The organism is Rhodococcus sp. 15-2388-1-1a (assembly GCF_002259145.1).
In the GTDB taxonomy this organism is placed as follows: Bacteria; Actinomycetota; Actinomycetes; order Mycobacteriales; family Mycobacteriaceae; genus Rhodococcoides.
On sequence record NZ_NPFP01000003.1, the window covers coordinates 1 to 230,686 of the forward strand.

The 230,686-nt window shown below is 64.6% G+C and carries 214 protein-coding genes and 1 tRNA gene (1 of these 215 cut by a window edge); 105 read left to right on the forward strand and 110 right to left on the reverse strand.

The genetic code is table 11. From position 1 onward, the window contains the following. Window positions 1-765: 765 nt before the first annotated feature. The 4 genes from CH302_RS01865 (at window position 766) to CH302_RS01880 (ending at window position 4,604) form a co-directional block, all read left to right on the forward strand. Window positions 766-2,004, forward strand: a complete 1,239-nt coding sequence (locus CH302_RS01865; protein ID WP_141216577.1) for an AlbA family DNA-binding domain-containing protein — start codon at window positions 766-768, stop codon at window positions 2,002-2,004. Between the two features lie 400 nt (window positions 2,005-2,404). Further along, the gene (locus CH302_RS01870; RefSeq protein ID WP_141216578.1) at window positions 2,405-3,013 is read left to right on the forward strand and encodes a hypothetical protein; all 609 of its coding nucleotides are present in this window, start codon (window positions 2,405-2,407) and stop codon (window positions 3,011-3,013) included. 55 nt (window positions 3,014-3,068) lie between these two features. Continuing rightward, window positions 3,069-3,341 (forward strand): zinc-ribbon domain-containing protein, encoded by a 273-nt coding sequence (locus CH302_RS30830; protein ID WP_369679435.1) that lies wholly within the window; start codon window positions 3,069-3,071, stop codon window positions 3,339-3,341. A gap of 282 nt (window positions 3,342-3,623) precedes the next feature. Then, entirely contained in the window at window positions 3,624-4,604 is a 981-nt protein-coding gene (locus CH302_RS01880) for a hypothetical protein (protein WP_037194123.1), read from the forward strand. 68 nt (window positions 4,605-4,672) lie between these two features. Here the strand turns inward: CH302_RS01880 and CH302_RS01885 are convergent, their stop codons facing one another. Beyond that, window positions 4,673-8,185: a hypothetical protein gene (locus CH302_RS01885; protein ID WP_141216579.1), complete on the reverse strand. Its 3,513-nt coding sequence runs from the start codon at window positions 8,183-8,185 to the stop codon at window positions 4,673-4,675. A 74-nt stretch (window positions 8,186-8,259) separates the two neighbouring features. Further along, the gene (locus tag CH302_RS01890; protein ID WP_141216580.1) at window positions 8,260-9,258 is read right to left on the reverse strand and encodes a hypothetical protein; all 999 of its coding nucleotides are present in this window, start codon (window positions 9,256-9,258) and stop codon (window positions 8,260-8,262) included. Window positions 9,259-9,844: 586 nt separating this feature from the next. Here CH302_RS01890 and CH302_RS01895 point away from each other — a divergent pair. From CH302_RS01895 to CH302_RS01900, 3 genes are all read left to right on the forward strand, one after another. Continuing rightward, window positions 9,845-10,945 (forward strand): CHAT domain-containing protein, encoded by a 1,101-nt coding sequence (locus tag CH302_RS01895; protein WP_141216581.1) that lies wholly within the window; start codon window positions 9,845-9,847, stop codon window positions 10,943-10,945. A 151-nt stretch (window positions 10,946-11,096) separates the two neighbouring features. Continuing rightward, window positions 11,097-11,441: a hypothetical protein gene (locus CH302_RS29530; RefSeq protein ID WP_141216582.1), complete on the forward strand. Its 345-nt coding sequence runs from the start codon at window positions 11,097-11,099 to the stop codon at window positions 11,439-11,441. Continuing rightward, a complete protein-coding gene (locus CH302_RS01900; RefSeq protein WP_141216583.1) occupies window positions 11,438-12,034 on the forward strand; it encodes a hypothetical protein in 597 nt (198 codons plus the stop codon). Before CH302_RS29530 ends, CH302_RS01900 begins: the two co-directional genes overlap by 4 nt. Window positions 12,035-12,242: 208 nt before the next feature. Here the strand turns inward: CH302_RS01900 and CH302_RS01905 are convergent, their stop codons facing one another. The 3 genes from CH302_RS01905 to CH302_RS01915 form a co-directional block, all read right to left on the reverse strand. Next, a complete protein-coding gene (locus tag CH302_RS01905; protein ID WP_037194112.1) occupies window positions 12,243-14,615 on the reverse strand; it encodes a tetratricopeptide repeat protein in 2,373 nt (790 codons plus the stop codon). A gap of 668 nt (window positions 14,616-15,283) precedes the next feature. After that, entirely contained in the window at window positions 15,284-16,402 is a 1,119-nt protein-coding gene (locus tag CH302_RS01910; protein ID WP_082323789.1) for a Gfo/Idh/MocA family protein, read from the reverse strand. Between the two features lie 75 nt (window positions 16,403-16,477). Further along, window positions 16,478-17,944, reverse strand: a complete 1,467-nt coding sequence (locus CH302_RS01915; RefSeq protein ID WP_037194109.1) for a hypothetical protein — start codon at window positions 17,942-17,944, stop codon at window positions 16,478-16,480. Between the two features lie 242 nt (window positions 17,945-18,186). Here CH302_RS01915 and CH302_RS01920 point away from each other — a divergent pair, with 242 nt between their 5' ends. From CH302_RS01920 to CH302_RS01935, 4 genes are all read left to right on the forward strand, one after another. Further along, window positions 18,187-18,978: a phytanoyl-CoA dioxygenase family protein gene (locus CH302_RS01920; protein WP_037194108.1), complete on the forward strand. Its 792-nt coding sequence runs from the start codon at window positions 18,187-18,189 to the stop codon at window positions 18,976-18,978. A gap of 96 nt (window positions 18,979-19,074) precedes the next feature. Further along, window positions 19,075-19,764, forward strand: coding sequence for a histidine phosphatase family protein (locus tag CH302_RS01925; RefSeq protein ID WP_080737434.1), 690 nt, complete (start codon window positions 19,075-19,077; stop codon window positions 19,762-19,764). Next, a complete protein-coding gene (locus tag CH302_RS01930; RefSeq protein ID WP_037194106.1) occupies window positions 19,761-20,504 on the forward strand; it encodes a hypothetical protein in 744 nt (247 codons plus the stop codon). The genes CH302_RS01925 and CH302_RS01930 overlap by 4 nt, the downstream gene beginning before the upstream one ends. After that, window positions 20,501-21,877 carry a nucleotidyltransferase domain-containing protein gene (locus CH302_RS01935; RefSeq protein WP_037194104.1) on the forward strand — a complete coding sequence of 459 codons (1,377 nt, stop codon included), beginning with the start codon at window positions 20,501-20,503 and terminating at the stop codon, window positions 21,875-21,877. Before CH302_RS01930 ends, CH302_RS01935 begins: the two co-directional genes overlap by 4 nt. Here CH302_RS01935 and CH302_RS01940 read toward each other — a convergent pair. After that, complete coding sequence (locus CH302_RS01940; RefSeq protein WP_052047968.1) at window positions 21,841-22,731, reverse strand: 2OG-Fe(II) oxygenase family protein; 891 nt, start codon at window positions 22,729-22,731, stop codon at window positions 21,841-21,843. The genes CH302_RS01935 and CH302_RS01940 overlap by 37 nt on opposite strands. Window positions 22,732-22,805: 74 nt before the next feature. On the opposite strand from CH302_RS01940, the gene CH302_RS01945 reads away from it, so the two are divergent. Beyond that, window positions 22,806-24,014 (forward strand): DegT/DnrJ/EryC1/StrS family aminotransferase, encoded by a 1,209-nt coding sequence (locus tag CH302_RS01945; RefSeq protein WP_037194101.1) that lies wholly within the window; start codon window positions 22,806-22,808, stop codon window positions 24,012-24,014. A 379-nt stretch (window positions 24,015-24,393) separates the two neighbouring features. Here the strand turns inward: CH302_RS01945 and CH302_RS30495 are convergent, their stop codons facing one another. The 3 genes from CH302_RS30495 to CH302_RS01960 all read right to left on the reverse strand — a co-directional run bounded on the left by CH302_RS30495 (window position 24,394) and on the right by CH302_RS01960 (window position 25,448). Beyond that, window positions 24,394-24,771 (reverse strand): type IV toxin-antitoxin system AbiEi family antitoxin, encoded by a 378-nt coding sequence (locus CH302_RS30495; protein ID WP_230596403.1) that lies wholly within the window; start codon window positions 24,769-24,771, stop codon window positions 24,394-24,396. Beyond that, a complete protein-coding gene (locus tag CH302_RS30500) occupies window positions 24,771-25,049 on the reverse strand; it encodes a hypothetical protein (RefSeq protein ID WP_230596400.1) in 279 nt (92 codons plus the stop codon). The genes CH302_RS30495 and CH302_RS30500 overlap by 1 nt, the downstream gene beginning before the upstream one ends. A 327-nt stretch (window positions 25,050-25,376) precedes the next feature. Further along, window positions 25,377-25,448 (reverse strand) — tRNA-Thr (locus tag CH302_RS01960). Window positions 25,449-25,540: 92 nt separating this feature from the next. Between CH302_RS01960 and CH302_RS01965 the strand changes: the two genes are divergently transcribed. Further along, entirely contained in the window at window positions 25,541-27,004 is a 1,464-nt protein-coding gene (locus tag CH302_RS01965) for a threonine/serine ThrE exporter family protein (protein WP_037194100.1), read from the forward strand. A 10-nt stretch (window positions 27,005-27,014) separates the two neighbouring features. On the opposite strand, the gene CH302_RS01970 is transcribed toward CH302_RS01965, so the two are convergent. Both CH302_RS01970 and CH302_RS01975 read right to left on the reverse strand, forming a co-directional pair. Further along, window positions 27,015-27,275 (reverse strand): MbtH family protein, encoded by a 261-nt coding sequence (locus CH302_RS01970; protein ID WP_008710007.1) that lies wholly within the window; start codon window positions 27,273-27,275, stop codon window positions 27,015-27,017. Between the two features lie 90 nt (window positions 27,276-27,365). Next, window positions 27,366-28,175 (reverse strand): alpha/beta fold hydrolase, encoded by an 810-nt coding sequence (locus CH302_RS01975; protein WP_037194098.1) that lies wholly within the window; start codon window positions 28,173-28,175, stop codon window positions 27,366-27,368. 92 nt (window positions 28,176-28,267) lie between these two features. Here CH302_RS01975 and CH302_RS01980 point away from each other — a divergent pair, with 92 nt between their 5' ends. From CH302_RS01980 to CH302_RS02015, 8 genes are all read left to right on the forward strand, one after another. Continuing rightward, window positions 28,268-28,795, forward strand: coding sequence for a hypothetical protein (locus CH302_RS01980; RefSeq protein WP_037194096.1), 528 nt, complete (start codon window positions 28,268-28,270; stop codon window positions 28,793-28,795). A gap of 30 nt (window positions 28,796-28,825) precedes the next feature. Further along, on the forward strand, window positions 28,826-29,479 hold the full coding sequence (locus CH302_RS01985) for a hypothetical protein (protein ID WP_037194095.1): 654 nt from the start codon (window positions 28,826-28,828) through the stop codon (window positions 29,477-29,479). A 190-nt stretch (window positions 29,480-29,669) separates the two neighbouring features. Then, window positions 29,670-30,326, forward strand: coding sequence for an RNA polymerase sigma factor (locus tag CH302_RS01990; protein ID WP_141216584.1), 657 nt, complete (start codon window positions 29,670-29,672; stop codon window positions 30,324-30,326). Then, complete coding sequence (locus tag CH302_RS01995) at window positions 30,319-30,804, forward strand: hypothetical protein (protein ID WP_052047966.1); 486 nt, start codon at window positions 30,319-30,321, stop codon at window positions 30,802-30,804. Before CH302_RS01990 ends, CH302_RS01995 begins: the two co-directional genes overlap by 8 nt. Window positions 30,805-30,818: 14 nt before the next feature. Further along, on the forward strand, window positions 30,819-32,384 hold the full coding sequence (locus CH302_RS02000) for a S8 family peptidase (protein WP_052047965.1): 1,566 nt from the start codon (window positions 30,819-30,821) through the stop codon (window positions 32,382-32,384). After that, window positions 32,381-34,852, forward strand: coding sequence for a CHAT domain-containing protein (locus CH302_RS02005; RefSeq protein WP_037194093.1), 2,472 nt, complete (start codon window positions 32,381-32,383; stop codon window positions 34,850-34,852). Before CH302_RS02000 ends, CH302_RS02005 begins: the two co-directional genes overlap by 4 nt. 87 nt (window positions 34,853-34,939) lie before the next feature. Continuing rightward, on the forward strand, window positions 34,940-36,148 hold the full coding sequence (locus tag CH302_RS02010) for a S8 family peptidase (protein WP_037194092.1): 1,209 nt from the start codon (window positions 34,940-34,942) through the stop codon (window positions 36,146-36,148). Window positions 36,149-36,217: 69 nt separating this feature from the next. Beyond that, on the forward strand, window positions 36,218-37,108 hold the full coding sequence (locus CH302_RS02015) for a trypsin-like serine peptidase (RefSeq protein ID WP_052047964.1): 891 nt from the start codon (window positions 36,218-36,220) through the stop codon (window positions 37,106-37,108). A 152-nt stretch (window positions 37,109-37,260) separates the two neighbouring features. Here CH302_RS02015 and CH302_RS02020 read toward each other — a convergent pair whose 3' ends face one another. Then, entirely contained in the window at window positions 37,261-38,655 is a 1,395-nt protein-coding gene (locus tag CH302_RS02020; protein WP_094649878.1) for an HNH endonuclease signature motif containing protein, read from the reverse strand. 70 nt (window positions 38,656-38,725) lie between these two features. After that, complete coding sequence (locus tag CH302_RS02025; protein WP_052047963.1) at window positions 38,726-39,715, reverse strand: GlxA family transcriptional regulator; 990 nt, start codon at window positions 39,713-39,715, stop codon at window positions 38,726-38,728. A 71-nt stretch (window positions 39,716-39,786) separates the two neighbouring features. On the opposite strand from CH302_RS02025, the gene CH302_RS02030 reads away from it, so the two are divergent. Further along, a complete protein-coding gene (locus tag CH302_RS02030; protein WP_037194089.1) occupies window positions 39,787-40,554 on the forward strand; it encodes an NAD(P)H-dependent oxidoreductase in 768 nt (255 codons plus the stop codon). Here the strand turns inward: CH302_RS02030 and CH302_RS02035 are convergent, their stop codons facing one another. From CH302_RS02035 to CH302_RS02050, 4 genes are all read right to left on the reverse strand, one after another. Further along, window positions 40,555-41,043, reverse strand: coding sequence for an FBP domain-containing protein (locus tag CH302_RS02035; RefSeq protein ID WP_037194087.1), 489 nt, complete (start codon window positions 41,041-41,043; stop codon window positions 40,555-40,557). It abuts the gene before it with no gap. Window position 41,044: 1 nt separating this feature from the next. Beyond that, window positions 41,045-41,611, reverse strand: coding sequence for a TetR/AcrR family transcriptional regulator (locus CH302_RS02040; RefSeq protein ID WP_037194085.1), 567 nt, complete (start codon window positions 41,609-41,611; stop codon window positions 41,045-41,047). Between the two features lie 69 nt (window positions 41,612-41,680). Beyond that, window positions 41,681-43,429, reverse strand: a complete 1,749-nt coding sequence (locus CH302_RS02045; protein WP_037194083.1) for an ABC transporter ATP-binding protein — start codon at window positions 43,427-43,429, stop codon at window positions 41,681-41,683. After that, window positions 43,426-45,174: an ABC transporter ATP-binding protein gene (locus CH302_RS02050; RefSeq protein WP_176460624.1), complete on the reverse strand. Its 1,749-nt coding sequence runs from the start codon at window positions 45,172-45,174 to the stop codon at window positions 43,426-43,428. Before CH302_RS02050 ends, CH302_RS02045 begins: the two co-directional genes overlap by 4 nt. 105 nt (window positions 45,175-45,279) lie before the next feature. Between CH302_RS02050 and CH302_RS29890 the strand changes: the two genes are divergently transcribed. The 3 genes from CH302_RS29890 to rsgA all read left to right on the forward strand — a co-directional run bounded on the left by CH302_RS29890 (window position 45,280) and on the right by rsgA (window position 48,120). Continuing rightward, window positions 45,280-45,453 (forward strand): hypothetical protein, encoded by a 174-nt coding sequence (locus tag CH302_RS29890; RefSeq protein WP_008710019.1) that lies wholly within the window; start codon window positions 45,280-45,282, stop codon window positions 45,451-45,453. A 52-nt stretch (window positions 45,454-45,505) separates the two neighbouring features. Beyond that, window positions 45,506-46,954 carry an alpha,alpha-trehalose-phosphate synthase (UDP-forming) gene (locus CH302_RS02055; protein WP_037194081.1) on the forward strand — a complete coding sequence of 483 codons (1,449 nt, stop codon included), beginning with the start codon at window positions 45,506-45,508 and terminating at the stop codon, window positions 46,952-46,954. Window positions 46,955-47,109: 155 nt separating this feature from the next. Next, window positions 47,110-48,120 carry a ribosome small subunit-dependent GTPase A gene (rsgA, locus tag CH302_RS02060; protein ID WP_037194078.1) on the forward strand — a complete coding sequence of 337 codons (1,011 nt, stop codon included), beginning with the start codon at window positions 47,110-47,112 and terminating at the stop codon, window positions 48,118-48,120. Between the two features lies 1 nt (window position 48,121). On the opposite strand, the gene CH302_RS02065 is transcribed toward rsgA, so the two are convergent. Beyond that, a complete protein-coding gene (locus tag CH302_RS02065) occupies window positions 48,122-48,352 on the reverse strand; it encodes a hypothetical protein (RefSeq protein WP_032376217.1) in 231 nt (76 codons plus the stop codon). Between the two features lie 159 nt (window positions 48,353-48,511). Between CH302_RS02065 and CH302_RS02070 the strand changes: the two genes are divergently transcribed. Then, window positions 48,512-49,927, forward strand: a complete 1,416-nt coding sequence (locus CH302_RS02070; RefSeq protein ID WP_037194257.1) for an MFS transporter — start codon at window positions 48,512-48,514, stop codon at window positions 49,925-49,927. Continuing rightward, a complete protein-coding gene (locus CH302_RS02075; RefSeq protein ID WP_037194076.1) occupies window positions 49,924-50,328 on the forward strand; it encodes a MarR family winged helix-turn-helix transcriptional regulator in 405 nt (134 codons plus the stop codon). The genes CH302_RS02070 and CH302_RS02075 overlap by 4 nt, the downstream gene beginning before the upstream one ends. 9 nt (window positions 50,329-50,337) lie before the next feature. Here CH302_RS02075 and CH302_RS02080 read toward each other — a convergent pair whose 3' ends face one another. The 6 genes from CH302_RS02080 to CH302_RS02105 all read right to left on the reverse strand — a co-directional run bounded on the left by CH302_RS02080 (window position 50,338) and on the right by CH302_RS02105 (window position 56,395). After that, a complete protein-coding gene (locus CH302_RS02080) occupies window positions 50,338-51,084 on the reverse strand; it encodes an FAD-binding oxidoreductase (RefSeq protein ID WP_037194073.1) in 747 nt (248 codons plus the stop codon). A gap of 473 nt (window positions 51,085-51,557) precedes the next feature. After that, window positions 51,558-51,974 carry a heat shock protein transcriptional repressor HspR gene (locus CH302_RS02085; RefSeq protein WP_052047962.1) on the reverse strand — a complete coding sequence of 139 codons (417 nt, stop codon included), beginning with the start codon at window positions 51,972-51,974 and terminating at the stop codon, window positions 51,558-51,560. After that, window positions 51,974-53,149: a molecular chaperone DnaJ gene (gene dnaJ, locus CH302_RS02090; RefSeq protein WP_037194072.1), complete on the reverse strand. Its 1,176-nt coding sequence runs from the start codon at window positions 53,147-53,149 to the stop codon at window positions 51,974-51,976. Before dnaJ ends, CH302_RS02085 begins: the two co-directional genes overlap by 1 nt. Before the next feature lie 31 nt (window positions 53,150-53,180). Continuing rightward, on the reverse strand, window positions 53,181-53,813 hold the full coding sequence (gene grpE / locus CH302_RS02095) for a nucleotide exchange factor GrpE (RefSeq protein ID WP_037194070.1): 633 nt from the start codon (window positions 53,811-53,813) through the stop codon (window positions 53,181-53,183). Then, the gene (gene dnaK / locus CH302_RS02100; protein WP_032376212.1) at window positions 53,810-55,654 is read right to left on the reverse strand and encodes a molecular chaperone DnaK; all 1,845 of its coding nucleotides are present in this window, start codon (window positions 55,652-55,654) and stop codon (window positions 53,810-53,812) included. Before dnaK ends, grpE begins: the two co-directional genes overlap by 4 nt. Before the next feature lie 240 nt (window positions 55,655-55,894). Then, on the reverse strand, window positions 55,895-56,395 hold the full coding sequence (locus CH302_RS02105; protein WP_037194068.1) for a hypothetical protein: 501 nt from the start codon (window positions 56,393-56,395) through the stop codon (window positions 55,895-55,897). A gap of 297 nt (window positions 56,396-56,692) precedes the next feature. On the opposite strand from CH302_RS02105, the gene treS reads away from it, so the two are divergent. Beyond that, window positions 56,693-58,873 carry a maltose alpha-D-glucosyltransferase gene (gene treS, locus CH302_RS02110; RefSeq protein ID WP_037194066.1) on the forward strand — a complete coding sequence of 727 codons (2,181 nt, stop codon included), beginning with the start codon at window positions 56,693-56,695 and terminating at the stop codon, window positions 58,871-58,873. Between the two features lie 39 nt (window positions 58,874-58,912). Continuing rightward, window positions 58,913-59,473 carry a hypothetical protein gene (locus CH302_RS02115; RefSeq protein ID WP_141216585.1) on the forward strand — a complete coding sequence of 187 codons (561 nt, stop codon included), beginning with the start codon at window positions 58,913-58,915 and terminating at the stop codon, window positions 59,471-59,473. Here CH302_RS02115 and CH302_RS02120 read toward each other — a convergent pair. The 3 genes from CH302_RS02120 to CH302_RS02130 all read right to left on the reverse strand — a co-directional run bounded on the left by CH302_RS02120 (window position 59,462) and on the right by CH302_RS02130 (window position 65,431). Next, complete coding sequence (locus CH302_RS02120) at window positions 59,462-60,922, reverse strand: dynamin family protein (RefSeq protein WP_037194062.1); 1,461 nt, start codon at window positions 60,920-60,922, stop codon at window positions 59,462-59,464. The two genes, CH302_RS02115 and CH302_RS02120, sit on opposite strands and share 12 nt — an antisense overlap. Next, on the reverse strand, window positions 60,919-62,727 hold the full coding sequence (locus CH302_RS02125) for a dynamin family protein (RefSeq protein ID WP_037194060.1): 1,809 nt from the start codon (window positions 62,725-62,727) through the stop codon (window positions 60,919-60,921). Before CH302_RS02125 ends, CH302_RS02120 begins: the two co-directional genes overlap by 4 nt. A 148-nt stretch (window positions 62,728-62,875) precedes the next feature. Beyond that, entirely contained in the window at window positions 62,876-65,431 is a 2,556-nt protein-coding gene (locus tag CH302_RS02130) for an IniB N-terminal domain-containing protein (RefSeq protein ID WP_037194058.1), read from the reverse strand. Between the two features lie 261 nt (window positions 65,432-65,692). Between CH302_RS02130 and CH302_RS02135 the strand changes: the two genes are divergently transcribed. The 6 genes from CH302_RS02135 (at window position 65,693) to CH302_RS02160 (ending at window position 75,367) form a co-directional block, all read left to right on the forward strand. Beyond that, window positions 65,693-67,456: an Hsp70 family protein gene (locus CH302_RS02135; RefSeq protein ID WP_037194055.1), complete on the forward strand. Its 1,764-nt coding sequence runs from the start codon at window positions 65,693-65,695 to the stop codon at window positions 67,454-67,456. 7 nt (window positions 67,457-67,463) lie between these two features. Beyond that, a complete protein-coding gene (locus CH302_RS02140; protein WP_052047961.1) occupies window positions 67,464-69,974 on the forward strand; it encodes a LuxR C-terminal-related transcriptional regulator in 2,511 nt (836 codons plus the stop codon). A gap of 42 nt (window positions 69,975-70,016) precedes the next feature. Next, window positions 70,017-71,141 carry a hypothetical protein gene (locus CH302_RS02145; protein WP_052047960.1) on the forward strand — a complete coding sequence of 375 codons (1,125 nt, stop codon included), beginning with the start codon at window positions 70,017-70,019 and terminating at the stop codon, window positions 71,139-71,141. After that, entirely contained in the window at window positions 71,138-72,778 is a 1,641-nt protein-coding gene (locus CH302_RS02150; RefSeq protein WP_037194053.1) for an Hsp70 family protein, read from the forward strand. Before CH302_RS02145 ends, CH302_RS02150 begins: the two co-directional genes overlap by 4 nt. An 81-nt stretch (window positions 72,779-72,859) precedes the next feature. Then, complete coding sequence (locus CH302_RS02155) at window positions 72,860-74,158, forward strand: S1 family peptidase (protein WP_037194051.1); 1,299 nt, start codon at window positions 72,860-72,862, stop codon at window positions 74,156-74,158. Between the two features lie 87 nt (window positions 74,159-74,245). Beyond that, entirely contained in the window at window positions 74,246-75,367 is a 1,122-nt protein-coding gene (locus CH302_RS02160; protein ID WP_037194048.1) for a S1 family peptidase, read from the forward strand. A 277-nt stretch (window positions 75,368-75,644) separates the two neighbouring features. Here the strand turns inward: CH302_RS02160 and CH302_RS02165 are convergent, their stop codons facing one another. Next, window positions 75,645-76,301 (reverse strand): hypothetical protein, encoded by a 657-nt coding sequence (locus tag CH302_RS02165; protein WP_037194046.1) that lies wholly within the window; start codon window positions 76,299-76,301, stop codon window positions 75,645-75,647. Window positions 76,302-76,887: 586 nt separating this feature from the next. On the opposite strand from CH302_RS02165, the gene CH302_RS02170 reads away from it, so the two are divergent. From CH302_RS02170 to CH302_RS02180, 3 genes are all read left to right on the forward strand, one after another. Beyond that, complete coding sequence (locus tag CH302_RS02170) at window positions 76,888-80,208, forward strand: (Fe-S)-binding protein (protein ID WP_037194044.1); 3,321 nt, start codon at window positions 76,888-76,890, stop codon at window positions 80,206-80,208. A 128-nt stretch (window positions 80,209-80,336) separates the two neighbouring features. Further along, window positions 80,337-81,371: a hypothetical protein gene (locus tag CH302_RS02175; RefSeq protein WP_230596398.1), complete on the forward strand. Its 1,035-nt coding sequence runs from the start codon at window positions 80,337-80,339 to the stop codon at window positions 81,369-81,371. Window positions 81,372-81,462: 91 nt separating this feature from the next. Then, the gene (locus CH302_RS02180; protein WP_037194043.1) at window positions 81,463-81,732 is read left to right on the forward strand and encodes a hypothetical protein; all 270 of its coding nucleotides are present in this window, start codon (window positions 81,463-81,465) and stop codon (window positions 81,730-81,732) included. Here CH302_RS02180 and CH302_RS02185 read toward each other — a convergent pair. Continuing rightward, window positions 81,725-83,638 carry a dipeptidyl-peptidase 5 gene (locus CH302_RS02185; RefSeq protein WP_037194249.1) on the reverse strand — a complete coding sequence of 638 codons (1,914 nt, stop codon included), beginning with the start codon at window positions 83,636-83,638 and terminating at the stop codon, window positions 81,725-81,727. The genes CH302_RS02180 and CH302_RS02185 overlap by 8 nt on opposite strands. Before the next feature lie 100 nt (window positions 83,639-83,738). Between CH302_RS02185 and CH302_RS02190 the strand changes: the two genes are divergently transcribed. Beyond that, window positions 83,739-83,966: a DUF3263 domain-containing protein gene (locus CH302_RS02190; RefSeq protein ID WP_037194041.1), complete on the forward strand. Its 228-nt coding sequence runs from the start codon at window positions 83,739-83,741 to the stop codon at window positions 83,964-83,966. A 7-nt stretch (window positions 83,967-83,973) separates the two neighbouring features. On the opposite strand, the gene CH302_RS02195 is transcribed toward CH302_RS02190, so the two are convergent. Next, window positions 83,974-84,711, reverse strand: a complete 738-nt coding sequence (locus CH302_RS02195) for an SOS response-associated peptidase (protein WP_037194247.1) — start codon at window positions 84,709-84,711, stop codon at window positions 83,974-83,976. Between the two features lie 115 nt (window positions 84,712-84,826). Between CH302_RS02195 and CH302_RS02200 the strand changes: the two genes are divergently transcribed. Together CH302_RS02200 and CH302_RS02205 are read left to right on the forward strand one after the other, a co-directional pair. After that, the gene (locus CH302_RS02200) at window positions 84,827-86,077 is read left to right on the forward strand and encodes a pyridoxal phosphate-dependent aminotransferase (protein WP_037194038.1); all 1,251 of its coding nucleotides are present in this window, start codon (window positions 84,827-84,829) and stop codon (window positions 86,075-86,077) included. Between the two features lie 231 nt (window positions 86,078-86,308). Continuing rightward, a complete protein-coding gene (locus CH302_RS02205) occupies window positions 86,309-87,667 on the forward strand; it encodes a YibE/F family protein (protein WP_052047959.1) in 1,359 nt (452 codons plus the stop codon). Window positions 87,668-87,682: 15 nt separating this feature from the next. Here the strand turns inward: CH302_RS02205 and ald are convergent, their stop codons facing one another. Continuing rightward, window positions 87,683-88,765 (reverse strand): alanine dehydrogenase, encoded by a 1,083-nt coding sequence (gene ald, locus CH302_RS02210; RefSeq protein WP_037194034.1) that lies wholly within the window; start codon window positions 88,763-88,765, stop codon window positions 87,683-87,685. Window positions 88,766-88,881: 116 nt separating this feature from the next. On the opposite strand from ald, the gene CH302_RS02215 reads away from it, so the two are divergent. Then, on the forward strand, window positions 88,882-89,406 hold the full coding sequence (locus CH302_RS02215) for an Lrp/AsnC family transcriptional regulator (RefSeq protein WP_170945762.1): 525 nt from the start codon (window positions 88,882-88,884) through the stop codon (window positions 89,404-89,406). A gap of 6 nt (window positions 89,407-89,412) precedes the next feature. On the opposite strand, the gene CH302_RS02220 is transcribed toward CH302_RS02215, so the two are convergent. Together CH302_RS02220 and CH302_RS02225 are read right to left on the reverse strand one after the other, a co-directional pair. Beyond that, a complete protein-coding gene (locus CH302_RS02220; protein WP_082323797.1) occupies window positions 89,413-91,293 on the reverse strand; it encodes an Hsp70 family protein in 1,881 nt (626 codons plus the stop codon). 175 nt (window positions 91,294-91,468) lie between these two features. Beyond that, a complete protein-coding gene (locus tag CH302_RS02225; protein WP_141216586.1) occupies window positions 91,469-92,905 on the reverse strand; it encodes a hypothetical protein in 1,437 nt (478 codons plus the stop codon). Between the two features lie 268 nt (window positions 92,906-93,173). On the opposite strand from CH302_RS02225, the gene CH302_RS02230 reads away from it, so the two are divergent. From CH302_RS02230 to CH302_RS02285, 12 genes are all read left to right on the forward strand, one after another. Continuing rightward, window positions 93,174-93,431 carry an acyl carrier protein gene (locus CH302_RS02230; protein ID WP_037194242.1) on the forward strand — a complete coding sequence of 86 codons (258 nt, stop codon included), beginning with the start codon at window positions 93,174-93,176 and terminating at the stop codon, window positions 93,429-93,431. 4 nt (window positions 93,432-93,435) lie between these two features. Then, window positions 93,436-94,590: an acyl-CoA dehydrogenase family protein gene (locus CH302_RS02235; protein WP_037194029.1), complete on the forward strand. Its 1,155-nt coding sequence runs from the start codon at window positions 93,436-93,438 to the stop codon at window positions 94,588-94,590. Next, entirely contained in the window at window positions 94,590-95,537 is a 948-nt protein-coding gene (locus CH302_RS02240; RefSeq protein WP_037194027.1) for an amino acid--[acyl-carrier-protein] ligase, read from the forward strand. The genes CH302_RS02235 and CH302_RS02240 overlap by 1 nt, the downstream gene beginning before the upstream one ends. A 44-nt stretch (window positions 95,538-95,581) precedes the next feature. Next, window positions 95,582-97,354 carry an alpha/beta fold hydrolase gene (locus CH302_RS02245; RefSeq protein WP_230596396.1) on the forward strand — a complete coding sequence of 591 codons (1,773 nt, stop codon included), beginning with the start codon at window positions 95,582-95,584 and terminating at the stop codon, window positions 97,352-97,354. Further along, the gene (locus CH302_RS02250; protein WP_176460625.1) at window positions 97,351-99,051 is read left to right on the forward strand and encodes a lipopolysaccharide biosynthesis protein; all 1,701 of its coding nucleotides are present in this window, start codon (window positions 97,351-97,353) and stop codon (window positions 99,049-99,051) included. The genes CH302_RS02245 and CH302_RS02250 overlap by 4 nt, the downstream gene beginning before the upstream one ends. Then, window positions 99,048-100,328, forward strand: a complete 1,281-nt coding sequence (locus tag CH302_RS02255; protein ID WP_141216587.1) for a hypothetical protein — start codon at window positions 99,048-99,050, stop codon at window positions 100,326-100,328. Before CH302_RS02250 ends, CH302_RS02255 begins: the two co-directional genes overlap by 4 nt. Then, window positions 100,325-101,029 (forward strand): DUF998 domain-containing protein, encoded by a 705-nt coding sequence (locus tag CH302_RS02260; RefSeq protein WP_052047957.1) that lies wholly within the window; start codon window positions 100,325-100,327, stop codon window positions 101,027-101,029. Before CH302_RS02255 ends, CH302_RS02260 begins: the two co-directional genes overlap by 4 nt. Next, window positions 101,026-101,997: a glycoside hydrolase family 16 protein gene (locus CH302_RS02265; protein ID WP_230596395.1), complete on the forward strand. Its 972-nt coding sequence runs from the start codon at window positions 101,026-101,028 to the stop codon at window positions 101,995-101,997. The genes CH302_RS02260 and CH302_RS02265 overlap by 4 nt, the downstream gene beginning before the upstream one ends. A 48-nt stretch (window positions 101,998-102,045) precedes the next feature. After that, the gene (locus tag CH302_RS02270) at window positions 102,046-103,332 is read left to right on the forward strand and encodes a glycosyltransferase family 2 protein (RefSeq protein ID WP_037194023.1); all 1,287 of its coding nucleotides are present in this window, start codon (window positions 102,046-102,048) and stop codon (window positions 103,330-103,332) included. Next, on the forward strand, window positions 103,313-105,565 hold the full coding sequence (locus CH302_RS02275; RefSeq protein WP_082323786.1) for a hypothetical protein: 2,253 nt from the start codon (window positions 103,313-103,315) through the stop codon (window positions 105,563-105,565). Before CH302_RS02270 ends, CH302_RS02275 begins: the two co-directional genes overlap by 20 nt. Window positions 105,566-105,778: 213 nt before the next feature. Further along, a complete protein-coding gene (locus CH302_RS02280) occupies window positions 105,779-106,636 on the forward strand; it encodes a glycosyltransferase family 2 protein (protein ID WP_082323785.1) in 858 nt (285 codons plus the stop codon). Then, a complete protein-coding gene (locus CH302_RS02285) occupies window positions 106,633-107,595 on the forward strand; it encodes a glycosyltransferase family 2 protein (protein WP_037194019.1) in 963 nt (320 codons plus the stop codon). Before CH302_RS02280 ends, CH302_RS02285 begins: the two co-directional genes overlap by 4 nt. Window positions 107,596-107,638: 43 nt before the next feature. On the opposite strand, the gene CH302_RS02290 is transcribed toward CH302_RS02285, so the two are convergent. After that, window positions 107,639-110,059 (reverse strand): glycoside hydrolase family 2 protein, encoded by a 2,421-nt coding sequence (locus tag CH302_RS02290; RefSeq protein ID WP_052047956.1) that lies wholly within the window; start codon window positions 110,057-110,059, stop codon window positions 107,639-107,641. Further along, window positions 110,056-111,060: a DUF1839 family protein gene (locus CH302_RS02295; RefSeq protein WP_052047955.1), complete on the reverse strand. Its 1,005-nt coding sequence runs from the start codon at window positions 111,058-111,060 to the stop codon at window positions 110,056-110,058. The genes CH302_RS02290 and CH302_RS02295 overlap by 4 nt, the downstream gene beginning before the upstream one ends. A gap of 358 nt (window positions 111,061-111,418) precedes the next feature. Between CH302_RS02295 and CH302_RS02300 the strand changes: the two genes are divergently transcribed. Beyond that, complete coding sequence (locus CH302_RS02300; RefSeq protein WP_037194017.1) at window positions 111,419-112,357, forward strand: endonuclease/exonuclease/phosphatase family protein; 939 nt, start codon at window positions 111,419-111,421, stop codon at window positions 112,355-112,357. Window positions 112,358-112,379: 22 nt separating this feature from the next. Here the strand turns inward: CH302_RS02300 and CH302_RS02305 are convergent, their stop codons facing one another. Further along, a complete protein-coding gene (locus CH302_RS02305; RefSeq protein ID WP_052047954.1) occupies window positions 112,380-113,738 on the reverse strand; it encodes an Hsp70 family protein in 1,359 nt (452 codons plus the stop codon). A 143-nt stretch (window positions 113,739-113,881) separates the two neighbouring features. Here CH302_RS02305 and CH302_RS02310 point away from each other — a divergent pair, with 143 nt between their 5' ends. Both CH302_RS02310 and CH302_RS02315 read left to right on the forward strand, forming a co-directional pair. Then, on the forward strand, window positions 113,882-114,391 hold the full coding sequence (locus tag CH302_RS02310) for an arsenate reductase/protein-tyrosine-phosphatase family protein (protein ID WP_082323784.1): 510 nt from the start codon (window positions 113,882-113,884) through the stop codon (window positions 114,389-114,391). A 90-nt stretch (window positions 114,392-114,481) separates the two neighbouring features. Beyond that, complete coding sequence (locus CH302_RS02315; protein ID WP_037194016.1) at window positions 114,482-114,862, forward strand: hypothetical protein; 381 nt, start codon at window positions 114,482-114,484, stop codon at window positions 114,860-114,862. A gap of 17 nt (window positions 114,863-114,879) precedes the next feature. Here the strand turns inward: CH302_RS02315 and CH302_RS02320 are convergent, their stop codons facing one another. From CH302_RS02320 to CH302_RS02330, 3 genes are read right to left on the reverse strand one after another with little or no spacing between them, the layout of a single operon-like run. Then, the gene (locus CH302_RS02320) at window positions 114,880-116,667 is read right to left on the reverse strand and encodes an ABC transporter ATP-binding protein (protein WP_052047953.1); all 1,788 of its coding nucleotides are present in this window, start codon (window positions 116,665-116,667) and stop codon (window positions 114,880-114,882) included. 39 nt (window positions 116,668-116,706) lie between these two features. After that, window positions 116,707-117,162, reverse strand: coding sequence for an ATP-binding protein (locus tag CH302_RS02325; protein ID WP_052047952.1), 456 nt, complete (start codon window positions 117,160-117,162; stop codon window positions 116,707-116,709). A 21-nt stretch (window positions 117,163-117,183) separates the two neighbouring features. Beyond that, window positions 117,184-117,519 (reverse strand): STAS domain-containing protein, encoded by a 336-nt coding sequence (locus tag CH302_RS02330; RefSeq protein WP_371828454.1) that lies wholly within the window; start codon window positions 117,517-117,519, stop codon window positions 117,184-117,186. Between the two features lie 125 nt (window positions 117,520-117,644). On the opposite strand from CH302_RS02330, the gene CH302_RS02335 reads away from it, so the two are divergent. Further along, the gene (locus tag CH302_RS02335) at window positions 117,645-118,049 is read left to right on the forward strand and encodes a fluoride efflux transporter FluC (RefSeq protein ID WP_037194014.1); all 405 of its coding nucleotides are present in this window, start codon (window positions 117,645-117,647) and stop codon (window positions 118,047-118,049) included. After that, window positions 118,046-118,411: a CrcB family protein gene (locus CH302_RS02340; protein WP_037194013.1), complete on the forward strand. Its 366-nt coding sequence runs from the start codon at window positions 118,046-118,048 to the stop codon at window positions 118,409-118,411. The genes CH302_RS02335 and CH302_RS02340 overlap by 4 nt, the downstream gene beginning before the upstream one ends. Before the next feature lie 10 nt (window positions 118,412-118,421). Here the strand turns inward: CH302_RS02340 and CH302_RS02345 are convergent, their stop codons facing one another. From CH302_RS02345 to CH302_RS02380, 8 genes are all read right to left on the reverse strand, one after another. Further along, on the reverse strand, window positions 118,422-118,997 hold the full coding sequence (locus tag CH302_RS02345; RefSeq protein ID WP_037194011.1) for a YdcF family protein: 576 nt from the start codon (window positions 118,995-118,997) through the stop codon (window positions 118,422-118,424). Window positions 118,998-119,047: 50 nt separating this feature from the next. Beyond that, entirely contained in the window at window positions 119,048-119,254 is a 207-nt protein-coding gene (locus CH302_RS02350; protein WP_037194008.1) for a hypothetical protein, read from the reverse strand. Between the two features lie 75 nt (window positions 119,255-119,329). Then, the gene (locus CH302_RS02355; RefSeq protein WP_037194220.1) at window positions 119,330-120,067 is read right to left on the reverse strand and encodes a MerR family transcriptional regulator; all 738 of its coding nucleotides are present in this window, start codon (window positions 120,065-120,067) and stop codon (window positions 119,330-119,332) included. 80 nt (window positions 120,068-120,147) lie between these two features. Next, complete coding sequence (locus CH302_RS02360; protein WP_037194006.1) at window positions 120,148-120,384, reverse strand: hypothetical protein; 237 nt, start codon at window positions 120,382-120,384, stop codon at window positions 120,148-120,150. A 20-nt stretch (window positions 120,385-120,404) separates the two neighbouring features. After that, entirely contained in the window at window positions 120,405-121,928 is a 1,524-nt protein-coding gene (locus CH302_RS02365) for a flavin-containing monooxygenase (protein ID WP_037194004.1), read from the reverse strand. Beyond that, window positions 121,925-122,845, reverse strand: coding sequence for a hypothetical protein (locus tag CH302_RS02370; protein ID WP_037194003.1), 921 nt, complete (start codon window positions 122,843-122,845; stop codon window positions 121,925-121,927). Before CH302_RS02370 ends, CH302_RS02365 begins: the two co-directional genes overlap by 4 nt. A gap of 1 nt (window position 122,846) precedes the next feature. Then, on the reverse strand, window positions 122,847-123,725 hold the full coding sequence (locus CH302_RS02375; protein ID WP_037194001.1) for an SDR family NAD(P)-dependent oxidoreductase: 879 nt from the start codon (window positions 123,723-123,725) through the stop codon (window positions 122,847-122,849). After that, complete coding sequence (locus CH302_RS02380) at window positions 123,722-124,729, reverse strand: alpha/beta hydrolase (protein WP_329955319.1); 1,008 nt, start codon at window positions 124,727-124,729, stop codon at window positions 123,722-123,724. Before CH302_RS02380 ends, CH302_RS02375 begins: the two co-directional genes overlap by 4 nt. A 115-nt stretch (window positions 124,730-124,844) precedes the next feature. Between CH302_RS02380 and CH302_RS02385 the strand changes: the two genes are divergently transcribed. From CH302_RS02385 to CH302_RS02435, 11 genes are all read left to right on the forward strand, one after another. Continuing rightward, window positions 124,845-125,933, forward strand: a complete 1,089-nt coding sequence (locus CH302_RS02385; RefSeq protein WP_052047973.1) for a ferredoxin--NADP reductase — start codon at window positions 124,845-124,847, stop codon at window positions 125,931-125,933. Beyond that, the gene (locus CH302_RS02390) at window positions 125,933-126,754 is read left to right on the forward strand and encodes an MlaE family ABC transporter permease (RefSeq protein ID WP_094632810.1); all 822 of its coding nucleotides are present in this window, start codon (window positions 125,933-125,935) and stop codon (window positions 126,752-126,754) included. The genes CH302_RS02385 and CH302_RS02390 overlap by 1 nt, the downstream gene beginning before the upstream one ends. Before the next feature lies 1 nt (window position 126,755). Continuing rightward, entirely contained in the window at window positions 126,756-127,622 is an 867-nt protein-coding gene (locus CH302_RS02395; protein WP_037193998.1) for an MlaE family ABC transporter permease, read from the forward strand. Between the two features lie 8 nt (window positions 127,623-127,630). Then, window positions 127,631-128,908 (forward strand): MCE family protein, encoded by a 1,278-nt coding sequence (locus CH302_RS02400; protein WP_052047951.1) that lies wholly within the window; start codon window positions 127,631-127,633, stop codon window positions 128,906-128,908. Continuing rightward, a complete protein-coding gene (locus tag CH302_RS02405; RefSeq protein ID WP_037193996.1) occupies window positions 128,905-129,930 on the forward strand; it encodes an MCE family protein in 1,026 nt (341 codons plus the stop codon). Before CH302_RS02400 ends, CH302_RS02405 begins: the two co-directional genes overlap by 4 nt. Then, a complete protein-coding gene (locus CH302_RS02410) occupies window positions 129,927-130,937 on the forward strand; it encodes an MCE family protein (protein WP_082323783.1) in 1,011 nt (336 codons plus the stop codon). The genes CH302_RS02405 and CH302_RS02410 overlap by 4 nt, the downstream gene beginning before the upstream one ends. Further along, window positions 130,934-132,034, forward strand: coding sequence for an MCE family protein (locus CH302_RS02415; protein WP_037193992.1), 1,101 nt, complete (start codon window positions 130,934-130,936; stop codon window positions 132,032-132,034). Before CH302_RS02410 ends, CH302_RS02415 begins: the two co-directional genes overlap by 4 nt. A gap of 11 nt (window positions 132,035-132,045) precedes the next feature. After that, window positions 132,046-133,179 (forward strand): MCE family protein, encoded by a 1,134-nt coding sequence (locus CH302_RS02420; protein ID WP_141216588.1) that lies wholly within the window; start codon window positions 132,046-132,048, stop codon window positions 133,177-133,179. After that, entirely contained in the window at window positions 133,176-134,330 is a 1,155-nt protein-coding gene (locus CH302_RS02425) for an MlaD family protein (RefSeq protein ID WP_037193990.1), read from the forward strand. The genes CH302_RS02420 and CH302_RS02425 overlap by 4 nt, the downstream gene beginning before the upstream one ends. A gap of 37 nt (window positions 134,331-134,367) precedes the next feature. After that, entirely contained in the window at window positions 134,368-134,946 is a 579-nt protein-coding gene (locus CH302_RS02430) for a hypothetical protein (RefSeq protein ID WP_037193988.1), read from the forward strand. Between the two features lie 61 nt (window positions 134,947-135,007). After that, window positions 135,008-136,357, forward strand: a complete 1,350-nt coding sequence (locus CH302_RS02435) for an ABC1 kinase family protein (protein WP_037194210.1) — start codon at window positions 135,008-135,010, stop codon at window positions 136,355-136,357. 6 nt (window positions 136,358-136,363) lie between these two features. On the opposite strand, the gene CH302_RS02440 is transcribed toward CH302_RS02435, so the two are convergent. Then, the gene (locus CH302_RS02440; protein WP_094649879.1) at window positions 136,364-137,131 is read right to left on the reverse strand and encodes an SDR family NAD(P)-dependent oxidoreductase; all 768 of its coding nucleotides are present in this window, start codon (window positions 137,129-137,131) and stop codon (window positions 136,364-136,366) included. Between the two features lie 151 nt (window positions 137,132-137,282). Then, complete coding sequence (locus CH302_RS02445) at window positions 137,283-138,434, reverse strand: PucR family transcriptional regulator (protein ID WP_037193984.1); 1,152 nt, start codon at window positions 138,432-138,434, stop codon at window positions 137,283-137,285. Window positions 138,435-138,594: 160 nt separating this feature from the next. Here CH302_RS02445 and CH302_RS02450 point away from each other — a divergent pair, with 160 nt between their 5' ends. Beyond that, window positions 138,595-140,202, forward strand: a complete 1,608-nt coding sequence (locus CH302_RS02450; RefSeq protein ID WP_037193982.1) for an AMP-binding protein — start codon at window positions 138,595-138,597, stop codon at window positions 140,200-140,202. 67 nt (window positions 140,203-140,269) lie between these two features. On the opposite strand, the gene CH302_RS02455 is transcribed toward CH302_RS02450, so the two are convergent. From CH302_RS02455 to CH302_RS02465, 3 genes are read right to left on the reverse strand one after another with little or no spacing between them, the layout of a single operon-like run. Further along, window positions 140,270-140,947 (reverse strand): TetR/AcrR family transcriptional regulator, encoded by a 678-nt coding sequence (locus tag CH302_RS02455; protein WP_082323782.1) that lies wholly within the window; start codon window positions 140,945-140,947, stop codon window positions 140,270-140,272. Further along, window positions 140,944-141,765: an alpha/beta fold hydrolase gene (locus CH302_RS02460; RefSeq protein ID WP_230596391.1), complete on the reverse strand. Its 822-nt coding sequence runs from the start codon at window positions 141,763-141,765 to the stop codon at window positions 140,944-140,946. Before CH302_RS02460 ends, CH302_RS02455 begins: the two co-directional genes overlap by 4 nt. Continuing rightward, window positions 141,762-143,360: a flavin-containing monooxygenase gene (locus CH302_RS02465; RefSeq protein ID WP_052047949.1), complete on the reverse strand. Its 1,599-nt coding sequence runs from the start codon at window positions 143,358-143,360 to the stop codon at window positions 141,762-141,764. Before CH302_RS02465 ends, CH302_RS02460 begins: the two co-directional genes overlap by 4 nt. 362 nt (window positions 143,361-143,722) lie before the next feature. Here CH302_RS02465 and CH302_RS02470 point away from each other — a divergent pair, with 362 nt between their 5' ends. Beyond that, the gene (locus CH302_RS02470; protein ID WP_052047948.1) at window positions 143,723-144,409 is read left to right on the forward strand and encodes a TetR/AcrR family transcriptional regulator; all 687 of its coding nucleotides are present in this window, start codon (window positions 143,723-143,725) and stop codon (window positions 144,407-144,409) included. On the opposite strand, the gene CH302_RS02475 is transcribed toward CH302_RS02470, so the two are convergent. Beyond that, entirely contained in the window at window positions 144,369-144,578 is a 210-nt protein-coding gene (locus CH302_RS02475) for a hypothetical protein (RefSeq protein ID WP_037193981.1), read from the reverse strand. The genes CH302_RS02470 and CH302_RS02475 overlap by 41 nt on opposite strands. A 614-nt stretch (window positions 144,579-145,192) precedes the next feature. On the opposite strand from CH302_RS02475, the gene CH302_RS02480 reads away from it, so the two are divergent. Beyond that, window positions 145,193-146,542: a lipase family protein gene (locus CH302_RS02480; protein ID WP_037194204.1), complete on the forward strand. Its 1,350-nt coding sequence runs from the start codon at window positions 145,193-145,195 to the stop codon at window positions 146,540-146,542. 42 nt (window positions 146,543-146,584) lie between these two features. Here the strand turns inward: CH302_RS02480 and CH302_RS02485 are convergent, their stop codons facing one another. The 6 genes from CH302_RS02485 to CH302_RS02510 all read right to left on the reverse strand — a co-directional run bounded on the left by CH302_RS02485 (window position 146,585) and on the right by CH302_RS02510 (window position 154,862). Continuing rightward, the gene (locus CH302_RS02485; RefSeq protein ID WP_037193979.1) at window positions 146,585-147,928 is read right to left on the reverse strand and encodes a lipase family protein; all 1,344 of its coding nucleotides are present in this window, start codon (window positions 147,926-147,928) and stop codon (window positions 146,585-146,587) included. Window positions 147,929-148,148: 220 nt separating this feature from the next. Then, complete coding sequence (locus tag CH302_RS02490; protein WP_037193977.1) at window positions 148,149-150,137, reverse strand: SDR family oxidoreductase; 1,989 nt, start codon at window positions 150,135-150,137, stop codon at window positions 148,149-148,151. Continuing rightward, entirely contained in the window at window positions 150,134-151,915 is a 1,782-nt protein-coding gene (locus CH302_RS02495; RefSeq protein ID WP_037193975.1) for an N-acyl-D-amino-acid deacylase family protein, read from the reverse strand. The genes CH302_RS02490 and CH302_RS02495 overlap by 4 nt, the downstream gene beginning before the upstream one ends. Window positions 151,916-151,957: 42 nt before the next feature. Next, window positions 151,958-153,064, reverse strand: coding sequence for a PDR/VanB family oxidoreductase (locus CH302_RS02500; protein ID WP_037193974.1), 1,107 nt, complete (start codon window positions 153,062-153,064; stop codon window positions 151,958-151,960). After that, on the reverse strand, window positions 153,061-153,939 hold the full coding sequence (locus CH302_RS02505) for a metal-dependent hydrolase (RefSeq protein ID WP_037193972.1): 879 nt from the start codon (window positions 153,937-153,939) through the stop codon (window positions 153,061-153,063). Before CH302_RS02505 ends, CH302_RS02500 begins: the two co-directional genes overlap by 4 nt. A 2-nt stretch (window positions 153,940-153,941) precedes the next feature. Further along, on the reverse strand, window positions 153,942-154,862 hold the full coding sequence (locus tag CH302_RS02510) for an alpha/beta fold hydrolase (protein WP_052047947.1): 921 nt from the start codon (window positions 154,860-154,862) through the stop codon (window positions 153,942-153,944). A gap of 144 nt (window positions 154,863-155,006) precedes the next feature. Here CH302_RS02510 and CH302_RS02515 point away from each other — a divergent pair, with 144 nt between their 5' ends. Continuing rightward, window positions 155,007-155,681 (forward strand): TetR/AcrR family transcriptional regulator, encoded by a 675-nt coding sequence (locus CH302_RS02515; protein WP_037193967.1) that lies wholly within the window; start codon window positions 155,007-155,009, stop codon window positions 155,679-155,681. Between the two features lie 498 nt (window positions 155,682-156,179). On the opposite strand, the gene CH302_RS02525 is transcribed toward CH302_RS02515, so the two are convergent. Beyond that, window positions 156,180-157,379: a lipid-transfer protein gene (locus CH302_RS02525; protein ID WP_255137228.1), complete on the reverse strand. Its 1,200-nt coding sequence runs from the start codon at window positions 157,377-157,379 to the stop codon at window positions 156,180-156,182. Window positions 157,380-157,680: 301 nt separating this feature from the next. Between CH302_RS02525 and CH302_RS30960 the strand changes: the two genes are divergently transcribed. Further along, window positions 157,681-158,271, forward strand: a complete 591-nt coding sequence (locus CH302_RS30960; RefSeq protein ID WP_371828452.1) for a CsbD family protein — start codon at window positions 157,681-157,683, stop codon at window positions 158,269-158,271. A gap of 53 nt (window positions 158,272-158,324) precedes the next feature. On the opposite strand, the gene CH302_RS02535 is transcribed toward CH302_RS30960, so the two are convergent. Both CH302_RS02535 and CH302_RS02540 read right to left on the reverse strand, forming a co-directional pair. Next, window positions 158,325-158,621 carry a hypothetical protein gene (locus CH302_RS02535; protein WP_032376174.1) on the reverse strand — a complete coding sequence of 99 codons (297 nt, stop codon included), beginning with the start codon at window positions 158,619-158,621 and terminating at the stop codon, window positions 158,325-158,327. Between the two features lie 105 nt (window positions 158,622-158,726). Continuing rightward, entirely contained in the window at window positions 158,727-159,692 is a 966-nt protein-coding gene (locus CH302_RS02540) for an alpha/beta hydrolase (protein ID WP_371828453.1), read from the reverse strand. Between the two features lie 297 nt (window positions 159,693-159,989). On the opposite strand from CH302_RS02540, the gene CH302_RS02545 reads away from it, so the two are divergent. Beyond that, a complete protein-coding gene (locus CH302_RS02545; RefSeq protein ID WP_037194198.1) occupies window positions 159,990-160,388 on the forward strand; it encodes a hypothetical protein in 399 nt (132 codons plus the stop codon). A 43-nt stretch (window positions 160,389-160,431) separates the two neighbouring features. Here CH302_RS02545 and CH302_RS02550 read toward each other — a convergent pair whose 3' ends face one another. The 3 genes from CH302_RS02550 to CH302_RS02560 form a co-directional block, all read right to left on the reverse strand. Further along, window positions 160,432-161,754, reverse strand: coding sequence for an NAD(P)/FAD-dependent oxidoreductase (locus tag CH302_RS02550; RefSeq protein ID WP_037193961.1), 1,323 nt, complete (start codon window positions 161,752-161,754; stop codon window positions 160,432-160,434). A gap of 109 nt (window positions 161,755-161,863) precedes the next feature. Further along, window positions 161,864-162,481: a DUF305 domain-containing protein gene (locus CH302_RS02555; protein ID WP_037194196.1), complete on the reverse strand. Its 618-nt coding sequence runs from the start codon at window positions 162,479-162,481 to the stop codon at window positions 161,864-161,866. Between the two features lie 82 nt (window positions 162,482-162,563). Continuing rightward, window positions 162,564-162,959, reverse strand: coding sequence for a DUF6153 family protein (locus CH302_RS02560; RefSeq protein ID WP_037193959.1), 396 nt, complete (start codon window positions 162,957-162,959; stop codon window positions 162,564-162,566). Between the two features lie 151 nt (window positions 162,960-163,110). On the opposite strand from CH302_RS02560, the gene CH302_RS02565 reads away from it, so the two are divergent. Beyond that, window positions 163,111-163,989, forward strand: a complete 879-nt coding sequence (locus CH302_RS02565) for a universal stress protein (protein WP_037194193.1) — start codon at window positions 163,111-163,113, stop codon at window positions 163,987-163,989. Further along, window positions 163,986-166,376 (forward strand): phosphoketolase family protein, encoded by a 2,391-nt coding sequence (locus tag CH302_RS02570; protein ID WP_037193957.1) that lies wholly within the window; start codon window positions 163,986-163,988, stop codon window positions 166,374-166,376. The genes CH302_RS02565 and CH302_RS02570 overlap by 4 nt, the downstream gene beginning before the upstream one ends. An 11-nt stretch (window positions 166,377-166,387) precedes the next feature. Here CH302_RS02570 and CH302_RS02575 read toward each other — a convergent pair whose 3' ends face one another. The 4 genes from CH302_RS02575 to CH302_RS02590 all read right to left on the reverse strand — a co-directional run bounded on the left by CH302_RS02575 (window position 166,388) and on the right by CH302_RS02590 (window position 170,580). Continuing rightward, window positions 166,388-167,272 (reverse strand): universal stress protein, encoded by an 885-nt coding sequence (locus CH302_RS02575; protein WP_037193955.1) that lies wholly within the window; start codon window positions 167,270-167,272, stop codon window positions 166,388-166,390. Beyond that, complete coding sequence (locus tag CH302_RS02580) at window positions 167,269-168,111, reverse strand: universal stress protein (protein ID WP_037193954.1); 843 nt, start codon at window positions 168,109-168,111, stop codon at window positions 167,269-167,271. The genes CH302_RS02575 and CH302_RS02580 overlap by 4 nt, the downstream gene beginning before the upstream one ends. Window positions 168,112-168,218: 107 nt before the next feature. Then, window positions 168,219-169,922, reverse strand: a complete 1,704-nt coding sequence (locus CH302_RS02585) for a sensor histidine kinase (RefSeq protein WP_037193952.1) — start codon at window positions 169,920-169,922, stop codon at window positions 168,219-168,221. After that, on the reverse strand, window positions 169,915-170,580 hold the full coding sequence (locus tag CH302_RS02590; RefSeq protein ID WP_037193950.1) for a response regulator: 666 nt from the start codon (window positions 170,578-170,580) through the stop codon (window positions 169,915-169,917). The genes CH302_RS02585 and CH302_RS02590 overlap by 8 nt, the downstream gene beginning before the upstream one ends. A 193-nt stretch (window positions 170,581-170,773) precedes the next feature. Here CH302_RS02590 and CH302_RS02595 point away from each other — a divergent pair, with 193 nt between their 5' ends. Next, entirely contained in the window at window positions 170,774-171,685 is a 912-nt protein-coding gene (locus CH302_RS02595) for a universal stress protein (protein WP_176460626.1), read from the forward strand. Window positions 171,686-171,809: 124 nt separating this feature from the next. Then, window positions 171,810-172,340, forward strand: coding sequence for a flavodoxin domain-containing protein (locus CH302_RS02600; RefSeq protein WP_037193948.1), 531 nt, complete (start codon window positions 171,810-171,812; stop codon window positions 172,338-172,340). 58 nt (window positions 172,341-172,398) lie between these two features. Here the strand turns inward: CH302_RS02600 and CH302_RS02605 are convergent, their stop codons facing one another. From CH302_RS02605 to adhP, 3 genes are all read right to left on the reverse strand, one after another. After that, window positions 172,399-172,818: a hypothetical protein gene (locus tag CH302_RS02605; protein ID WP_141216589.1), complete on the reverse strand. Its 420-nt coding sequence runs from the start codon at window positions 172,816-172,818 to the stop codon at window positions 172,399-172,401. Window positions 172,819-172,955: 137 nt separating this feature from the next. Beyond that, complete coding sequence (locus CH302_RS02610) at window positions 172,956-173,687, reverse strand: GAF and ANTAR domain-containing protein (protein WP_052047945.1); 732 nt, start codon at window positions 173,685-173,687, stop codon at window positions 172,956-172,958. Between the two features lie 137 nt (window positions 173,688-173,824). Beyond that, a complete protein-coding gene (gene adhP, locus CH302_RS02615) occupies window positions 173,825-174,835 on the reverse strand; it encodes an alcohol dehydrogenase AdhP (protein WP_037193942.1) in 1,011 nt (336 codons plus the stop codon). Window positions 174,836-175,091: 256 nt separating this feature from the next. Here adhP and CH302_RS02620 point away from each other — a divergent pair, with 256 nt between their 5' ends. Next, window positions 175,092-175,550: a DUF1003 domain-containing protein gene (locus tag CH302_RS02620; protein WP_037193941.1), complete on the forward strand. Its 459-nt coding sequence runs from the start codon at window positions 175,092-175,094 to the stop codon at window positions 175,548-175,550. Here CH302_RS02620 and CH302_RS02625 read toward each other — a convergent pair. The 3 genes from CH302_RS02625 to CH302_RS02635 all read right to left on the reverse strand — a co-directional run bounded on the left by CH302_RS02625 (window position 175,525) and on the right by CH302_RS02635 (window position 178,114). Next, window positions 175,525-176,025: a flavodoxin domain-containing protein gene (locus tag CH302_RS02625; RefSeq protein ID WP_037193939.1), complete on the reverse strand. Its 501-nt coding sequence runs from the start codon at window positions 176,023-176,025 to the stop codon at window positions 175,525-175,527. The genes CH302_RS02620 and CH302_RS02625 overlap by 26 nt on opposite strands. Then, window positions 176,022-176,453: a hypothetical protein gene (locus CH302_RS02630; RefSeq protein WP_141216590.1), complete on the reverse strand. Its 432-nt coding sequence runs from the start codon at window positions 176,451-176,453 to the stop codon at window positions 176,022-176,024. The genes CH302_RS02625 and CH302_RS02630 overlap by 4 nt, the downstream gene beginning before the upstream one ends. Window positions 176,454-176,734: 281 nt before the next feature. Then, on the reverse strand, window positions 176,735-178,114 hold the full coding sequence (locus CH302_RS02635; RefSeq protein WP_037193934.1) for a rhodanese-like domain-containing protein: 1,380 nt from the start codon (window positions 178,112-178,114) through the stop codon (window positions 176,735-176,737). A 128-nt stretch (window positions 178,115-178,242) separates the two neighbouring features. On the opposite strand from CH302_RS02635, the gene CH302_RS02640 reads away from it, so the two are divergent. The 8 genes from CH302_RS02640 to CH302_RS02670 all read left to right on the forward strand — a co-directional run bounded on the left by CH302_RS02640 (window position 178,243) and on the right by CH302_RS02670 (window position 183,160). Continuing rightward, window positions 178,243-179,016, forward strand: a complete 774-nt coding sequence (locus tag CH302_RS02640; protein WP_037193931.1) for a sulfite exporter TauE/SafE family protein — start codon at window positions 178,243-178,245, stop codon at window positions 179,014-179,016. A gap of 128 nt (window positions 179,017-179,144) precedes the next feature. After that, on the forward strand, window positions 179,145-179,303 hold the full coding sequence (locus tag CH302_RS29895; RefSeq protein WP_155292948.1) for a hypothetical protein: 159 nt from the start codon (window positions 179,145-179,147) through the stop codon (window positions 179,301-179,303). Continuing rightward, complete coding sequence (locus CH302_RS02645) at window positions 179,297-180,181, forward strand: universal stress protein (RefSeq protein WP_037193929.1); 885 nt, start codon at window positions 179,297-179,299, stop codon at window positions 180,179-180,181. Before CH302_RS29895 ends, CH302_RS02645 begins: the two co-directional genes overlap by 7 nt. A gap of 118 nt (window positions 180,182-180,299) precedes the next feature. Continuing rightward, window positions 180,300-180,896, forward strand: coding sequence for an Rv1733c family protein (locus CH302_RS02650; RefSeq protein ID WP_094649880.1), 597 nt, complete (start codon window positions 180,300-180,302; stop codon window positions 180,894-180,896). 164 nt (window positions 180,897-181,060) lie between these two features. Continuing rightward, the gene (locus CH302_RS02655) at window positions 181,061-181,261 is read left to right on the forward strand and encodes a hypothetical protein (RefSeq protein ID WP_037193927.1); all 201 of its coding nucleotides are present in this window, start codon (window positions 181,061-181,063) and stop codon (window positions 181,259-181,261) included. A 15-nt stretch (window positions 181,262-181,276) separates the two neighbouring features. After that, entirely contained in the window at window positions 181,277-182,404 is a 1,128-nt protein-coding gene (locus CH302_RS02660) for a cation:proton antiporter (RefSeq protein WP_037193925.1), read from the forward strand. Window positions 182,405-182,510: 106 nt separating this feature from the next. Next, entirely contained in the window at window positions 182,511-182,819 is a 309-nt protein-coding gene (locus tag CH302_RS02665) for a WhiB family transcriptional regulator (RefSeq protein WP_037193923.1), read from the forward strand. A 119-nt stretch (window positions 182,820-182,938) separates the two neighbouring features. After that, on the forward strand, window positions 182,939-183,160 hold the full coding sequence (locus CH302_RS02670) for an ANTAR domain-containing protein (protein WP_082323795.1): 222 nt from the start codon (window positions 182,939-182,941) through the stop codon (window positions 183,158-183,160). A 144-nt stretch (window positions 183,161-183,304) separates the two neighbouring features. On the opposite strand, the gene CH302_RS02675 is transcribed toward CH302_RS02670, so the two are convergent. Continuing rightward, window positions 183,305-184,519: an EAL domain-containing protein gene (locus CH302_RS02675; RefSeq protein ID WP_037194187.1), complete on the reverse strand. Its 1,215-nt coding sequence runs from the start codon at window positions 184,517-184,519 to the stop codon at window positions 183,305-183,307. Between the two features lie 445 nt (window positions 184,520-184,964). Here CH302_RS02675 and praA point away from each other — a divergent pair, with 445 nt between their 5' ends. Continuing rightward, a complete protein-coding gene (gene praA, locus CH302_RS02680; protein WP_037193918.1) occupies window positions 184,965-185,474 on the forward strand; it encodes an alkane oxidation protein activator PraA in 510 nt (169 codons plus the stop codon). Between the two features lie 52 nt (window positions 185,475-185,526). Next, window positions 185,527-186,243, forward strand: a complete 717-nt coding sequence (locus tag CH302_RS02685; protein ID WP_037193916.1) for a hypothetical protein — start codon at window positions 185,527-185,529, stop codon at window positions 186,241-186,243. A gap of 63 nt (window positions 186,244-186,306) precedes the next feature. Here the strand turns inward: CH302_RS02685 and CH302_RS02690 are convergent, their stop codons facing one another. The 5 genes from CH302_RS02690 to CH302_RS02710 form a co-directional block, all read right to left on the reverse strand. After that, entirely contained in the window at window positions 186,307-187,416 is a 1,110-nt protein-coding gene (locus CH302_RS02690; protein WP_052047942.1) for a GGDEF domain-containing protein, read from the reverse strand. Between the two features lie 91 nt (window positions 187,417-187,507). Further along, window positions 187,508-187,726, reverse strand: coding sequence for a hypothetical protein (locus tag CH302_RS02695; RefSeq protein WP_037194183.1), 219 nt, complete (start codon window positions 187,724-187,726; stop codon window positions 187,508-187,510). A gap of 389 nt (window positions 187,727-188,115) precedes the next feature. Next, window positions 188,116-188,979 (reverse strand): type IV toxin-antitoxin system AbiEi family antitoxin domain-containing protein, encoded by an 864-nt coding sequence (locus CH302_RS02700; protein WP_037193912.1) that lies wholly within the window; start codon window positions 188,977-188,979, stop codon window positions 188,116-188,118. Between the two features lie 179 nt (window positions 188,980-189,158). Next, entirely contained in the window at window positions 189,159-189,827 is a 669-nt protein-coding gene (locus tag CH302_RS02705) for an SGNH/GDSL hydrolase family protein (protein WP_176460627.1), read from the reverse strand. Window positions 189,828-189,859: 32 nt separating this feature from the next. Further along, window positions 189,860-191,689 (reverse strand): DUF4012 domain-containing protein, encoded by a 1,830-nt coding sequence (locus tag CH302_RS02710; protein ID WP_052047940.1) that lies wholly within the window; start codon window positions 191,687-191,689, stop codon window positions 189,860-189,862. A 458-nt stretch (window positions 191,690-192,147) separates the two neighbouring features. Between CH302_RS02710 and CH302_RS02715 the strand changes: the two genes are divergently transcribed. The 5 genes from CH302_RS02715 to CH302_RS02735 are packed head-to-tail and all read left to right on the forward strand — an operon-like array spanning window position 192,148 to window position 195,550. Continuing rightward, window positions 192,148-193,371: an alkane 1-monooxygenase gene (locus CH302_RS02715; RefSeq protein WP_037193907.1), complete on the forward strand. Its 1,224-nt coding sequence runs from the start codon at window positions 192,148-192,150 to the stop codon at window positions 193,369-193,371. Beyond that, window positions 193,371-193,535 (forward strand): rubredoxin, encoded by a 165-nt coding sequence (locus CH302_RS02720; protein WP_037193905.1) that lies wholly within the window; start codon window positions 193,371-193,373, stop codon window positions 193,533-193,535. Before CH302_RS02715 ends, CH302_RS02720 begins: the two co-directional genes overlap by 1 nt. Continuing rightward, window positions 193,532-193,705: a rubredoxin gene (locus CH302_RS02725; protein WP_027495558.1), complete on the forward strand. Its 174-nt coding sequence runs from the start codon at window positions 193,532-193,534 to the stop codon at window positions 193,703-193,705. The genes CH302_RS02720 and CH302_RS02725 overlap by 4 nt, the downstream gene beginning before the upstream one ends. Next, window positions 193,702-194,916: an NAD(P)/FAD-dependent oxidoreductase gene (locus CH302_RS02730; protein WP_037193902.1), complete on the forward strand. Its 1,215-nt coding sequence runs from the start codon at window positions 193,702-193,704 to the stop codon at window positions 194,914-194,916. The genes CH302_RS02725 and CH302_RS02730 overlap by 4 nt, the downstream gene beginning before the upstream one ends. Window positions 194,917-194,926: 10 nt before the next feature. Beyond that, complete coding sequence (locus CH302_RS02735) at window positions 194,927-195,550, forward strand: TetR/AcrR family transcriptional regulator (protein WP_037193901.1); 624 nt, start codon at window positions 194,927-194,929, stop codon at window positions 195,548-195,550. 14 nt (window positions 195,551-195,564) lie between these two features. Here the strand turns inward: CH302_RS02735 and CH302_RS02740 are convergent, their stop codons facing one another. The 21 genes from CH302_RS02740 to CH302_RS02840 form a co-directional block, all read right to left on the reverse strand. Further along, window positions 195,565-196,461, reverse strand: a complete 897-nt coding sequence (locus CH302_RS02740) for a dioxygenase family protein (RefSeq protein ID WP_037193899.1) — start codon at window positions 196,459-196,461, stop codon at window positions 195,565-195,567. A gap of 8 nt (window positions 196,462-196,469) precedes the next feature. Continuing rightward, window positions 196,470-197,546 carry a maleylacetate reductase gene (locus CH302_RS02745; protein ID WP_037193897.1) on the reverse strand — a complete coding sequence of 359 codons (1,077 nt, stop codon included), beginning with the start codon at window positions 197,544-197,546 and terminating at the stop codon, window positions 196,470-196,472. Beyond that, entirely contained in the window at window positions 197,543-199,330 is a 1,788-nt protein-coding gene (locus CH302_RS02750) for an FAD-dependent oxidoreductase (protein WP_037193895.1), read from the reverse strand. Before CH302_RS02750 ends, CH302_RS02745 begins: the two co-directional genes overlap by 4 nt. 129 nt (window positions 199,331-199,459) lie before the next feature. After that, complete coding sequence (locus CH302_RS02755; protein ID WP_037193894.1) at window positions 199,460-200,416, reverse strand: helix-turn-helix domain-containing protein; 957 nt, start codon at window positions 200,414-200,416, stop codon at window positions 199,460-199,462. 26 nt (window positions 200,417-200,442) lie between these two features. Continuing rightward, window positions 200,443-201,237, reverse strand: coding sequence for a hypothetical protein (locus CH302_RS02760; RefSeq protein WP_037193891.1), 795 nt, complete (start codon window positions 201,235-201,237; stop codon window positions 200,443-200,445). A 7-nt stretch (window positions 201,238-201,244) separates the two neighbouring features. Then, on the reverse strand, window positions 201,245-202,183 hold the full coding sequence (locus CH302_RS02765) for a fumarylacetoacetate hydrolase family protein (RefSeq protein ID WP_037193889.1): 939 nt from the start codon (window positions 202,181-202,183) through the stop codon (window positions 201,245-201,247). Continuing rightward, on the reverse strand, window positions 202,180-202,716 hold the full coding sequence (locus tag CH302_RS02770; protein WP_052047938.1) for a flavin reductase family protein: 537 nt from the start codon (window positions 202,714-202,716) through the stop codon (window positions 202,180-202,182). Before CH302_RS02770 ends, CH302_RS02765 begins: the two co-directional genes overlap by 4 nt. A gap of 139 nt (window positions 202,717-202,855) precedes the next feature. Then, a complete protein-coding gene (locus CH302_RS02775; RefSeq protein ID WP_037193887.1) occupies window positions 202,856-203,683 on the reverse strand; it encodes an IclR family transcriptional regulator in 828 nt (275 codons plus the stop codon). Between the two features lie 74 nt (window positions 203,684-203,757). Further along, on the reverse strand, window positions 203,758-204,396 hold the full coding sequence (locus CH302_RS02780; protein WP_037193885.1) for a 3-oxoacid CoA-transferase subunit B: 639 nt from the start codon (window positions 204,394-204,396) through the stop codon (window positions 203,758-203,760). Further along, a complete protein-coding gene (locus tag CH302_RS02785; protein WP_037193883.1) occupies window positions 204,393-205,112 on the reverse strand; it encodes a CoA transferase subunit A in 720 nt (239 codons plus the stop codon). Before CH302_RS02785 ends, CH302_RS02780 begins: the two co-directional genes overlap by 4 nt. A 32-nt stretch (window positions 205,113-205,144) precedes the next feature. Further along, window positions 205,145-205,837: an SDR family NAD(P)-dependent oxidoreductase gene (locus tag CH302_RS02790; RefSeq protein ID WP_037193880.1), complete on the reverse strand. Its 693-nt coding sequence runs from the start codon at window positions 205,835-205,837 to the stop codon at window positions 205,145-205,147. Beyond that, complete coding sequence (locus CH302_RS02795) at window positions 205,830-206,246, reverse strand: SRPBCC family protein (protein ID WP_037193878.1); 417 nt, start codon at window positions 206,244-206,246, stop codon at window positions 205,830-205,832. The genes CH302_RS02790 and CH302_RS02795 overlap by 8 nt, the downstream gene beginning before the upstream one ends. Window positions 206,247-206,275: 29 nt before the next feature. Next, complete coding sequence (locus CH302_RS02800; RefSeq protein ID WP_037193876.1) at window positions 206,276-206,917, reverse strand: NADPH-dependent F420 reductase; 642 nt, start codon at window positions 206,915-206,917, stop codon at window positions 206,276-206,278. Further along, window positions 206,914-207,675 (reverse strand): ABC transporter ATP-binding protein, encoded by a 762-nt coding sequence (locus tag CH302_RS02805; RefSeq protein ID WP_052047936.1) that lies wholly within the window; start codon window positions 207,673-207,675, stop codon window positions 206,914-206,916. Before CH302_RS02805 ends, CH302_RS02800 begins: the two co-directional genes overlap by 4 nt. Beyond that, window positions 207,672-208,442, reverse strand: a complete 771-nt coding sequence (locus CH302_RS02810; protein ID WP_037193874.1) for an ABC transporter ATP-binding protein — start codon at window positions 208,440-208,442, stop codon at window positions 207,672-207,674. The genes CH302_RS02805 and CH302_RS02810 overlap by 4 nt, the downstream gene beginning before the upstream one ends. Continuing rightward, on the reverse strand, window positions 208,439-210,421 hold the full coding sequence (locus tag CH302_RS02815) for a branched-chain amino acid ABC transporter permease (protein WP_052047935.1): 1,983 nt from the start codon (window positions 210,419-210,421) through the stop codon (window positions 208,439-208,441). Before CH302_RS02815 ends, CH302_RS02810 begins: the two co-directional genes overlap by 4 nt. A 38-nt stretch (window positions 210,422-210,459) precedes the next feature. Further along, on the reverse strand, window positions 210,460-211,704 hold the full coding sequence (locus CH302_RS02820; RefSeq protein WP_052047934.1) for an acyl-CoA dehydrogenase family protein: 1,245 nt from the start codon (window positions 211,702-211,704) through the stop codon (window positions 210,460-210,462). A gap of 47 nt (window positions 211,705-211,751) precedes the next feature. Further along, window positions 211,752-213,083 (reverse strand): ABC transporter substrate-binding protein, encoded by a 1,332-nt coding sequence (locus tag CH302_RS02825; RefSeq protein WP_052047933.1) that lies wholly within the window; start codon window positions 213,081-213,083, stop codon window positions 211,752-211,754. A 178-nt stretch (window positions 213,084-213,261) separates the two neighbouring features. Beyond that, complete coding sequence (locus CH302_RS02830) at window positions 213,262-214,029, reverse strand: dienelactone hydrolase family protein (protein WP_037193871.1); 768 nt, start codon at window positions 214,027-214,029, stop codon at window positions 213,262-213,264. Window positions 214,030-214,062: 33 nt separating this feature from the next. Then, a complete protein-coding gene (locus CH302_RS02835) occupies window positions 214,063-214,518 on the reverse strand; it encodes a VOC family protein (protein WP_037193869.1) in 456 nt (151 codons plus the stop codon). A 52-nt stretch (window positions 214,519-214,570) separates the two neighbouring features. Continuing rightward, complete coding sequence (locus CH302_RS02840; protein WP_082323776.1) at window positions 214,571-216,208, reverse strand: FAD-dependent monooxygenase; 1,638 nt, start codon at window positions 216,206-216,208, stop codon at window positions 214,571-214,573. A gap of 373 nt (window positions 216,209-216,581) precedes the next feature. On the opposite strand from CH302_RS02840, the gene CH302_RS02845 reads away from it, so the two are divergent. Continuing rightward, window positions 216,582-217,538: a formylglycine-generating enzyme family protein gene (locus CH302_RS02845; protein ID WP_037194168.1), complete on the forward strand. Its 957-nt coding sequence runs from the start codon at window positions 216,582-216,584 to the stop codon at window positions 217,536-217,538. A gap of 201 nt (window positions 217,539-217,739) precedes the next feature. Next, entirely contained in the window at window positions 217,740-219,203 is a 1,464-nt protein-coding gene (yczR, locus tag CH302_RS02850) for a MocR-like transcription factor YczR (protein WP_037193867.1), read from the forward strand. Window positions 219,204-219,331: 128 nt separating this feature from the next. Here the strand turns inward: yczR and CH302_RS02855 are convergent, their stop codons facing one another. Together CH302_RS02855 and CH302_RS02860 are read right to left on the reverse strand one after the other, a co-directional pair. After that, window positions 219,332-219,781 carry a YdeI/OmpD-associated family protein gene (locus tag CH302_RS02855; RefSeq protein WP_037193864.1) on the reverse strand — a complete coding sequence of 150 codons (450 nt, stop codon included), beginning with the start codon at window positions 219,779-219,781 and terminating at the stop codon, window positions 219,332-219,334. Window positions 219,782-219,893: 112 nt separating this feature from the next. Next, window positions 219,894-220,361 carry an SRPBCC family protein gene (locus CH302_RS02860; protein ID WP_037193862.1) on the reverse strand — a complete coding sequence of 156 codons (468 nt, stop codon included), beginning with the start codon at window positions 220,359-220,361 and terminating at the stop codon, window positions 219,894-219,896. A gap of 99 nt (window positions 220,362-220,460) precedes the next feature. Here CH302_RS02860 and CH302_RS02865 point away from each other — a divergent pair, with 99 nt between their 5' ends. Both CH302_RS02865 and CH302_RS02870 read left to right on the forward strand, forming a co-directional pair. Then, a complete protein-coding gene (locus CH302_RS02865) occupies window positions 220,461-221,069 on the forward strand; it encodes a ClpP family protease (RefSeq protein WP_037193860.1) in 609 nt (202 codons plus the stop codon). Next, window positions 221,066-221,692, forward strand: coding sequence for a ClpP family protease (locus tag CH302_RS02870; protein WP_037193858.1), 627 nt, complete (start codon window positions 221,066-221,068; stop codon window positions 221,690-221,692). The genes CH302_RS02865 and CH302_RS02870 overlap by 4 nt, the downstream gene beginning before the upstream one ends. Here CH302_RS02870 and CH302_RS02875 read toward each other — a convergent pair. Further along, window positions 221,650-221,952 (reverse strand): helix-turn-helix domain-containing protein, encoded by a 303-nt coding sequence (locus CH302_RS02875; RefSeq protein WP_052047931.1) that lies wholly within the window; start codon window positions 221,950-221,952, stop codon window positions 221,650-221,652. The two genes, CH302_RS02870 and CH302_RS02875, sit on opposite strands and share 43 nt — an antisense overlap. A gap of 214 nt (window positions 221,953-222,166) precedes the next feature. Between CH302_RS02875 and CH302_RS02880 the strand changes: the two genes are divergently transcribed. Both CH302_RS02880 and CH302_RS02885 read left to right on the forward strand, forming a co-directional pair. Beyond that, complete coding sequence (locus tag CH302_RS02880) at window positions 222,167-222,643, forward strand: hypothetical protein (protein WP_037193856.1); 477 nt, start codon at window positions 222,167-222,169, stop codon at window positions 222,641-222,643. A gap of 122 nt (window positions 222,644-222,765) precedes the next feature. Continuing rightward, complete coding sequence (locus CH302_RS02885) at window positions 222,766-223,071, forward strand: hypothetical protein (RefSeq protein ID WP_037193853.1); 306 nt, start codon at window positions 222,766-222,768, stop codon at window positions 223,069-223,071. Window positions 223,072-223,570: 499 nt separating this feature from the next. Here the strand turns inward: CH302_RS02885 and CH302_RS02890 are convergent, their stop codons facing one another. Further along, window positions 223,571-224,242 carry a class I SAM-dependent methyltransferase gene (locus tag CH302_RS02890; RefSeq protein ID WP_230596389.1) on the reverse strand — a complete coding sequence of 224 codons (672 nt, stop codon included), beginning with the start codon at window positions 224,240-224,242 and terminating at the stop codon, window positions 223,571-223,573. A gap of 103 nt (window positions 224,243-224,345) precedes the next feature. Further along, window positions 224,346-224,762 (reverse strand): polyketide cyclase, encoded by a 417-nt coding sequence (locus CH302_RS02895; protein ID WP_037193850.1) that lies wholly within the window; start codon window positions 224,760-224,762, stop codon window positions 224,346-224,348. A 191-nt stretch (window positions 224,763-224,953) separates the two neighbouring features. Between CH302_RS02895 and CH302_RS02900 the strand changes: the two genes are divergently transcribed. Both CH302_RS02900 and CH302_RS02905 read left to right on the forward strand, forming a co-directional pair. Then, window positions 224,954-225,625 (forward strand): TetR/AcrR family transcriptional regulator, encoded by a 672-nt coding sequence (locus CH302_RS02900; RefSeq protein ID WP_037193848.1) that lies wholly within the window; start codon window positions 224,954-224,956, stop codon window positions 225,623-225,625. Beyond that, window positions 225,622-226,554, forward strand: a complete 933-nt coding sequence (locus tag CH302_RS02905) for a TIGR01777 family oxidoreductase (protein WP_037193846.1) — start codon at window positions 225,622-225,624, stop codon at window positions 226,552-226,554. Before CH302_RS02900 ends, CH302_RS02905 begins: the two co-directional genes overlap by 4 nt. Before the next feature lie 16 nt (window positions 226,555-226,570). Here the strand turns inward: CH302_RS02905 and CH302_RS02910 are convergent, their stop codons facing one another. The 3 genes from CH302_RS02910 to CH302_RS02920 are packed head-to-tail and all read right to left on the reverse strand — an operon-like array spanning window position 226,571 to window position 230,015. Continuing rightward, on the reverse strand, window positions 226,571-227,326 hold the full coding sequence (locus CH302_RS02910) for an SDR family NAD(P)-dependent oxidoreductase (protein ID WP_037193844.1): 756 nt from the start codon (window positions 227,324-227,326) through the stop codon (window positions 226,571-226,573). After that, window positions 227,323-228,879 (reverse strand): acyl-CoA synthetase, encoded by a 1,557-nt coding sequence (locus CH302_RS02915; protein WP_037193842.1) that lies wholly within the window; start codon window positions 228,877-228,879, stop codon window positions 227,323-227,325. Before CH302_RS02915 ends, CH302_RS02910 begins: the two co-directional genes overlap by 4 nt. A gap of 11 nt (window positions 228,880-228,890) precedes the next feature. Beyond that, a complete protein-coding gene (locus tag CH302_RS02920; RefSeq protein WP_037193840.1) occupies window positions 228,891-230,015 on the reverse strand; it encodes a DUF5938 domain-containing protein in 1,125 nt (374 codons plus the stop codon). Between the two features lie 246 nt (window positions 230,016-230,261). On the opposite strand from CH302_RS02920, the gene CH302_RS02925 reads away from it, so the two are divergent. Beyond that, window positions 230,262-230,686 carry the 5' portion of a TetR/AcrR family transcriptional regulator gene (locus CH302_RS02925; RefSeq protein WP_037193838.1) on the forward strand. 214 nt of this gene lie beyond the right edge of the window, so 425 of the gene's 639 nt are visible here — the first part of the coding sequence; it begins with the start codon at window positions 230,262-230,264; the stop codon falls past the right edge of the window.

A 230,686-nucleotide genomic window follows, 5' to 3' on the forward strand; every position in this document is an offset into this window, starting at 1 on the left:
GGCTGGAACCCACGCGCTCAGCCGTTCGTCTGGACCAAAACTGCGGAGCAGATCCTCAAGAAGGCCAACCGCCCAACAACTTCAAACGCGGACCACTAGGGGCGTATGTGCGCGCGAACCCTCCACACCGGCCCCCACAGACACAAAAACCCCGACCCCAGCAGCGGGATCGGAGCAGTGGAGCCTCCTAACGGGATTGAACCGTTGACCGCTCGCTTACAAGTATGTTGCGAGACAACCAGATACGTCCGCATGGAACCACCACAGAGGCCCTGACCTGTGTCAATCGTCCAGGCAGCACCACCGGAATCCACGTCCGTTCGGACCGACATGTGACACGCTCGTGACACCGAGACCCGCTCCGAAAGTCCCTCGGGACCGTGGTGAATCCACCTGAACGCAGGACGATTCGGAGCGGCTTGAATGCTCTGAAATGAGGCTCGCGTTCGATGAGATGCTCACGGTTCCAGTGTACGAGAAGTCCCATTCAAGAAGCTCAAGAGTGACTCATCTACAGAGGCCAGGGCCTGGGGCAGCCTTCGAATGACAGTGGCTCGACCGCGAACGAGGGGCGGCCACCACCGTCCGCAGCCATTCACCGGCCAGACAAGGAAATGTGTACACCGATGTCTTCAACGTCGGATCCAACCCGGAGAGCCCCCGCCGTCAGCAACGAACCCGCACGGATTTCAAAACACCAAGATGGCCCCAGCCGCTGGGCCGAGTCTCATCGGGCGGTCAAGGGTCGTCCTGCATGATGTCCGAATGACGAACTCGTTCTATCTAGGACCGCTCAAACCCAGGTTTTCTCCGTCTGATTGGAGAGACATCGTTTCGGCAGCTGCTGACGGCATCTTGGACGAAAGTCACTGGGTTGAACTCAAGAAGGCCCTTCCGCCTAAAAGTGCCGGCGCAAATACCGAGGTAGCACGAGATCTAGCATCTCTCAGTGTCGATGGTGGCGTGCTCGTTGTCGGGATCGAAGACGACAGGGGAAAGACCGGTGCGGTCACCGGCACCGACATAGCAGGTCTTGTGTCACGGCTTGACGCCGTTGCTCGAGCTACCGTCGCGCCACCGCTGACCATCACAAGTCAGGTTTTCCAGCACCCGGCCGAGCCTGATCTCGCCGTCCTGGTCGTAACAGTCCCTGCCTCCGCCGCTGCGCCGCACATGGTCGACGGCAAATACTGGGGTCGCGGCGACGAGGGCAAAAGAGCTCTCTCGGACATAGAGGTTCGGCGACTCCTGGCTTTCCGACAAGAACGGTCTGACGGGTTCGAAACTCGACTGCAGTCGATTGAGGATGCAATCGGCGCAGAACCACACCGCACCGACGCATCGTACTTTCGAATCCTCGCCGAGCCGTCTATCTTGCCGTCCGGGACTGACGTGAGTACGGCCCTGAACGGCACTCATCCACTGTCGTTCTTCACTGAGGCGGTCAGCGAGCACCTGCATTTCACACCGAGCCTCCACAGTCTGAATTACGTAGTCCCCCACCCTGACGGTGTCGCGGCAAAGTCGTTCGGCAAAGAGGACGTCGAGGACGGCGGTCGGCTATCCGTTCTGATCGGCGATGATGGAGCTTGGCGCGCACTCAGCGGATCGCCGGTCCAGCCATTGGGTGCATCAGGCGATCCCACTAGCGGAAACCCGGTGTTCAGAGCAGTTGCGTTCCTGGAGCTCACACACGCACTGCTGGCGTCCATAGCTCATCTGTCTACGAAGTACGTGCCCCTCAATGTCGAGTGGCACATCGGGATTCACCTCACCGGACTTCGCGGCGTGTATCCAGTCGAGCAGCATGTTCCAAGGTACTTTGCCGACTTCTCCCCTTATCCGCGGGACGCCTATCTGAGGACCACAACGACAACCACCGAGGAAATCTCCAACACCGCATCCGCTGTAGTGGACAGATTGACACGACCTCTTCTCAGAAGCATGAGCATCGATTCGTTCTATCTCCCGTACAAAAATTTGGCAGATATCGGCCGGCGCTGATGGTTCCTCGGAGCACGACTGGATCAGTCGGAAGTCATGCGGACGGATCACGGCCAGGTCCTCGCCGAGGGGTCAAGTCGGGCCAACAGCTATGACGGTCACCGAAGTATCTGAAGAAGACGTCCCAACAGCAGCTCTGGGCGTTGTGCTCCACAATGGACAGATGCTACGGGATGCGTGCCGTCACTGCCGAACTTACGATGAGATGACGAAAGAGCATGTCCCACCGCGTCATACAGGGAACAGTAGTTCGACGTCGATGTACAACGACCAGGGCGGCATCGCTACGCTACTTGCGAGCTTCGAGAGGGGCCACACCGTCGAGTCTCTATGCCGCGCCTGCAACAACGGTGCGAGCGTACGACAGTTGCCCCAAGCATATGCGCAGTGGAGAACGGACGTGATCGGCCATCTCAAAACTGCTGGCGTTGCACTGAATGACGCAACAGGAGCATCGGCCGAGGACCTATGGGGCCTGTCCAATGAAGACGGAGCCCTGTTCTTGCCGCTCGAGCACGGCAGCGGGCAACCCGGCAAGTTCGCCAATCTTCACCCCGGACGAATCGCCCGTCAACTGTTGGGCATGGTGCTAGCCGTCCAAGAGAACCTCACGTTGCTCGACGGGAGTCCAGAGCTAGCTGCAGCCTATTTCAGCGAGGAACCGACATCGATCGAGCCTTACACTCTGCACGTCGCTCTCGCGAACGCCGGTCTGGCTTACTTCACAGGAGCCCTCGCTGCACTATCGATCGATCCAACATCGACAAATCCTACGGATGTCGCGGATTGCGTTGGGATACTCAGCCTGCCGCCGTTTCTCATCATGTTGGTGAACGGAAACACAGCCCCCACTGCATCGACTCGTATTGATCACTGGTTCAACTTCTCGACGGCCCAGACCTTCTCGAAGAGCGAGCGCAACGTGTCTTTCCCGATCGCAGATCAGCGAGATTTGCTGGTGGACCTGCTGTATACGAGCGTCGACGGCCTACCCGTCGATAAGGCCTAAAGTCCACTCTGCGCACCTGGGTACACAAAATTAGCGGCACACCTGCATTCGTCCGCTGGCGGACAGACTTTGGCACCCGGACAGGAACACCGACGTGCACCCGTCCGACATGAAGCCCAAAAGTCACACCCGTGTGTGGTGGCAATGTCCCGACTGCCGGTTAAATGGCAAGCCGCGCCTAGCGGCAACCCAGGGTGTGATCCCTCGGCGTGAAACGCGTCGGCGCCCAACTACGCACCGAGAAGCCTGGCAGCTTGCTCGCAGAAGAATCTCTAAAACTGCCGCGCAGTGGCATTCGGCCCGAAACGGAGGTGTCAAATCCGACTGAATCGATGCGGGCACATCCGACGACTATTGGTGGCGGTGCAAGTTCTGCCAGCACGAGTGAAAAGCCAAACCTGCGAACAGAACGCAACAAGCGTACCTGTGCCCACGATGCAAAATTCGGATGTAGTGGATACCCGTAGTGGGGCAGAAGGCGATCTGTCAGTGCGTCACATCAACGGCCGTCCCAATGGTCGGCAGTCTCGCATGACCACGACCTTGCGAACGACACGATACGTCGAATATTCGGTGGGCACGCACGGCACCGACCCGTCACACTTGAACCATGTTGCGCGTCTACCTGGATCAGAACAAGTGGATCGACCTGGCGCGAGCCGCGTCGGGACACCGAGAAGGCGACCGATTCCGCAGTGCACTCGACGTGTGTCGAGCTGCCGCAGAGGCCGGGGCAGCATCTTTCCCCTTGGACATGTACCGCTACTGGGAGACATCACAGCGCGGAGAGAATGAATCCCGCAACAAGCTCGCAGATCTGATGATCGAGTTGTCCCGCCTCGACTCCGTGTCGCTTCCATTTCCCTTGCTCAACAACGAAATTGACACCGCGCTTCGGGATCGATTCGGAAAGCCGGTCGACTCCAGACCTGCGCATGTTTTTGGCCGCGGTATGCGTCATATCAGTGCGGGCAGGGTGCAGTGGACCGAGTTCGACGTACCCGAAGGCACTCCTGTGAGCGTAGCGGCGGAGCTCCGCGCAGCCCTGGACGAGCAAGTCGAAAGGGCACTGCTTCGTGCGGGCCCGGATACGCACGCGAACGTTGGCGGTGACCCGCAATCATCAAATCATGCTGAGAAATTCGTGGAGTACGAGGTGGGCCTGGCGCAACGCATCGCAGAACTCGGACTGAGAGGCACTGCGTTGAACGACGCGATCCGCGAGTCGGATATCCACGACATCAAGGTTCCCTTGGTGCAAGCCTTGCGGCGTGCTGAGATTGATTCGAGCGAGTTTGCGGGGCTGGGCAAAGACGCCCTCCTGGATTTTATGGATGCGCTTCCGACTCGGCGGGTGACAAATGTGTTGAGAAGGTCCAAGCACGCACAGTTGCAGCAGCCTTGGGAGCCGCACGATTTCGTCGACGTGGTGGCATTACCGGTTCCCGCTGTGTACTGCGATGTGGTTGTGACTGAGAAGCAATGGGTGCACCAGCTCCGAACGGCGAAAATAGGAGAACTTTACACAACAACGCTGCTGTCCGACGTGGCAAAGCTCGGTGACATGTTGGCGTCAGTAACACGTATCTGAAACCACGTGGCATTGGCGAGCATGGCTGGCTCGGTTCTGAAGCCCCGGAAGCGGTCGAATCGCCTTGGTCACCTTCGACCTCTAATCATGTTGCGTCTGTTCTCCTCTCGCGCCTCGCGCAAACGAGGCTCGTAAATCTCCACCCCTGCCCGTCCTACCAAGGCTACGGCTGGTTCCGGCGACTGCGCGTTCTCGGCCATCCGGTCGAGGTGGCCGGCGAGGCGCTCATGGCGCTCGCCGAAGTATGTGCCATGTTCGATGAGTGTTGCTATGTGCCTCGGTTCGACCCCTCTGGGTATGAGGATGCGGGCGAGCTCGTGGATCGGTATGGCTGGTCCGATAGCGTTGGCCGAATAGAGGATGAAGTCGTCGTCCACAGTGTCGGTCTCCAGCAGATGAACAACCCACTCGACGTCACCACCGTTGAGCGCCCAGAAGACCCTCCGCCTCATGCTGTCGGATTCGCACGCAGAAAGTACTCGCGTTTTTGCGTCGATACCGAGTTTGTATCCTGAGTGTCCGAACACGTCGAGAGCCGCGAAGTCATCGTGCGACTCAGTCGCCCGAACGACTTCGACGAACAACCCCTCGTACACCTGGGGTGCCCTGCGCAGCAGCTTCTCGAAGAAGTCGTGCTCTCCGTGCAGATCGAATCCCATGGGGACCTCGAGTTGTACGACCGCGTCCAACCACAGGTGGTGAAGATCAGGGCTCAGAAATTCGCCGTCATCGTCGCTGGCTGCGAGCAGTGCGGCCGCGGTTGCTGCCGGCACACCTGTGCAGTCGGACGTCAACAACAACTTGATTGCTCTCGCCGCGTGCTCGTTCCGTCGGACCACAAGTTCGAGCTGACCGATGTCCTGCGGTGTGATCCTGTTCTCGACGAGGCCGAAATATCGGTGGGCGAGATTCTCGGTGAGCGCGGCATTGACGAGGGTGCTGCGTACCACCGGTTCGTTCAGGAGGTCGAGGAACGATGCGTCGTCGAGCGCCGAGCTACCTAGCAGCCCGGTGAGAACGTTGTGGGCTTCACCGAGAAGGTTGTGCTCTTTCGCGGCGTTGAGCCAGCGAAGCTGGTCGACGCTCGATTGCGCGATTATGTGGAAGACCATGTAGAGCCGATTCGCCAAACCTGGACGGGTGCCCTCGAACTCAGGCTTGAGCTCAGAAAGCTTTTGACACAATACTTCTGGGTCTAGGCCGAGGTACGGGGTGATCTGTTCGCGAACTTGCTCGGCGGTGTGCTCGTGCCACTGCGTCCAGTTAGTACCCGGGGTGCGTGGTTCGAACAACGCTGCGATCAGCGGGTCACGCTCCTGGTAGTCCTTGCCCAGTGGCTGGGTTAGTGCACGCAGTTGCGCACGAATTCCGGGATAGTCCCCACTGAGGTCGATCAGAAAGTCAGCGATCTGAACAGCCATCAGAGAGGCGGCAGCAGCCTGGTCGCGGGAAATTGCGGTATCAGAGTGCGGTCCGAATCCGCGAGCAACGCGGGACCATTCGTCAGCTACATCAACGAGAAGTTGTACATCGCCGCGCGACAAGTTTCGTGACTCCGCTACGAATAGTGCCCACACGTCGTGCGCGAGTGAGGTCATTGCATCTGCGGGCATGACGACGCTGGCCAGGTGGGCAACATTAGAGTCTTCCGCGCTCATCCAGCTCGCATCGAACATCGGGTGCAGAATCTGACGTAAGGCGGACACCGCGACCGTTGTGCGTTCCCGATCCCACCCCTCGTGTTCCGCCCAGCGCTGGATTTGAGCCCACAGCTTCGCAAGTAGCCCGATCCGAATAGTCCCTGCTGGTCCGAAGCCTCGGACCCTGTTCACAACGTTGGTCCAGAATGCCGACACACCTTCGTCCGACCGGTGCAGTTGCACAGCAACATCGGCGGCCGTGTCCACAGCGGTGAATAGGTGCGTCTCCGTGATTGCGTCACCGATAAACATAATGACGGAATTGAGTGCCATTCCCTTCACATAGGCCGGTCCGGGGCCCAGCGCGCTCCACTCCGAGACCGACCGATCGACGACATACGACGATTCAGTAGGCCCCAGATGAAGATAATGGCGTAGCAGGGATTCTCGAGAGCCATCAACGCCTACCTCGTCAACTACTTCGTGGAACAATCGATGCGCAGTGGCGGATGCGCTGTCGTTCCCAGCGAGGGTGCACTTGAGCACAGCGAGGGCGACGTCGAGCCGCTTCGAGGGCCACGAACGGAACACCTCGCGGGCTGTAAGAACGGGGGTCGTCCTTGAGAAGAAGTATTCGGTCACGATCGGCGTCACAAGCACCTCGGGCGCGACGCTGTAGACGTTTTCGTGGTCGCCACTAGACCCGACCCGTCTGGCAACGTCCAGCAGGCCGCCGACTGCGACGTCGTTGATCGAATGCGTTAAGTCCGCTCGGGCAACCCCGAGCTCACCGGCGAGTTGCGGTATATCCGAATCGTTCAGCGAACCCAGCAGCGCGATCAATGCAAGGCTATCGCGTGCGGCGGTTCTCAGCCCCGACCGCTCGAGGTACGAAAGGACCCGCGTGTACAACGCACTGCCGCCATACACACCCCACGCACCACCGTCTTCTTGCGCTAGATCCGCAAGGTAGACCGCCCAGCCTGGCCTGCCTTGCGCTTGGGTGAGAATGTGCGCCATCGCGACCTCACCGTTGACCCCACGGGACCGTACGATCTGCGCAATATCCGATCGGATCAATGGAGACACCTCGAACTCGACGCTCACAGGCAGCGAGACTCCCACAGCGTGGACTTCGTGGGGCCAACACACCGCCATGATCACGTAGTCCAGCTGCTCCTGCCGCCGAATTGTGACGAGTTGCTCGATCACCTTCAGGCGCCGCATCGCGTCGTCAACTGCGAGATACGTCGGCTGAGTTTCAAGGATGTCACCCAGCAGTTGCTCATCGGACGGCTCGGCCTCGACAAAGAAGAGCCCTTGAATCCGGCTCAGCAGTGCAGACTTTCCCACGCCTGGTACACCCCATACGACGACATCACGCTCTGCCCTTTGAAGCTCGTCGAGTTCATCCTCTCGGCCTATAGGGTCCGGTGCGGCAGCGCCCAAGGAAATCGTTGCGGGTACGCGGGAGAGCGAGAAGGGCCCTCCCCGCAGTCCGAGGAGTCGTTGACGCCACTCGCCGATTATCAGCAGCCTGTCGGCGAAGAACCCGCGATCCACAACCGCGTGCAGGTGATATCCGGATTCCTTCGCCAGCCCGTCGAGCTTCACCCGTTTCGCCTCGTTCAACTCCGCCAGGCTGACCGAAATTAACTCGATCCCAGCCAAACCATGTCGGGTCAGTGACGCCATCGCCGTCCGAAGGTTTGCCCGCGCACCCCTTTCCGTTCGGGACGACGTGATCGCCATACGAATCGGATCCGCTCCGGGCAACTGGATCAAGTCTGCGTCACGGCCAGAGTCCGATCCCCCTCGAACGGGGACAAGATTCGGGTACGTCGTGCTGAGAAGGCTGGTAGCGCATTCTTCGAACACGTCGGCGCTGAGACGATGTTCGGGATCTGCCAATGCTGCTGAGATGCGTTCGTAGAGATTCAAGATCTACCTCTCGATTCCTCTTCTGATTCGCGTGCTTGACGGACCGTTAGAAGCAATACGACCAGGGACGTCGATTACGCAGCGTCTAATTTAAGCGCCAATAGCTCTCCGGCGACAACATAGGTGTGGATCGCACAAAGCTCGGCCTCATACAAACCAATCGTCGCGTGAAGCCCCTTATTTGCTAGTTGATCGAGCGCAACGAAGCGCGTGTACGCAGTGTCGACAGTGGCTTTGAGGGCGTCAGACACCGAACCGCTGGAAACCTCTTGCTTGATGTACTCGAACATTCGGTTGCGGTACGCTTCGTCACCCAACGACTGACCCGAATCACTCCTCGCCCCGGCGGTCCCTGGCAGGAGATGGTCTGCAACGGATTTCAAGATTCGACGACAGGTCACGGCGGCTTGAGCGAGATCCTCGTCGGATGATCGACCGTTCGGATCAGCAGAAGCGGCTTCCTTTAGACGCCGATGGACCGCAGAGAACTGCGCGATCACGTCTGGGGCTCTCTGGGCGAGAATTGAGTCTACTCTGGACCGAAATCTCTCGAAGATCTGTTCATTTACGTCCGCGAACGCGAGCTGGCGCTCCATGCGGCACAAATTTGAGAATAGGGTGTGACGTACTCTCTCCTTCACCCCACGCGCGAATTGCAAATGTTGCGATTCGTCTGCATTGCGGTCGGCACCATTTAGCCGGGCAATCAGATTGTCCAACTCGTTCAGCCCTACAGCGAGCACCTTTCCCGTGCTCAATCCTTCTTGGATCTGACGATTGCCGATGTACCTATCGTGCGCAGTCTCGTGTGCCCCCTGCTTCAGTCCCCACTCCTCGGGGGCGACCATCAAATTGCGAATGTTTTCGGCGTTGGTCGCAGGTAGGCCGCCAAGCGGAGACAGCTCAAGACCGAGATACACCGAGAGCTCGCTTTCGCCGAGCAGTGAGGCTAGGCGACTTACTCTCCGAGCAGTTACGTCGACCGATTGGTCGTCGATCTCATTTAGAGCCCGGCGGACAAGGCCCAGCAAACCATCAGTTCCAAGCTCGCTTGAGCGTCCACCTGAGTTCACCGCGACGATGCTACTCGAGACGTCCGACAGGACGGGGGCGATAACGCCGGAAGCGCGCTCGAGGCGCGTCGAGTGACGTATCGCGTCGCTATTCGGCATTCCATCATGGGTCGGTCCCCGCCATTGATGGAGTGTGTCCGCCCGTCCCGAGCGGCGTGAAGTCCTGAGAACCTGCTGAACGCACGCAGACGAACGCCCAGCTCTACGGACGACCAAGATTCCCTAGAACTACGGTCAGCCAGCCACGTCTTCTGCAAGAATCTCATCCGTGCTGAGCCCCGATGATAGTGACCTCGCAGCGCCGCTGCACCCGCCTACACCGGGCGCATCGGACGACCCGGCCACCGGATCCGCACATGAAGTCAACGAACGCGGCCTCACCGACATCGGCCCCGGAAGCCTTGGGCGCGCCGTCGCGACACCTTGGGCCTCGAATTCGGAGGTAGACCCAGTCGACCGTCGTCTCGCCCTCGCCCGCTCGTGGGACGATCTGCTCGCAGAGGTCCGAGCGCTCCCCGGGTTCGAGACTTTTCTGCGACCACCGACTTACAAGGACCTCCTCCGTGCCGCAGCGCATGGTCCGGTCGTGACCATCAACGTCAGCGAGTGGCGTTGCGACGCGCTGTTCCTCACCTCTGACGGTGTCGAGGCAGTATCGCTACCTGACCTCTCGCTGCGCGACGCCGAGCGACACCTCGAACGGCATCTCGCCGCGCTCGCGAGGTTCGACCAGTCCGTTGCCGAGTTCGAGGCGGCCGTCGCCGTCCTACAACGGGACCACTCCGACCGCGACGCTATACGGCTGCGCCAAGAAGCAGGTGCTCGTCGCCGCCAAGCGACACTCGACCTGGATGAGGAACTAACCGAGCTCGTCGGATGGCTGTGGGACGTCGTCATGGTCCCGCTTCTCGACAGGCTCCCTGCGCCAGGCACCGACGATCTCCGTCCACGCGTGTGGTGGTGCCCCACCGGCCCACTCGCGTTCCTCCCACTGCATGCAGCCGGACGCGGCACCCAGTGGCTGCATGACATGGTTGTGTCGTCGACGACCCCGACCGTCAGGTCTCTCCTCGACGCACGGACCGACAGCAGCACACCGTCTCGCGACACCGGGACCCCCACTCGGCCCCGTCGACGGTTCCTGGTCGCCTCGACCTTCGCCTCGACCGGCGAGCTACTCACCGGCTCGCTCAGCCGACTGACCGCGACCGACATCGTCGAATGCTCGGACGTCGTAGGAGTACGACGACAACTAGAGACCTGCGACTTCGTCCACTTTGACTGCCATGGCGACCAGGTCCTCGCCGATCCTTCCCAGGGCGGGGTCAGGCTCAGCGACGGAGTACTGAGAGTTTTCGACGTCTCTTCCATCTCTGCGACAGGCGAGTTCGCCGCCCTTGCAGCCTGCAAGACCGCCGTTGGCGGCGTAGACCTCCTCGATGAGGCCATCACCCTTTCCGCAGCACTTCACTACGCCGGGTTCCGTCACGTCGTTGGGACCCTGTGGAACCTCGCCGAATCCGTCGCCCAATCAGCTTTCGCCGCAATCTACGACCAGCTTGTCACCGACCAAGGCAGCTTCGACCCGATCAACTCAGCCCGAGCCCTCGCATCCTCCGTCGACCAGCTCCGCGCCGACGGCGAAAGCCTCCACTCGTGGGCCTCTCTAATTCATATTGGGCCCTAATCTCACGCGCGCGAGACCCCCGCCGCGCGGGACCGATTCTCACAACGCCGAGCTGACGACGACACCAGCCAGCTACATCCGGCTCCAAGTACGACGACATGCGAGACGACGACCAGATCTGACACCCTTTGAGCAGAGGCAAGGAAAAATGATGACACACAAGGACGACGTGCCCTTCGTGGAGCGCACAGGTAGCGACCTCAATGAAGCCGCCACAAAATCCCTCATCAAGGACACATCACGCAATAGAGAAGTCGACTACGAAGTCTCCTGTCCGACCTGCCTCGGCAAGGTCCAGGTCACCGAGTACACCGGTGGGACCTTCCGCACTACCGCTGTTTCCGACTCAGAGATCGACATCTCGAACCCTCAAGCCCCGTGGCCAGGCGCGCAGCACGTCTTGGTGGTCGCTATGCAATGTGGATGCGGCATTCGTCACCCGGGCGCGCCCCAAGGAGTCACCGGATGCGGCTCACTATGGGTAGTGCCGGAATGAGCAACCTTCCGAACTACTCCGCAGACGAGATCAAGGGGATCATCGCCCAGCGCGACCGACTCCAGTCCGCCGAGCTCGCGCTCACCCGCGAGCGCGCGGCGAACTGGTCCAAGGGCATCGGCGCACTCCTCGTAGCCGCGCTGGCATTCAGTCTGATCAAGGGGCGAGACGACCTCACCGGACTCGACCCCAAGTGGGCCATAGGTGTCGGGGGATGTCTTGCCACCGCGACCGTGATTGCCGCTTTCGCCGCGTATAAGCTGTTCAGGGCCTCGTACGGGCCGTTGAAACCACTCAAGTCCGAGGTGACTGACCATCAGGAGGCGACCTCGACCATGCACGCGCTCATGTGCGGGCTGGTCGCGACCGCGTTCGCGTTTATCGCCCTCCTCGCTGCCGTCGCGCTGACTTGGTACGGCCCCGACGCAGAAGGGCCCAAGATGGCCGTGACAGACGACGGCGGAATTGTGTGGTGTGGAGAGCCGACCAAGACCGGCAGCGGCGACCTGACACTGCAGGTGAAGGGTCAGCAGATGAAGTTCGATCTCGACACAATCAGTAGGCTCGACGTCGCCGACTCTTGTCCGCAGTAGCTACGCACCTTGCGAACACCGCTGGCTGGACAGACAAAAGCCCCGACGCACAGAGCAGTTTTCTCACCTTCGACATCGGCAAAGTCGCTCGCGCGATGGCGGCGTCAATGGCGAGACCTCTTCCGGCAAAATGCGGCTCCTCTGAAACAGGACTCGGAGCGGCTCAGATGGCGAGGTTCACGCCGATCGGCTCGACCTCGGTAACACTTTAAGGGACGGTCATCGTGAGCGCACGACGGGTTGCATCTACCCGGTCAGCGAGTGCCGGGGCCACTCGACGGAGCCGATCGACCTCGGATGCGGCAGGGGTGGCCCGGAACCAGAGTTGCGACAGGCCGCCGTCGAGAACCGCCATGGCTGCAGCGGGGCTCTCGGCGTTAAGGACCATCGCGCCCGCGTCGCGAGCAAGGCCCTGCCAGACTGCAAGCCGACGGGTGCGGCTGACCGGGTCGATCCCGTGCCACGCCGCAGCCGGGAGCAGGTCGACGGCAGCCCGGTACAGACCGGCCGACCTGACCGGGTGTGCGACATTCGCGCGAGCCACAGTGACGAGCCCTTCAAGGCGTAAGGGGACGGGTGCAGTCGTGCTCAAGGCGACTTCCTCCCACAGTCGCATAACCCGAGGATCGCGTCGCCCGCCCGGTTGCTCGACGAGCATCCTGGCGGCGTTGGCCGCATAGGCGACCCCGGACGCCGTTCCGATGGACGCGGGATGCTCGTAGGCGGCAAGGGTGGCCTCGACGGCCTCCTCGGTCTGGCCATCGCGGTAAAGGCAGAGCCCGAGGTTGCTCAGGAACGCGCCGCGGTCCGGATGGTCCTCCGGGCATCTCTTGACTGCCTTTCGGGCTGTGTCCAGCGCCACGTCGAGGTGAGGTCGGCTGCCAGTCTCCTCGAACAGCGTTCGCGCGGCCAGGGACAGGTTTGACAGGGCGACAGCGCTGACGCGTTCACCCGCGAGACGGATACCGATGCCGGCCTCTCGGTATGCCAGGTGGACAAATTCGATGTCCCCGGCTGCCTCGAACGCAGTGAGCAGGTGGACAGAGAGATTCGAGTGGACCGAGGCGTTGCGGATGCTGTCAGTTGCCTCGGCTGCGGCGGTCCGGCCGAGGCCGATGGAGGTCAGGACGGCAGTCCGGTCGCCGGTCCAGTCGAACCAGGACATCGCTGTACCGGCTGCGTTGATAAGCAAGTCGACTCGGTCAGAGTGTCCTACTTGCATGGCTTGCGCAGCCGTCCTGGCCATCCGAAGCGCATCTTGGAGGTCTTGGAGCTGTCCGTAGAAGGTGCCACGAGCATGAAGGGCCGAGGCGAGGTTCCCGACCCGCCCGCTGTGGCCAGTAGCGGGGCCGGAAGCGACGGCTCGGCGTCCTAGATCGATGGACTCGTCGATGTCGGATCGGTGTCGGTGCCTCTCGAAGCGTGTGCTCAGCGACGCCGCAAGGTTCGTGAGTCGCCGGACGATGTCGAGGTCCTCCGGGTCACTGAGGCGGACTGCTTCGCGTCCGACGTCGACCGCCTCATCAAGGATCTCCTCGTCGCTGTGTCGGTCGAACAGGGTCCGCAGCGCAGATCCGAGGTTGGACAGTCGTGACGGGAGGAACGGATCTCCGGCGACAGTAAGGCGTGCGCCCGCGCGTGCTGCCACAACGGCTTGGTCGAGGTCTAGGTCGCGGGCGAGCATCTCGAAGCGGAAAAGAAGGACGACTGCCAGGTTGGACTGGTCGGCAGCTGTGCCTCGCTCGCCTGCCAGTGCGTCGAAAAGGTCGACGGCCTCGTTGAGCGCGTCGAGGTCAGAGGTCGCCTCGGCCAAATTCATCAAGGCACCGGCGAGGTTGGCGGTCGCAGCCAGCCTCGGCTGCCCGCTGATTCGACCTGGAACCAAGACCCACCGTCCGAGGCCGATCGCTCGGTCAAGGTCTGGGCGGCGGTCGAGTTGCTCAAACCGAGTCGTCAGGTAACCGACCAGTGTGGCAGCGTGACGTACGGCGTCTGAGACCTCGCCCGGTCCCTCCGCATCACTCCGCCCTGACCCACGCGGAACCGTCGGATCGATTGCGCCGTCGGGCTCCGGCGCAGCCGTTTCAACCTGGCCTCCCAGAGGGCGTCGCTTACTGTCGGGCTCTGCCTCGGCAGCCTCCTCGAACAGTTCCTCGAGTCGGGCGATAGCAGCGTCGAGGAGGTCGCCTGAGAGCCACTCGGGGTCCCCGAACTCTTCCCAGTCCTCATCGTAGATTGACTCGTCGAGCGCCGCGCGCACGGACTCAGGGACACGGCTGGGGTTGGTACGTCGTACCCGTGCAAACCACTTCAGGCCCGCCTTCAAATCGTCGCGGTCCCGCCCGGCGGGAAGACTCTGAAACCTGCCAAGCCTGACCCGCGCTAGCAAGTCCGCCATGTCCTCCGACGCAAACAACTCCCGGCCCTTGAGGGACAGTTCGACGGTCTCGAGCGCGTGGGCACCCTGTTCGTCCAACAGGCCAGTCGCATCGTCGCGACTCGCGTAGTCACTCAGTGCCTGCAGCAGCAGACGGATCTGAGGCTCCAGCGACTGCCCGGAGAACAAGAACTGGTCACTCATACCGAGACCGTTGGCGGGGCGATCCCGCGAACCTGCCTGGCGTACGCGTCAGCTGCTCGAGCAGAGCCGCGAGGCATAACGCGGCGGGCGTCGCTCATCTCGTCGCCTTAGTGATCATGAACACATTCTGCAGCAGACTGTATGACAACTCAACTGTCCGGCGACCAGGACACTTACTCGCATGGTCGCCGCAGGCAATCACGCTCCCCAATTATTCCAGAGCATGACTTCGACATGCCCGGTGCATGACAGGTTGCTTGTACCGCCTGCCAGAAGACAGTTTCACCGCTATCGCGTTCAGCGCTGGCCCGACCCCGGACCCGCAGGGACCCGCCACGGGTGGCGCGGTTGCGCTACGCGCGACCTAGGCGACCAGATCGAGACACGCCGCTGGAGTCACCGCAGCCGCCAGGAGGTCGAGACCGCCGCCGGCCTCGTCTGATCCCCGGCGAGATCGACACCCAGTCCTCCGTCCCATCACAAGACCTGCTCAGCACGAGCGTCGGCGCGAGACGGCTCGCCCGGGCCATACCGAATCCGGGCCGCGCGACATCACAGACTTCGATGGCTTGCCTAACCAGGGGAACCATGGAGCGGGCCGCCGCCTACAACATTACCGTCGGACGCCAAGGGCGAAGACGCCGCATTTCCGGCGACCAGACCCAGCCCTAGCGAGGGGGCGACCCAGGACGAGCAGTGACGTAGACGTCATCGCTCGTAGGTAGCGGGCACTTGCCCGCCTGACTATCCGCGCCCCGACCGTCGAGGCTGATCGCTTTAAGGAGCGGGACCTGCACCGTCACTGATCCTTTCATGTACGACTCTCGCGCTGCGAGGGCGACCTGCAGCGCCGTCCTGGCGTCGTGGACACCCGGGCTCGGCAGTCGCTCTTCGCGGACGGCTGCCGCGAACTCGTCGATGGACGAACGGAACGCTTGACCGAAGCGGCCCAGGACCGACCCGGCCGCCTCGCTTCGGCGCCGTATAGCGAGCCCCTCGGCCCGTGCGCCGCCCAGCTGCAATGCGCCGTCGGTGCCGATAACCTCAGCCGCGACGTCGTAGCCGTAAGAGGCGAAACGAGTCCACTCAGTCACGGCTATGGCCCCACCCGACAGCGCCAGAGTCGTCGAGCACGTATCGATGTCTCCGACCTCGGCGAGTCCGTGGTAGACGGCGACGGCACCGGTGGCACTCACGGTCTGGATCTCCTGACCAAACAGGAACCGGGCGAGGTCGTAGTCGTGGATGGCACAGTTTACAAACAGCCCGCCGTTCTTCTCGAATCCCCAGTTCGCCGGCGACGAGGCGTCTGGGTCACGGCCATACGACTTGAGGTAGACGGGTCGACCGATTTCGCCAGCGTCGATGAGCCGTTTCATCTCCAGATAGCCGGCGTCCCAGCGGCGCTGGTAACCGATCTGGAATGGGACGCGGGCACGTTCGACCACTGCAAGAACACGGTCGGACTCTTCTGACGTCAGGCCGACCGGCTTCTCGGTAAAGATAGCGACGCCGGCGTCGGCGCATGCCGCGATGTGGCGGGCATGGTACTGCGTATTCGACGCGATAATTACTGCGTCGAGACTTTGGCCCAGAAAGTGGGCGAGGTCGTCGAAGACGGGGACACGATGGAGTCGTGCCGCCCGGTCTCGCGCGGCAACGCTCGTATCGCACACTGCGACGAGCCTCGCGGCTGGGGACGCCACGACCGCCTCAGCGTGTATCGCGCCCATTCTTCCGAAACCGAGGACGCCGACTCTTATAGTCGGAGCAGTCCTGAGATTCATGGGCGGAATTCTAAGTGATTCACGCCGACTCCGAGACGCAGGATGGCGATTTTGCACAGCGAATCCCCACGTGGATTACGGGCCATTGCCGACGTCACACTTGCCGGGGTGCGCGAGAGCCACGAGGCCCACGCGTGGGTCAGCACGGCCGTCTAACCCACCAACGCCCGGCAGACGTGAGCGAAGTCCGCGAAGCCCAGCCCAGAGTGTGGCGCGGCCCCGGTCGACCTCGAACAGTGCCTTCTCAGGGTCGCCTGATGCGACCGAGGCTGCCGCCGCGTCAGTGGCAAGGCCAGACAGACGCGCTGTCTCAAATTCCGCACTGCGTCGGTCGAGGCCGATCAAGCCTAGGACGGTAGCCAGGTCGAGCGCCAGGCTGTACGCGGCGACAGCGGACTCATGTCGCCCAAGCCTTGTCGCGCAGTCACCAGCGACACGTGCCGAGTCGAGCCGGTCGCCTGGGGCCGCCGAGCCATTAGAGGCGACCTTCGCCCGCCATTCGATAGACTCCTCTGCGTCAGCGATGACCGTCGTGACCTCCCATCTCGCCCACAGCGCCCGCGCGAGGCCTGCAGCGGACTGCACCCGATCCTGCACTTGCGAAGCCTTGCTGAGCGCCTCGCGAGCGAGATCGACCGCCGCATCCAGGTCGCCGAGATCAGCGCTCGCAGTGAAGGCCAGACGACGTGCCTTGGACAGGTTCCCCAGCCGGGCGCTGAGCTCAACGGCAGGCGTGTACTCGTCGACCGCGGCAGCAAGCATCGAGACGGCACGGCGCACCTGTCGTGACTCATTGGTAACCCGATAGAGCTCAAGCGCGGCGAGTCCTGCGTTCGTAAGCAGACCCCCGCGCTCGTACGGTTGATGCTCGAAGAGCGTCTGCTCCGAAAGGTGGACCGCTTCGGTCAGGTCCGCCACACGCTGGAACCGGTAGCCGCGCACCGCGAGAGTGTCGGCGAGGTTACTCACGATGAGGTGGCGGATTTGCGGACGAGCCGCAGGAACGGCCTGTCGCAGCAGGTCGACGGCCTCTTTGATGTCGCCAAAGGCACCGAAGCGGACGAAGCGAGCACGTAGCAAGAGCGCGAGGTTCGAGGTGCGTTCAGACATTTCGGCTGCGGGATCGTCGCAACCGAGACTTCGTCGCGCAGCAGCGACACCGTCCAGGACCGACTGCGCGTCAGTAGTGGCGTCATGTTTGGCACGCAACGCGTTCGCGAGATTGGCGAACTGGCGGCGCTGTTGTCTGCCTTCGGGCAGATCCTCGATCAGGTCTCGAGTGTTGGCGATCGCTTCGTCCAGGTAGCCGACGGCAACTTCGACGCTGTCGCCCTCTATCTCGTACATGATCTGGAGCGCCGCTCCTAGATCGGCCCGAGACGCGGCCCGTGTGTCCGGGTCAGCGGCGGTCGAGACCGACTCACGCAGGACGTCGACTGCCGCACGCAGATCCTCGACGCGTCGCTCCGCCTGCCATTGAAAAATGAGGCGCTTCGCTCGCGTCCTCGCATCCGCCATGCCGGCCGGGTCGCCCACCTTCACCCATCGGTCCTCTCAAACGTCGCGAGCCGCCGCGAGCGCACTTGCGCGAGAGCGTCTTGTTCACGCGAGGACGCCCGCTATGTCCGACCGGGTGAGCGCCGTCCCGCTTGAACACGTATATTCCGCGTCACCCGGGTCAATCATGCCCCTCGACCCGCAGCACGTCTATCGTGACTTCGGACAACAATCCGTCAGCGCACAGTCCGCCACCACACAATGGGGCGCGACCGAGATGGGATGCAGTGCCTGGACCCAAAGGACGTGCGGACGGTGTTTACCTGTCCGAGACAGACCTCTTACACTTCTCCGAGCACGGGTGGGTCGTAGCCGTCGGCGTCGTCCCGTTACCGCTGTGCGAGCGCCTACGCGGCGAGATGGACGAGACGTTCTCACACGTCACCCCCTGGCAGTCCGACAACGGTCTGCAGGGGCTCAGCGAGCCTCATCTGCGTTCGGCCGCTTTCCTCGACCTGTTCCGCGTCCCGGGGCTGGTCGCGGCGTGCCAACAGCTCGTCGGACACAGGCCCCGCCTCCGTCACTGCATTGCCCTAAGGACCACCATCCATCCCCATACAGCGCTGCACCCCGACCGGCTCGCCGACCCGTCTACCTGGGACTGGCACCGCGACTTTGCACCAGACTCGATCATCCGACATCCCGGGACACCAGGCACGCATTTGACATCTCAGGCAGTCGTCGTTGCGGCTTACCTCACCACGTCGGGGGCCGAGCTCGGTGCCACTGCGTTCCTCGACGGCACCCACCTCCGGCCAGGCACGTATGCCGAATTGGCACCGACCGCGATTGTCGTCCAGCCCTCGGTAAGCGCCGGGAGCATCCTGTTCTTCTCTGAAGCCCTGATGCACGCCGCCACTCCGGTCACGGCCGCCCGAACGCGCGACGTCGTCCTGACCTGGATGACCGCGCCGTGGTTCGGCGGCGAGGCACCGGCCCCGTTCGACATCGACCGTTGCAATGAACCAGAGCTCAAAAGCATCTTCGCCGCCCCGCACTTCGGCGACGCCGGGCCCTGAGCCCTCGACTTGCACGAGCCGACCCGAACCGAGCAGTCTCCTCTAGAATCGTGCCGCCCGGGGCCCTTCCAGCTTTGGGTCCCGCGAGGCTGAGTCTTGACTGATAGGGAGCCCAAACTGGACGTCTACCTCGTCCGCCACGGTCGGTCTGAGTCCAATGCGACCAGTAACACGATCCTCGGACGCTGCGAGAGCAGCCCCCTCGTCAGTTCCGGAGTCGACCAGGCGAGGCGGGTTGGTGTCTCGTTAAGTAAGGCCGGTCTCCTCCCTGCAGCCGTGTACTCATCGCCAACGGTCCGGGCGCGGTCAACCGCCGACCTCGCGCTCCAGGCAGCTGGGCTGGCCGGGTCCGGTGCCGAGGTGGTCGAGGAAGCTGCCCTCCACGAGCAGGACGTTGGCGCGTGGTTTGGACGCGTCGCGAGCCTGACCTTCGACGACGAGGTACTTGCTCAGATCGCTCGGTCGGGCAAAGACTTCCGACCGCCGGGCGGCGAGTCCATGAACGACGTCGCGACACGGATGCTCGAATGGCTCGACAGCCTCACTGTTCCGTTTCCGCCGCCTGGGCCCGGCCCTGTCCTGGCGTTCACCCACGGCGGTGCCGTCCGGGCGCTTGTCTCCAGACTTCGAGGCTGGACACACGCGCAAACCTACGCAACCAAGCCCTCAAACTGCTCCGTCACACTGGTCAGCAGTGGCGCTGACCGGATGTGGCGGTGCGAATTCCTCGCACTCACTGCCGACGAGGCGTTCACCCGTCGCACCGCCGAGAGGAGCATCCCGTGAGCGCCGAGGCAACGGTCGCGAGCCTCGCCGCAGCCATCGCGTCCGACTCGGACATCGCTGCCCGGCTCGTGTCGGTGATCTGGATCGGGTCGCACAGCCACGGCCTGGACCTCCACTCGGGATCGGACCTGGACATCCAGGTGATCTTGGACGAGCCTGACGTACTCGCCACGATGGCCCTTGCTCATGTGCTGGCCGGCTTCTCAGGACTCGACCTGAGCATTCTGTATCTGAAGGACATCTGGGACGATTCCGGCGACCTAGATTTTCAGGACGGCACCAAGGGTCCGTTTTTCGTCCCAGTGCTCGCGAGCGGGCGCGTGTTGCACGGCAGCGATGTATACGCATCGCTGCGCGGAAATCTGCCGCCGGACGCTGTGCGGTCTTCACTTCGGTTCACCATCCGGGAGTACCTGGGACGTTTGCGCGTGATGGCTTTGGATCAGGGAAATCCGGGCGACGCGCGGTTCAACAAGTACGTGATGAAGCTGGCGAAGGACCTCCTTGTCCATGCCGGTCTATTGGACCTGGCCGAAATGGCACAGACACCGAACAGGGACCTAGTCGCCCTTGCCAACCAGATCCTCCCTCCTCAGGCGAGCGCGGTCCTGCAGCGCGCAAGCGACTACACCGACCGGATCGACATCGCCGATCGTGCGCTCGTCGTCGTCGAGCTTGACCGCATCTTCGACACGATTGACGGCCAGGCGACAGGAACCTTGTCGGAGACCTGGCCGTGACGGTCCACTCGAAGCTAGAAACCTATAGGCCAACGCACACTATCGAGGCAGGCGAGTTCTCCGGTCGACGGCGGGCGATAGCGCACCGCTTGTTCACCGAACCGACCTACTCAGCTACCACCGCCATGGACGACATGGGTGCCCTGACTGACTCCTACCTCCGCGCCCTCGTGCCAGCACGCCCGGAATACGCCGTGTGGGCGGGCGGGTCGCTCGGCCGGCGCGAGATGCTCCCCAACTCCGATCTTGATCTTTTCGCCGTCGGCGCAGAACCGACACGACGAGACCAGACCCTCCCCACAATCCCTGCCATAGCTGGCTTCGACCAGGTCGAGACAGGGTCGATCTCATGTCAGCGGCTGTTACTTCTCGCGGACCGGACACTGATCGACCTCAACCAGTTCATCGACGGCCGCGCCCTATGGCAGTCATCCGTCGGTGACGAAGTCACCAGAATCCTCGCCTTGACAAACACCTACGACCGGCAGCACGCGAACATGATCGCCGAGCACTTTTATTACCGCCACTTCGATTTTCTCGACAAGCGAACCGTGCATGGGCCGAACGTCAAGTACAGCAGTGGCTCGTCCCGTACAACCCTGTTCTTCAACTTCTACAACCGCATCAGAACCGGCTTGATGCCTGCATCCCGAGAAGCCGGACCCGAGTTCATAGACGGCGTCGCGTCAGCCGAGGAGCAGCTCGGGCTGGTTGGACCGTACCGTTCGCTCGACCTGATCCAGGTCGTGAAGAATGCCGCCATCTCCACGTTTGACGCGACGGGCGACGTACGGCAGCGATACGTCTCCCCGCGCAGCTTGGATACGATCTTCGCCCTGTGCGAACAGCGTCTCCGTCCCCTTGGCCATTCGGATGCCAAAATATTCACTGGGGCCTACTTGCAAGCGCGACGCGAGGTGGAGGCAGCAGTCGACCTGGTGATCGAGCAGACCGTCCGACGGCACCGGTCCGCGTCCGCCCTAGCCGAGCTCGTTGCATCGCCGTCCCGAAACGTCCCCGCTGCTCTTGAGTGTGCGGTCGAGGCATACCCAGACGACGCATCGACTGTTCTAGCGCTCGGAGCATGGAGTTTAGTTACCCGTCCCGATGTTACGTGCGGTGACGTCGAGATTCTCACAAAAGCGTTGACCGCACGCGACGCGTCGGAGACTGGCGGCGCGCTGATGGCCGTGGCATGTTGTCCCGTTGCGGACAGCCAGACGCTGAGGTCGGTCGTCAGCTACCTGCGTCATGGCGGAGCAGGATCGTACGTTCTCAAGCTGGTCTCTCGGAACAGAAGTGCGCGGCAGGCGATCCGGTCCGAGGCGATGGCGGCCTACGACGAAGCTGAGTTCGTCCGGGTCACGGGATGACTTCGGATGCCGTATGTGGTGGCCAGCCGCCTGTTCAAGTACTCGGCCGCCGTCTGAGTCCCGTCGATGACCACGCCGGGCGCCGGGTGGAGAAAAAGTGGCATCGACATCCGCGGCGTCATCCCTGCCTTACCGGTTGGCGCTGCTACACGGTGGGCGATTGCCGGGTAGAAGCCGCCGCTGAGTAGCTCAAGCATGACGCCGCCGTTTACCACGAGGCTGGAAGGGTCCCACGGAACCTCGTGCCACGTCGTACCGACCCGCACCTGCAGGCCCGGTGCGCTGCCACAGGCAAGGATGGTGAGCAGATTGGTGTCCTTGTGTGCGCCGGCACGCATCGCGCTCGGAGTCCGGTCATCGCCCAGTGGCGGATAGCGCAGTATCCGCAAGAGAGTCTGCTCGTTGCCGCCAACAAGCGTCTGGGCCAACGGCATCGGGAATTTCGCCGCTACAGACTTCGGGGCCCCGTCGCCGAGCAATTGCAGAAGGCTGGCACCCAAGCTCATCGCGAGCTTGCGGTATTCAATTGCTCGGCCGCTCACCTCGACCGGGAACCGGCCCCAGGGGAAGACGTGGAAGAACTCTTTGTCGTCACGGCCATTTACCATCGCGCCCTCCGAGGGCTGGTCGCCGGGCACCGGTCTCGCGAAATAGCCGTCCTGCTTGTCCTGGGAGAATCGGTATCCGAACTTTGCCTCACCCCGAAAGAAGTCTTCCCACTCGCGGTAGATTGCCTCGACCAGATCCGACGGAATCGGGGAGTTCTTGAGGACAGCGAACCCGGTCTCGTGGACACTGGTCACGAGCTCCGACGGCGCGTTCGGGGACAGAAGATCGACCACACCGATGTCCATGACGCGATCGTGTCACGTGCCCGGTGGTCTTCGCGTCGATCGCGGCGAGTCGACTTAGGGTGGGAGGCAGTTCGATGGTCGGACCAGGAGCCGCCAGCTTCGGTGACGAAGAACGAGCGCAGGTACTCGACGTGCTCCAGAGCGGGCATCTTTCACGGTTCGGAGACCTGAACGACCCCCGGTTCAAGCACAAGGTGTTCGACCTCGAACGCGAGTTCGCAGCCTTCTGCGGGGCCCAGCACGCTGTGGCGACGAACTCCGGCACCTCCGCTCTGCTGGTGTCGCTTCAGGCGCTCGGGATCGGGGAGGGTGACGAGGTCCTGGTCCCGGGGTTCACCTACGTCGCCACTTACGCCGCGATCGTCCACGCGCGCGCGGTACCGGTACTCGTCGAGATCGACGAGTCACTGACGATCGATCCGAAGGACCTCGAACGGAAGGTGACCGACAAGACCAAGGCAGTCATCGCGGTCCACATGCTCGGCAACCCGTGTGACATGGATGCAGTCACGGCCGCGGCCAACCGACATGGGCTACACGTGATCGAGGATGCCTGCCAGGCTGCGGGCGCTTCATTCCGGGGTCGGCGCGTGGGGTCTCTTGGCACCTTGGCGGCGTTCTCGTTCAACCGTTACAAGGTCATGTCTGCCGGCGAAGGCGGGATGGTCACGACATCGGACCCCAGTCTGTACGAGCGTGCATTCGCCATACACGACCAAGGGCACACACCGCTGCGATCCGGGAAGACCCAGACGAACCCGAGTCTTATTGGACAGAACCTGAAGATGAACGAGCTGACCGGAGCGGTCGCCCTCGCACAGCTTCGCAAGCTCGACGGCATACTCGTCGCCCTTCGCGAACGGAAGAAACTACTGAGATCCCTCATAGATGACGTCGAAGGCGTCAACCCTAGACGTCTCAACGATGACGGCGAGTGCGCGACATTCCTTACCAGCGTTTTTGACGACCGGGCTCATGCAGCCTCGACTGCTGCCTTGCTGGGCGTCGAACCTCTGAGCAAGACTGGTTGGCATAATTACCGCAACATGGACCATATTCGAGACCATCGCACCTACCGGCCCGGATGGTCTGCACGGTCGCGGTTTGCACAGCCCGGGGACCTCCCACGCACCGATGACCTACTGAGCCGGTCCGTCAATGTCGCAGTGGGAGTATCCGACAACGGACTCGGCTCAGGGTTCGGCATCACGGTTCGCTCCACTCCCGAAGAGATCGCAAACGTGGCTCGCCGCTTCTCAGAGGCGATTCGCTCGGGCAGATGACCGCAGCCCGGAGACGTGTCTGCATTCATAACGGGCGCAGCACAGGCGTCTCGACTTTGGCGTGGGTACGTTCGTCGTTGGACGAACGAGTCAGCGAAGTACATCAGAGGGAGTTGTTCACTGGACGATTTCTACCGCATTTGAGCCTGTGGGGTGGTGCGAACCTGATGATGCAGCATTCAGCGAGACGTTGCACAGGGTGGCGAAGGATGCTTCGCTGTGGACTCCTTCGGGAATTTCGCGCGGTGAAGAACAGTGTCGAAGCGCTTTCGGCGCCGACGCCGGGGCTGCAGCAACGTGGGTTGACCCGACGCACCCGCTCGACCGGTTCGCGCGACACCGAATTGCGTTGCCACCGAGTCCAGCTCGTCGGGATTCACTACTTCTCCCCCAACCGATCCTGCAACCGCATCACTGTCGTTCGCATCTTCTGGGCGTCGGCAATCTCGGCCAGCACTTCCGGATCGCACCGTCGATACAACTGCTCCACCGCCGGCCACACCTCACCCTCGGCATCACCGGGCCCCGGACGCTCCACCAGATCCAAGACCGTCTGCTCCGCAGTAGTCACCAACACCGGACCCAACTCGGTATCGATGCGCTCCGCATCCAGACGTGCGGTGTCGCGCACGACGAACCGAACCACCGCCTGCCGGTCCGCCAACCGAATCGGATCGTGGCGCGTCGGCACAGCCACCACCGCCGTCGCCAACGCCCGCGGAATGGCACCGTGCAACCGGGCCGCGCTGACACCCATCACGACGGCATCGTCGGCGCTGTAGGCCGCAACCGCGATACCAGCCGCCGCAGCTCCAAGCCAGGCATCCACTCGGTCCCGACCCGACCGTCCGGCACCGCCACGTAGAAACCCGTCGCCACCCGGTGCAGCAGACCCAGGTCCGTCAGCCGCACGAGCTCGGCCCGCGGGTGCGCGTAGATCTCGGCCGCCGTCGCGGCGCCCACCATCCACACCGGAAGTCGAGCGAACTCGGAAGGCAACCCGGCCTGACGGCGTCGAACATCGCTCGAAGTCACGGCAATCTCTGGTGAGTATTCGGATCGCGGGCTTCAGGCCTACAGACCCGATAGTCATCCCGACTCCGCAATCCAGCCTCAGCGCCTGCTGCACAGTACGAGTGCATCCACCTGCATCCACACGAATGCTCACCGATGAGTTAGCAACGAGTTGTGACATTCTGTGACATCGAGCAACACATCCTGCCGCCGAACCGGCAAAACCCCAGCTCACAAGCGACACATAAACCCAGGTGGACGAACCGGGCTCGCGCAAGAAACGAGCGGCCGAGATAGGCCAAAAAGAGACGGCCCCAACCGTTTTCGCTGGTCAGAGCCGTCCGAAAGAGCCTCCTAACGGGATTGAACCGTTGACCGCTCGCTTACAAGGCGAGTGCTCTACCGCTGAGCTAAGGAGGCAGTGAAGCGAGGCAATCATATCCGTTCATCGGACGCTCAGTGTCAACAGGTACCTTGTCGGTGGATCACCCCAGCAACGTGTAAAGACGGTCATGACTTTCCTGCAAGACCTGACGGCTTCGCTGAGCCGTCTCACCGGTGAGCGTCGGGCCACCATCGATACGCCGACCGCTGCACCGTCACCTCTTCGTCCGATCGATCTGACCGACGATGCGTCGGTTGCGGAGGTCTTGGACCTCGCGGTTCGCGTCGGCGAAGTACTACTGGCCTCGGGCACGGCGGCCATGGATACGGCGACCCAGGTGCAGTTCATCGCCGCGACGTACGGCCTCGCACGCTGCGATGTGGACGTCACGTACAACTCGATCACCCTCAGTGCGCACCGCGGCCCGACGCGTCCTCCGGCGTCGACGATGCGCATCGTGCATTACCGCTCGATGGACTTCACACGTCTGGCCGAAGTCGACCGTCTCATTCGTGCCGTGCGCGTCAAGATGGTGCCACCGAGTGCAGCGCTCGAGCGACTCGACGAGATCACCAAGGCTCCGCACCCGTACAACCGGTGGATCGCCACCCTCGCGTGGTCCGGCATGGCCGCGGCCATCAGTGTGCTGCTCGGCGGTGGCGCGCTGGTGGCTGTGGTCAGCTTCCTGACGACGATGGTGATCGACCGCATCGGACGCGTCCTCAACCGCGCGGGTCTGCCGTTCTTCTTCCAGCAGGTTGTCGGCGGCTTCGTGGCGGCGACACCGGCGATCACGCTCTACAACTTCCAGGACCAGCTGAACATCAGCATCTCGCCGTCTCAGATCATCGCGGCCGGGGTGATCGTGCTGCTCTCGGGCCTGTCCCTCGTCGGCTCGGTGCAGGACGCGATCACCGGGGCCCCGATCACGGCGGTGTCGAGATTCTTCGAGGTACTGATGATGACCGGCGGCATCATCGCCGGCGTCGCGACATCTCTGCGGTTGGCCGCGCTGATCGGCAGCGATCTGCCGCAGATCAGCAACCTGGCCCCACCGGACATCCTGCAGGTCCCCACCAAGGTGATCGCCGGCGCAGCAGCGTCACTGTTCTATGCACTGGCCTGCTACGCCGAGCGGCGGGCGCTGACGGCTGCCTTTATGGGCGGCTTCGCGGGCTCGCTGGTGTATCTGCTGTCGCAGACGCTCAATGTGGGACCGATCATCGCCTCGGCCATCGCTGCCACCGTCGTCGGATTCGCGGGTGGTCTGCTGGCCCGTCGCGCGCTGATTCCGCCCTTGATCGTCGCCGTCGCGGGCATCACTCCCCTGCTCCCCGGCCTGGCGCTGTACCGCGGTCTGTACGCGATCCTCAACGACCAGCTGCTACTCGGCATCAGCTCGTTGTTCGCGGCGTTCGGCGTCGGCTGCGGTCTGGCCGCCGGAGTGACACTGGGCGAGTGGGGTGCCCGCACCCTGCGTCGGCCACGCATCATCGCGCGCACCGAGGAACTACTGCGCCCGACGCTTCGCCGCACAGAAGAACCGCGCCGACCGACTGTTCGTCGGCGGCGCGGTACGAGTCCTTCGTAGAAGGCGGAACTCAGGCCTCTGTGCTGGGGGTTCCCTCAGCGGATGCGCGTGCAGCAGCGTCGGCCTCCATGGCCTCACGCAGGCTGCGCGGACGCATGTCGGTCCAGTTCTTCTCGACGTACTCCAAGCACGCGGCGCGGGTGTCTTCACCGAAGACGACACGCCATCCCTGGGGGACCTCGGAGAACGTCGGCCACAGCGAATGCTGGTCTTCGTCGTTGACCAGCACGAAGAAGCGTCCGTCTTCGTCATCGAACGGGTTGGTACTCATCTCGCCTCACTCGTCGCGAACGTTTGATTGGTAAGTCTGCACCGTGAGGTGCCACACGACCCTAGCAACGCAGGTCGGGCTCCGGTGCCGTCAGGCCTCGAGAAAGCCGAGCAGTTCCGCGTTGACGGCCTCGGGACGCTCGAGATATCCGTAGTGCCCGGCGTCCGCTATCTCCACGTACCGGGCACCGGGAATGGCGTCGGCCAACTCCTTGCCCAAGTACGGCGGGATCATTCGATCGTCGGCGAATCCGACCGACAGGCACGGCACCGCCACGCCGCGGTAGGCCGCAGTTCGATCGAAATCGTCCTCCATGCCGAGCTGAGCGCGCACTCCGGCGGACGGCGAGGAGGCAGAGAACTCGAACAGGTCCAGCCAGTCGCGTGCCCCGCGAGCGTCACGCAATGTTGCAGGCGACAGGTTCATCACCGCGGTCACCGCAGCCGAGTAGGTGCCGGGAAGCTCGACGCGCTTGTCGTACAGCGCTCGTTCGCCGTGGGCGAGAGTCTTCTGGAACTCGTCGACGCGGGCGTGGCCTGCGAGGAACACTGCTTTACGCACCAGGTCGGGTCTGCTCAGCGCAAGCTCCTGCGCGACGCGTGAGCCCATCGACGTTCCGACGACGTAGGCCTTCTCGTCGCCGTTGCGGACGAGCTCGATCAGGCCGGCGGTGTCGGCGACCATGTCCTCCATGGTGATGCCGTGCGTGCTCTCCGACGACGGAGCGATGCCGCGATTGTCGAACGTGCACACCCGGTAACCCGCTGCTGTGAGAGCGGGCACCTGATGCAGCTCCCACACGCGACCGGGGCTGCCGGTGCCCATGATCAGAACTACCAGGTCTCCACTGCCCTTGACCTGGTAGTTCACGTCGATGCCGTTGATCTTGGCGATAGGCATACGTCTCCTCACTCCTGATGCGTTCGTCGGGGATCGTATCGTTCGGACCGGGCGCGGGGTTACTCGAACAGCCAGTGGGTACCTGGTCTTACATGACTGACGAGAACGTAGCGGGCGAAGCACGCAAGGGATTGCTCGACGGAATCAAGGGCAAGGCCAAAGAGGTCGTCGGCGCGGTGACCGGCAACGACTCGTTGACAGCCGAGGGCCAATTGCAGGCCGCTCAGGCCCGTGAACACAAGGAAGCACAGGCCACGGAGCGCGTCGCCGAGGCACAGGCCACCGAAGCCGCCGAGGAACTGGCCGACGTGCGCACTGCGGCCGAGAGTCGCAGGGAGGCCGCGGAGGAAAATGCCGCGGTGACCGAGGCGCAGGCAGATCGAGTTCGCGAGACACAGGTGGTCGCGGCCGAACAGAACAAGCGAGAGGCCGTCGCACAGGAGCGCGCTGCCGCGGAGGTCGACGCGACCGCCGAGCAGATCGAGGCCGACGAGGACCGGCGCATCGAGCAGGCCGCCGCGGACTCCGACGAGATGGTGGCCGCACAGAAGCACCAGGAAGCACTTCGGCAGGCCGAGGCCGATCGCAAGAAGGCCGAAGAGCTCCGCAATCAGGCCTGACCCACTACCGCATACCAGGAGTTTCGCTACATGAGCGTTTTAGCCATACCACTGACCATCCTTCGCATTCAGTACAAGATCGCTCGAATTCCGTTGCAGCTCATCGAGACCAATGTGGTCGAGAAGATGAATGCCGAAGCACCCGCCCGGCTGGTGTACGAGCACACGCTCGGATCACTCGACCGTGCCGTCGGAAACCTGTTGGGAGACAAGAACCTCGCCGACCGCGGGGAGACTCTCGTCGACAGCACCGAGAACCGTGCCGAGGCAGCCCGCTTGGACGCCGAGGCTCGGGCCAAGAAGACCGCGGCCGACGACGAACTGAAGGTGGCTCGCGAGACCGCCGAGAAGGATCGCCGCGCAGCCGACGCCGCTGCCCAGGAAGCCGCACGTGACGCCCGCCAGGAGGCCGAGCAACGCAAACGCGAAGCCGCGGAGGAGGCCGAGCGCAAGGCTGCTGCGGACAAGAAGAAGGCCGACGAGCAGGCCGCGGCCACCGCGAAGGCCGCCGAGGATCGCAAGAAGGCCCAGCAGGCTCAGGTCGACAAGCAGGAGAAGCTGGCCGCCGCGCCGTCCGAGGCCGAATTGGCCGAGGCCGCTGAGCGTTCCGACGAGGCCGCCGCCAAGAAGGACGAGGCGGAGCGCATCGAGAAGCTGTTCATCGCGGAGAAGAACAAGGACTGACGCTCACCTTCCGAATCGACACCACGGTCGCCCCATCGATGATTCGATGGGGCGATCTTCGTTGTCCGACGACGTCCGCAGTTAGCACCTCTAATTTGCTTCTCTCACAACACTTCTCGAGATCGTCCGAAAACAAGCGCTGGTCCGCGGACAGGTGTATCAATAGAGCACCATCGCACTCCTGTGCAATGTGACCGTAGTAGAAGCCAGGGACGGGGGTCCCATGGAGTGCAGCGCTGCCCTGACCGAGACGAGCGCCGAACACGACGAGCCGACCGACGATCGACTGCTGTGGGCCACTGCAGGCGATCTGTTCGGGGACTGGCGTGACCGAGGCGATGCCGCCCGGTTCGAGCAGTTGGTTCGACTCCTCACGCCGGTACTCTGGCAGGTCGTCCGAGCAGCAGGAACCGACGAAGAACAAGCACGGGACGTCCTGCAGACGGTCTGGCTGACCCTCGTCCGGTGTCCCGATTCGGTGCGTGACAACCGAGCCGTCGGCCACTGGCTCGTGGTCTCCGCGCGTCGGGAATCGTGGCGTGTGGTGGGCCGCGACAGACGTTCGGTGGCACTCGACCCGGCCCGAGTGCCCGAGCCCGAACCAGGTTCCTCTGCCGAAATCGAGGCTCTGCAGGTGTCCGATACCCAGGTGCTGTGGCTCGCGGTGAGCAGATTGTCGGCCAGATGCCAACGGCTGGCACGCGTTGCGGCCAGCCTCGAGCTGACCGACTACAAGTCGCTCGCCGCGGACCTGGGACTCGCGGTCGGCAGTGTCGGTGTGATCCGCCGCCGGTGCCTCGACGCCTTGCGTGCCGACCTCGAACAGCAGGGAGTGACCGGTGTCTGAAGAGAGCAGCCCTCGGTCGGCCGACTCGGCGATTCTCGAGCGGCTGGGCCGAATGTGGCAGGAGGCCGATCCCCCACCGCCGGGGCTCGCCGACGATCTGGTGGCGTTCGTCGCGGCGGCCGGTGTGGAGTCCGAATGGGCGGACATGCACCTGGTGATGTCCGACGACCTTGCCGGAGTCCGAGCAGCCTCGGACGCCAAGACCCTCGAGTTCGAACTGGGGGCCATCGCACTGCTGGTGCGAGTCGCCCCGGAGTCGTCCACGACCGGACGAATCGACGGCTGGCTGACGATCGAGGACGCCGATATCCCCACGGGTACGTTCGTCACCCTCGTCGCCGACGACGGTGACCGCACGACGCACGTCGACGACGCCGGCCGATTCGAGTTCTCCGGCATCCGCGAAAGCCCTTGGCGGCTTCGGTTTTCGTTCTCCGACAGCACACAGCTGATCCAGACCCCTCATCGACAGTGGTAGAAAGGCCGACGACAATGACGAATGACGAGCCGGTGGAGAGCTGGAAGCGGATTCCTCGGGTGGCGGTCGGCATGCCGGGCAACCCGGATGACATCGGTTCCCAGAGCCCGACGCTGTACGTGCGCGACACCGTTCTGGTGTCGTACAGTTCCACCGAAAACCGCGATCCCACAGACGTTCTCGCCGAGGTGGCCGGACATTTCGGCTGGCTGCTCGACAGAGGCTCGCGTGACGATCGGCTTCCGATCTCGGTTCGCTACCCGGATGTCAACGACGAGGACGCCGAGTCCGAGCGGATCGTCGAACGCGTCTTTCTCGTGGCCACCGGGGATTCGGTGGCACCGACAGTCGACGCTGCGGCATTCGTCCGCACGTTCCGAGCCACCCGATCCGACGACGCCCCGGTCGACGTGCAGCTCGAACATGTTCTCGCGATCGGAACTTCGCTGGCCCCGTTCATGTCTCCGTTCATGAGCCCGTTCATGAGCCCCTTCATGTCACCGTTCATGTCTCCCTTCATGTCCGGCGGCTCCCCCGCCGGAATCTATGCGGTCCCCGGAGCCGGCGGCCGGATGCCCGTCGCCTACGTCGGCCCGGCACCGGTGCGACATCCGGATGATCGAATCGACGGTCGACGAGTCCGCGTCGCCATACTCGACACCGGCTGCGGTTCCCACGATTGGCTCGGTTTCGTCGCCAAGGGTGTCGATCAGAACCCCACCATCGGAATCGACGATCCCGCCACCGACCCGGAGGTCCACCCGGATCTGTTGGGTCCGCTGGACGGGCAGATGGATCCGGTCGTCGGTCACGGCACGTTCATCACCGGGCTCGTCCATCAGGAGGCACCGGACGCGGACATCCTCACCGCCAGGGTGCTCCACGCGGACGGAATCGTCTACGAGGCAGATGTTCTCGCTGCTCTGAGCGGATTGCTCGAGTACGTTCGAGCAGACGAGGCGAACCACGTCGACGTACTCAATCTGTCGCTCGGCTTCTATCACGAGGAGGAGCCCGGCTTCACGTCCTCGATCCGCGACGTCCTTGCCGCGCTTCGTCGAACGGGTGTCGTCGTGGTGGCCTCGGCCGGAAACGACGCAACGAACAGGCCCTGCTACCCCGCGGCGTTCTCCCTCGATCCGGACGAACAATCGTGGGCCCCGGTGATCTCGGTGGGCGCGCAGAACCCCAACGGCACCCAAGCGCTGTTCAGCAACACCGGTCGGTGGGTCGACACGTGGGTCTGCGGTGCCGCAGTGGTCAGCACGATGCCGGAGTTCGACGCCGGAGCCACACCGTTGGCGCGACGGCAGGCAGCCGGATCCACGCAGGCACGCGAAACGTTGGACCCCGACGACTTCCTCGGCGGATTCGGCGTGTGGAGTGGCACGTCGTTCGCGGCCCCGATCGTCGCCGGTCGAATCGCTGCGGCGCTCATCGAATCCGTCTCCCTTCGCACCGGCGACAACCGCATCGCCGCCGCCCGCGACGCGGTCGACCGCGTCCGAGCAGCGATCACCGCCGAGAACGATGCGCTCCACGCCAAATCGATCCGATCGAGACGAAACACCCCACGGTGAACTCTCCACGAGAGTTGGTGGAGCGAGCCCAGTCGCTCATCAGCGCCGGACGCCACGACGAGGCCCGGCAGCTACTGGCGCGGGCTCGCGAGCACCTTCCCGACGGTCGGATGCGAGCCGAGGTCGTGTCGGCCACCGCGTGGGTGATGAGCGAAACGGGTGATCTGACAGGCGGGTTCGACATCTGCCGTTCCGCCCTGCGCGACGACGAATCGGACGTCGTCCGACTCGGCCCGATCGGCCGGGCGATCCTGCTCGGTCGCCTCGGGGCACTCGAGGTTCGGGCAGGCAACGACGACGCAGCCCTGCCGCTCTTCGGTACTGCCGCCGACGCATTGGTCGATCACCCCGCAGCCTGCGGCCGAGTGCTGATCAACCGCGGCTACCTGCACCTTCGACGGCGGCAGTTGCCCGAGGCTGCCGTCGACCTCGATGAAGCGATGGAGTTGTTCGCTCGTGTCGGAGATGTCGTCGAGCAAGCGAAGGTGGCACACAATCGCGGCTACGTCGATCTATTGGCCGGTGACCTCGCGGGTGCGCTCGATCGAATGAACACGGCCCGAGAGACGTTGCGCCATCTCTCGTCCGCACACAGGGCAATCTGCGACCTGGACCGCGCCGAGGTTCTCGAGGCCGCAGGAATGATCGGCGACGCGGTCGACACTCTGGAACAAGTACTGAAACTGGTCGAGGATTCCACACAGTGGCACACCCGCGCCGAGGCGGAACTGCTGCTCGCTCGCATTCTCGCCGACGAGGACTTCGACCGCGCCGCGTCTCTCGCAGCCGCAGCAGCACAGCACTTTCGCGAACACGGAAGTGGCGGCTCGGCCGTCCGAGCGGATGCCGTTGCCGCTCGAATTCGGCTGCGCGGTGATCTCCCGAACGGCGTTCCCGCCAGTACCCTCGAGCTGCTGGATCGCCTCGACGCGCGCCACTTGACTGCGCACTCGACCGAACTGAAACTCCATGTAGCACTGAGCTTTCTGGACTCCGACATCGACCGGGCCGAACGCTACACCGCAGACATCGAAGTTCGCACCGATGCACCGGTATCGACCCGCCTGCTCGCTGCCCGTGTTCGGTCGGCACTCGAACGCACCCGCGGACGACCCGCCGACGCCCTGACCCATGCGGCACAGGCGATGGACGAATTCGTCGAATGGCAAACGCACTTCGGCAATCTCGGAATGCAGGTGGCAACCCAGCGAGTGGCCACCGACGTGGTCCTTCAGGGGCTCAACGCGGCGTGGGAGACGCAGGATCCGGAGCGAATATTCGACTGGTCCGAACGAGCTCGCGGTGCAGCAGCCGCCTGGAATCCTGTGCGAGCGCCCCGCGACGACGAGATGGTCGGCGCACTTGCCGAAATCCGTTCGCTCCGTGACTCCGACGACGCCGAGTCCCATCGGCGTCGCGTCGAACTCCGCGAACAGGTGCGAGATCTCGGCTGGCGTGGATCGTCGTCCTCGGTGACCTCCCTGTCGCGGCCCGGTGTCGTCGATGCCCAGCGGGCACTGGCGGAATCGGACGCGGCGCTGATCACGTATTCGTGGCTCGGCGACAGGGTGGTCGCCATGGTGGTGTCCGCGGGCACCCCGGCCACGTTCGACCTCGGACCGTGGACCGACATCGCCCGGGAACTGTCCGGTCTCCCAGCAGATCTCGACGTGGCCGCCGCGCGTCGGGGCTCTCGCCTGCGTACGTCCGTCGAGAGGTCACTGACCAGGCGGCTGGCTGCTCTCGATCGACTGTTGGTCGTGCCGGTCCTGGCCGATTCGATGCCTCGCCGAATCCTGTTGACGGTGCCCGGTGTGCTCGGCGGTATTCCGTGGGGCCTACTCCCCGGCCTCGCGGCTCGTTCTCTGTCGGTTGCGGTGTCGGTGCAATGGTGGATCGGTAGTTCGTCCGAGGCCGGCACTCGGGCACCGGTAGGCGTGGTGTGCGGGCCGGGCACAGAACACGGCGAACGGGAGGCCAGAGACGTTGCGCAGGCCTGGGAGGGTCGGTCACGGATCGTCACCGGCGCCGATGCCACCACCGTTGCTGCGTCCGATCTCGCCGAAGGGTCGAACATCCTCCACGTCAGCGCACACGGGGGCTATTCGCGCGAACATCCACTGTTCTCGTCGATCGCCCTGACCGACGGCCCGTGGTTCGGCCACGACGTCACTCAGCTCGCGTCGGTGCCGTCGCTCGTGGTTGTCTCCGCCTGCGAAATGGGTCGTGCGGCCGGTGAATTCGATGCGCTCGGCATGGCGCGTGCCTGGCTGCACGCCGGTGCACGATGCGTTGTCGCTGCTCCCGCGAACATCGACGACGAACGTGCCGCTGAATTCTTCCCATCCCTGCACCGAAGAATGGCGGGCGGCGAGACCCCAGGCGATGCGCTGGCCACGCTGCGCGGTTGTGCTCCGGAAGCGCCGGACCTGGGTGTCGCCGCACTGTGTTACGGAAATGCCTGGTGAACAACATCATCGAGTGATGTATCAGCGACGTGGTCCGGCGCTCCTGATGGTCGTACACACCCGAACGCCCATCACCGAGGAGTGGATATGTCCACCAGACTGACAGACCCGTTCACGGAGGAGCGGCTGATAATCCTCCGCGCTCCAGCGCGACCGGCCATGCGAGATCTCGACGCCGGTCCGGTTGCGATGTCGGCAGAAGCAACCGCGGGCATCACGATCGACATCGACAGCAAGGTCAGCAAGTCGACGATGCGCACGATCGCGAACGACCCCACCGTCGTCGGCTTCTGCCCGTCGTTGCCGATGACACTGATAGAGCCCGTGCCGACGCCACGACTCCACCGATCAGGTGTCGCCGCCACGACGTGGGGTGTCGACGCGGTCGGCGCAACGACCTCGCCGTACACAGGGTCCGGGATCACCGTCGCCGTACTCGACACCGGCATCGACTCGACTCATCCGGCCTTCTCCGGCGTAGAGCTGATCACCCGGGACTTCACCGGGGACGGCAGCGTCATCGACAAGCATGGGCACGGAACACACTGCGCTGGAACGATCTTCGGACGTGATCTGAACTCGAAGCGAATCGGTGTTGCCAGCGGTGTGAACCGCGCTCTGATCGGCAAAGTACTCGGGGCCGACGGCGGTGGCACCGACATCCTCACCCAAGCCATGATCTGGGCCCGCGACAACGGAGCACACGTCATCTCCATGTCCCTCGGCATCGACTTCCCCGGCTACGTGAACTACCTGATTCACCAGCGCGGCTACCGCACCGACGTCGCCACATCGGTAGGCCTGCAGGCCTATACCGCCAACGTCAGACTCTTCGAGAAGCTTTCCGAGTTCCTCAACGCCGGTCTCGGACAACCACTCGTCGTTGCCGCCACCGGCAACGAAAGCGGTCGGCATGCCAACCCGCCGTACGAAATCAACGTCTCACCACCGGCCGCCGCGGCCGGCATCATCGCCGTCGGCGCACTCGACAGCAGCGCGGACGGATTCGTCGTCGCACCGTTCTCGAACACTCGGGCAACGGTTTCCGCTCCGGGCGTCGGAATCGAGAGTGCTGGTCTCGGCGGCGGTACCACCACCATGAGCGGAACCAGTATGGCCACACCGCACGTCGCGGGCGTGGCGGCTCTCTGGGCCGAAAAGCTCAGAACGCAAGGGCAACTGAGTCCCCTCGTACTCCAGGCCAAGATCATCGGCGACGCCACCTGCGACCCACTCGCGCCGGGCTTCGATCCCCTCGACGTCGGTGCGGGTCTGGTTCAGGCACCGCAGTCCTGACTCTCTCCACCTTCTTTCGATACACACCCTCACACCCCATGCCCGTGTCACACCTTTCGGAGGATCATCATGACCAGTACCATTCGTTCCACTGGATACATGCTCGATCGCAGCGGCATTCCCGACGATGTCCTGGAGCTACTACAGGTACTTCCCGGACAACACCAGGTCGAACTCGACCCTGCCGACGCACCGGCATCAGCCCACTCGTCGTCCACCGAGCCCTACTGCCCGACGTGGGCAACGCACGCCGATCCCACTGTCGTGCAGTCGTTCTCCGTGGAAGGAGAGACGTTCCTCGAACCACTGGTGCACGAGGAACCCAACCCTCTTCTCTACCCGATGTGCACGGTCGGGATCGTGTTCACCAGCGCAGGCAAGCGGGGTAGCGGTGTACTCGTGGGGCCGAACCTGCTCCTGACTGCCGGCCACGTCGCACCGTGGGGCGCGAGCTCGTGGAGCATGGAGTTCGTCCCCGCTTTTCGAAACGGCAACCGTCCATATGGAAGTTCGTACGTCCAGACATACCGTGGCTACAACACGAACGGCAATGTGACCGGGCACGATTACGCGATCTGCAAGTTGTTCAAGCCCCTGGGCTCCGCGCTCGGGTGGATGGGTACTGCGTCGTTCGGCAGCGAAGATCAGTACTACAACAAGCGTTACGTCTCGTCGGGGTATCCGGGCAGCTACGGTCAGCGACCGGCCGTCGAGTTGGACATGGGGATCCGCGACATCGACGACGACAGTCCTGGCCGCGAGCTCGAATTCGCGTTGCGCGCAGACCTCGGACCGGGTTGGTCCGGTGGCCCGCTCTGGCAGCACACCGCCAACCCCTATGCCGTCGGTGTGCTGAGCGGAACGGAGAAGGACGGTCTCGACCCGACGCGACTCGTGTACGCCGCCGGAAGCCCCATGGTCGATCTCGTCAACTACGGCCTGGCGAACTGGCGTCCGTAGTCCACACGTTGGCTCGGGTTGCTAGGAGATCCGGTCCGGATGATGCACCGGCCCCGTGATCCAGTACTCGATCAACTCTGATCGGTCTCGTGGACAACCTCTTCCAGCCCCGCACTGTGTTCTCGGTGCGGGGCTGGAGTCTTTCCTGTGGTTCAGGCGATGTGGGGGCCTGCTCGGGCGTGGGATGGTCTGGGTTGTCGGTAGGGATCGACGGTTGCGGGTGGTACGAACCAGGGGTGGTTGTCGGTGCCCATGAACACTTCCCAGTCACTGTGGTGGATGAGGCGGTGGTGGAATCCGCAGAGTAGGACGAGGTTGTTCATGTCGGTGGGGCCGCCGTCGCCCCAGTGCCAGATGTGGTGTCCTTCGGTCCAGGCGGCGGGTTTTCCGCAGCCGGGGAACGCGCAACCGTGATCGCGGGCGGTGAGGGCTGTGCGTTGTTTGGCGGTGATGGTGCGGGCGGTGCGGGCGAGGTTCAACGGGTTGCCGTTCTCGTCCATCACGATGGCAGTGAGGACACAATCACACGCCAACTGACGGGAAGTATTGCGGGACAGGGGTCCCATCCACGGCAGCCACCCGACCGAAGTGCCGTCGCCGAACAGGTCGCGATACGCGCCACGATCCGCTGCACCGCCTTCGCCGCCGTTTTCGCGGCCCAGCTCGGTTGCTGAGTCAGTGTCGACGGGGTTGCCGGTGTTGATATCGACCGGATCGACGGTGTCGGATTCTGTTGCTGCACGCGAGGTTTCGTCATCGGTGATATCGTCGGCGTCGCCGCAGTTCTGGAGGTCGGTGAGATCGCGCAGGCTGATGTGCAGGTTCACGTGCGGGCGTTCACCGCCTTCGATGGGGCGATCACTCGAGGCGAGGTACTGGTCGAGGATGTGGCCGAAGGCGTCGGCTCGGCGCCGGGCAGGGCTGCGATCGTCTTGGCTGCCGTCGACCGCGGGGTGGGGTTCGGTCAACGGCGAGAGCGCGGTGAGCAGCTTTTCTCCGGTGATCGCATCGAAGTCACCTTTCAACACCAGCCGCCCGTTCAAAGTCTTGGAGGCGAACAGTTCGTTGCGGTCGGTGTTCTCGGCGGGTGGTTTCTTGGTGCCGAAGCTGTCTTCGAGTCTGGTGATCGCTGCTCGGATCCGGCCGGTGCGCGCGTCGGGTCCGGTCGCAGCTTTGATCAAGGCGGCGCGGGCCATATCGCGACCCTTTTGCGGCAGGTTCTCCGGTGGGGTTTCGGCGAAGGTGAGGATCTGGGCGGCGTGGTCGACGGACATCACGCCGGTGTTGACGGCGTCGGCGATGTCGGGAAATGCAGCCATGCCGCGGGCGAGGGCGACGATCTTGGTGGCCTTGGACGGTGAGAGCAGGGTGGTGGAGGTCAGCCAACCGGCGGGCCCAGGGAAACCCAGCTTCTCCCGGCTCACGCGGGTGTCGATCTCGGCGACAAGAGCGATACGCCGGGCCTCCAACAACTGGATCCGGTGGGAGACCGCGGCAGATTCGGCGAGGAGTTCACTCTCGCTCAGTTGCCAAATCTCCGTGGTCATGGGAGCAAGTGTATCGAACGCGCGTTCGACTGGCAACCATCGTTGAACCGAAAACTATTGCCCTGCTTGACTATTCGCGATCCAGTACCTGTCGGTGGCGTGTGATAGGAGCGTCACCGCCCACCCTGAATGTCGCCCGGTATGCGCTGGGCGAGACCCCCAACTCCGCGGCAAGCTGGTTTCGCAATGAGGTTGCCGTGCCGAAGCCGGTGTCGTGGGCGATCCGTTCGATGGTTAGGTCCGTGTTCTCGAGCAACTCCCTCGACCGCTGGACACGCTGCGCCACGATCCAACGAGCCGGAGAGACACCGACTTCGGCGACGAACCTGCGTGAGAACGTCCGCACACTCATCGCTTGATGCCGAGCCAGATCCTCCACCGACAGGGCCGACCCCAGATTGCGCAGTGCCCACTCCTGCGCATCGGCCGTCGACGTACCGTGCGTCCGCGGCACCGGAGTGTCGATGTACTGCGCCTGCCCGCCGCTGCGCTGGGGAGGTACGACGGTTCCGCGCGCCACCCGATTGGCCACAGCCGCACCGAAGTCCTCTCGAATCATGTGCAGACACAGATCGATTCCCGATGCCTCCCCTGCCGCGGTCAACACGTTGCCGTCCTCGGTGTAGAGCACGTTGGGGTCGAGCAGCACCTGCGGATACAGTTCGGCAAAACGTGCGGCGGACTTCCAGTGCGTGGTGGCCCGTTTGCCGTCCAGCCGACCCGCCGCAGCGAGGACGAAAGCGCCCGTGCAGATGGACGCCAATCGCTGACTCGACACCGCGTCGAACAGGGGCGAGGCGGCGGCGAGGTCGGTCTCGTAGTCGACGTCGGAGGCGGGCACGATGACGGTGTCCGCCTCGGCCACAGCCTCGAGCCCTCGTTCGACGAGTATGCGAACGTCGGAGTCGGTGCGAACCGGGCCGGGTACGTCGGTGCAGGTGATCACCTCGTACAGCGCATCGCCGGAGTCGGAGCGAGCCTGCCCGAACAGGCGATGCACGATGCCCAACTCCATCGCGAGGAGACCGTCGCGCACATATACGGCGATGCGATGTGTCATGGCCGAATTCTTTCACATGTTGTCTTTCAGGCCACTGGTTTCGAAATGCGACGTAGCCCAGGATCGAGAGCATGAACATCCTGTGGGTCCATGCCCATCCAGACGCCCGCTCCCTCAACGGTTCCCTGCGTGACGCAGCCCTGGATCAACTTCGCGCCGACGGCCATAGCGTCGAGCAGTCGGATCTGTATGCAATGAAGTGGAATCCGGTGGTCAAGCCAGAGGACTACGATCACGATCCGACCGAGCGATTCCAGGTGTCCAACGCGTCGAGATCGGCCCTTGCTGCAGGAACTCAGGCCCCGGAGATCGCCGCGGAACAACAGAAGCTGCTGCGGGCCGATGCCGTCGTGCTGCAGTTTCCGCTGTGGTGGTTCTCGATGCCTGCGATCATGAAAGGCTGGGTGGATCGAGTCTTCGTCGAGGGATTCGGATACGGCATCAGGCGTGCAGACGGCCGCACCAGGCGTTACGGCGACGGCGTGCTCGCCGGCAAGCGTGCGATGGTCGTCGTCAGCATGGGCGGCAGCGAACACACGGTGTCAGCACGCGGCATCAACGGTGACCTGCACGAGATGCTGTACCCGATTCAGCACGGCATCCTGTTCTACACCGGCATGTCCGTACTGCCGCCGGTGTTGATCGCCAGCGCCGACCGGATGACCGAAACCGATTACGCTGCAGCAGAATCAGAGCTCCTACAACGCGTCAAGGGCCTGCCCACGGACGCGCCCATCCCCTACCGCACGCAAAACGGCGGCGCCTACGACCGGCGATTCGTACTACGCGACAACATCGAACCCGAGGACACCGGCATCCGAGTACACACCATCAGGTGATCAATCGAGGACGCGAGCGAGGAACGCTCCGATGTTGTCTTCGACTGCCGCGGTGCGGGTCTCGACATCGAAGTCCTCCTTGAACTGTCGGCCCAATGCCGGGGTCTTCTTCTTTCGCGCATACAGCGAGCACGCGAGGTCCGAGCAGATGTAGGTGCCCACAGTATTGCCACGCCTGCCGGATTCCCCGGCCTTCGCGGCGGCCATCAGAGACACCCCGCCGTTGGCGTGCGTGGTGAGGCAGATGCTGCACATCTGCGCCTTCCTGGGCCCGCCAGGCTTGTAGCGCAACGCGATTCCACACAGGCGATCCCCCGAAGCAGCGACGATATAACTCCTGCCGGCGAGCTTGGGGTCGACCCAACCGAAGAAGTCGAGATCGTCCCACGGCACGTCGTCGATGTTCTCGGGAAGCGAGAGCCGCTTGGCGTCGCCCTTGGACGAATTGACGAACGACGACCTGATGTCGCGTTCGGAGATCGGTTCCATGTCACTGCCTCCAGTGCTGTAAAAGTGTGTCGATTCCGTCGAGGATGCGAGCCCAGGACTGCTGCGAGTCGGGCGCACTGTGACCGAACGAGCCAGACGCGTCGAGGCTGGCGTAGCCGTGAAACACACTGCCGAGCAATCGAACTGCATGTACCTGATCCTCTTCACCGAGGTCGTACCCCCGGAGGATCGCTTTCATCATCGTCGAGTGACGCACTCCCGCACTTGCAAGAGCAGTCTCGTGATCGAGCGGAAACTGCGTCGCTGCATATCGACCGGGGTGTTCGCGCGAATAGTCGAGATACGCGTTGGCGACGGCAACCAGAGCGTCTTTTCCTGCTCGGCCCGCCAGTGCCTCGGACACCCGATCGGCCAGTTCCTCCAACGCCAGCAGCGCGATCCCGACGTTCAGCTCGTGCGCGTTCTTGAGGTGCGAATACAGGCTTGCCACCTTGACGTCGAAGCGTCTGGCTACCTCGCTGGCGGTGACGCGATCGAAGCCGACCTCATCGGCCAGATCCGCTCCCACCGCCACGATGCGTCGAGCGGTCAATCCTGCACGTGCCATGCCGGCCTCCTCGTTCTTTCGAGGACACCGTAACCAAACCTAATGGCATTAGGCAAATTGCTATAGCAATCAGCGACCCTGCCACGCCTCCCACAACTGTGCGTATCGTCCACCGGCCGCGACCAGCTGCTCGTGCGGACCCTGTTCCAGAATCCTGCCGTGTTCGAGAACCACCACACGGTCGGCGGCGGCAGCCTGGGTGAGGCGATGCGCGACGATCAACGTGCTGCGCCCTCTGGTCGCTGCCTCGGCCGCGGCTTCGAGGTCTCGTGCCCCGGAACTGCCGGCTTCTGCAGTGGCCTCGTCCAGCACGGCGACGGCCGGGTCGGCGAGAACCAGTCGCGCCAAGGCCAACTGCTGCGACTGAGCCGCGGTCAACTGGTGTCCACCCTCGCCGACGGCAGTGTCGAGGCCGTTGTCCAGCGCCTCGACCCACGCCCAAGCTCCAACGGTGCGCAGTGCGGCTTCCACGTCGTCGCGACCGGCATCCGGGGCGGCGAGCAGCACGTCGTCGACCAACCGGCCGGCGAACACGTGGACTTCCTGGCTGACGATCGCGACGTGCCGCCGCAACCCTTCGCTGCCGAGCGCATCCAGTGATGCACCCCCGACACGAACCGTCCCCGACGTCGACGCCATCGAACCGGCCGCGATGGATGCGATCGTGGATTTGCCTGCGCCGGTGGAACCGACGAGTGCGACTGTCTCGCCGGCGTCGACCCGGAGGTTCACTCCGTGCAGCACCTCGTGGCCGGACTCGTACTCGTGTCGCAGATCGGTGACGTCCAAGGTGGCGTCGGCGGGCGCGGAACCGTCGCCCACGGGTCGCTCGTCGGGAATGTCGATGACACCGACCAGTCGAGCCAACGATGCTCCGGCGGACTGGATGTCGTCGAACGTGAACAGCAGGGTGCCGATCGGATTGAACAGTCGGTGGAACAGCAGTGCAGCGGCCGTCGTCTCGCCGACGGTGACGTAATCGCCGCGCACGAGCAGGAATCCGGCCAGCAGGATCACCGACAGTCCGACGCATTCGGCACGATTGTTCCGAGATGCGAATCGAGTGAGCAGGCGGAACACGTCGACTCCGATGTCGCGGGCCTTCGCCGACGCCCGATCGATCTCTTTCAGATGCGCCGACTCGAGTCCGTACGCGCGAACGGTTTTCGCGCCCTGCATGCTGCTGACGAAGGACTGCGCACGCTCGCCCATCGCCACGCGTTCGGCCGCGTACTTCGGGGCCGAGCGCGGCAGATACCAGCGCAGAGCGAGGACGTACATCGGCAGCGCGACGAGCCCGGCCAGACCGAGCCGCCAGTCGATGCCGAGCATCGTGATCATGCTCAGGCATACGAGCAGGAACGCGCCGACGAGCTGCGGGATGACCTCACCGATCGACTTGGCCATCACCGCGACGTCGTCGCCCACCCGGGAGAGCAAGTCTCCCTTGCCCACTCGCTCGAGCGTGGCCACCGGCAGATGCAGCGCGCGCCGCACGACCGCCTCACGCAGCGACGCCAGAATGCCCTCACCGAGACTGCTGATGAGATAGCCGCTGAACCCGGTGACGATGCCGCCGACAACCGCGGCCACCGAGATGACGACGACCACCCCGATAATCGCCGACGAGTCGGCTCCGTCGCGGACTCGGTCGACCAGAACACCAAGCACGTAGACGGGCACCAACGACATCGCCGCCGCAATTGCGCCGAGGAGCAGCGTGACCGCCGTACGCGCCCGTCGTAGCTTCAGCTGTTCGAGCAGCCACTTCCCGGACCGTGCTCCGGTGGCGATCGGAAGGAGTTCGGGGGTGGTCATCGCAGCACCGCGTCCTTGTACTGCGCGTCCGAGGACGCGAGATCGTGGTGCGTTCCCTCGGCGACGACGCGACCGTCGTCGACGACGAGAACGCGATGGGTCACCGACAGCAGCGCGGGGCTGGTGGTGATGAGGATCGTTGTCTGCGAGGTTCTTTCGGTGTGCCGGAGTTCGGCGATGCCGCGAGCGATGGCGTGCTCGGTGACCGCGTCGACAGCGGTGGTGGGGTCGTGCAATACCAGGACCGGGGCGTCGACCGACAGTGCTCGCGCCAAGGCCACTCGCTGGCGTTGGCCGCCGGACAGGCTGGCTCCGCGGTCGGTGACGGCGTGATCGAGACCGGCATCGTGCAATTCGACGACGTCGGTGGCCGCGGATGCCTGGAGAACTCGGTCGAGTTCGGCGTCGGGCCGCTCCCGCCCGGCGGTGACGTTGCTGCGGACGGTGCCCGCGAACAGATCGGTGATGTGGGGCTCGACGAGCACCGTCTCGCGGGCGCGTCGAAGATCGATCTCTCCCGCCGCAATGCCGCCGATACGAACAGATCCGGTGTAGTCGGCGTCGGAGATCTGACCGGACAGCAGCGTGGCCAGCGCTTCCCCGTCCTGGGGCCGGTAGGCGACCACGCCGAGCATCTCGCCCGGTTCTGCACGGAAGGTGAGTCCGTCGAGGGAACGGAACCGGACGTTGTCGACACCGAGATCGGCCCCGACGGGCACCGCGGATTCCGACTGCGGCAGAACGTGTTCCGCACCAAGCACGAGGGCGAGCCGGTCGGCCGATCCGCGCACCATCGCAACGACGCCGGGGATCCTCGCCAATCCGGTCAGAGGTTCGATGACGAACTGCGCAAGGCCGATGACCGTGATCAACTCACCGACCGAAATGCGGCCCTGCAGCGCGAACCAACCGGCGGTACCGGCGATCCCGACGGCCAACAGCGCGTTGACCGTCGCCGACAAGCCCTGATAGACGTTGTTCGCGCGAGCCAACTTCAGAGTCGCAGCCAACGCTGTTCGACTCGACGTCACGAATCGTTGCGTCGCGGCATTCTCGGCACCGATTCCGCGCAGCGGCCGCACTCCGCTGACCAGATCGGTGGCCATACCCGACACACCGGCCACCTCGGCCTGCTGTGCGGTGGCAGCACGGGTGAGCAACGGAGCGAGGCGTTGCAGCGCGATCAGGATGACCGGCGTCCCGATGACGACCGCGAGGCCCAGAGGAATATCGATGATCAGCAACGCCACCGCGGAGGCGACGACCGCCACGGCCGACGCGAAGACCCGGGCGATCAGATCGAGAATCCAGGACTCCTTCTCGGCGTCGGACGTCGAGACCGTCAGCAACTCTCCCGCCGACAGCTCGGTACGCACACCCCGCGGATCGAGGACGCGACCGGCGACTTCGACGCGCACCAGATGCGCCTCCCGCTCGATGGCGACCACGATGATGCGGGCACCGACCCGCCACGCGTACGACAGGGTGACGAACAAGGCCGCGAGACCGACCAACGACAGAATCATCGCGGTCACATCTCCGGTGTCGATGGCCCGCGAGACGATCAGTCCGATGGCCACCGGGACCATCGTTTCGCACAGTTGATGCACCCCGAACAGCAGCGACGAGACGATCAGGCGGGTGCGATGCCGTCGTACGGTGCGGCGGAGAATCGCGGAGCCGGTGGCCGGAGAAGGCACCTCCACCACTGTCCGAGCATGGCGGAGCGGCACAGAATCGGTCATTTGCTGCAGCCTATGGCATCGGGAACTGGCGATGGGGCGCCACATTTACATAGAGTCGGGTCCAACGAACACCGTGTAAGCCCAGCAGAGAGTACGGAGAACACCATGCCTGCCAAGACTTCGACCGACAACGACATCGCCGACGAAGACATCGTCCCACTCGAGTACGAGACGGCCAGCCAGGCTCAGCGCGTCGTCGCTGCCTACGCGACCGATGCCGACGAATGCCGCATGTTGCTGTCGATGTTGGGTATAGATCCCGTAGCGAAGACCGACTGACAGGTTTTCGCAGGACTGTTTACCCAGGGATCTACAAGCGGATTGGACAGTTGTGGCTGACGCCTCGCAGGGTTCGGATTTTGTCGTCGTGGCCAACCGGTTGCCGGTCGATCTGGAAAAGCTTCCGGACGGAAGCACACGATGGAAGCGAAGCCCAGGCGGGTTGGTCACCGCTCTCGAACCGATTCTGCGTGCCAACAAGGGTGCGTGGGTGGGGTGGGTCGGCGTCTCGGACGTCGACGTCGAGCCGTTCGTCGAGGACGGCCTCCAGCTGCGTCCGGTCACGATCAGCGAGAAGGAATACACCCAGTACTACGAGGGCTTCTCCAACGCGACGCTGTGGCCGCTCTATCACGACGTCATCGTCAAGCCGGAGTACGACCGCGACTGGTGGAACGCCTACGTAGAGGTCAACCGCCGCTTCGCCGAGAAGACCTCCGAGGCCGCAGCACAGGGCGCGACGGTCTGGATCCAGGACTACCAGCTCCAGCTCGTCCCGAAGATGCTGCGGATGCTGCGCCCCGACCTGACCATCGGGTTCTTCCTGCACATCCCGTTCCCGCCGATCGAACTGTTCATGCAGATGCCGTGGCGCACCGAGATCGTCGAAGGACTGCTCGGAGCCGACCTCATCGGTTTCCACCTGTCCGGCGGCGCGCAGAACTTCCTCTACCTTGCCCGACGCCTCGCCGGGGGAACCACCTCGCGCGGAACCGTCGGAGTGCGGTCCAAGCTCGGCGTCGTGCAGGTCGGCTTCCGGACCGTGCGAGTCGGCGCGTTCCCGATCTCCATCGATTCCGGTGACCTCGACACCAAGTCGCGCTCCAAGGCCGTCCGTGATCGCGCGAAGCAACTGCGCAAGGATCTGGGGAATCCCAAGCGCATCATGCTCGGCGTCGATCGCCTCGACTACACCAAGGGAATCGACGTTCGACTGAACGCGTTTCGCGAACTGCTCGAAGAGGGCCGCGTCGATCCGGCCGAGAACGTCATCGTGCAGTTGGCGACGCCCAGCCGGGAACGCGTCGAGAGCTACGTCGCCATGCGCGGCGAAATCGAGCAGCAGGTGGGCCGCATCAACGGCGAGTACGGCCAGGTGGGCCACCCCGTGGTGCACTACCTGCACCGGCCGATCCCCCGCGACGATCTGCTGGCCTACTTCGTTGCCGCAGACGTCATGCTGGTCACCCCCTTGCGCGACGGTATGAACCTCGTCGCCAAGGAATACGTGGCCTGCCGCAGCGATCTCGGTGGCGCGTTGGTGCTCAGCGAATTCACCGGTGCCGCAGCAGAACTGCGCCAGGCGTACCTGTGCAACCCACACGACCTGGACAGCGTCAAGGACGCGATCATCGGAGCCCTCGAACAGGAACCGGAATCGGGCAAGCGACACATGCGCGCCATGCGTCGGCAGGTGCTCGCGCACGACGTCGATCGCTGGGCCCGCTCCTTCCTGACCGCGCTCGCAGCACCGGCGGAGGGCACCAACCTCACCCGATAAATTCGCTTTCCAGACACCGTCGACGGCTGCTACTTTGCCGTCGACGGTTTTTTCATGTATCGAGTTCATGCGTTTTCACGTGAGGAGGTGGGCATCGTGGCCACCTGGACGATTGCACCCCCGAGCCCTCGTTCCTCCTCCCCCAAGGATCTCGCATGTCTCCACTCGAGCATTACGGCCTCGATCAGCACTGGCTGACGGAATTCGAAAAGCATTCTCAGGAAACAACTCTCGCCCGCGTCGTTCGCGTCGACCGCGGTGAATTCGACGCCGTCACCGACAGCGGCATCGTCCGATGCACCGGCACCGGTATCTGCACCGGCGATTGGGTGACACTGGACTCGTTCAGGCTCGTTGCCACACTTCCTCGCCGCACATCCATCGAACGCGCCTCCGCCGGATCCACCTCCGACACACAGGTTCTCGGAGCCAACGTCGACACCGTCGTCGTCACGGTCGCGTCGGACACGGCCCTCGACCTCGGTCGCGTCGAGCGCTACATCACCCTCGCCTGGGGCAGCGGCGCTGTTCCCGTTCTCGCGATCACCAAGACCGACCGCGGAAGCGTCGCCGAAGAGCTACTGCTGGCCGCCGCGCCGGGCGTCACCGTGTGCAGCACCAGTGCGGTGTCGGACGGCGGAATCGACTCGTTGGCAGCGCATCTGCGCGGCACGGTCGCCCTGATCGGGCCGTCGGGATCCGGAAAGTCGACACTCGGCAACGCCCTGTTGGGCGGTTCGGTTCTCGCCACCGGTGCCACCCGGTCGGCCGACGGCAAGGGCAGGCACACGACGGTGCATCGGGAATTGGTGCCGATCCCTTCCTCGAGCCTAGTGCTGCTGGACACCCCGGGTTTGCGTTCCGTGGGCGTACAGGGATCGGAAGACGCTGTGGCGAGCGCCTTTTCCGACGTCGAAGAGCTGGCCGCGTCGTGTCGGTTCGGTGACTGCGCGCACGAACACGAACCCGGCTGTGCGGTGCTCGCCGCCGTCGATGCGGGTCAGCTCACCGACAGAAGGTTGGGCAACTACCGAAAACTGTTGCGGGAGAACGCCTGGTCGACCTCGAGGCACGACGCCCGAGCGCGCAGCGAGAAGCTGCGCGAGTACAAGCAGATCTCGAAGTCGCTACGCCAGAAATACGCCGTCGACGGCAAGAGGAGGTAGGTTAGCTCTCGTCGAACAGTGAGGGACTGTCGGTCTCCGCCTCGGCCTGCCGGGCCGAACCTTCACTGCTCGACGCCTTCCGCACCACCTCGACCGTGGTGGTGCGTACCGACAACCGATGGCCGTCGTGATGCTCGAGCAACGCCAGACCCTGACGGATCTCGAGCACCTTCCACGGGCCTGCGTGCCCGGACGCCTGAACCAGGTCGCCTGGTGCGATCTCGGAAGCCACTGTTGTTCTCCATTCACCGAGCAAGCATTTCGGGGTCGAGCAAGTCTGTGACACACACCCTATCGGGCGTGCTCTGCGTGCATCTCACTTGCTCGCCGAACAAATTAGGAGTACTCATGTAATAGTTGTAGATATACAAGCATTATCGCGGAGGTGAACGTGGCCGAGTTGACTCGACGACACCGGTATCTCGTGCTCGGCATCTGCTGCCTGAGTCTGTTTCTCGTCAGCACCGACAACACGATCGTCAACGTCGCACTGCCGTCGATGCGCGCAGATCTGAACGCTTCGGTATCGGGTCTGCAGTGGATCATCGATGCATACACGCTGGTCGTGGCGTCACTGCTGATGCTCGGCGGCTCGATGGCCGACAAGTACGGCCGCAAGCGCTTCTTCCTGATCGGCACCGGAACGTTCGTCCTCGGCTCTTTGCTGTGCAGCGTCGCACCGTCGCTCGGATGGCTCGTCGCCTTCCGCATGCTGCAGGCCGTCGGCGGTTCGATGATGAATCCTGTCGCGATGTCGATCATCACCAACACCTTCACCGACCCGAAAGAACGTGCAGGAGCCATCGGCATGTGGGGTGCCGTCGTCGGAATCTCCATGTCTGCGGGTCCGGCCCTCGGCGGCATCCTCGTCACCGGTGCCGGTTGGCAGTCCATCTTCTGGATCAACGTCCCCGTCGGGATCTTCGCCTTGGCGATGACACTGAAATTCGTCCCGGAATCCAAAGCCGAACACTCGCGCAGGTTCGATCCGGCCGGCCAGTTCCTCATCTTCGCGTTCCTCGCGTCCCTGGTGTTCACCATCATCGAAGGTCCCGCGAAGGGTTGGGGGTCGCCGCTGATCGCGTTCACCGGTGCCGTCGCCATCGGCTCTCTCGTCGGGCTACTGGTGGTGGAGTCGCGAATCGAGGAGCCGCTCATCCAACTGAAGTTCTTCCGCAGCGCGCCGTTCAGCGGAGCGACGGTGATCGCGGTGTGCGCTTTCGCGTCCCTCGGCGGATTCCTGTTCCTCAACACCCTCTATCTGCAGGACGTGCGCGGATACTCGCCACTGCACGCCGGTCTCTACACCCTGCCGATGGCGTTGATGACGCTGATCTTCGCGCCGATCTCGGGCCGCATCGTCGGCACACTGGGAGCGCGCATTCCGCTGCTCGTCGCCGGTATCGGCTTCGTGGCCTCGGCGTTGATGCTCACCCGCCTGACTCCGACGACCTCGTTCGCGTGGCTGGCCGTCGCGTACGTGATTTTCGGAATATCCTTCGGCATGGTCAACGCCCCGATCACCAACACCGCGGTGTCCGGAATGCCGCGCAGTCAGGCCGGAGTGGCATCCGCCATCGCGTCGACGAGCAGGCAGGTGGGTCAATCGCTCGGCGTGGCCGTCGTCGGATCCATCGTCACGGCGAGCATCGTCGGTGAGATCTCCGACGGCTTCACCGCTGCCGCGGTTCCCGCGTGGTACGTCATCGCAGGCGCAGGCGTGGTGGTCACCGCGCTCGCAGTGGTCACCACCGGCCGGTGGGCCCGCGCGACCGCCGATCGAATCGACCAACCGGTGCTCGTATGACCGGCTCGGAGGCAGCACTCGTCTGGCGCGAGATGCGTGCGCTGATGCTCGAGAAGCACGACACCCGCCGAGCCGTCGCCGACGCCACCGGGATGAGTTTCCTTCGGGCCAAGCTGCTCACCAAGTTGCTCGCGGGCGATCGGACGGTCACCGAACTGGCCGAGATCCTCGCCTCCGATGCGCCGTACGTCTCGCTCAACGTTCGCGAGCTGGAAAAACGGGAACTGGTGATCCGCACCGAAGATCCCACCGATCGCCGACGCCGCATCATCGGACTCACCGAATCCGGACGCCTCCTCGCCGAGAAGGCCCGAGCGATCGCCGACGCCCCGCCGCCGGAATTCACGACGGTATCCGCCGAAGACCTGGCACATCTACGACGGATTCTGCAGCTGCCCTGATTACTCGCTTCAGCGGCGGATGGCGTCGAGCGGTGTGCCGATCTCGACGAGCGCGCGCACGGTCGCCGCTTCCATTCCCGGCGAGCCGCAGACCAGGATCTGGCGATCCGGGAACGGCCCCTGCGTGGCGACGACGTCTGCCACACTGCCCTCCCAGCAATGCTCGGGCTCGAAGAACGCTGTGCTGGAACCGATCTCGGCATGAATGCGATCGTTCCATCGATCCGACGCCCACCGCTCGTGCAGTTGGTCGACGACGGGAACGACGGTCAACCACGGCAGCTCCGACGCCATCAACCACAGCATGTCCCCGGCGTACAGATCGCGAGGCGACTTGCCGCCGACGAACAGCGTCACATTCGGTGGCCGCTCCCAGCGCGTGAGGTCGAGCAGAATCGCTCGCAACGGAGCGAGGCCGGTGCCACCGGCGATCATGACGACGTCGCGCCCCGAATCGTCGACATGCAGACCGCCCTGCGGATCGCTGATCTGCCACACGTGACCGGGCCGCGTCTCGTTGACGATCGAGCCGCTCACCCACCCGGCCGGCACGGCTCGAACGTGGAATTCCAACTTTCCGTCCCGCGACGGCGGCAGCGCGGGTGAGTATCGCCGTGTCAGCGCAGCGTTCTGGGGCACTGTCACCGACACCGACTGGCCTGCCGCGAACGGCACAGCGTCGCCTTCGAGTCTGATGACCGCGAGGTCGTTCCGAAGCCGGTGATACTGAACGACCGTCGAACTCCACGCCTGCATGCCGACCAGGATAGGGGTCGAAGCGGGGTGTCTCGCAAACGCGCGTGAGGTTCGGCGCCCCCGCCCCGGTCGACGCCGCAAAAGCGCGCGCGTTTGCCGAACGCGCGCGGAATAGTGACCGATCGCCGGCGAATCCGCGCGCACCTGACGAACGCGCGCGCGTTTGCGAGGACGTGTGCAGCAGAGACCCGGGCTCAACACCCGCGGACCGACCCGACCTCAGATGCCCAGTCGACGCCAGGTTCGCCACCGCCGACGCCCCGGTCGAGGCCGCAAATGCGCGCGCGTTTGCCGAACGCGCGCGGAATAGCGACCGATCGCCGGCGAATCCGCGCGCACCTGACGAACGCGCGCGCGTTTGCCGAACGCGCGCGGAATAGCGACCGATCGCTGGCGAATCCGCGCGCACCTGACGAACGCGCGCGCGTTTGCAAAACAGTGGAGGGCGAACGGTGAAGGGCGAACCCTCGAATTCAGCGCTGGTGCTTCGGCTTCCAGACGACCAGGGCGTTGCGTTGAATCGGCACCAGGTCGCGGCGATAGCTGGCGTGCACGGCCGCCAACTCCTGAGCCAGTTCGCTGATACGCGACTGCAGAGCCTCGACCTGATTGGTCAGCTCGATGATGCGCTTGATACCGGCGAGGTTGACGCCCTCGTCCTGCGAGAGTCGCTGCACTTCGCGGAGCAGTGCGACGTCACGCGGCGAGTAGCGTCGACCGCCGCCGGTGGTGCGATGCGGGGTGACGAGTCCGAGTCGGTCGTAGGTACGCAGCGTCTGCGCATGCATGCCCGCCAATTGAGCCGCGACGGAGATCACGAAGATCTGGGCGTCGGGATCAGCTTGCCCGCCACCGGCTTTCGCGGATCCGCCCTCGGGAGGGACCGACATCACACACCTGCCCACCCGGCCCGCGGGTCGAATCCGCTGGCCTTCTCGGCTTCCAGATAAGTCTTCAGAGCGTCGGTAGCAGCATCGTCGAGTTTCTGCGGGACGGCAACTTTGACGGTCACCATCAGGTCTCCGGTACCGGACTTCTTCGGGATACCGCGTCCACGCACCCGCAGCACTCGGCCGTCGACAGTGCCCGGTGGCACCTTCACTCCGACGCGACCCTCGAGGGTGGGCACCGACAGTGTCGTACCGAGCACCAGTTCTCCGTAACTCACCGGAACGGTCACCGTCAGGTCGTCGCCGGTTCGGCCGAACACCTTGTCGGGCTTGACCCGAACCGTGACGAACAGATCGCCCGACGGCGCTCCGCGCAGCCCGGCTTCGCCTTGACCGGCGAGCCGGACCTTCTGACCGTCACTGATACCGGCCGGGACGCGCACGGTGATGGTGCGGGTCCGGTTCTGCACTCCGGTACCGCGGCAGTCGGCGCACGGGTCGTCGATGATGGATCCGGTACCGCGGCAGTCGTCGCACGGCTCACTGAAGCCGAACGCGCCTTGGTTTCTGTTGACGACACCCTGGCCGTTGCATTTGGGGCACACCCGCGGGCTGGTTCCGGGCTTCGCGCCGCTGCCGTGGCAGGTGGTGCACGAGGACGGGCTGGTCAACCGCAAGGGGACCGTAACGCCCTGTGCCGCTTCACGGAACTGCAGCGAGGTCTCGGTTTCGACATCGCTGCCGCGTCGGGGCCGATTGTTCTGCGGGCGTTGCTGCGCGCCGCCGCGACTGAACAGGCCACCGAACAGGTCGCCGATTCCGCCGTCGCCGCCGCCTTGACCGAAGATGTCGCCGACATCGAAAGTCTGGCCGCCGCCGCCGAATCCGCCTGCGCCGGGTGAGAATCCACCGCCGCCGCGGTTACCGAACCCGCCCGAGGCGAAGAGCCGTCGTGCTTCGTCGTATTCCTTGCGCTTGGCCGGGTCGGCGAGAACGGCATGCGCCTCGCTGACCGCCTTGAACTTGTTCTCGGCCGAGGCGTTGCCGGGATTGGCGTCGGGATGATTGTCCCTGGCCAACTTTCGGTACGCCTTCTTGATCTCTTCTGCGGTCGCGCTGGAGGAAACGCCCAGCTCCTTGTAGAAGTCCTTCTCGATCCACTCCCGCTGGCTCACCGGGCGTTTCCTCCTCTCGCGCTATTTCTGTTTACTGCTCGTCGGACGCGGGTGCATCCGATTCTTGTGCTGCATCGTCCACCACGCCGACCATCGCGGTACGCAGGACGCGCTCGCCGAGCTTGTAGCCCTTGCGCATCAGCGTTCCAACGACCGGGCTGCTGCCGTCGCCCTCGTGGGAGACGGCCTCGTGGATGGCCGGGTCGAAGGCGTCGCCCTCGGCCCCGAAAGTGGTCAGGCCGATGTTCGAGAACACCCCCGCCAACTTGTCTGCCACTGCCTTGAGCGGTCCGGTTTCGAGATCGCCGTGCTGGCGAGCTCGCTCGAGGTCGTCGAGAACCGGAAGAAGCTGCGAGACGACGGACGCCTTGGCGTTCTCCGCTCCGGTCTGCTTCTCGCGGTCGGTACGACGCCGGTAGTTGGCGTACTCCGCCGAGACGCGCTGCAGATCTGCGGTGAGTTCTGCGACCTGAGTGTCACGCGGGTCTTCCACGACGTCACCGTCGACGGTCCCTTCGTCCACCGAGTCGGGCTGGGGCGCAGCCCCGGTGCCCACCAGGGGCTCCGGAACTGCGTCACCTTCCCGTACTTCACCGGTCTCGGGATCGATCTTTCGCTTGTCCACGAAGGTGACCGGTTCTTGCTCGGTGTTCTCCGACGTCACTTCTTGTCCGTGTCGTCGGCGGGCTCGTCGACAACCTCTGCGTCGACGACACCGTCGTCAGCGGCCTGCGCGCCACCCTCTGCGCCGCCCTGCTCCTTGGCCTGAGCCTCGTAGATGGCGGTGCCGAGAGCCTGCGACTCGGTCGAGAGCTTCTCCACGGCGGTCTTGACTGCCGAGATGTCGCTGCCCGCGAGAGCCGTCTTGGCGTCGGCGATGGCGGTTTCGACGCGTCCCTTGAGCTCGGCGTCGACCTTGTCCTCGTTGTCCTTGACGAACTTCTCCGTCTGGTGGACGAGGGACTCGGCCTGGTTGCGGACCTCGGCCTCTTCGCGACGAGCCTTGTCCTCGTCTGCGTGAGCTTCCGCGTCGGCGACCATGCGGTCGATCTCTTCCTTGGACAAGCCGGAGCCGTCCTGGATCTTGATCGTGTTCTCCTTGCCGGTGCCCTTGTCCTTGGCCGTGACGTGCACGATGCCGTTGGCGTCGATGTCGAAGGTGACCTCGATCTGCGGGACGCCGCGAGGAGCCGGGGGCAGCTCGGTCAGCTCGAAGGAGCCGAGGAGCTTGTTGTGCGAGGCGATCTCGCGCTCACCCTGGAAGACCTGGATCTGCACCGAGGGCTGATTGTCGTCAGCGGTGGTGAAGGTCTCGGAACGCTTCGTCGGGATGGTGGTGTTGCGCTCGATGAGCTTGGTCATGACACCACCCTTGGTTTCGATACCGAGGGACAGCGGCGTGACGTCGAGGAGCAGAACGTCCTTGACCTCACCCTTGAGGACACCGGCCTGCAGTGCAGCACCGACGGCCACGACCTCGTCCGGGTTGACGCCCTTGTTGGGCTCGCGTCCACCGGAGAGTTCCTTGACCAGCTCGGAGACGGCGGGCATACGCGTCGAACCACCGACGAGCACGACGTGGTCGATGTCCTTGACTGCGATGCCGGAGTCCTTGACCACTGCCTGGAACGGCGCACGGGTGCGGTCGAGCAGGTCGGAGGTGATCTTCTGGAACTCCGAGCGGCTGAGCTGCTCGTCGAGGAACAGCGGGTTCTTGTCGCCGTCGACCGTGATGTACGGGAGGTTGATCGAGGTGCTCTGTCCGGAGGACAGTTCGATCTTCGCCTTCTCGGCGGCCTCGCGCAGACGCTGCAGCGCCATCTTGTCCTTGGTCAGATCGATGCCGTTCTGAGCCTTGAACTTGTCGACGAGCCAGGTCACGATGCGCTCGTCCCAGTCGTCGCCACCGAGGTGGTTGTCGCCGGACGTCGCACGAACCTCGACGACGCCGTCGCCGATTTCCAGCAGCGAGACGTCGAACGTGCCGCCACCGAGGTCGAACACGAGAATGGTCTGCTCGCTGTCGCCCTTGTCCAGGCCGTATGCGAGAGCTGCCGCGGTGGGCTCGTTGACGATGCGCAGGACGTTGAGGCCGGCGATCTGGCCGGCTTCCTTCGTGGCCTGACGCTGTGCATCCTCGAAGTACGCGGGAACGGTGATGACCGCGTCGGTGATTTCCTCACCCAGGTAGGCCTCGGCGTCGCGCTTGAGCTTCTGCAGCGTGCGCGCGGAGATTTCCTGAGGGGTGTACTTCTTGCCGTCGATCTCCACGGTCCAGTCCGTGCCGACGTGGCGCTTCACGGAACGAATCGTGCGGTCGACGTTGGTGACCGCCTGGTTCTTCGCGGGCTGGCCGACCAGCACTTCACCGTTCTTGGCGAAAGCGACGATCGACGGGGTGGTGCGTGATCCCTCGGAGTTGGCGACGACAACCGGTTCGCCGCCCTCGAGGACGGACACGACCGAGTTGGTGGTCCCGAGGTCGATACCGACCGCACGAGCCATAATGTTTCCTCCTGTTATTGCGTGGATTCAGTCCCTGGGTGAGCGAACTCCACTCAAGTTTGCATAACGCGATCTGTCGCGTCAACTTCCAACTTGAGCCTCATCCACTCAAGGCTGCTGACCTGCACAACGGAGGGTGTGGCGAATTTGTTCCCCACTGCCGTAGGCACACACAGCAGTACGCCGCGACGATCACGAGGATCGTCGCGGCGCAGCGGGGAGAAAGAATTCGTGAAGGAGTTACGCGGAAGGCTCCTCGACCGGGGCGGGGATGCAGCTGTGGGTGAGCAGTCCACCGGTGATGTTGTCGAGGAAGTTCGCGTCCAGCGCACTGGCGAAGGCTGCCGCACCTGCGGGGCGAGCCATCCATTCGCGATCGACAGAAGGCACGGTGTACGTCGCTGCTTCGCCGGCCTTGATGGTCGTCTCGGTGTTCTGACCCTGCACGCCCGGCAGTGCGCCGTAGTTGACGTTGACGTTCGACGCGTCGTCCGCGCCCACGTTGTCGACCTTGACCTGCAGTGCCACGACGCCACCTTCGGGCGCGTCCTCGACCGTGGTGTCACAGACAGCGGCCATGGTCACCACCAGGTCGGGGCTTTCGAGAACCACCGAGCCGAGCGGGCCGACGGGCTCGGGGGCAGGTTCGGCCGATGCGGCGGGTGCGAGGGCAACCGCACCGATGGCGGCGGCCAGAGCGGCCGTCGAGGCCAGGATCGATGTGCGGGCAAGACGTCGCATGAACAACTCCTGTAGCTGAAGGGGATGTGACTCATGAGTCTGATGTGACTGATGGGACAGTTGGTACCTGTTTCACTATGTCCTAAAGGAATCAGACATTCCACACCAGGCGGTATCGATTCGATGACGTTCGCATATCGAAGGAAAAGGCCCCCAACGAATCACATCGATGTAGTTCGACGTCGTTCTCACCGGTCGGCGAGCCAGGTTTCACCGGTCGTCGATCAGGGGAACCACAACCCTGCGGATCGGCCGCGCCCTACGTAGGGTTGAAGAAAAGCGAGGCTACGGAGGCACATGGATCCCGAAGTGCAGCACGAACCGAGCGAGATCACCTACGACGAGAAGTTCTATCCGGCTCGGCCGAAACCACTTCGACCTTCGGTGCGTCGCGCCAATCGGAGCAACAGCCCCACCCCGGACAGCGAGCCGGTGGCATCGAACCCCGAGTACGTGGACTGGCTCACCGAGCAGTCGATGTTGCGCGACGCCAAACTGATCGCCGAGCAACTCTCGGGCAAGGGCAGCATGTGGCAGAACCCGTATGCCGACCCCGATCCTCGTGCGGCCGTCGAGCGCGCTCCGGTGTGGTTCACCGCGTACCCCATCTCGGTGATCAACGCGCCGCAGACGAGCTTCCTGAGCACTCTCGGCGACGAGAAGCTGTGGCAGGCCTTCTCCGAAATCGGTGTCACCGCAGTGCATACCGGCCCGGTGAAGGTGGCAGGCGGTATCCACGGTTGGCGTCCGACCCCCTCGGTCGACGGCCACTTCGACCGCATCGGCATGCAGATCGACCCCGCGTTCGGATCGGAAGAGGAGTTCCGACGCCTCTGCGTGGTGGCCTCGGCGTACGACGGCATCGTGATCGACGACATCGTGCCCGGCCACACCGGCAAGGGTGCGGACTTCCGGCTCGCCGAGATGGCCGTGGCCGACTACCCCGGCATCTACCACATGGTCGAGATCGAGCCTCAGGACTGGCATCTGCTCCCCCGGGTGCGCGCCGGTGCCGATTCACAGAACATCGACGCCGAGGCCGAGGCCAATCTCGCCCGCGCCGGCTACATCATCGGTCAGCTGCAGCGCGTGATCTTCTACGAGCTCGGTGTGAAGGAAACCAACTGGAGCGCAACGCCTCCCGTCGTCGGCATCGACGGCGTCGAACGCCGCTGGGTGTACCTGCACTACTTCAAGGCCGGTCAGCCGTCGATCAACTGGCTCGATCCCTCCTTCGCCGGCATGCGACTGGTGATCGGCGATGCGTGTCACTCCATCGCCGACCTGGGCGCAGGAGCACTACGTCTGGACGCCAACGGTTTTCTCGGCGTCGAGCGTCGAGCCGAAGGACCGGGCTGGTCCGAGGGCCATCCCCTGTCGGAGGCGGCGAACCATCTGATCGCCAGCGTGGTGCGCAAGATGGGCGGGTTCACCTTCCAGGAGTTGAACCTGACGATCGACGACATCAAGGCCATGGGCACCAACGGTGCCGACCTGTCGTACGACTTCATCAACCGGCCCGCGTATCAGCATGCGCTCGTCATGGGGAACACCGAATTCCTCAGGCTCACCATGACTTTGGCCCGCGACCACGGCGTCGACACCGCATCCCTGGTCCATGCGTTGCAGAACCACGACGAGATGACCTTCGAGCTCATCCACTTCGCCACCCTGCACGCCGAGGACGAGTTCACCTACGGCGGCGAGGCGGTCAAGGGCAGCGATCTGGGCGACCGTATCCGCGGTGAACTGACCGATCGACTCACCGGACGCTGGGCGCCGTACAACCGGACGTTCACCACCAACGGAATCGCCTGCACCACAGCGAGTGTGATCACCGCATCGCTCGGCATCCGCGATCTGGACCGGATGGACGAGCAGGACATCGAGACGGTCAAGCGGGCCCACCTGCTGCTCGCGATGTACAACGCGTTGCAGCCGGGCGTGTTCGCACTGTCCGGTTGGGATCTACTGGGCATCTTGCCGATCGCGGCCGACGAGGTGGACGACCTCATCCGCGAAGGCGACACCCGCTGGATCAACCGCGGTGCACACGATCTGATGGGGTACTTCCCCGAGGCCGTGCGCTCGGAGTCGGGCATCCCTCGCGGGCGCAGCCTGTACGGCTCGCTCCCGGAGCAGCTGGCGGATCCGCAGTCGTTCGCCCGCCAGTTGGCGCGAATCATCGAGTTGCGCAAGCGGTTCGGGATCGCCACCGCTCAGCAGATCGACATTCCGACGGTCTCGCACAAGGGCCTGCTGGTCATGGTGCACGAGCTCAGCCAGGGAACCATCCAGGCCACGGTGCTCAACTTCTCGTCCGAGGAGATCAGCGCGACCATTCAATCCAAGCACCTGGTGCCCGGTACGTGCGCCATCGACGTCTTCGACGACAACGAGATCGCGACCGTGGACGAGTTGAACAGCTTCCCGATGACTCTGCGTCCGTACGAGGGCGTACCGGTGGTGCTGCGCTGAGACCGCGGCCCGTCACCGCCGACGGATAGACTCCTGCACGTGGCCGAAGAACAGAACGACCCGACATCACGGAGGCCCCGGCCTCCCCGTCCGCAACCACCGCGGCCGGATGTTGCCGTCGAACCGCTGCGGCCACGGCAGGAGCCCACTCACTCGGTCATGCCGAAGGTCGCGACTGCTCTGTGGGCTCTGACGGCAGCGCTGATCCTCGCGTTGGCCGCGGCCATCGCCCTGAATTGGGAGTCGGTACTCTCGGGCGTCGAAACTGCGGTGTCACAGCAGGATTCGACGGCCAGCGCGGCCGATGTCCGCAACACCGCCTCGGCCACGCTGCTGTCCAGCGGGGCCGCAGCGGCGGTGCTCGTGCTACTGGGATTCGTCGCACTGAATCTACTGCGCAACGCAGCGATGTCGTCCAAGGTCCTGATGGGAGCGGTCGGAATACTGACCATCGGCGCGGCGGTCACGTTCTCGACCTTCGTGTCCGACGCCTCCGCGCTGCTCGGCGGCGTTCTGCAGTGGGGTCCGTTCGTCGTGGCGGGCACTGCGGCAGCCGCGACCATCGTGGCCCTCCTGCCCCGAGGATCCTCACGCCAGTGAGGCGAGTATCCCTTCGGCGCTGCGGGCCGCCGTGGCGCACGAGGTCGAGGTGAACCGGTCCAGCAGTGGGTGCTCGGACAGTGCTCGCCACTTGTGCACGGCCGCCAGCGCGGTGTCGCGCTGCTGAGTGCGTCCGGCATCGGGAGGCAGATCGAGGCGTTCGGTGGCGGCGATGCCGAAACCGCCGATGATGCGCTGCAGTTCGAGTAGAGCACCGTCGGGCAGTTTCGGTGTGGTGGAGCGCAATCGGCCGAGCAGACGCAGTTCGGCGAAACCGTGCACGTCGGCGAGCATTCGGCCGGCCTCGGTGCGGAGCGCGTGTGATTCCGGCCTGAACTCCAGGATTCGTTGCAGGGCAACCAGAGCCGAGTGCAACTTGAGCTGGTCGGCGCGTTGACCGAATTGCACGTCGATCACCGAGCGAAGTTCGGTCAGCCCGCTCCGTTCGACCAGATCGGCAGCCAGCGTGGGCGAATCGCGCACCCCGAGCCGAATCAACGTCACTGCCATCCGAATACCGAACAGTCCGAAGCGGTCGACGATGCTGGCGCGCAGCGATGCGTCGACCGGTAGCGTGCTCTGTGCACGCACGAATCGATCGGCCGAGAGCATCGCCAACTGCAGATCCTCGGTCGGCACCGTGGCCAACATCTCGAAGGCAGCGAACTCGTTCTGCCGCAACGTTTCCGCGCCGAGCGCCAGCAAACCCGCGACCGGAACAACTGCCTGGCACAGGCCGGTGGCCTCGAGTTCGGACGCGAAGCGCGCAGCGACTTCCTTGGCCGACATCATCGCGTCCATCCGCCCCGAACCCACCTCGTCGGCCCGCGAGACGACACCGATCACACCGAGCGGTCCCGAATCGCCGCCGACGTGCGCACCGATCTGCCCGAGAAACGACACGTCGGTCGCATTGAGGGTACGCAGCAGATACACTACGGCATCTGCGCCCGATGACGAGTTCTCCGGCGTGAGCATCGCCAGCGTGCGCGCCGACACGTCTCGCGAGAGAGACGAGGTACCGGGAGTGTCGATGATCGTCGTCTGCGCCAGAGCGCTTGCAGGCCATTCGACGTCCAGTCGGTCGACCTGCGCGGCCGTCAACGACCCGAGGTCGAAGGTCAGTCGCCCGTCGCGCCGTTGCACCGGCACGTTCGCAGCCCGGTCGCCGTCGTACCAGGCCGTGACGGCGGGGGTGACGCCGTTGCGGTACCACGTGACGACCTTCGTGCACTCCGTTGCGTCGGTCGGGGCAATGTCCTGCCCGACAAGAGAATTGAGCAGTGTGGACTTGCCCGCCTTGAGCGATCCCGCGAGCGCCACCCGCAACGGCTCGTCGAGACGGTACAGGCATTCGTCGAGCATCCAGGACGCTTCGGCATCACCGGAGTACGTCGATCGTGCCGCCGAGATGAGGTCGCGTGCTCGGGCCAGAGCCGCCACGCTCATACTGCGACGTCCTGGACGAGAGACACTGCCCGAGAATTCAGTTCGGCCACCACGCGCATGTCCTTCTCCAGCGCAGCGATGCGGGCGGAACGGTCGGTGTTGTCGGCAGCGGCGGCTTCCTGCGCCGAGCGCAGCGACTCGTTCAGCGAACGCAGCGTCTGCTCGGCGATCGAGGTGAAGTGATCACGCAGCACTCGCTGAATCTGGCGCAGCCGGTCCTTCGACTCCTTGCCCACCTGGAAGCTGACGTCGTCGGTGAAGCGGCGGATCGCCATCTTGGCCTCGGAACGCCGCGCTTTGACGCGGTTCTCCTTGTCCTCCTTGTAGGCCTTGGTGCCCAGGAGTACGCCCGCACCGATCGAAATCGGATTGAGCAGACTCAACCCGACGAACGTGGTGATCAGGCCGAACATCAGCACACCGCCGTAGGATCCACGCATTCCCACCAGAACCTTCTGCGTGATTCCGACACGGCCGGATTCCAGATCGGCTAAGGACGAGACGGGATCGAGGACGTTGTCCAGATCGCCCAGATCGAGATCGGGCAGCGCTGCCGCCCCGGACGAGGCGAAGTGTTCGGCCACCAACTCCGAAAGCCACAGTGCCCGTTCGTGAGCCCAGACGAAGTTGTCGCCCACCGACGCGGCGATCTGCTCCTCGAGCCACTCGCCGAGCTGCGGCCAGTCCTTGCCCGGATCCCCCTCGTCGACGGTCTCTTCCGCTTCCCGGGTGACGCGCCGCAACCGGTCGCGCAGATCGTGATCGATGTCGGAGGCGAGGTCGGCGATTCCGTCACCGAGCGTCTGCTGCCACTGCGACGAACGTTTGTGCAGCTCCTCGGCGGCCGATTTGGCGCGCTGCAGCCCCGCGACGGCCGCGGCTGCCCGCTCCGGATCCTTCAGTGCCGCAAGCTCACTGCCGAACGAGAGCGTCAGATGTTCGGTGACCGATCGGACATCGAGCGAGACCGAGGAGCGTGCCAGCACATCCGCCCGGGCCACCACGTCGTCGCGCAGAAACGCGTAGAGCTGCTGGAAACCGGACTCGGCGTTGAGTTCCTCGTCGTTCAAACGCAGTGCGTGCGAACGCAACAGAGACGACACCGGCAACATCTGCACATCGATTCCCGCGCGGTCCAGGTGTCCGCGATTGGCCTCGACGATCTGCCGCCAGTGCGGATAGAGATCGATCTTGGTGATCAGCACCGCCACGGCCGGGCACAATCCCTGCACCTGTCGGAGAAACGACAGTTCCGGTTCGGTGAACTCGCGCGACGCATCGGACACGACGAGCACCGCGTCGGCCGAGGGAATGAGACCCAATGTGCCTGCAGCGTGCGGATTCGTGTGCCCGCCGACGCCGGGAGTATCGACCAACACCAAGCCGTCGGCGAGCAACGGACTCGCCACCCCGATGTCCAGACGCAGCACCTCACGGCCCTGGGCCAGCGGACTGGCGGGGGTCACCGTTGTGATCTCCTCGGGCGGAACGTCGACCCGGATCGGTTCGTTGCCCGGATCGGCGAGTACGAGCTGCGCGGAAAGGCTCTCGGCATTGGACACCACGGTCGGGATGGCGGTGGTCTCGTCGTCGCCGACCGAGCACACCGTCAGATTGAGCAGCGAATTCACGAACTGACTCTTGCCCTGCTTGAGCGGTCCGACCACGATGATGCGTCGACGTGGATCCAACACTCGCGAGCGCGCCGCCTCGACTCGATCCACCAGGTCGGATCTTCCCGCCGATGTCGCCACCGCCGCGGTCCGGCTCAGCAGCTCGGCCAGCTCCGTAGATTGCCCGTCCATACGCTCGTGTTCACAACCGTTCTCGTCGACTTCCGCGGTACCCGGGCTCCACTCACGCCCAGGAACGAACTCTAGCGACGACTCGGCCCCGAGTGCTGGCGAACACTCGGGGCCGAGTCATGTCATTGCCTACCCGCAGCCGAAAGGATCAGGGCTGCGTCGGGTCGAAGTCGTGATCGACGGTCACATGTCCCAGAGAGTCGGCTGCCGAATCCACCGAACCGTGCAGGCCGGAATCGCTGAACAGGCTCGAATCGGTCTCACCCTGACCGAAGACGTCCGAGTCGACGCTCGACCAGCCGGTGCCGGTCGCAGTGGCCGAGGAATCGAACGAGCTCGAGTGATCGAACGATCCCGACGCAGCGGAGGAAAGGCTGCCGCCGGCGTCTGCCAGTCCCTCGGCACCGGACTGCAGGCCACCGGTCAGGCTGCCCGCGGCCTGGCCACCGATGTCGGCAGCGGAATCAAACCCGCCGCCCGCGGAAGCCGCAGCGTCCGCACCAGCATCCAAACCCGCACCCACGGTGGACGCGAAGTCGCCTCCGATCGAGGCACCCGTGTCGAGTCCCGCGCCGACGTTCGATGCGATCTCGCCGCCCACCGAGGTCCCGGCGTCGACCGCTCCGCCTGCCACACCTTCGAGGCCACCGACAACCGAGCCTGCAGCTCCCGCGGCACCTTCGAGTCCTGCGCCTGCGGATGCTGCCGCATCGATTCCGGTGCTGATGCCACCGGACACGGCTCCTTCGAGTCCGGCCCCGGCCGAAGCCGCAGCATCGACGCCGCCTGCGACACCGCCAGCTACCCCGCCCGCGATACCGCCGCCGAGGCTGCCGAGTCCGGCCAACCCGCCGGTCAGACCTGCACCTGCGTCACCGAGGCCTGCGAGACCACCGGTCAGGCCTGCGCCTGCATTGCCCACGGCCCCGAGACCGCCGGCCACATCGGCACCCACGTTTCCGACAGCCGCCAGGCCACCGGTCACATCGGCACCCACGTTTCCGACAGCTCCGAGTCCGCCGGCCAGATCGGCACCGACGTTTCCGACGGCCGCCAGGCCACCGGTCAGATCTGCACCCACGTTTCCGACGGCACCCAGGCCACCGGTCAGATCAGCACCGACGTTTCCGAGGCCCGCGAGTCCTCCGGTGAGGCCCGCGCCCACTCCGCCGAGTCCGGCCAGGCCGCCCGACAGACCTGCGCCCACTCCGCCGACTCCGGCGAGTGCTCCTTCGACGGTTCCCGAGAGGTCTGCTCCGGCGGCAACCGCTGTGTCGATCGCCCCGACGAGTCCTGCGCTGACGTCGGCTCCGGCTCCGAGAGCGGCTCCGAGGTCGAGTGCAGCGCTGGTGTCGAGAACCGATTCGAGGGCGGTGCCGAGCTGTGCTCCGGCTGCTCCACCGACGCCGAATGCCGTACCGAGGACGCCTTCGAGGCCGCCTGCAACTCCGCCTTCGAGTCCGCCGACCAGACCGCCGCCGATGCCGGCACCTGCGCCGATCGTGCCGTCGAGTGCGGCGTCGAGAGCAGCGGTGAGGCTGCCGACTGCGCTGGTGTCGAGATCGAGTGCGGTTCCCAGTGCGCCACCGACCGCTGCGCCGATGTTGCCACCCGCGGCCAACAGGGCGTCGACATCGAGGTCGGCGAGCGCACCTGCGTCGAGGACGGCTCCGAGTGCGGATCCGATGGATCCTGCGATGGCACCGTCTGCAGCGAAGAGACCGCCGAGGCTCGCGCCGACTCCACCGGCGAGGTCGCCGACCAGTGCGCCTCCGGCACCGAGCGCTCCGTCCAATGCGGCGCCGATGTCGGTGGTCAGATCTGCTCCGACGGTTCCGAGTCCGCCGAGTGCGCCGCCGATTCCCGCGGTCAGTGCGGCACCGAGGTCACCCGCGATGTCCAGTCCGGCTCCGGCACCGAGTACGGCGTCGAAGACTCCTCCGAGGGCCGTACCGAGCTCGGCTCCGACGGTTCCGCCGACTCCGAAGACTGCACCGAGAGCGCCGGCCAGGCCGCCCTGGATGTCGGCCAGTGCGCCGAGATCGACGGCACCGGTCGCGCCGAGAGCGGCGTCGAGTGCTGCCTGCAGCTGTGCCGCGATGTCTCCACTGATCTCGCCACCGATGCCTGCGCCTGCGCCGATCAATCCGGTCAAGGCAGCGCCGAGTCCGACCGTTCCGCCGAGAAGACCGTCGAGGTCGAGATCCAGACCGCCGCCGATACCTGCGCCTGCACCGATCAGCGCGTCGAGTGCGCCGCCGAAGGCAGTGCCGAGCTCGAGACCGATCTGGCCTCCGACGGCCAACGCTGCAGCGAGTGCAGCCTGCAGGGATGCAGCGATCTCACCCGTGACGTCGATTCCGCCGGTCAGGCTGCCACCTGCAGCGAGTCCGCCGCCTGCGACAGCACCGGCTGCCAGTCCGAGCCCGGCCGACAGTCCGCCGCCGAGGCTCGCACCTCCGGCGAGTGCGCCGTCGAGGCCTGCGGAACCGCCTGCGCCCAGGATGGCCGAGAGCTGGCTGCCCGCACCGGCGAACAGTCCCGACTCGGCGACCAAGGGTGCCACCGCGACGATGTCGGCGTGGGTGACGTCGCCGAGTCCCGCGGCGGCCAGCGTCATCTCGGGGTTGGCGCAGTATGCAGCTGCAGCCTGGTCGTCGCGCAGCAGGCTGAGGATGAAATCGAGTACGGCGTTGGTAGCCATCGTGGGTCTCCTTGACGAGTGGTGCTTCGTGGTTGATCACAAATCTATGCATCGGAGAGCCCCTGCCCAACGGGGCCGATCCCCCTACTCCCCCGGGGGTTGCCAGGGGACTTCGATTAGGGGATCTGGGCGCTTTGGGGGATTTCACTCGTTATGCGCTCTAACCTGCTGTGAGACGTAACGAATATTTGGCGACTGCCGACAGTGCGAGTGACGGCAGTAGTGCTGACGGCAGGGCGAGACGAAGGCGGCGACACAACAATGAACGCAGGGCTCGGCATACGTATCGGTTCGGTGACGGCAGTGGCTGCACTGGACACCGATCCTGTCACCTCGGTGGTCAAGCGTTCGGCACTCGACCTCCGTCCCGGCGAAGCCCCGCGTCTGGCAGAGCTGTGGGACCGTTCGACGCGGAACCTGATCAGCGGTTTCGCCGACCGCGTCGGCGATCCGGTGGAACTGATCGACGACGACGGCCGCAGTCACCGGGCCGAGGACCTGTACGCCACCGCTGCTCGCGCACTCGTCGCCGAGGTCTCCGCCGGAACCGATGCCGCTCCCACCGTCGTCGTCACCCATCCCACTCGCTGGACCGCGTACACAGCCGAGGTCCTCGGTGAGGCACTGGACCGCGCGGGGCTCGCCGACGTCACGCTGGTACCGGAGTCCGTCGCCACGATGCGGTGGCTCGAAGTCACGCGCGGGCCGCAGTCCGACGGCCTGGCCGTGGTCTACGACCTCGGTGCGACCGCACTCGACGTCACGCTGATGCGTACCGGCTCCGAGGCAGGCACCGTCGGCACCGGAGTTCACTCGCAGGAGTTCGGCGGAGCGCAGTTCGATCACGCGATCATGCAATACGTTCTCGACACCGTCTCGGGAAGCCAGTCCTTCGAGTTCGATCCCTTCGATCCCGACACCGTCGGCGCGCTGGTGGAACTGCGGGCCCGCTGCGGCGAGGCGAAGGAACAGCTCTCCTACGACACGTCGACGTCACTGACGGTCGACCTGCCGGGCCTGCACACCGAGGTGCGCCTCGTCCGTTCCGAGCTCGAGGAACTGGTGCGCGCATCACTGCTGGGGTCGATCGGGGTGGTACGCGACGCCGTCACGGCCGCGGGCCTCGACGTCACCGACATCGACCAGGTGGTTCTCGTCGGTGGCAGCTCGGCCATCCCGCTGGTCGCCGAGCTCATGTCGTCCGAACTGCGCGCACCAGTGGTGGCCGGACCGCGGCCCGAACTGACCGTCGCGATCGGTGCCGCGATTCTCGGCAGCGACATCGCCGACGCGACCGCCTCCGACAACGCCGCAGCTCTGGCTGCGGCACCCACCACGGCCGTCGCGTCCGCTGCAGCAGCTGCGCCGATGCCTCGCCCCACTCCCCGGCCCGCGCCGACGCCCACCGCCGTCGAATCGGACTCGGGCATGTCCGGTCGCAAGAAGGCGGGCGTCGTGGCCGGATCCGTCCTCGTCCTCGCGCTTCTCGCCGGTGGAGGCCTGTCGGTGGGAACGGCGTTGACCTCCGACAACACCACTCCGGCCGAATCGAACGCGGAAACCTCGATCTCGAGCACCGAGACACCGGGAACCACCGCGGCGGTGGCGGATGCCGCCACGACGACGCCTGCCACCGGCGAGAACGGTGCCGTCGCAACCGGATCCGAGGGCGCACCGACCTCGGTGGTCAACGCCGACGGCACGGTGACGCAGATCGACCCCGCCACCGGTGCTCCGGTCGCGGGATCCCCGGCTCCGGCCGACAACGGCGCGGCCACGGTGCCGACCGTCCCGTCGGTCGCTGCTCCGACCGTTCCCAGCTACCAACCGCCTGCCGTACAGGTTCCGCAGGCACCGAGCGTGCAGGTTCCCAGCTATCAGGGTCCCACCCTCGGCGATGTCGGCCAGGGCGTCGGTAACGGACTCGGAGGAGTGGTCGGCGGCGTCGGTGACGGGCTCGGCGGTGTCGTCGGCGGCGTCGGTGACGGACTCGGCGGAGCCCTCGGCGGCCTGACCGGCCGATAGTCCGACCGTGACCAGTACCCGTTCCGGACTCCTCGGCGTCGAGCGCGCCGATCGCTTCGTCCGTGATGCCCTCCTCGCCACCGGATTTCATATCGTCGTCGGAGTGAACGGCTCCGGTCGATCCGTGGTTCTCGACTCCGTGGCCGCGTCGGTGGACGTGTACACGGGCACCATCGCAGACGCGCCGTCCGACTCGACCGTTCTCGTCGATGACGCGCACCTGCTGTCGGAGCAGCGTCTCGACGAGATCGCAGCGGCTGCAACACGATCGGACATCACCCTGATCGTCGCCACCGCGCCGCGCAGTTTCGATTCCCGCATCGAGAAGCTCATCGCCTCCGCCGGTTCCAACCGGTTGACGCTGGTTCCGCTGGACAAGGTCGCCATCGCGGCGCGGGCAGCAGCGACTGTTCGGCCGATCTCGGCGTCGCTCGCCGGTGCCGTCGCCAAGGCGACCGGGGGAGTTCTCGCCGCTGTCGACGCGGCCCTCGGCGCGCTCGGCGGCGACCGTTCCGATCCGACTCCACTGCGTGTGGTCGCCGAATCCGTTGCCGAACAGCACCGTCGGATGCTGATCGAGACCACCGACGACACGCGGGCACTGCTGCTCGCCGCTCGATTCGGCGTCACACCCGACCCTGCATCGGCCGCGCAGATCGTGCCGCGCGCGACCGATGTCGAGTCGATCGTCGACCTGGCCTACAGCTCCGGGATGCTCGACACCACGGGCACGTTGATTCCGGCCGCCGAGGCTCCACTGATCGAGATGATCGGAGACGGGCGCTGCCGCGTCCTGCTCTCGTCCATCGCCGATGTCGCCACCCGATCCCGCCTGCTCGACGCCACCGCAGCACGCGCGTTGGCGGAGCGGGGCGTCGTTCACGCCGGACTCGCCGATTTCCTTGTTCAGCAGGCAGATTCGGCTCCCGTCGATGCCGCAGGCGCCCTGTACGACGCGGCGGTCGACGCGGGATTCGACTCGGCGAAGTTGGCTGCGAGACGGTCCGAGGTCGCGGCTGCCACCGGAAACCTGGACGAGGCGGCGAGATACGCCGATGTGGTTCTCGACAGCGCTACCGGGTGCGATGCGATGGATCTGCGGACAGCGGTGCGCGTGTCGGCGTCGATTGCCGCGCAACGCGGAATGACCTCGCGCAGTGCACAATTGTTTGCCTGGCTCGGCGAGGATCGGCTCGGACCCGACGCCGTGTGGGCTGCCCTCTCGGCGGCGGCCGCCGGTGATCGCAGCGCTGCCGACCGTTCGATGGCGGCCGTGTCCGCTCTCCCGCCGACGTCGAGTACGGCGTCGGGCAGTCTGCTCGTCACCGGAGTGATCGGGTCCATCGATTCGCGGAGCGCAGCAGCGTCGAGTTCCGCTGCGAATGCGCTGATGCGGGCAATGACGTTGACGGGCAATGCCTCCGATCGCTCGTGCACCCCGGACACTCCCGCTGCCATCTCGGCCTTGCACGCGGTGCACTGTGGCGACCTGCCCCGTGTCGATTCCATCGTGGCGCGAGCTCTTCCCGAACACCGTCCGGGTTCCGAGGCCCACACCAGGCTGACCCTCGTCGGGGCCTGGGCGTCGATGCTGCGGGGGGATACCGCCGATGCGGGTGCCGCGATCGAGGCACTGCGAGTTCCGGTGTCGCACGTGCGCAATCAATTGTTCCTGCATGCGATTCGGGTGGGCCTGGCTCGTAGGTCCGGTGATGCAGGGTCGCTGATCACGGCATGGACGCAGGCGCAGAACGTCGTCGCCGAGTACTCCACCGACCTGTTCGCGCTGCTACCCCTGGGCGAATTGCTCTTGGCCGCAACTCGACTCGGCCAGGTGGACCGCGTCGAGCATCTGGTGGCGGAGGCCACCGATCTGGTCGCGGCGCTCGGCGATCCACCCGTCTGGGCGTCGGCGCTGCACTGGTACCAGGTTCAGGCGGCCATCGTGGCCCAGACTCCCGACGCGTTGGTGCCGCACGCCAGAGCTCTGGCCGCCGCCGCTCCTACTCACCCGTACAGCGCCGCGCTCGCCGCTGCCGGCCGCGCCTGGCTCGGGGTGTTGCAGGGCAGACCCGACGCGACCGATGTCGAGAATTCGGCACGCACCCTCACCGCCTTCGGACTGCCCTGGGACGGAGCCCGACTGGCGAGCGAGGCCGCCCTGACCGTCACCGACACTGCGACGGCGACCTCGCTGCTGCACATCGCCAGGTCGTTGCGCCAACCCAGCTCGACTCAGCGCGACAGTCCGAGATCGACGCCGCAGCCGACGGGCTCGTTGAGCGAACGCGAGGCCGAGGTCGCCGAACTGCTCGTACTCGGAGTCACCTATCGCGAGGTCGGCAGTCGGCTCTACATCTCCCCGAAAACCGTCGAGCATCATGTGGCCCGTATCCGGCGCAGGCTCGGGGCGGAGTCGCGGTCGGAGCTGATCTCGATGCTCCGGGCCATGGGGTACGGGGCCTCGACCAGCGCAAGCGTCGACCCTGTAACTGTGCGAGGACCGGGAGCGACATAACGACCGACCATCAGTCCCCGATCGAGAACAGGTAGCAGCCCCATGACCGAGCAGCCCGGCAGTGCGAGAGTCGGCGCGCCGGATGTCGGCCTGTACCTGGACGACGAGCGCGCCGTCGCCGCCGTGTCCCATCCGATTGCGCCTGGACCGTCGTTGCACCTGGCGTCGCTGCATTCGACCGTGCTCAACACTCATCCCGACGGCACCGTCTCGCTCGGTGATGTGACCGACGACGATTCCGAGGCCTACACACATTTTCTCGACTCGCTCGCCGACGGTGTGGGTGTCACCGGCAGCAAGGGCACCGTCTTCCCTGCCGAGCAACTGACGTCGATGGCCCTGCTGTGCCTGCTCACCGAGGTGGCGTCGTCCATCGGTCTGCGGCCAGGTGATCTCGCCGCGGCGGCGACCTATCCCGCCGGGTGGACGGCCGAGCAGGTGTTCGCGCTGCGTTCGGCGATGAACGCGCACGGGCTGGCACACGTGTCGCTGGTCGCCGAAGCAGAGGCGCTCGCCGCGTGGAACGCCTCGGCCCTGCAGACCTTGCAGAAGAAGGACACCGCCGTCGCCGCCGCGCGCGGTGCTGCGATTCTGGCTGCACAGTTCCCTGTCGACGCCGTCACCGAGCGGTTCGCGGTGGTCGGACCGACGAGATCCGACCGTCGCCCACTCTTCGCTGCGGCAGCGTTCGCGGCGGCGTTGACCGTCGGTGCCGCGCTCGTCGCGCTCCAACTCGGTGGGTCCACCGATACCGAAGTGCCCACCATCGACAACGCCCAGGTGGTGGTGCCCACGTCATCGATCGGCTCCGGTTCGGGTGGCCCGATCGAATTCCCGACCGTCGTCGTCGAGCCGGCCGCCGAGATCGCTACCGTCGCTCCGCTGCCTGCGACCACCACCACCGCGGAAGAGTCGACCCCACCCGAAACCTCCGACCGCCCGCGGATCGAACCGACCGAGACCGACATCGAGACGCGCCCGGCGAACGAGGCACCCGAGGACGACGACGGCGAGAAGCCTCCGATCGTCGTCGACCCGGTCGAGTCGGAATCGCCGGTCGAGCCCACCGACGAGTCCACCGAGACTCCCGAAACCGACACGGACGACGGCCAGACCGCATCCGAGCAGACCGCGCTGAACAACCGATCGGCAGGGACAACTCCATGAGCGGTGTCGGGCATCTCGGAATCACCGTGGGCAACACCAGGTCCGTCGCGGCCTACCGCGCATCGGTCGAGGACGAACCGACGATCGTCGTCCTGCCGACGACCCTGCGATTCGACGAGGAAGGCCGAGCCCACCTCGGTGAACCCGTCGACACGGCCCCGTTCACCCGGTTCGTCGATCTCGTCGGTCAGCAGGAGGATCTCGAGCCCGACGCCGACGCCTACCGCGCCGAGGACTTGATGGCCAACGCCGCCAACTGCCTCGTCACCATGGTGTCTGCGAAGGCCGGGGCGTCCGGCGACATGCCCGTCACGACCATGACGTACCCGACGCGGTGGACCCGCGCCGCCGTCGCCCTGCTGCGTGACGCCCTCGATCACACCGGCCTCACCGAGGTTGCCCTGGTTCCCGACGCCAAAGCCTCGAGCGCGTACGCGCAGCCGAGCCCGGGAGCTGCGGTCACGGTGGTCGACATCGGAGCCACCGGCACCGACATCTCCACCTATCCCGGAGGCGGGACGGTACGCAGCACCGACGTCGGCGGAGACGCCTTCACCGACGCACTCTTCGATCACGTGGTCACCGATCGCGAGCACATCGACCTGTCCGACGCGGCAGTCCTGGCGGCCCTCTCAGGCGTCGTCGCCTCGTGCGAGGCGGCCAAACAGACCCTGAGCACGGCCGACGTCGCCACGATCTCGGTCGAACTTCCCGGGGACTCGCAGAGCATTGCGGTCACACGAGCCGAGTTCGCGAACCTCGTCGCGCCGTTGCTCCGCCGACTCGACGTGCCGGGGTCCGGCACCGTGATACTCACCGGCGGCAGCGCCGCACTCCCGTCGGTGGCGACCGGCATCGGCGAACGCTCGTCGGGCCGAACGATCGTCGAGCCACTCGCCGCGACCCGCGGCGCACTGCTGCTCGCCGAGGTCGAGGATGTCGACGGTAACTCCCTGGTGACCGGTGCCGCGCCGGTCGTCACCCGCAACGACGGCACGGAGTCCCTCGACACCGACGCCATCCCGGTCGTCGCACCCGAGCCGTCCCTCGCGTTCTCCGAGGCAATTCCCGCGGTCGCTCCGGTGTTCGACCATTCGGAATTTCGCTCCGAACCTATCGTTCCGGTCGACGAGAACGCGTCGACCACCGCGTACGCACCCGTCGCTCCGGCCGCCGCCGCCCAGGTCGGGGCGAAGAAGGAACGCAGCGAGCGTTCGCGGACGATCGCCACGATCGTTGCCGGTGCAGCGGCAGGCGTGGTCATCGTCCTCGCGATCGCGGCAGTGAGCGGAGTGTTCGGTGATGCTCCGGCCGCGACACCTCCGACCGTCACCGATGCCGGCTCGCCGATCGTCACCTCGACGCGCGCACCCGCGACCACCACCGCCACCCCCGTCGAGCCCGTCTTCGTACCCGAGGTCGTCGAACAGACGCCGGACGAGCCGTACATCGCACCCGAACCTGCCCCCCTGCCTGCTCCCGCGCCCGCGCCGGTGCCCGCCCCTGCGCCCGTGGTACCCACCACGACGCCCGTGGTCACCACGACTCCGGTGACGACCACCCCGGTCGAGACCACGACTCCGGCTACGACCACCAGCACCACGACGGCGGACACGACCACGACTCCCCCTGCTTAGCTCTGAGCTGGGCAAACACTGATTCTGCGCCCGATGCCCTAGGGTGGGTCGCTGACGACAAGCACCCGATGAAGGGATTTCATGCGTAACACCGGGGCGCTGCGTGCCGCAGTGCTGTGTTCGACGGCTTTTGTTCTTCTTGCTTCGTTCTCCGGAACAGCAGCAGCCGAACCCGTCGTCCAGTCACCCGCCGATCAGCTTCCCCGCGAGCTCGTCGAAGCCGTGCAGCGAGATCTGAAGATCTCCCCGCAGGAGTACCTCGACCGTGCTGCCCGTGCGCAGGAACTGTCTGCTTACGCATCCGACTTCCGGGCCAGCCGTCCCGCAGATTTCGCCGGTGCCTGGATCGGACCCGACGGCAATGCCGTCGTCGCCGTCACCTCGCCTGCTGCGGCACAGGCCGTCGCCAAGGACGGATACGCCACCGCGCAGTCGCCCGTGTCGGCAGACGGACTCGAGAAGTCGCTGGCAGACCTCAACAGTTGGATCGCAGGCCTCCCCCGCGAGATCTCCGAGCAGATCAACGGCACGGCCATCGACTTCATCGACAATCAGATCGTCATCGACCTGGTGAACAGTCCGATCGGTAGCGCGCTGAATCTGCCGACACTGCTGGCGAACATCAAGGTCATCCTGTCCCCCGGCGGAAACAAGCCGGTCGACCCGACTCCGATGGGCGGTGACACCTACGTCACCACCTCGGGACCCATCGCCGACGCTCCGGCCACCGACATCAGCATCTGCTCGTTCGGCTTCAACGCCGTCGACCCCTCCGGTGCCGCGGTCAATCTCAGCGCGGGCCACTGCAACCCCGACAAGGCCACCGGATCCGGCGGCGCACCGGTCTACCTTCCCGATCCGGCCGACATCTCGCGCAGCACGCAGATCGGGTCGTTCGATCGGTCCAGCCTGGGTGCGGCGGACGGCCTCGACTGGTCGGTCATCGCCTTGAACGACACCGGCGTCGCGTCCGGACTCGACCGCCCCACCGTCCGTGGAGCGAACGGCAGCACCGTCACCGTCACCGGAACCGCGGCTCCTGTGATCGGAGCGCCGGTCTGCAAGTCCGGGCAGTCGTCGTCGTTCACCTGTGGAGTGGTTGCGGCCGATCGCGTCGAGACACAGCTCTACATGGAGGACGGCACGTCCCGCACCGTTCGCGGATTCGCCAGCACCGCATGCACTCTCGCCGGCGACAGCGGCGGTGCCATCGTGACCGGAACACTCGCGCTCGGAATCACCAGCGGATCCAACAGCGGCGGCGCACCCGATTGCAACGAGGCCAACCTGGCGCTGGCGCAGTACGGCGGCACCGCAAGCCTGGGCATTCCCATCGATCAGGTCACGCGCGCGACCGGAGCCACACTGCGCACCGAGTAGTGGCTACTTCGGGAGGCGTTCACCCCCTATAGTCGTACAACAGGGTGAACGGCATCACATCTTCTGATGCCCGGGGGAGAGGTTTCTATGCGTCGCCGTGCGTTTCGGCTGTCGATCGTCGCAGTTCCGCTTCTGGTGACGCTGGCCGTGTCCACGCCCACTGCAGCGGCAGATCCGGCGGCCGAAGCGGTATTGCCCGCGGCCTTGGCCGACGCCGTGGCCCGCGACCTCGGGCTCGATCCGCAGCAGTTTCTCGACCGAGCGGACGCGGCGCGGCGGTTGGCCGAGTTCACCGCCACCATCGGTTCCGGCGGGGTCACGAGCGCGTGGCTCGACGAGAACGGGCGTCCCGTCGTCGCGGTGGCAGACGGACCGACCCACGCCGACGTGGCCGATGCCGCGTCGGCCAGCGGTTTCGAGGTCGATGCATCACCCATCGAGATCCCGCCGGCAGTTCTCGATGTCGTCCAACCTCTGGTGGACCTGCTCCCGTTCGATCCGTCACCGACGGCAGGCCCGATTCGCCCGAGTTCGTATCTCGGCGGCGACAGCTACCTGGCGGGCACGCCTGCCGGCCTCGGTCAGCGATGCTCACTCGGGTTCAATGCCGTCGACCCGACGCACGGGTCCGTCAATATCACTGCGGGACACTGCAATCCAAATATCGCCGATACCGGTTCCGCGGCACTGACGGGCGCGTATCCGATGTACGGCAGTCTTGTGGGCTCGAAATTCGGGACGTTCTACCGAACCAGCCGGTCGCACAACGATTACGCCTTGATCGACATCGACGACGCCAACGTCGGCGAATTCGAGAGCAACGCGGTGCGAGTCCCCTGGGCTGCTCCCCTGCACGTCACCGGAACAGTGGATCCGATCGTGGGAGCACCGGTCTGCAAATCCGGATCCAGAACCGGATTCAGTTGCGGCACAATTCTTGCCACGGGTCAGCATGTCGCGCTGGGAGAGAACGTCTTCGATCGCAGCTTCTCCACGTCCATCTGCGCGTTGCGCGGCGACAGTGGTGGCCCCATCGTCAGCGGCACCCTCGCCGTGGGCATCTCGAGTGCATCGAACGTGGGCGATCAGCCCTCCTGCGAGGTCGCGACCGTCGTCAGCATGCTGCAGGGTCAGCGACCGGAATTGTTCGCCACCCCCATCAACGACATACTCGCCGAGAACCCCGGCCTGACCATCCGGACGTCGTAGGCGTCCACTCGGACAAACACACCCACGCTCCGTATGATCCGACGCGTCCATCGCTGCGGGCCGCATTGTCGCGCTCGAACAGTGACCCTTCTACCGCTGAGGCGGAACCTTCCATGAACGAACTGCTGTCCGTCGGATTCACACTCTTCGGCTACGCGTACACCATCGTCGTCGAGGGCCTCTCGCTCGCCACCATCCACGGAGCCTGACGGATTCGAAAGAAGCAGGGCCCGCACTCTCGTGGAGTGCGGGCCCTGCTCGGCGCATGAGCTGAAGGCTACTTGGCCCAGACCGTGGTGCCCGGTGCCGCGTTCAGCGTGTTGATCAAGTCGATGCCTGCGACTACGAGAGTCGGGCCACCGGCGATGATCGTGCCCGCGATGCCGCCTACCGTTGCACCGAGCGGTACCGACGCCAAGCCGACGGGTCCGCCCAGGAAGCCGAGTCCACCGACAACGGCACCGATCGCAGTGCCGGTGAAGCCACCGATCGCGGTCGCGATACCGAGCTGCGACGAGAAGTTCTGCTGCGCCTTGAGGTTCTCTTCGGGCGAGGCGACGGTCGTTGCGCCGATGCTGCGCGAGTTGGCCGATGCCTTCGTGAAGTCGAGGTTCGGAACCAGGCGCAGGGTCTTGCCGTTGTCGTCGACGTTCTGCTCGTACGGGAAGTTGAGTCCGCCGAGGTTGAACGACAGCGGGAGCGTCACGAGGGTGTTGTCGGCGGCGTCGAGGACGTCGACCGTCTTGCCGTCGTCGGCGACCTTGAAGACACCCGCGTCGATGGTGGTGACGATGGTGCGATCTTCGAGATCGACGGTGTAGTTGGTGTCACCGGGGGCCGTCTCATCGACGGGCTGGGCATACGCGGTTCCGCTGGCCAGGCCCATCGCGACTGCAACGAGGGCCGATGTGACGACCAGTTTGCTGAGTTTCATGTGGAGTTCAGTTCCGTTTCTGTGCATTGAATGCTTGGCAGTACCGCTAGGCAACCGTCAAACGCAAAGTCACCCCGATGACGCTTTTGCGACTTTTGGTGCGCCCGAATTGTAGCGTACGAATCGGACCGGTCGTTGTCCTTTTGAGACCGGTCCGCCACCTGTCAGTTACCCACTGTCACAAACATTTTGGATATTCGCAGCACAGCGGCCCGAGTCACGTCATGCTGGGATCGGAGATGTCGATCATTCGACCGATCGAGGAAGACCGGGCCCGTGATCCCACCGGCCTCGGCCGGCCTTCAGGTGACATCCCGCCGCGTTCACAGAGCAGGTAAGGACTGCCTTCCCGACAGCACCTCGACGGCCTACGCATACGGTGATCTGCGAGACAACCTACTGACGAGTTCAGCCCACCCGTCGGACGGCCTCATTTCCGCACCCACCAGCATCGCTTCAACCGGCGATGCTAAGTTACCCATCAGTACGGTGAAACTGCTACTGGCGAGTAACATAGCCCGTCAGCCGGCTCGACGGGCTGAACCCGCGGTAGCCCCCAGCTGCCACCTGAACGAAAGGCCGCGACATGAACGCCCTGACGATCACGTTGGGCACAGTCGGTGCTCTGCTCAGCCTTGTGTGTTGGTACGTCTTCATTCGCGGGGGCCTGCGGATGTTCAACATCGTGCGACTTGGCCAGCCGGCACCCGACCGCTGGCGACCGATAGTGCCTCGCTTCAAGCAGATGCTCGTCGAGTTCCTGGCCCACACCAAGATGGTCAAGTTCCGCACCGTCGGCTGGGCGCACTGGCTGGTCATGATCGGCTTCATGCTCGGTTTCATCGTCTGGTTCGAGGCCTACGGTCAGACGTTCAACCCCGAGTTCCACTGGCCCATCGTCGGCAACACCGCGGCCTACCACCTGATCGACGAGCTCCTCGGACTCGGCACCGTCATCGGCATCACGACGCTGATCATCATCCGTCAGCTCAACCACCCGCGTAAGCCCGAGCGCCAATCCCGCTTCGCCGGCTCCGGATTCAAGGCCGCCTACTTCGTCGAGGCCGTTGTGCTCATCGAGGGTCTGGGCATGGTGTTCGTCAAGGCAGGCAAGATCGCGACGTACGGACACGCGAACCCGTACACCGACTTCTTCACGATGCGCCTGGCCGAGCTGCTGCCGGCCAACTCGAACATGGTCTCGATCTTCGCGCTGATCAAACTGATGTCCGGCATGATCTGGCTCTACATCGTCGGTTCTCGCATCAACTGGGGCGTCGCGTGGCACCGCTTCACCGCGTTCCCCAACATCTACTTCAAGCGCATGGACGACGGCACCGTCGCCCTCGGCCCGGCCAAGCCGATGATGTCCGGCGGCAAGGTCCTCGAGATGGAAGAGGCCGACCCCGACGTCGACGCGTTCGGCGCAGGAAAGATCGAGGACTTCAGCTGGAAGGGCTGGCTCGACTTCACCACCTGCACCGAGTGTGGCCGCTGCCAGTCGCAGTGCCCCGCGTGGAACACCGGCAAGCCCCTCTCCCCCAAGCTGCTGATCATGTCGCTGCGCGACCACAGCCACGCCAAGGCCCCGTACCTGCTGGCCGGCGGCAAGAAGGACATGGCAGGTGACGAGGTCGGACTCGTCGACTCCGAGGGCAACGTCGATCAGGCCAAGCTCGACGCCATCCCGCAGGCCGCCCGCGACGAAGCCGACCGCAAGCTCGTCGCCGACGCCATCGAGGGCGGCATCATCGATCCCGAGGTGCTGTGGAGCTGCACCACCTGTGGTGCCTGCGTCGAGCAGTGCCCGGTGGACATCGAGCACGTCGACCACATCATCGACATGCGCCGCTACCAGGTGCTGATCGAATCGGAGTTCCCGTCCGAGCTCGCAGGTCTGTTCAAGAACCTCGAGAACAAGGGCAACCCCTGGGGCCAGAACTCGAAGGACCGCCTCAACTGGATCAACGAGATGGACTTCGACATCCCGGTCTTCGGCCAGGACGCCGATTCGTTCCAGGACTACGAGTACCTCTTCTGGGTCGGCTGTGCCGGTGCCTACGAGGACCGCGCGAAGAAGACCACCAAGGCCGTCGCCGAGCTGCTCGCCACTGCAGGCGTGAAGTTCATGGTGCTGGGTGCGGACGAGACCTGCACCGGCGACTCCGCTCGCCGCGCGGGCAACGAGTTCCTGTTCCAGCAGCTCGCGATGCAGAACATCGAGACGCTGAACAACGTGTTCGACGGCGTCGAGCAGAGCAAGCGCAAGATCGTCGTCACCTGCGCCCACTGCTTCAACGCGCTCGGTAACGAGTACCCGCAGGTCGGCGGTGACTACGAGGTGGTCCACCACACGCAGCTGCTCAACCGCCTCGTGCGACAGAAGAAGCTGATCCCGGTGGCCTCGGTCAGCCAGGACATCACGTACCACGACCCGTGCTACCTCGGCCGTCACAACAAGGTGTACGACGCCCCGCGTGAGCTCATGGCCGCGTCGGGCTCCAACCTCAAGGAGATGCCGCGCCACGGTGAGCGGTCCATGTGCTGTGGTGCCGGTGGCGCACGCATGTGGATGGAAGAGAACATCGGCAAGCGCATCAACATCGACCGGGTCGACGAAGCACTGGCGACCAACCCGAAGAAGATCGCCACGGGTTGCCCGTTCTGCCGCGTGATGCTCACCGACGGTGTGACCGCACGTCAGGAAGGCGGCGCACACGAGGGCGTCGAGGTCGTCGACGTCGCGCAGCTGATGCTCGAGTCGATCACCCGCGTCGAGTCCTCGGTACTGGGCGAGAACATCAAGGTCATTCCTCGCGAGCGCACTCCCGAGGAGAAACTGGCGACCGAGAACGCTGCCGAGGTCGAAGAAGCCGAGCGCATCGCACCCGTCGAGGAGCCGGCCGAGGCGAAGTCCGCTCCGGCAGCTCCGGCTCCGAAGGCCGGCGGCGGTCTGAAGATGAAGGGTCTGGCCAAGGCTCCGGGAGCGAAGGCACCCGGTTCCGCTGCACCGGCCGACAGTGCCGACGCAGAACCCGCCGCCAAGCCCAAGGGTCTCGGCATGGCCGGGGGCAAGGCACCCGGCGGCAAGGGTCTGCAGATGAAGGGCAAGGCACCCGGCGCGAAGGCGGCTGCACCTGCACCTGCACCTGCCGACACTCCCGCGTCGACCGAAGCACCTGCCACCGCAGAGGCCTCGGAGTCGACTCCCTCGGTCAAGCCCAAGGGTCTGGCTGTGAAGTCCGGATTCAAGAAGCCGGGAGCCAAGGCACCGGGTAAGCCTGCTGCCGAGGCCACTACGGCGTCGGCACCTGCCCAGGAAACGCCTGACGCACCTGCGGAATCGGCTTCGGCTGCAACCGAATCCAAGCCGACCGTCCAGCCCAAGGGCCTGGCCGTGAAGTCCGGATTCAAGAAGCCAGGCGCCAAGGCACCGGGTAAGCCGGCCGCCGAAGCGCCGGTCTCCGAAGCACCTGCGGCAGAGGCTCCCAAGGCAGAGGCACCCACTGCTGAGGCACCGGTTGCCGAGGCCACGGCGTCGGAGGCACCCGCCACCGAGGCTGCAGCAGAATCCAAGCCGACCGTCCAGCCCAAGGGCCTGGCCGTGAAGTCCGGATTCAAGAAGCCTGGTGCGCGTACGCCGGGTGCAGCGTCCGCACCGGCAGCGACCCCAGCCGAGCCGGAGAAAGCAGAGCCCGAGAAGGCCGAGCCGACTCCGGAAGCCGAGACATCGGTCGCCGACGCACCGGCAGCCGAGGCACCGGAGGCAGAGGCGCCTGAGACAGAGGCGCCGAAGGCAGAAGCGTCGGACACTGCGGGTGAATCGGATGATCGGACTCCGCCCAAGCCGAAGGCCGGTGGACTCGGATTCGCTCCGGGAGCCAAGGTTCCGGGTCGCCGGAAGTAACCTCACACCCTTTTTACCGACTGCGCGCCCCCGCTCACTTCAGAGCAGGGGCGCGCAGTCGTCAGTAGGGGTGTGAGGTCCACTCCCACGAGTTATCCACAGGCACCGAGTTATCCACAATCGGCCGCGTGGGGGTTGTCGAGATCGACTGCGCCCGAGAGCATTTCTCCATGACCCGCATCGTCTCGCGATCCGACGCACTCTCCCGCGGAATTTCCGACGCGGAGTTGCAGCGCTACTGCCGAACGCGAGCGTGGCGGCGACTCCGTCCCGGACGGTTCGTCAGCAGAGAGGAGTTCGATGCCCTGTCGAGAGAAGACAAGCATCGAGTCGTCGCCGAGGCCGTCTTCGACGCGACCACAGCCCCGGATGCCGTTGTCAGCCATGTGAGCGCCGCAATATTCCATGGTCTCGACGTATGGAATGCGGACCTCGGCCGAGTTCACATCACGCGCAACCGCGCCCGTGGCGGCGGTCGTGGCAGCGCCGTTCGAGCAGTACACACCTCGCCGTACACCGACGAAGAAGTCGTGGACTTCGACGGAGTGCGCGTCACAGGTCTGGCGCGCACTGTTGCCGATTGCGCTCGCACTCTCCCGTTCGAGACGGCTGTCTGTATCGCCGACCTCGCTGCGAGAACACGCGGACTCACCGCCGAAGATGTTGTCGCAGCACTGGATTCATGTCCGAATCATCCGGGCAATCGGATGGCGCGTCGAGTCGCAGAATTCACGGACGGTCGGTCCGAGAGCGTCGGCGAATCACGCGCCCGAGTATTGCTGCACCATCTGGGCTACACCCCGCAGCTGCAGGTGACGATCACAGATTCCCGCGGAGTCGTCGGGCGGGTCGATTTCGACCTCCCCGACATCGGGACTGTTCTCGAATTCGACGGCAAGGCGAAGTACGGACGCTACGTGCCCGAGGGAAAGTCGGCGGCCGATGTGTTGTGGGAAGAGAAGCGTCGCGAGGATCGCATTCGCGCAACCGGCCGTCAGGTGGTGCGAATCGCCTGGTCGGATCTCGATCGCCCCGAGCTCGTCGATCGGATGATCCGCGATGCCGCCCACAGAGCGGGACCACGCAACCGAGCGACCTTTCTATCGACCGCGCGCCCCTCGTCGCGCCCGAATACAGACGCGCACCCTGCAGAAGCGGTGTGAGGCTCCCCCGGACCACCCCCGCGACGTGGACGAATCGGGCACCGTGAGTATGGTCGGAAACGCACGGCGTACCCGAGAAGTAGGAGCAGGCATGACCGACGACGCGGACAAGCTCTGGCGACGCTACGACGAGTGGTGGTCGGCGTTGACCCCGGACGACCGAGCGCACGTCGAGACGTGTTGCGAGTCCGGCCGCACCGATGAGCGCCTCTGTTCACTCATCCTCGAGAACGACGGCCCGTCGAAGGCAGCGTTCGAGGCAGGCAGCAAGCTGTCCGAGGGCAACAGCAAGTACTGCGCCATCCCCAGCGCGCTGCTCGAGTTCCTGGAAGCGAAGCGCGCGCACCCACCACTCAGCTAGAGGGACGCCACAGCTGCAGCTCGGGGATTCCCGGCGGCGTGAAGCCCATGACCTGGCCGTAGAAGGACAGTTCGGATTCCCGTGCGTTCACCTGTGTTTCCAGTTTGCGGAATCCGTGTGACTCGCCCGCATATGCCAGGTAGGCGTGCGGTATTCCTTTCTCCACCATGGCGTCTCGAAACCGCTCGGCCTGGGACGGCGGCACGATCGGATCGTCGAGCCCCTGCAGCAACAGCACCGGGCAGGACAGTCCGTCGACGTTGTTGACCGGCGCGCGGGTGCGGTACAGGTCGATTGCCTCGGGCAACGGTCCGATCAGCCCGTCGATGTAGCGCGACTCGAAATCGTGGGTCTCGGCGACGAACAATTCCAGTTCTGCGACACCGAAGTACGATGCGCCGCAAGCGAACACGTCGGAGGATGTCAGCGCAGCCAACACCGTCCAGCCACCTGCGGAGCCACCCTCGATGGCCAACCGGCGCGGGTCGGCGAGTCCGCTGTCGGCCAGCCCCTGCACCGCGGCGATGGTGTCTTCGACGTCGACCACTCCCCACTGCCCACGCAGCCGGTTGCGGTATTCGCGGCCGTATCCGCTCGACCCGCCGTAGTTCACATCGACGACGCCGATGCCGCGGCTGGTGAAGTAGGCGAACAACGGGTTCAGAGCAGGTGCCACGTGCGCTGTCGGGCCGCCGTGGACGAAGGCCACGTACGGCGGGACTTCGCCGTCCAACCCCTCGTAATCGGGGTTGCGCGGCGCGTAGGTGATGGCGTGCACCTCGCGGTTCGGCCCCTGGAACGTCACCTGACGTCCCTCGGGCAGATATGCGTTGTCGGGTACGGACTCGAAACCCGAACGTACCGAGGTCAGTTCGCCGGATTCCAGATCGAGGGCGAACAATCCACCTGCGACCTGGGCTCCGCCACCCTTGAGGAGCACGGTCGACCCGGAGCGCCCACCGAGTCCCACCGAGGTCACACCGTCGATCGCGATGTCCTCCAGCGCGCCGGACGCAGGATCGAGTACCGCGAGGGTGTCGGTGCCGACGGTGCGCACGGTGAGCAGCTTTCCGTCGTCGAGCAGCGAGTACCAACTCGATCCCAGCCGCCACAGCGGAGCCCCGAAGTCGGCGTCGAGCGTCAGCAGCGGGGTGACCGAACCGTCGAGGGTGACCGAATACAGGTTCCACCAACCACTTCGGTCACCGATCGCATACAGCGATCCGTCGTCGATCCATTCCGGCTGCATCACCGATTCCTCGGTCGAACCCAGCAGCACCGTCCAGGACGAAGGATCGGCCAGCGAAGCCACACGCAGTTCCGTTCCGTCCCAGGGCATCTGGGGGTGGTTCCACGCGATCCAAGCGATGTGGGTGCCGTCGGGTGACAGTCTCGGGAACGCCAGGAAATCCGAGCCCGCCACCAGCGAGCGCACCCCGCCGCCGCCGAGATCGATGGCCACGATGTCTCGTGACACCGCGCCTGCGTCGTGCATCTCGCGGACTGCGATCACGTCGGTGCCGACCACCGAGAGATCGGCGTACCGGATGCTCGACGCCACAGCCGGTTTCGGAGTCAGCGGGACGGGTGCGCCGCCGGGGGTGAGTCGGTAGACGCGTTGATCGGAGAACTCGGCGAACACCAGGTCGCCGTCTGCCGTCGCAGTCCAGGCTCCCCCGCCGTATTCGTGGACGCGGGTGCGGGCGTTGAACGGTGCGGGCAGAACGGGCTGCACTTCTCCGTCGACGTGGCGGCAGACGGCCGTTCGGCCCTGTTCGGCCGGCCGCAGTTCCGACCACCAGATCTCGCTGCCGACGAAGCACCCACCCTCGACGGGGTGGCCCGCCGAGGACAGATCGGCTGCGGTGATGGGCGAGGGCCAGGATCCGAATGCGAGGGCAGTCACGCCGTCCACCCTAGTGAACTGACGTGCACGTAACGCGTTGTTCACCGGCCCTTCAACCGTGACCCGGATGATGGGAGACAAGTAGCACTAGGGGGACACCATGCGCCGGACCACTACCCAATCGGTGGACCACGAGATTCTGACATTCGGCCGAACCTGGCGTGGGTACGGCGGTGGCAGCGACGAGGACATCTACGTGGCATTCGGCGTCGACGCGCGTACCTACTTCGAACGACTGGGTCGCATCCTCGATTCGCCGGTGGCCGAGGAGCTGACGCCGGACGAGCGGGCCGCGATTGCCGAGATCTGCCGAACGAGACTCGCCTGAGTCACCGCTACACCGGCGTCAACAGCTCCGGGCTGTTGTTCTTCACACTGTTCACCGCGGTGCTGACCTCGTAGGGCTCGAGCCGTGGCTCGGGGATCGCGGCGAGAAGGTCTCGAACGTCACCGAGGTCCGTCACCGCGGGGTCGAGCCAGCTCGCGCGCAGATCCGGTGGGAGCACGACGGGCGAGCGATCGTGAATGTGCCCGAGCGCATCGGCAGCTGGCGAGGTGAGCACGGTGACCGACCAGACCCAACGCGCCTCGTCGTCCTCGGCCTTGGTTGGGTCTCGCCACAGTTCGTACAGGCCGGCCATCGCGAGCACTCCAGGAGTGGAGCCCGCGGAACGACCATCATCCAAGCCCTCGTGCAGGAAGTAGGGCACCTTCGCGCCGTCGCGTTTCTCCCACTCGTAGTACCCGTCGGCGGGGACGATGCATCGTCGCCGACTTGCCGCCTTCTTGAACGACGGCTTCTCGGTGATGGTCTCGGACCTGGCGTTGATCAGCCGGGAACCGATCTTCGCGTCCTTCGCCCATGACGGGATCAGGCCCCAACGCACCGACCGCAGTTGTCGAACGGCGTCGGCCTCGGGTTCGTCCTTCGGTGCTCGTTCGAGCACCGTCCGCACCGTCTGGGTGGGGGCCACGTTGTAGGACGGCGGCACCTCCGCACCGACGGTCTCGGCGATGTCGAACACCGCCTGCAGGTCACTGTCACTCCGGGTACTGGCATACCGTCCGCACATGGAACGAGATTGTTCCACTCGCCACCGACAACGCGCTCGAACAAACCCCGCGCGAAACGACCTCGCGAAACAACCTTGTGGAAACCGATACCGCCCACCTGGCACGATGTGACGGGTGACCACTCCGCAGACCCACTCCCAGCCGCGTTACCGCACGTTGCAGCAGTCCACCAAGCTGCAGAACGTGCTGTACGAGATCCGCGGACCGGTACACGCCCATGCCGCGCGCCTCGAGGCAGAGGGCCACCGCATCCTCAAGCTCAACATCGGCAATCCGGCACCGTTCGGATTCGAGGCTCCCGACGTGATCGTTCGGGACATGATCGCGGCGCTGCCGGTGGCCCAGGGGTACTCGGAGTCCAAGGGCATCCTGTCGGCTCGTCGGGCCATCGTGACGCGCTACGAGCTCGAACCCGGCTTCCCCGAGCTCGACGTCGACGACATCTACCTCGGCAACGGAGTGTCCGAGCTCATCACGATGACGATGCAGGCGTTGCTCGACGACGGTGACGAGGTGTTGATCCCGGCCCCTGACTACCCGTTGTGGACGGCGATGACGACGCTGTCCGGTGGCAAGGCCGTGCACTACCTGTGCGACGAGGAGAACGGGTGGAATCCCGATCTGGCCGACATCGAGTCCAAGATCACCCCGAAGACCGTCGCACTGCTGGTGATCAACCCCAACAACCCGACGGGCGCGGTGTACTCGAAGGAGGTGCTGCAGGGCATCGTCGATCTGGCGCGCAAGCACCAGCTGCTGTTGCTCGCGGACGAGATCTACGACCGGATTCTCTACGACGACGCAGAGCACACCTCGCTGGCGAGCCTGGCTCCCGACCTGCTCTGCCTGACGTACAACGGACTGTCCAAGGCGTATCGAGTGGCCGGTTACCGCGCCGGATGGCTCGCGATCACCGGACCGAAGGCGCACGCCGCAGGTTTCATCGAGGGTATCGACCTTCTCGCGTCGACGCGACTGTGCCCCAATGTGCCTGCGCAACATGCCATTCAGGTCGCACTCGGCGGATATCAGAGCATCGAGGATCTGATCCTGCCCGGCGGTCGTCTGCTCGAGCAGCGCGACGTCGCGTGGGAGAAGCTCAACGCAATTCACGGCGTCTCGTGCGTCAAGCCGCGGGGTGCGCTCTACGCGTTCCCACGACTCGATCCCGAAGTCCACGAGATCTACGACGACGAGAAGCTCGTCCAGGATCTGCTGTTGCAGGAGAAAATCCTGGTGGTTCAGGGAACCGGCTTCAACTGGCCCGGCCACGATCACCTGCGCATCGTCACGCTGCCGTGGGCCCGAGACCTGGCCGTGGCGATCGAGAGGTTCGGTAACTTCCTCGCGTCGTACAAGCAATGAGACGCGAAGTTACCGAAAAGTAGTTGAAAGTGATGCACAAAACATCGGGGTGCTCACGCCTGAACGGCGAATGATCTGTACATTGGCGGACGGCACTTCGGTGCCCGCGAGCCCTGGTCGTACCCCTCCCCCCCCGGGTCGGTCAGGTGGTGGCGGGGGACGCCCCCCCTGCTCCCCGCCACCGAGCTCCTCGCATCGGGCAACGGCCCGGCCCCGTACTAGCCTGGCACCGTGGAATCAACCGGCAGTACTCCCGACGGCAGTAGGCCGAGCCTCGGATCTCATGTGGGTCACGGTCATGGGCACGGCCACAGCGACGCACCGGTGCCGTTGGGACCGGTGGCAGCCAAGGTCGTCGTCGGACTGTTGGTCGCCATTGCCATTGCCGTGATCGGCGGTGCCATCGCTCTGTGGCCCAGCCAGCAGAACGTCGATATCCCGCTGCCGTTCCAGACCTCCGGCGGAGGTGCGGTGTCCACCGAGGCAGGCACCATCACCTCGCAGAGCATAGGGACCTGCGGCAGCCCCGACGCCGGTCGGGCGTTCACCGGCAACCCGACACCCGCCGTCAACGACTCGTACGAATGCCAACGCAGCATCGTCGACATCACCACCGGCGAGGACGCAGGCAAACGGACGGTACTCGAGATCGCGCCGGGCCCCGGACAACCGACTCTGAGCGCAGGCGACGACATCCGGCTGGTCCTCCAGACCGATCCGTCCGGTGGAGTCCGCTACTCCTTCAACGACTACTCCCGCGGCCTGCCGCTGGCGTTGATCGTCGGTGTGTTCGCCGTGGTCATCTGCATCGTCGCCCGCTGGCGGGGGTTCCGCGCGCTGGTCGGTCTGCTGATCGCGTTCGCCGTGCTGGTGGTGTTCATGCTGCCCGCACTGCTCGACGGTGCACCCGCCATTCCGGTCGCCCTCGTCGCCGGCGCGGTGATCCTCTACGCCGTGCTGTATCTGGCGCACGGGGTGAATCTGCGCACCAGCTCGGCACTACTGGGCACTCTGACCTCGATGGCGGTGGCGGCAGTGCTGTCCTACGTCGCCATCCGCATGACCCACCTGACCGGGTTGTCCGAGGAACAGAACACCGCCGTCCAGACGTACATCGGCAACGTCAGCGTCACCGGTCTGTTGTTGGCCGGCTTCATCATCGGCTCGCTCGGCGTGCTCAACGACGTGACGATCACCCAGGCGTCGGCGGCCTTCGAGCTCGCCTCGGTCGACCCGACGGCATCGAGACGCGAGATCTTCACCGCCACTATGCGGGTGGGGCGCGATCACATCGCCAGCACCGTCTACACCCTCGTGCTCGCCTACGCCGGTGGTGCGCTCCCACTGCTGTTGCTCTTCAGCGTCGCCGATCGGTCCATCCAGGACGTGCTCACCGGCGATTCGGTGGCCATCGAGATCGTCCGCTCCGCGGTGGGCGGCGTGGCGCTGGCGTTGTCGGTTCCGCTGACCACGGCGATCGCGGTGCTACTGGCGCGCCCCATCACCGTGACCGGAACCTCGAACCGCGCCGAGCGCCGGGCCGCGGTACCCACCCGCAAGACCCGGGGCTCCGGCCGCCACAGTGCGTAGAGCCGCTGCCGCTCGTCAGGCGAAGGCAGCGGCGACGGTCTCCGAGAGCAACGCACCGTTGTGCGTGCTCAGCCCGGCTTTGAGACCCGAGTCCGCCTCGCAGGCAGCTTCCCAACCCTTGTCGGCGAGTGCGACGACGTACGGCAGGGTGGCATTGGTGAGTGCGTAGGTGGAGGTGCGCGGTACGGCACCGGGCATGTTGGCGACGCAGTAGAACACCGACTCGTGCACCTTGTAGGTGGGATCGGCGTGGGTGGTGGCGTGCGAATCCTCGAAGCAGCCGCCCTGATCGATGGCGATGTCGACCAGAACCGAACCCGGCTTCATGCGCTGAACCAGGCTGTTGGACACGAGTTTCGGTGCCTTGGCTCCGGGCACCAGCACTGCGCCGATGACGAGATCTGCTGCGAGAACGGCCTGTTCGAGTTCGTACGCATTCGACACCAGAGTCTTGACGGCACCGCGGTACTGATCGTCGATGGCGCGCAGCGCCTTCACGTCGAGATCGAGCACGGTGACGTCGGCGTGCATGCCGAAAGCGATTGCGGTGGCGTTCTTTCCGGAGACACCGGCTCCGATCACCACGACGTTGGCGGGTCGCACTCCGGGAACTCCGCCCATCAGAACTCCGCGGCCGCCTTCACTGGACATCAGGTGGTAGGCACCGGCCTGCGGGGCGAGGCGTCCGGCGACTTCACTCATCGGCGCGAGCAGCGGCAGCGAACCGTCCGGCGCAGTGACGGTTTCGTAGGCGATGGCGGTGGTACCCGACTCCAGGAGCGCATCGGTGCACGCCTTGGACGCCGCGAGATGTAGGTAGGTGAACAGCACCTGCCCCTTGCGCAGGCGTGAATACTCTTCGGCGATAGGTTCTTTGACCTTCAGCAGCAGCTCGGCCGATTCCCAGACCTCGGCGGCATCGGTGAGGATCTGCGCACCGGCTGCCTTGTAGTCGGTATCGGTGAACGACGAACCGGCTCCCGCTTCGGTTTCGATGATCACTTCGTGTCCTCGCGAGACCAGTTCGTGCACGCCCGCCGGGGTGATGGCCACCCGGTATTCGTGGTTCTTGATCTCGCGTGGAATTCCGATCTTCATGGCGGCCTCCTCGGTGGTGGGTGACGTGAAGCCGTGGCTCCATCCGTGTAGGCCAACTATGAATTATCTACGAAATACCTGCAACGGATGTGAACAAAATTCTGTACGATCGCCGAATGGCGAGCAATAGTTCATTCGAGACGGGTGGAGCGGGCACTCAGCCGAACGATGTTCGGTCGATTCCACTGGACCGGATCGACCACATCCTGCTCGACGAGCTCCGTCGCGACGCTCGCACACCCAACAACGCACTCGCCGCTGCGGCCGGTATTGCACCGTCGACCGCACTGGCGCGGGTTCGCGGGCTCGTCGAGCGCGGCGTCATCCGCGGCTTCCACGCCGAGATCGATCCCGAGGCACTCGGCCAGGGCATCCAGGCCATGATCTCGGTTCGGCTGCAAGCAGATGCTCGACGACGCATCAGCGAATTCGGATCGAAGATCGCCTCACGGAAGGAGACGCTGAACATCTACTTCATTGCCGGTGCGGACGACTTCCTGGTGCATGTGGCGACCGTCGACACCGCCACGCTTCGTGATTTCGTCGTCGAGAATCTCAGCGCCGACCCCGCTGTGGCCGCCACCGAGACCATCCTGATCTTCGAGCACATCCGACCGCGAAACACACACGCGGACAAGTGAGTTCGATCAGGGTGCAGCAGGAGCGACCGGTGGGAACACCGGCAACGTGAAGTCCGGGAAACCCGGGATCAGAGGAGGCGGCTGCTGCGTCGTCGGAGGAACGCTCTCGACGGGCGGCGGAGCAGGCTCGGCCGTCGTCGTGGTCGGCTCCGGCGTCCACGGCTCCTGGTAGACCTCGGTCTCCGGCGGCACCGTGGTCGGTTCGACGGAAGTGGTGGGTGCCGGCGCGGGCGGCGGCAGGACAGGAGCGGGTGTCACCGACGTGGGCGGTGCCGTGGTGGTGACAGCAGGAGCTTGGGTCTGACTGCGACTGACCGAGGTGTCGACCACCTGCGGTGTGTTCTGCTGGGTGAGCATGAACGCCGAGACGCCCACCACCAGCGCGAGACCGAGCGCGAGAACGCCTCCGGTGCGGAGCTTGCGCCGAGCCCGGGTGCGATCGTCCTCGCCGTCGTCGTCGTCGTAATCGGCGTCGAGCCAGTAGACGTTCTTCAGCTGGAACGGAACCGGCTTGCCGTCGTCTTCTGCCTCGGTCCGGGCAGCAGAGCCCTCGGCAGACGGATCCCCCGTGTTCGCGCTCACCGCAACGACCTCCCCGTCGACCCGCGCCCCCTGCACGTGGTCGTCGAGAACATCTTCCACTACCGGTGACGTGTCCGGAACCGAATCGACTGCAACGGATTCGGCGGAGTCGGTGAATCTGGAGGATGCGAACCCTGCCGCCGTACCGGCGGGCTCGACCGGCATCTCGGAAACCGTGTCCCGAGAATGCGAGCCCTCGGTGAGCGGTGCCTCGACCTGCGCCGCCGCGATCCAGGGCCGGGCGGGGACAGGACGCGCTGCCGCGGGAGCCGGAACCGGTCGGACCGGCGCGGGTAGCGGAGGCGGCACCGGAGCCGACACCGGCTCCGAGCGCACCCGCGATGCGGGTTCGGCTGCGATCGACGCTGTGGACTCCACCGGCCGGACGGCGTCCGGTACGCGTCGCGTCACGGTGCGTGTGCGCGAATGCGGCCGAGCGGACAGTGCCGCTCCACGTGCCGCGACGGTCTCGGGCTCCGTCGGCACGATCGACGGCAGTTCGAGCAGCGGTCCGACGCGCTTCTGCACGATCGGCATGCGGGCACCGCCGCCGATCAGTACGACGGCGTCGATGGGAACGTTGGCCCCGATCATCACCTCGCGCGCGAACTCGACGGCCTCGTCGAGCAGGTCGGTGATCAGCAGCTCGAAGTTCTCACGCGAGAGCAGGATCATGCCGCTCGCATCCGGCAGACACACGGCGTCCTGAGTGGACAGGCGTTCCTTGGCAATTCGGCAGCGCTTCTCGAACAGCGCCATGTCGGAGTCGGTCGACTGCTTGCCGAGGCGTTGGAGCTGATTGTTGCGCACGTAGGCGTCGAACAGATCCCCGCTGTACTCACCGGATCGCTGCGAGGCGATGACGGTGCGCTGCACCAAGTCCACGACGCTGACGGTCAGTCCGGAACTTCCGAGGTCGAACAGGGCGACGGAGCTGCAGTTGCGCGCTTCGCCCGTTGCTGCCAGGTATTCGACGACAGCTTCCACCTCGTGGACCAGGTGGTAGTTGTGCAGGTGCGCCCCGGCGAGGGCAGCATGCAGCGCGTCGGCCTGGCGGGGGTCGCGGTACGCGACGCCGGTGGAGAGTTCGGGCTCGGTTTCGGCTGCAGCACCGATCGATTCGGCGGCCAGATGCGGAAGGTCTCCGCCGACGCTGTCGATGAGTTCGTTGCGGAAGAACAGAGGCCGGTCGATGTCGGTGACCAGGCCGGAAGGGTCGGCGACGGGTGCCCCGAACTGCTCGGCTCGGGGCTGCGCCGTGCGCACGGCCCGGGTCCCCATGGACACCCCAAGCAGCACAGTCACGGTCTTCGGCCTCACTTCGATCGGCAGTTGTCTTCGGACGCGAAACAGCTCGTCCAGAGCGCCAGGCTACCGCTTCGGCCGAATCGGCGGGGCGCGCGCCCCGGAGGCGGGCGCACCCGGACGTGACGAAACCCGTCTCGCTCCCCCTAGGGCCGGCACGAACCGAACCCGCGGTCTATTCCGGCAGCTCCGCATCGACAGCCGGTAGGTACAACTCGCCGTCGTAGGTGAACACCCGCTCGTACAGGTCCGCGTCGGACAGTCGGGCCGGCCCCAGGACGGGCAACTCGGCGGGACCGGGAGCGGCCCCGTCGGCCGGACCGGCGGCGGCGGAGAGCTGCGCGGCGAACGTGGAATCCACGGGAACCTGCTGCTCGATCAGAGGAGTGGGCGGCGGCGTGTTTCCCCTGGTGAACACCAGTCCCACCACCGCAACGATCAACAGGCTCACGGCGACGAGCACGGACGCATCACGCACCGACCAGGTGCGTGAGCCGCGGCGAACCGGCTCGGCGACGACACCGGGCTCGGGTGAGGGTTCGAGAACCGCGGGTTCGAGTACCTCGGGCTGCAGGAGTGCAGGTTCGTCGAGGTCGACGGCTGCCGGGTCCGTATCGAAGGTGGTCGACGGGATCGTCAGATCCTCGGTCGCGAGCTGGTCGACGGTCAGGCCGTCGACCATCCACTCCTCGACGGTGTCGAGGCCGGTCGTCTCCGGTGCATCGAGTGTGTCGGGTGCATCGAGCGTGTCGGGTGCGGCGAGCACCTCGGGCGCATCGAGCAGTTCCGACGCATCGTCCGGGACAGTGATGATTCCCACATCGGCGTCGAGGGGGGCTTCGACGGGTCTTTCGTCGAGTGCCGCCCCCTTGGCGACGGCCATCGCAGGCGCGTCGGGCACGTGGACGGGGACGTTCCACTTGTCTTCGATGATGGTGCGCACCGCGGGAATGCCTGCACCGCCGCCGATCAGCAGTACTGCGTCGGGGGCCTGCTTGGAGGCCCAGTCCAATGCATCGGAGACGAGCGGGGTGATCTCTCGCTCGAATTCTTTACGGCTGAGCAACATCGGACCGCGGTTGGGTGCCCGGACGCCAACCGACGAGCTGACCAGCTCTTTGAGCTCGCGGAAGAAGGCCTGATATTCCTGATCGCCCTCGGGTCCGACCGGAGCAGGCAGGATGCCCTTGGCCATCACGATGCCTCGAACCACTTCGTCGAAGCGGTCGCCACTGATGTCGACGGTGCGTGCGGTCCACTCGACGTACTCGCCCGCGACATCGAGTGCGGTTGCCGAGAGCCCCTTCTTGCCCAGGTCGACGACCAGCACGTAGTCCTTGTCGGCCAGTTCCGGAACGGTCCGGGCGTAGGCGAGCAAGGCGCGGGACTCCTCGACCATGCGGGCTTTCGGAACAGTGCCGTCGCCGAGGGTCTCCAGCAGCGCCGTCACCGCTGCGGTGTCCCATCCGGCCAGCACGATGTCTTCGAACGGCCCGAGGTCGACGAGCTTGCCTGGCAGCAGGTCGTGTGCGCCCTCGGCATCGATGGAGTCCTCGACGCGGCGGCCGTCGGCGATGTACGCGATGCGCACGGCACCAGTACCCACTGACACCCCGCAGACTCCACCCATCGACCAGACAGTCCTTCACAGATTGTGTTTCGACGCCCGATCCGGCGCCCGTACGAGCCCCCGCTCCACTCGAAGTGTACGGCGGTCAAGAAGCCCGATGCGGGCATCCCGGTAACGCTACTAAACAATCTACGATATTGTTTGGAGGGGTCTGGGGAGACTTTGGGTCGAAAAGGCGCACAGCCAGCCGACCCTGAGTCGACGACGAGGCCGTCCGGTCTCGTGGTTAACGCGATCGGTGGAGGTTTCGATGCAGACGCTCAATGCTCACGACGTGGTTCGAGTGCGAACCGTGCTGGAGAAATTCGGAAAGCTTCCGGTTCCCGTGGAGGGCATCGACGAGGCCGCCGATCTCTACGACAGCGGTCTCACCTCGCACGCCAGCGTCAACGTCATGATCGCGCTCGAGGACGAATTCGACGTCGAGTTCCCCGACACCATGCTGCAGAAGTCGACGTTCGGCAGCATCAGCGCGATCGCCGCGGCCATCGCCCAGCTGACGGACTGAGGCCATGACCACCGTCTACGAGAGCTCGATCGACCAGTCGATCACCGACGTGCTGGCCGTACTGCGGACCTATGCCGACGAGGTCGACCGCGATGCCCGTTTTCCCACCGAATCGGTGGATGCGCTGCGCGACGCCGGCCTGCTCGGGGTCGGAATTCCGCGGGAGTTCGGCGGAGGCGGGGCAACACTGACCGACATCGCCCGGATCTCGCGCGCCCTCGGTGCCGAGTGCGCATCGACGGCGATGATCTTCGTGATGCACCAGTCGCAGGTGCTCAGCATCGTCCGCCACGGCAAGTCCGACGCCATGGCAGACCTGCAGCGTCGCATTGTGACCGATCGCATACTGGTCGCGTCGGCCACCACCGAGATCAACATCGGTGGCGACGTACGTTCGAGCAGCTGTGCGGTGGAGTACGACGGTGAGCAGATCACGCTCAGCAAGAACGCACCGGTCATCTCGTACGGCGAGTACGCACAGATCGTGTTGGCGACGGCGCGGCGCAGCGTCGACAGCCCGCCGAGCGATCAGGTGCTCGTGGTGTGCGAGAAGCCCGACGTGACGCTCGTCAAGACCGGCACCTGGGACACCCTCGGCTTCCGTGGCACCTGCAGCCCCGGCTTCATGCTGGACGCACGCACCACGACGTCGAACATCCTGGGCGACAACTACGGCGATATCTCCGCTCAGACCATGCTTCCGGTTGCGCACGTGCTGTGGGGATCGGCGTGGCTCGGCATCGCCGACGCGGCGGTCACCAAGGCCCGCAAGTCGGTGCAGAAGGCCGCACGCAAGACTCCGGGAACGCCGCCGCCGAGCGCGCTTCGTCTCGCGGAGCTGATGGTGGTGCACGAGCAGTTGGTGGACACGGTGTTCGGTGCCGCAGCCAAGTTCGAGGCCGTCGCCGACAGTCCGGCCGAGCTCGGAGCCATCGGCTTCGCGCTCAAGATCAACAACGTCAAGGTCACCGCGTCGACGCTCGTCATCGACATCGTCGGCAAGGCACTGCAGATCTGCGGCATCTCCGGGTACCGACAGGACGGCGAGATGAGCATCGGCCGTCATCTTCGGGACGCGCACGGGTCCGCGATCATGGTCAGCAACGAACGCATCCTGGGGCACAACGCCCAGCTCTCCCTCGTCTACAAGGGAAAATAATGACCACCACACACTCCGCACCGGAGACAGACATCAGCGAACTCGACTCCGCCCGAGCGTCTTTTCGCGCCGAGCTGATCGACGCCGGCTTGCTGGTACCCAGCTCGATCCCCGGTTTGTACGGGCGCAGTGGCGAATTCGAGGACATCATCGAGTTCGTCGACGCCCGCGTCACCGAGGCCGGGGTCGCCGAGCACGGCCGTCAGGCCACGCGGTTCCGATTCGCTCCGGTCTTCCCCCGGGAAGCGTTCGAGCGCACCGACTACATCGCGTCGTTCCCCAACCTCACCGGTGCCATCAACACGTTCGAGGGCGACAACAAGGAACATGCAGCGTTGTTGGCGGAGAGGTCCGACGGAAAGGACTGGGATCACTTTCTGCATTCGGCGGGCACCATGCTGGTCTCGGCCGCCTGCCATCCGTCGTACTCGATGCTCACCGGCACGCTGCCCGAAGAGGGCACGCTGATGGACATCTACGGCTACTGCTTCCGGCACGAGCCCGCGGTGGATCCGGCTCGGATGCAAGCATTTCGGATGCACGAGTTCGTTCGAGTCGGCACCCCCGACGAGGCGGTCGCACACCGCGAACGCTGGGTACCGCGCGGCCTCCAGGTACTGGCAGATCTGGGACTGGAAGCCGAGGCGGTCATCGCCAACGACCCCTTCTTCGGTCGCGCCGGACGCATGCTCGCGGCGAACCAGCGCAACGAGAACCTCAAGACCGAGCTGGTCGTCAAGCTCTACGGAGATCTCGACGAGGGCACCGCGGTCGTCTCGTGCAACTGCCACCGTGATCACTTCGGGCACACCTTCGGCATCGAGACCGCCGACGGCGAACCCGCCCACAGCGCATGCGTCGGTTTCGGCATGGAACGCATCGCACTGGCGATGCTCCGCACCCACGGACTCGATCGATCGGGCTGGCCTGCCGCACTGCGCAACTGACCGACACCGCTCCACCCGTGTACGTACACGAAGGACTCATTGAAGTGAACTTCTCCCGCACCGCGCCCCGGCGCATCGGCTCAGTTCCCGCCGAGTCCTCTTCGCGTACGGCAGGCGGCAAGTACCCGATGTGGTTCGGCCCGTCCGACTCACCGCTGTTCGGCACCGTCCACGTGCCGTCCGGCGGTCGGGCACGCGGCGGGGTCGTTCTGTGCCCGCCACTCGGCAAGGAGCAGGTCGACTCGTATCGCGGCATGACCCTGCTGGCGCAGAAGCTCTGTGCGCAGGGACTTCTGGTGCTGCGGTTCGACTACCGCGGTACCGGCGATTCGTGGGGCGATCAGGATCAGCCCGGCGCGGTCGCACACTGGCAGCGGAGCATCGTCGAGGCCGTCGACTACGTTCGCGGTTGCGGGGTGACCGAGGTCGGCCTCGTCGGTTTGCGCGTCGGTGCCTTGTTGGCGTGTTCGGTCGCCGCCGAGTGCGGGCCGCTCACCGCGATGACGCTGTGGGATCCGGTCGTCAAAGGACGGTCGTATCTGCACGAGCAGCGCGCACTGTATTCGGTGAGCGTGACCACCGACTCCGACGCAGATCCCAGGGTGTCGATCATCGGCGCTGTGCTGCATCCGGATTCGGCCGCGGACTTCTCCGCGCTCGACGCCGCGAAGACGCAGACTGATGCGCCGGTGCTGGTCGCCACCCGCGCCGAGCGAGGCGATACCAAGCCGGTACGCAAGCTCGTCGAGGCTCTCTCGGCTCAGGAGCACACGCTGACCGCGCACGACGACTTTCTCGAGCCGAGCGATTTCGAGGTCATCATCCCGACGTCCGACATCGCGCACCTCGCGACGTGGACGGCGTCCAAGTTCCCGGCGGTACCCGCCGCCGAGCTCGAGGTGAAGCGTCGGTCGCGGTTCGTGGTCGACGGAATTCACGAGAACATCGAATACCTGGGCGACCAACAGCTTTTCGCGATTCGGTCCACCTCGGATCGATGCCGGGCCGGTGGACCGACCGTGGTGCTGTACCCCACCGCCAACGAGCACCGCGTCGGTCCGGTGCGCATGTGGGTGGAACTGGCCCGGCTCCTGCCTCGATTCGGGGTCTCCACGGTGCGTTTCGATCGACGCGGCACCGGCGAGAGCGGCAGCGTCTGCGACGGGGAGTTGACCCGGCTCTACAGCGACGAGGGCAACGAGGACGCTCTCACCGCCGTCCGACAGTCCGGCACCACCCCGGACAACGTCCTGGTGGCCGGAATGTGCTCCGGCTCATGGTATTCCAGCTTCGCCGCCCGGGAACTGGGGGTTCGTTCCGCGGTCTTGCTCAACACCCTCGACTGGACCACTCGTCGTCTCGAATTCGTCAAACGCTCGTCGATGCACACCGAGGAGACGGGACTGCGGGCTCGCGCACTCGATCGCCTGCATCACTGGGGGGTGGCGACCAAGAATGCACTGCAGCCGCGGATTCCGTATGCCCTGTGGATCTGGCTCGGGCGACGCGGACTGATCCAGGTTCCCGAGATCTCGCTGCGCATTCTCAGCGACCGTCAGGTGCAGACGCGAGTTCTGCTCTCCCCCAGCGACACCGCCTGGTTCGAGACCAACCGGGGCCCGGAGGGAATGCGCCGGCTCCAGCGCCGATCGTCCGTACCCACCGTCACCTCCTTCGAGTCCGGTGATCACTCGCTCTACGGTCGCGATCTGCGAGAGAACGTGCGCGCCGAACTTCTCGCGGCCACTGCTGCTGCCTTCGACATCGAGATCGCCGCACCGTCGCCTCCCGTGCCGGTGGGGAAGGTTCGATTGTGAAGCACCGCGCTCCCAGGATCCTGCCGCCCAAGCACGAACAGCTCGAACAGCTTCGGTGGTATCCGGTCGAACCGGCTCGGTTCGACCTGGGTCTGATGAACAGCCCGACGATGCCGGTGCAGACCGTGCCTCGGCACGATGCCGTGCACTCGGTCGACGTATCTCCGGTCGCCGAGGAGTCCACCCGGCACCCGGCACCCGAGACGGGGCCGGGATCGAAGGCGTCCGATCGCAACCTTGCGCTCAATTCGATGGCCCTGATGCTCTCGACGGCCATCACCGGCGCACTCGGCCTACTGTTCTGGGCTGCGGCCGGCCGGCTCTATCCCGTGGCGGAGGTGGGCAGCGCGTCGGCGGTCATCACCTCCGCGGTGATGCTCTCGACGCTGTCCAATCTGAGCCTCGGTTCGATGTACGAGCGGTTCCTGCCGATCTCGGGCCGGTTGGCCAAGACGTTCATCGTGCGCGGCTACCTCACCGTCACCGCGTTCGCGTTCGTGCTCGGCGGCGGCTTCCTGCTGGTTGCGCCGGTGGACGAGATGTTCACCAACACCGCGGAGATCGTCTCGTTCCCGTTCTTCGTCGCCGTGCTCGCGGTGTTCGCGCTGCAGGATCAGACGTCGTCCGGCCTGGGCGTCGCTCGCTGGGCGGCTGCCAAGAACGTCTTCCACGCCGTCTTCAAGTTCGTCATGCTGTTGGCGCTCTTCGCAACCGAGCGCAGTACCTCGATCATCTCTGCCTGGGCGGTCCCGGCGATCGTGGCGTCGATCTTCGTCCTGCGCGCGATCATGAAGAACGTCCGCACCGAACAGCGGTACGCCGGCAAGCCGGATCTGCCGCCCCGGCGTGAGATGTGGGCCTACTTCGGCTCCGCATACGGCATCACCGCGCTGGGATCGCTCGCTCCGCTGCTGGTGCCGATGATCGTCGTCGCCACCCTCGGCGCCGAGCAGAACGCCTACTTCTCGCTCACCTGGTCGATCGTCAGCGCTCTGTACATTCTGATCAGCGTGTTGATCGGACCGTACGTGGCCGAGGTCGCCGCCCACCCCGAACAGTTCCACCGCCTGACCAAGCGGTTCATGACCCTGGTGTGCATCGTCGCGGTGGGTGGGTCGATCTTCCTGGCCTTCTTCGCACCGTTCGGTCTGGGGTTGATCGGCCAGGGCTACCGCGACCAGGGCACCATCATCGTGCAGCTGGCCGCGCTGACCATCCCGCTCTCGGTCGTCGGTTCCCTCTACGACGGTTTGGCGCGGGTCCGCCGACGCATGCGATTGGCCGTGATCGTGCAGGTCGTGGCCACCTCGATCATCATCGGCGGATCGATCGGCCTGTCGTCGTCGATGGGCATCGCGGCCGTCGGCTGGGCGTACCTCGCCGCAGAGGCGTTCGGTGCCGTCGTGCTGATCGTGCCGCTCGTGCGCTGGATCCGCGAGCTGTCCGCAGGCAGCTCCGGCGAGTCCGGTGACGACCAGGGCCCGTCGGGCTCCCCCGGACCCCGCGGGCCCATCGACGACAGCGACGCCCGTGCACCTCGATCGCGTCATCGAGAGCCTCGCCACGGCGAGCCCCGACACGCCGAACCTCGACACCGTGAACCGCCTCGCCGCGAGCCACAGGACGGTCCGCCGCCCCTCGACGAATCGTCACCGCGTCGCATCCCTGTCCACGCCCAGCACAGGACGGCACCATGACTCAGACATATCGCGCCAGTTCGTTGGACATGCTGCGGTCCGATTCGCGCATCGTGACCGTGCTGGGACCCGCCGACTTCGGCGATCTTGCACGAGTGCAGAGCCGGGTACTGGCCCTGGCCTCGATCGGTCCTGCGACGCGGCTGGGTCTGCGCGCCGACCAATCTTCGGCGCGCTGGGTCTACGAGCCGGAGCGGGTACTCGAGCACATCGCCGAGGGACCCGCCGTCGGTCACGAGCAGTTGGCCAAGGAACTCACCGTGTTCTCGCACGCGTCCGTGCCCGAAATTCCTCTTCGACTTCGTCTGGCGGGTCGCTACCTGTTCCTCGATCTCAATCACGGTCTCGGCGACGCTCTGTTGCCGGTCGATCTGTTCGCGTACCTGGCCGACGCACGCCCCGACGCACCGCTTCCGACGTGGGCAGACAGTGCCGTCGACGGCCATCCACTTCGAAAAGCACTGCTGCGGTGGGTCGTTCGAAATCCCAGGAACGTCGTCGACACGCTCTACGACCGCGTACGTCCCGGCTCGAAGCGCGAATCCACGGTCATGGCCGCCGCACCCGACACCGCATCGCCGACGGCTTTTCGGCCGTGGGCACCGTCCGCTGCGGTGGCCACCGTGGTGACGCCGTCGGGTACCACCGATGCGATCCGGCAGTGGCGAGAATCCCACCTGCCCGGCGCGAGTGTCAGCGCGGTGATGTGCGCGGCCGTGGCCGCGGCGTTCGCGCGCACATCGTTCTCGCTCGATCGTTCCGCAGCTTTTCTCTTCGACTGCCGCCGCTACCTACCGCCGTCGGCGGTCGTGCTCGGTAACTTCGCTGCCGGGATCCGGTTCTCGGACATCGATCCCACCTCGGCCGGGGAGGTGCACGGGGCACTGTCCGGTGCCATCGCCAAGGGCCGTCCGATCGCATCCGCGACGATCAGCACCATCAAGTACAAGCGCGAACACAAGGCCGTCTCCGGGGTGTTCGGCGACCGCGTCCCGGTGGATCCGAAGGTCCAGCTCATGTACTCCGATCTCGGTAGAGTCAGGCAGTTGGAGCAGATCTCCTGGGTTGCCGAGCCCGCCGACCGCGCCTTCTTCGTGATCGCCGATCCGGGCCAACCGGAGTCGGTGATGATCACGATGGAGACCATCGATTCGGTCGTCTTCGTCTCGGCGTCGTTCCACGACAATGTTTTCGACAGCCACACCGTGCAATCCGCACTCGATCTCGTAGCAGCGAACCCCCTCGCATTGCTGGCCCCTCAGGAGAAGACTGCATGACCACCGAAGCGAAGCGCCCCACGAAACCCGAAGCGAACCGGCCATCGTCGAGCACGCAGGCACCGGTGCGATCGGGCTTCGTCGCCCATGTCGCTCGTTGGGCAGGGTTGTCGGTGGTGCAGTTCGTCCTCGTCGAGTACATCGTCTCGGCCACGTGGCGCGGGCTCTACAGCTACCGAAACAACTACATCAGCGAACTCGGAATCCCGTTCTGCGGTCCCACCGGCAACTGGCCGTGCAGCCAGCTCTACGTCCTGCTCAACGCCTCGATGGTGTTGTTCGGTGTGGCGATCGCGGCAGTGGGCGCATCCTGGTACATCGTCCGCCGGATCGACGGTAGAGCCGCGTCGTTCTTCCTCGTCGCAGGCGTGGGTGCCATCACCGCAGGCGTCGTCAACCAGGGCGTGAACTACCCGATCCATTCGTTCGGTGCCACCGCGTTCTTCGTCTTCGGAAACTTCGGCCTCGTCATCGCCGGCGGGCATCGGAGTCTGCGACGCAGCATTCGCACCGTCGTGACCGCACTCGGTGCCGTCGGTCTGGCCGGATACTTCGCCTACATGAGCGGGCACGAATTCGGCCTCGGCATCGGCACCATGGAACGCATCGCCACCTATGCCCTTCTCGTGGGCATAGTCGTGCTGTCGGTCTCGCAGTTCAACGCGACGCGAGTACCGAAGAACGTCGACGAGACCGCGTGAGTCGTCACGCCGCATCGAGCCGAGAGTCCGGAGCGGGGACCGTCGAGGTTTCGCGGCTACCCGGAACCGGGCTCATCGTCGAGCCTCCACGACGGCGCTGGCCGTCCGTTCTGGCGTTCCTCATCGTCCTGGGATTGGTTGTGACCGGCACCGTGTACGGGATGACGCACCGCTCCGATCCCGGCGGCACTGCGCAGGGCACAGTCGACGCCACCTCCACGACGTCGGCGTCCAACACTGCAGCCACCAAGCCCGGATTCACCGTCTACGACGACTTCTCGGGGACGGCGGGCGATGCGGTGGCGGACGACCGGTGGAGTCACGATGTCGGACAGACCGGTTGGGGCAACAACGAGAAGCAGGACTACACCGATTCGACCGAGAACTCGTCTCTCGACGGCGACGGCAACATGGTCATCAAGGCCATGCGCAACGGTGATGGGTACACCTCGGCCCGAGTGACCACCAAGGACAAGTTCGAGTTCACCTACGGCCGCATCGAAGCTCGGATCAAGATGCCCGCCGGAGCAGGCCTGCATCCGGCGTTCTGGATGCTCGGTACCGACCTGGACTCCGTCGGCTGGCCGCTCTCGGGCGAGATCGACGTCATGGAGACGCTGAACCAGGCCGATCAGTACCACACCGGAATCCATGCCCCCCAACCCGATTCGTTGACGAGTCAGAAGGTCGACGCGGGCGGAATCCCGCCGGAGCCGCTGTCCGAGAACTTCCACACCTACTGGGTCGAGCGTTCACCGGGTCGCGTGACCACCGGTATCGACGGCACCACCTTGGCCACCGTCACTCCTGACGACCTGATCGGCGGCGACGACTACTGGGTCTTCGACAAGCCGTTCTTCCTGCTGTTCAACGTCGCCGTCGCCGGCGACTGGCCCGGTCCAACCGACAACTCCACGCCGTTCCCGGCGACCATGACGGTCGACTGGGTGCGGTATCGCGCCGACTGAGACTCCGCTCCACCTGCCCGTACGTGTCACCCCGAAAGGACCCTCCCCGTGTTACCTCCCGCGCTCCCCAGACTCCAGTCTCCCGAATGGGACGGTGCCGTGTGGATCGGTGACATCGACCTGGAGCAGGATCTGCCGGAGTCTCTCGCCCTCGACGATTCCGACGGTTACCGCCGCGCCCGGCTGTTGATCCGACGCGGACTGGACCCACTGGGCTTCGTCGAACTCGATGTCGTCGACGGCGCGATCGCGGCGGAAGACGCGCGACGGGCGGCCATGTCGCTCGCCCAGGTTCCGATGCCCGACGCTCTGCCCGACCCCGATCGGGCGCTGCCGCCGATCACCGTGGTGATCTGTACTCGCGACCGAGTCGACCATCTGAAGGGTGCGCTCGCGTCGGTGTCCGCTCTGGACTACCCCGACTTCGAGGTGGTCGTCGTCGACAATGCATCCCCGACCGATGCCACACAGCAGTACGTTCGCGGGCTGGGCGACCCCCGTGTTCGTGTCGTGTCCGAGCCGACGGCAGGTCTGTCCAGGGCCAGGAACACGGGGTTGCGGGCGGCCCGACACGACATCGTCGCCTTCACCGACGACGACGTCGCCGTCGACGCGAGGTGGTTGCGCAGCATCGCGCGCGGCTTCGGGCGGGCCGATCGGGTCACGTGTGTGTCCGGCATCGTGCCGAGTGGGGAGATCAGAACTCAGGCGCAGGCGTATTTCGATCGTCGTGTCGGGTGGGCGAGTTCGGTGACGCCTCGGGTCTACGACCTGAAGAACCCCCCGGCCGACGTGCCGCTGTTTCCGTTCCAGGTCGGGATGTACGGAACCGGAGCCAATTTTGCGGTCGACCGCGGCCGGATGTTCGATCTGGGAGGATTCGACGAGGCACTGGGAGTGGGATCCCCGACCAACGGCGGTGAGGACCTCGACATGTTCTTCCGGGTCTTGATGGCCGGCGACAAGCTCGTGTACGAACCTGCGGCCATCGTGTGGCACCGTCACCGCGCCGATTCCGAGGCGTTGGCGGTGCAGGCGCGCGGGTACGGGCTCGGGCTCGGTGCGTGGCTGTACACGGTCGCCACCGACCGCAGATCGGCGACGCTGGCCGCCACGGTGGCCGTCCGCCGACTCGGCAGCGCAGTTCGGTTGTCGGCCAAGATGAGCAAGGTCGCCTCCCCTCCCGACGATCTCGCTGCCGACCTGCCCGACGGCATCGGCCGGATGGAACTGCTGTCCATCGCCAAGGGCCCCGCGGCCATCCGGCGCAGCAGACGCGAAGGGCGCGAGCGCACTCCTCTGGCGGGGGTGAGCCGTGAACCTGTCCTCGACTGATTCCGGATACCGATCCATCGCGGATCTGCGGCACAAGCTGTTCGTCCCGTCCGACTGGACCGTCGACTGGCCCGTCGGCACCACCGACTCCGCTGCAGGCACTCGGCGGCGTGCGGGTAGCCGATTGCGCTACTCCGACATCAGCGTTCTCGCCGCCCTGTCCGGTCTGGCCTCGATGATCGCGCTGCCGACGCTGGTTCGCGTCGTGCTTCTGACGGTCCTGTTGTTCTTCGGACCCGGTGCCGCGATCCTGTCGTGGGTGCGTATCCCGCGCACCGCGGTTCCTGCGGCCCTGCCGATCCTGAGCATCTCGGTGGTGACACTGATGGTGTCGGTGGCGATGTGGGGATACCGCTGGTCGCCCCGGATGTGGACGTTGTGGCTGTGTCTGGCCCTGATCGGCTCGTCGGTGTTGTGGTACCGCAAGCACGGCCGTCCCGACCTGCCGGTGTGGCTCTCGCGGGCCCGTGAGGTCGTCTCACCGTCGTCGCGAACGTCCGCCCTCGCCTCCGTGAAATTCGTCCTGACCGACCGCGAGACGTTGCGACGCAACGTTGCCGGCCTGATTCTGGCGCTGGCGTTCTTTCTGTGGCTGCCACTGTTGCCGGGTCTCGAGCGCGCGACGTACTCGCAGTTCGGACTGTTGACCGCCGGAACCGGCCCGGGACTGGTGCTGTGCATGGTTCTGATCATGGCGGCGTTCCTGATCGCGTTGCGACGTCATCAGCTGCGCACCATGCTGGTCGCCATCGGGCTGGCCATCGCGGTACAGCGATTCACCGTCACCCTCGTCACCTCCGCTCCGATCTACGACTGGACGTACAAGCACGTCGCCGTCACCGAGTTCGTGCTCGATCTGAACCGGCTGGCTCCGAGCGGCGTCGACATCTACAGCGAGTGGCCCAGTTTCTTCCTCGTCTCGGCCTGGTTCCAACACGTCACCGGATACGACACGCTGTCTCTGGCGCACGTGTTCGCGCCGATGATCCACGTGGTGCTCGCGGCAGCCGTGTACGGACTGGCGCGGGTCATGAAGTTCGACAAACGCGCAGCGATCACGGCGGCGATGCTCGCCGAGGTCATCAACTGGGTCGGCCAGGACTACTACTCACCGCAGGCCTGGGCCCTACTGCTCGCCGTGGGCTTCCTGGCGCTGTTGATGTCCTCGTCGCTCACCCGAGCCGCGGCGTTCCTGTCGATCGTTCCGTTCGCGGCCCTGGTCCCCACGCACCAGCTGACGCCGTACTGGCTGATGGCCGTCGCCGGCGTACTGCTGGTGACGCGACGAGCCAAGCCGTGGTGGTTGATGATTCCGCTCGGCATCATCTTGCTGGGATACCTGTATCCGCGACTGCCGATCGTGGCGCCGTACGGACTTTTCCAGGGGTTCGACCCCGTGCAGAACGCCGCGAGCAACGTCGAGGCGGAGGGCGTGCTCGGCAAACAAATCACGTCACTGGTCTGCCGCGCACTGTCCGGCGGGGTGTTCGTGTTGGCGTTCGCCTCGGCGATCTACGCCTGGCGCACCAAGAAGACGTTCTGGGCACCGATGGTGATGGCGTTCGGGTCGATCATGCTGCTCGCAGGGCAGAGCTACGGCGGCGAGGCGATCTTCCGGGTGTATCTCTACGCGATCCCCGGCTGCGTACTGCTGATCACGCCGATGTTCCTCGCACTGTTCGATCGCACACCGTCCCAGGATCGCCCGTCCCGAGCCCGCAGGCTCACCGCACGGACATCGGTTGCGGTCGCCACGGCCGGGGCCCTCGGCTCCGCCGTGCTGGGCCTGCAGAGCTACTTCGGCCTGTGGCCGATCGTGCTCGAACATCGCGAACAGATCGACGACGCCCGAGCGGTGGCCGCGGCGTCGCCGTCCGGCACCTCGATCACGATGCTGTACTCCTCGGGCTACCCGGCCCGGTCGACGTCGGATTACGGACGGCTGACCGAGGCGAACGAGTACTGGGACGTACCGCTCTACGCGCTGGGCCCCGAGTACATGGAGGGCTTCCCGACGCCCGAGAAGCTGGGCCAGATCGACTACAACGCGTCGATCAGCGACACACCCACCTACATGGTCCTCACCCGTCAGTCACTCGAGGCGATGCAGTACTACGGGTTCGTCGCCGACGATGCGGTCGCTCGTTTCCGCCAGTGGCTCGCGACAAATTCGGCGTGGTCGGTGCGGTATCAGGACGTCAATACGATCGTCTACCAATACCGATCTCGTTGATTCGCGTCACAAACTATGACGTGTATCTCCAAACAATCTCCCAGTTGGTTTGTTTGCAGCTTGACAAACTCGTAGCTTCTTTTAAGCTTGCTTTCAGTCAAAGGAAACAGGTTCTTGCGCTTCAGAACGATCGCGAGGCACTGTCTGTGGATGCGGCGGGGGTCGATTCACGGAGCTCGGAGACATCTGCCCATCGCACTCGACCCATGTGGAATGGATATGTTGAATCGTCAGAATCCCCGCGTCAGTGTCGTCATCCCGACGCTCAACGAGGCCGCGAACCTTCGTCACGTCCTCCCCCTGCTCTCACACGACTACGAGCTCGTGCTGGTCGATGGTGGATCCGTCGATGGCACCATCGACGCCGCTCGCGAGATCCGCGGTGACATTCGCATCATCAAGCAGACCCGCAAGGGCAAGGGCAACGCGCTCGCCTGCGGCTTCGAGGCCGCTACCGGCGACATCATCGTCATGTTCGACGCCGATGGCTCAGCCGATGCTGCCGAGATCCCGCGCTTCGTCGACGCCTTGATCGCCGGTGCCGACTTCGCCAAGGGCAGCCGGTTCTGCGAAGGCGGCGGAAGCCACGACATCACGCCGCTGCGCCGCGCAGGCAACGGTGGACTGCACCTCGTGGCCAACACGCTCTTCGGAACTCGCTTCTCGGATCTCTGCTACGGCTACAACGCCTTCTGGCGCGATCTGGTGCCGGTCCTCGACCTGCCCGTCGTCGATCAGCCGGGTGCCGAGGGCATGATGCTCTGGGGCGACGGTTTCGAGATCGAGACCATCATCAACTGCCGCTTCGCCGAGGCGTCCGTGCGCATCGAAGAGGTGCCGAGCGTCGAGTTGGCTCGCATCTACGGTCAGAGCAACCTGCGGACCTTCTCCGACGGCTTCCGGGTGCTGCGCACTCTGATGACCGAACGCATGCGTGCCCGCAGGATCAAGCGCAAGTCCATCGCTCGCCCGTTGCGGGAGTCGATCGACGCCCGTACCGACATGGACCTCGAGTTCGAGGCTCTGGAGTCGTACAACGAGGTTCTCGAACTTCGCGAGAAGACGGCGTGAGTCTGCCGACTTCCTCGGTAGTCATCTGCGCATACACGTTGGCTCGATGGTCCGAACTCCGGACCGCCGTGACGGCCGTCCTCGACCAGGATGTGCCTGCCGACGAACTGATCATCGTCATCGATCACAACGCGCAACTGGCGGAACGGGCACACGACGAGTTCTCGCCGCTGCACCGGACCGTGAACGTGGTGGAGAACAACCACCCTCGCGGCCTCTCCGGAGCGCGCAACACCTCGCTCGATCTCGCGACCGGTGAGATCGTCGTCTTCCTGGACGACGACGCCTCACCGCGCACCACGGAATGGCTCGGAGCCATTCTGTCCCATTACTCGGATGATGCCGTGTACGCCGTTGGGGGCTCTGCATACCCGGTATGGCCGGACAAGCGTCCGGCCTTCTTACCGGCCGAGGTAGTGGGTGAACCCGGCGAACTCGATTGGGTCGTCGGGTGCACCTACCGCGGGCAGCCGACGGAAACCGCTCAGGTCCGCAATCTCATGGGCGCGAACATGTCGTTCCGCCGTGAGCCCGTCGTCGCACTCGGCGGATTCGTCTCCGGCATCGGCCGGATCGGACGCGTCCCGCTCGGCTGCGAGGAGACGGAGCTGTGCATCCGTCTGCGCCAAACGCATCCCGATGCACAGATCGTGTTCGATCCCTCGATCGTCGTCGATCACACGGTCAGTGCAGACCGCACTCGTCCGCGCTATCTCATCACGCGCAGCTACGCCGAGGGCGTGTCCAAGGCCGCCATCGCCCGGTTGATCGGGTCCGAGGACGCCCTGTCCTCGGAGCGGGCCTACACCGCCAAGATCCTGCCTCGCGCGGTCGGCCGGGAGACCAGCGCTGCTGCGCGCGGCAACCCGGTACGCGCCTGGGGTGCGATGGCCGTGGTGGCAAGCGTCGGCGCAGCCGGAATCGGCTATGCCCGAGGGAAACTCAGCACGAGCCGCTAGCGGCACGTGCACGGCTCGGGCCATGGACTGAATTCGTAGCCCACTACGAACTTCTGCTCACGACCTTCGGTGCCACCGACGCACGCTCCATGGAGTTCAGCGCGCGCACATGTCCCCGCGGTGCACTCGCGCCACGACTGACGAGAGTCAGCGTGCGAGGTTCGTTCGGTGCCAGGTGGAACCACGAGTCGGACACCTCGAAGCCCTCGATGTCGACGCAGACGTACTGCGCCGGCCAGTCGGACCGGACGGTCAGTTCCCATGTCCCAGAATCCTTTTCGACGACATCCACGGTCAATCCCACCGTGTTCTGACGGCTCTGCGCGCCGACGAGTGCGGTGGTTCGCGTCACCTCGATGCCGTTGTCGTCCAGGAACAGAACGGTGACGGCGGAGTAGGTTCGGCTGCCGAAGCGGTAGGCATGGTTGACGTCGGTGAAGGTGCCGACGATGGAATCCACCGTCAGTGCGATGGATCCATTTGCCGGGGCGTTCACCGTGCGCTCGAACTCGTGGCTGCCGCGCAAGGCGTGCAACACCACTCGAATACTGCCCGAGCGCGCCGGTCCGTCGTTGACCAGTTCCACCGAGTAGCCGTCGAGTCCGTTGTCGGACAACAGCAGTGCCACCGGGGCGCTGGCCCGCGCCAACGCGTAGAAGGGTGCCTTGGGCACACCGGCGGTGTCGACGATGCCCCAGCCTGCGCCGGGCACCGTGTCTCGCAACGTCAGAACGAGGGCTCCGGCGCACCCCGAGGATGCTCGACGCCAGTGGCCGAACGCTTCGGTGAACGCTTCGACGATCGCCGCCCTACCGTAATCGAGGTACAGCTCGGCGTCGTCCCGCCGGATCAGGTGTGGATCGACGCCGAAGATCGTGCGTACGTAGTGATCTCGCACGTCTTCGAAGTCCCAGGACGAGCCACGGTCACGTGGGACGGCGGCCTTCCAGTCCGGGTGGTGACCGGCGACGGCCGCGGACCCGAAGAACTTCTCCACCTGCGCCCGTTCCGGGGGGACCGCGAAGGCCAGGCACTCTGCCGCGAAACGCACTCCGGCAGTTCGGATATCGGACAGTGGGCGCAGGTATCCGCCCACCCCGAAGTAGTGCGCGATGCCGTCACCCACATGGGTGTGCAATTCCCCCTGAGCGCTGGACGGGCTCGATGTCACATACGCCACAGCGGGCAGGCGATCTGCCAAAAAATCAGGAACAACGCTGTCCAGCAGCTCCATTCGTTGATCCTCGGCTGCGAGACCCAACATCGTGGGTTGCTGCTGAGTCTCACTTCCGCCGCTGACGACCATCAGGGCGGGGTTGGCGGAGACGATGTCGGCGAACGCGTCGAGCTCGCGGGTGACTGCCGCGGTGTACGTGTCGTCGGTGGGCGGGTCGATGGTGCCGAACATGACGTCCTGCCACACCATGATGCCCAGTTCTGCACACAGGGACCAGAATTCGGGCTGCTCGTACACCAGGGTGCCGACGATGCGCACCATGTTCAGGCCCGCCGATCGGAGCTGCTCGAGAGCAGCCCGCAGGTCGGCCTCCGGCGACCACAGCCGCACCGGGTCCAGCGGGGTCCACGTTCCTCCGCGGCAGAAGATGTTCTCGCCGTTGACCGTCAGTACTGCGCCGCCTGCAGTACGGTCCAGCTCGATCGTGCGAAACCCGACGAATCCCATGGGATGGACGATGCCGTCCACCTCGAGTGCGACGCGGTACGTTCGCGGTCGGCCGTGCGTGTGCGGCCACCAGAGTTCGACGTCGGGCAACGTCACCGCCCGGTCGATGCGCTCGACGGTTCCGAGCTCGAAGGCCCTGTCGTCGATCAGAATTCGAGCCACCCCGGGAGCATCCAGGTCGGCGCGCAGTGTGACGACGCCGTCCGTACCCGATACCGACGTCCTCAGGTCGACGCGACGAACGTCCGGGATCACCGTCATGGACACCGGACGCCACGGCCCGACGGGTACCGGAAGGGGCCCGTACACGGGTGCGCGACCGAGCATCGTCGTCCGCTCGTGTCGCAGCCCCTGCGCGGCGATCAGTGACGATCGCCACCGACCGCGGGGGCGTCGAGACTTCAGATGTGCTGCCAGCGATTCGACGTGGACGGCGATAGCGACGGTGTCACCACAGTCCGTCAGATCGAGAGTCTCGGGAACGAACATCGACGCCACGGTTCTGCGCTGGACACCATCGATCCAGATCTGCGCACGGGTCGCGATGCCATCGAATCTCACTCGAACCCGGCGATGGCCACCGGTGGGGACGTCGGCGACGAACCACCAGTCGTGATCGTCCGGATTCACCGCGAGTGAGTCTCCGAGCGCGCCGGCAACCGTGCCCGGCACCACTGCGTCGACCCAGTCGAGATCCTCGCGTAGGTCCTCGGGGTGAAGAACGGAACCGGCGTCGGTTCGGGCCAGCCGCCACCGAGCGCCGTCGAGCAGATCGATCACGTGCTCAATGCACCTGCAACGATGTCCATGGCGGCCGTCCAGTTCTTGCTCATCTCGATCAGCGGCTCGTCGAGCACCACATCGCGGCCACGTGCGGCGCGCGCCATCCGGAATTGAACGGCCTTGGCACCGGAGGCGGCGTCGAGGAAGTGCGGCGCCGCGGCGGCGGCTCCCGTCACGCCGCGACCTTCGAGGTACCGCACGTAGTTGGCCGCCAGTTCTGCCGTGGCACCGAATTGCCGGAGCAGGCCGAACGACCACAGGTGGAAGGCGTCGGGTCCCGCGGTCTGCACGAGCGGGATGTCGGCGATGATGCGGCGGGCCAGCGCGTCGACGGGGTTGCCCGGAGCGCGGCGCGCCAGGTGTGCGCGAGCGACGTCGAGGTCACGGTCACCGAAACCGGCGTCGAGAACTGTCGAGTCCACTCGGATCTGCTCGACGTAGGGCAGCAGCACCTCGGCGTGCGGTTCCGGAGCGAGATTGAAGATCCCGTCGAAATCGGCCCCGGTGAGCTCGAAATAGCCGCGATTGTGGAAGTACCCCATCACCTTGCCGTCGCGATCGACGAGGTTCGGCACGATGGTGGTCTTGGTGTGCTGGTTGCGGTAGCTGGTCCCCGCGGTGTCGGGCAGCCAGAAGCCGTCGACCTCCACGGTGACGTGGATGCCGTCTTCCAGGCCTTCGACGACGTGCTCGAGCACAGGACGCCACACGTTCATCTCGGCGACGCCGATGCCGTACAGGGTGCGTAGGTCCTCGGGCGCGATCTTCACGAAGTCCCACTGTCGCCCGTCACAGCCGGCGCTCAGCACGAAGGCGAGAGCGGGTGTGGGATCTGCACCGAACGAGTGCAGAACTTCGATCCACAGGTCGACGTAACAGTTGGTTTCGGTCCAGATGCGGTCGTGATTGTGTATCGGGTGTGGTCGGTAACTGATGGGGTCGAGTTCCAGGACTCGTAGGCTGGTCCCGAGCCTGTCCAGCACTGCATCGTTCGACATGAAGCCTCTCCTACCGGATCGAATGTCGGACGGTCCCCGAGCCGCATTTGTCCGTATTGCCTGTATCCAGGCCCCTAATCCTAACGAATCGGTTTGTTCTTCGCACTCGATCGGACGGTAGGATTGTTTTTGCCCGCACGAACTACTTCCAGGGCCACCATCTCGACAGCAGCGACATCCGACCCCGGTAACGGGGGCAGTCACAGAGCGAGCAGTCGGTTCCGCGCCGGTAATGCCGGTGCGCAGCCTGTTCGTGATGACACTTGCATACTGGCTCTGAGCTGGGCACATGCCGAGTGTAGACAACACCTGACACATCCACGCCCAACTCGGGCACGCAATAGGAGGCACGAGCACGATGCGCCGATTCGCATCCAGCGCAGCGCTGGTCATCGGCTGGGCTCTGCTCGCCGTCGTCTTCGGAATGTTCCTCGTTCGCCAGATCGGTGTGACGGAGATCACTTTTGTTGCGTTCGTCGTCGGGGCTCCGTACCTCGGTGTCGCCTCGATCGCCGCCGTGATCCTGTTCGCCGCAGCGCGCTCCCGCATCGGGTCGGCCGTCGCAGTACTGATCACCGTCGCCGTCGTCGGCGTTCAGGTGCCGATGTACCTGTCCGACGGCCCGGACAACACCGGACCCGAATTGTCGGTCCTGACGATCAACGTCGCACACGGCGACGCCGACGCAGCGTCCATCGTCGACGCGGTGCGCACCCACGACGTCGACATTCTCGCGGTCCAGGAACTGACCCCGGAAGAAGTGACCGATCTGCAGGCCGCCGGCATCGACGACCTCCTGCCGTTCTCCTTCACTGCTGCCCTACCGGTGGCCGATGGCACCGGGCTGTGGAGCCGCACCCCGCTGACCGACGGCACCCGCCTCGACAACTTCGGATTCGTACCGGTCCAGGCGAAGACCACCGTCGACGGGCAGGATCTGACCGTCGTCTCCTTCCACGCGATGTCGCCTGCCACACCGCGCCACACCACCGAGTGGGACGCCGACCTGGCCAGGATGCGGTCCATCATGGAGACCTATCAGGGCACCGTGCTCGTCGCGGGCGACTTCAACGCCACCAACGACCACCGGCAGTTCCGCACCTTGGCATCGTCCCCGTTCTCCGACGCGGCAGACGGGGCAGGCGCGGGCCTGTTCCGCACGTTCCCGTCGGAGCGTCCGCTCGCGCGGCTGGACCATGTGGTGACGAGCGAGAACGTCCGCGCTCGGTCGGTCGAGCCGTTGGCGATCCCGGACAGCGATCACCTGGCGGTTCTCGCGGAGTTGCAGCTGCCCTGATCCGGGCGGGCACCGACGCGAGCTAGAAGCGCGGCAACTCGATCACCGGCGCCGGAGGCAGCTGGATCTGCGGCAGCTGAATCTGCGGCAGGCCGGGGATCAGCGGCGCCGGGGCGGGAGCAGGCGCGGGTTCAGCGGGCGGCACGTATTCCGGCTCGGAGTAGGTGCGAGCCGGGGCCTGAGCGGCCTCGGTGGTCGGCGGCACGGTGGTGGTCGGCGGCGCTGTGGTGGGTGGCGCGGTCGTCCTCGGCGTCGTGGGCACTGCAGTGGCAGGTGCGCTCGTCTCGGCCGGTGCACTAGTCGGTTCCGTCGAACTGCCGCCGTAACCGAGGGACAACCCGAGTGCAGCGATGGCGACGAGGCCACCTGCGACGAGTACCGCGCCGCGGACCTTGCGCTTGGAGTCGGCAGGCTTGTCGGCAGCGGGCTCGGGGCTCAACCAATCGGGAGCCCCGGTCAGCGATGCGGGGTCGGACGGAGACTGTCGAACGCCCGGTTGTTGGCTCGGTCGACGCGGTGCGTCGGCCACCGGAGTCGCGAGCAGCGCCGCACCGCGTGCGGCCACCGATTCCGGGTTCGCCGGGGTGACGACGGGAAGGCCGATCCACGCACTGAGAATCGACTCCACCAGTGGAATGCGTGCCCCGCCGCCGATGAGGAAGAGAGCGTCGACATGCTTGGGTGAACGACCGATCACGTCACGTACCAACCGCGCCGAGTACTCGATGGGAACGGTCACCAGAGACTCGAACGACTCACGCGAGATCAGGATCACGCCGCCGTCACCGGGCAGGCACACCGCGCCGCTGGTCGAGAGCTGCTCCTTGGCCACGCGGCACCGCGCGGTGAACTCGCTCAGTTCCTGGTTGTCGGCAATGTCGACGCCCTGCTTGGCGAGCTGATTGTCCGAGATGAGGCGATCGAAGTCGTCGCCGCTGATGTCGATGGTGCGCTCGGCGAGCAGAACCTGCCCGGTACCGCGATCGATCACGCTGATCGTCAATCCGGAGCTGCCGAGATCGTAGAGAGCGATGGTGCCGAAGTGCCCCAGCTCGCCCGACGCCTCGAGGTACTGCAAGGCCGCGCGCGCCTCGGGAACCAGTCGGTAGTTGTAGAGGCGCTGACTCGCCATCGCCTGCTGGATCTCGCCGAACTGCTGCTGGTCCCGATACGCGACGCCTGTCGCTTGCACCGGTCCACCGTCGCCCGGCTGCGAGAGCACGACGCCGATCGATTCGGCGGCCAATTCCTCCGCGCGGTCCCAGTAGGCGTCGACGGTGTCGTGGTGGAAATCGAGGCGACCCGAATCCTGAGGGCGCGCGTCGGGACGAGCCATGCGCACGGCACTGGCCCCCACCGACACACCGAGAACTTCGGTCATTACCCGCCTTCGGTCGACTTCCCCGTGAACACACGCCGAGACTCGATGTCACGAACGAGTCTCGATCCCCCTACCAATGGCTCACTGTAGCGCGTCCCGCGGTGCACAGTGCGGGACCCGACCACAGCACTAAGGTTGCGGGCATGCGCGTTCTGTTCGTCTGCACCGGGAACATCTGTCGATCGCCCACAGCCGAGCGACTTGCGGCCGCATTCGCGCGCGAGGGTGGCTTCGAGCTGACCGCGAGCAGCGCCGGAACGCAGGGCTTGACCGGACACGCCATGGACCCGACGGCCGCGACGGTGCTGACGCAGCTCGGTGGCGATCCGGACGGTTTTGTTGCCCGACGCCTCACGCCTGCGATCGCTGCCGACGCCGACCTGGTTCTGACGATGACGGCGGCCCATCGCGATGCCGTCCTGGCACTTGCACCGCGGCAGATGCGTCGCACCTTCACGCTGCTCGAGGCGTCCGGTCTCGCGGCCGCGTCGGGTGCGCAGTCCATCGCGACCCTGGCCGACGCACGGGCGGTGCACCGGGTCGACACCCTCGACATCGGCGATCCGTATCGGCGCGATCACTCGGTGTACGAGCAGGCCGGGGAGTTGATCGCGCAGACACTGCCCCATGTTCTGCGGTTGTCGACGCAGTGAACGTCCACCTCTCACCGTGTCGCTCCCTGAGGTAACGTTCTCGCATCATTGCCGACCATCCGGGTCCGGCCACGGCGTTAGGGTCTGTGCATGCGCGACAAGGTCATCGCGTCGGCAGCAGTGGCGAGCGCCGGAGTGGCAGTCGCAGTCGGCTTGACCATCGGCGCTCTCGGCGGCGCGTTCGACGACACGAGCCAGACCGTTCGTCCTCCCGTTCTGAAGTCGGACAGCCTGAGTTCGGTCGAGGCGACGCCGAGCTCGACGATCGTCATCGTCCCGCCGTCGCCCACCTGGCAGGTCGCAGTACCCACCACCGCTCGCCCCACGACGACCACTCCGGATCGCCCCGAGACCACGACGCGAAGCCCGCGCCGAACCCCGTCCTCGGACCGGACGACCACCACCACCGCCGAGAACGATTCGGACGACGAGAGCACCACCACCGAGTCCGAATCCGACTCCGGGCGTTAGACACCGGCCGGGTGTTCTCAGCCGGGCTTCGTCAATGTCGTGTTGTCGCCGATTCGCAACGCGGCCACCAGCTCTCGGTAGAGCGAGTCGGTGTTCATGAGTTCGGAGTGCGTGCCCCTGGCGCGGACCACTCCGTCCTCCATCACGAGGATCGTGTCGGCGTCGAGCACGGTGGACAACCTGTGCGCGATGGTCACGACGGCGGAGTCGGTCGCGATCGATCGGATCACCTCGTGGATTGCCGCCTCGGTTCGGCCGTCGACCTGAGCCGTGGCCTCGTCGAGCAGAAGGATCTCCGGACGACGAACGATCGCCCTGGCCAACGCAATTCGTTGACGCTGCCCACCGGAGACGGTCGATCCGATCAGGTCGGTGTCCAACCCTTCGTCCAGGGCGCGGATCGCCGAGTCCAGATGTACCGACTCGAGCGCCGACCAGATGTCGTCTTCGCTGGCATCGGGATGGCTGAACAGTAGGTTCTCGCGGATCGATCCGGGGAGCACCGGCGTCTCCTGCTCCACGTACGACAACCGGGCTCGCACCTCGTCGATGGTCAGCTCGTCGTATGGAGTGCCGCCGAGCCGGATCTCGCCGGCCTCGGGCGTCAGGAAACGCAGGATCAACGAGAAGACGCTGGTTTTGCCTGCTCCCGACGGGCCGACGATCGCGGTGTGCCCACGCGCGGGCACCTCGAGGTCCATACCCCGCACGGCCGGCTCCCTGCCCGGCGCGTATCGGGCTGTGACGCTGCGGAATTCGAGAGCCGGAGCGGGCGCTTCGGTCTTCACCGAACGCGTGGGACCCGTCTCGCCTTTTTCGGTGACCAGGTCGTCGATCTGGCGAATACGGGCAGCCGCCGCCATTCCGGCCTGCAGTGCGGTGATGTTCGTGGCCAGCGTGGACACCGGCCCCATCACCTGGAATGCGTACAGCAGAAACGCGATCAGGCTGGACACGGCCAATGCCCCGGTACTGACGCGGTAGCCGCCGAGACCGAGGATGCCGATGATCGCCAACTGCACTCCGCCCCCGGCGAACGTCCATGCCAGCGCGGAGATCTTGACCGCCCTGACGCTGTGCTGGGCGGAGATTCGCGCCTCGGCGATGACTCGCTCCGATTCGCGGGCCTCGGCTCTGCTGGACTTGACGGTACGAATCGCCCGCAGCGTGCCGTCGAGAATTCCGCCGAGGCGGCCCACCGCTTCCTGGGATTGCCGCTGTGCGACGGCGATAGGAGGCATCAGTCGCGCGAACAACACCGCGATCGCGATGATGGCCGAGGCGATCGCGCCGAGCAGCACCAGATCGAGCACGGCCATGAGAATCAGTGCACCGACGAGGCCGACGACACTGTTGACTATGGCCACCAACGCATTCGACGTGGCCTCGCGCAGCAGCACGGTGTCGGAGGTGACCCGGGTGACGAGTTCTCCGGTGGGCCGAGTGCCGAGACTTCCCACCGTGGCACCGAAATACTTGCGCACTATCGATTTGCGGGCGTCCAGGACCACACGTTCGGCCAGCACCCCCAGCACGATCCACTGCAGATACAGAACCAGCGAACCCACCACGAGCAGACTCACCAGAATCAGCACCGGCTGTATCAGTGACGCGTCGGTGCCGAGGCCGTCGAGCACTCCTTTGGCCACCATCGGGGTAGCCAGTGCGGCTCCGGTTCCGATCAGGCCAAGTGTCAGCCCCAGCGACAGTGTCCGACGGTGCGGCCGGACGAACTGCCACAGCACGCGCAGATTCGGGACAGTTATCTTCTTCTTCTCCGCTGTAGCGATCTGCACGTCGACCATGGCACCAGTGTGCCGGACAGGGAGGTCAGGGCGGTCGTTCTAGGTCGCGTCCCAGATCATGTGCACGGTCGTACCGTTCTGGTCCGAGGTCACTGCGGCGCTGTCGGCAAGCGCCCGCATCAGAGGCACACCCCGCCCGCGGTTGGGGTCGGAGTTGTGCGACGCCCAATCCCCGCGATCGGTCACCTTCACCTCTATTCGACCCTCCACGGCACGCGAGACCCGGATGTCGAGTGTCCCGCGATCGGTGTGGTCTCGGTACGCGTGCTCGACGCTGTTCGCTATTGCCTCGTACGTGGCCAACACCACGTCGTACGCACGATCGGGGTCGACGCCCACTTTGCCCAACCAGTCACCGAGCTCACGACGAAGCTCCGACGCTCGATCGGCGTCGGCAGGTTCGCCGGTGAACAGCAGTTCTTCCATTCGCGCACCTGCCGTCGAGATCGAACTGTCGGTACGTGAGTCGTCACCTCCGAAGAGAGTCGCCATCATGAATCCCGTCTACCCAAAAGTTCAGGATCTACCCTTACGAAGTGCAACGAATGCTTCGTCGACCGTTGCATAGATTCCGAACACCTCGTCCAGACCGACGAGAGTGAGGGGACGACCGGTGGCCGGACCATCCGCGACCACCGCAAACCCGGCGTCGCCGCCGAGTTGCTGATGTGTCGACGCCAACAGAGACATGCCGGCGGAGGCGAGAAATCCCACATCACTGAGGTCGATCACCACAGCCGAAGGCGATTTCTCGAGCACGAGAGCAACCGACTCGGACAGATCGGGAGCAGTCACCAGATCCAGTTCACCGGACACCGCCAGAACCACGTCCTGATCACGCCATTCCACAATCACATCGAAGTGCTGGGGCCCGAGGCCCGTGTCGTCCGCAGTCACATGCCGACTTTACCCCGGCCCACCCCGGCCGACTTTCTTCCACTCGGCCGAGTTGCTCGACTCCCACTAGGCTCGCTCCGGTGATCGAGGGACTGCAGCAAGCGGACCGTCGTCGTTCGGTCGGCGAATACGTCGCGGTCACGGTCGGCGGCGCTGTCGGTGCGGCGTTGCGGTACGAGGTCTGGACGTGGCGGGCAACGCCGAGGTGGCTGTTGATGAGCACCTTCGGCGTCAACGTGTTCGGTTGTCTTGTCGTCGGCGCTGCCCTGGGCTACCTGTGGGGACGGCACGCCCCGGTTGCCCGAGCCGGACTCTTCGGGCTGGCGTGCGGTTTCACCACGTTCGGCCTGTACGCGTTCCAGGCCGTGACGCATCGCGGTGCCTGGAATTCGGTGATGTATCTGGTGGGAACGCCGGTGATCGCGTTGATCGCCATGGCACTCGGCGCGGCGATCACCACGCCGAGATCGAGCAGCGCTCGATGACGACCATGCTCCTGGTGGCCGCCGGAGGCGGGCTCGCCGCGCTCGGGCAGTTCGTGTTCTCGCACGCGATCAGGTCTCGGCGACGGTTGTCCGCGCTCAACCTGGTGGCGTGCGCGGCGTTGGGGTTGGTGTTCGCCCTCGATCCACCGGACCGGCTTCGTTCGCTGGTGGGCATCGGATTTCTGGCGTCGGTGGCTCCGATGGCCACGGTGGTGCTGGCTACGCTTCGGCTCACTCGCGACCAGCAGTACCGCAGCGCCGCAGCGTTCTTTGCTGCGAACGTGGTGGGCGGTATCGCCGCGGTGATGTTCGGATTCCTGGCGTGGAAGTCCGGTATCACGCTCTATCACAAGATCTTCTGACTCGGCTCCGTCAGTCGCTCGCCGAGTCCTCGCACGGCCCCTGCACTCCGGCCTTGACGAATCCCGCGAGCTGATAGAGGTAGGTGAACTCCCATTCGACGAGGGAGAAGTCGTAGGTGCGCGGCGTCGGACGCATGGTGACGGTTCCGTCGAAGCACTGATCGAAGATGTAGCGGGCGCGCGGTAGGTGATATCGCCACGTGACGACGATGACGTGGTTCCACCCGCGTTCGCGGGCGAGTTCCTCGGTGAAGATCGCCTCTCCGCGCGTGGTCGACGGCACCGGCGGAATGCACAGCACCTCGAACTTCTCCGAGGATGTGGCGCACGCCTTCTTCATGGTCGAGTCACCGGACCCGTAGGGATCGGAGAGCACCACCGTCTTCGCCAGACCCTGCTCGGCGAGCGAGATTCCGTAGGCCTCGCGGCCGTCGTGTTCGCCGCCCAGTACGACGATGGCGTCGGCCGTGGTCAGCGGATCGACGCGGGCCTTGGTGAACGCGACATAGCCGCCGACACCGATCGCGGACACCAGGACAACGGGGATCGCGAAGGCCAGAAACAGCAGTAAGCGTCCGCGGAACACCTCACCAGGTTAGGGAAGGTGTACCGCGGGCGCGCGGTCAGAGACTCGAATCACTCACTCGGCTGCGGCACGTTGACGTTGCAGTCCGTGACCTCCGGGTTGACTCCGAAGTAATTGAGCGGTCCTGCGACGACGGTGAGGGCGATGGTGCCCGCTCCGGCGCAGTTCTCGGGTGCGCTCTCGAAGTCTCCGCGCTGGTACGACGCGAATGCGCCGATGATCAGCCAGACGAGAACGATCAACGTTACGAACCTCATGGTGCCCCCTCGATCGTCAGCCGCCGTTCGGCTGTCGGGAGCCAGGTATGTCCGATTGTTGCAGTCTTCAAACCATCATTGGTCGTTCTGCCTGGACAGAGTCTGCGACAGATAGTCACTGAGCGCCTGTTCCTGGACGCGATCGAGGGCGCGGGCCAGCTCCGCCTGCGCAGATTTCATCGCCAGGCTGCGCATCTTCTCGAACATCTCGGTGGTCTCGGCCACCTCCCCCGACTTGGGGAGCCAACCCGGGCCGTGTTGCGCGATCAAGTGGTCGGTCACGCTCCCCACCATCGACTCGGCGATGGCGTTCATCTTCGACGCGGTCCTCTCGTGTTGATCGAGCAGTTGCTCCAGCGTGAAGCCGTACTGACTCAGATCGACGAAGACTTCGAGGAGAGTGGGGTCGAGAATCTCGCACTGGTCGCCGTCGATCCTGATCAGTTTCGCCTCGATCAGTCGGGCAACGATGGCGTCGTTGTCCTCGCCGAGAAATTGGGCGATCAGTTCGAGGGGAATGACCGTGGTCTCTTCCGACGACCATTTACGGGTCACGATCTCCTGGAGGCCCAGGATCTCACCGAGGTCCTTGCCCTGCTCCCAGCCCGAGAGGAAATCGGCGATGTGCACCGAGGTGAAACCTCGCTGCAGCAGCGAATCGATCACCTTCAGCCGCGTCAGGTGATCGTCGCCGTAGATGCCGACTCGGCCGCGGAGTGTGGGCGGGGGAAGCAGTCCACGCTCCTGGTACGCCCGCACGTTACGAGTGGTCGTCTTGGCCTCTCGAGCCAAGTCGTCGATTCGATACTCCACCGATCTCCCTACCTCCGCCGCGCGTCGACCCACAGGATATACGTCGACGACGCGGCGGAAGGTGGACCCGAACCCGAACGTCATCGCGACGGAAGCATGCTCTCGTGCAACGCGTTCACCTGATGCGCCACGGTTTCGACCAGATCGAGTGCTCCCAGTTTGGCGTCGAGCATGGTCAGAACCTCCTGCACTCTCGCCAACGTCACCGCCACCTCGTCGAGAGTTCCGTCGACACGGCCGAGCACGTCGTCGACATTGCCGAGCGCCTTGTCGGCACGGCCGATCAGATCGGCCGGATTCTTGGGTAGAAATCCCATGGTCGCTTCTTTCTCGAGTATCAGGAGTGGGCGACGGCCCGTAGCGGTTCCCGCGGCCGTTCGACGCGGCGCGGGACCATCGTGAAATCGCCCTGCTCGACGCCTCTGAGCTGGTTGACGTACTGGGTGGCGAAACCGGGGAACATGGTTGCGTTGAAGCCGTCCTCGGTGAGATACCAACTGCTGCAACCCGAATTCCAGGTCGTCTTGGCCAGCTTGCGCTGCATCTCCTCGTTGTACGCATCCTGAACGTCCTGGCGCACGTCGGCGCTGTGCAGATTGCCGTCGAGAACCAGGGAGATCGCCTCGACGAGGTAGTCGATCTGGGCCTCCATGTACACCAGGGCAGAGCTGTGCCCCGGTCCGGAGTTCGGGCCGAAGGTGAAGTACATGTTCGGATAGCCCGACACAGCGATGCTCTTGTACGCCTTGGCCCCTGCGCTCCACTCGTCGGCCAGCACCCGACCGTCGCGCCCGGTGATCGGGATCGGCGTCCCGGTGTTGGACACGTCGAATCCGGTGGCGAACACGATGGCGTCGAACTGATGCTCGATGCCTTCCACGGTGCGAATGCCCTTGGGCGAGAGCGTTGCGATCGGCCATGTGACCAGCGTGCAGTTCGGCTTCTGCAATGCCGGGTAGTAATCGCTGGTCATCAACAGTCGCTTGCAGCCGGCCCTGAACCGCGGAGTCAGCTGACGCCGCAGCCATGGATCGCGAACCTGACGCCGCAGATGGGCGCGACCGACCAGTTCGACGATGCGGGTCAGCGGGGTCTTCCAGACGACACCGAGGGCGACGGACTCGTGGCCCCAGAACCACAGCGAACGCGCGATGGTCTGAGCCTGCGGGTACCGAGCGTATCGACGCTTGGTGCCGCCCTGTGTCTTTCGGTTCACTCTCGGCAGCGTCCAACCGGGCGTGCGCTGGAACACCTTCACCGTGTCGGCGATCTTCACCAGTTCCGGAACGATCTGCACCGCGCTCGCCCCGGTTCCGACCACGGCGATCTTCTTACCCTCGAAGTCGTAGTCGTGATCCCACCGAGCACTGTGGATCTTGTGCCCCTCGTAGGTGTCGATGCCCCGGATGTTCGGCAGGCTGGCATTGGCGAGCGGCCCCGACGCCATCACCACCGTGCGCGCTCGAACATCGGGGTGCCCGTCGATGCTCAGGTGCCAATGCCCGGCCGCCTCGTTCCAGATGATGTCGACCACATTGTGCCCGAATCGAATACGCGACTCGATGTCGAACTCGTCCACCATGGTGTGGATGTAGTCGAGAATCTCACCGCTACCGGAGTAGGTGTGCGACCAGTTCGGATTCGGCGCGAAACTGTACGAGTACAACCTGGACGGGATGTCGCAGGCTGCGCCCGGATAGGTGTTGTCGCGCCAGGTCCCCCCGACCGCACTACCGCGTTCGAGGATGGCGAAGTTGTCGATACCTTTGTTGCGCAGTCGGATAGCGGAACCTATTCCGGCGAAGCCCGCACCGACGATCACCGCGTCGAGGACACCTTCGCGCGCATCGAGCTCGCTCATGCGACGGGCTCGTAGGTCAGTTCCTTGGCCCAGGTCGGCTCGGAATTGAGAGTCTTGCTCGGGTACCGGCGAGTGAGCTTCACCAGGCCGTCCGCCAGGAGGTGATACGGGTGCTTGCGATTGATGACGATGCTGCCGTGCCACTGCACTATTCGGTACATCGGCACACGCAGTGCCTCGGGGCTACGCTGCCCGACACTGCGGAATCGCTTCATCGCGGTGTACAGGCGCTCCTCGTCGACGCCCATCTCGACGATGTTGTCGCGCATCTTGTTCAGCAGCGGGATGTACCGCAGCGTGCCGACGATGAGGGCCGGGTTCATCCATGCACCGACGGTGTCGACCAGAATCTTGCGCATCCGCGAATGCCCGAGAAGCTCGATCACGGCGAAATCGACTGCCAAATGCCGTGATTCGTCGGAGTTGATCTTCTTGAAGACTGCCTGACACACCGGATCGTCGATCTCGTCCATGATGAACTTGACCAATGCACCGTCCAGCGCGACCTCGAGCATGGGAATCACGGTTCCCAGCACGGCCAGAGACAGCCCGTCCGAGTGCTTGTCGAGCCAGTCGATGACGAGCTTGACGTTGATGTTGGGCTCGGGCATCTCGTCACCGTCGAGCATGCCCCAGCGTCGCATGAGAGCGAGCTCGGCATTGGCGTGCTTCTGCTCTTCGGCGTGGAAATAGCGGTAGATCTCTGCCAGCGTCTCGTTCGGGGCCTTGAGCGCCATGGCCGCGAAGCCCCGAGCGCCGACGTTCTCGATCCACATCAGATCGGACATGAAGGGCTTGAGCTTGGCGTGCAGTTCCGGACTGATGGTCTCCGCACCCGGACCGTCCCAGTCGATATCGGCCAGCGCCCATTGACGGTCCTTGATCTTGGTCAACATGTCTTCGAAATCCATTGCCATGTCAGGCTCCTGTGGTTGTCGAGGTGAGGGATTCGTTCTTCGCCGGCTCCTGCTCGGCGGGCATCACACGATTGAGCAACCCGAGAAAACGCACGTACACCGCGGGCAGCAGTCTCTTGAATCGCCAGACGGCCTTGGCGTCGAACTGGGGAACGACGTAGAGCCGACCCTTGTCGAAGGCATCGAGTGTTCGGGCAGCGATCTTGTCCGGTGAGCGTCCGGTCCAGCGCATCGCGAACTCGGCCAGCCGTGACGAACTCGCGGTGATCCGGCCGTCGACGGCAACGTTGGTCTTGACGAACGTGGGGCACAGAACCGATATCCGCACACCGGTACCCGACAATTCCGCTGCCATCGTCTCCGACAGCGACATCACCGCGGATTTGCCCACGTTGTAGGGACCCATCAGCGGCGCGGCGGCAAAGCCTGCGGCGGAGGCGACGTTGATGATTCCGCCCTCACCGGCTGCCCGCAGCGCAGGCGTGAACACCTCGCAGCCGTGGATCACGCCCCACAGGTTGATCCCCAGAGCCCAGTTCCAGTCTTCGAAACCGATGTCTCCGACGGGCTTTCCGCCGATTCCGACGCCTGCGTTGTTGATGAGCACCGTGGTGGGTCCGTCGAATTCGACGCCGGCACGAAGCGCCAGTTCCTCGACGTTCTCGCGTACCGACACATCGCACTCGACGGCGTATCCGGTGGCACCGAGGGCGTTCACCATCGCTACCGTCTCCTGTGCGCGCGGCAACGAGATATCGGCGCACATGACGGCTCCTCCGCGTCGAGCCAGCTCGAGGGCGAAGGCCCGGCCGATGCCGCTGCCTGCGCCGGTCACTACCGCTCTCGACCCGTACGAGGGTTTTCCGGTCTTGCTTCTCATCGACCTACCTGTTCCTTCGAATCATGTTGCACTACTTGGTTGTCGAGTGTGTGGGCGATGAACTCGGCTGCATGCTCGAGCGCGTGAGCGGCCTCGGGGATCAGCCGCGGGAGAGCTTGGAACACGTGCATCTGGTCGGGCCAGATCTCGAGTTCGCTTCGTCCGCCTGCCGCCTCGATCATCGTGTGCAGGTGCCGCGCATCGCCTCGCAGCATCTCGGTTCCGCCCACCTGGATGAGCGCGGGTGGCAGATCGCGCATGCGGGCGAGATCGAGCCGTAACCGCGGGAAGCTCGAGTCGTGACCGTCCGTGTAGAGCGCCACGAGTCCTCGCGCTGCCTTCGCCGAGATCATCGGATCCTTGCGCGTGCGCTCCATCCGCGCCGAGAGCTCGAAGTCGAGATCCACCAGCGGCGAGAACAACACCATCGCGCCGGGCTGCGGCGTTCCGGTCCGGTCGTTCTCGATGAGCAGGTCGGCGGCGAGGTGACCGCCGGCGGAGTCCCCGGCGATGACGATGTTCGCCGCGTCGTACCCCTGGCCGAGTAGCCAGCGGTAGGCGGCTTCGAGGTCGTCGGCGGCGGCGGGAAACGGGTGTTCCGGGGCCAACCGGTAGTCGACCGTGAACACGGGCAGGCCGGTCGAGCTGGACAATCGCGCGGTCAGGCCACGATGGGTCCGTGCCGAACAGATGACGTATGCACTGCCGTGGATGTAGAGAATCACCCGGGGTCCCGGGGCCAGTCCGGGCGCGCGTACCCATTCCCCGCGCACCGGGCCGTCGGCGACGAGGTCCACTCTCGTTCCCTTCGGAACGGGACCGAAGAGGTTCATCGAGGTGGCGACGAGGCGTCGGGAGAACTCTATGCCGCCTCGGGACGTCGGAAGCAGGTTGGTGATCGGACGCAGAGTCAGCCGAGTCATCAAGGCAGCCAGCCGAGTTCGTCGGGAACCCGCCGCGAAGGCACCGCGAGGCAGGTAGTCGTAGTTTGTGGTGGAAGTCACCTCGTCACCTTCACTGGCTATTCGCCATTTGTCAATGGCCTATTAATTAGTGGTCCAGTGTGCAAGAGTGACGACCGACACAACGAAGCCAGCCGGAAGGAGGGAGTACGTGACGATGTTCGGGAACGCAGCACCGGCAGACCTCGATGCGTCTGCCGTCGGTCACGAGGACAGAATCTTCGAGTTGGAGATCGCCGAGGTGACCCACGAAACCGAGGATGCGATCTCCCTCGGCTTTGCGGTTCCCGCGCACCGGGAACCGCACTTTCGGTACGAGCCCGGGCAATTTCTCACCCTCGAGATTCCGTGCACCGACGGCGGCTCGGTTGCCCGCTGCTATTCCTTCTCCAGCTCCCCGGTACGCGACCCGTACCCCACCGTGACCGTGAAGCGAATCCAGGACGGGGTAGCGTCACACTGGTTGCACGACAATGCTGTTCGCGGGATGCGGCTCAAGGCATTGAAGCCGTCGGGCATGTTCGGACCCGAGAACTGGGACGTCGACTTCGTCCTTCTGGCCGCAGGCAGCGGAATCACCCCGATGATGTCGATCATCAAGACCGCCCTGTTGCGGCACGACAACCGGATCACCCTCGTCTATGCCAATCAGAACCGCGACTCGGTGATCTTCGGGGAGCAACTGACCGAACTGCAGTCTCGCTTTCCCGAACGACTCGAGGTGCACCACTGGTACGCCTCGGAATCGGGGTTGCCCACCGCTGCAGGACTGGCCTCGACGGGCGCGACCGTTCCGGCCGACTGCGAGGCCTTCCTGTGCGGTCCCCCGCAGTACATGAACGTCGCCGAGGAGTGGCTCGCCCGCACCGGCACGGTCGCACGTAGAACACATCGAGAGGTCTTTTCCTCCTTCGACTCCAACCCGTTTCGGGACGACAGGACCGCAACTGCTCAGGAATCGGATGCGAACTCCGTCACCGCTCGGGTCGAGATCGACGGGACCGAGACCGAGTTCGCCTGGAGTGCAGGCACCAAACTTCTCGACCGCCTCCTCGAACTCGGTCTCGACGCGCCGTACGTCTGCCGTGAAGGAACCTGCGGCGGCTGCGCCTACACGCTCACCGAAGGCACCGTGACGATGCTCGCGAACGAGACGCTCGACGAGCACGAGATGGAACACGGGGTGCGATTGGCATGTCAGTCCGTGCCCGAGTCCCAGACGGTCCGCGCGGTGTTCGACCGCTGATGCCCAACGCGATGGGCCGGATGGCCTCGAATTACCTTCGGCAGCACCCCGTTGTCGCGATCTCCACTTTCGGCCGCCAGATGGGGATGGGTGTCAGGGCCGGGAGATCACTGACCTCGGACATCGTCCACCGGACGTTTCCCTTCTCCGAATTCATCCGCCAATGTGCGTTCATGGCAAGCACATCGGTCATCCCGACCTTGCTGGTCGCGATCCCCTTCGGAGTCATCGTGTCGGTTCAGGTCGGTGCCATCGCAGGCCAGGTCGGTGCCACCTCGTTCGCCGGTGCCGCGAACGGTCTCGGCATCATCCGTCAGGGCGCGCCGTTGGTGACCGCGCTGCTGATGGCCGGGGCGGTCGGGTCGGCGGTGTGCGCGGACCTGGGTTCTCGCACGATCAGAGACGAGATCGACGCGATGGAAGTCATGGCCATCTCGCCGCTGCAACGACTCGTCGTGCCACGATTGGCCGCCGCGATGCTGGTCAGTGTGTTGCTCTGCGGCAGCGTCTGCTTCGTCGGATTCATCACCGGCTACATGTTCAACGTGTTCGTTCAGTCCGGTACACCGGGTAGCTATCTGGGTACTTTCGCGGCCTTCGCCACCATCGGTGATCTGGTGCTGGCTCTGATCAAGTCCGTCGTCTTCGGCGCGATCGTGGCAATAGTGGCCTGCGACAAGGGGTTGACCACTCGCGGTGGACCCGGTGGTGTGGCCAACTCGGTCAACGCGGCCGTGGTCAGTTCGGTGATCCTGCTCTTCGCTGTCAACGTCCTGTTCACCCAGCTCTACACCATCGTGTTCCCGGCTCGGTTGATCTGACATGGCAACTCGCTACACACCGCCGCTGCTACGCCCCCTCGTCGGCGCGGCGAACGCCGCGGTCGCCGCACCGACGCGCGCCCTGGCCACGTTGGGCCACCAGGCGACCTTCCTGAGCCGATCCGTGGGATCGATGCCCTACACGGTGCGGCGGTACCGGCCCGAGCTGTGGCGTCTGCTCTCGGACGTGAGCTGGGGAAACGGTGCCATCGTCGTCGGTGGCGGCACCATCGGAGTGATCGTTCTCCTCGGAGCCTTCGCCGGAGCCACCGTCGGCATCGAGGGCTACACCGCGCTGAATCTTCTGGGCATGGGCCCGTTGACCGGGGCAGTGTCCGCGTTCGGCACCACCCGAGAACTTGCTCCTCTGATCGCTGCCATCGGGTTCGCCGCCCAGGCCGGTTGTCGCTTCACCGCGCAACTGGGTTCGATGCGAATCGGTGAGGAGATCGACGCGCTCGAGTCACTCGCGATCGACCCCTTGGCGTATCTGGTCAGCACCCGAATGATGGCCGCCGTCATCGCAATTCTGCCGCTGTACGTTCTCGGACTGAGCGCGAGCTACCTCACGGCTCAAATCGTGGTCGGGGTGCAGAGCGGCCAATCCGCGGGCACGTACCTGCACTACTTCCATTCGTTCCTGTCCGTCCAGGACGTCCTGTACTCGGTGACCAAAGCTGTTGTCTTCGTTCTTCTCACGACGATAATCCAGTGCTACTACGGGTATTACGCGTCCGGCGGCCCCGAAGGAGTCGGGGTGGCGGCAGGCAAGGCGATTCGCACCAGCATCATCGTCGTCATCTTCGTCAATACGTTGATGACCCTTGCGATGTGGGGATCCGATCCCGGCATCAGGATCTCGGGATAGGGGCCCGGATGTTCGATGTGGGAGGGCGCGCACCGTCGATGTCCGCGCTCGTGATCCGGGGCCTGTGCGTGTTCCTGCTGTTCAGCACCATCGCAGGGCTTCTGCTGGCGCGCTACACGGGTGTCTGGCGCAACACCGTCGACGTCGTCGCGTCGATGTCCACACTCGGAGACGGTCTGCCGCAGAATGCGGACGTCAAGTTCCGCGGAGTTCTGGTCGGCGCGGTTGCCGGGGTGGACAGCGATCCCACCGGCAACAGCACCGTGGAAATTCGGTTGAATCCCGCACGCGCCGAGACGATCCCGGACACCGTCACCGCACGGGTCGTGCCCAGCAACATCTTCGCCGTTTCCTCGATCGAACTGGTGGACACCGGCGGCGGACGGAGCATCGAGGCGGGCGCAACCATTCCTGGCGACGCCTCACAGGAAACGCTGGAACTGCAGACCGCGATGACGAGTCTGCGCAACGTGCTGACCGCAGTCGACCCCGAGAAGTCGAGTTCGGTGCTGTCCACGCTCGCCGACGCTCTGGACGGCCGCGGTGAATCGATCGGCTCCACCATCTCGACAGCCAGTGAGTACCTGACCACACTCCGAGCCGAAATGCCGGATCTCACTTCCGATATCGACCTGCTCGACACCTCGATCGGCAGCCTGAGCAGAACGGCACCGCTGTTGTTGGACACCTTGGAAAGTTCGCTGATTCCCGCGGCGACCATTGCGGAGAAGCGCGATCAGCTGACGCAATTCCTGACCAGCGCGGCCGGTTCCACGTCGAGTCTCGACGCGGCGCTGGCACCCAACCTGTCCGGGGCGATTTCGTTGGTTCGAGACCTGGACCCGGTCATGGGGGCTCTGGCCGTCAATGGAGACGACCTTCCTGCCGGTGTGCGGGAGTTCGGCCGAACGTTGGAAGGCTTCAACCGCGCCTTCACCGGCCCCAACGGGCGACTGATCTGGTCGATCGACATCACCGCCACCCCATTCACTCCGTACACCCGGGAAGACTGCCCCCGCTACGGCGACATGGCCGGAGCCAGCTGCTCCACTGCACCGCCGTCGCGAGCCTCGGTCGGCGACGCGCTGGGCGGCACGAGTGTTCCGGCGGAGGGGATCTCGTACTCGCCGGGCAACATCGGATCCGTCGGCAGCGACGAGGAGAAGGCCGCAATCGGCGATGTGCTCGGTAGGCCGGCCGATCCCACCTCGATCATTCTCCTCGGGCCGCTGCTGCGCGGGCAGACCATCGCGATCGACAACGCCGATCGGGTCGGTGCACCATGACGTCGATTCGCAGGCCCCTCATCGGATTCGGCATCTTCATGGTCTTGGCCATCGCGGTGACCACGCTGATCTGGACCACCCTCGGCCGTTCGGTGGCAGGTGAAACCGAGACGTACGCTGCGCTTTTCGAGGATGCATCAGGCCTACAGAGCGGCGACGACGTCCGGATCGCCGGCGTGCGCGTGGGCAAAGTGGAGGATGTGTCGCTCGACGGAAACACCGCACGAGCGCAATTCGTCCTCGAGCGCGGCCAGACCGTGTACGAGAACACTACGATCTCGATCAAGTACCAGAATCTGATCGGTCAGCGCTACCTCGCCCTCGACACCATCGGGCAATCCACCGGTACGGTCGAGCCGGGTGCAACCATCGGGATCGAGCGCACCGAGCCGTCGTTCGACGTCTCCGCTCTCCTCAACGGCTTCCAACCACTGTTCAGCGTGCTCGACCCCCAGCAGGTCAATTCGTTGTCCGAGTCCATCGTTGCCACCCTGCAGGGAGACGGCGTCTCGATCAGCACTCTGGTGGTGCAAAGCGCCTCGCTGGCAGCAGAATTCGCGGAGAAGGACGAAATACTCGGTCTGATCGTAGCCAACCTGGGCGAGGTACTGGCCGAGGTGGCCGATCGCGGTGACGATACGACGGCTCTCATCGAATCCACGCAGAGATTGATGACCGATCTCAATGCGCAAGCAGAACCTCTGGCCACCGCGGTGCGCACGATCGGAGATTCCGCCGGTCCCGTCGCCGAGATGGTGGACGACGTACGGCCGACGCTCTCGGGCACCATCGATCGACTCGGTGCGACCACCGATCTGGTGAACCGCGACGGCGCGCAACTGAGCACGTCCATCGGGATGCTGCCCTCGGTGCTCTCGTCGTTCTCGCGCATCACCGAGAACGGAAGCTTCATCAACATGTACGTCTGCAATCTGGACGTCAGTTTCGCCGGACTTCTTTTCCCACCAGGTGTTTTCAGTCGAGTCGGCGGCACCGCACAGTCGGAGGTCTGCCTCGAATGACGTCGCTATCGGCCCGCGTTCGGGCCTCGACCCGGGCGATGCCCCGTGACTTCTGGCGCGGTATCGCCGGATGCGTGGCAATCGTCCTGATCTTCGGTGCAGTGCTCGGCTATCAGCATGCAGGCATCGGCGATCGGACCGTCGACGTTCTCTTCGCTCAGTCCGCCGGGCTGCGGAGCGGTGACGACGTCCGCATCGCCGGAGTCTCCGCCGGGAAGGTCGATTCTCTCGCGCTGGCAGGCGATCACGTTCACGTCGTGCTCGATGTGGACGACTCCGTCGAGTTGGGTTCCGAGACGAAAGCCGAGATCAAATTGTCCACCATTCTGGGGTCGCGCTACGTCTCACTCACACCGGACGGCGACGCCCCGCTGGGTGATCGTCCGATCGAGCTGTCGCACAGCACAGTTCCCTTCGATCTGCAGAAGGCGATCCAGACCGGTACACCGGTGATCGAGCAGATCGATGCGAGAACGATGCGCGAGTCACTGACCACGGTCGCCGATCAACTCGAAGGCACTCCCGAACTGACCGGTCAGGCACTGGACAGCATCTCGGCCCTGTCGAGGGTGATCGCCGATCGAGAGGATCAGATAGCGGCGCTGCTCGACGATGCAGATCGGGTGACGGCGCGATTGTCGGACAACAGTGCCGCCCTGATGTCGATGCTGGGCCAAGGTGCGGCTCTCGCAAACACCATCGCCGCGCAGCGGGGCGCGGTGGCGAACTTGCTTGCCTCGACCGATGCGCTCACCGCCCAGCTCGACACCGTGTTCGCCGAGAACCGTGCTGCGATAGACCCGTTGATCGGGCAATTGACTGCGCTGAGTCAGGGTCTGGTCAACAACGACGACACGCTGCGGCGGGTGTACGAAAGTCTGCCGGTCACCGTGCGGCAGATGACGAACGCCTTCGGCAACGGTCCCTACGTCGACATCGCCACTCCGTGGTCGTTGCTGCCGGACAACTGGTTGTGCTCGGCCCACGTGGTTCAGGGTTGCCGATGAGAGCCGGGATTCGGGTCGCCGCGGCCGTATGCGCGTCGGCTGTGCTGCTGACGAGCACCGGCTGCGGCATGCCTCGACCGCTCTCCTCGGCGACCGGTTCGACCATCACCATCACCGCCGATCTGGAGAACGCGGCCGGACTGTACGAGGGAAACGAGGTTGCGGTGTTGGGCATGTCGGTCGGAACAGTGGACAGTATCGAGGCGCAGGGTTCGCACGTACGCATCAGTATGACGGTCGACGAATCGGTGCAGCTACCAGCCGATCTGGACGTGGCGACCATCTCGACGTCGGTGGTGACCGATCGGCATGTCGAGTTGACGCCACCGTATTCGGGAGACGGGCCGGTTCTCGAGGACGGGGCGCATGTGCCCCTCTCCCGAACGCACGTACCCGTCGAGATCGACAGGGTGCTCGACGCCGTCACCGAGCTGTCGGCCGCTCTCGCGGACAGCAGCGACGGCAATCGGCCGATCGCAGATCTACTGGCGGTGACGAACGAGGGATTGACGGGAAACGGGGCCAAGATCCGGTCCACTCTCGACGATCTGTCCGCAGCGTTGGCGGTCGGGGTGGACAACAAGGACTCCTTGACCCGCCTGATCACCTCGGTCAGCGAGCTGACCCGCGTTGCGGCAGAGAACGATACGCAGATTCGTGGTTTCTCGACGGACATGGCGCAGGTGATCGGTGAAGCAGGTGATCAGTCGGCCGCGCTCGGAGATACCGTCACACAGATCAATCGGCTGACGAGTCGACTGACGGGCCTGATCGACGCGAACCGAGACTCTTTCCCGGCGCTGTTCGCCAACTTGGAGACCACGGTCGCGGGGCTGACCGATCACAGTCGTGAACTGTCGGAGACGATCGACACGGCACCGACGCTGTTCCGCAATCTCGAGAACGCCACCGATCCGGTCTCCAGAGCTCTGCGCGTCCACTTCCTCACCGACAGAACGCTGTTCGATACCGAACTGGTCAACGAGTTCTGCCAGCGAATCCAGTCGAAGTCGGAGGGCTGCCGTACCGGCCGCGTGTACGACTTCGGACCGGACTTCGGCATCTCGGCCGCGCTGCTGGGGCTGAGTCAGCCGTGAAGTACTGGACGATGCGGATCGCAGCGATCTCGGCGACGGCGGTTCTCGCCGGCTGCAGTACCACCCTCGAGGACCTGCCTCTGCCGAGCCCAGGGGTCGGCGCCGACTCGTACCGCATCGACGCCGTTTTCACCGATGCACTCAACCTGCCTCAGCAGGCGAAGGTCAAACTCGGCGGGGTCGACATCGGTCAGGTCCAGGAGATCGACGCCGAGAACTACACGGCGCGGGTACAGATGGCCATTCGGTCGGGCGTGAACCTTCCGAGCGACGTACGGGCCGAACTGCGACAGGCGACTCCGCTGGGAGATGTCTTCGTCTCTCTCTCTTCGCCCGGCTCAGGACCCGATACCCCTCGGCTGCAACCCGATTCGACCATCGATATCACCTCCACCTCCGCGGGTGCCAGTGTCGAGGAACTGCTCGCCTCGGCATCGCTCGTCGTCAACGGCGGTGGGGTCAGCAGACTGCAGACCATCATCGCAGAACTGGACACGGCGATCGACGGTCGGAGCGCCGACGCGTCGAACATTCTCACCGAGCTCACCGCCACGGTGACGGACCTGAACGAGCGCACCGATCGCATCGATTCGATGCTGGACCGAACGCAGGAGCTCAGTTCGATTCTCGGTGCCAGAACCGATGCGATAGACGCGATCGCACAGCAGCTACCCGAACTCACCCAGACGCTGGCCGACAACAGCAAAGGCATCACCGACGTCATCGCCGCCGCCGGAGGTGCGGCAGGCAAGCTCGCAACCTTCACCGACGAAACAGGTCCGGCGCTGCGTGATCTGTTGGTCGGCACCGAGCAGACGCTCTCGTCGGTCGCTGCGATCGGCGACGACCTCGACGTGGCCATGAAGCAACTCGAGCAGCTCGCACCGAAACTGGCCTCGAACACCAAGGGTAATTCCGTCGCGATCTATGTTCGGCTCTCCTGGCTGAGCCTGGCTGCGCTGGACGATCCGGAGAGCCATTGGCCGGGGGCCCAGGACGGCGAGGACTTCGTCGGCAGCCTCACCGACACGTTGAACCGTGTGTACGGTCGGGTGACCGGACAGGGACTCACTCCCGCGCCGACCGTCGAACTGCCGACCCCCACCGGCACCCCGTCTCCCGACGACACGGGGGCCGGCCGATGACACTGCGCCACTGGGTGACTCGACATCCTGTACTCGTCTCGAACACAGCACTCGCGCTCGTCCTTCTCGTGGGGGCGGCATACCTGACCGTCGGAGCGCTGCGCATCGATCCGCTCTCGGACGACTACCGCGTCACCGTGCGGCTCCACGGATCCGGTGGGGTGCAGGCGAACGGAGATGTCTCCGTGCGCGGGCAACGAATCGGGCGAGTAGCTGCTGTCGACATCACCGTCGACGGTGTCGAAGCGCAACTGGACATCTCGGCCGGGCACCGCGTTCCGGCCGACGGCACCGTCGTGGTGGCAGCGCTGTCCGCTGCGGGCGAGCAGTACATCGACTTCCGCCCCGATTCCGACGATGCTCCGTACCTGGCCGACGGCGACGTGGTCGAACAGGATCGAACGGACACCCCGGTCCCCTTCGCCACGATGCTCGTGAGTGTCACCGATCTGGTGAGCCAGATCGACCCGGCGCAGCTGTCCTCGATCATCGACGAGCTCGATGCTGCGACGGCGGGTGGGCCCGCGGAACTGCAAGCGATCATCGACGGCGGCGGCGCACTGCTCACCGGTCTGGATTCCGTTCTTCCCGAAACGATCACCCTGATTCGCACCGGTCGGACGCTGCTGCAGACCGTCGGCGACATCGAACCCGATCTGACCCGACTCTCGATCGGCGGCACGGCGTTGGCAGAGCAGTTGTCTGCGTCGGACGCCGAGATACGCGCTCTGCTCGACGACACCCCTGCTCGACTCGATTCCGCCAAGGCGGTCATCGGGGAGAATCGCGATGCCGGCGGGGATCTTCTGAAGAACCTCGCCCGCATCGCCAGGGCCGCTCGCCTGCACACACCCGCGATCGCGGCCCTGTTCCCGGCGATGTCGGCCGGCGCAGGCGCGTTCGGACTCGCCGGCCACGACAACCAGCTCAATGTCGTCGCCGACCCGTATCCGAGACCCACCTGCGACTACCTCAACCCCACTGTCTCGCCGTCCATCGCCGCGATGACTCCGCCGCTGAAGTACATGTACTGCAACAGCATCGACCCGGGGCTGCAGGTTCGGGGCGCGCAGAACGTTCCTCGCCCACCAGGCGACGACACCGGCGGTCCCCCCGCCGGCGCTACCGGGCAGGAGCGGACTGGCGGCTGACCGACCCCTCGACCGTCTTCCCAACGAAGGAGTACACATGACCGACCTGAGAACCGACGACCCGATACCCGACGAAAAACTGGACGAGACCCCCGAGGAGCCCGCGGTGCAGGCTCGCGCACGTCGGCGGCCGTCGGCAGTGGTGTCTGCTCTGGCGCTGGCGTTGATCGCCGCGATCGCCTGTGCGGGTGTCTTCGCGTACCAGCTCGAACACCGACGCTCGCTCGACACCTCCCGCGCCGAGGCCGTCGATACCGCTCGGACCTTCGCGATCACCTTGTTCACCTACAGTGCAGATACGTTCGACACCTACGTCGACGACGTATTATCTGGTGCCACTGGGTCATTGGCTGATACGTTTACCGAGACCAGCAGCGATTTGCAGGCGACTCTGGTGGAGGCCGGTGCCACATCGACGGCGCAGGTCCTCGACATCGCTGCGAAGTCCACGGCCGTCGACCGGGTGGAAGTGTTGGTGATCATCGATCAGACGGCATCGAACGCCACGGTCACCGAACCGCGTCAGGCGGTGAATGCAGTGGTCATGACGCTCGAAAAGCAGGAAGACGGTAGGTGGTTGACCAGTGACGTCGCCAATCCCAGCTCCGCGCAGTAGTTCGGGCGACGCGTTCTCCCCGGGGCCGTACTCGGACGGCCCGCCTCCCGAAGCCCTCGACATCGAATACCCGGACCTCACGCATTTCGGACTCGAGGAGTTGGGCCGCGCCGCCTGGATCACCGTGGTCCTCGTTGCTGCCGCTGCGATAGCCGTCATCCGATGGCCGGTGTCCTGGCTCTCCAAACGCCGTCGCTTCACGGTTGCTCTCGCCGAAGGTCTGGTGAAGGGGTTCGAGGCGCTGGGGCCGACGTTCGTCAAACTGGGCCAGTTCATGGCCTCGTCGCCCGGCGTGTTTCCCCCGGTTCTGGCCGATGCATGTCTACGACTGCTCGACGGTGTCCCACCCGTCCCGGCGCACAAGGCTCGCCGCGCGGTCGAGCGCGACCTGGGCGGCAGCATTGCTGAGCTGTTTCGGTCGTTCGACGACGTGCCCCTCTCGGCTGCATCTGTGGCGCAGGTACACGCCTGCGTGCTACCCGACGGCCGCGAGGCGGTGGTGAAGGTGCAACGGCCGGAGATTCGACGTCGCATGCGGGTCGATCTCCGGGTCGCATACACCGGAGCCGCGTTGCTGGAGAGATTCTTCGAGTTCTTCCGTATAACGAATGCGACGGCCGTCGTCCGCGATCTCAACGACCTGACGGCCCAGGAACTCAACAGCGCAGCAGAAGCGCTGCGCCAGGAACGTTTTCGCGACAATCTGTACGTGTTCGGGGACAATTCCCACGTGATGGTTCCGGAGATCTTCTGGAGCCATTGCGGACCTCGGGTGATCTGTATGGAGCGAGTTCGCGGCACTCCGGTCGGCCGCATCATGTCGGACGATCCGGCCACGGTCGACTCGGAGCTACAGCTTCGTCGGGGCGTGAAGGTCTGGCTGGAAGCCGTTGTGCTGCACGGGCCGTTCCACGGAGATGTGCACGCGGGCAATCTGTGGGAGCTGGACGACGGACGGGTCGGGTTCCTCGACTTCGGGATCGTCGGCGAGCTGCCCGAAGAGTGGCGCGACGTGTTGCGCGAAATGTTCCGTGCATCTCTGTTCGACGGTAATTACACCGAGGCTGCGCGACGCATCCGCATGCTGGGCATCACCGAGGGAACGACGTTGGGCGACAAACTGATCGGCCTCCAGTTGCGAAAGCTGTTCGAGCCGGTTCTCGGCCGAGGTGCCGGCCGACTGGATCTGAGCAGGCTGGTGGGGTCGCTCGTCGAGACCGGTAGGCGCTGGGGCGTCGCGACGCCGGAAGAGTTGGTCTTGTTCGGCAAACAACTGGGCTACTTCGAAAGATACTCGGCCACACTGGCTCCCGACTGGATACTGGGCCGAGATCTCTTCCTCTTCCGAAACATACTGCCCAACGAGGTCGCGGCCGCCGCCCTCGCGCGAAACATCACGCTGCCCGACTGACCGCCCTCACCTGGGTGCCATTCGGATCGCACCGTCCATTCGAGTCGTTTCCCCGTTGATGTAGTCGTGCTCGACCAACATCTGCACCAGCTGTGCGAACTCTTCCGGTCGCCCCAGTCGTGAGGGGAACGGCACGCTTGCCTCCAACGCGGCTCGATAACCGGCGTCCATACTCGCGAGCATCGGTGTGTCGACGGTGCCGGGAGCGATGGTGTTGACACGAATACCGAACTGCGCCAGATCACGTGCCGCCACGACGGTCATTGCATGGATGCCGCCCTTGGATGCGGCGTACGCGATCTGACCTACCTGTCCCTCGAATGCAGCGACCGAGGCAGTGTTGACGATCAGTCCTCGCTGTCCGTCGTCGTTCACGGGGTCGAGTGACTGCATCCGATCCGCTGTCAGCCGCATGACGTTGAAGGTCCCGAGCAGATTGACCGTCATCACCGTGCGAAATATCTCGAGATCGTGGGGCCCGTTCTTCGACACGATGCGACCGGCCCACCCCACTCCCGCACAATTGACCACCACCCGTAGCGGAGGGGCAGAACCGGTCAGCGCGCTCAGCGCCGCCTGCACCTCCGCCTCACTGGTGACGTCTGCTGCGACCAAGGTGATGCCTTCGGGCACGCGGTCTCCGGCGCGTTCGATCGAGTAGGGCACATCGAGCCCCAGCACCTGTGCTCCGCCGTCGACGAGCCGGCGAGCAACCGCCGCACCGAGTCCCGACGCCGCCCCTATCACCACTGCTGTCGTTCCTGAAATATCCATCGAAGATCCTCTCCGACAATCGCTCCACCCGACGCCGACTACCCGAGTTACCACGCGCGACGGTGCGTCCAGTGCAACACGAGCCGATCTGAGGGGCCACAGTCGAAGCATGAGTAATGGCAGTGCCCAGTTGTGCACTTCGACAACAGACTCACATCATGTCGCGGGCGACGAGTGCAGCGTGCAGCGACGATGCCTCGCTGAACACCATCGGATTCAAGCCGGTCAATGCCTGCACTTTGCCCAACCGATAGGTGACCGAGTTTCGGTGCACGTGCATGCGACGGGCCGTGGCGAGTTGGTTGCAGTTCTCGTCCAGGAAGATTCGCAGAGTCTGCTCGAAAATCGGATCTGCATTCGCCAGTGGCTCCACGAGTTCTGCGACGGCAGGCAGATCGGGCCCCGATGCGGCACCCAGATATTCGACGGTCAGGTGCGCCAGATCGGCGACGAATTCGGGTCTGTCCAGTTTGTGTGCCGCGCCGGAAAGGCCTCGCGCCACGCGGTACGCGTCGGGCACGCCGTGGGCGGTGGTCGACGCTGCGATACCTGCCCAGCACCGCACTGCCGCGGCGTCGTGCGCGAGTTCGACCGCGTTCCTGAAATCGACTGTGGCAGCCTCGCGTCCCTGCGCCGACCAGTGGACCGCCACCCATCCGTTGAGGTCGAGTCGAATTCGCACATCGGGAATCGATTCGATTCCGGACTTGAGTGCAGCGACCGACGAGCCGGCACCCGGTGAACCTGCGAGCGTGAACACGGCGATCACGAAGCACGGGTGATCGATTTCGAAAGGCCCCGTCGCCTCACCGGTGGCGAGCAGAGCATCGACGGCCGCGCGGTCCCGCTCGCGTGCCTCGGAGCGAGGATCGGCCGACCGGTGCGCAGCTTCGGTGGCGATGAGGGTGACGACGTTGAAGATGTAGTCGGTGACCTTCGGCATCAGTTCGAGCAGGCCTTCGCGCTCGGACGGGTCGGATTCGGAGATGAACCGACGCCAGAGGTCGGCGGACACCACCTGGTAGGACCCGATCACCTCCTGCAGACTTGCCCCGTTGGCCAAGCGCGCCATAGCGAGTTCGGTCACCGGCCGAAGATCGTGCGCGGTCGGCATCTTTCCGCTCTCGATGAACGCCAACAGTGCTTTGACGTTCAACTCGATTCCGTCGAAGAATTCGTGTGCCACCAGCTCACTGGGCACACGACGATACGACGGTCCGCCCTGGCTTGCGTACCAACCGATGACTGCCGCAACGCGCTCGCTGACTGCGGACTCCGAACCTGGCACCGAATCGTCGTCCATCCGTTCACACTTCCACCCGTTGGCACTATGCACAACAGTGGATGTTCAGCATCGTCGGATCGTCACTGTGCGGACGGTTCGAGCTGCTGTGAGATCGGTGGCACACCGAATTCACCCGTCTCATCGATGCGACGGAAACACCGAGGGGGCTCACGTTTCGATGTCCACATACCCAGCCTTGGAGTCCACAGTGCTGCGAGCTCGCCAGATCGCAGTCATGCAGCGCAGTGGAATCATCGATCTGAAGCGTCCGCTGCGCGTTCGGCAGAAGTCCAGAGCAGTGCGCACTCTCGGACCGATCGCCAGTGGAATCACCACCGGAGCCAGGTGGCACGGAGACCGGGTCGCGATCATCGACGATGCCGGTCCGTTGACCTATCGGGAGGTCGACCGTGCCACCAACGCCATCGCCCACAACTGGCATGCGTGTGGCCTGAGCGAAGAATCGACCATTGCCGTGCTGTGCCGTGATCACCGCGGTCTGGTGCTCGCGATGATTGCGGCAGCCAAACTCGGAGCCAGGCTGGTGCTGATGAATACCGGATTCAGCGCTCGGCAGTTTGCGGATGTTGCAGTGCGAGAACGTGTTTCTGCCGTGGTGAACGACGAGGAATTCGATGATCTCGCGGGCGAACTGGCACCGCACATCACCAGACTCGGAAGCGCCCTCGACGGTCTCGACCAGGGCGGGGTGGACACTGCACTACCGTTGCCCACACGCCAAGGGCAGTTCGTCCTGCTGACCGGCGGTACGACGGGAACCCCCAAGGGCGCACCGCGTGAGGTGGACTCGCCTTTCGCTTCGGCGCAGTTTCTCGACAGAGTGCCACTGGAGACCGGTCAGACTGTTCTCCTGTGCGCTCCCCTTTTCCATGGAACTGCTTTGTCTCAGTTCATCATTGCCATCAATTTGGGATGCACCGTAGTACTTCACGGGCGTTTCGATGCCGCGAAGGCTCTGCGCCAGATCGAATCTCACCGATGTGAGGCCGTCGTCCTGGTGCCGACGATGCTGCACCGCATTCTCCGCTCCCCCGACATCGACACTCACGACACCTCGAGCGTGCGCGTCATCTTCACTTCAGGAGCAGCTCTCGCTCCGAGTCTGGGCAACCGCGCCATCGAGAAGTTCGGCCCCGTCATCTACAACTACTACGGTTGTACCGAGACCGGAACGGCCACTGTCGCCACTCCGGCAGATTGGCTGGCGGGTCCTGGAACCGTGGGGCGTCCACCCCTCGGCATCGTCGTGAAGTTGATCGACGCCGACGGTGACGTGGTGTCCGAACCTGACCGCAGGGGCACCATCCACGTCGGAAACTCCATCTCGTTCCAGGGCTACTCGTCCGGTGGGAACAAGGCCTTCGCACACGGCCTGATGTCCACCGGCGATGTAGGGCATTGGAATTCGAGCGGGCTGTTGTTCGTCGACGGCAGGGACGACGACATGATCGTCTCCGGCGGCGAGAACGTGTTTCCCGGCGAAATCGAAGCAACGTTGTACGCGCATCCCGACATCGAAGAAGCGGCCGTGACAGGCGTACCCGACGACGAGTTCGGTCAGCGCTTGTCTGCGGTCATCGTGCGATCGAATCCGACTCTGACTGCGGAGGCCGTCCGAACGTACATCCGAACCGAACTCGCCCGCTTCAAGGCTCCGCGCGACGTGGTGTTCGTCGACCACCTCCCTCGCACCACCACGGGCAAGATCGACCGCCGTGTCATGTCCGACCTCACTGCGTTCGCCGAGTTACCCCGACTGCAATGAAGGTGAACGGCGCAACACAATTCGCGACCGGCGACGAGTTGAAACAGATCACCGACGGCGAGGACGCTCAGCTCTCCAGCGTCAACGAGTGAGGTGCCGACGTGAACGTCGCAGCGGATCCCGCGGCGCGCGCTATACCCGCGATTCCACCCCACACCATCATGGTGAGGTAGTCGACGAGCTCGTCCACCGTCATGGTCCGATCGAAGATCCACCAGTGTGACGCCAGCCGAACGGCACCGATCATCGCGAAGGCGATGGGCATCGAGCCGGCCGTGGAGAACTGTCGCTCTCGAAATCTGTCGGCGATGACACCGGCCAGCAATTCTGCGATCAGTCCCTCCGCGGCGGTGATGACGTCTCGGTTGCCGGAGACGGCGTTGTTGGCGTGAACGTAGATGTAGATCTCGGGATCGGTGGCGACAGTCGTGACGTAGGCGGAGATCACTGCGCGGGTGAGGTGGTACTCGTCGAGGTCGTCGGACATCGCGTCTTGGATACCAGGCACCAGCACCGTCTCGACGTATCGCGCCATCGCAGCGTCCGCCAGGCCCTTCTTGTCGGCGAAGTGCTTGTACAGCACGGTTTTCGAGACGCCGTTCGCCGAGGCGATGTCGTCCATGCCGATGTCGTGCCCCTGCTGACGAATCGCGGCCAGAGTGCAGTCGAGCAGTTCACGCCGCCGGGTGATCCGGTGATCGCGCCACCGGAGACTTCGCCCGTCGACCTTCTCCGGCACGCTCACGCCGACTGCGAGACGGTTCGAGATCCCCTCAACAGAATCGACGCCACCAGTTCCGGATCGTCCGACATCGGTACGTGCCCGAGCCCCGAGTACGTCGTCACGTCGGCCTGCGGAAATGTTCGACGCACCAGCGGTGCCTGATACACCGGCAGAACCCAGTCGCGACGGCCCCACGCGACCGTGACAGGAACGGACTCGTCAACCGGAATGCTGAAGCGCGGCACTGCGTTACCCGCCGCGTCGATCGCGCGGTTGGTGGTGATACTGAGCGCGTCGATGGTGGCCGTGGCCACGGGAACTCGCCACGGCTTGGCGTAGAAGACGCCATTGGCGATCGTGCGACCGACGACCGAACGCATCACGGCCGGTGCGATCGGACTGATCGCTCGGGACAACGCGCGCAGCAATCGGAACACGAGCAGCGCACGTGTCTGATCCCAGTGTCCGCGGAAGAAGCCGGCCGGAGACAGCGCGGTGGCCGAGGCGACCGACCCACGGGCGGCGAGTTCGAGTGCGAAGTATCCGCCCAACGAATTCCCGGCCACATGTGGCTTCTCACCTTCCACCGCCACGTGCTCGAGGAACCGCTCGAGCTCGGCGACGATCCACGGGCCGAGGTCGAACTCCTCGGTGGGGAGCTCCGGCGAATCACCGTGGCCGGGCAGGTCCACCGTCACCACTCGCCGGTGCCGTGCCAGTGTCTCGACGACACTGTCCCACGCATGTTGCCGGTGCACGATGCCGTGGATGAGTACCAACGTCGGGCCCTCACCCCGGATCGTGTGCGCCAGAGTCAGCCCATCGATGTCCGAAGTCACTGCATACCAATCTTTCTCGACTCGATGCGGTACACGTTCTCCATACCCGACGGGTTCGATCCGGCCACCTTCGGTTGCGCCGCACGGCCGAACGTCATCGATTCCGTCAGATCGTCGAAGCGCGCGTCGATTCTGTCGAGAATGTAGTTCTGGCGTACCGACCACGGGCGCTCCGTCCCTGATTTGGGGAGTTCGTTCAGAGACCGCGTGACGTAGCCGGAGGCGAGATCGACGACCGGACGAGATTCCACGGCCTTGCCCTGACGGTCCGGGGTCGCGTGGGTGTATCCGTGAGATCGCATGTACACCAACAGTTTCGCTACCGCCTGGGCCGTCATGTCGGCTTTGAGCGTCCACGAAGCATTCGTGTACCCGATGCACCAGGCAACGTTGGGCACATCCTCGAGCATGTGGCCCTTGTAGACGAACTTGTCGTGCGCCTCGAACCGCGTTCCGTCCAGGGACAGCTCGATTCCGCCGAAGGCCTGGAGCTTCAACCCCGTTGCGGTGACGATGATGTCGGCGGGAATCTCCTCTCCCGATTCCACGCGAATACCGTCGGCGGTAACACCGGAGATCCGGTCGGTCACCACCGTCGCGCGACCGGAACGAATGGCCTTGAAGAGATCGCCGTCCGGCACGACGCACAGACGCTGGTCCCACGGGGCGTAGGTCGGCTTGAAATGCTTGTCGACGTCGTATCCACGCGGCAGCTGCGCCTTCGTCATCGCCCGGAACACCCTGCGGGCCGTCTTCGGTGCCCGTCGACACAACTGGTACGAGCCGACCATCAACAGTGCATTGCGCCACCGCAATGCACTGTGCGCCAGCGAGTCCGGCAGGAGGCGCTTGGTGATCGTGGTGAACGGATCGGTCATCGGTAGTGACGCGATGTAGGTGGGTGAACGCTGCAGCATCGTCACCGACGCGGCGTCGGCCGCCAGAGAGGGCACCAATGTGATTGCGGTTGCGCCACTTCCGATCACGACGACCCTCTTGCCGGTGTGGTCGAGCCCTTCCGGCCACTGCTGGGGGTGCACCACCTGCCCGCTGAACTCCTCGAGCCCGGGAAGATCGGGGGTGTACCCACCCGAGTAGTCGAAGTAGCCGGTGCACAGGAACACGAATCGACTGCGGTAGGTAGTGGGAACACCGTTCGTCAGCGCGTCGACCGTCCACAGGTCCGTCGACGAATCCCAGTTCGCCGCAGTGACCATGGTCGAGAAATGCGTGTGCTCGTCGATACCGTTGGCGTAGGCGGTATCGACGATGTAGTTGCGGATGTCTTCGCCGTGCGCGAGCAGAGTGTCTCCCTGCCACGGCGTGTGCGGGAACGAGAACGTGAAGATGTCGCTGTCCGACCGAATTCCGGGGTATTTGAACAGATCCCAGGTACCGCCTGCCCGCTCGCGGCCCTCGAGGATCGAGTAGCTCAGCTCCGGAGCCATCTCCTGCAAGCGATATGCGGCGCCGACGCCCGATATGCCGGCACCGATGATGAGAACGTCCTTGAAGTTGTCGACAGTATCGTCGACCTCGGGCCACCTACCTGGGCTTTTCGTCACGCCACGCCTCACTGTCTTGCCGAACACCATCGCAATGTCGACCGACTAAGCAGCGGATCGCGACTTACATCACACAATGTGCCATTGACGAGTGGTGGTGTCAATGACAGTCTTCAACGCATACCGAAGACAGGAACCCCTCATGAACTTCACTCCCTCCGTTGGCTGCACCCCCATCGCGCCCGGAACCAGTACCCGATGACTCCTGTGGTGGTCGGGGCCGCAGGAGTCATCGCCCTCGTCCTACTCGCGTCGAGGGGATCGGGTCTGGACTTCAACCGACGTTCCCTCACGGCGGCGTACGCCTCGAGCTCGGCGCGCGCTCCCCGAGAAAAGTGCAGGCTGCGCTCGACGAGCTGACCGCCCACAACACCGGTCAGTAAGCTCGCGTCATGTCCGACAGGAAGTATGCAGGCAGATCTGCGGAGGAGCGCGCATCCGAGCGTGTCACCCGACTGTTGGACGCAGCCCTGACGCTGTTCGGCACCCACGGATACGCCGCGACGACGATAGGCATGCTCTGCTCCGAGTCCAATGTCTCGACGCGACACTTCTATCGCGAGATCGGCAGTCGCTCGGAGTTGCTCAAGCTGCTCGTCACGTCACTGAACCGCAGCGGCGAAGACGCGGCGCGTGATGCCATCGGTGCGACCGGCCCGCAACCGGTGACGACATCGATAGAAGCCGCGATTCGCGCGTATCTCGACGTCACGTGCCACACCCGCACAGCAGCTCGCGTCTGTTACGTCGAGGTCGTCGGCGTCAGCACCGATATCGAGTTGTGGCGAACCCGCCAGCGAGACGTGATCGTCGATATGTTCGGTGGACTTGCATCGGCTGCGGCGGCCCGAGGGGAACTGGCGGACAGGGACTATCGGCTGGTCGTTCTCGCAATTATCGGTGCTGCCAACATCTTTGCCCAGGAATGGGCACTTGCACCTTCGCCCGATGCCACTTTCGCGCCGTACGTCGACACCCTGGTCGAACTGGCCAGGGCAGCTCTTGTGGATCACGACCGAGCGAACGACGATCTCGCCGTCATCCGGTCGCATACCGCAGCAGGCTCCGATAGACGTTGATGTCCATGTCGACAGCGCCGGTACGTATCAGTGCCCGGTGGACTCGGGCTCGGAATTCACCGCGCCCGATGCCGAACCGGAGAAAGATCTCGGACGCCTCGGGACCGCCGTACGGCTCCCATTGCGCCGCGAAATCGAGCAGCATCGCATCCTCGGTCGAGTTACGCATCGACGCCTCCGTCTCTGTCGATCAACTGCTGCAACCGCGTTCGCGCTCGGTCCCGTCATCGAGTGCGTGACAGGACCCGTTCAGTTCATCACCGGCACAGCGCCGTGGTCCATCGGACATTCGCGTACCCCCGGTCGCATCCGGTTGTGCAGTTGGACAACGAACGGCGGTAGCGAGCCGGGCGTGCTGCCGTGAGGTTCCCCAGGTCACGCGATGCGACCGGACATGCACCCTGCTAGCATGCCAGTTATCAATGAACCATCCGTTGATGGCTTATATGCTGTGGCAGCGAGAGAAGGTGCACGATGTGGCTCGTCGTTTACATCGCTTTTCTTCTATGGCTGGTCGTGTCGACCATGCTGGCCGTCTGCATGGGCACGGTGATCTCCCGAAGCAGCCTGGAAGATGAGGCCGCCGAGATGCGTCGACGCATCGGGAAGCCTCGGAGAGAACCAACACTCCCGCCACACCACACTGCCGCTACCCCGCAATCCCGAAGACTGTGACGGAGCGTCGATTCGGCAGAATCCACAAAATTCGTGTGCTATCTTACCCACCGGTAACAACACGTGATGCGCCTCACATTCGGAGGCGTGTGGGTCGGGGGAGATCGAATGGTTGGTTCAACGCTGCGGCGACTGTTGGCAATTGCCTGTGTGGGGGCTATCGGAGTTGTTGCCGCACCGACGGCAACGTCAGCGCCGGTTCAGGATCCGTTCTTCCGGTACTCCGGCGAGGTTGCGCTCGCAGATCTCGAACCCGGAGCTGTTCTCGCGACTCGGACCGTTCCGTATCACGTGGTGAACGTGCCGACGCCTCTGCAAGCAATCCAGATTCTGTACAGATCGACGGACTCGCAGGGCCGTCCCGTCGCGAACGTCACCTCCATTCTGCGGCCACCGAACGCGCAACCCGACAAAGTGGTCGCGTACCAATCCGCCTACGACTCACTCAATCCCGACGACAGCCCCTCACGCGCCATAGCCGGAAACACACCGCTGCTCGGTCTGACGCCGAGCGGCCGCAACGTCGCGGTCGGCGGTGTGGTCGCATCGGGTGAAGCTGCCATCCTGGCACCTCTCCTCCTCCTCGGGTACACCGTCGTCGTTGCCGATACCCAGGGCCCCACAGCGAATTTCGCCGCAGGGCCCGAATACGGGCAGATGACTCTCGACTCACTGAGGGCGTCCCAGCGAGTACCGGAGACGGGCATCGACGACGACGCAGAGATCGGGCTGATCGGGTACTCGGGTGGTGCGATCGCAACCAACTGGGCGGCCATCCTCGCCCCCAGCTACGCACCTGACATCGACGACAACCTGATCGGTGCCGCCCAAGGCGGATTGCTGGTCGATCCGGCCAAGAACCTGCGCTACATCGAAGGAAGTATCGGATGGGCAGGCGTCGCAGGTATGGCGATCATCGGCCTCGGACGTGCCTACGACATCGACTTCGGTCCGTACTACAACGACCGTGGACGCGACCTCTTCGCGCACGTGGACGACGCGTCGATCCTGAACGTGCTGTTCCAATATCCGGGCCTGAAGTGGGCGGACGTGGTCACCCCGGAGTTCGCCGACCCCAATTCGGTTCCCGAGTTCGTCGATGTGGTCAACAAGATCAACATGGGACAGGCTCCAACTCCCACCATCCCGATGTTCGTAGCGCAGGCCTCGAACGGAATCCTCGAGGGCACCCTTCCCGGGCCTATGGGTACCGGACCCGGGGACGGCGTCATGGTTGCCGGCGACGTCCGCAGCCTGATGAACAAGTACTGCGACGCCGGCCTGTCCATTCAGTACGACGAGTACGACACCATCAGCCACACCGTCGGTGCAGCCCTGTGGCTTCCCGGCGCGTTGGCATGGTTGACGGATCGATTCGCAGATCGCCCCGCTCCGAGCAACTGCGGCCGCATCGCTCCGGGTAACTCACTTGCCCCGCAGGCGCATTCGCCCCGCTGACACACGGGCCGACGGCGGCTGACCAACCGAGCCAACGCCACCTCAACTTCCTGGAAATCCCTCCGGCAGTGGCGCGAAATCCGCCTTGAAGGTCGGGCCGGGGGGAAGTCCGCGAAGCACGGCAGAAATCCATGCCACCGCTGGCGGAAAACCGACTGTGGAGTTCACGAGATGTTCCGGTATCGGTGAGGTGTAGAACCGGAGATCGGCTCCGCTCTCCCAGTATTTTTCCACCGTCGGCAGAACCGAAGACTGCGGAATGAGCTCATCCCACACTCCGTGCCACCACAGAATCGGACTGTCCGGAATGTGCTGGCCGAGACTGTTGTCTTGCAGCACCTTCAGGACTCCCGGTGCGGTGGCCAGAGTTTTTCCGGGTTGGAAGTATTCGCTGATCGGCCGATACACGCCGGTGAGGGCTGCGCTGTAGACGCAGCGGCTCTCCAGATCGGCCACCAACTGCTGACCTTCCACGGTCAACAATTCACTGCTGTCGAAGACTTCGGGGTACTGACGCGAGAGCGCAGCGAATCCGAGCCACATCGTGAAGTTTCCGGTGCCTGCAATTCCCGTCTGTGGTTCGGTCGCGTAATTCGAGAGCGTCACGAGATCGCCGGGCGTCCCGCCGACCGCCGTACCACTCAACGCGATGTCCGGCGCGTAACTCTGCCGAAGTTCGGCAGCACGCAACGATCCCGAACCGCCGCCCGAGTAGCCGTACAGCGCAATCGCGGATTCCGACAACCCCAGGCTCATCTCGTTCTTCATCGCCCGCAGCGAGTCGAGCACCATCTTGCCCTCGTCGTACGCGTTGAACGTGTTGTTCTTGCCATCGAAGTCAGGAATGTTGATGGCAAATCCCTGCGCCAACCACCCTGCAAGCAGCGCAGACTCTTTCATCGTTCCGACCTGAAGGGTGAAGGAAGGGTTGCACGACGAGTCGGTGGAATCTATCGCTTCCTGGAAAGACACCACGGGTCGCGGGCTTCCCGTCCACGGAATTCCCGGAACGACAACCGTCGTCGCAGTCACGGTCGGTGTGTCGTGCACGTCCGATGTCCGGTACAGAATTTGCCGGGTGTAGACGGGAAAAGGAATACCCAGAATGCGCGTTTGCACCTCACGCGTGCGCACGACTGCACCAGGCTCCAAGTTCTCGATATCCGACGGGTCGTCGTACCAGGGATCCTCGTCGGGGACCGGCACAGGCAGCACCTCGTACAACTGCGGTTCCGACGGTAGCTGTGGCAGCTGATTCTGGTCCGACGGAAAGGCCGGTGGGAATTGCGGATTCGCCTCTGCGACTCCTCCCCCGGCCAGCACTGCCCCGACCACCAAGAGAATTACCTGAGCGCGTCGCGCCCACCGACCACCTGAATCGATCATTGGATGAGATATCCGTTCTGCTGTCCCGACGAAGTACCCGCGAGAGGGTGAGAGTGAGCCGAGTGGCTTCCGAGAATCAGCGTAAGCCACACCACACCTATCTGACAAGATGTATTTTCACTTGGTGCCAGCAGAGTCGAATTTGCCTGCATCGGAATCGAACCCGACTATCCAGACGGGACGGATCCACGCCGTTTCCCGAACGACGACGCCGGAGGGTCTACCACTGCGCGCCGGGAACCATCGCGGCGAGACGACGAAAGGGCTTGGGCGCGTGCCGATCACGTCGATCCGATGCGGGCACGTCCTCGAGCACCGCGGTGTCGGACATGTCGGCCCGCAACGCACCCCGGGCAGCCGGAGAGTCGCCCATGGCCTGATGCATGGCGCTCGCGATCCACAGCTTCAAGCGCGGTGTGAACGTATGTCCCCATTCGCCGATCGTGCCGAGAGGAACGTCGATTCTCCGGGGTCGCTTGACCAGAGCCCGCACCACCATGGCGGCCGCCGTCTCGGGACTCGTGATCGGTCCGGCGTGATAGCCGTCGGACGGGGAGATCATCGGCGTATCGACCAGCGGGAGGTGAATGGTGGTGAACGTGATCCCTTCGTGCAACAGCTCGGTCGCTGCCACCTCGCTGAATCCGTCGAGTGCCGACTTGCTCGCCACGTAGGCGGCAAACCTGGGCGCGTGATTCTGCACCGCAGCACTGGAGATGTTGACCACGTGGCCGAATCTGCGTGCCTGCATCTGCGGAAGCAGACCCATGGTCATTCTGACGGCACCGAAGTAGTTCACGGCCATGGTTCGCTCGAAGTCGTGGAACCGATCCGTCGACCGAGCAAGAGAGCGACGAATGGATCGGCCGGCATTGTTGACCAGCATGTCGACGTGACCGTGGTCGGCGAGAATACGAATGATCGTGGCGTCCACGGCCTCTGCGTCCGTCACGTCGCACACGTAACCGAACGCCCGCCCACCGTTGCTGCGGATCTCGTTCACCGTTGCCATCAACTGTTCTTCGTTTCTGGCCAGCAGTATGACGAGGGCGCCGTCTTCGGCCACCCTGATCGCAGTCGCGCGGCCGATGCCCGACGACGCCCCGGTGATGACGATGTGTCGGCCCACCAACGGCCCCCGGGGGGACGGGCGCCGGGCGCGAGTGGGATCGAGGTGGTTGTACCAATACGTCCACAGACCGGTGGCGTAGTCGGCGAGCGGCGGATACGTGATGTCACTCCCCCTCAGGGCCAACGACGTTATCGCGGAGGAGAATTCGGTGGGGATCGCGAAGTGCTCGAGCACGACGCTCGGTAGGTCCAGACGTCTCAGTACCGCCGACCGGAGCAGCCGTAGTTGCCGGTGACGAGGATTTCGCAACGCGAATCGCCCCACGGACCCGGGCAGCGAGGCGACCGGATGCGGAGCTCCGGCCGCAGAAGCCAATGCCTCGTACACCTCGCGCACGGGCTGAGGTGTCGGGTTGACGAGATGGAACACCCGCTCCGTCCCGGTGTCGGTGAGCATCAGATGCACCAGCGCGCGAGTGACCACATCGACCGGAACCAGATTGGTCGCACCGATAGCGGGCACAGCCACCGGAAGACCGGCAGGGAGCGCGGAGAGCAACTTCAACGCGCCGAACAAGTAGTACGGACCATCGATCTTGTCCATCTCGCCGGTTCTCGAATCTCCGATCACCGCTGCCGGGCGATAGACCTTCCACTCGAGTCCGTCCATGCCTCGCACGAGCTTCTCCGCCTCGAACTTGGTGCGGTGGTAGGCAGTCGGAAAGCCCTGACCCAGATCGAAGTCGTGCTCGGTGAATCGTCCCCGAAAATCGCCCGCGACTGCGATGGACGACACGTGGTGCATGACGGCACCGGTGCGCAGGGCCAGGAGCGCTACCTCGCGTGTTCCCTCCACGTTCGTCACGGCCTGATCGTCACCCGCGGTCAGGTCGTAGACCGCACCGAGATGCACGACGTGATCGAGACGGTCCGGCAACACCCCGTCGTCGATACCGAGACCCGGTTCGGTGAGATCCCCGATGATCGGCAGCACCCGGTGATGGGACGCAACGCGATCCAGCGATCCCGCTCGCACCAGCACGTGGACCGACGCCGATGGATCCCGATCGAGTATCTCCTGGACCACTCGCCTGCCGAGGAATCCGGTTCCGCCGGTGACGAAGAAATTGACGCTCACAGTGCACTCCTGATCAATTGTTCGGTCGAGTCGATGTCTCTGGAATACGCACCGGCTCTGAGGAAGCGGCCGGTCTTACCGCCGTTCTTGCCCGCGGTGAATCGCCCGCCGCGGAACACGACTTCTCCGGCAACGACGGTTGCGTCGACCGCTTCGTCGTTGCGGTTGACCATGCGAGAGATTCCGCCGAATTGTTCGATCGGTGCCTCGTACACGCCGTCGACACTCGCGTTCAGTCCCGATGGGTCGACTATCACCAGATCGGCACGGTCACCGAGCCGTAGATGACCGGCATCGATTCCGAACCACTGGGCCAGTTCACCGGTCAGTCGGTGCACGGCGTGCTCGACCTTCATGAAGCCGGTGTCGTGCACTCGCTTCAGCAATCGGATCGGGTAGTTGTAGAACGCCATGTTGCGCAGATGTGCCCCGGCATCGCCGAAACCCATGTGCACTCCGGAACTTCGGGCCAGTCTGTCCGCATACTTGGGCCGGTCGTTCGCTATCGTCGTCCGCCAACGCAGCGACTTTCCGTACAGCACAACCAGATCGAGGTAGGCATCGACGGGGTGGATTCCCCGTTCATCGGCTAGTCGGCCGAATGTCTTGCCGACCATGGATGCATCGGGGCTCGCCACGATCACCGCGTCGTAGAAGTTTCGGTGCCAGATACGAGGGCTGAGTTTGTCGTCGTAGTTCTTGCGGAACCATCGGCGGTAATTCTCGTTGCGCAGCAGTTCGTTTCGTTCCACTTCGTCCTGCAGATGCAATGCGGCGGCGCCGGCACCGAACTCCTCGAACACGACGAGGTCGATACCGTCGGCGTACACCGTGAACGGAACCGGTAGGTGCTGCCAGCGGAAGTCGGTCTTGGCGAACTTGTTCAGCAGCGGAGCCACGGCAAGCATGAGGTAGACGATCGGTGGATACGCCTTGGAATCCGCTGCCGAGAGCAACGACGTCTTCAGCTTGGGGCGGCCGCTCAAACCGGAGCTCTCGGCGAAGAACGCGGCGATGTTGGGATGAAAGTTGATGGTCGGTGCGCTCTGCAGGATTCGTCCGCGATCACGCAGAATTCGGTTGAGGAACCGCAGTTCGCGCCACCGCGAGTACGTCGAGGGCAGTGACCTGGACCGGAATTCCTTGCCGTCGATCTTGTCGAGCTTGTTGGTCATCGACGACAGGCCCAGGAACCCGGCATCGAGGCTCTCGGTGAGCATCTCACCCATTGCATCGAGCTCGGATGCGCTGGGGCGGTATCCGGTCGAGGTGGCCTTGGACATTCCCAGGACCGTGGTACGGATGTCGGAATGACCGATGAACGCCGCGACATTGGGACCGAGCGGCAGCGATTCGAGTACCGACACGTAGGTGGAGGGGCTCGTCCAGCTTCGGTGATCGTCGAGAATGTCGAGCATCGACTGACGAGGTATCGCCTCGACTCGACTGAACAGATCCGCACATTCTTCCGGGGTGGAGAACACGGTCGAGAGCGAGCAATTGCCGATGACAACGGTCGTCACCCCGTGCCGAACCGACTCGGGCAGCAGTGGATCGACGAGTACCTCTGCGTCGTAATGCGTGTGTATGTCGACGAATCCGGGCATCACCCACTTTCCCCGGGCATCGAGAACGTCGGTGTCACGACCCACCGGAAGCGGGTCGGCGGAGATCTCGGCAACGAGTCCGTCGCGAATGCCCAGGTTGCGCATCCGCCCTTCGGCACCGGTGCCGTCGAACCACAGCCCGTTCTCTACGACGAGATCGAAGTCGTGCATCGTTGGTGCTCCTTCTGGTTCGGAATGTGGTCCTGAAAAGGGTCAGAGGTCGAGCACGAGCCGTTCGCCCTGCGAGCGTGATACGCAGATCAGCATGTGGTCCGCTCGCTCGGCATCGGTCAGAGCGCCGTCGCGATGATCCGGTGTACCGCTCAGCACTCCGACGATGCACGTGCGACAGAATCCTTGTCTGCAGGAGTACGTGGTGTCGGGTTGCGCCGCAACGATCGCGTCGAGTGCAGAGACGTCGGCGGGCACGTCGACGACTCGACCGGATCGGGCGAGTTCGACCGTGAACGCCCGACCGTCGACGATCGTCGGTGCCGAGAATCTCTCGAAATGGAACTCGCAGTCGGCGAGGGCATCGGCACCGGTCCGCAACGTACCGATCATCGGCGCGGGTCCGCAGGCATAGATCGCTGCGAACGGGCGGATGCCGGTGAGAAGTTCGGCGGAGGTCGGTAGGCCGTCGACATCATCGGTGCGGACAGTCACCTTGTCACCGAATGCGAGCACCTCCGGCACGAACGGCAACGAGTCGGTGCTGCGACCGGTGTAGACCATCGACCAGCTGATGCCGAGGCTGTCTGCGAGGCGCAGCATCGGCAGGATGGGGGTTATCCCGATACCGCCGGCAACGAAATGCAGATGCCGGGCCGGCGATCCGTAGCCCGGCACGGCAAAAACGAACGCGTTGCGCGGTTCCGAAATCACGATCTCGGTCCCCACGTCCAGAACGTCGTGCACTTCCACCGACCCGCCCCCGCCATCGGGGATTCGCCGCACAGCGATCCGGTATCGGTCCGCGTCGGCCGGATCTCCACACAGCGAGTACTGACGGCGGAGCCCCGAGGGCAGCGTGAGATCGATGTGTGCGCCGGGTCGCCACGGCGGGAGAGCGCCTCCTGACGGTCGGGTGAAGGTCAGGGCAACGACGTTGTCGTCGCGGGCCTCGACGCTACGGGCGCTGACGACGACTGTGAGGGATCTGTCCACCGGTTGCCCGGCGGGCATAGTCCTGCGGAGCCGACCGACCGCGGCCATGTGCGCGTTCATCAGGGTGGAGATGACACCGAGAAACAGATCCCGGCGGCGGCGTCCGTACAGATCCGGCGGGACGGCCGTGGGCACCGGACGTGCGCTTGTCATCGCGCAGCCGCTCGCGCGGCCGGAGACCAGGCCAGGTAGGCCACCGCCTGCGCGGTGTTGCCCTCGTGTTCCGGCGAGTAGGAAGGTTTGAGATATCGTGCGACTCCCCAGGTCAGATGCGCAAGCGATGGCAATGCGTCACGCCTCATCGCGCCCATCCAGGCGACGAAGATGCGCAGGTATCCACTGTTCTTCAACGACGGGTCCTGTCGAACGATGTACTTCGTGCCGCGGAGCATGAGTATCAAGAACCCGACGAACGCAATGATCATGGCGATGTTGCGTCGGAAATAGCCGACGCCGAAGTATTGGGCGACATCGTGTGCGACATTCCGGTGCTCGACCTCCTCGGCACCGTGCCATCGATAGAGATCGATCATGGTGGGGTCGCCGCCCAGTGTGTCCCACTGCGAATTGAGTGCGTAGTCACCTAGAAATGCCGTCATGTGCTCGATGGCACCGATCAACGCAATACGTTCGACGAGTTGCTGACGTTCACCCCTCGGTGAGCGGCCGGGGCGTGGACCGAGGACACGTCGCATCAGGAACTCTGCCTGCGCAGCGAACGGCCGAGGATCTATGCCATGGGTGTCCAGAAAGTCGTAGAGCACCACATTGTGGGTCTCGGCGTGCATCGTCTCCTGTCCGATGAAGCCACGGACGTCTTCGCGCAGCCTGTCGTCCTCGATCAACGGGAGGGCTTCGGCGTACGTGGCGCAGAACCAGCGCTCACCTTCCGGGAGCAACAAGTTCAGGGCGCTGATCGTGTGCGAGGCCACGGGCTCGTCGGGAAGCCAGTGCAGAGGTGTGTCCGTCCAATCGAACTCGACGTTGCGCGCGGTGAGCGAGACGACACCTGGATCGAGGGGGTCCACGGCTAATCCTTTGCTGTGTGCTTGTCGATGAAAGCTGTTGTGGCCGAGGCCACTAGCTCGGGGTTCTTGAAGGGAAGCCAGTGCCCGGACTTCACTCGACGGATGTCGACCTCGGCGGCCCACTGGTCGATGTCCGAGAACGAGGCCGGGCGAACGGCCGGGTCGCGAGTGGGTATCAGCAACTGGGTCGGCACCGAGGTGAAACGGTTGCTCGGAAACAGAACGGTGCGGAAGATGTTGGCCCGGTATATCCGTAGACCCGAGACCATGTCGTCGGTGAAACTCTCTGCCAGGTGGATGTCTCGACGGTCGACCCGTTCGACGATGCGCAGGAACAACGACCACAGATACCGCGTCCCGAAGACCCTGAAGAAGGTCCTCGACAGAATCCCCGACATGAAGAAGAGCGTGTACATGCCCGAGATGACTTGAGTGAACCACTGCCACAGCGCTATCGGGGTTCGCGCGGCGAGCCGTGACTGCATCCACCGACCCATGTGATGGAGACTCGGTCCCGAGATCGACGTGAACGATGCGATGGCCCGATGCGCTCCTGGCCTGCATACGGCATCCCACACCTGCACCGATCCCCAATCGTGCGCGAGAACATGAACGGGTCGATCGGCCCGAACGCTGTCGACGACAGCGAGGAAGTCGTCCGCCAACTGCTCGATCCGCATCTCGGCGACAGTTCCTTGCGAGGTGGACCGTCCATGACCGCGGGTATCGTAGGTGACCACCCTGAACGAATCCACCAGACCCGGCACTACGCCGTCCCACAGGTGGTGGGTGTCCGGCCACCCGTGCACGAGAATCACCGTCGGACCGTGCAGGTTTCCCTGCTCGAATACCGACAGCTGCGCACCGGTTACCTCCACCGTTCTGTGTTGTGGCTGAAACGACCGGTCGTAGGAGACTGGCATCGGCAGGACGCTCCTCAGTGAAATGGACCGTCGGTACGCTTTTCGTTACCGGCGGTTACGGCTACACCATGGCGCAGTCCGACGCGGTATGTCAACCCCTGTCGGACAACACCGAGCTCGCGAGAGCGTCCTAGACTGACCGCCGTGCCCGACTCTCGAAGATCTCCGAACTCCCGGCAGACCCGCGCCCGCGAGGAATTCGTCGATGCTGCGATCCGAGTCATCGATGCCGATGGTCCGAATCCGAGCATGAACGCCATTGCTCGTGAGGCCGGATCGACGAAACCACGCTTGTACCGACAGTTTTCGGACAAGTCCGACCTGCTCTCCGCGCTCGGCGAACGCATGGCCGACGAGGTGTATCAACTCGCCGTCGCGGACTTCAACTTCCTTCTGGACGCTCCGTCGTCGGCATTGCGCCACGCGCTGCGTGGCTACTCGAACGTCGTGGATCGACACCCCAATGTGTTCCGTGTTCTGGCCCAATCGCGTTCGTGGACGGAGGACAGTTCCTCGGGTGCGTTCGATATCGGAAGGGACGTTGCGCGCCGATTCGCCGGAGTGGCAACCTCCGTGCTGCAGTCGGTAGGCCTCGAGAACGACGGGGTCGAGTTCACCAGTCGAGCTGCGGTGGGCGCGATCGTCGCGACGACGGATCTGTGGCTCGAAGAGGAATCCGAGACCATGGATATCGATCGGTTCGTGGACCAGCTGACCGATCTGATCGGCGGACTCCTGAGAGCCTTCCTGGAGCGAACCGGAGTCGAGATCGACCCGGAAGAACCTGTGTTCGTGATCCTGGCGAAGCTCAAGCAATGAGATGCCGCTGAGACACTCGTGGTCTTCATCGAGGCCACCTGTCCACCAGCGCTGCGGTGCGACGATGCAGATCGTTGAAACGGCAGACCAGATACGCCAGCCACGCCAACTCTGTCGGAGGATCGGGAATCAGAGTCGAAGGCAGAGTCGAAGGCAGGCGAGCGAATGCGTCGCCGGACAGCGAGCGAGCATTCGCAGGGTAAGCCGTCACATCACTGGACAGGACCGGAGGCGCCGACCGAACGTCGTAGACTATCGCGAATTCGAGTTCGTGTTGATTCCGATGCGCGAACACCGCAACGAATTCCGGGTGCCCCCACCTCGCTATATCCCAGGTTATCGCCCCGACATCGATAGCAGCTCGAAAGAGCCAGTGCTGCATGTGAGTTCGAGCTTCGTCGTCGACGGTGAAGCGATCCACATCGTAGAAGCCGTCGAGGCGACGAACGCGGTCCCTGTTCAACGTCAGCAAGTCCGGCACCGCGTGGCGCCCAGGCTTCACATCACCGAACGGTAGGCGGTCACCACCGCAGCACCGCCCAGCCCGATGTTGTGCTGCAGAGCAATTCGCGCACCGGGCACCTGACGGTCCCCGGCTGTCCCACGCAGCTGCCACGTCAATTCGCTGGCCTGGGCCAGACCGGTGGCACCGAGGGGATGACCTTTGGAGATCAGTCCACCGGAGGGATTGACCACCCAGGTGCCGCCGTAGGTCGTCAGATCCTGATCGATCAACGTCCCGCCCATGCCCTCGTCGCACAGCTCCAGAGCCTCGTAGGTCAACAGCTCGTTGACCGAGAAGCAGTCGTGCAATTCGATGACATCGATGTCGGTGGGGCCGATGTTCGCTTGCTCGTACACTTTTCGAGCTGCGTGACGGGTCATGTCCGCGCCGACGATGCTGATGGCACTGTGGTCGTCGAACGTGGACGGCAGATCGGTGACCATTGCTTGCCCCACGATTTCGACCGCCCGATCCCACAGTCCACGCCGCTCCACGAATGCCTCACTTGCGAGTATCACCGCACCGGATCCATCGGAGGTGGGCGAACACTGCAAGCGTGTCAATCCCGCAGGCTCGTAGATCATCTTCGATGCCGTGACGTCGTCCAGCGAGTACTCGTCGTCGAATTGCGCGTACGGATTGTTCACCGAATGGCGATGGTTCTTCACCGCGATCCGCGCGAACTGGTCGGTGGTGGTGCCGTACTTGTCCATGTGTTCGCGCCCCGCCGCGCCGAACATCCAGGGCGCGGCCGGAAACTGGAAGTCGAACAGCTCTGCCTCGGCCTGGATGTGCAGCCCGAGCGGCATGGCTCGATCCTCGTAGGCCACCGACAGCGAACCGGGCTGCATCTTCTCGAACCCGAGCGCCAGGACGCAGTCGGCGAGGCCGCCCCGGATCGTCTGAGTCGCCAGATACAGGGCCGTCGATCCGGTGGAGCAGTTGTTGTTGACGTTGGTGATCGGAATGCCGGTCATGCCGAGCTCGTAGACGGCGCGTTGACCGGAAGTCGAATCCCCATACACGTACCCCACATGCGCCTGTTCGACGTCTGCGTACGAGACACCTGCGTCGGCGAGGGCCGCGGTACCGGATTCCCGGGCCATGTCCGGATAATCCCACCCCGGTTTGCTGCCCGGCTTCTCGAACTTGGTCATCCCGACGCCGATGACGAACACTCTGTTGCCGCTCACGGTTCTGGGCGCTCCCCTCGACATGGAATCGACCATGGTGGCGGTCGGCGCATCCGTGCGGACACCCGTCGACTGTGGCGTAGAACCGATCTTTTCGACAGGTGCACTTCACCGACATTTCGACCGCCCGGATGGACACAATGCACAACGCCGAGTGCGCACGGTCGATAGTGACCCATCACACTCCCGTCGGACGTATGTTTCGGAGCAGCCGGTTCGACTCATACTTATCGGCGTCCTCCGCGACGCCCCCAGCTCCGGATGACCGGAGACGACCTACACGAAAGAGGTACGCACCGATATGGCCGACTTCATCGACAAGGCTCAGCACAAGGCAGAAGAACTGGCCGGGACTGCGAAGGAGAAGGCAGGCGAGGCAACCGGTGACGACAGCCTCCGCGCCGAAGGTGCCACCGACCAGGCCAAGGCCAACACCCACCAGGCCGCCGACAAGGCTTCCGACGTAGCAGAGAATGTTGCCGATTCCGCTGCCGGTGCAGCCAAGGAGGCCAAGCATGCCGCCTCCGACGTCGCCGACAAGGCGGCCGACGTTGCCGAGGACGTCAAGGACACCGTCAAGGACAAGGTCGCCAACGTCGATGCCGACGACGTGAAGGAGAAGGCCTCCCAGGTCGCCGACAAGGCAGCCGACAAGGCCTCCGCCGTCGCCGACGACGTGAAGAACACGGTTCGCAACATCGACAGCGACGATGTCGCCCAGGCCGCGAAGGTCGGCACCCCCGTCATCGCCGCCATCGCAGCCGTTGCCGGCGCTGTCGCGTTCGTGCTGATCCGTCGACGCAACCGTCGCAACAGCGCTGCGCACCTGTTCGTGCCGTCGAAGCGCACCACCCGCAAGCTCGCCAAGAAGGCCCGCAACCACAGCTTCTGAAGGTAATTGCACAGAAAAGCCCCGCCTCCATCCGAGGCGGGGCTTTCTCGTCCCTACAGCGGCTTCAGTGCCCGGCTGGGGACCCAGTGTGTGACGGTTTCGCTTCGGTCACGCGACATCAACTCGTACGTGACGCGACCGAGCCAATCCCCGTCCACGGTGATGGACCATTCGACCAGATCTCCCGGCACCACGCGTCGCACGTCGAATCCCTCGGGATTGAACTTCGAGGCGTGGTGCGGCGGTAGCGGGTAGAGGATGTTGAGGTCGATCCAGACCTTCAGCGGCGGCCGGAGCAACTTGAAGGGGCGCACGGCAGACGCCGGTCGAGGTTGCGCGCGCCGTGCCATCGTTCGATCATACGTTCGATTCACGCGACGAACCACCGCCCCTGACAACGAAGAACGGCCACCTGAACGCGAGGTGCAAGTGGCCGTTGTTCGGTGTCGTATGGATCAGATGCCGAGCGATCCTGCCAGGAACGGCCAGGAGTTGTGCAGGTCGTCCTGCCAGTAGCCCCACGAGTGGTTTCCGATCGGGCGGAAGTCCACGGTGGCCGGGATACCGAGCTGGTCGAGGCGCTTGGCCAGGTTCGAGGTGCAGAAGTTGGTGGCAACTTCGATGCCGCCGCCGACGATGACCTGGTTGGCGAGCGTCGCCGGGTCGTTCTTCAGACGCGGGTTGGCGTAGGTGTCGTTCGGGGCACCGGGCAGGCCGCTGCCGGTGCTCATGTAGATCTGCGTTCCGCGGAGCTTCTCGGCGTTGAGCAGCGGATCGTTCTCGCGCCACACGGGGCCGTCGAGCGGGCCCCACATGTTCTCGACGTTGCCGCCGCCGTAGGTCTCGACGACGAGCTTGACGAACTGCTGACCGATGGGGTCGGAGGTCTGAGCGCAGCCGCTGTACGCAGCGACGCCGGTGAACTTGCCCGGGTACTTGATCGCGATGTTGAGAACCGAGGTGCCCGTCATCGACAGCGCTGCGAGCGACTGGCGACCGTTGGTGTCGAACTGGGCGTCGATCAGCGGGGGCAGTTCCTCACCGAGGAAGGTGCTCCACTTGTTGCTGCCGAGCTTCGGATCGTCCTGGAGCCAGTCGGTGTAGTAGGACCACTTGCCCTTCTGCGGAGTCACGATGAAGGCGTTCTTGTCCGAGAGGAAGGCCTCGGCGTCGGTCTGCGACTGCCACGATGCGGCATCCTCGCCGCCGCCTGCACCGTTGAGCAGGTACAGCACGGGACGCGACACGCTCTCGTCGGCGGGGCGCTGCACCGTGACGGGGATGGTGCGGTTCATCGAAGCCGAGTACACCTGGAGCTGAACCTGGCGGTTGTCGAGGGTGTTCACCGACTCGATCCGCGATCCGTTGCTCGACTGCGTCGTGGCCGCAGGCAGTTCGTCTGCGGACGCGACGGGCGTCATCAGCGCGGTCGGAAGAATCGCCACTGCGAGGGCGACGGCCGTAGCCGAACCGATTCGCCGGAAGCCGTGTCGTCGAGATCGTGGCACGCTGTTTCACCTTTTCGTCGAGTTACACCGGTCGAGTTTCTACATCGGCCGAAGATGAGGTGACGTTACCTCGAGCAAACGTCCCGAGCGTTATGGACCGGACGAATCCGAGACGCGATCGTGATGCTCTCGGTCGTGGTGGCGAATTGTTCCCTCGGTACGGGTGTCTGTGGTCTATTGGGTGCCCGCCCCGCGAAGGAGTCGATCGAGATGTTTCGTCGCACCGCCGTCATTGCTTGCGTCATTGCAGGTGCCGCCGCCCTCGGCATGGGAACGGCCGCCGCCGACGAGTGGCCTACTCCGCCGCCGTATCCGAGTCCGTCTGCTCCACAGGACGTCACCGGACTGTTCCTCACGCCTCAGGACCCGGACTACTGGAACCCCTTCGTCAGCGAGAATCGACTCACCTCGCCCTACGGCAACAGCACCCGCATCGTGTGCACCGGATTTCACGGCGTGCTCGGCTCCTGCTGGCAGGCCGATTCGAATGGCAACCCGCACAAGCTGATTCTGCTGAACATGAACTATCCGGGTTCGACGGGCCAGCTGCTGCCCGGCGGTGGTCCCGGGCACTTCGTCTACCCCGGTTTCATACCCGGCATCGGCTGACCCCGTCGACACCGGCAGCAACTGACCTGAGTGGACGCTCAGGTCAGTTGTACGGCTTACGCGCCGTTTCCGGGTCGCCGTACGTGATGGCCCGTTCGCGCCGGGTCCCGGTGGCCAAGGTTGCGGCCCAGTTGATCAGTGTCCCCACGCGGTTGCGGTTGCCGGCCAGGAACGCGATGTGGATGACGCCCCACGACACCCAGCCGAGGAATCCGGACATGCGTAGCGGCCCGGCCTGCACCAGTGCATGACCTCGGGCGATGTAGGCCGCGGTCCCGAGGTCTCGGTACTCGAAATCCTTTCGCGCAGAACCGGACAGGTCTGCTGCGATCGCCGCGCCCGCTGCTCGGCCGCCCTGCATCGCCACTTCGGCGACGCCCGCAAGCTTGTTCAGCGACATGATGTCTCCGACGACGAAGACGTTGCGGTGTCCCGGGATCGAGAGATCCGGTTGCACGGCGATGCGCCCGGATCGGTCCTGTTCGACGCCCATCGCGTCGGCGAGTTGCTTCACGAACGGAACGGCTTCGACGCCTGCGGTCCACAGCACCGTGTGAGTGTCGTAGCGAGTGACCGTCTTCGGCTCGGCCTTGGCCGTCACTTCGACGTCGGTGGCCGTGACATCGGTGACGTGCACCCCGAGATGCGTCTCCACACCCACGGTGTCGAGGGTGCGCTGCGCCTTCTTCGTCAACGAGTCGGGGAACGATTCGAGGACGCGGTCACCGCCGTGGAAGAGAAGCACCCGCGCTTCCGACGGGTGGATCGAGTCGAACTCCTTCGCCAGCGCTCGGGAGGCGAGTTCCCTTATCTGACCGGCCAATTCGACTCCGGTCGGACCTCCTCCCGCCACGGCGAACGTGAGCCAGGGTCGGCGTTCGTCGGCGGTGGGCAGGGATTCGGCCATCTCGAAGGCGGAGATCAGCTTTCGCCTGATCGCGAGGGCATCGTCGAGGGTCTTCATCCCCGGTGCCCACTGCACGTATTCGTCGTGGCCGTGATAGGCCTGCTGCATTCCGACGGCAACGACGAGGTAGTCGTAGGGCAGCTCGAACGTCGAGCCGTCGAACCGACTCGCGGTCACCACTCCGCCGTCGCCGGCCGAGCCGTCGCCCACTGCGGTCACCGAGGTCGCTTCACCCAATGCCACGTGCACGTTCTTCTGCTTGCGCAGCAGGTGTCGCAGTGGACTGGCGATCGAGCCCTCGGACACCAGACCGGTGGCGCACTGATAGAGCAGTGGCTGGAAGACGTGAGAGGTGCCTCGTTCGAGCACGGTCACATCGACGTCCTCGTTGCGCAGACGTCGGGCCGCATGAAGTCCGCCGAATCCGCCGCCGAGGACCAAAACCCGTGGACGTGCCATGTGAACGCTCTCCCTCGGACCGAACTGCGGAGATGGATTCTCCGATATTCGAGCCTACTCGAGTGCCGCACCCCCGGTCAGGGGGTACGGCACTCGACGTCGATGCAGATCAGCCGAGCAACACCCGCATGGTGTCGATTTCCTGTTGCTGCGTGGCCACGATGGTGCGAGCCATCTCCTGCGCGTCGGGGTTCGAGCCGTCGGCGATCTCGCTGTTCGCCATCTCGATCGCGCCTTCGTGGTGCTCGATCATCATCGTCAGCCATCGGCGGTCGAACTCGGGGCCGGTGGCCGCAGTCAACGCGTCCATGTCCTGTTGGGTCATCATGCCTGTGCCCGAGCCGTGGTCCATCTCGCCCATGTCGGACGAGGGTGCGGGCTGACCCCATTCGGCGAGCCAGGCGGTCATCCGCTCCATTTCCGGTTGCTGCGCGGCTTCGATCGCCGACGCCAATGCCACGACGTCCGGATTGTCGGTGCGGTCCTCGACCATTGCCGCCATCTCGATTGCCTGTGCATGATGCGGGTACATCATCCGAGCGAACATCACGTCCGCATCATCGAACCGAGCGGATGCGTCGACCTGGGTAGATGGCACCGACGACGAGTTCGACGCGCCCCTCGAATGGCCGTCCATCGGCATGTCGGAAGTGTCGCTGCTGCAGCCGGCGACGAGGAATACGCTCACGGTGGCGGCAGCCAGCGACGCGACGAGTGTTGTACGCATGTGAATCTCCTTGAACAAGTGCGAAATACAGGGATCTTGGTATGCCGATTCGCCGGTGGTCGTGCATCCACCGGGCTCCCTGTCACACTCGCAAGGTCACCGATCTGTCCAGCTCCCAGAGGGTCCACGGCGGCGCACGCTCCGAGACGGAGTCGGTGCGCCCTCCGATACCGTCCTCCGACATCGGCGAGTGGACGCAACCGACGCTCGCCGATGGGACCGACAGTGCAGCCCACGACACCGTTGCTCCCGCGCACGGATGCATCATCTGATGTGCCGACGGGCCGTCGTGGTCACCGGCCGCCACCTGTACCGGATCATCGTGGTGGGCCGTCGACGCCATGGCCGAGTGTTCGTTGCTCATCGACGTGCTCGGTGTCGCCGAGTGCATCAGCAGCACCCCGAAGACGGTCAGTGCGATCAGCAATCCGGTCGCCGAGGCAATGCCCGGGCGACTGCGTCGGATCACTGAATGCATGTCGTCGACGATAGCAAGACATACCCCCTAGGGGTAGTCAGCGGGGACTTCCGCCCCGCACCGAAGGACTTCCGCCTCTGTCGGCGACGGTCCCATCCGGGCCATGCTCGTCATGTATCTGCACACGTGGGGCAATGGACGGGAATTCGTCATGAATGCATCGAGCCGGGTAGTCGTCGGAGTGGACGGATCTGCAACATCTCTCGACGCGGTCCGCTGGGCAACACGCGAGGCTGTTCGACGCCACGCTCCGCTCGAGTTGGTCACGTCGTCTCTGTTCGCGCCGGGAACCTACGGGGATGCCATCAGCCTTCGGATCGGTGCGTTCTCCGACCCGGATGTCGAGGCCAAGCGTGTGCTGACCACCGCGGTCGATGTTGCGCACAAGGCCGCAGCAGGCAATTCACTGATTCTCGACACCCGCCTCGAACACGGCTCTGCTGCACGGAACCTGACGCACTTCGACGTCGCGCCCGCCATGATCGTCGTCGGGTCGAGGGGTCTCGGCGAGTTCACCGGCGGGTTGATCGGGTCGGTCAGTACCGCAGTTGTCACGCATGCGAAATGCCCTGTTGCAGTGATCAAATCGAATACCGTCAGCGACGGTCCGGTCGTCGTCGGGGTGGATTGCACCGCCAACAGCCAACCTGCCATCGGATTCGCACTGAAGGAAGCGTCACTTCGAGGCGTCGACCTCGTCGCCGTGCACGCCTGGAGCGACCTCGAGCTCGGCAGTGTGTTGACGCGCGACGACGAAGGTCCGTGGGTCGATTCCGAACTCGCCGAGAAGACGTCGTTGGCGGAGAGCCTTGCCGGCTGGTCGGAGGACTACCCGGACGTCACCGTCCACCGTGTGGTGGTTCAGGACAGGCCGGTTCGTGAGCTGGTCCGTGCATCCGAGTCGGCGCAGTTGATCGTGGTGGGAAGCCGCGGCCGGGGTGGATTCACATCGATGCTTCTCGGTTCCACCTCGCGTGCGGTGTTGCATTCGGTGGATGTTCCCGTCGTCGTCGTCCCCACGAACCGATGACCGCGCCCACCACCGAAACCGGTTACAGCTCCGATGACCTCGACGCAGACCTGCGCTACTGGGCTGCGGCGAACTACCTCACGGTGGCGCAGATCTATCTGCAGGACAACGTGTTGCTGCGTCGACCCCTGGAATCCGAGCACATCAAGCCGAGGCTGCTCGGGCACTGGGGCACGAGTCCCGGACTGTCGATGATCTACACCCTCCTCAATCGCATGATTCGTCGAACCCATTCGGACTGGCTGTACGTCACCGGTCCGGGCCACGGCGGTCCGGCATTGGTGGCCAACACCTACCTCGAGGGAACCTACAGCGAGATCTACCCGAAAATTTCGCTCGACGACGAGGGCGTCCAACGTCTGTGTCGGCAATTCTCCACTCCCGGAGGCATTCCGAGTCACGTCAGCGTCCAGACGCCGGGCAGCATCCACGAGGGCGGCGAGCTGGGCTACGCCCTCGTCCACGCCGCCGGTGCAGCATTCGACAATCCCGATCTGATCGTCGCCTGTGTCGTCGGGGACGGCGAGGCCGAAACCGGGCCGCTGTCCGGTTCGTGGAAGATCCCGGCCTTTCTCAACCCGATTCGCGACGGTGCCGTGTTGCCCATCCTGCATCTGAACGACGGAAAAATCTCCGGACCAACGGTTCTCGGACGCACCACCGATCAATCGATCGCGGACTACCTGAGTGGCCAGGGGTGGGCACCACTGTTCGTCGAGGGCGACGACCCACGAGAGGTGTTCCCGGCGCTTCACTCTGCCCTCACCCGAGCGCACGACGCGATCGAGAGAATCCAGCACGCCGCCCGCAACGGAGAACCGCAACACGACATCGCATGGCCCGCTGTCGTTCTACGCACCCCCAAGGGCTGGACCGGGCCGCACGAGGTGGACGGCAAGCTCATCGAAGGCACACATTGGGCGCACCAGGTGCCGCTGTCGGGAGTCCGCGAGAACCCAGCGCATCTTGCACTGCTCGAGAAGTGGCTCCTCTCCTACGATCCCCGGTCGTTGTTCGACGACAACGGTGCTCCGGTCGACTCCATCCGCGAACTCGCTCCGTCCGGCACCGAACGCCTCGGTGCCACGCCGTATGCAAACGGTGGTCTTCTGTTGCAGCCCCTCGTGATTCGCGATCTCGAGAACTACGCGCTCACCGTGGAGTCCCCGGGTCGCACGTCGCACGAGACGACCACCGTGCTCGGGGAGATGATGCGCGATATCTACCTCGACAACGCACAGCCCCACGGTGGCGGCAACTTTCGTCTGTTCTGTCCCGACGAGACCGCGAGCAACCGCCTGCAGGCCGTGTTCGAGGCCACCGACAGATGCTGGCAGCTGCCGACCACCGAGTTCGACGACGGTCTAGGTCCCGACGGCCGCGTGATGGAGGTGCTCAGTGAGCACCTCTGCGAGGGCTGGCTCGAGGCGTACCTGCTGTCGGGTCGACACGGCCTGTTCGCGAGCTACGAGGCCTTCGCCATGGTGAGTGTGTCGATGCTGATCCAGCACACCAAGTGGCTTCAGCACGCCGCCACACTCGCATGGCGAGCACCGGTGGCGTCACTCAACGTGCTGCTCACCAGCACGTGTTGGCGCAACGACCACAACGGATTCAGCCATCAGGGTCCCGGACTGATCGACGCGGTGATCCCTCTGGCACCGGACGTCGTGCGCGTATGGCTACCACCGGATTCCAATACCCTCCTCGCCGTTGCCGATCATTGCTTCCGCAGTCGAGGTCACGTCAACGTCCTGGTGGTGGACAAGCAGAGTCACCCGCAGTATCTGACGCTTCCCGAGGCACGGGCGCATGCAGCGGCGGGTGCGTCCCGCTGGGACTGGGCCGGCACCGAGGAGACCGATACCGAGGAAGATCCCGAGATCGTTCTGGCGTGTGCCGGCGACGTGCCGACCGAGGAAACCCTGGCTGCCGCACAGTTGTTGCGCACGTGGACTCCCGAGCTCAGGGTCCGCGTGGTCAACGTCATCGATCTGATGGCGCTGCTTCCCGTCGTCGATCATCCGCACGGATTCTCCGACGAGCAGTTCGTCGATCTGTTCACCGCCTCGGTCGATGTGGTCTTCGCGTTCCACGGCTATCCCCGCGCGGTGCACCAACTGATGCACGGCCGACCCGACGCCCAGCGGTTCCATGTTCGTGGATTCATCGAACAAGGCACCACGACAACACCGTTCGACATGGTGGTGCTCAACAAGATCAGTCGCTATCACCTCGCGCTCGCAGCACTCGACCGGGCGGGCACTGCGCCGGCCGGTGCCGAACGACTGCGGCAGCACTGCCAGGACCAACTCGTTCGGCACGATGCCTACATCCGGGAACATTTCGAGGATCTTCCCGAGATTCGACAATGGCGGTGGTCGTGACCGCGAGGTGACTAACCGCGGGCGATGATCAGCGGACAGTCGACGCGGTGGGCCAGCGACCGGACGGTGGATCCGAGAAGTCGGTCGCTGAAACCGTTGCGGCCGCTCGAACCGACGACGACGGCCTGCGCCCGCGGTGATACCTCGAGGATCTTCTCGACCACGTTGCCGCGCAATATCTTCTGCTGTACCACGACGTCCGGGTACTGTTCGCTCCAGCCGGACAGGCTCTCTGCCAACACGGTTCGACCGTTCGAAAGGATCGCATCGGACCTGTCGGTGGCGGACGCGTCGGGCGCCGAGATCAGTTCGTCCGTCGACACGTGGACTGCAACCAGTTCCGCTCCCCGGAGTGAGGCTTCGTCGAAGGCCAACCGAACAGCGTTCTGGTTGTGCGGCGACCCGTCGATTCCGAGGACAACAGGGCCTCCCGACGAGTGCAGCTCCACGCTTCCCGGCACGATGACCACAGGGCAGTGCGCTTGAACGGCCACCGCGGTGCTCACCGAGCCGAGCAGTTCGGCGAAGTATTCGCCGTTGCCACGCGAACCGACCACCATCATCGATGCACTCGAGGACTGCTCCAGCATGGCCTGAATCGTCGGTCCCACAATCGATTCGCTCGTGATGACGAGCGCGTCCGGGTTGTTCACCGAACGTCGAGCGACCAGCGACGCCCAGGCGAGGATCGACTCTGCGGCCGTGTGCTCCTCGGAGCCGATGTGTGACGGCAACGCGACGAAGCTGGTGTACAGAGCCTTGACTTGGTATGCGGACACCAGCTTCACCGGTACCCCACGCAACTCGGCCGCATGCGCGGCCCATCCGACTGCGTCGAGCGACGAGCCGGAACCGTCGACACCGACGACGATCGGAGACTGCCTCGAGGTACTCATGCGTGCGGGACGACGAGGACGGGGCAATGGGCATGCCGCAGTACGGCGGTCAGTGTTCGTCCCGGCACTCGGTCTCGCTCGTGACCGACCACCATCAGCTGGGCTGTCTCGGAGACCGCCACCAGTTCCGATCCCGAGTCGGCCTCGGCATACACCGACGCCACACGAATGTCGGGATAGTCCGCGCCGAAGGGTTCGAGCCGAACGTCCATTGCCGATTCGGGGTGTAGCCCGTCGCCCGGGCCGCTGAGAGCGGACGCGAGAATGGAGGAGACAGCCTGAGTGTGCACCGCCAACACACTGGCCGCCCTGATCGATGCCTCGTGAAATGCCTGAGCCACCACGACATCGGCTTGCGAGACGTCGGCGTCACCCAGGGCTGCAACGACCGGGCCGCGGCGTTCGGCGTCGAAGTGACGGACGATCGCCACGGGGTGGGGCGATGCTTCGACCACGGCGCCGACCATCGATCCGAGTACCCAGGCGGCCTTCGCACTGCCGGTGGTGGTCCCCAGTACCAGCAGAGACGCAGATCCGGCCTCGGTCGACATCACCGATTCGGGCCGCCCCTGCAGAACGACCGATTCCACGAGAACCGACGGATCGATCGCCGCGGCCGCATCCGTTGCGCGACTCAATGCCGTGCGGGCATAGTCACCGTCGACATCCGGAGCGCCGTAGACGGTTTCGGGCACCGCGTGTCTGTCGATCACGTGGATCAACCGAAGTGACGTGCCCCGCCCGCGTGCCTCCTGCACGGCGAACCGAACCGCATCGAGTGCGGTCTCCGATCCGTCGATTCCGACCACGACCGGTCCGGTGGAATGTGAAGTGTTCATCAGATGCCTCTCGATGGTGCGCGTCTACGACGAGAACGCTACGAGCGCAGGCACACCTGGCACAGCAGTCCGAGGTCATCGGAACAAGTGACCTAGGTCGTCCGCCGTCAGGGCAGCGGCACCGACCAGATCAGCTCGGTGCCACCTGCGTCGGCCGCGGACGACCCGAAGGTCATCGTGCCGCCGCAGTCGACTGCCCGCGCCTCGAGGTTCGCCAGTCCACTGCGAGTGATGTTCTCGTCCAGTCCGATTCCGTCGTCGGAGACCTCGATGCGGAGATCGTCCCCGACCGCCAGGGTGACGTTGACGGTCTGGGCCCGAGCATGGTGGACGACGTTGCTCACCGCTTCACGAATGACGGCGACGGCGTGGTCGGCGAGGGTACTGTCGATGACCGACAGGGGCCCGAACATGCGAACCACGGCGCGAATGGGAACGCTTTCGGTGAGTTCGAGGACGGCTCCGTTGACGCGCTGCCGCAGACGAGTCGTCGAGTGTGTCGAGCTCTGCAGGTCGAAGATCGTCGTACGAATGTCCTGCACGGTGTCCTGCAGGTCGTCGATGGTGCGAGTCAGACGTTGACGAATGTCGTCGAGCTCGGTCTTCTGCAACGTGCTCTGCAGCGACAATCCGGCCGCGAAGATCCGTTGGATGACGTGATCGTGAAGGTCCCGGGCGATCCGATCACGGTCCGCGAGAACGTCGAGCTCGTGCATGCGCCGCGTGGTGTCGGCCATCTCCATCACGAGTGCGGCCTGGTCGGCGAAGCTGGAAATGAGATCGAGTTGAGAGTCACTGAAGACCGGTCCGCCCTTTCGGCGCAGCGTGACCAGGACGCCTCGCACGCCGTCGGCTACCCGAAGCGGCGAGATCAGGGCCGGGCCGAAGGTGTTCGCCACATGCGCGTTGGGTCGGTAGTCCAGCTCCTCCTTGCGGGTAGCGGTCCGAAGGCGATATGCCGCACCGGAACTCGATCCCTCGATCGGGATGAGTGAACCCACCAGAGCGTCTGCGTCGTGCCCCTCGGCGACCGAGATGACCAACCGGGAGACCGTGTCCGAGTTCGGAGCCGCGTCGGCGGGAACAGCGATGAACGCACTGTCGGCCCCGGTCAGATGCAGTGCCCGCCTCGACACCATGTGCAGCACTTCGTCGATGTCGCTCCCGGCCAACAGTTCGGTACCGATGTCCCGCATCGCTTCCATCCACGATTGCCGGATCCGCGACTCCTCGTACAGGTGGGCGTTCTCGATCGCGATTCCGGCCGCCGAGGCGAGAGCCCGGGTGACCACCTCGTCGTCCTCTGTGAACTGGGCTCCGTCCTTCTTCTCGGTGAGGTACAGGTTTCCGAACACCTCGTCACGCACCCGAATGGGCACGCCGAGAAACGATTTCATCGGCGGATGGTTGGGAGGGAAGCCCACTGCCTCCGGATGCGACGACAGGTCGTCGAGTCTGAGCACATGGGGTTGGTCGATGAGCAGACCCAGCACACCTCGTCCGGTGGGAAGTGGGCCGATCGCCTCGCGCACCTGCTCTTCCATGCCGTGATGGATGAACGCCTTCAGCTCGTGACCCTCGCCGCGCACGCCGAGTGCACCGTACCGGGCACCGACGAGGTTGACGGCCGACTCCACGATCGACCGCAACGTCACCTCCAGGTCGAGGCCCGAGGTGATGACGAACATCGCATCGAGCAGACCGTCCGCCTGCACTCGTGCATCCGCGATGCGCCCGATTCGGTCCTGCACCTCGGCCAGCAGTTCACCGAGGCGGAGCTGCGGAAGACCCGGTCCGCGGTGATCATCCATCCGACGGCCCGGATTGCGTTCGCGGATGCGTTTCGGCCAGCCTCGACGCGTACACCGCTGCCTGGGTGCGGCGCTCCATCCCGAGCTTGGCGAGCAGCCGGGAGACGTAGTTCTTGACGGTCTTCTCCGCCAGGAACATTCGAGCGGCGATCTGCCGATTCGTCAGCCCCTCCCCCAGGAGGTCGAGCAATGTCCGTTCCTGCCCGGTGAGGTGATCGATCGGTCCGGGAGCGGCCGTGCCCGCCCGCAGCTTGTCCATCAGCGCGGCCGCTGCGCGATTGTCCAACAGCGACCGACCGGAGCCGACATCCTTGATCGCGCGAGTCAGCTCCATACCGGTGATGTCCTTGACGACGTAGCCGCTCGCGCCGGCGAGGATCGCGTCGAGCATGGCCTGGTCCTCGGTGAACGAGGTCAGCATCATGGTCTTGAGATCGGGCAGTCGGTCGAGCAATTCGCGGCAGAGCTCGATGCCGTTGCCGTCGGGCAGTCGAACGTCGAGAACGGCGACGTCCGGCCTCAACGCGGGAATCCGAGCGAGTGCCTGTGCGCAACTTCCGGCTTCACCGATCACGGAAAGATCGGGATCGGAATCGATGAGATCGATCAGACCTCGACGCACGATCTCGTGGTCGTCGACCAAGAACACTGTGACCACGTCCAACCCCTCACCCGCGTCCTCGGTGGGCGCATCTTTCCCAACACTACGGACCCGCACACGGGAGAGCTCGACCTTTGGTCATCGAAAGTGGGGCCGAAAGTCCCTGATCTCGGTGTAGTTGTCCTGGCGCGCGGATGCCGAGCCGAAGCGTCTGATGGAGCTCTGGCACCACCTCGAAGGGACTCATCAGATGGGCAGATCCCACACCGTCGTCGGAGTCGACGGTTCAGCCGCGTCTCTGGACGCTGTCCGGTGGGCCGTGCTCGATGCCGAACTGCACGGCTCCGACCTGACGATCGTCTCGGCCGTACCGACGGTTCTCACGGGCCTCGATGCCCTACCCGAACGGACATCCGCGCATCTGAGGTTCGAGACGAACCGCATTCTGGACGAGGCGATGTCGATAGCCCGGCCGACGGGGTCGGCCGTGTCCACCATCGCCGTCGACGTGGTTCTGTCGGACCGCCCCGCCGCTGCCGCTCTACTCGAGATGTCCGAGACGTCTCGGATGGTTGTCATCGGGACACGCGGACTCGGTGCGGCACAACGCACGTCGTTGGGTTCGGTCAGCGTCGCGCTGAGTACGCATGCACACTGCCCGGTCACGGTCGTACATGCATGGCCGATGAGCGGCTACACGGGGTTCGAGGCGGTCGTGGTCGGCGTCGATGGAACCTCGGCCGCCATGGCCGCGGTGGAGCGGGCGTTCGAGGAGGCAGAAGTCCGAAGCGCTCCACTCACCGCACTGCACGCGTGGGCCGATTCGGATCTGTCGATAGGGATGTCGGTTCCCGGCCTCGATTGGGCGGACCATCGACCCGAAGCCGACGGCGTGTTGGCAAGGGCCGTCGATGATTGCGCGCGTCGGCATCCGACGGTGGCACTACGACAGGTGGCGGTCAGAGACCGACCGGTCCACGCACTGCTGGACCACGCGCAGAGCGCCCAACTGGTGGTGCTGGGCAGTCACGGTCGCGGAGGATTCGCCGGAATGATGCTCGGCTCGACCAGCCGCTCGGTGATGGCACGCGCATCGTGTCCGGTCACCGTTGTGCCCAGTGCCGCGCGCAACAGAACGCCTGCGACGAAGGAGTACCTGTGAAAACTGCGGAAGAACTGTTCGACCCGCGACATGCGTGCGCCGATCCGGATCGACTGCAGCACCTGACGGACCTGAATCATTTTGCACTGCTATTCAACCGAAGCCGAACCGACAGGACATCCACATGCGCATACTGATCGCAACAGCAAGCCGCCACGGCGCCACCCGAGAAATCGGACAGTGGCTGGGCTCGTCGATTCTGCGGGAACTGTCCAGCATCGACAGCACGACGACAGTCGATGTTCGTGATGCCCGCGACGTGGACAGCATTGCCGAGTACGACGCCGCGATAATCGGCAGTGGCGTGTACATGGGCCGATGGCTCCGAGACGCACGCGCGCTGGTCACCAGGGAACAGGCCGAACTGGAGGCAATTCCTGTGTGGCTCTTCTCGAGTGGCCCGGTGGACGACAGCACTCCGCCGAGAGCTCGGCCGAAAGAGACCGAGGCCGACTGGGTGATCGAGCATCGCGTGTTCGGTGGCAAGCTGACGAACTCGCGGTTGTCACTGTTCGAGCGTGCCGTCGTGCGACTGATCGGTGCCTCCGATGGTGACAGCAGATCACGAGCAGAGGTCATGTCGTGGGCGGTGGTCATCGCCTCCCATCTCACACCTTTTGTGCTCCGGGCCGATGAGGCCTCTCGGCTCAATTGAACGCCGAGGACGAGTGACCGCGGACTGCCTCGTCCACCTGGGTGCTCGGCTCCGGGACCTACGGCCGATCGGGTGGAAACCAACCCCGAGCGTCACGCAGGGTGCGGCCGGCCTCGTCGACTGTCGATCGGTTCCAGCGCTCGGCGACTCTGCGTAATTCTGCACGCGCTTCGGCAACCGTGCGGCCACTGGCAACAAGAACACCGATTGCCTGGTTCACCTCACTCACATCGGCAAGAGATCGCGGCTCGGAAGCCCCGGAATCGGTTCCGCCGCGGACCGGATCTCTGGTCCCTATCACCACGTCGAACCGTTCACCGTCGACGATCGACGTCAGGGTGATCGAGCCGACATCCGAGACGGCCACATCGATGTCGGCCGCCAACTGCCCGGCCAAGCGCGCGAGATCGACGGACGAGTTGTCCAGTGATTCGGTCAGCGTCGCAAGATCGTCCAGCAATCGAGGCGGAAGTTTCATCGAGAATCCAGGTGCGGCCCGATCGCCGATTCGATTCGTCCGATACACCCGCGGCATCCTGCCGGGCGGGTATGCGAGCGCGAGGAAAAGTCGGACTCGATGCCTCGGAATGCGCTCGCGGCTCGAACGCTACGCCCTTACGTGCGGGAACGGGAGCGGGCCGTCTTCATCGCCTCGCCCACCATGGCCTCAGCGACCACTGCGACCTTCTTGTGCTCGCTCTGGCTCAACGATCGGAGCTTGTCGTACCCCTGGGCTCCGGTGCATCCGCTTCGGCTGATCAGCACCCCGATCGCCTGGTCGATCATGGAGCGATTGCTCAGTGCCATCTCGAGCTGCTCGGTGAGCCGGGCAGCACTCGACAGCGCCCGCGCGTTCTGCACCGAGACCGCAGCCGGTACCGCGAACAGTTCGCCCAACTCTGCAGCGCGAGCATCGAACGCGTCGGGCCGGCGCGCGTAGACATTCATCGCGCCGAGCACACCGCCTGCGGTGATCAGCGGAAGAGACAACACGCTGTGCACTCCCATTCGACCGACCTTCGGACCGAATTCCGGCCACTGAGGGTCGGTTTCGAGTGAACCGGATCGAACGGTGATGCCCTCGGCAGCTGCGGTGATGGAGGGGCCTTGGCCGAGTCCGTACTGGATGTCGTCGACGGCACGGACGAATTCCGCACTCGCGACAGTCGTGTCGGGGCGGTCGGGGTGCAGGAGCGTCAATCCGGCACCGTCCGCGCCGGGAACGGCCCGAACGGCAAGTTGCGCCACGTGAGAGAGGGTGTCGGACAGAGACAGATCGGTCATCGGCAGTTTGCTGAGGTCGACCAGGCTCGACCGGAGGTCGTCTTCGTGTTCCCCTGCGTTCATCACTGCTCACTCCGTTGTGGGCACACATGCCTTTCGGGTATGCGCCTGCCCACCCCGACCTTACGGCTTCACCGACAGCCGAGTCGCTCGGACGAAGGAGCACCGGGATCGGTCCACTGCGACCGACCAGGTCCACATCAGAACTCGAACACCTGGCGAGCGGTGACGCGGCCACCCATGAGGTCGTCGAAGCACTCGTTCACTTCGTCCAACTTGCGCGATACGGCCGATACCGTGGTCCGCCCGGCCTCGTGCAGTGCGAATACTTCACGTAGGTCCTTTCGCGTACCGACAATCGAACCGAGGACGGAGATTCCGCCGACGACCGTCTCGAAGATCGGGACCGGGAACACACCGTGAGCGGGCATCGAGACACACACCAGTCGACCGCCGCGGCGAAGCGAACGGAAGGCCTGATCGAACACGCTCGGGATGACGGCCAACACGATGGCCACATCGGCTCCGCCGAGCGCCTTGATCTCCTCGACGGGGTCGACCTTCGACGAGTCGACCGTGTGATCGGCACCGAGTTCACGTGCAAGTTCGAGCTTCTCTTCCTCGATGTCGACTGCGGTGACGAATCCGCCCGCGATCTTGGCGTACTGCACCGCCATGTGGCCCAGTCCGCCGACGCCGAAGATGGCCACGCGCTGAGCCGGTGTGACACCGCCGACCTTGACTGCCTTGTAGGTGGTGACGCCGGCACACGTCAGCGGAGCGGCGTCGAACGAGGAGATGCCGTCGGGAACGCGGACGACGTATTTCGCATGGGCCACAGCGTATTCGGCGTAGGCCCCGTCGATCGAGTAGCCACTGTTCTGCTGTGTCTCGCACAGCGTCTCCCATCCGGACACGCAGTGATCGCATTCGCCGCACGCCGAACCGAGCCACGCGATCGCCACGCGTTCGCCGATTCGACTCGTGTCGACCTGCGATCCCACGGCCTCGATCACGCCGATTCCCTCGTGCCCGGGAACGAACGGCAGGGTCGGCTTGGCCGGCCAATCCCCCTGCGCTGCATGAATATCGGTGTGACAGACTCCGCACGTCTCCATCTTCACCAGCACCTGCTCCGGTGCGGGTGTCGGGATAGGGATGTCCTTGACGACCAGGGGTCCGCCGAACTCGGTGACAACAGCAGCTTTCATCGTGGATTTCCTCCAACTATCGAAACCAGTGCCGTTCTCGACCATCGAGCAATGCACACTGTCGATGGTCGGCGCTGCGGCACTCGGCATGTAGGGCCGGAAGTCACCGCCGGTTGGGGACGTATACCGAACCGGCAGCCCGGGAGCAGAAAGGCCCGAGAAGCAGGGGATTTCGCCCCTGACGCTCATCGACGAGTTGGACCACACTCGGCAGCATGGATTCTGCTGCACACTCCCGATCGAAGACCTGCGAGCGATGAACCTGTGGCGAAGACACCCGGGCGTCCGGACCGGTGATGCCCTGACCGCCGGTGAGCGAGCGGCGGACTACGTCCGAAACGGGATGGGCTCCTGGCCGTTCGTGTTCCTGTTTCTGGGCACCATGGCGCTGTGGGCCGCCTACAACCAGAGCGACGGATTCGACCCGTACCCGTTCATCCTGCTCAACCTGTTCCTGTCGATGATCGCGGGACTCCAGGGAGCGATTCTGCTGATCTCGGCGAAACGCGCGGACTCGGTGAGCAGTGAGGTTGCCGTACACACACTTTCGAACACCGCCCTACTCCAGGACATGATCGAGGCCAATACCGTCTTGACGGAATCGGTGGCGCAGCTGGCGGCCGAGATTCACACGCACGTCTGTCCGTCGGCGCACCGCACGAGTGCAGAGACATCACTGGCGAAACAGGTCACGAACCACGCTTCTCTGCATTGAGCCACGCGAGTATCTCTCGGGCCCAATTGCACACGAGTACCCAGTCGCGGAAGTCTCCTGCGACTGCCCCGGAGTTCTCGAAAATCTGACGCTCCCCCGCCGAAAGTCGCTCTGGCACCAGCTTCCCGGGAAACGTTCGGTGTGCGGTCGCATGCATCAGTGATACTGCGTGTGCCGCGTCGGAAGTGACGTTGACCGGCCTGTCGCTCGAGTGCAGCGGCCCACAGGAGAACAGCCACACAGGTGGATGTTCGGACCTCGACACCCTGTCGACCAGAGCCTTCGCGGCTGGAACCCAGCGATCCGAGTAGACAGCGCTCCCGATGACCAGAGCGTCGTAGCCGTCCACGCGGACCACGGATTCCGGTGCCCGCACATCGACGTCGACACCACAGTGCTCGAAGACTCGACCCATTTCCTGGCCCAGACTGTGGGTCGCTCCATGCCGACCTGCGGTGGAGACCAGTATTTTCATGTCTCGTCCGACAGGAGGTATGCGGATTTGCCCGCAGCCACCGTCATCCGCCATCCGTGGACCGCAATGACGAACCCCAGTACCCCGAACGATCCCAGCAGCCAACTCGTCTCACCGGTCACCGCCGAGTGCACGATGATCCAGGCAACCAGGAGCACGCCGGCGATATGAGCCATCGGACCCGACCGTACGCCGCCTGCGAAGGCAGACGCCGCAGCGAGCCCCATGGGAACGCCGACGACCAACACCAGCGACAGTGCTGTCAGTGTCACAGACACTTTCGCCTCGACGTAGGAACTCGGATCGATTGCACCCGAGGCCAATCCGATCGCAGCACCGAACGCGTTGATCGATACCCCTCCGCAGACTGCGCCGAGCCACGGCGATCGCCGGTTGCGCTCGGTTGCCACTCGCGTTGTCGATGTCATCGTTCCAGTCTGTGCGGCAAGAGATCAATTGCGCTAGAGCACAAAGTACTTGCCGCTCGACTACCTGAATCAGGTCTCAGCGGCCGAACCACGACCGCATGCTTCGACGCTCCTTCACGGGCGGGCTCGAATCCTCGTTGCAGGTGCAGCGGTCGGCTGCGGCAACCGTACGCATGACGGAGTCGACATGTCTGCCGCAACCGCCCCAGCCGGTCTTGTGGCATTTCTTGCAGGTGACGGGGTAACACATGAGAATCCTCCTGGTACGAGTCGTTCGAAAGTCAGGCCGGGACGTGGGCGTCGGCCCAGGCGTTGTAACCGCCCAGCAGATCCGAGACGTCCTCGAATCCCTGAGCGCGCAGCAGCGACGCCGCCACGCTCGAGCGCCATCCTCCGGCGCAGTGCATCACGATAGGTTTACCGGTCGGCACCTGGTCGAGGCGAGTTCGCAACTGCGCCAGCGGGATCGGGATCGCTCCCGGTATCGTGCCGAAGTCGCGCTCACCCGGGTTGCGAATGTCGATGAGCGTCACCTCGTCCGCGGCGAGCATCACATCGAGCTCCTCGACCGTGGTGCGCGGTGCCGTCTCGACCAATGTCGCCAGCTCGGCTGGAAACGCACCGTCACTGCCGATTCCGAGGTATCCCGTCACGTTGTCGGATCCGATTCGGGCCAACCGCAGTGCTGCCTCCTGCTCTTCGCCCGGATAGGCGATCAGCACGATGCGACCACCGACCTCCGCGACCATGCCGCCGGTCTCGGCGAAGCGACCGTCGAACCCCACGTTGATCGATCCGCCCAGATGGCCGGCAGCGAAATCGTCCACACTTCGTGCGTCGAGCACTCGTGTGCCGGAAACCAGCTCGGTCCTCACGGCCTCGGGTGTCAGCGCAGGGATGATGCGGCCAGGAGACAGCAGTGGGTGCACCTGCTTGTTCATGGCTGCATCGGCGGAGAAGTACGACGGTGCCGCCGGTTGGCCGTCGGTGACGAGCGCAACGAAGGCGTCCTCGGTCATCGGCTGCACCGACGGGTTGCTCGCGCGCTGCTCACCGATGGTGGAGGTGAGCTCGGTGGAGAGGTTCTTTCCACACGACGAGCCGGCACCGTGAGCGGGCATGACGATGACGTCGTCGGGCAGCGTCAGCAGCTTGTCGTGGATCGTCGAATACATCGCACGGGCCAGGTCCGTGGTGGAGCCGTCCCCGAGATTCACCAGGTCCGGCCGTCCGACATCGCCGATGAAGAGGGAGTCACCGGTGAGCACGGCCGTAGGGGTGGCCCCGGGATGCTCGCGAACCAGCACCGAGATCGACTCCCACGTGTGACCGGGAGTGGACAGGATCTCGAGTTCGACGTCGCCGAGGGACAACCGCTCCCCGTCTCGCAGTCGCCGGATCGGATAGTCGGTCTCGGCAGCCTCGCCGAAGCCGATCCAGGCACCGGTCGCGTCGACCAGTTCGAGGTGGCCCGAGACGAAATCCGCGTGGAAGTGAGTGTTGACGACCCCTTCGATGACGAGTCCGTACTTCTCGGCGTCGTCGAGATACTCCGCGATGTCGCGACGCGGATCGACGACGATCGCGCGTCCCGTCCTCTGATCTCCGATCAGATACGAAGCGTGGGAAAGACATTCGAGGTAGTACTGCTCGAGGAGCATGGGTTCCTCCGTCTGAGACGTCTCCGGGCGAGTTTCGCGAGGTGGTAGACACAGTGTGCAATACCCCCTAGGGTATGTCAAGTACCCCCTGGGGTATACCGTGCACCATAGATTGGAGTGAACACACGATGACATTGGGGCTGGCGCTCGGATTCGGCGCTGTGATCGGAATTCTCCTCGGCCTACTCGGTGGAGGCGGATCCATTCTTGCGGTCCCGGTGTTGGTGTTCGCCCTTGGCCTCGGCGTGGAGGAAGCGATCCCCGTCTCGCTGATCGTCGTCGGCACCGCCTCGGCGGTGGGAGTGATACCGAAGCTGCGAGCACGCCGCGTCGAATGGCGACTGGCGGCGGTGTTCGCTGCGACCGGCATTCCAGCGACCTTCGCCGGCAGCGCACTCGGCCGGTTGCTTCCCGAGAGGATCCTGCTGCTCGGCTTCGCCGCCGTGATGGTTGCCGCAGGAGCCCGGATGCTCGCCGAGCGAGGAGATACAGGAACAGCCTGCAAGACATCGGCATCGGGCATCAACTGGAGACACTGCGCTCCACGTTCGATTCCGGCAGGTCTTGCTGTCGGATTCATGACCGGGCTGTTCGGCGTCGGAGGCGGCTTCCTCATCATTCCGGTGCTGGTGCTGATGCTCGGCATAGAGATGTCGGTCGCGGTCGGCACCTCGTTGGTCATCATCGTTGCCAACTCCGTCGCCGGTCTGTTCTCACATCTGAGCGGCACGACCATCGACTGGTCGATCACCCTTGCGTTCGCAGGCACCGCAATTGTCGGCTCCCTCCTGGCCGCGCACTTCGGAACCCGGGTCGATACCGCACGGCTGCAACGCCTGTTCGCCTACCTGGTGTTCGCAGTGGCCGGGTACGTCGTCATCGACGCGGCCTTCCTGAGCTGATCTCGCTATTGTCCGGCCCCATGTCGGGCCGGAACCGTGGGTCGAAAGGCCCTATATCGCACGAGCCGCGCCGGGCACCCTCGAGGCAGGAGCACCCCTTCTCCACGACCGCGAGGGAGCCGATCTTCATGACCATCGCCGACGCAGGACCGACCACCCGGCTGGTGAACGACGAACTGACATCGATCGCGTCCACGCTCGCCGCGAGGTTCCCCGATCTGACCCCCACAGTCGTCGCGGCCGAGATTCGCCGCACCCTGCCGCCCATGGCAGAGCGATCATGGTGAGCGCGGAGCCGCGACCCCAGCCCACACGAACCCCGGTCGCTCCCGGCTTCTGGGCGAAGAAAGACTGGGGTGACATCGTCGTCGCGCTCGACGGCACCCCGACGTCGCGCGACGCACTGTCCTGGGCAGCGGGTCTGGCCTCGGTCACCGGGGCACGCATTCGGCTCGTGCACGCACTCACACCCCGCGAATCGACCCGGTCGTTGGAGCGACTGCACGGTCGACGCCTTCTTCGATCGGCTCGCCGTGAACTCGTCGGTCTCGATCCCCGCATCGCAATCGATTCCATTCTGACGGACGACCCGATCGCCCCCGTTCTCGGCGCGCTGTCGCACACCGCCGACCTGATTGTCATCGGAGGCCGTGAATCGGGTCCGATCCGTGATGTGCTGTTCGGCCGCAACGCAACTCGTATCGTTGCAGAATCGACGTGCCCCGTCCTGGTGTGGCGCCCCCAGCACGCAGACCTCACGCCGACCTCTCCGGTTGTCGTCGGCGTGGATCACTCGGACTCCTGCACCCGGGCGATCGAGGCGGCCTTCTGGTTCGCCGACGCGCTCGAAGTCCCCCTCACCGCGCTGCACGTCGGATCGCCCCACAGTCGGCCCGTCACGAACGACATCGAGCTGCAACAGATCCGAGGGCTGGCGTGGCTGGAAGGTCGCGTCGATGCTGCTGCGTCCGCGCATTCCACCGTAGACGTGCATCTGCACCTGCTCGACGCATCGGCGCAGCACGAGCTACGACGCGCATCGGCTACCGCACACCTTCTCGTGATCGGCAGCCGCACCCACGGACCACGGACGGGTCCGCGTACCGGGTCGGTCGGACAGTCTCTCGTGCACGCATCGTGCTGTCCGATTCTCGTGGTGCGTTGAGCCCTCGATCAGCCGACGACCCCCGCCTCATCGGGACCTTGTGCCCTTACGGATCCACTGCTCGACGCCGGACACTCGTCGGAGACGAATGCACTTCGGGTGGGAGTAGGTGGCGGCCATGTTCTCGAAACTCGCGTACCGATCGTGGCGACACAGTCCATGGATTTCCAATGCACTGATGCGGCTGCCGGGCAGGATCGAACGAGCGGCAGTCACCGTCGGGATCGCGGTGCTGCTGTTGCTCATCCCTGTGGCAGCGACGATCGGTTCGGTGACCTACAGCGACCTGTCGCTGCGCTCGGAACAGCAACGCGCAGAATATGTTCGAGTCGACGCCCGTGTCATCGACGCCACGAAATCCGCTCGGTCCGATACCGACGGCGTCACGACCGTGGCCGGTACCGCGACCGTGCAGTGGAGCGCGCCGGACGGCTCGCTGCGCTCCGGGGCAACCGACGTACCGTCGGCATTGCGAGTCGGTGACACGACTCCGATCTGGCGTGATGCGGACGGGAATCTGGTGCGCGCTCCCGACACTGCTGCCGGTGCCGTCGTCAACGGAGCTGCCACGGCCGTGTTCGTATGGTTCCTCGGTGCCCTCGTCATCGGCGGTCTGGTCTACCTCACCACCAAAGCCGGCGAACGTTCACGAATGCGGCAGTGGGACAGAGATTGGCAACACTTTCTACAGGCCCGCGACCATCGCTCGCGGTAGCGCCGTCGAAGCCCGGCGACGCGACCGGTCACCACGAGGAGGGCCGAGCGTCCTCGAAAAAAGGGCCTTTGTGCCGATGGCACAGCGGGTGTGTCGTCGTACGCTCAGGACTGTCGTCCTTGAACTCGTCGACACGAAGCTCCCACGTTCGAGGAGGCGATGACATGATCTGTATCGGCACCGAATTCTGTTCCGCGAGTGCGGACTACGAGCGTGCGCTCATGTGCAGCCCGTTGGCTGCACAATTACGCGTGGTCGCTCTTCGAATACAGGTGATGATGGACGAGCAGGGCGCGCTGCACCCTCGCGACCTCGTGGCGTCGGCGCTGCCGTCGAGTCGACGACCCATTCTGAACTCTGCTTGAGGTCGGAGCGGGCGTATGACCTTCGAGACGCTCGCCCTGTGTGCCGCAGTGGGATTGCTCGGCCCACTGCTGGCGCTTCCGCGCGGGCTTCGGATACCCGTCGTCGTCGGCGAACTCGTCGCCGGAATTGCTCTCGGCCACACAGGCTTCGGCATCGTCGACCCCAACGAGCAGACGCTGAGCTTCCTGGCGCAGGTGGGGTTTGCGCTCGTCATGTTCGTGGCCGGCAGTCAGATACCGATTCGCGACCCGCGACTGCGCATCGGTCTCGGGGTCGGTACTGCGCGGGCGGTGACCGTCGGGCTGCTGGCAACCGTGCTCGGCTGGGCCGTCTCCGCCGCGTTCGATGCACCTCACCTCGGCCTGTACGCGGTGTTGATGGCATCGTCCTCGGCCGCTGTCATCATGCCGATCGTCGAGTCCACCACGATGACCGCACCCGGTCTGATGGCCCTCCTGCCGCAGATCGCGCTGGCGGACGCGGTCTGTATCGTCGCGCTGCCTCTCGTGATCGATCCACGGCAGGCCGGTCCCGCCGCACTCGGATCGGCGACGGTCCTGATCGCCGCCGCCGTGATCTTTGTCGTCCTGCGCCACTTCGACGCCTCGGGACTGCGCCGTCGCGTGCATCATGTGTCTGCCCAACGCAAACTCGCGCTCGAACTGCGCCTCAACCTGATTCTGCTGTTCGGCCTCGCGGCCCTCGCGGTCCACACCCACGCATCGGTGATGCTGGCCGGCTTCGGCTTCGGTCTGGCCGTCGCTGCCATCGGAGAACCGCGACGCCTTGCGAAACAACTGTTCGCCATCACCGAAGGTTTCCTGGGGCCACTGTATTTCGTCTGGCTCGGCGCATCCCTCGATCTGCGCGCCCTCGGCAGTCACCCGAACATGATCGCGCTGGGGCTTGCCTTGGGTTTGGGAGCCATCGCTGCGCACGGTGCGATGCGTCTGACGGGCCAGCCCGCCGGGCTCGGGATACTCGCGGCAGCCCAGATGGGTGTTCCGGTCTCGGCCGTGACACTCGGCACGCAGAGCGGCGTGCTGGCTTCCGGTGAGGGCCCCGCCATCGTGCTCGGCGCACTGGTGACCATCGCGGCGGCGGCCGCAGCATCGCGGGTCGCCGCTCGTCGTCCGGCCTGACCCCGGCGGGCCCGGGGCGGCGCAAGGCATTTGGGTGTTTCGAGTTGATCCGGACGGGGAACAAAGGTCGTGGAACGATCGGCACGACGCGAAACGGATCACGACGATGACGGATGACCAGGTCTGGCGCCTCAAGGGTGCGTGCATCGAAGACATGGATGCCTACGACTCGCAGCAACTTCCTCGACACGGTCGCAAGCGCGCAGAAAAGGCATGGCGCCTGTGCGCCGACTGCCCGGTGTTGCGTAACTGCGCCGAGCAGACGGCTCGCGATATCGAGTCGGGTCGCATTCCGGTCGGCGTGGTCGTCGCCGGTGCCGCCTATCACGACAATGCGAGTAACGGCCGCCGCACGGACGCATACCGCACACTCGAATTTCTCATCGGGCGCCCACTGTCCAATCCTGCCGCCTGATCACGGAACAATAACGGATCGCTACGAAAAAGGTCACGCCAACAGCTCTGTTCGACGCGTTTTCGGCGCGTCCGTAAGTGTCTGACCTGCGTCGGAACAAGACGCGCAACAATGTCTGCATGACCGCAGCGAACGTAACCCACTCGGGGCTGCCGGACGACGTTCAGAGGGCACTCTCGCAGCGAGCACCGATAGAACAGGCCAAGGGAATGTTGATGGCAATACATCGCATCAGTGCCGACGCGGCATTCGGACTGCTCGTCGACCGATCGCAAGGCACCAATCGCAAGCTTCGCGACATCGCACAGGAACTGGTGGACCGGGCCTCGACCGAGCGGTGATATGTCAGGCGACCCCGTGCGCTGTGTGTTCAACGCACGGGGCCTGAGCAATGCGGCAGTCCGGACTACTTCATTACCTGCTGTGCCGTATGCCCTGCCATGGCTGCCCGAAACATCCGTTCCGGGAACGCGGTCATCGGAGGGTCAAAAACGCGCGAGAATTGCACGCGCACAACGCACTACGGTCGCGCGGTCGTACGACATCACGTAATCGAACTCGCGATCGGCGTCGACCTCCCCGCGGTGCAGATCGATCGCTGCGAGCACTCCGCAGAAGTGCGGTCCGAGCACCACGACGTTCCACTCCTCCACGAGCGGATCCGTCGGATCGAGGGGCGCGTGCATGATGCCACCCTCTTGCACGTAACCCATGCCCACGCCGTACACGCCGGCGTACGAGATCTGCTCGGCCATCGAGACCCAACGCCCACGGGTGGTCGAGGTGAAGTGCTCCGCCCGCTGAAAAGTGCCGAGTACCAACGTTTCCGGCCCCGCTGCGGCAGCCTGCATCTCGAGGGACGTACTCATCGCCACCAGCAGACGCTTGGTGCTGCGGGTGGCCGTCTTACCGTCGGACGCGATGGCGTACGGCGATGCCGCGGCGACAGCAGGTGTGCTCCAGGTCGGGAACGGGGGCATCACCTCGGCAGCGTCGGCAGGAAGCTCCTCGGTCGTCTCCGCCGCCGGATACAACTCACCCACCCCGTAGGTCGCTCCGAGTCCGAGTGCGCGGGTGCGATGCAATGCGGTGTCGACTCCGCTTGCCACCACCACCGCGCCGGTGCGTTCCACCTGAGCCGAGACGGCGTGGGCGGTGCGTGCGGTGGCCAGATCGGGGCGTCGGGACACCATCGATCCGGCGAGGATGATCACGTCGGGTTCGATGAGCGGCAGCAGAGTCATCGACTGCGGTCGACGGCCGACATCGTCGACGGCCACCACCTTGCCGTCGCGCCTGGCCTTGTCGATCGCTGCGAGGGTGCGGGCCGGACTGTCCACGAGTGCCGCTTCGGTGACGACCACGATGTCGCGGCGCAATTGTTCTTCGGTGGCGGAATCGAGCGCGGCAAGGGAATCGACGTCCATGGAGACGAGCATCGGCAACCGCACAGACTGGTTGATTCGAGCCACTCCCCACGCGAGCGCGTCGAGTTCACGCTTGGCGTCCATTGCTCTGGCCGCGCGCTTGAGCGCGTCGGCCGACGCGAGCGGACCGTTCTCGGGGCCCCGCAACTGAACTTCGATCGCTGCGAGCGCGCCGTTGTCCAGCCGACAGACCGGGGCGAAATACGGATGCACCGTCAGCTCTCCCGTGTCCGTGTCGACTGCAGATCCTGCTTCGGCCAGCGCGAACGTCACACCCACAGTTTGACACGAAAAAACGACCCCCGTCACGCGGGGGCTCATCCGTTTTCAAACCTGTGGAGCATGCTTTTCTTCGCTTCCCTCATGATCGGTGTCGGAGATGTCATCGACGCAGTCGGAACTATCTCGTTTCGGTAACGTTGCATAACGCGTTGGTAACGGCGTCGCGCGAGAGCGGGCATGCGGAATCGGGAGCCCATCGCGGCCCCGAAATCGGGCCGAAAGCCGAAGTTGCAGTGCGCTTTCGAGACTTCCGCCGAATTTCATTAACACTGCATACAACAAACATACCGACCGGATTGTGACTTCTCACAGACTTGCGCTGAAGCAATTTCTGCAGAAGTTTCGTCGACCTAACGTCCCTCCCGGCTGCCGGAACACCGGCACCGTCGGACCCTCGCGGGGGTCCGGAGCCGTTCTGGACTTGGAGGTTCGATCGATGACGCTCAACTCGCCGACCCGCTCTCGCACGCTCGCCGCCGCCGTGGCCGCTGTTGCCATCGCCGGAGCGACAGTCGGTGCCGCCAACGCCGGCGCCGCAACAATCTCCCCGGCAGGCACCGCTTTCACGGCGCCCGGCACGATCGTCGTGAGCACGCCGGCTTCGTTCGGAGTGCCCGTGAGTTGTTCCATCTCACTGTCCGGCACCACCAGTGCCGATGGTTCCTCGGCATCGATCACCGACGCCAAGATCAGCGGTTCGAACCGTCTGTGCGGCCTGCCCCAGCTGAAGAACCTGCCCTGGACTCTCACCCCCACCAGCGCCACCACCGGTGAGGTGTCGAACGTGGGCTTCTCGTTGGTCGGTTACAACTGCGGGCCCGCCACGCTGGCCGGGTCCTTCGACAACATGACCAACACGCTCACCGCGACCGACCAGCCGATGTCAGGCAACTGCACCGTCAACAGCCTCTCGGTCCAGCCCGACCCCGCCTTCACCCTGTCCTGACTCCTCCCGTCCCACCTCGTTCCGCATCAACCATTCTCGAGAAGGAGACCACGTGAAGATTCGCAACAAGACTGTCGTCACGATGACGGCATTGGCGTCGAGCATCGCCTTGGGCACGCTCGTCGCCGCCCCGGCGAACGCTGCCGACACGCTCCCCATCACGTTCCAGGCCGACACGACGACGATCATCGCCAAGACCGGTCAGCCGGTGGTGTTTCCCACCACCGACCTCGCCACGGACGTCGATCTGGTCAACGGCACGGTGACCGGAACACTTGCACTCCCACAGGCGTCGGCCGACCTGAAACTCGGACCCGCGACGCTGGCGAACTTCACGATCTCGATCGTCGACGCGACGCCGGTGTCCGGCACCATCGTCCGCGGCGGCCCGGACGAGGCACCGACGTTGGACCTCGACGTCGCACAGAGCTTCAAGATTCGCATCGATTCGGTGAAGCCCTTGGGCATCGACACCGGATCGGCCGGATCGGCCGCGGTCGACCTGATCCCGGCGGGTAGCAACTGCGTCACCGCCGAGACCACCGCCAACCTCTCCGGTTCGCTCGATGCGATCGACCTGATTCAGAACAACCAGGCCGATGCACACGTGAAGGGCACGTACACGATTCCGCAGTTCCAGAACTGTGGCGCGTTCACGTCGGTGCTGAACGCGATCATCGCCGGTCCGGGCAACACTCTCGACGTGCACCTGACCGATCCGGTCTTCGACGTCGGCACCCGGTCCGCGATTGCGGCAGAGGTGGCGTAGCGGTTCGCACCTCGATCGGCGGCGTCGACCGGTTCCCGTGCGGAACCCGGTCGACGCCGTCGTTCATTGCCGTTCGTCGACCGGATGGACGGACGGCTCCTCGTGTTGGTACACCGTGACGCGGTTGCCGCCGATCCGCTTGGCCCGGTACATCGCTCGATCGGCTCGGCCGAGCAGCACATCGACGTCCCCGACGATGTCCCGTGCCTCGACAACCGTGTGAGCGACGCCTATCGATGCCGTCAGTGGGGACCGGTCGGTCGCGTCGCACAGGCGGATTCGCAATTCCTCGGATCGGTCGATCACCGAGTCGACGCCGTCGAGGCAGACGATCGCAAATTCTTCGCCTCCGAGTCGAACCGTCACGGCCGGTGCCGGGAAGACATCGAGAATGCGGCTCGCGGTGAGACGAATGACCGTGTCTCCGTACTCGTGGCCGAATCGATCGTTGACGGCCTTGAAGTTGTCGATGTCGATCACCACGGCGGCCACCGTCGTGTCGATCCCGGATCGAAGGTCGAGGTTGCCGATCGCCGCGTCGAATCCCCGGCGGTTCTGCAGTCCGGTGAGCGGGTCGTAGAACGCGCCGGTGGCATCGCGGCGCAACAGCATCAGGAAGGAGTGACAGATCAGCGGCGCCGAGAACATCACCAGGATGAGCATCACCAGGTAGAGATTGGTCTGCAGCCGCTGCGCCGGGTCGCCGACCATGGCCGAGACATAGAGGGCCGCAACGGTGACGAAGGCGAAGAGGTGATGCGCGGTGAACAACTTGGGGCCGTGGAAGCCCACGACGTAGCTGCCCATCACCGTGAACAGCGCCGCCATCGGCAGCATCTCGGACGGCTCGTCGATGGTGAGGAGCACTGCGGCGAGCACGATGTCGGCGTACAGCACGAATGCGATCGACATGCGCCAGCTCGGCCAACCGCCGATCAGCCAGGCCAACCCCAGCGGAGGAGTCGTGACGATGGTCGACCACAGCGCCCATTGCCCCGGGCCGCTGTCTCCGAGACCCGGGATCGTCAGGGCGATCACCGCGGCAGCCGCGTAGAAGAAGCAGAAGATCCCGATGAGGATCCTGGTGACGTGCAGCGCTTGCTGGGACCGTGCATACGCAACGTTCCACCCGTAGTCGACCGGGAGCGACCACCATTGGCGAAGACTGTTCACAGGTCTCGAGCAGCTTTCCTAGTGTCACGACGTGGATGGACAAGTCAACCACAGACGAAACCACCTGGTCCGCAAAGTGGAAAACTTGCGCCTATCCCCGCATACCGTCGGCCAACTCGAACACTCGGCCCGCATAGGTCACCATGAACGCATCGAGGGCTTGCTGCGACAGTTCGGGGCATCCGGCTCTGCGAAAGAAATGCTCCAGATCCACCAGCCGATCCCCCAGTCCGACGCGTTGTCGATCCAGCGCCTCGAGCTCTACGACCAACGCCTTCAGTTCCTCGACCTTGCGCAGCACGTCGTCCATCGGATCACCGTCCACCTCACTGGGCCTTCCACGATTGGGCGGCGGAGCCGGGCTTCCCTCCCAACTCCGCCGAGCCCGACTCTACGCATTATCGAACACATGTGCGAGTCCACGAGGCAGTTCGGCCTCGGTTTGTACCACCTATCCTGTGCACAATCCGAGAAAGTGACCTACAGTCTGTGACATGCTCCAGAAAAGGGGTCCGAACGGGGTTCGGCCGCCAGGCTCGACCGATCCAATTCACTTGGCGCTCTTAGCAATCCTCACGATTGCTGTGATCGCCCTCGTCATCGTCGCGGTCCAACAGGGCCGCCTCTGAGCGCGCACCTCGGCGTTCACTATCGACTCCGATCGGCGGCTTTCCGCGCCCCTCGCACGGTTCCGAACGCTCACGTCCGCGGCAGTGCCCGGCCGACTGCATCGATCGAACGTCGACGACGCCTGACCACCTCGATGATCTCGTCCACCACGCGTCGCGTGTCACCCAACGCCTGCACGGCCGAGTAGCGCAGAACCAACCACCCCTCCAGGATCAGCCTGTTCTGGCGTCGACGATCGCTGTCGAATACCCGGCTGGACGTGTGGAACTCGCGTCCGTCGATCTCCACGATCACCCGTGCCCGAAAGTCCACGAGGTCGCCGAAATACGGCCCTACCCGCGCATTGATCTCCATGAAGAAGTGTCGGGCGGACAGTGCTCGTGCCACCACTCGCTCGGCCTCGGATCGAGTGCCGAGGCAGCACAGACGCAGTTGTCTCCGTACGGCTTTCATGCCGCGCATCCCGCGAGACAGTTCGCACGCCGTCGCGATTCGACGCCGCAGAGCCGGCCGCGCGATTGCCGTGTCGAAGAATCGCTCCAACTCCTCACCCGTCAGAGTTGCCGCCACGTCGACGAATACCTGAGCCAACGCCACCACCGGAAGATCACGGCACCGGTCCGACTCGGGGATGCGTCGTCGATGGATCTTCACCCACTCCGGTGACTGCTGCCGGGCCGAAGGTGGCACTGTCGCCGTGACCTGCGGCGGCTCTTCCTCGACCAATCCCCACACCCACGCCGCGGTCAGATGGCTGAGTACAGCGTCGGGCTTCCACAGAGTCACCGCAGTGCACAGGTCCAAGAAATCGGGCTCGTTTGTCGCGTAGATTCCGGGAAGTACTCGAATCAACTGCCCGGACGCAGTCCTACGCGTGATGGTGCTGCGACTCATCCCCCGCGCCATCAGATCGACCGCTGTGTTTACCCCCATACCGATACGGTGAACGATCGACGACGCCTGCGCCAGTGCCGTTTTCGAAACCTGTGGATAGATCCGAGTTATCCACAGGCCGCCGCACCTCAGCGTTCACTATCGACTCCGATCGGCGGTATTCCGCGTCCTGGACACGGTTCCGAACGCTCAGACCCGCGCATCCGGCACGACGGCGGTTACGTCTTTCGAACTCCGACCGCTCCAGCAACCTCGGCCGCCATCTCGGCAGCCGTGCTCGCGGTGGGGTGCACGCCGTCGAAGGTGGCTCCGGGTCGATCGAGCAGTGGCGCGAATTCTGCGACGGGTATGCCGCGCTCGGCGGCCAGTGCTCGAATCTCGCCGTTCAGGTCGTCGGCACTGACCTTGCGCGACGACGGCACCGTGGCGATCACGACCGTGTCGACGTCGCGTGCCCGGTCCAGGATCGTGCGCAGGTTGTCGATGATCCGGGGTAGCGGAACCGACCGGGCGAGGTCGTTGGTGCCGCCGTTGACAACGAGGATGTCCGGGTTCGCTGCCAGTGCGTCGTCGGTTCGGGCGAGGATCTGCGGCGTCGTCGCGCCGTTGATTCCCAGGTTGCCACCGTCGGCCGCGGGAGCGTCGTCCCCGCACACGAGGTACGAATACCACGCCGTGTCGCCGTGAATTCCCCAGTCGACGCGTGAATTACCTTGCGCCATCGAGTCTCCCAGCGTCACCAACCGTGGGCCGGTGTCGTTGACGCTCCACCCGAAGCAGTGCGCGTTGCGGACCGTGAGCGCCGGCTTCTTCAGTGGTCCTGCCACGAGCGCGGCGGCGAGCGCCAACCCGACTGCACCGGCGATCCACAGTCGAGTTCTCCGCACGCGGGGGATTCTGCCTCATGGGCGACGGTGCATCAGTTGCAGGCGGGGAAATCCACCTCGGTCGGTGCCGTAACCGACTGCGGCTGCACCGGTGCCTGCGCCTCGCCTGCAACGGTCGGTTCGACGAGGTTGTACTCGATGGTCTTGGTCTGTCCGGGCTCGATGACGACGGGCACGTAGAACACCGGATGGCCCCGTTCGGCAGCAGTCAGCAGAAACAGAGGGGTTCCGTTGATGGTGGCATCGGTCAACGTTGCGCCCTGAGTTGCGTACAGCGCCACCACCGATCGGTTGGTTCCCGGAGGTCCGTCGTATCGGGTCGATTCGTTCTGCCTGCCGGCGATGTAGGTGGTGTAGTCCTGCTGCGGAGCGTTGTTGGTGATCTCGGCGACGACGCGGGTGGTCCGTGTCGGGCCGTCGCAGGACTGTGCGGAGTAGGTGACCTTGCGCTGCAGGTAGTAGTCGAGTTTGCCGCCTGCACCGTTGTTCACCACCACCGCGGCGTACGGGTCGGGGCTCTCGGGAACTTCGTGGCCGATCTTGGTCGGTCCCAGGATCGATTGCAGAGCCGGGTCGGCGCTCCACACGGCGATGTGGCCTTCACTGGTCGCTTTGCCGAGTGCTTCGAGCAGCGCGCTGGGAGATCCGATGTTGCCCTGCATCTTTGCGACCACGCGGGCTGCGATGTCCTGCAGGTACGCCTTGCGCGCGGTGTTGTCGTCCTCGAAGCGGAAGTACGCATCGGACTGCGTGATCTGGACGACATTCGATCCGTCGATCACCTCACCGTCGCCCATCGTGATCGGGCCGACGACGTCGAGGATGTAGCCGAGGGCAACGGGATCGGTGGCCAGAGCGCCGTCGACACGTTCGCCAGTTTCCTGCTCCCACATCGACTGCCAGATCTGCCCCGCGTACGGGAAGTGCGGACTGACGTTGCTGTTCTGCCAATTCTGAGTGGGCTGGAAGCGACTCTCGTAGAAGTTGAAGAAGTCCGGACCGAGATCGATCGGGTCGTAGGGAATTCGGAGCTCGCGATTACTACCGAGCGAGTCGACCGCGACCTTGCCGTCGACGGCACGCACGATGCCGAGTCCGCCTATCAGGCCACCGGTTCCGCGAGATTCCGACAGCGTCTGGAAGGCCATGAAGTAGCTGCGTGGGCCGTCGGCACCGAGCATCGCGGGGAGCACTTTCGCGGCGATGTCGGTGTTGGTCAACAGTGTCGTCAGCTCGTGCGTCTGATCCTGCAACTGAATTCGAGCGTCACCGATCTGCGCGACGAACGTCGGCTCTTCGATCGCCTGGGATTGTGCGTTGAGCACGTCGGCCGCGGCGGACGCCTGAGACAGGGCGGGCGAGGCGTCGCGCAGGGCGGCGATGTCGATGGCACCGTCGGGTCCGCGGAGCTGACTCGGATCGAGTGTGGCCCCCACCTCGACCGACGGCGTCAGCACATCCACGGTCAGCCCGTTGACGACGTCGGTGATCTGCGAGACGACATCCAGCGGTTGACCCACGTACGGAATCGCTGCGGCGGCCTTCCAGATCAGTGAATCGGTGGCGTCCTTCGCGTGGGTCGAGGTACGCACCGCGTCGTCCACGGAGGTCTCGGCCTTCTGCGTATCCCCCGCCAGCAGTGCGGTTTTCGCCGACTGGGCGTAGTCACGAGCCTGCTCGAGGTAGGTGTACGCGGTGTTGGCGGTGTAGGCGAGCCAGGCACCGAGTCCGAGCGCTACGACGACGAACACACCGAAACCGAGCAGGATGCGTCGACCGGTTCTCTTCTTGGAACGACGACGCCTGCTGCGACTACGAGAGCTGCGATGGTCGCCGTACGGGTAGTCGTTGTCGTAGCTCATGGCTGGATGGGTGCCCTTTCGTTGCGGCTAAGACTACAAACGACGTCCTCTCACCGCGACACGACTCTCGGGCAGGCTGCGCCGGTGTTGCACCGGCGCAGCCGTTCGACGTCAGGATCCGATGAGTGCACTCACTGCAGTGCTGCCGCTCTCGGCGCTTCCGCTGCCGATGAGTCCGAGGATGACGTCGACGATGATCTTGGCGATGAATGCGTCCATAACTACTCCTGTTGTGAAGTACCCCCGACGGGATACAGACGGACCTACGAGCGCTGCGGCCGTTTGTGACCGGCCACAACGAGTCGGAAGGTAGCAGCTGGATCTGTCCAAACGGTGGTGCTGTGGGCGCAGCCACAGTCCCAGACATTGTTTGTACAAATTTCTGATTTTGTACAACAGCCTGACAAATCTTGTGTATTGTCCAACCCACAGTGATCGGCCTTACACGAGGAGTGACGATGACCGCATCGAATGTCGACGACCAGGCGCAGGCGCCGGTCGACGCGTGGCACGACCGCAAGCGATACCTCTGGCTGATGGGCCTGATTCCGCCGACGGCGGTGTTCCTGGCGACCGGCCTGGTGTGGGCTTTCAATCAGCTCGGCTGGAACGCGGTGGCTCCGGTCTGGTGGTGGATCGGCGCGCTGCTGGTCTACGGATTGCTCCCGATTCTCGATCGGTTCTTCGGGCCCGACGGGGACAACCCTCCCGACGAGGCGATGAAGGCACTCGAGGAAGACAAGTACTACCGCTACTGCACCTACGCCTACATTCCGTTCCAGCTCGCCAGTCTGGTGTTCGCCTGCTACCTCTGGTCGGCGAACAACCTGTCGTGGCTCGGCATCGACGGCGGGCTCGGCCTGATCTCGAAGATCGGTCTGGCCATCAGCATCGGCGTGATGGGCGGCGTCGGCATCAACACTGCACACGAGCTCGGCCACAAGAAGGACAGCCTGGAGCGCTGGCTGTCGAAAATCACTCTGGCACAGACGTTCTACGGCCACTTCTACATCGAGCACAACCGCGGCCACCATGTCCGCGTCGCCACCCCCGAGGATCCGGCGAGCTCGAAGTTCGGCGAGAGCTTCTGGGCCTTCCTCCCCCGCAGCGTCTGGGGCAGCCTGAAGTCGTCGTGGGAGCTGGAGAAGACGCGCATGGAGCGATTGGGCAAGAGCACGTGGAGCATTCAGAACGACGTACTCAACGCCTGGCTGATGTCCGTCGTCCTCTACGCGGTACTCGTCGCAGTGTTCGGTCCGATCGTGCTGCCGTTCCTGGTGATTCAGGCCATCTACGGATTCTCACTGCTCGAGACGGTCAACTACCTCGAGCACTACGGCCTGCAGCGTCAGAAGAAGGAGAACGGCCGCTACGAGCGCTGCACTCCCGAGCACAGCTGGAACTCCGATCACATCGTCACCAACATCTTCCTGTATCACCTTCAGCGACACAGTGATCACCATGCCAACCCCACCCGCCGCTACCAGACTCTGCGCAGCATGGACGGAGCGCCCAATCTGCCGAGCGGATACGCGAGCATGATTTCGCTGGCGTACTTCCCGCCGGTGTGGCGCAAGGTGATGGACCACCGCGTTCTCGATCACTACGACGGTGACATCACGAAGGTCAACATCCAGCCGTCCAAGCGAGAGAAGATCCTCGCTGCACACGGAGCCAAGTGATGGCCGCCTTCGAGTGCCCGGTGTGCGAGTTCGTCTACGACGAGACCAACGGCGCTCCACGCGAGGGCTTTCCGGCCGGCACCGCATGGTCCGAGGTACCCGACGACTGGCCGTGCCCCGACTGCGGTGTCCGCGAGAAAATCGACTTCAGGAGTAAGGCATGAAGCTCTACCGCTGTGTTCAATGTGGATTCGAGTACGACGAGGAACTGGGCTGGCCCGAGGACGGGATCGAGCCGGGCACGCGCTGGGACGACATCCCCGACGACTGGTCGTGCCCCGATTGTGGTGCTGCCAAGGCCGATTTCGAGATGGTCGAGGTCGAGCGCGGGTGACTGCTCGGCAACCCGCTGACGTCGTGATCGTCGGCACCGGCGCCACCGGGTATACCGCCGCCAAAGTGCTACGCGCCGAGGGCTTCACGGGATCCATCACGCAGATCGGAAGCGAGCAGGAGGCCACCTACCGTCGCCCGGCGGTCTCCAAGGAGCTGCTGCTGGGCACCAAATCGGTCGATCAGGTCCGGTTGGGTGCAGCCATCGAGGGTGTCGACGTCCGGACGGGCGTCACAGCTGTCGCCATCACCGACTCGGCCGTGCTGCTCGACGACGGCGACTCGGTCCCGTACGACGCCCTGCTGTTGGCAACGGGTTCTCGGGCTCGGCAACTCGATCTGCCGGGTTCTGCGCACGTGTTCACCCTGCGCACCTCCGCCGATGTCGCACCACTGCATGCCGACATCCTCCGCACCGGATCACTGCTGGTGATCGGCGGCGGATTGATCGGATGCGAGGCGGCCGCGGCTGCGCGGTCGCTCGGTGCCGAGGTGACGGTGCTGGAGGCAGCGTCGGCTCCACTGAGTCGTATCGCTCCGGCGGGGATCTCGCAGATGTACCGAGACCTACACGCAGACAACGGTATAACGATGCACACCGACGTCACCGTGACGAGTCTCGACAAGCAGGACGACGGCACCCTTCGTGCCGTCGCACAGGACGGACGCAGTTGGTCGGCCGGCACCGTCCTGGTGTCGGCAGGTTCGGTGCCCAATGTCGAGCTGGCAGCCGAACACGGCCTCGACATTCGTTCCGGAGTCCTGGTCGACGCGGAGATGCGTACCTCGACACCGAACATCTACGCCGCGGGCGACGTCGCGGAGGTCCCCAACACGATTCTCGGCGGCACCTATCGGAGTGAGCATTGGAACGGTGCCGTCGATCAGGCGACTCGGGCGGCACGGTCCATTCTCGGTCTCGATGTCGGCAATCTCGATGTGCCGTGGGGGTGGTCGACTCAGCACGGCGTCAACCTGCAGTTCGCGGGGTGGACCGGTGTCGACGACGAGTACGTCGTGGTTCGCGGCACCATCGCCGACCGCCGCTTCACGGCATGCGCGCTGCGTGACGAGAAGCTCGTCGGGGCCATCGGCGTGGGATTCCCGAAGGACATCAGGCAGATCAGATCCCTCATCGCGAGCGGAGACCCCATCGATCGGGATCTCCTCGGAGAGGATTGGCTGGATCAACCCCATGCGGTCGTTCGATAGAGTCGTGTTCATGCCCGCAGCCGAACAGACGTCGACCCCCGGTCGATACCGTGAAGCCGCGTCCACTCTTGCGCGCGATACCGCGCTCGATGCGTTGCGCGAGTTGTTGCACGAGCGCAACTGGCGCAACGTCACGATGAGTCACATCGCGAAGGCGGCAGGCCTGAGCAGACAGAGCCTGTACAACGAGTTCGGTTCACGACGCGGCGTCGCACAGGGGTACGCCATCAGATTGACGGACATATTCGTCGACCTGTGCGAAACCGCGCTGTACGAGCATCCCGACGATGCCGGCGCTGCCCTGCGCCAGGGTTTCTCGTCGTTCTTCCAGCTGAGCGCACTGGATCCTCTCGTGCGATCACTGCACGGTGGCGACGCCCCCGAGGATCTGCTCCGCCTGATCACCACCGACAGTGCCGTACTGATCGAGCGCGCGGGAGACCGACTCGCGAACACCTTCCAACGCGGATGGGTCGGTGCGAGCCCACGGCAGGCAGACGTCATCAGCAGGGCGATCGTGCGTCTGGCATTGAGCTACATCCCCGAGCCCCCGCACGATATTGCGGCTGCTGCAGATGATTTTGCGCTGCTGCTGACCCCGTTCGTCGATTCGATCACCTCAGGCCGGACCTGAGCCAACCGGCACCCTCAGACGTCGGCCGGTGCGAGCACGATGTCGAAGTCGGCTCTGGCCCAGGTCTTGTCGCCGACGTCGCGACCGTCCGGAGTCGGTGTTCCCGACGGCTGCTCGACGAAGTCCTTGATCAGGGATTCCTTCACTCCGAACACGGTGTCGCTGCCCAGCAGTTCGTCGCCGCTGACGAAGATGTGTGTCACCAACGTGCGCATCCCCGGTGCCGTCACCATGAAGTGCAGGTGCGATGCCCGCATCGGCGAGCGACCGGTCGCGGTGAGCATTCGTCCGACCGGCCCGTCGTGCGGAATCGGATACGGAGTCGGAGTCAGCGCCCAGAATCGATAGTTCCCGTCGTCGTCGCTGTAGAGATGCGCTCGACCGCCGACGCGTGCGTCGTCGTACTGAACGTCGTAGAACCCGTCCTCGTCGGCTTCCCAGATTTCGAGGCGCGCTCCGGGGATCGGTGTGCCCGCGGTGTCGCGCACGGTTCCCTCGACCCAGCACGGTTGTCCTGCAGCACCTCCCGATGCATCACCACCGTTCTCGATACGCGGCGCGTCGTCGACGAAGAACGGGCCGAACACGGTCGCCTCGGTAGCGTCCTCGTAGGCGGGGTTGTTCACGTTGATCGTCTGCATCGACGCCCCGAGGACGTCGGAAAGCAGAATGAACTCCTGACGGCGGTCGTCGGTGATGTGACCGACCTCGGTCAGGAAGCCGATGGCGGTGTTCCATTCCTGTTCGGTCAGTCGCACATCTCGGATGAACCCGTGCAGGTGGTGCACCAGCGAGGTCATCACCTGCTTCAACCGGGGGTCGGTGCAGTCGTCGAACGATCGAAGTACGTTCTCCACCAACCGCTCTTCGACGGCATCCTGTGCTTGTCCGGTCATGGTCTGCTCGGTCATGGTCTCTCTCACTGTCCGATGTCGGTCGGCGGGTCGCCGGCCCACGCTGCGTGCAGAATGGCGGTGGCGGCCTCACGGGTGACGGGCCGCGGGTTTCCGTACGATCTGCTCGTCACGTCGTCGGCGATTCGGTCGATGTCCTTCTCCTTCATACCCAATTCGGCCAGAGAGCGTGGCGCTCCGAGTCCGCGACAGAGCTCCCACAACCGGGTTGCCGGGTCACCGGAACCGGGAAGCGCACGCGAGAGCGCCGTCACTGCGCCCGGTGCAGCCGACTGATTGAAGGCCAACACGTGCGGCAACACCACGGTGTGGGTCGGAGCGTGCGGCAGGTTCAAGGTACCGCCGAGAGAGTGACACAGCTTGTGGTGCAACGACATCGTGGTGGCACCGAGAGTGGCACCGCACAACCAGGCACCGTAGAGGGCGTCGCTGCGCGCCTGCGGATGGAGGTGATCGGCCACGATCGCGGGGAGCGCCGATGCGAGCGCGCGCACCCCGTCCTCGGCCATCAGCGCGACGATGGGGCTGATGTCGGGTGCATACAACGCTTCGACGGCATGCGCCACGGCGTTGATTCCACTCGTGACGGAGATGTCGACCGGAAGGCCGGTCGTCAGCTCGGGGTCGTAGACGACGCTGCGCGGCAGCACCCTGATGTCGCGACCTGTTTCCTTGCGTCCGTCGGTCGTCAGACCCCACACCGGGGTCATCTCCGATCCGGCGTACGTGGTGGGAACCGCGACGATCGGCAGCCCGTGCACGAGGGCGATGGCCTTGCCGAGGCCGATCGAGGAGCCGCCGCCGACGGTGATGCAGCCGTCGGCTCCGAGGGAAAGGGCTTCGGCGCTGGATCTTTTCGCCACCTCCGACGGCACGTGCATCACGGCGTCGGCCCGTACGCCCACACATCGGTCTCCGAGCATCGAGGCAATACGTTCGGCTGTACCCTTCTGGCTCGGCGAGCAGAGAACGAGGACGCGCCGCAGACCGAGGTGATCGAGCTCGTCGGCCAGAGCCGACAGCGAGCCCGCACCGAATCGCACCCGCATCGGGTTCGCCTCGTAGGCGAAGTCGTAGGTCATCGCGACAGGACCGCCGTCAACGCCTGCCGCAGGGCGTCCTCGGGGTCTGCCGCGAGTTCGTGTGCACGCCAGCAGATGTGTTTGTCGGGGCGCACCAACAATGCACCGCTCTCGGTCACCTCACGGAGCCGAGACCAGTCGAAGTACAGGTCGGTGACATCGCGTCCGGGCCCGATGACGACGACCTCGACGGCCACACCCAGTTCGTGACCGATCTTGTCCGCCGCCGACTCCCAATCCGATCCGGCCACTCCCGTGATGAGCGTGAAGCGGTCGTAGGGCGCGAGATCCATCATCGCGAACTTGTGCATGTTGTCGCCCACCCAGGCGTGCGGCAGGTGCGATCCCGGCACGGTGGAGACCTGGTAGTACAGGTCCGGGTCTCGTACCGCCTCGGGCAGAACCCCGTCGGGCACAACGGCCGAGGACGTGTAGAACTGGCCCAATTCGACTCCGTGGGCGTTGAACTCGTAGTTCTTGATCTCCATCGCCTTCACCAGCGCGGCCCGCTTCGCCGCGCCCGCAGGCGTGTTGGCCTTACGCTCTTCGATGCGTTCGACCATCTCCTCCTCGGTCTTGGCGTCGGTGACCCCGAGGGCGTGGAACAGGTCTGCGAACTCACGACCGGAGCGGTTGGCACGCTTGACGATTCGCTCGGCCACCGGGGCACGCTCGGCGGTGTAGGTATCGAGCAACGCTTCGCCTGCCTGACCCTTCAGCACCGCGGCGATCTTCCACGCGAGATTGTAGGAGTCCTGGATCGAGGTGTTCGAGCCGAGCCCATTGCTCGGCGGATGTCGGTGGATGGCGTCGCCCGCACAGAACACCCGGCCCTTCTGCAGATGCGTGGCGTACATTTCGTTGTTGCCCCACAACGATGTTCCGGTGATCTCGACGTCGAGCTCCGGCATGCCCAGCAGGCTGCGAACGATCTCGATGGCGGCCGCCTCGTTCACCACCGGCGGTGGCTGTGCGATGTCGAATCCCCAGACCACGAGCCACTCGTTCCACGGCCGGACCATGCGAACCAACCCGGCACCGATACCGCCGACGTTGGATCCGGGCTGAATCACCCAGTACAGCACCGACGGTCGGTGTCCGACGTACTCGGCGATGTCGGCCTTGAAGGTGATGTTCATCGACCCGGCGATGTCCATCGCGCCCTCCAGCGGAAGGTCGATGTCCGCGGCCACCTTGGAACGCGCCCCGTCCGCGCCGATCAGGTACTTGGCACGGATCGTGTAGCGGTGTCCGGTGAGTCGATCGACCACCGAGACGCTGACCCCGTCGGCGTCCTGGACGTGCGAGAGGTATTCGGTGGAGAACTGGGCCTGGGTTCCCCGCATCGTCGCGTTCTTCACCAGGATGGGCTCGAGGTACGTCTGGGGAATGTCGACGGTCAGGCACGGCGAGGCGAGCTGGTAGTCCGCTTCGCGGTCGGCCCCGGTACCCCACGTGCGGATGCGGCCGATCTCCTCGCCCGCGATCGAGGTGCAGAACACGGTGTCTCCGACGAGCCCGTGCTCGGTGGCGTCGGCCAGCACCTGGTCTGCGATACCGACGTCGCGGAAGACCTCCATGGTGCGCTGGTTGGTGATGTGAGCGCGTGGAGTGTTGGCCGTCCAGCGGTACTTGGTGATCATGATGTTGGGGATTCCGAGAGTGGACAGCAGCAGTGCTGCGGATCCACCGGCCGGCCCCGAGCCGACGATGAGAACGTCGGTCTCGACCACCGAGGAATCGGGCAGCTCTGTGGCCTTCTGGCCGTCGTCGAACACCGGCATGGAACACACCCTTCGTTGCGCCCGACGTTGATCTCGGGTCTTGCAACCCAGTGTCCTGCATCACACCGGAGGTGGCCATCGATCGCGGTCATCTCGGCGCAAATCGACAACGGTGGCGCAATTGTGAAACTAGTGCACCGACCGCGCCACCACGGAGTCGCGTCGAACGTCCGATGCTCTGGCTCCGAACCGCGCCGAGAAGGCACTGGAAAAGTAAGCGGCAGAGGAGAATCCGCAGGAGGCGGCGATCTCGGCAATCGACGTCGAGCGTCCCGACGGCGAGGTGAGCACCGTGTGTGCACGGGCGAGGCGTCGCTCGAGGATGTACTTGGGCACGCTGGTGCCGTCGGCGGCGAAGACTCGGGACAGGTGCCGGGCGCTGATGCCGATGGCGTCGGACACGTCGGTGGCAGACAACGACGCGTCGGTCAGACGGCGCTCGATGTAGGAGCGGGCAGACGCGCGATGCGCCGCACCGACGTCGCCGCGCGTTCCACCGGTCAGGACGGAGACCAGTTCGAGGATCGTCCGCTCGTCCGGTGCGGTCGGCCCGTCGGCGCGAGTCGCTCGGCTCACCCGAGCAGCGAGGGCGGCGGCGTGCACGTTGCCGTTCGCCGAGAAGTCGAAGACCATCGGGGCCGCGAGAGAGTCCTCTCCGGTGACGTCGGAGTAGATGCCGCGTGGGATCTTGACCACGAGTTCCTCGAGGCCGTGCGAGAACCCGCGCATGAAGGCTCTGTCGGCGTCGCACAGCAGCACCTGGCCGGGGCCGACGGTGCGCACTCCGTCCTCCGAGTAGAAGAACGCATCGCCGACCAGGCTGAAGTACAGGACCACCGAGTCCGACGGCCGACGCCGAATCAGCTCGGCATCTCGCTCGACGACATGGGAGGTTCCGACGACGCGGGCCAGGCCGACCGATCCGACCTGGACGTTGGTTTCGGTGGCCTCGAGGGACCCGCCTTCGAGGCTGCGGCATCTCAGTCCGATGAGCACCTCGGAGTTGTGTCCCTCCCACCGTTGTATTCGCTCGACGGAGGGAAGCCCGACGGTGGAGAACTCCACGGGTGACGCAGCGATCGGCACGTCGGGCCTCCTCCTCGGCGAGGGACTTACTTCTCCGGTACGAAACGCAGGTGTTCCGGATCAACTGTAACGAACAGCATCCACCGATCACCGAGACCGCGCGTGACGTGGCCTGCTCCGGTCACGTCGTCGATGTAGGCGATGTCGCCTGCCACCGGCGAGGTCACCGTTCCGTCCCCGGTCTCGTTCTCGGCCCTGCCGTTGAGCGTGACGCCCAACTGCGGTCGCGGGCCGTTGTGCCACACGCCGGGAACGTACCCGTCCTCGCCGTAATCGCGGCGGGTGACGAATGCTCCGAGCGAGCGGGGCCACTGTTCGACCGGCGGTACCGGAGCCAGGTCGCTCGGCCAGCGCAGCGGCTCGGTCCGTGAGGTTCCGCCGTCGTCGTAGATCCACGTCAGCGACGGCCGGCCCTGTCGGATCGCCGGGTCGGGTCGGGCTTCGTTGTCGCCTGCTTCCGGCAGCCAGTCGTCCAGCGCGAGGTAGAGCAACCACGCGAAGCCGTCCCAGGTCATCGTCAGGGTCTCGGGACTGGCGACGTTCGCGAACACCAGGTCTCCGGCGGTCAGCACAGCCGGGCTGCGGTCGCGTACGTCCACCCGCACCTCGCCCGAGAGCACTACAACGGCGTGCGACCCGAGCGAGGTGGGGGCGGGGACGTCGACCATCCGGGCTCGGGTGAGCCAGAAGGCCGTTGCCGGAACGACATTCGCCGGACCCTTGACCCGTGAGTCGCGGTGCGGCAGGAAGGCATCGCCCGCGTCGATTCCTCCGTACGTGTCGGAATCGCCGAGAGTCTCGTGCACGCGAAGCACTTTCATCGGGCGGTCATTCGGCGGTGGGGGCGTAGCGTCCGCTCAACTGAGGCGGAGTCCGACCCTTGTTTCCCGCTTCGGTCCATTCGTGACGCGTCTGACGTCCCCAGGTGCGGTGCAGCTCGTCGCTGATGGTGACGCTGAGCCGGCCGAGGTCGCCCACTTGCAAGTCGATGCGGTCGCCGTCCTGAAAGGCATGCAGGCCACGATGATTGGTTCCGGTGGCGATGATGTCGCCGGGTTCGAGGGCGTGCATGTGCGAGACGAATTCGACGGACTCGGCGATGCTGTACGCCATGTCGTCGGTGTCGAACTCCTGCTTGATCTCTTCGTTGTTCCACAGCGTGACCGGCAAGTTCTGCGGGTTCGGCACCTCGTCGGCGGTCACCAGGTAGGGGCCGATCGGGCAGAAGGTCTCCCGCGACTTCATCTGGTAGAAAGCGTTCTCCCGCGGCGGGATTCCGCGTGCAGATCCGTCGATCAGATTGGTGTAGCCGAAGATGTGGTCGTATGCATCGGCTGCCGAAACGTTGTGCGCGCGCTTGCCGATGATGATGGCCAGCTCCGCCTCGCCCTCGAAGATCGTTGCTGCGACGTCGGGCAACACCATGGTGTCGCCGTGTCCGATGATCGAATTGGGGGACTTCGCGAATCCGTTGATCGGCGGCCGCTCGGGCAGGGTGCCGTTCTCCATGTAGTTGCGCGCCATGCAGTCGATGTTCGACGGCCGAGGGATCGGCGGACGAATGCGTACTGCGCTCAACGGAATTCCGTCACCTGCGGCCACTGCGGCTTCGAGGCGTTCGCGGTAGGTGGCCCAGCCCTCGATGACGCCGCGGATGACGTCCTGCGGATGCGCCGCCGGGATGTCCTTGACTTCGCCACTGAGGTCGATCACGTTGCCGCCGTGGAGGGCTCCGAGTTTGAAATCGTCGAAGAAGAGAAGCTTCATGGTGTTGCACCTTTCGTTGGGGGTTGGGGGTTGGGGACGAAACGTCCGTACCGGCCGCGGAAGAAGACCAGAGCGCTGCCGTCCTCGGCCGCGCTGAGACTGTGTACGCGGGCCACGACGATCGTGTGATCGCCTGCCGCGTATTCGGCGTACATCTCGCAGTTGAGCCAGGCCACCGCGTCGTCCAGGGCCGGGCCAGCCGACTGGTCGTGCCAGCTCGTGCCTGCGAAACGATCGGTGTTGCGTGCCGAGAACTGGCGTGACGCCTGTTCGTGATGGTCGGCGAGAATGCTGATGCAGAACCGGCCTGCCGCTCTGATGGCCGGCCAGGTGGTCGAGGTGCGCGCTACGCAGATCGAGACGAGTGCCGGGTCGAGGGAGACCGCCGTGAACGAGTTCACCGCGATCCCGGTCCGACCGGATGGGCCATCCGACGCAATGACGACAACGCCGGTAGGCAAGTGGCCCAATACTTTTCGGAAGAGCATTCCCGCATCCACTGCGGCGGGTGTTTCGGTGGTCGACGACGCCATGAGACAGTCCATTCGGGTTTCGATTCCGTCTAATGGAATCTTATTTCAACCGACTTTACGTGACGTCGAACACTGCCGTCAACCCTCGGGAAGGACGGAGTGCAGCGGACGCCTTTGCGTCAGAAAGGTTTCGGGGAAATCAGTGACCCGAGTCGGTCTCGGGCATTGCGATATCGAGAGCGGACGCCGGCAGATCTCCCGCGGCGCGCAGCCGTTCCGACATCTCCCGTGCCAACGAGAGCAGCTGCTGAATGATCTCCGCATCACGATCGGGCTCGATCTTGCCCAGGCACAGCATCGCTGCGATGGGCCGTCGATCGGCGTCGAGGACCGGGGCCGCGATTCCGCGACCGGTATCGAACCGTTCGAAGTTGTCGACGGCGTAACCCTGTTCCTGGATGCGCGAGAACTCCGCTTCCATGGCATCCGGGTCGGTGATCGTGTTGGGCGTGAACCGCCGCAGTCCGTCGTTCTCGTAGAGATTGCGACGTTGCTCGTACGGCATGTAAGACAACAGAAGCTTGCCGTCGGCCATGGCGTATGCGGGCTGTGGGTGCCCGGGTTCGAATTCGATGAACTCGGTGTGCGCTCCCGCTACGCGCGAGAGCTGAACGGCCTTGACCCCGACGAGGGTGCTCAGAACGGCATCGTGGCCGGACCATTCCGCCAGACGCGAGAGGTACATCCGCGCGTCGTGCAGTACCGGATTGGTGACCATTCCGACGCTGCCGATGCCGATGGCGTGCATTCCGAGCCGGTACTTCGCTGTACGCGAATTCTGTTCCACCCAACCGACACTGACGAGGGTGCCGAGGATGCGGTGCACGCTGGCCGGCGACAGGTGAACGAACTGGGCGAGTTCGACGATACCCAGCGGGTACGGGTGCTCGGCCAACGCCGTGACGATGCGGGTGGCCCGGGACACCGCACGCACATGGCCGGCGTCTCGGTTCTCGCGCTCGTTCACAAAGCCTCCATGGGACGTGAGCTTACTAGTCATCCCGGTCGCCACATCGTTCAACGCCCCTGTGGCCGGGCTCATCACGTCATCACGGACGCCCCAGTCAGTCGGCGCACATCGTGGATCGTCACCCCTGGAGCCACTTCACGCAGCGCGAAACCCCGTGGCGTGACGTCCAGAACGCCGAGGTTGGTGACGATGCGGTCCACCACCGCGCGTCCGGTCAGCGGGAACGCGCACTGCTGCACCAGTTTGGGAGTGCCGTCTTTGCCCGCGTGTTCCATGACGACGATGACGCGGCCTGCACCCGCAACGAGGTCCATGGCCCCGCCCATCCCCCGCACCATGTGACCGGGCATCATCCAGTTGGCCAGGTCGCCGGTCGCCGAGACCTCCATCGCGCCGAGCACCGTCACGTCTATGTGTCCGCCGCGGATCATGGCGAACGACGTCGACGAGGACACGAACGATGCGCCGGGGAGCACCGTGATCGGTTCGGTTCCGGCATTGATCAGGTCGGTGTCCAGACATTCCGGCAGGGGCGTCGGCCCCACGGCCAGGACTCCGTTCTCGCTGTGCACGGTCACGCCCAGCGAGGACGGCAGGTGATTGGCCACGCGGGTGGGTAGCCCGATGCCCAGGTTGACGCTCTGACCGGGACGTAGTTCCTGCGCGGCTCGCCGCGCCATCTCGTCCCGGTTCCAGCCGAGTCCGGTCATGCGACCACCTCGTCCGGTACTTCGACCACACGCTGGACGAACACGCCGGAAAGCTGAACGGAGTCGGGATCGAGTTCGCCGGGTTCGACGATGCGCTCGGCCTCGACGACGGTGATGCGCCCCGCCATCGCCACGTCCGGGTTGAAGTTCTGCGCCGAGGCCCTGAATATCGCGTTGCCCGCCGTGTCGGCCACCGCAGCACGAACGAACGCGTAGTCGGTCACGATGCCCTCTTCGAGCACGTACTCACGCTCGCGGCCACCGAGTCCGAATCGGCGAATCTCCTTGGGAGCAGACGCTTTCACCACGTCCCCGGCCGAGTTGTACCGATGCGCCATACCGCCGTCGGAGACGAGGGTGCCGACGCCGGTGGGGGTGAAGAAGGCAGCGATGCCCGCTCCGCCGGCCCGCAGCCGCTCGGCCAGAGTCCCCTGCGGTGTCAGCTCCACCTCGATCTCGCCGCTCATGTACTGCCGCGCGAACTCTTCGTTCGATCCGATGTACGACGCGATCACGCGATCGATGCGACGGTCGTGCAACAGCAGGGCCAGACCGGCTCCGTTCACCCCGCAGTTGTTCGCCACGACGGTCAGGCCCGAAGCACCCTGGGCGCGCAGTGCTCGCACCAGCGCCCACGGCACTCCGGCGGTGCCGAATCCCCCGACGCCGATGCTCGCGCCGTGAGGAATGTCGGCGACGGCCTCGTCGGCCGACATCCGTTTACCGGCCCGCACGGCCGAATTCGAGGTCACAGCAGCACCAACCCACCGTCGGGACACAGCGTCTGACCGGTGATGGCCTGACTCTCCGGCTGCACCAGGAACGCGACGACGTTGGCCACGTCGTCGGGGACCAGTGGACGCGGAAGTGCCTGCCGGCGTAGTACGTCGTCCTTGACGTGCTGTTCCATACCGCCGACCGGCGGTGGCGTCAGGCCCGGTGCCACGCAGTTCACCGTGATGCCCGACGCGCCGAGGGAGCGTGCCAACGAGCGTGACGCACCGATGAGCGCGCCCTTGCTGGTGATGTACGGCAGCATGTCCGACACCGGCGGTGGGTTGAAGAAGGTGTCGGACACGAGGAACACCACGCGTCCGAATCCCCGCTCGCTCATGCCCGGTTCGAGTTCCTGGACCAGCCACAGCGGCGCTTCGACGTTGACGGCCATGACGTTGCGCAGCACCGCGGCATCGAGATCGGCGAGAGTCGCGCGCTGAAACGAGACCCCGGCGTGGACGAGGACGTCGACGCGGCCGTGTTCGGCGAGCACCGCCCGTGCGGCTGCGCGCACGGCGTGTTCGTCGGACAGGTCGACCGCCGGATCACCGTGCAGGTCGAGTGTCACCACGTGGTGGCCGGAGGCGCGGAGTCGGTCGACGACAGCCGATCCGATGAATCCCGCTCCTCCGGTCACCAGTGCGACGGGGGCGTCGTCAGCCACCGAATTTGCTGTTCAGGCCGCTGAGTGCACCGTCGATGTCCGCTCCGATACCGACGCGGGCACCGTCCTGCATCTCCTCGGGCACGTCGGCCTCGATGGCGTATTCCACCTCGGAGCCATCGCCCGCTTCGCGCACGGTGAAGGTGGCGGCGAGGTGCTGCATCGGTCCGGGCTGGCCCGGCACCAACTCGTAGGTGAGCGATCGGGCGGCGTCGTCCTGGGCCGCGATGCGGTCGAAGACCGAGTCGCCGCGGGAGAAGTCGACCTTGCGGCTACCGTCGGCCTGCATCTCCACGGCGTCGATGTGCGGCTGCCAGGAGGCGTAGCCGCCGAAGTCGCTGACGAAGGACCAGACCTCGTCGGCCTTGGCGGTGAGGGTGGTCGTCTTGCTCAACTGAACGATGGTCATGGTGTTCTCCTCGAATTGTGTTGGTAGGTCTAGCTCTTGGCTGCAGCGAGTTTGGCCTCGGCGGCCGGGACGCTGAGCATCTCCATGTCGCCGGGCAGCGCACCGCCCATCCCTTGGAGCGCTCCGCCGGTGTGCAGATCGCCCGTGTCGATGGCGACACCGCCGATCGTCGCGAGAAGATCCGTCACCAGCTTCTTCGCGTCGTCGTCGTCGCCTGCCATGTAGACCGCGTGCTGAGGATCGGCTCCGGCCGACAGTGTGGTCGCCATGATGTGGATGGGAGTGACGTTGAGCGCCTTGACCACTCGCGCGCCCGGTATGTACTCGGCGACCACCTCGCTCGAGATCCGGCCGCCGATGTCGATGACGCCCTGCGGTCCGGGGGCGGTCCGGTTGTTCGTCGTATCGACGACGATCTTGCCGTCCCAGTTCTCGACGACCGAAACGGCCGCGGCGGTCTTGCCCCACGGGGTGGCGAGGAAGACGAGGTCGGTGCTGTCGACTGCCTCCTGCACCGTTCCCGCGGAGCAGTGTCCGTTGAACTCGTCGACGATGTCCGCCAACGATTCCGGGCCGCGCGAGTTGCTGAGGATGACGTCGTGTCCGGCCCGAGTGAACAGTCCGGCCAATGCCTGACCCATCCGTCCGGCTCCGATGATTCCTATTTTCATTTCTCTCCTTCTGTGGTGGTTGTTGTCGCCAGGTCCGCTTCGCTTGCGTCCCATTGGTCCCCGCCCAGGTAGCTGGCTCGGACCAGCCCCTTGTCCTGCAGCAGTACGTGGGCGTCGTGTCCGGCCGAGATGTCGCCGTGGGCCATCAGGTAGGCCCGGTCCGAGATTCCGAGGGCGAGCTCCACGTGCTGCTCGACGAGCAGGACGCCGCAACCGGTGTCGTCGGCGAACCGGCGGATGACCGGCAGCAGTGCCTGCACGATGACCGGCGCGAGCCCGAGGCTGAGTTCGTCGAGCAGCAGCAGCGCCGGTTTGCGGGCAAGCGCCCGGCCCACGGCCAACATCTGCTGCTCGCCTCCCGAGAGAACTCCTGCGAGCCGGTTGCTCAGCGACGTGAGCGCCGGGAAGTAGTCGAAGGCGAGGTCTGCATCGAGAGTCTCACCGCGCCTGCGCAATTTGAAGTGCTCGGCGACGGTCAGACCGAAGAACAGTCCTCGGTCTTCGGGCACATGCGCGATGCCGCGGCGCGCCCGGTTGGTCGGCGACAGTGCCGCGAGGTTCTCGCCCAGCAGGCTCACTCCACCCTCGAACGAACGAACCAGCCCCGAGACTGCTTTGAGAGTGGTGGTCTTGCCTGCGCCGTTGGGCCCGAGCAGAGCCACGACCTCGCCCGAAGCGACCTCGATGCCGATGTCTCGGACGACCACCGATCGCTGGTAGCCGGCCGAGAGATGATCGACGCTCAGAACCGCGCTCATGTCCGATCCTTTCCGGCTGGGGCGACGTCGTGACCGAGATAGGCCGAGATGACGCGGGGGTCGGATCGCACGACATGCGGGAGTCCCTGCGCGATCACCTGACCGAACTCGAGGACGACGACGTAGTCGCAGGTGCCGAACACGAACGAGATGTCGTGGTCGATCAGCAACATCGGCGTTCCGTGATCACCCAGGTTCCGCAATTGCTTTCCGAGAAAGGAGCTTTCGGTCGTGTCCAGGCCGGCGGCCGGCTCGTCGAGGCACAGAATGGCCGGCTTGGACGCCAGCGCCCTGGCGATTCCGACGAGTTTGCGTTGTCCCTCGGAGAGCTCGGTGGGCAGCGCCTGGGCCAGGTGGCCGATTCCGACGTCGTCGAGAGTCTTTGTCGCACCGGCGATATCGTCGACGCCGAGGCCGAACATGCCGGCGATCGTCGATCTCACGGTGGGCTGGCGTGAGGCCACGGCGAGGTTCTCCGCCACCGTCAGGTCGTCGAACAGTTCGACGGCCTGCCAGGTACGGCACAGACCTTCTCGCACTCGTGCGTGGGGACGCAGGCCGCTGACGTCGCGGCCACCGATCTCGATGGACCCACCGGCCGGGACGAAACCGGTGATGGCGTCGACGAAGGTGGTCTTGCCCGCTCCGTTGGGTCCGATCAGGCCGACGATCTGGCCCGGGCGTACCTGCAGGTCGACGCCGCGCAACGCATGGACTCCGCCGAACCGTACTTCGATGTTGTGTGCTTCGAGAACGTTGGTCGTCATGTTCGTACGCTCTTCATCCGTGGCAGTTCCGGCACGAGGGTGTCGATGCCGGTCGTCTTGCGTTCCTTCTTGATCGACCTCGACACGAGCAGGCCGTCCGGGAAGAACCGCAGTTGGAGCAGCAGACCTCCGCCGATGAGCAGCTGCACGTACAGGGAGATGTGGTCTGCGGGGAGCACGTATTTCTGCAGGATCAGCGGTATCACCGAGCCGATCGCTCCGAAGCCCGCCAGCACGGCTCCCTGCGGCAGCGTCACGCCGAGTACGTAGACACTCGCCACCAGGGTCAGGGCGACGGAGATCCCGTAGCTGTTCGCCGAGACGGTGCCGAACTGGTAGGCGTACATCACTCCCGCCACTCCGGCCAGTGCCGAGGTGATGCCGAAGGCGACGATCTTGACCGTGCGCACGTTGACTCCGGCTGCGGCTGCGGCACGTTCGTTGGAGCGGATGGCCAACATCTGACGACCGAGGTCGCTGTTGCGCAGGTAGACCACGCCCATGTACGCGAGGGTGGCGACCACCAGCGCGACGAGTCCGAACACCGGGCTCGGTAATGCGCCGTCCAGTCCGCGCAGACCCGAGTCGGGTCCGAAGTTGAATCCGAACAGCGTGGGTGAGGCCACGGGTGCCCCGGTCTGTCCTCCACCCCACTCGGAGTTGGCGAACACGAATTGTTCGATGGCCACGGCGGCGGCGAGGGTCACCACCACCAGGGTCACTCCGCGCACTCTCAGGGCCGCGGCTCCGATCCCCACGCCCAGTGCCGTTGCCGCGAGAACGGCGATGATCGGGGCGGCCGGGAAGCCGAGACCGAATTCGGTGCCGAGCCGCGACACCGCGAACGCGGCGAACCCGGCGAGCGCGAGTTGCACCACCGACAGCTGCCCGACGTATCCCATGATGACGATGAACGACAGGCACAGGACGGTCGCGACCAAGCCGGTGGTGATGGCCTGGCGTAGGTCCGCGGGCAGGACGAGCAGTGCGATCGCTCCGACGACGAAGACCGGGCCGACGCGGCGCAGCAGGTGCTCCTGACGGGGTACCGCCGGAAGCGAGCGTCCGACGAATTCGCCGCGCTGCGGCAGTGTCGAACCCTTCCACCACAGTGCGATGACGATCAGCAGGAACTCTGCGAGCTGCTGCAACCCGGGTGGGGTGATTCCGTCCTGCGTCGGGAACCAGGCCATGGTCGAGGCGTAGGACAGCAGCGACTCCGCCATGCCGATGAGAAGACCTGCTGCGCAGGCAATTCCGATCGAGCTGAACCCCGCGAACAACGCAGCGGCCAAGGCCGGGATCACCAGCAGCGGCAACGTCGAGGCGCTGACTCCGACGATGGAGGCGGCCAGGATGCCGACGAAGCCGGCCGTGACATAGGCGAGTACGGAGTTGGCCAGCGAGATCGACGACGGCGACAACCCGGCCAGTACGGCCGAACGCTCGCTCTCCGACGCCGCGCGGGTCGCGATTCCGAAGCGGGTGAAGCGGTAGAGCGCCGCCAGTGCCGTCGAGATCAGTACGACCACTGCGGCCAGAATCAGTTGTGCCACCGGCACTGTCACGCCGCCGACCTCGACGACCGAGTCGGTCAATACCGCTGGGCTGTTGAGCGGAGCGGTGCCGAACACGAGCTGGACCACCGCTTGCAGCAGCAGCAGTACGCCGATGGACGCGACGAGTTTGGCGAGCGGCGAGGCGGATCTGAGCGGTTTGACTGCGGCGAACTCGACCATGACGGCGAGCAGAGCCATTGCCAGCAGCGTGACCACTATTGCTGCGGGAGTGGTCAATGCGGGGGCGAAGAACCCGGTGCGCAGAGACCAGAAGAGGTAGCCGGCGACCATGACCACGGCACCGGCCGCGATGTTGATCGTTCCGCTACCGCGCCAGCTGAGTACGACGCCGACCGCGATCATCGCGATCAGTGCGCCGGTACCCAACCCGAGCAGAGCGAACAGGAAGACGGTATCCATGCGCTACGCCCGCCCGAGTCGAATCGTGGGCCCGGCCATCACGCGAGCGGTGCCGGCGAGAGATCGAAGTGCTCCTGGGCGAACATCTGCGCGAAGGTCTCCCACTGCAGGCCCACATTGGTTCGCGCCGTGGACATGTCGCGGTAGTAACGCTGCATGCGTGAGCCGTTGCGGCCGCCTTCGCTGGTTCCCGAGGTACGGAACAGCAACTCGACGGCTTCCCAGGCGAGGTTGACGGCGTGGTGGGTGCTGGCGTTGATGTTCATCAGGTCCTCGGGCTCGAACTCGCCGCCGTCCTGTACCGACGACGCGCACAGCTCGGAGTAGTGCTGGCTCATCTTCACCAGAATGTCCTCGGCCGCACGGATCTTGCCGGCCGCGACGCCCCAGTAGCGCTGGAAATCCGGGGACGTGAAGCGCGGAAGTGGGTTGGGGCCCATGGTCTTCTTGGTCCGCAGGATGCGCTCGTATTCGTCGAGCGCGGCCCAGGCGCAGCCCACCAGTACCGAGGTGATCTCGAGCTGCAGGTAGCCCATGGGATGGCCTGCGTACATCGGATTGCCGTGCAGCTCGTAACCGGGAGTCTTCAGTCCGCCGCGGAACTGCAGCAGGCTGCCGCGCACCACGTTCTCCTCCGGCACCGCGGTGCCGGTGACGGTGATGCTGTTCGAGCCGCTGCCGCGCATACCGAACGCGCGCTCTTTCCAATCGTCCTGCAGGATCCAGCCGTTGCGCGGAACGAGCGCCAGTCCCTGGCCGGTCTTCTCGCCGCCCTCGACGAGCCGCACCGCAAGAATGGCGTGGGTCGAGTAGGGCGATCCCGAGCAGTAGTCCCAGGTTCCGTCGACGCTCCAGCGACCGTCGTCCTGCAGCGTCGCGGTGCCCATCGGCACGCCGCGCATCGGGGCTGCGAAGTCCCCGCCGGGTCCGATCGCCTCGGATTGCGCCTTCTCGTCGAACAGTCCGCCGATCTGCAGTCCGTGGCCGGACGCAAGGCACAGGCACCAGCCCGAACCCGGGCAGCCGCGGGCGATTTCGATGATCATCCTGACGAACGAGGTGACGTCGTATTCGAGCCCACCGAAACGCTGTGGGAGCAAGGTGCGGTAGAAGCCGGCCTCCTTGAACAGTTCGTGCGTCTCGGGCGAGTAGGTGCCGCGAGCGTCCGTCGAATCCTGTTCTGCGAGCAAGTGATCACGGAACGATCGCGCTCGTTCGATGAGGACTTCCGGACTCGACGCGGGGCTGGAATGTTCGACGGTGTCGTTGGCTACAGCGGTCATGATGGTCTTCTTTCTCGAGAGTGTGGGGGCTGTCGGAGATCGATGTGTCAGGAGCCCGATGGTTCGAGCCAGTCGGTGAGCGCGGTGTACGAGCCGTTGCCGGTGTATTCGAAGACTCGAGTCTGGGCACCGCACAGGCCCGGCTCGGCGGTGTTCGCGCCGCAGGCGACGGTGGCGCTACCCAACAGCAGCGGGCCGGTGAAGGACTTCGCCTGTTCGGCGATCGCCGGCGCGGTTGCTTCGGAACCGCCTGCAGCATTGAGGAATCGCGTCGCTGTGGCGACCAACCCCCACGCGAGGGCGGCGTCGGGAGTGGCCTGGGACGTCTCGGACAGTCCGGCGGTCGTCGAGGCCTCGATGTACGACTGGACGTCGGGCTGGCTCATGTCGGCGACGTTGGTCTGGGTGGAGATCTGCTGCCACTTCGGTGCGTCGCCGCCGAGTCCCTGCGCCACCTGGTCGGTGAAGCAGAAGGAGCCGGCTCCGATGATGGGGGCCGTCACGGCCAGCGTGTCGAGGGCCTTGGCCGCGGCCACGCAGGTCGGCGGAGTCGAGACGAGCGGCACGATGGCATCGGCGTCCGATGCCCCCGAGGCCACAGCTGCGGCGGTGAGGTTGGTGGTCGACGGGTCGAAGCCGACGGCCTTGACCTCGATGCCGACCGAATCGAGTGCAGTCTGCAGAACCTTTGCACCGTCCGCACTTTGAGCGTTCTGCGGGTAGATCAGCGCCACCGACTTCGCGCCGACCACGGTGTCCAGGTAGGTCGTCAGTCCACGGAAGATCGACGACGGGTTGCCGTTGTAGATGAAGACGTTGTCGCTCTGAGCGTCGGTGGAGCTGATGGAGTTGGCCATCAGGATCGGCTTCTGCCCCTTGTTGACCGCCAGGAACGACTGATTGCCGGTGATGGTCGAGCCGAACAGCACGGTCCGAACGTCCGGATCGTTGACCAGCTGCAGGCCGCAACTGTTGCCGTCCTGCTCGTTCTCGACCACGAAGCACGTCTCGAGCTTCAGCGGATGCCCGTCGATACCGCCGAGGTTCTCGTTCACGTACTTCACGGCAGCCTCGGCACCGTCGGTGGCGGCCGGGAATCCGAGGGCACCGCCCTGCTGATTGACCCATCCGATGGTGACGGGTTCGAGGCTCTGATCGGCTGCGCCTGCGGTTCCTCCGGTGTAGTCGACCAGGTCGGTGACCGCCGAGGTGTTGGTCTGGTCCGTTGCTACGGCCGTCGAGCCGCCGGTGGCGGTGCCGGTCGGTGATGCCGCTTCGGCGGCGCAGCCGGCGAGCACGGCCGACATGGTTGCCGCGATGACCATCAACTTCGCGGACTTCGACCCGGCCCTGGTGGGACGGGAGGGAGTGAGAGACATTGGGGTTCTTCCTTCGAGAGCGCGTGCGGGGTGCTCACGCGGTCTCGTGGACTACTCGCGTGGCCTTCATGGAATGCGATTCCGAGGTACGGAATCGAGACTAGCCATGTGAGGGCCATCACACAACCCTCGATACCTTCGGGTTTTCTGTGCGTTTCGACCCTCGCCTGACAGTCGATCAGGATGCGTCGGACTGCAGATGCACATCGAAGAAGGCGAAGACCTTCTTCCAGCCGTCCACCGCCTGTGCCTGCTGGTAATGCGGATGGTCGGTAGCGAAGAACCCATGTCCCGCACCGTCGTAACGATGAAACTCGAAATCTTTGCCGAGCCTGGTCAGCTCACGTTCGATGTCGTCGACCTGCGTCGGATCCGGATTGGTGTCGTCGTTCCCGAAGATCCCCAACAGCGGAGCCGACATGTCCGGAGCCCGATGAATGACTCCCCGCGACGGGGCGTTCGGCTTCGTCGGATCGGGAGCCTGCGGCACGATGCTTCCGCCCCAGCAGTCCACGGCGGCGTCCAACGCCGGAACGTCGCACGCCGCGAGGAAGGCCTGCCGTCCGCCGGAGCAGAATCCGATCACCCCGGCCTTGCCGTTGGATCCGGGCTGCGATTTCACGTAGTCGGTGGCCCCGGCGATGTCGCCCATCACCTGGTCGTTGGGCATGGCCTTTCCCAATCCCTCGGCCCGGGCCGCCGCAGCGACCTCGGCCCAGTGCCCGGGACCGCGGCGGTGATAGAGATTCGGCGCGAGGGCCGCGTATCCGCACTCGGCGAACCGTCGGACCACCTCTTTGCACCAGAAGTCGAGCCCGGGTGCGTGGTGCAGCACGACGACGCTGCCCACCGGCTCGGCAGCGGTCGGGCGAGCCGAATAGCCCTCGATGCGGTCGCCGTTGTGGCCGCTGAACGCAACCACCTCGGCGATCATTCCTTCTTTCAACGCTCTTCTCCTCCGCGGTCCCGGCCGGGTTTCCTACGCCGCGACCATCTCGTCGAGGCGGCTGCGCAACTCCTCCTCCGACAGCGAGAGATCGATGGGCTCACTGAACGGCTGCGGCCATTCGATTCCGGTGTGCCAGTAGACCTCCACTCGGTTTCCCTCGGGGTCGCGGAAGTAGCAACCGAGCGCATTGCCGTGATTGCTGATGTGGTCGATGTCGTACTTGCGCTCCACTATCTGGGCATAGAACGCACGCAGGTCGGCCAACGAATCGACGACGAACGAGAGCTGCTGCGGATCGGTGTGGCGTTCGAGGTTCTTCGCGAGCAGAATCTCGTGGTGCTCCTCCGACGGCCGCGAACTCAGAAAGACGCGGCGTTCGTCGCGGTCGGTGACGGTCATTCCGAGGAATGTCGAGTAGAACTCCATCATGATCTCGGGGTCGGAGACGAACAGTCCGACGTGGCCTAGACGGGTGACTTTGGGCATGAGAGTGAGCCTTTCGGTGATGTGGTGGATGGGAATTGAAGGGCCTGGCAGTTCAGATGAACGAGACCGATCCGGTGACGACATCGAGCAGATGGTCGAGATCGTCGGGAAGCGCGTCGCCGCGCCACGCGACATGGTGATCCGAGCGGATCAATGTCGCTCCGGCGGAATACAATTCACACAGATCGGTGAGGTCGGGATCCTCGACGGTGAGGATCTGCAGTGGCACGTTGCGTTCTGCCGCAGCATCGGTGAGAGCGCCGTGTTCGACGTCGCCGAGGACAAGGAGCGTGAAGCCGTTCCCCAGGTGGTCGTACAGCGACGAGCCGTCCGCGAGCCAATGATGCGGTGCACGATTACCGGGATAGGACGACGGTACGTAGTCCTCGAAAGACGGTGCAGGTTGGTCGGTTCCGTCGCGGTAGATGATGGGAGACGACGAGTAGCGGTAGCCGAGTTGGCCGCCCATTCGCTTGAACTGACGGGCCTTCTGGATCGCGATGTCCTCGGCCACCTGGGCGCGGATCGCTTCACCGACGGGGCCGTCGTCCTCGATACCGTCGCGCACCAGCTCGCGGGAGCCCACGGCCTGATTGCTCTCGCAACCGGCGAGGATGAAGCGCGCCGCTTCACCGCGTTCGATGCTGTAGCTCGGGAGCATGAGGGGACCGCCCCAACCGTCGATCAACGCGGCGAGTTTCCAACCCAGGTCGGCGGCGTCACCGATGCCGATGTTCATGCCGAATCCGCCCATCGGCGAGACCATGTGCGCCGAGTCGCCGGCCAGCAGTACGCGGCCGAAGTCGAATCGAGGTGCCTGGATCGAGTGCGTGATGAAGGTGCCGCCCGCGAGTGGCTCGACCTCGAATTCCTCGCCGATTGCTCGAAAGAGCATGGCGCGGCACGCTTCCCAGTCGTCACCGTCGACGTCCTCGGGTACGGGCGAGCAGAAGTAGGCCCAGTGATCGGTGCCCGACTGCGGCACCAGACTGTCGCCGGCACGGTCCTCGTTGTAGAACAGCAGCATCGAGGCCATCGGAGTGGCCTTCCACAGCTCGGCCAGTGCCGGAGCCTTGATGTGCCACAGGAAGCTGCGTGCGAGGTTGGGATGACCTTCCATTCGGACGTTGAGGCCGTCACGACGTAGTCGGCTGCGACTGCCCTCGGAGACCACCATGTACTGCGCCAGCAGCGTCTGTTCGCCGTCCGGGGTGGCGACGGTGACGGTCACCCCGTGGTCGTTCTGCTCGAATCTCTTCACTTCGTTCTCGAAGCGCAGATCGATGAGAGGAAGGGACTTCACACGGTCCCGCAGCGTCTTCTCGATCGCCTCGTTCGGGGCCCATTCCGCGACCTCGGACGCGATGGGTAGCCGCTCCGACCACTCGTAGGCGCGGGGAAACCTCAAGACCTCGTGACCGGTCAGGCGGGTCACGAAGGCCACGTCACGGTAGACCAATGGGCTCACAGGATCGTTGTCGCGCAACGCATCTGCGATGCCCCAGCGCCGGAAGTGCTCCATGGAGCGAACGTTGGTCATGTTGGCGCGTGCGACGATCCGTTCCTCCTCCGAACGCTTCTCGAACAGCACGCTCGGGATACCGCGAAGGGCGAGATCGATGGCCAACGCCATCCCCACCGGCCCCGCACCCGAGATCGCGACGGGTACTTCGTTGGAACGAGATGCCACTGTCCACTCCTCTGAATTCCATGAACGATTCCATCTGGTGGAATGTGTTTCCAAGATAACAGCGGGTTTGAGAAGTGGCAAGCATCACGTTTCGCTACTGACGGGTACTGCGGCCGCGAGCTGGGCGTTGCCGGCGGGGCCTGGGTGTCGTTGGCGGGTCCCGATCTCGCAAACGCGCGCGCATTCGCCATACGCGTGCAAATTCGTGACGCGAAACCACTCGCGTTCAGCAAACGCGCACGTGTTCGCGAGACGGGGGTGGCGGTGCGCAATCGGGCAGTGCCGAGCGAGGATCACGCGTGCGATATCGACAGACCCCGGTCAATTCCGCGACAGCACAATGGTTTCCCCGACGATGTGTACGATCACCGCCATGAGTGCCCCACCTTTCCCTCGCATGCAGTGGGTGCCCGGCGGCCAGTTTCGGATGGGGTCGGACTGGGCCGACTATCCCGAGGAGGCGCCTGTTCACGAGGTGACCGTCGAGGGTTTCTGGGCGGACGAAACTCCGGTGACCGTCACCCAGTTCAGACGGTTCGTCAAAGCCACCGGGTACGTGACGGTGGCGGAGCGGCCGATGGACCCGGCGGACTATCCGGATGCGGATCCAACGCGTCTGGTGCCGAGTTCGCTGGTGTTCACCCCGACGCAGGGCCCGGTGGATCTGACGAATTGGCAGGGCTGGTGGGGGCTGATCCCGGGGGCGAACTGGGCGCATCCGGAGGGCCCCGGGTCCGGTATCGACGGGCGCGAACTGCATCCGGTCACGCATGTGAGCTGGGAGGACGTGCACGCCTACGCACAGTGGGCGGGCAAGGAACTACCCACCGAGGCCGAGTGGGAACGCGCGGCTCGTGGCGGATTGAACGGCGCGCCCTATGCATGGGGAGACCAACTGGCACCGATGGGTACACAGTTGGCCAACTACTGGATCGGGGAGTTTCCCTGGCAGAACCTCAAACCGGTCGCCTATCGTCGGACCACGGCCGTGCGTTCGTATCCGCCCAACGGCTACGGCCTGTACGACGTCACCGGAAACGTATGGGAGTGGACGGCGGACTTCTACCGCACCGACCACAGCGAGACCGCCACCCATGCCTGCTGCGGACCGGCAGTCGATCCGCGGGTCGCGTCGGCCGAGGGCAGCCACGATCCGAGCAATCCCGCCGGGACCATCTCGCGTCGGGTCATCAAGGGCGGATCCCACCTCTGCGCCGAGAACTATTGCCGCCGTTATCGTCCCGCAGCTCGGCAGGCGCAACCCGTCGACTCCGGGATGTCCCACATCGGGTTTCGCTGCATCGTCAGAGGCTCTGCACCGACTCGCTGAGCCAGAACGCGCGGTCAGTCGGACCGAACACGACTCCGCGGCGGCCCGGCAGGCCCGCATCGCCCGCCCTCGCGTAGTGCGACCACGGTCCACCCTGCTCCGATGACGGATAAGGCCACAACAGCTCCAATTGCGATCATGAGACCACAATGGACTGGTTTTGCGTCGAATAGTGCAGTCCAGTGTGCGAGAGTGGCCTGTATGGATCCTTTCGACGCAACGGCGATCTCGGCCCCGGAGTTGGCAGCCCGGATCGACCCGTCGACGTTGCGGAACAGATCCGGCGGCCCGCTCTACCTCGAGATCGCCGACGAGTTGCGGCGGTTGATCGAGAGCGGGGAGGTGTCGGCTCAGACGCGACTTCCCGCCGAGCGGGCATTGTCGATCAGTCTCGACGTCAGTCGGGTCACGGTCGCGTCGGCCTACAAGCATCTTCGCGAGGGTGGGTGGATCAGCGCGCAGCGAGGATCGGGTACCTACGTTTCACCGACGGGGTCCTTGCCGTCCTGGGGTTCTCTCGCCGGCGACCGTGACACCGCGACACTCGAATTCGTCAACGCGTCACCCTCGGCTTCTCCCCTGCTGGCCGATGCGTACGGCGTTGCGTCCGAAAAGATTCGAGACCGGTTTCCCTTGGGCGGGTACGCCCCACTCGGCCTGTACGAGCTCCGCGAGTCGATTGCCGCGTACTACCGAGGACGGGGAATGCCGACCACCGCGGAGAACATTCTCGTCACCTCCGGTGCCACCGACGCCATCCACGCTGTGTTGGCGACGTTCACCGAGCCGGGTGCCCGGGTATTGGTCGAGCACCCGACATATCCCGGTGTCGTCGAACTCGCCCACTCCCTCGGTGGCCGATGCATCCCGGTGCCCATCGACCCCGACCACACGGACGAGTTCGTGGCATCAGCAGACCGAGCTGCGCGGCAGAGTGCGCCGACTCTCGCATATTTCATGCCCGACTTCTCCAATCCGTCGGGTGCGCGACTCCCCCTCCGCACCCGTCGCCAGCTGTCCGCGACCATGCACCGACACGCCGTACTGACCATCGTCGACGAGGTGGCGGCCGATCTGTCTGTCGACGGTTCACCGGACATCGAACCCTTCGGTGCCGCCACCCCGGACGTGGCGACGGTGACCATCGGGTCGACGAGCAAGACGGTGTGGGGTGGCCTGCGAGTCGGGTGGGTTCGCGCCGAAGCCGGCCTGTTGGCGAGGATCGCCGCAACCTATGCGCGACGCCAACTTTCGGTCTCGATCATCGATCAACTGGCGGCAATCGAGTTGTTGGGTCGATACGACGAGGTGCGACGAGTCCGCACGGAGGCGTCGAGAATTGCCCGCGACCACACCGTCGCACTGATGCGTGACCAGTTGCCGGATTGGCATTTTCGAGTTCCCGACGGCGGATTGGCCCTGTGGTGTTCCCTACCCGACGGCATCCGATCCAGTGCGCTGGTCGCGGAAGCTCACTCTCACGGCCTGTTGCTGGCACCCGGACTGCGCTTCGGAACGGGCTACGCCTTCGACGATCGTCAACGCATTCCCTTCACGCGGTCACTGCCCGAAATCACCTCGGCTGTAGAGATTCTCGCTCGCCTGTCGTCGGAGAACACCCCGGCACCGGCCGTGGCGTCGAGCACGCCTGCTGCGGTGGTGTGAGCCCCGACGTCGATCGCAAACGCGCGCGCGTTTGCGAAACGCGCGCGATTTGGTCACCTGTTCGCTAGCGGAATCGCGCGCATCTGACGAATGCGCGCGCGTTTGCGACGTCGCAGGGCCGGCAGCACTCAGGGCCGGAGGGACTGGACGATTGCCGTGACACGCCGCTCGCGAGTGTCGTCGCGTTTCGCATCCGCGACAGCCCTCGCGTGTTCCTTCCGCGTCGACGGTGCCAGCGCATCGAACGCTGCTCGGACAGCGGGATCCGCGTCCAAGGCTGCCGCCAGTGCCGGCGGTATCTCGATCACCTGCGGCTGGTCGTCCAACTCGATGGTCACGTCGACGGTGTCGCCGGCCTCCACGCCGAGTGTGGCGCGAACACTCTTGTTGAGCCCGAGCAGATTCTCGCCGCCCATCCGGCCGATGCGACCACGCACCGTTTGCCCACCGATCGTGAACCGAACCGGCGGAGTTTTGGTGGAACCGAGGGACGCGACCTGCTCGTCAGTGAGCACAATGGCCGCTGCCGGGCCCCGTGATTCGAGGACCGTGGACACCCGCAGAACCGTTGCTGCCATGCGGACAGGCTATCGGTCACGGGTGCGCTCAGTGTCCACAATTCGCGACGAAACGCGGGATTCCGTCACCGGCCTCGAATAGTGGACAGTCAGCGCACCTGCCCGACAGTAATCAAGCCCCGGCTTCCACGATTCGCTTGATTGCCGCCAGGGTGCGCGGTATGCCGTCGAGTGCCGCCTGGCTACGAGTGTCGATCTCCGTCTGCGCATCGTCCCCGAACTTGCTGTGGAAGAAGTCGATACCGCCGGGCAGGAAGTTCCAGTTCTCGGTCAGGCGGGTGCCACCGTCCACCGATTCGAGGGTGTAGCCCCAGCGGACGAAGTTGTCGCCCACCACCCACGCGAATTCACGACCGGGTTCGGCTGCAGCCACTGTCGACACGGTCTCCCACGTGCGACCCGGCACCACGTTTCGGCCGGTGAAGGTAGATCCGACACCGCCGCCGTCGGCCTCGTTCCACCAGCATTCCTGGCAGATCGGGCTCCATTCGCCTGTTCGGGTGATGTCGGAGACAACGGCGTACACCTTGTCGACCGACGCAGCGACGACAATGGAATCGGAAAACTCGAGTGCAGTCATCTCTCCATTGTCCCTCCGAAGGCCACGAAGCTGTGAGCAGACTCGCTGCCCACAGCAGAACTATTGGCGTGCAACCGAATTCGGATTCAGACTCGGATCATGAGCGAATCACCCCGAATGTTCCCGCCCGAACTTCGCAACCAACTACTGCGGCACCGAGTCCTGGTGCTCGACGGCCCCCTCGACGACGACAACGGCACCGTCCTCACCACCCATCTGCTGACGTTGGCCGCCGACAACTCCTCGGCCGACATCGCCCTGTGGATTCACTCACCGGGCGGGTCGGTTCCCGCGATGCTCGCCATCCGCGATGTGATGAGACTCGTCCCGTGCGACGTCTCGACCCTCGCCCTCGGATTGGCCTGCAGCGCTGGTCAATTCCTGCTGTCGTCCGGCACGCGTGGAAAGCGCTATGCCCTGCCCCATTCCCGGATACTGATGCATCAGGGGTCCTCCGGCATCGGTGGGTCGGCCGTCGAAGTGGAGGTACAGGCCAACGATCTGCGCCATACCCGAGATACGGTGCTCGGTCTCATCGCCGACGACACCGGGCAAACACGCGAGCAGATCTTCGACGACTCTCTGCACGATCGATGGTTCACCGCGGAGGCTGCCCGCGAGTACGGGTTCGTCGATGCGATCGTCGACTCGTTCGATCAGGTGATGCCTGCGCGGCGGGTGTCGTTCGGAATGGAGTTGGCCCGATGAGCACGTACACGATTCCCAATGTCATCACCCGAGATTCGCGCGGCGAACGCGTCGTCGATGTCTATTCGCACTTGCTCAGTGAGCGCATCGTCTACCTCGGTACCGGTATCGACGCCGGGGTCGCCAACGCGATGATCGCACAACTGCTGCATTTGGAGGCCGACTCCCCCGACCAGGAGATTTCGATGTACATCAACTGCGAGGGTGGCGATACCGCTGCCATGCTCGCCGTCTACGACACGATGCAATTCATCGGATCACCCATCGCCACAACATGTGTGGGGCAGGCCGTTGCGGCGGGAGCCGTGCTGCTCGCAGCGGGAGCGCCGGGGCGTCGTTCGGCACTGACTCACAGTCGGGTGGTGTTGCATCAGCCCGCGGCGCAGGGCCGCGGCACCATCCCCGATCTGATTCTGGCTGCCGACGAGGTTGTCCGGGTCCGGGCAGAGATGGAATCGATCCTTGCAAAACACACAGGACGTGACGCGGCGAAGCTTCGCCACGACACCGACCGAGATCTGGTGTTGACGGCCTCCGCTGCTCGCGAGTACGGCGTCGTCGATCAGGTCCTCGAGGGACGTCAGGCAGCCATCAACGTCGCATCTCCGCGAGACAGGTCCTGATGCGCGAGGCGTGAGATGTCGGCCATCGATGTGCCCAATGCGCCGACGACGGCCGCGAGGATTTCGCTCGACGGATCCTTGCGGCCGCGTTCGAGCTCCGACAAGTATTGCGGCGCAATGCCTGCGCGCGCGGCGGTGTCGGCGAGAGTGTCTCCGCGCGCGTGTCTGCGCTCGCGTAATCGTCGGCCGACCACCTCACGCCACAAGGGTTCCACTGCGCGCGCTGCTCGACGCTCATCGATTCGTATGACCTGGCCCATGATCGGAGCCTAAGCCGAGATCCTCCAGCGGGCTTTCGATTCTGCTCAGAGCAGAGAGTATGTCTCGCGAATCCGAACTGCAGCACGCTCGAACTGTGCAATTCCCGTACTCGGCTCGCCCTTTCATCAGCGTCCGCTCCCCGGCTCTGTTCACTGTTCCACGCCCTCGCAAAACCAACGAATCAGCGACGGAACGTGCTGGCATACTCGGACGATGCACCGCCTGTTGTTCGAGCACCGTGAGTGCGTTTTGACCGGTAGTTGGACGCCGGAGCACGGGGTCGAGGTCGCGTCGTCCACGTTGCCCGCGCCGTGGTTGACCGCGCTCGGTCGATTGGGCCACGACCTGCATGTGCGTCAATACGGCCCTCGCATCGAACATATCGATTGGGCGGCCATGTACGACCCTGACGGCGGCGCAGTGTGGCTCGAAAGCGCGGTCACCGTGGAGGGGCGAAATCCGGATGGGCTCGGCGGCAATGGAACCGGCGCGCAGGTGGACGACGACGTCGAGAGGGTGCTGGTGTCGATGGCAGATCTGGTTCAACTGCAAGTGGCCAATGCCCACACAGCCTGGCCGTGGGGTGATGAGGGTGGTGTCATGGGACCTCATCTCGTCGATGATGTCGCCGTGTGGATCGATCGAACCGGCCGAGCGACGCCTATAGGCGATCTCACGGAGAGGCGCTGACTCTTTTGGCAAGACCATCGTGGACCGCATCGGCTGTCTGTTGGCCGATAGTCGGTGGGGTCGTCTATGCATGCTGGTCGCTGTTCCGGTCAGCCAGTGTTGTCGCCAATGGCGGCACGGTTGTGTACGCGCTACTGATCGGAGCAGTTCTGGGCGGAATAGTCGGCTGCGCGAGTCTTGTCGGCGGCACATGGGCATTGAAGGTCATCGATGGCGAACATGCTCTCACCGCTCGATGGGCCCGCAAAATTGTTGCATTCGCCATCCTCAGTGCCGCTACCGCGGGCGCGACCATCTTCGCAATTTTCGCACTGTCGAGGCAGATCACGAACGCAGGCGGTCCTACCGCTGTGGTGGTCGGATTGTGCTTCTTCGTGTCACTCACGTACGCACCGAGGGCAATCCGTGAACGGGACAATCGAAAGTAAAGAAAATCCGCCTGACCTCGGCCCCTTCTCGACGTATAGATTCTGCGGTATCGTCCACTTCACCAACCCGAAGCACTCACCGGCCCGCCTCCGATATGGCGCACATGATGATTATTCTTCACGAGAGGGCAATGCCCCCGTTTGTCCGATGAACACCCACAGGCCGCGTGCCGCGCGAACTGATGGTTGGGCACTCCAATACTTGACGCAGTGGCGTCAGCGAGTCGAGTCCGTCGAGAAACAGGTCAGCGGGAAGAGTCGGTCTGCACGCGACAATCGGGTCCCGCTGTCGACCGGATTGACTGGCTGTCCGGCATGCGACGGCCACTTCTACGGCGACGGTCCGCGGGATCGACTCGAACGTCTGATGCGTCGCGATGGACGGCATGCCCACCGATTACGCGTCGCAGTAGCCGAATTGGATGAGCGATACCGAGACGCGACTGTCGAAATATCGAGGACACCCCCGATGCCGTGGTGGGAACGCCGCGTGCCGTGGCTATGAACTGGACCTCGGCTTCGTCCACTCGATTGTGTGTCGAAAACCTATGCGGTGTCGCATCATCGCGCCCGGGAGCCGCCTCTCCACCATGTGGCCGATCTCGTCGAAGCTCAACACCGGATCCTTGACCGGGAATGGTGGCGGTGGTGCTGTCACCGGACTCGGCCATGGGCGGTGGATGAATCCGATCAATGGATTGGTCACGATGGAGACCGAATCCCACAGCAGATCTCGTACGCTTCGCGGTGGCGCAAGCCCGACGATGAGCACTCGCCCGCCCGGCGCAAGAATTCGCCCGACATGACGCAAGGCATCGTCGATATCGAGATGATGCAGGACGGCGACCATGGTCACTAGATCGATCGAATCGCCTGCCCACGAATCCAGTTGACGATCCGTGATCGATACGTTGTCGACGTCGCCAGACGTAGCCTCTGCGATTCGGCGCATGTCCGCATCGGCATCGGCCCCGACGACGTGCTCGAAATGAGGAGCCAAGGCTCGTACCAGGCCACCTCGTCCGCAGCCCATGTCGAGCGCACGGCCACGCCGATCCGGCAGATTCGCCAGAATCCAGCTGTGGAAGTAGTCGTTGTGACTCCACGCATGTCGCTCGTTCAACTCGCGAAGCCACTGGGCCCCTCTGCCTCCGATAAGGGACGTTCCCATTCGTCTCAACACCATGAAGCCCAGTATCCATCGGGGGTACCGACGACGGCTCGACGCTGATCAACACGCGTGGTCGGCGAGTGTCGCGGGCATACCCGCTGAATCAAGCGGACTGAGCTTCCAGCACCTCCTTGAGTCTTTGCAGGTCGTCGGCGACCATGTCGAGATCGCGTTCGAATTCCTCGTCGCTCAGTTCGATTTGCCGGACCGTGAAGAGAATCTCCGCGCCGTTCGGATGAGTCAGCACCCTCACGGGATTGTTCACGGTGGTCCCCGACGGAAGTGTCACGTCATGATCGAGCACGCCGAGGTCGTTGTGTGGCACGAAGCGGACTTCGACCTGACCCATCGGCGATTCGGCGAGAAGTCGATCGCCGTCGATGGTCACCGGACTGTTCGCCAGTCCCGCCGCCCATTTCGGTAAGTTCGCGGGATTCGCCGCGAACTCGTAGACCTGATCCCGTGTACGCCCGATGACCTGGCTGACATGGCGACTTGCCACGACGCTTTCTCGATTCATAGCAGCGACCCTACGTCTGACGAGCATCGTCGGTTCCAGAAATGGGACGGGAGTCGAAACGGTCAGCAACGACCGATCGTCGTCGGTACCGATGTCCAGACCACGGGCGGTCTCGGGATGCCGCAGACTTGAACGTGTTCAAAAACAAGTCTATGGTCGAATTTGAACACGTTCAGAATTGAGGCAAATCGATGGCTCGCACGTCCGAGACTCGCGACAAGGTGGTCGAGGTAGCTCTACGCCTCTTTCGCGAGGAAGGGTTTCAAGCAACCACGATGCGTCGCATCGCCGACGAAGCGGGCGTCTCGCTCGGGAATGCCTACTACTACTTCGCAGGCAAGGACGAACTGGTCAACGAGTTGTACACGGTGATCCAGCGCGATCACCGCGAACGTGCGCTCCGCGTCCTCGTCGACGGCGGATCACTGTCCGAAAACCTTGCTGCCGTCTTGCATTCCGGCCTCGACGTGATGGAGCCGTATCACGCCTTCGGTGGATCCTTCCTACAGTTGGCGTTGCCCACCCGGTCCAGTTCCAGTCCGTTCTCGGAGGAGTCGTCCGACGCCAGGTCCATGGCCATCGACCTCATGCGAACCACCTTGGAGACGTCGAAACAGAAGGTTCCGGCATCTCTGAAGGATGTTCTGCCACAGCTGCTCTGGATGATCTACATGGGTGTCACCCTCCATTGGGTCACCGACTCTTCGGACAACCAGGCACGCACCCGCACTCTGGTCGACGGGCTCGTTCCAGTGGTGGCCAAAGCCGTACGCCTCGCTCGCCTCCCGGTGGCGCGGGGGTTGGTCACCGACGTGGCCGGCTTGTTGAAACGAATGACGTCCCCAGAAGGGCTCGAACAATGAGTGATTCACCATCGACCGTCGTCCTGTGCGGTGCCTCCGGCTACATCGGCCGGTACCTGCGTCGCTCCTACGAAGATCGCGGCGTTGGCGTCAGGACCGTCGGCCGCGGAACCGCCAGCGATGCAACGTGGTCCGATCATCGCAGCCTCGTCGATGTACTCGACGGCTCCGATCTGGTCGTCAATCTCGCAGGCCGCTCGGTTAGCTGTCGCTACAACAAAACGAACGCGGACGAGATCATGTCCTCGCGCATCCAGACGACGGCCCAGCTCGGCCGCGCCCTGGCGGGCGTTCGACACGCTCCAGATCTGTGGGTCAACGCCAGCACCGGCACCATCTATCGCGATTCGCGCGACAGGCCGATGGACGAACGATCCGGCGACATGGGCTCGGGATTCTCCGTCGAGGTCGCCCGCGCCTGGGAGCGTGAGCTGTTCGACGCCGATGTGGCCATTCGCAGAGTCGCGCTTCGTATGTCGATCGTGCTGGGCGCAGGCGGCGGGGCGATCAACCCGATCATCGACCTGGCCAGAGTGGGGCTCGGCGGCAAGATGGGCGACGGCGGACAGATGTTCAGTTGGGTCCACGTCGCCGACGTCGGACGCGTCCTCGATCACCTCTACGACAACACCGGCATCTCCGGCCCGGTCAACGTTGCTACCCCGTTCCCGGTGACCAACGAGGAGCTGATGCGGCAGGTCCGGAATGCACTGGGCCGCAGTCACGGTCTACCGACACCGGCATGGCTGCTTCAATTCGGGGCACGAGTGATTCGCACGGAAGCCGAACTGGTCCTGAAGAGTCGCTGGGTCGACCCCAAAGTACTGACGGACAGTGGCTTCGAGTTCGAGCACGCAACACTGAACCATGCTCTCGCCGACATCGCATCCAACACTCCACGAGGGTTGCTCCCCGTCGCCCTGGGGTGACGGGGAGCCCTCGGGCCTACACGAGCGACGCCGACAGCCCTCCGTCCAGGATGTAGTGACTTCCGGTGATCCACGACGCCCGGTCGGAGGCGAGGAACAACGTCACTTCCGCGATGTCCTCCGGTGTGCCCAGCCGTCCCTGCTTGGCTTTGACGAGGTCGCCGAACGGGATCTGGGTCGCGGCTTCGAAGTCCGGGACCAACCGGTCGACCATTGCGGTATCGGCAAATCCGGGGCACACCGCATTCACTCGCACTCCCGATGCGCGCATCTCGATGGCAGCGACGCGGGTGAGCTGGATGACGGCAGCCTTTGTCGCACAGTAGGACCCGAGCAGTGCGGTGCCGCCCACTCCGGCGAGCGAGGCGATGTTGACGATGTTTCCCTTCGACTCGACCAGTGCACCGATCGCGGCCTTCATCACCAGGAACGTGCCCTTGACGTTGACGGAATAGATCTTGTCGAAGCTCTCCGTCGACTGCTGGAGCAGCGGCGAAGACACTTCGATTCCCGCGTTGTTGACGACGATGTCGAGTCCGCCGAGAATCTCCACGGCCTGCGCCACCGCACTCTGCACCTGACTCTCGTCGGACACATCGCAGTTCGCGATACCGGCGGCACCGATCTCCTCGGCCGCCTTGGCTGCTGCGCCTTCGTCGATGTCGCTGACGACGACACGAGCACCGCGCTCGATGAACATCTGGGAGATGGCTTTTCCGATGCCGGCTCCGGATCCGGTCACGAATACTCGCTTGCCCTCGAACTCGGTCATGGTGTGCTTCCCTTCGATGATGAGTGAGACATGGTGCTGCGTACTTCGGTCTTGAGGATCTTTCCCACCTTCGAGCGGGGAAGGTCGGTCCAGATCTGAATTTGTTTGGGTGCCTTGATGCTTCCGATCTTCGCCTTCACGTGTGAGATCAAATCCTCGTCCGACGCGTCCCGGCCGGGTCGCAACATGACTGCTGCGGTGACGCGTTCGCCCCACTTGTCGTCGGGCAGTCCGACGACGGCGCATTCCTTCACCGACGGATGCGACAGCAGGGCCTGTTCCACCTCGGCCGAGTAGACATTGAACCCGCCCGTGATGATCATGTCCTTGGCGCGGTCGACGACATACAGGTAGCCGTCGTCGTCGAGGTACCCGATGTCGCCGGTGTGGTGCCACCCGTGGGCACCCACTTCGGCGGTGGCGTCGGGATTCTCGTGATAGCCCTGCATCACGAGTGGACCGCGAACGACGATCTCACCGCGCTCACCGCGCACGACCAGTCCACCATCGTCGTTCATGATCGCCACCGTGGTCAGAGGAGTCGGCTTGCCTGCCGAACTCAGTCGCTCGGTGGCGATCGATCCGTCACTGCGAAAGTGATCGACCGGAGCGAGCGTGGCGATCATGTTCGGTGCCTCGGTCTGGCCGAAGAGCTGTCCGAGAACCGGCCCGATGCGGGTCAGTGCCTCTTCCAGTCGAGTCGGCGACATCGGTGCGGCCCCGTACCAGAGGCACCGAAGCGACGTCAGATCCGTGACGTCGAGATCCGGATGATCGAGCACGCCGTAGATCACCGTCGGCGGCAGAAACGCATGGGTGATGCCGTGTTTCTCGATGAGGGACAGGAACTTTCCGACGTCGGGAGCGCCCATGACCACAACGTGTCCGCCGAGACTGAGAATGGGAAACGTCAGCACGCCCGCAGAGTGGGTCAGCGGTGCGAGAGCCAGGTACCGAGGCCGATCCCCGAAGGGATAACTCATGAGTGCTGTTGCCGTGGAGGTCATCATGTTCTCCTCGGTCAGCCTCACCCCCTTGGGTTTTCCGGTCGTACCGCCCGTGCCGGCGATCATGCACAATCCGTCCGCCGGTCGTCTGTCGGCAACAGAATCGGAACCGTGTTCGACGAGCCAGCTGTCGTACGAGAGCGCTCCCGGCACGTCGCCGTCCAGACAGACGAGCCATTCCAACCGAGGAAGCTGGTCGCGAATGCGACCGACGAGATCGGCGAAGGCTCTCTGGAAGAACAGGAATCGGCAGCCGAACAGCTCGAACAGCTGCCGATTCTCGTCGGCTTCGTTGCGTGGATTGATCGGGCACCACACCGCCCCTGCCCGCGAGATCGCAAATACGCAGGTCAGCGCGAGCGGGTCGTTGGCGGAGAGCACAGCGACCCGGTCACCTGCCTCGATCCCGTTGTGCTGCAACGCTGCGGCGATGGCCACCGTGTCGTCGTACACCTGGCCGTAGTTTCGGGTGGTGTCACCGATGGTGAGACAGGGTGCGTCTCGGCCCAGTGACACACCCTTGTCGAGGTAATCGGACAGCCGCATCGGCCCTGTCCTCAGCTGTGTGCAGTGACGATGGGTTCGAGCACCAGCCCGAACGCGCGAAGCACGCCGAGCAGTTCTCGATGTCCGAATGCCTGGCAGCTCGAGGCGAATCCGACCTTCTTCGGCGGCCCCTGCAGCAGATGCGCCGCTGCGTAGGCGTTGAGCAGTGCAGTCTGCTTGTAGTTGCAGTTGCCGTGAATCACGGTGTGCACGCGACCGAGCGGTCCCGACGCGTAGACCGAATCGAGCGAGGTGTTGATGCGCGGGTTTTCTCGGGGAGGTGTCTCGCTTCGTACCGAGCCTGCCACCGTGTCGATGATCTGGTACTTCTCCGCATCGGACTTGCCCTCCATCTGAGCCATTGCGGCGGAGATGATTTGGGGCACCGCCAGCATGAGAGGCTTGTTCATGACGCCGCCGAGCGCCCGGGCGTTCGCTACGCGCGGATCGTTCTTGAACCACACCGGATGGGATGTCCCGCCCCAGGGAAGAGCCAGGCCCAGGTCGTGCTGGCCGGGCACGACGACCTGCATGACGCCGTCGTCCGGCCATTCGACGTATTCGTTCTGCTCCAGGTAGTAGGCCTTGGAGAACGCGGCGTTGGTGAGGATCGTGTTCGTCGACGCGACCGTCGGGTGCCCCTTCCAGAAGACCTCGATGTCGAGTGTGTCCAGCCCCGGCGTCTCGAGGCAGATGTTCGCGGCGATCTCGCCGATGCTGTACATCTGTGCCAAACCTGGTGTGAGTACCAGGTTTCGGGCAGCGAATTCCGAGCCGTACTTGGCCTCGGCGTCGATCATCCAGTCCTGCTCACCCGTGGTGTCGGTGTAGTGCGCGCCGATCTCGATGCACGCCTGCGCAACTTCGTGGCCGTATCGCGAGAACGGTCCGACCGTGTTGAGGACGATCTCCGCGCCCCGGAATGCCTCGGCGAGGGCCTCTGCGGTGTGTTCCACCTCGACGACATCGTGTTCGACGGTCTCGATGCCGGGAACCACGTCGATGATGCCCTTGACTCGGCCTTCGTCGCGTCCGGCGGCCAGGAACGGAATGTTGTACTCGCGCAGGTATTCACAGATCAGTCGGCCGGTGTAGCCCGACGCACCGTAGACGACGACACGCTTGTCGGTTGGCATGGAAGGTCCTCTCGTGATCGGCCCGTCCGCACGGCGGACCGAGATGGGTTGAGACTGCGAGCACCGGAGGGGACGTAGGGAACATCCGCCCTTCTGACGTGTGCTGCGCATCACACTAGGATAGAATTTGTACAGACGTCAAGCTTTTTCTTGACAACTGCCCAGGATTTGCGCGACGCCGACATCCCCCGATCGGCCGTCGGGCATACACTGGGTTGACGACCACGCGCGGAAAGGACCCGGACCATGACCCAGACCGCTGATCCGCGCGCGCGTATCGAAGAGCGAGCCCGCAACAAGTTCGAGTCCAAGCGGACCGAACTGGCCGAGGCGACACTGCACACGCTGGCCGAATTGGGCTATGCCCGCACGTCACTGCGGGAGATCGCGCAGAATTCCGAGTATTCGCACGGCGTTCTGCACTACTACTTCACCGACAAACTCGACCTCATCACGCACGCCGTTCGCCAGTACGAGGCCATCTGCGTCACTCGTTACGACGAGGTGGTGGCCAACGCGGTCGACGCCACCGGCTTGTACGCGGACTTCGAGGCGAAGTATTTCGCCACTCTGGCTGCGGACGCCGGCATTCATCGACTCTGGTACGACCTGCGCAATCAAGCCCTGTTCGACGGTTCGTTCCGCAACGACGTGCTCGAGATCGAGGAACG

What these genes read in the sequence shown, in the direction of transcription:
- CH302_RS01865 (WP_141216577.1), top strand. Translation starts at nt 766, where the DNA reads ATGACGAACTCGTTCTATCTAGGACCGCTCAAACCCAGGTTTTCTCCG.
- CH302_RS01880 (WP_037194123.1), top strand. Translation starts at nt 3,624, where the DNA reads ATGTTGCGCGTCTACCTGGATCAGAACAAGTGGATCGACCTGGCGCGA.
- CH302_RS29530 (WP_141216582.1), top strand. Translation starts at nt 11,097, where the DNA reads ATGACACACAAGGACGACGTGCCCTTCGTGGAGCGCACAGGTAGCGAC.
- CH302_RS01900 (WP_141216583.1), top strand. Translation starts at nt 11,438, where the DNA reads ATGAGCAACCTTCCGAACTACTCCGCAGACGAGATCAAGGGGATCATC.
- CH302_RS01905 (WP_037194112.1), bottom strand. Translation starts at nt 14,615, where the DNA reads ATGAGTGACCAGTTCTTGTTCTCCGGGCAGTCGCTGGAGCCTCAGATC.
- CH302_RS01910 (WP_082323789.1), bottom strand. Translation starts at nt 16,402, where the DNA reads ATGAATCTCAGGACTGCTCCGACTATAAGAGTCGGCGTCCTCGGTTTC.
- CH302_RS01940 (WP_052047968.1), bottom strand. Translation starts at nt 22,731, where the DNA reads ATGGACATCGGTGTGGTCGATCTTCTGTCCCCGAACGCGCCGTCGGAG.
- CH302_RS01945 (WP_037194101.1), top strand. Translation starts at nt 22,806, where the DNA reads ATGGTCGGACCAGGAGCCGCCAGCTTCGGTGACGAAGAACGAGCGCAG.
- CH302_RS30495 (WP_230596403.1), bottom strand. Translation starts at nt 24,771, where the DNA reads ATGGGTGTCAGCGCGGCCCGGTTGCACGGTGCCATTCCGCGGGCGTTG.
- CH302_RS01965 (WP_037194100.1), top strand. Translation starts at nt 25,541, where the DNA reads ATGACTTTCCTGCAAGACCTGACGGCTTCGCTGAGCCGTCTCACCGGT.
- CH302_RS01970 (WP_008710007.1), bottom strand. Translation starts at nt 27,275, where the DNA reads ATGAGTACCAACCCGTTCGATGACGAAGACGGACGCTTCTTCGTGCTG.
- CH302_RS01975 (WP_037194098.1), bottom strand. Translation starts at nt 28,175, where the DNA reads ATGCCTATCGCCAAGATCAACGGCATCGACGTGAACTACCAGGTCAAG.
- CH302_RS01980 (WP_037194096.1), top strand. Translation starts at nt 28,268, where the DNA reads ATGACTGACGAGAACGTAGCGGGCGAAGCACGCAAGGGATTGCTCGAC.
- CH302_RS01985 (WP_037194095.1), top strand. Translation starts at nt 28,826, where the DNA reads ATGAGCGTTTTAGCCATACCACTGACCATCCTTCGCATTCAGTACAAG.
- CH302_RS02000 (WP_052047965.1), top strand. Translation starts at nt 30,819, where the DNA reads ATGACGAATGACGAGCCGGTGGAGAGCTGGAAGCGGATTCCTCGGGTG.
- CH302_RS02010 (WP_037194092.1), top strand. Translation starts at nt 34,940, where the DNA reads ATGTCCACCAGACTGACAGACCCGTTCACGGAGGAGCGGCTGATAATC.
- CH302_RS02015 (WP_052047964.1), top strand. Translation starts at nt 36,218, where the DNA reads ATGACCAGTACCATTCGTTCCACTGGATACATGCTCGATCGCAGCGGC.
- CH302_RS02020 (WP_094649878.1), bottom strand. Translation starts at nt 38,655, where the DNA reads ATGACCACGGAGATTTGGCAACTGAGCGAGAGTGAACTCCTCGCCGAA.
- CH302_RS02025 (WP_052047963.1), bottom strand. Translation starts at nt 39,715, where the DNA reads ATGACACATCGCATCGCCGTATATGTGCGCGACGGTCTCCTCGCGATG.
- CH302_RS02030 (WP_037194089.1), top strand. Translation starts at nt 39,787, where the DNA reads ATGAACATCCTGTGGGTCCATGCCCATCCAGACGCCCGCTCCCTCAAC.
- CH302_RS02035 (WP_037194087.1), bottom strand. Translation starts at nt 41,043, where the DNA reads ATGGAACCGATCTCCGAACGCGACATCAGGTCGTCGTTCGTCAATTCG.
- CH302_RS02040 (WP_037194085.1), bottom strand. Translation starts at nt 41,611, where the DNA reads ATGGCACGTGCAGGATTGACCGCTCGACGCATCGTGGCGGTGGGAGCG.
- CH302_RS02045 (WP_037194083.1), bottom strand. Translation starts at nt 43,429, where the DNA reads ATGACCACCCCCGAACTCCTTCCGATCGCCACCGGAGCACGGTCCGGG.
- CH302_RS02050 (WP_176460624.1), bottom strand. Translation starts at nt 45,174, where the DNA reads ATGACCGATTCTGTGCCGCTCCGCCATGCTCGGACAGTGGTGGAGGTG.
- CH302_RS29890 (WP_008710019.1), top strand. Translation starts at nt 45,280, where the DNA reads ATGCCTGCCAAGACTTCGACCGACAACGACATCGCCGACGAAGACATC.
- rsgA (WP_037194078.1), top strand. Translation starts at nt 47,110, where the DNA reads ATGTCTCCACTCGAGCATTACGGCCTCGATCAGCACTGGCTGACGGAA.
- CH302_RS02075 (WP_037194076.1), top strand. Translation starts at nt 49,924, where the DNA reads ATGACCGGCTCGGAGGCAGCACTCGTCTGGCGCGAGATGCGTGCGCTG.
- CH302_RS02080 (WP_037194073.1), bottom strand. Translation starts at nt 51,084, where the DNA reads ATGCAGGCGTGGAGTTCGACGGTCGTTCAGTATCACCGGCTTCGGAAC.
- CH302_RS02085 (WP_052047962.1), bottom strand. Translation starts at nt 51,974, where the DNA reads ATGTCGGTCCCTCCCGAGGGCGGATCCGCGAAAGCCGGTGGCGGGCAA.
- dnaK (WP_032376212.1), bottom strand. Translation starts at nt 55,654, where the DNA reads ATGGCTCGTGCGGTCGGTATCGACCTCGGGACCACCAACTCGGTCGTG.
- CH302_RS02105 (WP_037194068.1), bottom strand. Translation starts at nt 56,395, where the DNA reads ATGCGACGTCTTGCCCGCACATCGATCCTGGCCTCGACGGCCGCTCTG.
- treS (WP_037194066.1), top strand. Translation starts at nt 56,693, where the DNA reads ATGGATCCCGAAGTGCAGCACGAACCGAGCGAGATCACCTACGACGAG.
- CH302_RS02120 (WP_037194062.1), bottom strand. Translation starts at nt 60,922, where the DNA reads ATGAGCGTGGCGGCTCTGGCCCGAGCACGCGACCTCATCTCGGCGGCA.
- CH302_RS02125 (WP_037194060.1), bottom strand. Translation starts at nt 62,727, where the DNA reads ATGGACGGGCAATCTACGGAGCTGGCCGAGCTGCTGAGCCGGACCGCG.
- CH302_RS02130 (WP_037194058.1), bottom strand. Translation starts at nt 65,431, where the DNA reads ATGGCTACCAACGCCGTACTCGATTTCATCCTCAGCCTGCTGCGCGAC.
- CH302_RS02135 (WP_037194055.1), top strand. Translation starts at nt 65,693, where the DNA reads ATGAACGCAGGGCTCGGCATACGTATCGGTTCGGTGACGGCAGTGGCT.
- CH302_RS02145 (WP_052047960.1), top strand. Translation starts at nt 70,017, where the DNA reads ATGACCGAGCAGCCCGGCAGTGCGAGAGTCGGCGCGCCGGATGTCGGC.
- CH302_RS02150 (WP_037194053.1), top strand. Translation starts at nt 71,138, where the DNA reads ATGAGCGGTGTCGGGCATCTCGGAATCACCGTGGGCAACACCAGGTCC.
- CH302_RS02155 (WP_037194051.1), top strand. Translation starts at nt 72,860, where the DNA reads ATGCGTAACACCGGGGCGCTGCGTGCCGCAGTGCTGTGTTCGACGGCT.
- CH302_RS02160 (WP_037194048.1), top strand. Translation starts at nt 74,246, where the DNA reads ATGCGTCGCCGTGCGTTTCGGCTGTCGATCGTCGCAGTTCCGCTTCTG.
- CH302_RS02165 (WP_037194046.1), bottom strand. Translation starts at nt 76,301, where the DNA reads ATGAAACTCAGCAAACTGGTCGTCACATCGGCCCTCGTTGCAGTCGCG.
- CH302_RS02170 (WP_037194044.1), top strand. Translation starts at nt 76,888, where the DNA reads ATGAACGCCCTGACGATCACGTTGGGCACAGTCGGTGCTCTGCTCAGC.
- CH302_RS02180 (WP_037194043.1), top strand. Translation starts at nt 81,463, where the DNA reads ATGACCGACGACGCGGACAAGCTCTGGCGACGCTACGACGAGTGGTGG.
- CH302_RS02190 (WP_037194041.1), top strand. Translation starts at nt 83,739, where the DNA reads ATGCGCCGGACCACTACCCAATCGGTGGACCACGAGATTCTGACATTC.
- CH302_RS02195 (WP_037194247.1), bottom strand. Translation starts at nt 84,711, where the DNA reads ATGTGCGGACGGTATGCCAGTACCCGGAGTGACAGTGACCTGCAGGCG.
- ald (WP_037194034.1), bottom strand. Translation starts at nt 88,765, where the DNA reads ATGAAGATCGGAATTCCACGCGAGATCAAGAACCACGAATACCGGGTG.
- CH302_RS02215 (WP_170945762.1), top strand. Translation starts at nt 88,882, where the DNA reads ATGGCGAGCAATAGTTCATTCGAGACGGGTGGAGCGGGCACTCAGCCG.
- CH302_RS02230 (WP_037194242.1), top strand. Translation starts at nt 93,174, where the DNA reads ATGCAGACGCTCAATGCTCACGACGTGGTTCGAGTGCGAACCGTGCTG.
- CH302_RS02235 (WP_037194029.1), top strand. Translation starts at nt 93,436, where the DNA reads ATGACCACCGTCTACGAGAGCTCGATCGACCAGTCGATCACCGACGTG.
- CH302_RS02240 (WP_037194027.1), top strand. Translation starts at nt 94,590, where the DNA reads ATGACCACCACACACTCCGCACCGGAGACAGACATCAGCGAACTCGAC.
- CH302_RS02255 (WP_141216587.1), top strand. Translation starts at nt 99,048, where the DNA reads ATGACTCAGACATATCGCGCCAGTTCGTTGGACATGCTGCGGTCCGAT.
- CH302_RS02260 (WP_052047957.1), top strand. Translation starts at nt 100,325, where the DNA reads ATGACCACCGAAGCGAAGCGCCCCACGAAACCCGAAGCGAACCGGCCA.
- CH302_RS02280 (WP_082323785.1), top strand. Translation starts at nt 105,779, where the DNA reads ATGGATATGTTGAATCGTCAGAATCCCCGCGTCAGTGTCGTCATCCCG.
- CH302_RS02295 (WP_052047955.1), bottom strand. Translation starts at nt 111,060, where the DNA reads ATGTCGAACGATGCAGTGCTGGACAGGCTCGGGACCAGCCTACGAGTC.
- CH302_RS02300 (WP_037194017.1), top strand. Translation starts at nt 111,419, where the DNA reads ATGCGCCGATTCGCATCCAGCGCAGCGCTGGTCATCGGCTGGGCTCTG.
- CH302_RS02305 (WP_052047954.1), bottom strand. Translation starts at nt 113,738, where the DNA reads ATGACCGAAGTTCTCGGTGTGTCGGTGGGGGCCAGTGCCGTGCGCATG.
- CH302_RS02310 (WP_082323784.1), top strand. Translation starts at nt 113,882, where the DNA reads ATGCGCGTTCTGTTCGTCTGCACCGGGAACATCTGTCGATCGCCCACA.
- CH302_RS02315 (WP_037194016.1), top strand. Translation starts at nt 114,482, where the DNA reads ATGCGCGACAAGGTCATCGCGTCGGCAGCAGTGGCGAGCGCCGGAGTG.
- CH302_RS02320 (WP_052047953.1), bottom strand. Translation starts at nt 116,667, where the DNA reads ATGGTCGACGTGCAGATCGCTACAGCGGAGAAGAAGAAGATAACTGTC.
- CH302_RS02325 (WP_052047952.1), bottom strand. Translation starts at nt 117,162, where the DNA reads ATGATGGCGACTCTCTTCGGAGGTGACGACTCACGTACCGACAGTTCG.
- CH302_RS02340 (WP_037194013.1), top strand. Translation starts at nt 118,046, where the DNA reads ATGACGACCATGCTCCTGGTGGCCGCCGGAGGCGGGCTCGCCGCGCTC.
- CH302_RS02350 (WP_037194008.1), bottom strand. Translation starts at nt 119,254, where the DNA reads ATGAGGTTCGTAACGTTGATCGTTCTCGTCTGGCTGATCATCGGCGCA.
- CH302_RS02360 (WP_037194006.1), bottom strand. Translation starts at nt 120,384, where the DNA reads ATGGGATTTCTACCCAAGAATCCGGCCGATCTGATCGGCCGTGCCGAC.
- CH302_RS02365 (WP_037194004.1), bottom strand. Translation starts at nt 121,928, where the DNA reads ATGAGCGAGCTCGATGCGCGCGAAGGTGTCCTCGACGCGGTGATCGTC.
- CH302_RS02370 (WP_037194003.1), bottom strand. Translation starts at nt 122,845, where the DNA reads ATGGCAATGGATTTCGAAGACATGTTGACCAAGATCAAGGACCGTCAA.
- CH302_RS02375 (WP_037194001.1), bottom strand. Translation starts at nt 123,725, where the DNA reads ATGAGAAGCAAGACCGGAAAACCCTCGTACGGGTCGAGAGCGGTAGTG.
- CH302_RS02385 (WP_052047973.1), top strand. Translation starts at nt 124,845, where the DNA reads ATGTTCGGGAACGCAGCACCGGCAGACCTCGATGCGTCTGCCGTCGGT.
- CH302_RS02390 (WP_094632810.1), top strand. Translation starts at nt 125,933, where the DNA reads ATGCCCAACGCGATGGGCCGGATGGCCTCGAATTACCTTCGGCAGCAC.
- CH302_RS02395 (WP_037193998.1), top strand. Translation starts at nt 126,756, where the DNA reads ATGGCAACTCGCTACACACCGCCGCTGCTACGCCCCCTCGTCGGCGCG.
- CH302_RS02400 (WP_052047951.1), top strand. Translation starts at nt 127,631, where the DNA reads ATGTTCGATGTGGGAGGGCGCGCACCGTCGATGTCCGCGCTCGTGATC.
- CH302_RS02405 (WP_037193996.1), top strand. Translation starts at nt 128,905, where the DNA reads ATGACGTCGATTCGCAGGCCCCTCATCGGATTCGGCATCTTCATGGTC.
- CH302_RS02410 (WP_082323783.1), top strand. Translation starts at nt 129,927, where the DNA reads ATGACGTCGCTATCGGCCCGCGTTCGGGCCTCGACCCGGGCGATGCCC.
- CH302_RS02415 (WP_037193992.1), top strand. Translation starts at nt 130,934, where the DNA reads ATGAGAGCCGGGATTCGGGTCGCCGCGGCCGTATGCGCGTCGGCTGTG.
- CH302_RS02420 (WP_141216588.1), top strand. Translation starts at nt 132,046, where the DNA reads ATGCGGATCGCAGCGATCTCGGCGACGGCGGTTCTCGCCGGCTGCAGT.
- CH302_RS02425 (WP_037193990.1), top strand. Translation starts at nt 133,176, where the DNA reads ATGACACTGCGCCACTGGGTGACTCGACATCCTGTACTCGTCTCGAAC.
- CH302_RS02430 (WP_037193988.1), top strand. Translation starts at nt 134,368, where the DNA reads ATGACCGACCTGAGAACCGACGACCCGATACCCGACGAAAAACTGGAC.
- CH302_RS02440 (WP_094649879.1), bottom strand. Translation starts at nt 137,131, where the DNA reads ATGGATATTTCAGGAACGACAGCAGTGGTGATAGGGGCGGCGTCGGGA.
- CH302_RS02445 (WP_037193984.1), bottom strand. Translation starts at nt 138,434, where the DNA reads ATGGACGACGATTCGGTGCCAGGTTCGGAGTCCGCAGTCAGCGAGCGC.
- CH302_RS02450 (WP_037193982.1), top strand. Translation starts at nt 138,595, where the DNA reads ATGTCCACATACCCAGCCTTGGAGTCCACAGTGCTGCGAGCTCGCCAG.
- CH302_RS02465 (WP_052047949.1), bottom strand. Translation starts at nt 143,360, where the DNA reads ATGGTGTTCGGCAAGACAGTGAGGCGTGGCGTGACGAAAAGCCCAGGT.
- CH302_RS02470 (WP_052047948.1), top strand. Translation starts at nt 143,723, where the DNA reads ATGTCCGACAGGAAGTATGCAGGCAGATCTGCGGAGGAGCGCGCATCC.
- CH302_RS02475 (WP_037193981.1), bottom strand. Translation starts at nt 144,578, where the DNA reads ATGCGTAACTCGACCGAGGATGCGATGCTGCTCGATTTCGCGGCGCAA.
- CH302_RS02480 (WP_037194204.1), top strand. Translation starts at nt 145,193, where the DNA reads ATGGTTGGTTCAACGCTGCGGCGACTGTTGGCAATTGCCTGTGTGGGG.
- CH302_RS02485 (WP_037193979.1), bottom strand. Translation starts at nt 147,928, where the DNA reads ATGATCGATTCAGGTGGTCGGTGGGCGCGACGCGCTCAGGTAATTCTC.
- CH302_RS02495 (WP_037193975.1), bottom strand. Translation starts at nt 151,915, where the DNA reads ATGCACGACTTCGATCTCGTCGTAGAGAACGGGCTGTGGTTCGACGGC.
- CH302_RS02500 (WP_037193974.1), bottom strand. Translation starts at nt 153,064, where the DNA reads ATGACAAGCGCACGTCCGGTGCCCACGGCCGTCCCGCCGGATCTGTAC.
- CH302_RS02510 (WP_052047947.1), bottom strand. Translation starts at nt 154,862, where the DNA reads ATGCCAGTCTCCTACGACCGGTCGTTTCAGCCACAACACAGAACGGTG.
- CH302_RS30960 (WP_371828452.1), top strand. Translation starts at nt 157,681, where the DNA reads ATGGCCGACTTCATCGACAAGGCTCAGCACAAGGCAGAAGAACTGGCC.
- CH302_RS02535 (WP_032376174.1), bottom strand. Translation starts at nt 158,621, where the DNA reads ATGGCACGGCGCGCGCAACCTCGACCGGCGTCTGCCGTGCGCCCCTTC.
- CH302_RS02540 (WP_371828453.1), bottom strand. Translation starts at nt 159,692, where the DNA reads ATGACGCCCGTCGCGTCCGCAGACGAACTGCCTGCGGCCACGACGCAG.
- CH302_RS02545 (WP_037194198.1), top strand. Translation starts at nt 159,990, where the DNA reads ATGTTTCGTCGCACCGCCGTCATTGCTTGCGTCATTGCAGGTGCCGCC.
- CH302_RS02550 (WP_037193961.1), bottom strand. Translation starts at nt 161,754, where the DNA reads ATGGCACGTCCACGGGTTTTGGTCCTCGGCGGCGGATTCGGCGGACTT.
- CH302_RS02555 (WP_037194196.1), bottom strand. Translation starts at nt 162,481, where the DNA reads ATGCGTACAACACTCGTCGCGTCGCTGGCTGCCGCCACCGTGAGCGTA.
- CH302_RS02560 (WP_037193959.1), bottom strand. Translation starts at nt 162,959, where the DNA reads ATGCATTCAGTGATCCGACGCAGTCGCCCGGGCATTGCCTCGGCGACC.
- CH302_RS02565 (WP_037194193.1), top strand. Translation starts at nt 163,111, where the DNA reads ATGAATGCATCGAGCCGGGTAGTCGTCGGAGTGGACGGATCTGCAACA.
- CH302_RS02570 (WP_037193957.1), top strand. Translation starts at nt 163,986, where the DNA reads ATGACCGCGCCCACCACCGAAACCGGTTACAGCTCCGATGACCTCGAC.
- CH302_RS02575 (WP_037193955.1), bottom strand. Translation starts at nt 167,272, where the DNA reads ATGAGTACCTCGAGGCAGTCTCCGATCGTCGTCGGTGTCGACGGTTCC.
- CH302_RS02580 (WP_037193954.1), bottom strand. Translation starts at nt 168,111, where the DNA reads ATGAACACTTCACATTCCACCGGACCGGTCGTGGTCGGAATCGACGGA.
- CH302_RS02585 (WP_037193952.1), bottom strand. Translation starts at nt 169,922, where the DNA reads ATGGATGATCACCGCGGACCGGGTCTTCCGCAGCTCCGCCTCGGTGAA.
- CH302_RS02595 (WP_176460626.1), top strand. Translation starts at nt 170,774, where the DNA reads ATGGGCAGATCCCACACCGTCGTCGGAGTCGACGGTTCAGCCGCGTCT.
- CH302_RS02600 (WP_037193948.1), top strand. Translation starts at nt 171,810, where the DNA reads ATGCGCATACTGATCGCAACAGCAAGCCGCCACGGCGCCACCCGAGAA.
- CH302_RS02605 (WP_141216589.1), bottom strand. Translation starts at nt 172,818, where the DNA reads ATGAAACTTCCGCCTCGATTGCTGGACGATCTTGCGACGCTGACCGAA.
- CH302_RS02610 (WP_052047945.1), bottom strand. Translation starts at nt 173,687, where the DNA reads ATGAACGCAGGGGAACACGAAGACGACCTCCGGTCGAGCCTGGTCGAC.
- adhP (WP_037193942.1), bottom strand. Translation starts at nt 174,835, where the DNA reads ATGAAAGCTGCTGTTGTCACCGAGTTCGGCGGACCCCTGGTCGTCAAG.
- CH302_RS02620 (WP_037193941.1), top strand. Translation starts at nt 175,092, where the DNA reads ATGAACCTGTGGCGAAGACACCCGGGCGTCCGGACCGGTGATGCCCTG.
- CH302_RS02625 (WP_037193939.1), bottom strand. Translation starts at nt 176,025, where the DNA reads ATGAAAATACTGGTCTCCACCGCAGGTCGGCATGGAGCGACCCACAGT.
- CH302_RS02630 (WP_141216590.1), bottom strand. Translation starts at nt 176,453, where the DNA reads ATGACATCGACAACGCGAGTGGCAACCGAGCGCAACCGGCGATCGCCG.
- CH302_RS02635 (WP_037193934.1), bottom strand. Translation starts at nt 178,114, where the DNA reads ATGCTCCTCGAGCAGTACTACCTCGAATGTCTTTCCCACGCTTCGTAT.
- CH302_RS02640 (WP_037193931.1), top strand. Translation starts at nt 178,243, where the DNA reads ATGACATTGGGGCTGGCGCTCGGATTCGGCGCTGTGATCGGAATTCTC.
- CH302_RS29895 (WP_155292948.1), top strand. Translation starts at nt 179,145, where the DNA reads ATGACCATCGCCGACGCAGGACCGACCACCCGGCTGGTGAACGACGAA.
- CH302_RS02645 (WP_037193929.1), top strand. Translation starts at nt 179,297, where the DNA reads ATGGTGAGCGCGGAGCCGCGACCCCAGCCCACACGAACCCCGGTCGCT.
- CH302_RS02650 (WP_094649880.1), top strand. Translation starts at nt 180,300, where the DNA reads ATGTTCTCGAAACTCGCGTACCGATCGTGGCGACACAGTCCATGGATT.
- CH302_RS02655 (WP_037193927.1), top strand. Translation starts at nt 181,061, where the DNA reads ATGATCTGTATCGGCACCGAATTCTGTTCCGCGAGTGCGGACTACGAG.
- CH302_RS02660 (WP_037193925.1), top strand. Translation starts at nt 181,277, where the DNA reads ATGACCTTCGAGACGCTCGCCCTGTGTGCCGCAGTGGGATTGCTCGGC.
- CH302_RS02665 (WP_037193923.1), top strand. Translation starts at nt 182,511, where the DNA reads ATGACGGATGACCAGGTCTGGCGCCTCAAGGGTGCGTGCATCGAAGAC.
- CH302_RS02670 (WP_082323795.1), top strand. Translation starts at nt 182,939, where the DNA reads ATGACCGCAGCGAACGTAACCCACTCGGGGCTGCCGGACGACGTTCAG.
- praA (WP_037193918.1), top strand. Translation starts at nt 184,965, where the DNA reads ATGACGCTCAACTCGCCGACCCGCTCTCGCACGCTCGCCGCCGCCGTG.
- CH302_RS02695 (WP_037194183.1), bottom strand. Translation starts at nt 187,726, where the DNA reads ATGGACGACGTGCTGCGCAAGGTCGAGGAACTGAAGGCGTTGGTCGTA.
- CH302_RS02700 (WP_037193912.1), bottom strand. Translation starts at nt 188,979, where the DNA reads ATGGGGGTAAACACAGCGGTCGATCTGATGGCGCGGGGGATGAGTCGC.
- CH302_RS02710 (WP_052047940.1), bottom strand. Translation starts at nt 191,689, where the DNA reads ATGAGCTACGACAACGACTACCCGTACGGCGACCATCGCAGCTCTCGT.
- CH302_RS02715 (WP_037193907.1), top strand. Translation starts at nt 192,148, where the DNA reads ATGACCGCATCGAATGTCGACGACCAGGCGCAGGCGCCGGTCGACGCG.
- CH302_RS02720 (WP_037193905.1), top strand. Translation starts at nt 193,371, where the DNA reads ATGGCCGCCTTCGAGTGCCCGGTGTGCGAGTTCGTCTACGACGAGACC.
- CH302_RS02725 (WP_027495558.1), top strand. Translation starts at nt 193,532, where the DNA reads ATGAAGCTCTACCGCTGTGTTCAATGTGGATTCGAGTACGACGAGGAA.
- CH302_RS02735 (WP_037193901.1), top strand. Translation starts at nt 194,927, where the DNA reads ATGCCCGCAGCCGAACAGACGTCGACCCCCGGTCGATACCGTGAAGCC.
- CH302_RS02740 (WP_037193899.1), bottom strand. Translation starts at nt 196,461, where the DNA reads ATGACCGAGCAGACCATGACCGGACAAGCACAGGATGCCGTCGAAGAG.
- CH302_RS02745 (WP_037193897.1), bottom strand. Translation starts at nt 197,546, where the DNA reads ATGACCTACGACTTCGCCTACGAGGCGAACCCGATGCGGGTGCGATTC.
- CH302_RS02750 (WP_037193895.1), bottom strand. Translation starts at nt 199,330, where the DNA reads ATGCCGGTGTTCGACGACGGCCAGAAGGCCACAGAGCTGCCCGATTCC.
- CH302_RS02760 (WP_037193891.1), bottom strand. Translation starts at nt 201,237, where the DNA reads ATGAAAGTGCTTCGCGTGCACGAGACTCTCGGCGATTCCGACACGTAC.
- CH302_RS02765 (WP_037193889.1), bottom strand. Translation starts at nt 202,183, where the DNA reads ATGAAGCTTCTCTTCTTCGACGATTTCAAACTCGGAGCCCTCCACGGC.
- CH302_RS02770 (WP_052047938.1), bottom strand. Translation starts at nt 202,716, where the DNA reads ATGGCGTCGTCGACCACCGAAACACCCGCCGCAGTGGATGCGGGAATG.
- CH302_RS02780 (WP_037193885.1), bottom strand. Translation starts at nt 204,396, where the DNA reads ATGACCGGACTCGGCTGGAACCGGGACGAGATGGCGCGGCGAGCCGCG.
- CH302_RS02785 (WP_037193883.1), bottom strand. Translation starts at nt 205,112, where the DNA reads ATGTCGGCCGACGAGGCCGTCGCCGACATTCCTCACGGCGCGAGCATC.
- CH302_RS02795 (WP_037193878.1), bottom strand. Translation starts at nt 206,246, where the DNA reads ATGACCATCGTTCAGTTGAGCAAGACGACCACCCTCACCGCCAAGGCC.
- CH302_RS02800 (WP_037193876.1), bottom strand. Translation starts at nt 206,917, where the DNA reads ATGAAAATAGGAATCATCGGAGCCGGACGGATGGGTCAGGCATTGGCC.
- CH302_RS02805 (WP_052047936.1), bottom strand. Translation starts at nt 207,675, where the DNA reads ATGAGCGCGGTTCTGAGCGTCGATCATCTCTCGGCCGGCTACCAGCGA.
- CH302_RS02810 (WP_037193874.1), bottom strand. Translation starts at nt 208,442, where the DNA reads ATGACGACCAACGTTCTCGAAGCACACAACATCGAAGTACGGTTCGGC.
- CH302_RS02815 (WP_052047935.1), bottom strand. Translation starts at nt 210,421, where the DNA reads ATGGATACCGTCTTCCTGTTCGCTCTGCTCGGGTTGGGTACCGGCGCA.
- CH302_RS02820 (WP_052047934.1), bottom strand. Translation starts at nt 211,704, where the DNA reads ATGACCGCTGTAGCCAACGACACCGTCGAACATTCCAGCCCCGCGTCG.
- CH302_RS02825 (WP_052047933.1), bottom strand. Translation starts at nt 213,083, where the DNA reads ATGTCTCTCACTCCCTCCCGTCCCACCAGGGCCGGGTCGAAGTCCGCG.
- CH302_RS02835 (WP_037193869.1), bottom strand. Translation starts at nt 214,518, where the DNA reads ATGCCCAAAGTCACCCGTCTAGGCCACGTCGGACTGTTCGTCTCCGAC.
- CH302_RS02845 (WP_037194168.1), top strand. Translation starts at nt 216,582, where the DNA reads ATGAGTGCCCCACCTTTCCCTCGCATGCAGTGGGTGCCCGGCGGCCAG.
- yczR (WP_037193867.1), top strand. Translation starts at nt 217,740, where the DNA reads ATGGATCCTTTCGACGCAACGGCGATCTCGGCCCCGGAGTTGGCAGCC.
- CH302_RS02855 (WP_037193864.1), bottom strand. Translation starts at nt 219,781, where the DNA reads ATGGCAGCAACGGTTCTGCGGGTGTCCACGGTCCTCGAATCACGGGGC.
- CH302_RS02860 (WP_037193862.1), bottom strand. Translation starts at nt 220,361, where the DNA reads ATGACTGCACTCGAGTTTTCCGATTCCATTGTCGTCGCTGCGTCGGTC.
- CH302_RS02865 (WP_037193860.1), top strand. Translation starts at nt 220,461, where the DNA reads ATGAGCGAATCACCCCGAATGTTCCCGCCCGAACTTCGCAACCAACTA.
- CH302_RS02870 (WP_037193858.1), top strand. Translation starts at nt 221,066, where the DNA reads ATGAGCACGTACACGATTCCCAATGTCATCACCCGAGATTCGCGCGGC.
- CH302_RS02875 (WP_052047931.1), bottom strand. Translation starts at nt 221,952, where the DNA reads ATGGGCCAGGTCATACGAATCGATGAGCGTCGAGCAGCGCGCGCAGTG.
- CH302_RS02880 (WP_037193856.1), top strand. Translation starts at nt 222,167, where the DNA reads ATGCACCGCCTGTTGTTCGAGCACCGTGAGTGCGTTTTGACCGGTAGT.
- CH302_RS02890 (WP_230596389.1), bottom strand. Translation starts at nt 224,242, where the DNA reads ATGGGAACGTCCCTTATCGGAGGCAGAGGGGCCCAGTGGCTTCGCGAG.
- CH302_RS02895 (WP_037193850.1), bottom strand. Translation starts at nt 224,762, where the DNA reads ATGAATCGAGAAAGCGTCGTGGCAAGTCGCCATGTCAGCCAGGTCATC.
- CH302_RS02900 (WP_037193848.1), top strand. Translation starts at nt 224,954, where the DNA reads ATGGCTCGCACGTCCGAGACTCGCGACAAGGTGGTCGAGGTAGCTCTA.
- CH302_RS02905 (WP_037193846.1), top strand. Translation starts at nt 225,622, where the DNA reads ATGAGTGATTCACCATCGACCGTCGTCCTGTGCGGTGCCTCCGGCTAC.
- CH302_RS02910 (WP_037193844.1), bottom strand. Translation starts at nt 227,326, where the DNA reads ATGACCGAGTTCGAGGGCAAGCGAGTATTCGTGACCGGATCCGGAGCC.
- CH302_RS02915 (WP_037193842.1), bottom strand. Translation starts at nt 228,879, where the DNA reads ATGCGGCTGTCCGATTACCTCGACAAGGGTGTGTCACTGGGCCGAGAC.
- CH302_RS02920 (WP_037193840.1), bottom strand. Translation starts at nt 230,015, where the DNA reads ATGCCAACCGACAAGCGTGTCGTCGTCTACGGTGCGTCGGGCTACACC.